Annotated in this window: 183 protein-coding genes, 1 tRNA gene and 4 pseudogenes; 118 read left to right on the forward strand and 70 right to left on the reverse strand. The window is 56.2% G+C overall.

The features are described 5' to 3' along the window. The first annotated feature begins 120 nt into the window (after positions 1-120). Positions 121-498 carry a hypothetical protein gene (locus tag AC2FIZ_RS09665; protein WP_496790955.1) on the forward strand — a complete coding sequence of 126 codons (378 nt, stop codon included), beginning with the start codon at positions 121-123 and terminating at the stop codon, positions 496-498. Then, the gene (locus AC2FIZ_RS09670) at positions 495-1,229 is read left to right on the forward strand and encodes a DUF3726 domain-containing protein (RefSeq protein ID WP_496790956.1); all 735 of its coding nucleotides are present in this window, start codon (positions 495-497) and stop codon (positions 1,227-1,229) included. Before AC2FIZ_RS09665 ends, AC2FIZ_RS09670 begins: the two co-directional genes overlap by 4 nt. A 200-nt stretch (positions 1,230-1,429) precedes the next feature. On the opposite strand, the gene AC2FIZ_RS09675 is transcribed toward AC2FIZ_RS09670, so the two are convergent. After that, positions 1,430-2,431: an ester cyclase gene (locus AC2FIZ_RS09675; protein ID WP_142639932.1), complete on the reverse strand. Its 1,002-nt coding sequence runs from the start codon at positions 2,429-2,431 to the stop codon at positions 1,430-1,432. A gap of 158 nt (positions 2,432-2,589) precedes the next feature. Here AC2FIZ_RS09675 and AC2FIZ_RS09680 point away from each other — a divergent pair, with 158 nt between their 5' ends. From AC2FIZ_RS09680 to AC2FIZ_RS09750, 15 genes are all read left to right on the forward strand, one after another. Continuing rightward, positions 2,590-3,639 carry an ABC transporter ATP-binding protein gene (locus AC2FIZ_RS09680; protein ID WP_142639930.1) on the forward strand — a complete coding sequence of 350 codons (1,050 nt, stop codon included), beginning with the start codon at positions 2,590-2,592 and terminating at the stop codon, positions 3,637-3,639. An 83-nt stretch (positions 3,640-3,722) separates the two neighbouring features. Then, positions 3,723-4,949 (forward strand): ABC transporter substrate-binding protein, encoded by a 1,227-nt coding sequence (locus AC2FIZ_RS09685; RefSeq protein WP_496790958.1) that lies wholly within the window; start codon positions 3,723-3,725, stop codon positions 4,947-4,949. A gap of 65 nt (positions 4,950-5,014) precedes the next feature. Beyond that, complete coding sequence (locus AC2FIZ_RS09690; protein WP_142639926.1) at positions 5,015-6,043, forward strand: carbohydrate ABC transporter permease; 1,029 nt, start codon at positions 5,015-5,017, stop codon at positions 6,041-6,043. Position 6,044: 1 nt separating this feature from the next. Further along, entirely contained in the window at positions 6,045-6,926 is an 882-nt protein-coding gene (locus AC2FIZ_RS09695) for a carbohydrate ABC transporter permease (RefSeq protein ID WP_496790959.1), read from the forward strand. A 178-nt stretch (positions 6,927-7,104) separates the two neighbouring features. Beyond that, positions 7,105-8,094: a nuclear transport factor 2 family protein gene (locus AC2FIZ_RS09700; protein WP_142639922.1), complete on the forward strand. Its 990-nt coding sequence runs from the start codon at positions 7,105-7,107 to the stop codon at positions 8,092-8,094. Positions 8,095-8,226: 132 nt separating this feature from the next. Next, a complete protein-coding gene (locus AC2FIZ_RS09705; protein ID WP_281972842.1) occupies positions 8,227-8,757 on the forward strand; it encodes an ester cyclase in 531 nt (176 codons plus the stop codon). An 11-nt stretch (positions 8,758-8,768) separates the two neighbouring features. Then, on the forward strand, positions 8,769-10,109 hold the full coding sequence (gene hisD / locus AC2FIZ_RS09710; RefSeq protein WP_142639918.1) for a histidinol dehydrogenase: 1,341 nt from the start codon (positions 8,769-8,771) through the stop codon (positions 10,107-10,109). A gap of 79 nt (positions 10,110-10,188) precedes the next feature. Further along, positions 10,189-11,253: an ester cyclase gene (locus AC2FIZ_RS09715; RefSeq protein ID WP_496790960.1), complete on the forward strand. Its 1,065-nt coding sequence runs from the start codon at positions 10,189-10,191 to the stop codon at positions 11,251-11,253. 1 nt (position 11,254) lies between these two features. Further along, a complete protein-coding gene (locus AC2FIZ_RS09720; RefSeq protein WP_271949099.1) occupies positions 11,255-12,022 on the forward strand; it encodes an SDR family NAD(P)-dependent oxidoreductase in 768 nt (255 codons plus the stop codon). Next, positions 12,022-13,041, forward strand: coding sequence for a LacI family DNA-binding transcriptional regulator (locus AC2FIZ_RS09725; protein ID WP_142639914.1), 1,020 nt, complete (start codon positions 12,022-12,024; stop codon positions 13,039-13,041). The genes AC2FIZ_RS09720 and AC2FIZ_RS09725 overlap by 1 nt, the downstream gene beginning before the upstream one ends. Then, positions 13,038-14,012, forward strand: coding sequence for a nuclear transport factor 2 family protein (locus AC2FIZ_RS09730; RefSeq protein ID WP_281972844.1), 975 nt, complete (start codon positions 13,038-13,040; stop codon positions 14,010-14,012). The genes AC2FIZ_RS09725 and AC2FIZ_RS09730 overlap by 4 nt, the downstream gene beginning before the upstream one ends. Before the next feature lie 151 nt (positions 14,013-14,163). Beyond that, entirely contained in the window at positions 14,164-15,126 is a 963-nt protein-coding gene (locus tag AC2FIZ_RS09735; protein ID WP_281972845.1) for a cupin domain-containing protein, read from the forward strand. A gap of 58 nt (positions 15,127-15,184) precedes the next feature. Further along, positions 15,185-16,309, forward strand: coding sequence for a cobalamin-independent methionine synthase II family protein (locus AC2FIZ_RS09740; RefSeq protein ID WP_496790962.1), 1,125 nt, complete (start codon positions 15,185-15,187; stop codon positions 16,307-16,309). After that, a complete protein-coding gene (locus tag AC2FIZ_RS09745) occupies positions 16,306-17,001 on the forward strand; it encodes an alpha/beta fold hydrolase (RefSeq protein WP_281995151.1) in 696 nt (231 codons plus the stop codon). The genes AC2FIZ_RS09740 and AC2FIZ_RS09745 overlap by 4 nt, the downstream gene beginning before the upstream one ends. After that, entirely contained in the window at positions 16,998-17,693 is a 696-nt protein-coding gene (locus AC2FIZ_RS09750; protein ID WP_281995150.1) for an RraA family protein, read from the forward strand. The genes AC2FIZ_RS09745 and AC2FIZ_RS09750 overlap by 4 nt, the downstream gene beginning before the upstream one ends. A 111-nt stretch (positions 17,694-17,804) precedes the next feature. Here AC2FIZ_RS09750 and AC2FIZ_RS09755 read toward each other — a convergent pair whose 3' ends face one another. Genes AC2FIZ_RS09755 through ugpB form a run of 5 tightly spaced genes read right to left on the reverse strand, consistent with a single transcriptional unit; the run spans position 17,805 to position 22,905 of the window. Continuing rightward, positions 17,805-18,740, reverse strand: coding sequence for a glycerophosphodiester phosphodiesterase family protein (locus tag AC2FIZ_RS09755; protein WP_496790964.1), 936 nt, complete (start codon positions 18,738-18,740; stop codon positions 17,805-17,807). Beyond that, on the reverse strand, positions 18,740-19,795 hold the full coding sequence (gene ugpC, locus AC2FIZ_RS09760; protein ID WP_496790965.1) for a sn-glycerol-3-phosphate ABC transporter ATP-binding protein UgpC: 1,056 nt from the start codon (positions 19,793-19,795) through the stop codon (positions 18,740-18,742). The genes AC2FIZ_RS09755 and ugpC overlap by 1 nt, the downstream gene beginning before the upstream one ends. 3 nt (positions 19,796-19,798) lie before the next feature. Then, positions 19,799-20,635: a sn-glycerol-3-phosphate ABC transporter permease UgpE gene (ugpE, locus tag AC2FIZ_RS09765; RefSeq protein ID WP_496791004.1), complete on the reverse strand. Its 837-nt coding sequence runs from the start codon at positions 20,633-20,635 to the stop codon at positions 19,799-19,801. Positions 20,636-20,655: 20 nt separating this feature from the next. Then, positions 20,656-21,537 (reverse strand): sn-glycerol-3-phosphate ABC transporter permease UgpA, encoded by an 882-nt coding sequence (gene ugpA / locus AC2FIZ_RS09770; protein WP_142639899.1) that lies wholly within the window; start codon positions 21,535-21,537, stop codon positions 20,656-20,658. A gap of 57 nt (positions 21,538-21,594) precedes the next feature. Further along, a complete protein-coding gene (gene ugpB / locus AC2FIZ_RS09775; protein WP_281972851.1) occupies positions 21,595-22,905 on the reverse strand; it encodes a sn-glycerol-3-phosphate ABC transporter substrate-binding protein UgpB in 1,311 nt (436 codons plus the stop codon). A 181-nt stretch (positions 22,906-23,086) separates the two neighbouring features. Here ugpB and AC2FIZ_RS09780 point away from each other — a divergent pair, with 181 nt between their 5' ends. Beyond that, positions 23,087-23,992: a LysR substrate-binding domain-containing protein gene (locus AC2FIZ_RS09780; RefSeq protein WP_281972852.1), complete on the forward strand. Its 906-nt coding sequence runs from the start codon at positions 23,087-23,089 to the stop codon at positions 23,990-23,992. A 239-nt stretch (positions 23,993-24,231) separates the two neighbouring features. Beyond that, on the forward strand, positions 24,232-26,211 hold the full coding sequence (locus AC2FIZ_RS09785) for a bifunctional 2',3'-cyclic-nucleotide 2'-phosphodiesterase/3'-nucleotidase (RefSeq protein WP_282021800.1): 1,980 nt from the start codon (positions 24,232-24,234) through the stop codon (positions 26,209-26,211). A 116-nt stretch (positions 26,212-26,327) separates the two neighbouring features. Here AC2FIZ_RS09785 and AC2FIZ_RS09790 read toward each other — a convergent pair whose 3' ends face one another. From AC2FIZ_RS09790 to paaG, 4 genes are read right to left on the reverse strand one after another with little or no spacing between them, the layout of a single operon-like run. Continuing rightward, complete coding sequence (locus AC2FIZ_RS09790) at positions 26,328-26,924, reverse strand: TetR/AcrR family transcriptional regulator (protein ID WP_142639893.1); 597 nt, start codon at positions 26,922-26,924, stop codon at positions 26,328-26,330. 3 nt (positions 26,925-26,927) lie between these two features. Beyond that, a complete protein-coding gene (gene paaK / locus AC2FIZ_RS09795) occupies positions 26,928-28,238 on the reverse strand; it encodes a phenylacetate--CoA ligase PaaK (protein ID WP_142639891.1) in 1,311 nt (436 codons plus the stop codon). A gap of 24 nt (positions 28,239-28,262) precedes the next feature. Further along, positions 28,263-28,688, reverse strand: coding sequence for a hydroxyphenylacetyl-CoA thioesterase PaaI (paaI, locus tag AC2FIZ_RS09800; RefSeq protein WP_142639944.1), 426 nt, complete (start codon positions 28,686-28,688; stop codon positions 28,263-28,265). A 2-nt stretch (positions 28,689-28,690) separates the two neighbouring features. Further along, complete coding sequence (paaG, locus tag AC2FIZ_RS09805) at positions 28,691-29,476, reverse strand: 2-(1,2-epoxy-1,2-dihydrophenyl)acetyl-CoA isomerase PaaG (RefSeq protein ID WP_281995146.1); 786 nt, start codon at positions 29,474-29,476, stop codon at positions 28,691-28,693. A 103-nt stretch (positions 29,477-29,579) separates the two neighbouring features. Here paaG and AC2FIZ_RS09810 point away from each other — a divergent pair, with 103 nt between their 5' ends. From AC2FIZ_RS09810 to AC2FIZ_RS09875, 14 genes are all read left to right on the forward strand, one after another. Beyond that, positions 29,580-31,613 (forward strand): FAD-dependent oxidoreductase, encoded by a 2,034-nt coding sequence (locus AC2FIZ_RS09810; protein ID WP_496790967.1) that lies wholly within the window; start codon positions 29,580-29,582, stop codon positions 31,611-31,613. 69 nt (positions 31,614-31,682) lie between these two features. Next, the gene (locus AC2FIZ_RS09815; protein ID WP_271949076.1) at positions 31,683-32,702 is read left to right on the forward strand and encodes a TRAP transporter substrate-binding protein; all 1,020 of its coding nucleotides are present in this window, start codon (positions 31,683-31,685) and stop codon (positions 32,700-32,702) included. Between the two features lie 57 nt (positions 32,703-32,759). Continuing rightward, positions 32,760-33,266 carry a TRAP transporter small permease gene (locus AC2FIZ_RS09820; RefSeq protein WP_281972856.1) on the forward strand — a complete coding sequence of 169 codons (507 nt, stop codon included), beginning with the start codon at positions 32,760-32,762 and terminating at the stop codon, positions 33,264-33,266. After that, positions 33,263-34,615, forward strand: a complete 1,353-nt coding sequence (locus tag AC2FIZ_RS09825) for a TRAP transporter large permease (RefSeq protein WP_281972857.1) — start codon at positions 33,263-33,265, stop codon at positions 34,613-34,615. Before AC2FIZ_RS09820 ends, AC2FIZ_RS09825 begins: the two co-directional genes overlap by 4 nt. Continuing rightward, positions 34,615-35,802, forward strand: a complete 1,188-nt coding sequence (locus AC2FIZ_RS09830; protein WP_496790969.1) for a cytochrome P450 — start codon at positions 34,615-34,617, stop codon at positions 35,800-35,802. The genes AC2FIZ_RS09825 and AC2FIZ_RS09830 overlap by 1 nt, the downstream gene beginning before the upstream one ends. Positions 35,803-35,908: 106 nt before the next feature. Continuing rightward, the gene (paaZ, locus tag AC2FIZ_RS09835) at positions 35,909-37,939 is read left to right on the forward strand and encodes a phenylacetic acid degradation bifunctional protein PaaZ (protein ID WP_496790971.1); all 2,031 of its coding nucleotides are present in this window, start codon (positions 35,909-35,911) and stop codon (positions 37,937-37,939) included. A gap of 49 nt (positions 37,940-37,988) precedes the next feature. Next, a complete protein-coding gene (locus AC2FIZ_RS09840) occupies positions 37,989-38,804 on the forward strand; it encodes a PaaX family transcriptional regulator C-terminal domain-containing protein (RefSeq protein ID WP_496689213.1) in 816 nt (271 codons plus the stop codon). A 202-nt stretch (positions 38,805-39,006) separates the two neighbouring features. Then, complete coding sequence (pcaF, locus tag AC2FIZ_RS09845; RefSeq protein ID WP_281995142.1) at positions 39,007-40,209, forward strand: 3-oxoadipyl-CoA thiolase; 1,203 nt, start codon at positions 39,007-39,009, stop codon at positions 40,207-40,209. A gap of 15 nt (positions 40,210-40,224) precedes the next feature. Next, complete coding sequence (paaA, locus tag AC2FIZ_RS09850) at positions 40,225-41,202, forward strand: 1,2-phenylacetyl-CoA epoxidase subunit PaaA (protein WP_496689215.1); 978 nt, start codon at positions 40,225-40,227, stop codon at positions 41,200-41,202. Positions 41,203-41,225: 23 nt separating this feature from the next. Continuing rightward, positions 41,226-41,510 (forward strand): 1,2-phenylacetyl-CoA epoxidase subunit PaaB, encoded by a 285-nt coding sequence (gene paaB, locus AC2FIZ_RS09855; protein WP_142639870.1) that lies wholly within the window; start codon positions 41,226-41,228, stop codon positions 41,508-41,510. Further along, on the forward strand, positions 41,510-42,268 hold the full coding sequence (gene paaC / locus AC2FIZ_RS09860) for a 1,2-phenylacetyl-CoA epoxidase subunit PaaC (RefSeq protein WP_281972862.1): 759 nt from the start codon (positions 41,510-41,512) through the stop codon (positions 42,266-42,268). Before paaB ends, paaC begins: the two co-directional genes overlap by 1 nt. A 5-nt stretch (positions 42,269-42,273) precedes the next feature. After that, complete coding sequence (gene paaD, locus AC2FIZ_RS09865; protein ID WP_142639942.1) at positions 42,274-42,735, forward strand: 1,2-phenylacetyl-CoA epoxidase subunit PaaD; 462 nt, start codon at positions 42,274-42,276, stop codon at positions 42,733-42,735. A gap of 13 nt (positions 42,736-42,748) precedes the next feature. Next, on the forward strand, positions 42,749-43,822 hold the full coding sequence (locus AC2FIZ_RS09870; RefSeq protein ID WP_281995140.1) for a 2Fe-2S iron-sulfur cluster-binding protein: 1,074 nt from the start codon (positions 42,749-42,751) through the stop codon (positions 43,820-43,822). Between the two features lie 13 nt (positions 43,823-43,835). Continuing rightward, a complete protein-coding gene (locus AC2FIZ_RS09875; protein ID WP_271949049.1) occupies positions 43,836-44,597 on the forward strand; it encodes a Phenylacetic acid catabolic protein in 762 nt (253 codons plus the stop codon). 33 nt (positions 44,598-44,630) lie between these two features. Here AC2FIZ_RS09875 and AC2FIZ_RS09880 read toward each other — a convergent pair whose 3' ends face one another. From AC2FIZ_RS09880 to AC2FIZ_RS09895, 4 genes are all read right to left on the reverse strand, one after another. Continuing rightward, the gene (locus AC2FIZ_RS09880) at positions 44,631-45,371 is read right to left on the reverse strand and encodes a maleate cis-trans isomerase family protein (RefSeq protein WP_142639862.1); all 741 of its coding nucleotides are present in this window, start codon (positions 45,369-45,371) and stop codon (positions 44,631-44,633) included. An 8-nt stretch (positions 45,372-45,379) separates the two neighbouring features. After that, positions 45,380-46,543, reverse strand: a complete 1,164-nt coding sequence (locus AC2FIZ_RS09885) for a M24 family metallopeptidase (RefSeq protein WP_281972863.1) — start codon at positions 46,541-46,543, stop codon at positions 45,380-45,382. After that, positions 46,540-47,694: an amidohydrolase gene (locus AC2FIZ_RS09890; protein WP_281972864.1), complete on the reverse strand. Its 1,155-nt coding sequence runs from the start codon at positions 47,692-47,694 to the stop codon at positions 46,540-46,542. Before AC2FIZ_RS09890 ends, AC2FIZ_RS09885 begins: the two co-directional genes overlap by 4 nt. Before the next feature lie 105 nt (positions 47,695-47,799). After that, on the reverse strand, positions 47,800-48,264 hold the full coding sequence (locus AC2FIZ_RS09895; RefSeq protein ID WP_271949042.1) for an Lrp/AsnC family transcriptional regulator: 465 nt from the start codon (positions 48,262-48,264) through the stop codon (positions 47,800-47,802). 101 nt (positions 48,265-48,365) lie between these two features. Here AC2FIZ_RS09895 and AC2FIZ_RS09900 point away from each other — a divergent pair, with 101 nt between their 5' ends. The 4 genes from AC2FIZ_RS09900 to AC2FIZ_RS09915 all read left to right on the forward strand — a co-directional run bounded on the left by AC2FIZ_RS09900 (position 48,366) and on the right by AC2FIZ_RS09915 (position 52,489). Next, a complete protein-coding gene (locus tag AC2FIZ_RS09900) occupies positions 48,366-49,439 on the forward strand; it encodes a pyridoxal-phosphate dependent enzyme (protein WP_496790972.1) in 1,074 nt (357 codons plus the stop codon). Between the two features lie 23 nt (positions 49,440-49,462). After that, on the forward strand, positions 49,463-50,515 hold the full coding sequence (locus AC2FIZ_RS09905; RefSeq protein ID WP_281995139.1) for a TRAP transporter substrate-binding protein: 1,053 nt from the start codon (positions 49,463-49,465) through the stop codon (positions 50,513-50,515). Positions 50,516-50,607: 92 nt separating this feature from the next. Beyond that, positions 50,608-51,144, forward strand: a complete 537-nt coding sequence (locus AC2FIZ_RS09910) for a TRAP transporter small permease (RefSeq protein WP_271949035.1) — start codon at positions 50,608-50,610, stop codon at positions 51,142-51,144. Between the two features lie 61 nt (positions 51,145-51,205). Continuing rightward, the gene (locus tag AC2FIZ_RS09915; RefSeq protein ID WP_416383921.1) at positions 51,206-52,489 is read left to right on the forward strand and encodes a TRAP transporter large permease; all 1,284 of its coding nucleotides are present in this window, start codon (positions 51,206-51,208) and stop codon (positions 52,487-52,489) included. Between the two features lie 59 nt (positions 52,490-52,548). Here the strand turns inward: AC2FIZ_RS09915 and AC2FIZ_RS09920 are convergent, their stop codons facing one another. Further along, entirely contained in the window at positions 52,549-53,853 is a 1,305-nt protein-coding gene (locus AC2FIZ_RS09920) for a UDP-glucose dehydrogenase family protein (protein ID WP_142639848.1), read from the reverse strand. A 160-nt stretch (positions 53,854-54,013) separates the two neighbouring features. Here AC2FIZ_RS09920 and gmd point away from each other — a divergent pair, with 160 nt between their 5' ends. Together gmd and fcl are read left to right on the forward strand one after the other, a co-directional pair. Further along, positions 54,014-55,138, forward strand: a complete 1,125-nt coding sequence (gene gmd / locus AC2FIZ_RS09925; RefSeq protein ID WP_142639846.1) for a GDP-mannose 4,6-dehydratase — start codon at positions 54,014-54,016, stop codon at positions 55,136-55,138. Between the two features lie 10 nt (positions 55,139-55,148). Then, positions 55,149-56,126 carry a GDP-L-fucose synthase gene (gene fcl, locus AC2FIZ_RS09930; protein WP_281995137.1) on the forward strand — a complete coding sequence of 326 codons (978 nt, stop codon included), beginning with the start codon at positions 55,149-55,151 and terminating at the stop codon, positions 56,124-56,126. Between the two features lie 32 nt (positions 56,127-56,158). Here fcl and AC2FIZ_RS09935 read toward each other — a convergent pair whose 3' ends face one another. From AC2FIZ_RS09935 to AC2FIZ_RS09970, 8 genes are all read right to left on the reverse strand, one after another. Then, positions 56,159-57,235, reverse strand: coding sequence for a DUF2793 domain-containing protein (locus AC2FIZ_RS09935; RefSeq protein ID WP_281995136.1), 1,077 nt, complete (start codon positions 57,233-57,235; stop codon positions 56,159-56,161). Positions 57,236-57,442: 207 nt separating this feature from the next. Next, positions 57,443-58,879, reverse strand: a complete 1,437-nt coding sequence (locus AC2FIZ_RS09940) for a mannose-1-phosphate guanylyltransferase/mannose-6-phosphate isomerase (RefSeq protein ID WP_281972869.1) — start codon at positions 58,877-58,879, stop codon at positions 57,443-57,445. Positions 58,880-58,945: 66 nt separating this feature from the next. Next, positions 58,946-59,839, reverse strand: coding sequence for a UTP--glucose-1-phosphate uridylyltransferase GalU (gene galU, locus AC2FIZ_RS09945; RefSeq protein ID WP_281995135.1), 894 nt, complete (start codon positions 59,837-59,839; stop codon positions 58,946-58,948). Between the two features lie 311 nt (positions 59,840-60,150). Continuing rightward, the gene (locus tag AC2FIZ_RS09950; RefSeq protein WP_281995134.1) at positions 60,151-61,956 is read right to left on the reverse strand and encodes an ABC transporter ATP-binding protein; all 1,806 of its coding nucleotides are present in this window, start codon (positions 61,954-61,956) and stop codon (positions 60,151-60,153) included. A gap of 1 nt (position 61,957) precedes the next feature. After that, positions 61,958-62,887 (reverse strand): ABC transporter permease subunit, encoded by a 930-nt coding sequence (locus AC2FIZ_RS09955; RefSeq protein WP_142639834.1) that lies wholly within the window; start codon positions 62,885-62,887, stop codon positions 61,958-61,960. 10 nt (positions 62,888-62,897) lie between these two features. After that, entirely contained in the window at positions 62,898-63,821 is a 924-nt protein-coding gene (oppB, locus tag AC2FIZ_RS09960) for an oligopeptide ABC transporter permease OppB (protein WP_142639832.1), read from the reverse strand. Positions 63,822-63,886: 65 nt separating this feature from the next. Further along, positions 63,887-65,515, reverse strand: a complete 1,629-nt coding sequence (locus AC2FIZ_RS09965) for a peptide ABC transporter substrate-binding protein (protein ID WP_142639830.1) — start codon at positions 65,513-65,515, stop codon at positions 63,887-63,889. A gap of 401 nt (positions 65,516-65,916) precedes the next feature. Continuing rightward, positions 65,917-67,152, reverse strand: coding sequence for a lytic murein transglycosylase (locus AC2FIZ_RS09970; protein ID WP_281972873.1), 1,236 nt, complete (start codon positions 67,150-67,152; stop codon positions 65,917-65,919). 183 nt (positions 67,153-67,335) lie between these two features. On the opposite strand from AC2FIZ_RS09970, the gene AC2FIZ_RS09975 reads away from it, so the two are divergent. From AC2FIZ_RS09975 to AC2FIZ_RS09990, 4 genes are read left to right on the forward strand one after another with little or no spacing between them, the layout of a single operon-like run. Then, complete coding sequence (locus AC2FIZ_RS09975; RefSeq protein WP_496790974.1) at positions 67,336-68,298, forward strand: cytochrome ubiquinol oxidase subunit II family protein; 963 nt, start codon at positions 67,336-67,338, stop codon at positions 68,296-68,298. Beyond that, positions 68,295-70,385, forward strand: a complete 2,091-nt coding sequence (locus AC2FIZ_RS09980) for a cbb3-type cytochrome c oxidase subunit I (RefSeq protein WP_496702679.1) — start codon at positions 68,295-68,297, stop codon at positions 70,383-70,385. Before AC2FIZ_RS09975 ends, AC2FIZ_RS09980 begins: the two co-directional genes overlap by 4 nt. Continuing rightward, a complete protein-coding gene (locus tag AC2FIZ_RS09985) occupies positions 70,382-71,014 on the forward strand; it encodes a cytochrome c oxidase subunit 3 (RefSeq protein ID WP_142639822.1) in 633 nt (210 codons plus the stop codon). Before AC2FIZ_RS09980 ends, AC2FIZ_RS09985 begins: the two co-directional genes overlap by 4 nt. A 10-nt stretch (positions 71,015-71,024) precedes the next feature. Continuing rightward, positions 71,025-71,333, forward strand: a complete 309-nt coding sequence (locus tag AC2FIZ_RS09990) for a cytochrome o ubiquinol oxidase subunit IV (RefSeq protein WP_496676890.1) — start codon at positions 71,025-71,027, stop codon at positions 71,331-71,333. Positions 71,334-71,349: 16 nt separating this feature from the next. Here the strand turns inward: AC2FIZ_RS09990 and AC2FIZ_RS09995 are convergent, their stop codons facing one another. Both AC2FIZ_RS09995 and AC2FIZ_RS10000 read right to left on the reverse strand, forming a co-directional pair. Continuing rightward, on the reverse strand, positions 71,350-71,712 hold the full coding sequence (locus tag AC2FIZ_RS09995; protein WP_281972876.1) for a fluoride efflux transporter FluC: 363 nt from the start codon (positions 71,710-71,712) through the stop codon (positions 71,350-71,352). Further along, positions 71,709-72,206, reverse strand: coding sequence for a fluoride efflux transporter FluC (locus AC2FIZ_RS10000; protein ID WP_281995129.1), 498 nt, complete (start codon positions 72,204-72,206; stop codon positions 71,709-71,711). The genes AC2FIZ_RS09995 and AC2FIZ_RS10000 overlap by 4 nt, the downstream gene beginning before the upstream one ends. A gap of 87 nt (positions 72,207-72,293) precedes the next feature. On the opposite strand from AC2FIZ_RS10000, the gene AC2FIZ_RS10005 reads away from it, so the two are divergent. From AC2FIZ_RS10005 to AC2FIZ_RS10015, 3 genes are all read left to right on the forward strand, one after another. Then, a complete protein-coding gene (locus AC2FIZ_RS10005; RefSeq protein WP_142639816.1) occupies positions 72,294-73,874 on the forward strand; it encodes an FMN-binding glutamate synthase family protein in 1,581 nt (526 codons plus the stop codon). Positions 73,875-73,935: 61 nt separating this feature from the next. Further along, a complete protein-coding gene (locus tag AC2FIZ_RS10010) occupies positions 73,936-74,475 on the forward strand; it encodes an RNA polymerase sigma factor (protein WP_496790975.1) in 540 nt (179 codons plus the stop codon). Further along, entirely contained in the window at positions 74,472-76,409 is a 1,938-nt protein-coding gene (locus AC2FIZ_RS10015; RefSeq protein ID WP_496790976.1) for a vWA domain-containing protein, read from the forward strand. Before AC2FIZ_RS10010 ends, AC2FIZ_RS10015 begins: the two co-directional genes overlap by 4 nt. A gap of 19 nt (positions 76,410-76,428) precedes the next feature. Here the strand turns inward: AC2FIZ_RS10015 and AC2FIZ_RS10020 are convergent, their stop codons facing one another. From AC2FIZ_RS10020 to AC2FIZ_RS10035, 4 genes are read right to left on the reverse strand one after another with little or no spacing between them, the layout of a single operon-like run. After that, entirely contained in the window at positions 76,429-77,061 is a 633-nt protein-coding gene (locus AC2FIZ_RS10020; protein WP_246097221.1) for an ABC-type transport auxiliary lipoprotein family protein, read from the reverse strand. Positions 77,062-77,075: 14 nt separating this feature from the next. After that, positions 77,076-78,392, reverse strand: coding sequence for an MlaD family protein (locus AC2FIZ_RS10025; RefSeq protein WP_271949005.1), 1,317 nt, complete (start codon positions 78,390-78,392; stop codon positions 77,076-77,078). A 5-nt stretch (positions 78,393-78,397) separates the two neighbouring features. Beyond that, a complete protein-coding gene (locus AC2FIZ_RS10030; RefSeq protein ID WP_281972879.1) occupies positions 78,398-79,213 on the reverse strand; it encodes an ABC transporter ATP-binding protein in 816 nt (271 codons plus the stop codon). Between the two features lies 1 nt (position 79,214). Beyond that, positions 79,215-80,339, reverse strand: coding sequence for an ABC transporter permease (locus tag AC2FIZ_RS10035; protein WP_281995125.1), 1,125 nt, complete (start codon positions 80,337-80,339; stop codon positions 79,215-79,217). A gap of 191 nt (positions 80,340-80,530) precedes the next feature. On the opposite strand from AC2FIZ_RS10035, the gene AC2FIZ_RS10040 reads away from it, so the two are divergent. The 7 genes from AC2FIZ_RS10040 to AC2FIZ_RS10070 all read left to right on the forward strand — a co-directional run bounded on the left by AC2FIZ_RS10040 (position 80,531) and on the right by AC2FIZ_RS10070 (position 89,236). Next, positions 80,531-80,935, forward strand: a complete 405-nt coding sequence (locus AC2FIZ_RS10040; protein ID WP_281972881.1) for an SxtJ family membrane protein — start codon at positions 80,531-80,533, stop codon at positions 80,933-80,935. A gap of 16 nt (positions 80,936-80,951) precedes the next feature. Then, positions 80,952-81,101: a DUF5989 family protein gene (locus tag AC2FIZ_RS10045; RefSeq protein ID WP_142636421.1), complete on the forward strand. Its 150-nt coding sequence runs from the start codon at positions 80,952-80,954 to the stop codon at positions 81,099-81,101. Between the two features lie 4 nt (positions 81,102-81,105). Further along, positions 81,106-82,941, forward strand: a complete 1,836-nt coding sequence (locus AC2FIZ_RS10050) for a carbamoyltransferase family protein (protein WP_142636420.1) — start codon at positions 81,106-81,108, stop codon at positions 82,939-82,941. 72 nt (positions 82,942-83,013) lie between these two features. Next, positions 83,014-84,546 carry a sulfatase-like hydrolase/transferase gene (locus AC2FIZ_RS10055; RefSeq protein WP_496790978.1) on the forward strand — a complete coding sequence of 511 codons (1,533 nt, stop codon included), beginning with the start codon at positions 83,014-83,016 and terminating at the stop codon, positions 84,544-84,546. A 104-nt stretch (positions 84,547-84,650) separates the two neighbouring features. Further along, the gene (locus AC2FIZ_RS10060; RefSeq protein WP_281995123.1) at positions 84,651-86,516 is read left to right on the forward strand and encodes a PAS-domain containing protein; all 1,866 of its coding nucleotides are present in this window, start codon (positions 84,651-84,653) and stop codon (positions 86,514-86,516) included. Next, positions 86,516-87,217: a response regulator transcription factor gene (locus tag AC2FIZ_RS10065; RefSeq protein WP_142636417.1), complete on the forward strand. Its 702-nt coding sequence runs from the start codon at positions 86,516-86,518 to the stop codon at positions 87,215-87,217. The genes AC2FIZ_RS10060 and AC2FIZ_RS10065 overlap by 1 nt, the downstream gene beginning before the upstream one ends. A gap of 303 nt (positions 87,218-87,520) precedes the next feature. Then, the gene (locus AC2FIZ_RS10070) at positions 87,521-89,236 is read left to right on the forward strand and encodes an ABC transporter ATP-binding protein (RefSeq protein WP_496790979.1); all 1,716 of its coding nucleotides are present in this window, start codon (positions 87,521-87,523) and stop codon (positions 89,234-89,236) included. 77 nt (positions 89,237-89,313) lie between these two features. Here AC2FIZ_RS10070 and AC2FIZ_RS10075 read toward each other — a convergent pair whose 3' ends face one another. From AC2FIZ_RS10075 to AC2FIZ_RS10095, 5 genes are all read right to left on the reverse strand, one after another. After that, positions 89,314-90,555: an HlyD family type I secretion periplasmic adaptor subunit gene (locus AC2FIZ_RS10075; RefSeq protein WP_496790980.1), complete on the reverse strand. Its 1,242-nt coding sequence runs from the start codon at positions 90,553-90,555 to the stop codon at positions 89,314-89,316. 52 nt (positions 90,556-90,607) lie between these two features. Next, the gene (locus AC2FIZ_RS10080) at positions 90,608-92,755 is read right to left on the reverse strand and encodes a type I secretion system permease/ATPase (protein WP_281995120.1); all 2,148 of its coding nucleotides are present in this window, start codon (positions 92,753-92,755) and stop codon (positions 90,608-90,610) included. Then, the gene (locus tag AC2FIZ_RS10085; protein WP_496790982.1) at positions 92,752-93,975 is read right to left on the reverse strand and encodes a TolC family protein; all 1,224 of its coding nucleotides are present in this window, start codon (positions 93,973-93,975) and stop codon (positions 92,752-92,754) included. Before AC2FIZ_RS10085 ends, AC2FIZ_RS10080 begins: the two co-directional genes overlap by 4 nt. Positions 93,976-94,112: 137 nt before the next feature. After that, complete coding sequence (locus tag AC2FIZ_RS10090; protein WP_142636409.1) at positions 94,113-94,907, reverse strand: SapC family protein; 795 nt, start codon at positions 94,905-94,907, stop codon at positions 94,113-94,115. A 60-nt stretch (positions 94,908-94,967) separates the two neighbouring features. After that, on the reverse strand, positions 94,968-98,792 hold the full coding sequence (locus tag AC2FIZ_RS10095; protein ID WP_496790983.1) for a beta strand repeat-containing protein: 3,825 nt from the start codon (positions 98,790-98,792) through the stop codon (positions 94,968-94,970). A 212-nt stretch (positions 98,793-99,004) separates the two neighbouring features. Between AC2FIZ_RS10095 and AC2FIZ_RS10100 the strand changes: the two genes are divergently transcribed. Further along, complete coding sequence (locus AC2FIZ_RS10100; protein ID WP_496790985.1) at positions 99,005-101,056, forward strand: dockerin type I domain-containing protein; 2,052 nt, start codon at positions 99,005-99,007, stop codon at positions 101,054-101,056. A 12-nt stretch (positions 101,057-101,068) separates the two neighbouring features. Here AC2FIZ_RS10100 and AC2FIZ_RS10105 read toward each other — a convergent pair whose 3' ends face one another. Together AC2FIZ_RS10105 and AC2FIZ_RS10110 are read right to left on the reverse strand one after the other, a co-directional pair. Continuing rightward, positions 101,069-102,385 (reverse strand): HlyD family type I secretion periplasmic adaptor subunit, encoded by a 1,317-nt coding sequence (locus AC2FIZ_RS10105; RefSeq protein ID WP_496790987.1) that lies wholly within the window; start codon positions 102,383-102,385, stop codon positions 101,069-101,071. Continuing rightward, on the reverse strand, positions 102,385-104,124 hold the full coding sequence (locus AC2FIZ_RS10110; protein WP_416383920.1) for a type I secretion system permease/ATPase: 1,740 nt from the start codon (positions 104,122-104,124) through the stop codon (positions 102,385-102,387). The genes AC2FIZ_RS10105 and AC2FIZ_RS10110 overlap by 1 nt, the downstream gene beginning before the upstream one ends. A 426-nt stretch (positions 104,125-104,550) precedes the next feature. Between AC2FIZ_RS10110 and AC2FIZ_RS10115 the strand changes: the two genes are divergently transcribed. The 5 genes from AC2FIZ_RS10115 to arcC are packed head-to-tail and all read left to right on the forward strand — an operon-like array spanning position 104,551 to position 110,484. Continuing rightward, positions 104,551-105,957, forward strand: a complete 1,407-nt coding sequence (locus AC2FIZ_RS10115; RefSeq protein ID WP_142636401.1) for a YfcC family protein — start codon at positions 104,551-104,553, stop codon at positions 105,955-105,957. A 9-nt stretch (positions 105,958-105,966) separates the two neighbouring features. After that, the gene (locus AC2FIZ_RS10120) at positions 105,967-107,304 is read left to right on the forward strand and encodes an amino acid permease (RefSeq protein ID WP_281972892.1); all 1,338 of its coding nucleotides are present in this window, start codon (positions 105,967-105,969) and stop codon (positions 107,302-107,304) included. Beyond that, complete coding sequence (locus AC2FIZ_RS10125) at positions 107,301-108,530, forward strand: arginine deiminase (protein WP_142636397.1); 1,230 nt, start codon at positions 107,301-107,303, stop codon at positions 108,528-108,530. The genes AC2FIZ_RS10120 and AC2FIZ_RS10125 overlap by 4 nt, the downstream gene beginning before the upstream one ends. Positions 108,531-108,546: 16 nt before the next feature. Then, on the forward strand, positions 108,547-109,548 hold the full coding sequence (argF, locus tag AC2FIZ_RS10130) for an ornithine carbamoyltransferase (RefSeq protein ID WP_496676934.1): 1,002 nt from the start codon (positions 108,547-108,549) through the stop codon (positions 109,546-109,548). 3 nt (positions 109,549-109,551) lie between these two features. Further along, positions 109,552-110,484, forward strand: coding sequence for a carbamate kinase (gene arcC / locus AC2FIZ_RS10135; RefSeq protein ID WP_281972893.1), 933 nt, complete (start codon positions 109,552-109,554; stop codon positions 110,482-110,484). Here arcC and AC2FIZ_RS10140 read toward each other — a convergent pair. After that, on the reverse strand, positions 110,481-110,759 hold the full coding sequence (locus tag AC2FIZ_RS10140) for a hypothetical protein (protein ID WP_496708006.1): 279 nt from the start codon (positions 110,757-110,759) through the stop codon (positions 110,481-110,483). The genes arcC and AC2FIZ_RS10140 overlap by 4 nt on opposite strands. Between AC2FIZ_RS10140 and AC2FIZ_RS10145 the strand changes: the two genes are divergently transcribed. From AC2FIZ_RS10145 to AC2FIZ_RS10165, 5 genes are read left to right on the forward strand one after another with little or no spacing between them, the layout of a single operon-like run. Continuing rightward, positions 110,752-111,270 (forward strand): DUF4178 domain-containing protein, encoded by a 519-nt coding sequence (locus AC2FIZ_RS10145; protein WP_281995113.1) that lies wholly within the window; start codon positions 110,752-110,754, stop codon positions 111,268-111,270. The genes AC2FIZ_RS10140 and AC2FIZ_RS10145 overlap by 8 nt on opposite strands. Continuing rightward, positions 111,267-112,568: a DUF4178 domain-containing protein gene (locus AC2FIZ_RS10150; RefSeq protein ID WP_142636391.1), complete on the forward strand. Its 1,302-nt coding sequence runs from the start codon at positions 111,267-111,269 to the stop codon at positions 112,566-112,568. Before AC2FIZ_RS10145 ends, AC2FIZ_RS10150 begins: the two co-directional genes overlap by 4 nt. 1 nt (position 112,569) lies before the next feature. Then, positions 112,570-112,734, forward strand: coding sequence for a hypothetical protein (locus tag AC2FIZ_RS10155; protein WP_185956671.1), 165 nt, complete (start codon positions 112,570-112,572; stop codon positions 112,732-112,734). Positions 112,735-112,744: 10 nt separating this feature from the next. Further along, entirely contained in the window at positions 112,745-112,969 is a 225-nt protein-coding gene (locus AC2FIZ_RS10160; RefSeq protein ID WP_142636390.1) for a DUF350 domain-containing protein, read from the forward strand. Further along, positions 112,966-114,507 carry a polyamine aminopropyltransferase gene (locus tag AC2FIZ_RS10165; RefSeq protein ID WP_496790989.1) on the forward strand — a complete coding sequence of 514 codons (1,542 nt, stop codon included), beginning with the start codon at positions 112,966-112,968 and terminating at the stop codon, positions 114,505-114,507. Before AC2FIZ_RS10160 ends, AC2FIZ_RS10165 begins: the two co-directional genes overlap by 4 nt. On the opposite strand, the gene speD is transcribed toward AC2FIZ_RS10165, so the two are convergent. Next, on the reverse strand, positions 114,478-114,879 hold the full coding sequence (speD, locus tag AC2FIZ_RS10170; protein WP_142636388.1) for an adenosylmethionine decarboxylase: 402 nt from the start codon (positions 114,877-114,879) through the stop codon (positions 114,478-114,480). The genes AC2FIZ_RS10165 and speD overlap by 30 nt on opposite strands. Before the next feature lie 335 nt (positions 114,880-115,214). Between speD and AC2FIZ_RS10175 the strand changes: the two genes are divergently transcribed. Both AC2FIZ_RS10175 and AC2FIZ_RS10180 read left to right on the forward strand, forming a co-directional pair. Then, the gene (locus AC2FIZ_RS10175; RefSeq protein ID WP_281972899.1) at positions 115,215-116,378 is read left to right on the forward strand and encodes an ATP-binding protein; all 1,164 of its coding nucleotides are present in this window, start codon (positions 115,215-115,217) and stop codon (positions 116,376-116,378) included. A gap of 410 nt (positions 116,379-116,788) precedes the next feature. After that, positions 116,789-118,810, forward strand: coding sequence for a DEAD/DEAH box helicase (locus AC2FIZ_RS10180; protein ID WP_281972900.1), 2,022 nt, complete (start codon positions 116,789-116,791; stop codon positions 118,808-118,810). 382 nt (positions 118,811-119,192) lie between these two features. Here the strand turns inward: AC2FIZ_RS10180 and AC2FIZ_RS10185 are convergent, their stop codons facing one another. Beyond that, on the reverse strand, positions 119,193-120,794 hold the full coding sequence (locus AC2FIZ_RS10185) for a BCCT family transporter (protein ID WP_271948938.1): 1,602 nt from the start codon (positions 120,792-120,794) through the stop codon (positions 119,193-119,195). Positions 120,795-120,823: 29 nt separating this feature from the next. Further along, a complete protein-coding gene (locus AC2FIZ_RS10190) occupies positions 120,824-121,903 on the reverse strand; it encodes an extracellular solute-binding protein (RefSeq protein WP_271948936.1) in 1,080 nt (359 codons plus the stop codon). A gap of 634 nt (positions 121,904-122,537) precedes the next feature. On the opposite strand from AC2FIZ_RS10190, the gene AC2FIZ_RS10195 reads away from it, so the two are divergent. Next, positions 122,538-122,798, forward strand: a complete 261-nt coding sequence (locus tag AC2FIZ_RS10195; RefSeq protein ID WP_282027197.1) for a hypothetical protein — start codon at positions 122,538-122,540, stop codon at positions 122,796-122,798. 230 nt (positions 122,799-123,028) lie between these two features. Here AC2FIZ_RS10195 and AC2FIZ_RS10200 read toward each other — a convergent pair whose 3' ends face one another. Next, positions 123,029-124,123 (reverse strand): tyrosine-type recombinase/integrase, encoded by a 1,095-nt coding sequence (locus AC2FIZ_RS10200; protein ID WP_058281578.1) that lies wholly within the window; start codon positions 124,121-124,123, stop codon positions 123,029-123,031. A 353-nt stretch (positions 124,124-124,476) separates the two neighbouring features. Here AC2FIZ_RS10200 and AC2FIZ_RS10205 point away from each other — a divergent pair, with 353 nt between their 5' ends. From AC2FIZ_RS10205 to AC2FIZ_RS10230, 6 genes and pseudogenes are all read left to right on the forward strand, one after another. Then, entirely contained in the window at positions 124,477-124,911 is a 435-nt protein-coding gene (locus tag AC2FIZ_RS10205; protein ID WP_131726293.1) for a helix-turn-helix domain-containing protein, read from the forward strand. Next, the gene (locus AC2FIZ_RS10210; RefSeq protein WP_058281576.1) at positions 124,911-125,498 is read left to right on the forward strand and encodes a hypothetical protein; all 588 of its coding nucleotides are present in this window, start codon (positions 124,911-124,913) and stop codon (positions 125,496-125,498) included. The genes AC2FIZ_RS10205 and AC2FIZ_RS10210 overlap by 1 nt, the downstream gene beginning before the upstream one ends. Positions 125,499-126,071: 573 nt before the next feature. Beyond that, positions 126,072-126,326: pseudogene (locus AC2FIZ_RS10215) on the forward strand (IS110 family transposase); the annotation flags it as partial. Then, positions 126,320-126,406 (forward strand): annotated as a pseudogene (locus tag AC2FIZ_RS10220) (RidA family protein); the annotation flags it as partial. The pseudogenes AC2FIZ_RS10215 and AC2FIZ_RS10220, both read left to right, overlap by 7 nt. 4 nt (positions 126,407-126,410) lie before the next feature. Further along, the gene (mobC, locus tag AC2FIZ_RS10225; RefSeq protein ID WP_367575553.1) at positions 126,411-126,497 is read left to right on the forward strand and encodes a plasmid mobilization relaxosome protein MobC; all 87 of its coding nucleotides are present in this window, start codon (positions 126,411-126,413) and stop codon (positions 126,495-126,497) included. Positions 126,498-126,622: 125 nt separating this feature from the next. Continuing rightward, a pseudogene (locus AC2FIZ_RS10230) lies at positions 126,623-126,922 on the forward strand (IS3 family transposase); the annotation flags it as partial. A gap of 61 nt (positions 126,923-126,983) precedes the next feature. On the opposite strand, the gene AC2FIZ_RS10235 reads toward AC2FIZ_RS10230, so the two are convergent. Further along, a complete protein-coding gene (locus tag AC2FIZ_RS10235; RefSeq protein ID WP_496676975.1) occupies positions 126,984-127,409 on the reverse strand; it encodes an Lrp/AsnC family transcriptional regulator in 426 nt (141 codons plus the stop codon). A gap of 113 nt (positions 127,410-127,522) precedes the next feature. Here AC2FIZ_RS10235 and AC2FIZ_RS10240 point away from each other — a divergent pair, with 113 nt between their 5' ends. The 8 genes and pseudogenes from AC2FIZ_RS10240 (at position 127,523) to AC2FIZ_RS10275 (ending at position 135,555) form a co-directional block, all read left to right on the forward strand. Further along, a complete protein-coding gene (locus tag AC2FIZ_RS10240) occupies positions 127,523-128,695 on the forward strand; it encodes a pyridoxal phosphate-dependent aminotransferase (protein WP_496676978.1) in 1,173 nt (390 codons plus the stop codon). Between the two features lie 25 nt (positions 128,696-128,720). Further along, positions 128,721-129,467 carry an SDR family oxidoreductase gene (locus AC2FIZ_RS10245; protein ID WP_106607289.1) on the forward strand — a complete coding sequence of 249 codons (747 nt, stop codon included), beginning with the start codon at positions 128,721-128,723 and terminating at the stop codon, positions 129,465-129,467. A gap of 12 nt (positions 129,468-129,479) precedes the next feature. Beyond that, the gene (locus tag AC2FIZ_RS10250; protein WP_106607288.1) at positions 129,480-130,322 is read left to right on the forward strand and encodes a fumarylacetoacetate hydrolase family protein; all 843 of its coding nucleotides are present in this window, start codon (positions 129,480-129,482) and stop codon (positions 130,320-130,322) included. A gap of 169 nt (positions 130,323-130,491) precedes the next feature. Beyond that, on the forward strand, positions 130,492-131,220 hold the full coding sequence (locus AC2FIZ_RS10255; protein ID WP_106607586.1) for an SDR family NAD(P)-dependent oxidoreductase: 729 nt from the start codon (positions 130,492-130,494) through the stop codon (positions 131,218-131,220). Positions 131,221-131,253: 33 nt separating this feature from the next. Then, on the forward strand, positions 131,254-131,919 hold the full coding sequence (locus AC2FIZ_RS10260; protein WP_106607287.1) for an RraA family protein: 666 nt from the start codon (positions 131,254-131,256) through the stop codon (positions 131,917-131,919). A gap of 38 nt (positions 131,920-131,957) precedes the next feature. Next, positions 131,958-133,106: a fumarylacetoacetate hydrolase family protein gene (locus tag AC2FIZ_RS10265; RefSeq protein WP_106607286.1), complete on the forward strand. Its 1,149-nt coding sequence runs from the start codon at positions 131,958-131,960 to the stop codon at positions 133,104-133,106. A 12-nt stretch (positions 133,107-133,118) separates the two neighbouring features. Beyond that, positions 133,119-134,624, forward strand: a complete 1,506-nt coding sequence (locus AC2FIZ_RS10270; protein ID WP_496705071.1) for an aldehyde dehydrogenase (NADP(+)) — start codon at positions 133,119-133,121, stop codon at positions 134,622-134,624. Positions 134,625-134,642: 18 nt separating this feature from the next. After that, a pseudogene (locus tag AC2FIZ_RS10275) lies at positions 134,643-135,555 on the forward strand (dihydrodipicolinate synthase family protein). A 219-nt stretch (positions 135,556-135,774) separates the two neighbouring features. Here the strand turns inward: AC2FIZ_RS10275 and AC2FIZ_RS10280 are convergent. Beyond that, the gene (locus tag AC2FIZ_RS10280) at positions 135,775-136,785 is read right to left on the reverse strand and encodes a LacI family DNA-binding transcriptional regulator (RefSeq protein ID WP_106607283.1); all 1,011 of its coding nucleotides are present in this window, start codon (positions 136,783-136,785) and stop codon (positions 135,775-135,777) included. 197 nt (positions 136,786-136,982) lie between these two features. On the opposite strand from AC2FIZ_RS10280, the gene dctP reads away from it, so the two are divergent. The 11 genes from dctP (at position 136,983) to AC2FIZ_RS10335 (ending at position 149,952) form a co-directional block, all read left to right on the forward strand. Continuing rightward, complete coding sequence (dctP, locus tag AC2FIZ_RS10285; RefSeq protein WP_496676989.1) at positions 136,983-137,984, forward strand: TRAP transporter substrate-binding protein DctP; 1,002 nt, start codon at positions 136,983-136,985, stop codon at positions 137,982-137,984. An 81-nt stretch (positions 137,985-138,065) separates the two neighbouring features. Further along, positions 138,066-138,653, forward strand: a complete 588-nt coding sequence (locus AC2FIZ_RS10290) for a TRAP transporter small permease (protein ID WP_496676992.1) — start codon at positions 138,066-138,068, stop codon at positions 138,651-138,653. After that, a complete protein-coding gene (locus AC2FIZ_RS10295; protein WP_496676995.1) occupies positions 138,647-139,939 on the forward strand; it encodes a TRAP transporter large permease in 1,293 nt (430 codons plus the stop codon). Before AC2FIZ_RS10290 ends, AC2FIZ_RS10295 begins: the two co-directional genes overlap by 7 nt. A gap of 148 nt (positions 139,940-140,087) precedes the next feature. Continuing rightward, the gene (locus tag AC2FIZ_RS10300; RefSeq protein WP_496790991.1) at positions 140,088-141,353 is read left to right on the forward strand and encodes an FAD-dependent oxidoreductase; all 1,266 of its coding nucleotides are present in this window, start codon (positions 140,088-140,090) and stop codon (positions 141,351-141,353) included. A 31-nt stretch (positions 141,354-141,384) separates the two neighbouring features. Further along, positions 141,385-142,533 (forward strand): mandelate racemase/muconate lactonizing enzyme family protein, encoded by a 1,149-nt coding sequence (locus AC2FIZ_RS10305; RefSeq protein WP_496677000.1) that lies wholly within the window; start codon positions 141,385-141,387, stop codon positions 142,531-142,533. After that, entirely contained in the window at positions 142,530-143,444 is a 915-nt protein-coding gene (locus AC2FIZ_RS10310; protein ID WP_496705072.1) for a dihydrodipicolinate synthase family protein, read from the forward strand. Before AC2FIZ_RS10305 ends, AC2FIZ_RS10310 begins: the two co-directional genes overlap by 4 nt. Positions 143,445-143,474: 30 nt before the next feature. After that, positions 143,475-144,575 carry an Ldh family oxidoreductase gene (locus AC2FIZ_RS10315; RefSeq protein ID WP_496677006.1) on the forward strand — a complete coding sequence of 367 codons (1,101 nt, stop codon included), beginning with the start codon at positions 143,475-143,477 and terminating at the stop codon, positions 144,573-144,575. A 320-nt stretch (positions 144,576-144,895) separates the two neighbouring features. Next, positions 144,896-146,143 (forward strand): sarcosine oxidase subunit beta family protein, encoded by a 1,248-nt coding sequence (locus AC2FIZ_RS10320; RefSeq protein WP_106607585.1) that lies wholly within the window; start codon positions 144,896-144,898, stop codon positions 146,141-146,143. A gap of 11 nt (positions 146,144-146,154) precedes the next feature. Continuing rightward, positions 146,155-146,442, forward strand: coding sequence for a sarcosine oxidase subunit delta (locus AC2FIZ_RS10325; protein WP_106607275.1), 288 nt, complete (start codon positions 146,155-146,157; stop codon positions 146,440-146,442). Then, entirely contained in the window at positions 146,439-149,396 is a 2,958-nt protein-coding gene (locus AC2FIZ_RS10330) for a sarcosine oxidase subunit alpha family protein (protein WP_496677010.1), read from the forward strand. The genes AC2FIZ_RS10325 and AC2FIZ_RS10330 overlap by 4 nt, the downstream gene beginning before the upstream one ends. Next, positions 149,389-149,952, forward strand: coding sequence for a sarcosine oxidase subunit gamma (locus AC2FIZ_RS10335; RefSeq protein WP_142638799.1), 564 nt, complete (start codon positions 149,389-149,391; stop codon positions 149,950-149,952). Before AC2FIZ_RS10330 ends, AC2FIZ_RS10335 begins: the two co-directional genes overlap by 8 nt. A gap of 453 nt (positions 149,953-150,405) precedes the next feature. Here AC2FIZ_RS10335 and AC2FIZ_RS10340 read toward each other — a convergent pair whose 3' ends face one another. The 15 genes from AC2FIZ_RS10340 to AC2FIZ_RS10410 all read right to left on the reverse strand — a co-directional run bounded on the left by AC2FIZ_RS10340 (position 150,406) and on the right by AC2FIZ_RS10410 (position 165,575). Further along, a complete protein-coding gene (locus tag AC2FIZ_RS10340) occupies positions 150,406-150,612 on the reverse strand; it encodes a hypothetical protein (protein ID WP_496676962.1) in 207 nt (68 codons plus the stop codon). Positions 150,613-150,840: 228 nt separating this feature from the next. Beyond that, positions 150,841-151,842, reverse strand: coding sequence for an ABC transporter permease (locus AC2FIZ_RS10345; protein ID WP_299664546.1), 1,002 nt, complete (start codon positions 151,840-151,842; stop codon positions 150,841-150,843). Positions 151,843-151,852: 10 nt separating this feature from the next. After that, on the reverse strand, positions 151,853-152,608 hold the full coding sequence (locus tag AC2FIZ_RS10350) for an ATP-binding cassette domain-containing protein (protein ID WP_299664544.1): 756 nt from the start codon (positions 152,606-152,608) through the stop codon (positions 151,853-151,855). Positions 152,609-152,627: 19 nt separating this feature from the next. After that, positions 152,628-153,860, reverse strand: coding sequence for an ROK family transcriptional regulator (locus AC2FIZ_RS10355; RefSeq protein ID WP_299664541.1), 1,233 nt, complete (start codon positions 153,858-153,860; stop codon positions 152,628-152,630). Positions 153,861-153,935: 75 nt separating this feature from the next. Then, the gene (locus AC2FIZ_RS10360) at positions 153,936-154,580 is read right to left on the reverse strand and encodes an AAA family ATPase (protein WP_299664539.1); all 645 of its coding nucleotides are present in this window, start codon (positions 154,578-154,580) and stop codon (positions 153,936-153,938) included. Further along, a complete protein-coding gene (locus AC2FIZ_RS10365; protein ID WP_299664537.1) occupies positions 154,573-155,424 on the reverse strand; it encodes a PfkB family carbohydrate kinase in 852 nt (283 codons plus the stop codon). Before AC2FIZ_RS10365 ends, AC2FIZ_RS10360 begins: the two co-directional genes overlap by 8 nt. Next, positions 155,421-156,494 (reverse strand): class II fructose-bisphosphate aldolase, encoded by a 1,074-nt coding sequence (gene fba / locus AC2FIZ_RS10370; RefSeq protein WP_299664535.1) that lies wholly within the window; start codon positions 156,492-156,494, stop codon positions 155,421-155,423. Before fba ends, AC2FIZ_RS10365 begins: the two co-directional genes overlap by 4 nt. A gap of 10 nt (positions 156,495-156,504) precedes the next feature. After that, positions 156,505-157,992 (reverse strand): family 43 glycosylhydrolase, encoded by a 1,488-nt coding sequence (locus AC2FIZ_RS10375; protein ID WP_299985811.1) that lies wholly within the window; start codon positions 157,990-157,992, stop codon positions 156,505-156,507. A gap of 80 nt (positions 157,993-158,072) precedes the next feature. After that, positions 158,073-159,149, reverse strand: a complete 1,077-nt coding sequence (locus AC2FIZ_RS10380; RefSeq protein ID WP_299664530.1) for a sugar ABC transporter substrate-binding protein — start codon at positions 159,147-159,149, stop codon at positions 158,073-158,075. A 627-nt stretch (positions 159,150-159,776) separates the two neighbouring features. Continuing rightward, complete coding sequence (locus AC2FIZ_RS10385) at positions 159,777-160,673, reverse strand: sulfotransferase domain-containing protein (protein WP_496705074.1); 897 nt, start codon at positions 160,671-160,673, stop codon at positions 159,777-159,779. 633 nt (positions 160,674-161,306) lie between these two features. Continuing rightward, complete coding sequence (locus AC2FIZ_RS10390; RefSeq protein WP_496677021.1) at positions 161,307-162,881, reverse strand: relaxase family protein; 1,575 nt, start codon at positions 162,879-162,881, stop codon at positions 161,307-161,309. Then, positions 162,875-163,303 carry a plasmid mobilization protein gene (locus AC2FIZ_RS10395; RefSeq protein ID WP_082643591.1) on the reverse strand — a complete coding sequence of 143 codons (429 nt, stop codon included), beginning with the start codon at positions 163,301-163,303 and terminating at the stop codon, positions 162,875-162,877. Before AC2FIZ_RS10395 ends, AC2FIZ_RS10390 begins: the two co-directional genes overlap by 7 nt. A 19-nt stretch (positions 163,304-163,322) precedes the next feature. Continuing rightward, on the reverse strand, positions 163,323-164,243 hold the full coding sequence (locus AC2FIZ_RS10400) for a hypothetical protein (protein WP_496677025.1): 921 nt from the start codon (positions 164,241-164,243) through the stop codon (positions 163,323-163,325). A gap of 24 nt (positions 164,244-164,267) precedes the next feature. After that, positions 164,268-164,344 (reverse strand) — tRNA-Pro (locus tag AC2FIZ_RS10405). 115 nt (positions 164,345-164,459) lie between these two features. Next, positions 164,460-165,575: a THUMP domain-containing class I SAM-dependent RNA methyltransferase gene (locus tag AC2FIZ_RS10410; protein ID WP_281995108.1), complete on the reverse strand. Its 1,116-nt coding sequence runs from the start codon at positions 165,573-165,575 to the stop codon at positions 164,460-164,462. A gap of 276 nt (positions 165,576-165,851) precedes the next feature. On the opposite strand from AC2FIZ_RS10410, the gene AC2FIZ_RS10415 reads away from it, so the two are divergent. Genes AC2FIZ_RS10415 through nqrF form a run of 6 tightly spaced genes read left to right on the forward strand, consistent with a single transcriptional unit; the run spans position 165,852 to position 171,712 of the window. Further along, complete coding sequence (locus AC2FIZ_RS10415; RefSeq protein WP_281995107.1) at positions 165,852-167,195, forward strand: Na(+)-translocating NADH-quinone reductase subunit A; 1,344 nt, start codon at positions 165,852-165,854, stop codon at positions 167,193-167,195. Between the two features lie 5 nt (positions 167,196-167,200). Then, positions 167,201-168,409, forward strand: coding sequence for an NADH:ubiquinone reductase (Na(+)-transporting) subunit B (locus AC2FIZ_RS10420; protein WP_142636382.1), 1,209 nt, complete (start codon positions 167,201-167,203; stop codon positions 168,407-168,409). Then, entirely contained in the window at positions 168,402-169,217 is an 816-nt protein-coding gene (locus tag AC2FIZ_RS10425) for a Na(+)-translocating NADH-quinone reductase subunit C (protein WP_281995106.1), read from the forward strand. The genes AC2FIZ_RS10420 and AC2FIZ_RS10425 overlap by 8 nt, the downstream gene beginning before the upstream one ends. Next, complete coding sequence (locus AC2FIZ_RS10430) at positions 169,217-169,870, forward strand: NADH:ubiquinone reductase (Na(+)-transporting) subunit D (RefSeq protein WP_142636378.1); 654 nt, start codon at positions 169,217-169,219, stop codon at positions 169,868-169,870. The genes AC2FIZ_RS10425 and AC2FIZ_RS10430 overlap by 1 nt, the downstream gene beginning before the upstream one ends. Beyond that, positions 169,870-170,478 carry an NADH:ubiquinone reductase (Na(+)-transporting) subunit E gene (nqrE, locus tag AC2FIZ_RS10435; protein WP_142636377.1) on the forward strand — a complete coding sequence of 203 codons (609 nt, stop codon included), beginning with the start codon at positions 169,870-169,872 and terminating at the stop codon, positions 170,476-170,478. Before AC2FIZ_RS10430 ends, nqrE begins: the two co-directional genes overlap by 1 nt. 10 nt (positions 170,479-170,488) lie before the next feature. Then, on the forward strand, positions 170,489-171,712 hold the full coding sequence (nqrF, locus tag AC2FIZ_RS10440; RefSeq protein ID WP_281972904.1) for an NADH:ubiquinone reductase (Na(+)-transporting) subunit F: 1,224 nt from the start codon (positions 170,489-170,491) through the stop codon (positions 171,710-171,712). Positions 171,713-171,765: 53 nt separating this feature from the next. On the opposite strand, the gene tviB is transcribed toward nqrF, so the two are convergent. Both tviB and AC2FIZ_RS10450 read right to left on the reverse strand, forming a co-directional pair. Then, positions 171,766-173,049, reverse strand: a complete 1,284-nt coding sequence (gene tviB / locus AC2FIZ_RS10445) for a Vi polysaccharide biosynthesis UDP-N-acetylglucosamine C-6 dehydrogenase TviB (protein ID WP_142636375.1) — start codon at positions 173,047-173,049, stop codon at positions 171,766-171,768. Between the two features lie 5 nt (positions 173,050-173,054). Continuing rightward, complete coding sequence (locus tag AC2FIZ_RS10450; RefSeq protein ID WP_281995105.1) at positions 173,055-174,068, reverse strand: GDP-mannose 4,6-dehydratase; 1,014 nt, start codon at positions 174,066-174,068, stop codon at positions 173,055-173,057. Between the two features lie 159 nt (positions 174,069-174,227). Between AC2FIZ_RS10450 and AC2FIZ_RS10455 the strand changes: the two genes are divergently transcribed. After that, positions 174,228-174,998, forward strand: a complete 771-nt coding sequence (locus AC2FIZ_RS10455) for a metallophosphoesterase family protein (RefSeq protein ID WP_271948909.1) — start codon at positions 174,228-174,230, stop codon at positions 174,996-174,998. 3 nt (positions 174,999-175,001) lie between these two features. Here the strand turns inward: AC2FIZ_RS10455 and AC2FIZ_RS10460 are convergent, their stop codons facing one another. Further along, positions 175,002-175,526 carry a CBS domain-containing protein gene (locus AC2FIZ_RS10460; RefSeq protein ID WP_271948907.1) on the reverse strand — a complete coding sequence of 175 codons (525 nt, stop codon included), beginning with the start codon at positions 175,524-175,526 and terminating at the stop codon, positions 175,002-175,004. Positions 175,527-175,889: 363 nt separating this feature from the next. Here AC2FIZ_RS10460 and AC2FIZ_RS10465 point away from each other — a divergent pair, with 363 nt between their 5' ends. The 6 genes from AC2FIZ_RS10465 to AC2FIZ_RS10490 all read left to right on the forward strand — a co-directional run bounded on the left by AC2FIZ_RS10465 (position 175,890) and on the right by AC2FIZ_RS10490 (position 183,001). Then, positions 175,890-176,915, forward strand: coding sequence for an FAD:protein FMN transferase (locus AC2FIZ_RS10465; protein ID WP_281972907.1), 1,026 nt, complete (start codon positions 175,890-175,892; stop codon positions 176,913-176,915). 14 nt (positions 176,916-176,929) lie between these two features. Then, entirely contained in the window at positions 176,930-177,166 is a 237-nt protein-coding gene (gene nqrM / locus AC2FIZ_RS10470; RefSeq protein ID WP_271948901.1) for a (Na+)-NQR maturation NqrM, read from the forward strand. A gap of 66 nt (positions 177,167-177,232) precedes the next feature. Then, complete coding sequence (locus AC2FIZ_RS10475; protein ID WP_496790993.1) at positions 177,233-178,906, forward strand: sulfatase-like hydrolase/transferase; 1,674 nt, start codon at positions 177,233-177,235, stop codon at positions 178,904-178,906. 103 nt (positions 178,907-179,009) lie between these two features. Beyond that, entirely contained in the window at positions 179,010-180,527 is a 1,518-nt protein-coding gene (gene gpmI, locus AC2FIZ_RS10480; RefSeq protein WP_496790994.1) for a 2,3-bisphosphoglycerate-independent phosphoglycerate mutase, read from the forward strand. Next, positions 180,524-181,654 carry a murein hydrolase activator EnvC family protein gene (locus tag AC2FIZ_RS10485; RefSeq protein ID WP_281995101.1) on the forward strand — a complete coding sequence of 377 codons (1,131 nt, stop codon included), beginning with the start codon at positions 180,524-180,526 and terminating at the stop codon, positions 181,652-181,654. Before gpmI ends, AC2FIZ_RS10485 begins: the two co-directional genes overlap by 4 nt. 6 nt (positions 181,655-181,660) lie before the next feature. Then, a complete protein-coding gene (locus AC2FIZ_RS10490) occupies positions 181,661-183,001 on the forward strand; it encodes a S41 family peptidase (RefSeq protein WP_142636359.1) in 1,341 nt (446 codons plus the stop codon). 125 nt (positions 183,002-183,126) lie between these two features. Here AC2FIZ_RS10490 and AC2FIZ_RS10495 read toward each other — a convergent pair whose 3' ends face one another. Further along, positions 183,127-183,483 (reverse strand): VOC family protein, encoded by a 357-nt coding sequence (locus AC2FIZ_RS10495; protein ID WP_142636355.1) that lies wholly within the window; start codon positions 183,481-183,483, stop codon positions 183,127-183,129. 97 nt (positions 183,484-183,580) lie between these two features. Here AC2FIZ_RS10495 and AC2FIZ_RS10500 point away from each other — a divergent pair, with 97 nt between their 5' ends. Then, positions 183,581-184,315, forward strand: a complete 735-nt coding sequence (locus AC2FIZ_RS10500; RefSeq protein WP_496790996.1) for a helix-turn-helix transcriptional regulator — start codon at positions 183,581-183,583, stop codon at positions 184,313-184,315. 74 nt (positions 184,316-184,389) lie between these two features. Here AC2FIZ_RS10500 and AC2FIZ_RS10505 read toward each other — a convergent pair whose 3' ends face one another. After that, positions 184,390-184,737, reverse strand: coding sequence for a hypothetical protein (locus tag AC2FIZ_RS10505; protein WP_271948886.1), 348 nt, complete (start codon positions 184,735-184,737; stop codon positions 184,390-184,392). Between the two features lie 10 nt (positions 184,738-184,747). Further along, the gene (locus AC2FIZ_RS10510; protein ID WP_496790997.1) at positions 184,748-185,509 is read right to left on the reverse strand and encodes a DUF6478 family protein; all 762 of its coding nucleotides are present in this window, start codon (positions 185,507-185,509) and stop codon (positions 184,748-184,750) included. 246 nt (positions 185,510-185,755) lie between these two features. Here AC2FIZ_RS10510 and AC2FIZ_RS10515 point away from each other — a divergent pair, with 246 nt between their 5' ends. From AC2FIZ_RS10515 to AC2FIZ_RS10530, 4 genes are read left to right on the forward strand one after another with little or no spacing between them, the layout of a single operon-like run. After that, positions 185,756-188,854 carry an ABC transporter transmembrane domain-containing protein gene (locus AC2FIZ_RS10515; RefSeq protein ID WP_281972912.1) on the forward strand — a complete coding sequence of 1,033 codons (3,099 nt, stop codon included), beginning with the start codon at positions 185,756-185,758 and terminating at the stop codon, positions 188,852-188,854. Further along, positions 188,847-189,743 carry a CPBP family intramembrane glutamic endopeptidase gene (locus AC2FIZ_RS10520; RefSeq protein WP_496790998.1) on the forward strand — a complete coding sequence of 299 codons (897 nt, stop codon included), beginning with the start codon at positions 188,847-188,849 and terminating at the stop codon, positions 189,741-189,743. The genes AC2FIZ_RS10515 and AC2FIZ_RS10520 overlap by 8 nt, the downstream gene beginning before the upstream one ends. 59 nt (positions 189,744-189,802) lie before the next feature. After that, positions 189,803-190,720, forward strand: coding sequence for an acetyl-CoA carboxylase, carboxyltransferase subunit beta (gene accD / locus AC2FIZ_RS10525; protein WP_496689318.1), 918 nt, complete (start codon positions 189,803-189,805; stop codon positions 190,718-190,720). Beyond that, positions 190,717-191,991: a bifunctional folylpolyglutamate synthase/dihydrofolate synthase gene (locus AC2FIZ_RS10530; protein WP_496790999.1), complete on the forward strand. Its 1,275-nt coding sequence runs from the start codon at positions 190,717-190,719 to the stop codon at positions 191,989-191,991. Before accD ends, AC2FIZ_RS10530 begins: the two co-directional genes overlap by 4 nt. A 59-nt stretch (positions 191,992-192,050) precedes the next feature. On the opposite strand, the gene zapE is transcribed toward AC2FIZ_RS10530, so the two are convergent. Next, on the reverse strand, positions 192,051-193,109 hold the full coding sequence (zapE, locus tag AC2FIZ_RS10535; RefSeq protein ID WP_281995098.1) for a cell division protein ZapE: 1,059 nt from the start codon (positions 193,107-193,109) through the stop codon (positions 192,051-192,053). A 146-nt stretch (positions 193,110-193,255) separates the two neighbouring features. Here zapE and AC2FIZ_RS10540 point away from each other — a divergent pair, with 146 nt between their 5' ends. After that, positions 193,256-194,494 carry an MFS transporter gene (locus AC2FIZ_RS10540; protein WP_496791001.1) on the forward strand — a complete coding sequence of 413 codons (1,239 nt, stop codon included), beginning with the start codon at positions 193,256-193,258 and terminating at the stop codon, positions 194,492-194,494. 1 nt (position 194,495) lies between these two features. Here AC2FIZ_RS10540 and AC2FIZ_RS10545 read toward each other — a convergent pair whose 3' ends face one another. The 5 genes from AC2FIZ_RS10545 to AC2FIZ_RS10565 form a co-directional block, all read right to left on the reverse strand. Beyond that, positions 194,496-195,116 (reverse strand): HAD family hydrolase, encoded by a 621-nt coding sequence (locus tag AC2FIZ_RS10545; protein WP_496689326.1) that lies wholly within the window; start codon positions 195,114-195,116, stop codon positions 194,496-194,498. A 142-nt stretch (positions 195,117-195,258) separates the two neighbouring features. Further along, complete coding sequence (locus tag AC2FIZ_RS10550) at positions 195,259-195,714, reverse strand: YaiI/YqxD family protein (protein ID WP_281972917.1); 456 nt, start codon at positions 195,712-195,714, stop codon at positions 195,259-195,261. Then, complete coding sequence (gene sthA / locus AC2FIZ_RS10555) at positions 195,711-197,159, reverse strand: Si-specific NAD(P)(+) transhydrogenase (protein WP_142636327.1); 1,449 nt, start codon at positions 197,157-197,159, stop codon at positions 195,711-195,713. Before sthA ends, AC2FIZ_RS10550 begins: the two co-directional genes overlap by 4 nt. Before the next feature lie 3 nt (positions 197,160-197,162). Next, positions 197,163-197,996 carry an S-formylglutathione hydrolase gene (gene fghA / locus AC2FIZ_RS10560; protein ID WP_142636325.1) on the reverse strand — a complete coding sequence of 278 codons (834 nt, stop codon included), beginning with the start codon at positions 197,994-197,996 and terminating at the stop codon, positions 197,163-197,165. A 103-nt stretch (positions 197,997-198,099) separates the two neighbouring features. Further along, the gene (locus AC2FIZ_RS10565; protein WP_282021764.1) at positions 198,100-199,029 is read right to left on the reverse strand and encodes an AEC family transporter; all 930 of its coding nucleotides are present in this window, start codon (positions 199,027-199,029) and stop codon (positions 198,100-198,102) included. Positions 199,030-199,222: 193 nt separating this feature from the next. On the opposite strand from AC2FIZ_RS10565, the gene AC2FIZ_RS10570 reads away from it, so the two are divergent. The 7 genes from AC2FIZ_RS10570 to AC2FIZ_RS10600 all read left to right on the forward strand — a co-directional run. Further along, complete coding sequence (locus AC2FIZ_RS10570; RefSeq protein WP_282021763.1) at positions 199,223-199,840, forward strand: TetR/AcrR family transcriptional regulator; 618 nt, start codon at positions 199,223-199,225, stop codon at positions 199,838-199,840. 368 nt (positions 199,841-200,208) lie between these two features. Continuing rightward, on the forward strand, positions 200,209-201,792 hold the full coding sequence (locus AC2FIZ_RS10575; protein WP_142636319.1) for an ABC transporter substrate-binding protein: 1,584 nt from the start codon (positions 200,209-200,211) through the stop codon (positions 201,790-201,792). Between the two features lie 65 nt (positions 201,793-201,857). Continuing rightward, positions 201,858-202,952 (forward strand): M24 family metallopeptidase, encoded by a 1,095-nt coding sequence (locus tag AC2FIZ_RS10580; RefSeq protein ID WP_282027189.1) that lies wholly within the window; start codon positions 201,858-201,860, stop codon positions 202,950-202,952. Continuing rightward, positions 202,952-203,959, forward strand: coding sequence for an ABC transporter permease subunit (locus AC2FIZ_RS10585; protein ID WP_142636316.1), 1,008 nt, complete (start codon positions 202,952-202,954; stop codon positions 203,957-203,959). Before AC2FIZ_RS10580 ends, AC2FIZ_RS10585 begins: the two co-directional genes overlap by 1 nt. Further along, complete coding sequence (locus AC2FIZ_RS10590) at positions 203,959-204,861, forward strand: ABC transporter permease subunit (protein ID WP_185956667.1); 903 nt, start codon at positions 203,959-203,961, stop codon at positions 204,859-204,861. Before AC2FIZ_RS10585 ends, AC2FIZ_RS10590 begins: the two co-directional genes overlap by 1 nt. 4 nt (positions 204,862-204,865) lie before the next feature. After that, positions 204,866-205,843, forward strand: coding sequence for an ABC transporter ATP-binding protein (locus AC2FIZ_RS10595; RefSeq protein WP_142636312.1), 978 nt, complete (start codon positions 204,866-204,868; stop codon positions 205,841-205,843). Then, positions 205,840-206,404 (forward strand): ATP-binding cassette domain-containing protein (locus AC2FIZ_RS10600; RefSeq protein WP_496791003.1); only part of this gene is annotated, 565 nt, incomplete at its 3' end. The genes AC2FIZ_RS10595 and AC2FIZ_RS10600, both read left to right, overlap by 4 nt.

Consider the following 206,404-nt stretch of genomic DNA (forward strand, 5'->3'; position numbering starts at 1 on the left):
CTTCGGTCTCTTGTTTGCCATTCTAGGTCCTCCGTTTCCTAAACATAAAGGGGGACCAGTTCAGTTGGGGAGGCTCAGCGGCTGGGTTTTGCCGGTGCTGATCCGGGGATTGAGAAACAAATGCCGCTGCCCATCGGGCGCCGTGTTCGCGCCTGCTATGACGTGTTGTTGGAAGACCTTGAAGAGCATCCAGGCAGTGACGTCATTCATTTCCTGTTGCGCCTCCCAGCTCTGAAAAGCATCGTGCGCCGCATCCAAACCATGAGCAGGCACAAATACGCCGAAATCCGAGCCAACCTTGCGGACCGGAACGTACGCCCCATGGATCTGTTGCGCTGCAAGCTTGCCTTCTTTGGCGTCAGCAAGTTCGACCCTCGTTCGAAGCTATGGGTACGTAACACAATGTATCAGGGGGCACCGCTGATTGATGACATCGGCCAGACCTATGAAAGCTGGTGCCTGCCACTGAAACCGCAGATTGAGGAGGCACAGGCATGAAAGTATCCCGTAACAAAATGATCACCGCGCTGTCCCGCGCCTACGAAGGAGCCGGGCACGAGATCGGTGACTATGAGGACGCTGGCCAATTGGTCACTTGGTTGCAAATGGCGGGTCTGAGCGGGTTCGACCGTATCAGCCTGCCACCACGGGCCCCCAAGGGTGGAGCGACTCCGCGGTTGGTGTTCGAAAATGACGACATCGCCGTTCTTGATGCAGGTGGCGCGGATGTCTGCGAGCACGGCTCATTGGCGGCCTATCTGATGCACTCCAAGGCCAACAAGTCGGGCTTTGCGATCATCGAACTGGCCAACTGCCGCTATCCTGGTCTAATCCTGCGAAGCCTGTCGATGGTCGCGCAGTTGGGCGTGTATATCTCAGCCTATCGGAAAGATCAGGTTGGATCACACGGAGCGAGCTTTGAAAGCGGCGCGACTTTCCCGCATTACTGGCGATTGGATAATGCAGATGACAGAAAAGAAATCTCGACCGTCACTATCATCTGCACAAATCAGCCTGCATTGCTGGCGGACGCGGTGACACGTCAGGTGGAGCAACCCGAACTTCAGCGGTTTGAAATTTCGGCGGCGCAGCTAGCAGCCAACTATAACCAAGCTTTGGAACAGGGGATTGAGGTTGACCCCGGCCAATGGGACGCCCTGAACGCCGCCGCTTGGCCCATTCTCGTTCGCTCAGATACGCAATCCCGCTCAGGCGCCGGGCCCATGTGAGGCTTGGGATATGAGCCAGCGCTTGCTCCGTTTGCAAACAAAAAAATGCCGCCCCGATTGGGGTGGCGTCGGACCGGAACTCGTTCAGCATGTATTCCCGGTGAATCGGCGCTGGGTCGCCAAAGAACCTTTTGACCCTGCGCGCCATGAGCCAGGGGTAGTGCACAGAGCCAAGGTCTGATGTGCGTCAATCCTGCCGGTTATGTTCGCGGTAGCTCGGACATTCTGGCAAGGATGTCCACACCCTGCTGTTTCCAGAAATGCAAAAGGTCGATGAATATCCAGTTCTCGGCCAACTTATCCCCGTCTCGCCGATAGATATCTATCACCCGAAATTCACCGGCTTTGTCAGTTGCAGGCATTCCCATGAACCCGCCAGTTGGACGGGCTGTGAAGTTCGGCCAGCCAAAAAAACCGCCATAGTGACCCTCTGCCAGGCGGCATATGTGTTTGGTTTTCGACCGGTCAGTGAAACCAGCACGGAAAGGGCCTGCATGCTGTTGGGCGTAGCGTTCGATCGTGTAGGTCGCCCCGATCCCGGATGGCCCCCACCAGATCATGTCTTCGGACCATGTGCGCCGTAGTTCGTCCTCAAGGCTGAGGCCGCTGTTCCATTGGCCCAGATCGGAGATCATAGAGTTGATGGCCGCCAGAGTCCGCTCTCCTTCCGCCGCAGGTTGCGGACCGACCATCAGGCCGTCATGGGTCATGGGCCCCGGCTGCACGAGCTGCGCGGCTGTCTGAGGCGGGAACGGCTGCAATCCGGCCTGCATCATGAAATGAGGTATGTCGAAATACATCGCCGTTTCAGTGATTTTTCCGTTTTCGACCTTGTTGAATTCGCAATAGCGCAGAAATGTCATTTTGCCGTTTGGCGAGATACCTAGCCAATCTTTGTCGAACAGCCCCATGAGATGGCCCATTGATACAACCCAGACCGAGGTGAAACCGTCCATCTCGTTTTCTCCGGCCATGAATACGTCCATACGGCGCTGCATTCGGGTCAGGCTTTGTTTCAGCGGAAGCCAGAACTGGGCACCTACGTCACTGGGGCCATGCAGTTCGTCAAAGGGATGGAATCCGCGCCACAGATAGTCATCGGCGCAATATTTCGAGATCACGTCAGGGACCGCTGATTCTTCAGCTCGGCTCAGAGCTTCATAAAGATCCAGAACAATATTTTTCTCGGCTTCGTAAGGCATATTCTTTTCTTTCAGTGCTTTACCAGGAATTGAGCACAGGTTTTCTGTATAGTGAAACGTATATTTGCAAACGCATGCAAAAAAAGCTTGCCTGATGTTCCATCAGATGTCTATGCTCTTGCAAACGTATGCACGACAAGTGCACATGGGAGGACAGAATGGCCGAAATTCAACTTCGCAGTGTTGGGAAACGTTGGGGATCGTTTGTGGGGGTGGATAATTTCGACCTGACTATTGCCGATAAAGAGTTTCTGGTTCTTCTTGGCCCATCAGGCTGTGGCAAGACGACGACCATGCGCATGATTGCGGGTTTGGAAGACGCCAGCGAGGGCGACATTCTGATAGATGGCGAGCGTGTCAATGACATGGAGCCCAAGGACCGCGATGTTGCCATGGTGTTTCAGTCCTACGCGCTCTATCCGAACATGAATGTTTATGAGAATATCCGGTTCCCGCTGAAGGTGCGCGGCATCGACCCTTCCACACATGACGAAAAAGTGCGCCGCGCTTCGGCCATGGTCGAACTGGATGACTTTCTGCATCGCAAACCGGCAGAGCTGTCGGGCGGCCAGCGTCAGCGCGTCGCTTTGGCCCGCGCCATTGTTCGCGAGCCAAATGTCTTTCTGATGGACGAACCGCTGTCAAACCTTGACGCCAAGCTGCGTGTTTCGACGCGCGCGCAGATCAAGAACCTCAGCCACGAGCTTGCCGTGACCACGATCTACGTGACTCATGACCAGATCGAAGCGATGACTCTTGCAGATCGTGTGGTGATCATGAAGCAGGGTATCGTGCAGCAGGTTGGCTCTCCGACCGATATTTACGATGCACCCGCAAACACTTTTGTGGCCAGCTTTATTGGCAATCCGGCAATGAACCTTATCGATGGTCAGGTTCAGGATGGGGTGTTTCGGGCTCAGAACACTGAGGTGCATGGGCTGAATGCGTCGGACGGCCCGATTACGCTGGGCTTTCGCGCCGAGGACGCCAATGTCGTGGAAAGCGGCGGCGAGATTAACGGGCCCATCTACACGCAGGAGCTTTTGGGCGACAGCACGATGGTCTCGGTTCGGATCGGTGGCGCGCTGGTTTCGGTCAAAGCCGACAAAACCTATCGCGCTGAAATCGATGATCAGGTTTCAATCCATATCCACACCGATCACTGCCACTTGTTTGATGCGCAAACCGGAACGCGTTTGGAGCGCTGAACAGAAAATCCAAACCCGCATTGCCGGGTTTAACGCAGGTGCAGACTTCGAAGATGCACCCATCTACCTAGGGAGGAATACAAATGTTTCTGAAGAAAATTGCATTGGCTGGGTCCTTGGCCGCCTTTGCCGCCAGCGCAGGTTATGCCTGTGAAATTAGCGGGCGCGTGAATATCGTTGGTAACGAATTTGCGGCCATTCAGGCCGTCGCAACCGGCGCGAAAGAATGCACAGGCGCATCGGTCGATTCAAACCTGACCTCCGAGCACCAGACCATCAACGTGGCTGGTCTGTCCGGAAACCCGTCTGAATACACCAGTGCCATCATCGCCAACAGCTCGATCGTGGCGTTGATGAACGAAGATGTTATTCGGCCGCTCAACGATCTGGTGGAACAGCATGGTCAGGACCTGCAGCCAGGTCAGTTGATCAAGATTGGTGATGACATTATGGCCGTGGCGTTCATGGCGAATGCTCAGCACCTGATGTATCGCAAGGACGTGTTGGAACAGGCCGGTGTCGAAGTGCCGACAACCTATGAAGAATTGCTCGAAGCGGCCAAAGCCATTCGCGAGCAGGGCATCATGCAAAACCCGGTTGGCGGCGCCTATGCGTCGGGTTGGAATCTGGCACAGGAATTCAACAACATTTTTCTTGGCTATGGCGGCAGCCACTTCAAAGCCGGAACAGCTGAGCCCAACGTGAATTCTGAGGCTGGTGTCAATGCGCTGAACATGATGAAGGCTTTGTCGGAATACATGAACCCCGACTTTCTGACCCACGATTCCAATGCCACTAATGCCGAATACCGCGCTGGAAACGTTGCACTCATGAACATGTGGGGTTCACGCGCATCGCAGCAAACCACGACCGAAGGCGTGCTTCAGGAAGTGATCGACGGTCATGCGATCGGCGCACCACTGACAGTCGGCGGCGGCTCGACGCCGGCATCGACCCTGTGGTGGGACGGCTGGACCGTCGGCAAGAACATCTCGGATGAAGAAGCCGAGGCTACGTTCATCGCGATGAAACACGGTATCCGTCCTGACATGCTGAACGATGAAACCACGCCGCTGGCGGTATGGTTGATCGAAGGCTACGAGCCTGGTGCGGACGCCGAAGGCGTGTTTGAGGCGGCCAAAATGGGCACACCGCCTTATCCGATGTTGCCTTACATGGGCCTGATGCACAGCGCGCTAGGCAATGAACTTTCAGACTTCATGCAAGGCAAGGAAAGCGCTGAGCAGGCGCTGGCCGATGTCGAAGCCGCATATCGCGCGGCTGCCATCGAACAAGGTTTCCTCCAGTAGGGCCTGACTCGTGCGGGCGTCTGTAAGGACCGCCCGCACAAACCAATTCACGTGGGGATTGCGACATGCGCCATAAGACCTTCCTGTGGTTCTTCCTGCCCACCGGGCTTGCGATGCTGCTGTTCATCGCGATGCCGATAGTCTCGGTGGTGACCCAATCCATTTTCGCGCCTCATCCGGCCGTTTTGTTAGAGGTCGAAAGCTGCACCCCCCTGATTGGCTGCACGACAGAGACCACGATTGATCAAGAGGCAACAGCCGCCCTTCGCGCCGAGAAACCACTGGGCCGATTTGTCGGATTGGACATTTACCTGGACCGTGGCCACCTGGCGATCCAGGAAATTGGACAGATCTGGGCTGCGAATGAAACCTGGGGCGGTTTCTTCTCAAAGATCGGTAATTTGCCCTTTTACAGGGCAATGGCTTTTACGCTGACCTTCACGTTTGTTGTGACGCCGCTCACAATCATTTTGGGGCTGGTGATTGCGCTGGCAATCAACTCCCTGCACCGAAATCTCAAAGGGCTGCTGATCTTCTTTTCGCTTCTGCCGATGATCGTCACTCCGTTGATTGGCTCGCTTATCCTGTTCTGGATGATTGACAGCCGCGGGGTCATCGGCAACGCCCTAGTATATCTTGCCGGGGATCCGGATTTTAGCCTGAAGGCCTCAACCGGGCTGATGTGGGTGGCGCTGATGGTTTATGGAGTTTGGCACGCCGCTCCATTTGCATTTGTCGTGTTCTATGCGGGGTTGCAAACATTGCCCCAGGATCAAATCGAGGCCGCCCAGATAGACGGGGCAACCCGCTGGCAACAGGTTAAGTTCGTGGTCGTTCCTCATCTCATGCCACTGGTCACATTTGTTGCGTTGATTCAGTTGATGGACAACTTCAAGGTGTTTGAACCGATAATCGGGTTCAGCGCAGGTGCGCACGCACAATCCCTTAGTACATTCATCTTCAACGACTTAGGCGGTGAAACCCGGCAGCTTTCTTCCGCGGCCGCGACCTCTGTGATCACGATAATCGGAGTCGCCATTCTGCTGTCACCGGTGCTTGTCCGCACCTGGCGCGACTTCAAAGGAGCAAGATAATATGGCCAGCCGCGCACAAAGAATGCCTAGAAGTCTCCGGATCGCCTCGTCCTTATTTGTGATCCTATGGTTCGTTCTGGCCGCTTTCCCGTTCCTCTGGACGGTCTGGGGTTCGTTCAAAGTAGAGTTGGATTTCTTTTCGATCGCCGACTGGACCAATGCCATCACCGGAGCACGGACCAAAGCCGTCTATGGCTCGCCTTTCACAACCACAGGGTACGAGGGCGCCTGGATACAGGAAGAATTCTGGCGGAATGTTCTCAACACAGGGATCGTCTGTTTCTTTGTTGTCACCATCTCGCTCACAATCGGAACGCTGGGGGGCTATGCTCTGTCCCGGTCGACCTACAACTATACGTTCTGGCTATTGATCACGGCACTTATCTTCCGGGCTATGCCACCGATTACGCTGGTCTCGGGATATTTGCTGCCTTTCTTCGAATGGAACATCTGGGGGATCCTTCCAACCACGATCATCGTGCTTGTGGCGATAAACCAGCCGTTCACTCTGTGGATGCTGCATTCTTTCTTTAAGAATATCCCAAGCGAGCTGGATGAAAGTGCCAAGGTCGACGGATGCAACCAGTTCCAGGCATTTCGTCGCGTGATCATTCCGGTTATGTGGCCAGGGGTGATCACCACCGGGCTGTTCTCGTTCCTGCTGGCCTATAACGATTTTGCTGTCGGGGCGATGCTTCTGTCCGAAAGCAACCGCACGATGGTGCCTGCCATTGCCGCGTTTCTTGGTACAACGCAGACTGAAGGTAACGTGATGTTCGCGGTTGCGGCTGTGGTTTCAGCCACAGTTCCACTGTTCATTCTGGTCATGTTCTTCCAGCGACAGATTGTAGGCGGTCTGACGGCCGGGGCTGTGAAAGGCTAACTCTGATGGGACGCACTCATCCTCAGTCCGTATCTGCCCATGCGCATACAGCCAGACTGAATGTGGCTGCGCGCAGGACCCGGCGGCCGGGACGAATTCCATTTGCTTTGATGCGCGCGGGACCTTGCGGGGCGCTTCTCCGAACACGCCCCGAACAGACCCCATTGAGACAGAGAAGATGAAAAACCTCGACCGTAAACCCTTTCTGAAATTCACCGAAGCACAACGCCATCCTGGCAACTTCCGGCCGGCATTTGACGCCTTCTTCGCCCCCGGTGCACATGTCAACGTGGTGCATCCCTTCAATGAGGTCGCGGGCGGCCTCGGGCTGCACGATCACGTCATCGCCCCGCTCGCCGCTGCCTTCGACGGGCTTTTTCGGCGCGATGACATCGTCATGGCCGGCGAATTTGACGGGCAGGACTGGATCAGCGCCACCGGCTATTTCGTTGGTCGGTTCTCGCGCGACTGGCTCGGCATCCGGGCCACAGGCGAGCTTGCCTATCTGCGCTTCGGCGAGTTCCACCGGATGCAGGACGGCAAGGCGGTGGAAAGCTATATCTTCTTCGATATTCCAGAGCTGATGCTGGCCGCTGGACAATGGCCGATCCCCGACAGCCCGGGCAAGACCCGCGGCTTCACCGGCATGATTCAGGGCCCTGCCAGCCATGATGGCATCTTGACCACTCCGCAGGATCCTGCCGAGGGTGCCAAGAGCTATCATATGGTCACAGAAATGCTGGCCGGGCTTGCTACCGAGAACGAGGCTTGGCGCCCCTACTGGCATGACAACATGGTCTGGTACGGCCCCGGCGCCTTCGGTTCTTTCGTCGGGATCGAGAGTTTTGCCAGCTTCCAGGTGCCTTTCGAAGCCACCTTTGAAGGCTGGTCCGGCGGCACTGCGGGCAACGGTATGACGGCGCATTTCACCCGCTATGGCGAAGGTAACTACGTATGCTCGGGCGGTTGGCCCTCGTTAACTGGCGTCCAGGTGAAACCTTTCCTCGGCCAGTCCGCAAGTGGCAAACGCGTCTTCATGCGGGTCTGCGACTGGTGGCGCCGCGAGGACGATCTGCTGGTCGAAAACTGGGTTTTTGTCGATGTCCCGCATGTGCTGTTGCAACTGGGCTATGACCTCTTTGCTGAAATCGCCGAGCAGGCTGCATGAGCTGCTCTGCCAGACATAACGCCGTTGCGCGCCATCCGGCGCTCAACCGGATGCCAAGGGATTTTCTGACGGCGGATTAATCCTCGCCCTCCACACAGAAGACCCCTTGGTAACCATAAAAGGAAGAGAAACATGAAGGGCTCCCGCCCCGAACAGGCCGTGCTGACACGTGACACGGACATGAGCAAAACCGACGAGACCCGCGCCGTGATCGAGGGGATGGTCGATGGTTTGAACGACCACCGTATCGAAGACATCGGCGAATTCTTCGCCGAAGGGTTCCGCTGGCTTGGCAACCAGGGTTGCGGCACCAAGATGGGCCTGAAGGAATTCCAGGAAAACTGGCAACGCCCGTTCCAGGCTGCGTTTTCCGACAAGACCTGCATCGACGAGGCCCGGCTTTATATGGGCGAGTGGGCGGCAGCTTTTGGCCGCCAGGAAGCAACCCATTCTGGCGAATTTCTGGGGATTGCGCCCACCGGCAAGCGCGTCGAGATCCGTTACATGGATTTCTGGAAAGTTGTCGACGGCAAGATCGTCGACAACTGGGTGAATGTCGATTTTGCCCATGTCGCCTCGCAGCTTGGAGTCGATCTGTTCCAGGGCAAAGGGTGGGAAACATTTGACCGGGGAGAAGAAATTCCGCCCCGGCCCGAAAATTGAGGATTAGGACAATGGCTATCGAATATCTGAAAAGCGGCAAACCCGAGGCCGACCGGGCCGAAGATGACGCCAAAACCCGCGCTGTCGTTGAAGCGACGCTGAAAGACATCGAAACCCGAGGTGATGCGGCAGTGCGTGATCTGTCGGAAAAGTTTGATAATTACTCGCCGGAAAGCTTCCGCCTGAGCCAGAAACAGATCGACGAGCTGATCGCCTCATTGACCGAACGCGAGCTGGCCGACATCAAGTTCGCTCAGAAACAGGTGATAAACTTCGCCCAGGCGCAGCGCGACTCAATGCTGGATATCGAGGTTGAAACCTTGCCGGGCGTCATCCTCGGCCACAAGAACATTCCGGTGCAGTCTGTTGGCTGTTATGTTCCTGGCGGTAAATTCCCGATGGTTGCGTCGGCGCATATGTCGGTTGCGACCGCTAAAGTCGCGGGTGTGCCTCGCATCATCGCCTGCACGCCGCCGTTTCAGGGCAAGCCCAATGCGGCCGTGATCGCTGCCATGTATCTGGGTGGGGCGCATGAGATCTATGTCATGGGTGGTATCCAAGCGATTGGTGCCATGGCGATCGGAACGGAAACCATTGATCCGGTCCACATGCTGGTCGGCCCCGGGAACGCCTTTGTGGCAGAAGCCAAACGGCAGCTCTTTGGTCGCGTTGGCATCGACCTTTTTGCGGGCCCGACCGAGACCATGGTCATTGCCGACGAAACCGCTGCCGATGCCGAACTTTGTGCGACCGACTTGTTGGGGCAGGCCGAGCATGGCTACAACAGCCCCTGTGTTCTGGTCACCAACTCGCGCAAGCTGGCCGAAGAAACGCTGAGCGAGATCGACCGTATCCTCGGTATCCTGCCTACCGCCGGAACCGCAAAAGTCAGCTGGGAGGAGTATGGGGAAGTCATTGTCTGCGACACTTATGACGAAATGCTGCAAGTTGCCGATGATATCGCCTCTGAGCATGTGCAGGTGATGACCGACCGTGACGACTGGTTCCTGGAAAACATGACCAGCTATGGCGCGCTGTTTCTTGGGGCGCGGACCAATGTTGCAAACGGTGATAAGGTGATCGGCACGAACCACACGCTGCCGACCAAAAAGGCCGGACGTTATACCGGCGGCTTGTGGGTCGGCAAGTTCATGAAAACTCACAGCTACCAGAAGGTTGTTACTGACGAGGCTGCGGCAATGATCGGCGAATACGGCTCACGCCTGTGTATGCTGGAAGGCTTTGTCGGCCATGCCGAGCAATGCAATATTCGCGTCCGGCGTTATGGGGGCATCAACGTACCTTACGGCGAAGGTGCGGCTTATCGCGAGGCTGCAGACGCGTCCTCATAAGAGTGAGGTCATTGCTGCAGAACTTGCGCTTGGGGTTTGCCCGGGCACCACGGGTTTTGAAAGAAAAGCAGATAACACAATGCGAGATTTCGCAATGGACACACATTCTACCCATAAGGCCCTGATCGCGCCATTGCGCGAAGCCATGTATAACTTTGACGAAACCGGCGTCCGAGCTGCACTGCAGGCGGTGATTGCGCCCGATGCCGTCATCCACATGCCCCATCCATTCGGCGACCTGACCGGGCCGCAGGAACTCTATGATGCCTGCTACACACCGCTTTTGAAATCCATGCCCGATCTGGAACGCCGGGATTGGATTGTGATGGGCGGGCCGACGCAACATGGTGATGATTGGGTCTGCTGTGGCGGCCACTACGTAGGCACCTTCGTCGCCCCTTGGTTGGACATCCCGCCGACCGGGCATCTGACCCATATGCGGTTCCACGAATTCTACCGCTTTGAAAATCGCAAAGTTGTCGAAATCCAGGCACTCTGGGACATTCCCGAAGTGATGATGCAGGCGAAGGCCTGGCCGATGGCCCCGTCTTTGGGGCAGGAGTTCTGTATTCCCGGCCCGGCGACGCTGGACGGTATCGTGCGGGGCCCCTGGGATGAGGCAAAATCGAAGGCCTCCTGCGACCATATCGTTTCCATGCTTGAACATCTGGAAAAGCATCCCAGTCAGGGTGGCCCCGAAGTGATGGAGATGGAAAGGTTCTGGCATCCGCGCATGAACTGGTACGGCCCCGCTGGGATCGGCACCGGGCGCGGCATTGCAGGGTTTCGCAACTGGCACCAGATCCCTTTCCTGGGTGGCATGCCGGACCGAGGCAAATACGCCGACGAGATCACCTTTCATTTCTTTGGTGACGGTGATTATGCAGCTGTTACCGGCTGGCCGGACATGATCCAGACCATCACTCATGACGGCTGGATGGGTATCGCCCCTTCTGGCCAGCCCATCACTATGAGATCGTTGGATTTTTGGCGATTGGAAGATGGCCTGATCCGGGAGAACTGGGTGTTGGTCGACCTGCTGGACGTGTACCGGCAACTGGGCGTAGATGTCTTTGCCCGCCTGCGCGAATTCAACAAAGCGCGTGTCGCGGGTGAAATTCCATACCCAGTCGGCGAGGTCTGATATGCTCAATTTTCCCAGCACCCCCAGTTTTAGTCTAGGTGGCAAACGTGCGCTAGTCGCCGGGGCATCGTCGGGCATAGGTCTGGCCTGCGCCGTAGCGCTGGCAGAGCATGGGGCCGAGGTCACATTGGCGGCGCGCCGCGCAAGTGCGTTACAAGAGATAGCCGATCAGATGACTGCCAGGGGATGGTCTGCCAAGGTGCTTGAGATGGATGTCACCGATGTCGCAGGAACTGCCGCGGCTGTCGCCGAAAACGGGCCGTTTGACATCCTTTTGAACTCGGCAGGGTTTGCACGTCATAGCAAGGCGGTCGAAACGGTGCCCGAAGATTTTGACTTGGTCATGAACGTCAATGTCCGGGGGGCCTATTTCCTAACCCAAGCCGTTGCCAAAGGGTTGCTTGAGGCCGGGCGTCCCGGATCGCTGATAAATATCTCAAGCCAGATGGGCCATGTCGGCGGGCAGGAACGCGCGGTCTATTGCGCCTCCAAGTTTGCGGTCGAGGGCTTTACCAAGGCGATGGCGCTGGAATTCGGGCCCGCAAAGATCCGTGTCAACACGATTTGCCCGACTTTCATCCTGACGGATTTGTCCCGGCCTACATTCGCGGACCCGACCAAACGGGCCTGGATTTTGGACAAGATCAAGCTGGGCCGCCCGGGAGAGATTGAGGATATTATGGGCGCGGTAGTGTACCTGGCATCAGAGGCGTCGGCTTTGGTTACAGGAACAGCAATGTTGGTGGACGGAGGCTGGACGGCAGACTGATGGTTACTCAGAAGGTTACATCGTTGGACGTTGCCCGGCTGGCCGGGGTCAGCCAATCCGCCGTTAGCCGGGTCTTTACGCCTGGTGCATCTGCCTCGCAAAAAACGGTCGCGAAAGTGCGCAAGGCAGCGGATGAGCTGGGATATCGGCCAAATTTTCTGGCCCGTGCGGTTGTCTCGGGCAAAAGCCGGATCATTGGACTTGTGGTCGCCTATCTGAACAATCAGTTCTATCCTGAAGCGTTGGAAAAGCTGACAAACAAGTTGCAAGAGCGCGGCTACCACGTGCTGGTCTTCATGGCGTCGCATCAAGCCGGCAACATAGACAACGTGATCGAAGAAATACTGGATTTTCAGGTTGATGGGATTATCGCGGCTTCGGTGGCTTTGTCGTCGGATCTGTCGGATCGTTGTCTGGCTGCCGGTGTGCCGATGGTGCTGTTTAACCGGGTTCAGGACGACCCGGCCATGTCGGCGGTCACCTCGGACAATATCGCGGGTGGGCGCAAGGCTGCCGAATTCCTTTTGGCCGGGGGGCATAAAAAGATCGGGTACATCGCCGGTTGGGAAGGCGCGTCGACCCAGCGCGACCGCGAAGCAGGTTTCAGGGCCGCCTTGCATGATGCGGGGGCGGAACTGCATGCGCGCGGCGTTGGGAACTTCACCAGCGAACAGTCGCGGGCGGCAACGCTTGAGATGTTTGCTTCGGACCCGCCCGACGCCGTTTTTGTGGCCAATGACCACATGGCTATTGCAGTGATGGACACCCTCAGATTCGAGTTGGGCCTAAGGATTCCCGAAGATGTTTCGGTTGTCGGATATGACGATGTGGCCGTTGCAGCATGGCCAACCTATAGCCTGACCACTGTACGACAGCCTGCAAACCGTATGGTTGCCGAAACCGTGGACATTTTGCTGAGCAAAATCGAAGGGCCCGATGTTGGTCCGCACCGATTGGAAATAGATGGACCGCTGATTGTTCGCGGTTCTGCACGTATACCTGAAGGATGGAAGACATGAAGGGATTTGACCCGAAATTCAAAGATTTCCCTGACTATATTATTGGGATCACAAAAGAAATCTGGGAAGATCGGGGCATTGCCACGCTGCACCATTACTATGCACCCGATATCGTGGTTCGATCCCCGGGGTCAGTTGTCGTTGGCAATCAGGGCGTCATTGCCGCTACCATGGCAACGCTTGCCGAGTTCCCCGACCGCACATTGCTGGGTGAGGATGTGATTTGGTCCGGCACACCGGAAAATGGCATGCTGTCCTCGCACAGGCTTTTGTCGACTGCGACCCATCTGGGCGACGGTGTCTATGGGAAGGCTACCGGGAAAAAGCTGGTCTACCGTATCCTTGCTGACTGTCACGCCATCAACAACCAGATCAACGATGAATGGCTGATCCGCGACCAGGGTGCGATTGTCCAACAGATGGGTTGGGACCCAAAAGAATATGCCCGCGATCTGATCGCCCGCGAAGGCGGCCCAGAGGCTTGCGCCCAGCCTTACACGCCGGCGAATGATCAGCCTGGACCTTACAAAGGGCGTGGTAATGACAATGAATGGGGTCAGAAATACGCCGACATTCTGAACCGGGTCATGTCTGCAGACCTGAGCGTGATCAGTGCCGAGTATGACCGCGCCGTGCAATCGGAATATCCGCGCGGCACGACTGGTCACAGCTGGGCTCCGGTCGATCGCTTTTGGATGGGACTTCGCGCCTCTTTCCCGAATGCCGAGTTCAAAATTCAACATCAGATCGGTCGCGATGACCCAATGATGCCGCCTCGCGCCGCGATCCGCTGGTCGCTGCATGGCAAGCATGATGGATGGGGTGTGTTCGGCACGCCGACGGGGGCCGAGGTCTTTGTGCTGGGTATCAGCCACGCCGAATTCGGCCCCTGGGGCCTGCGCCGTGAATACACTCTGTTTGATGAAACGTCGGTCTGGAAACAGATCCTTTTGAAAACCGGTGATCTGTAAAATGTCGCATCGTCTCTCAAATCTGGAGGCTGGGCAGGCCCTGCGGCTTTTTCACGCCCACCGGGCCAGCCTGCGTGCCCGGCGACTGAACAACCGCCCGCCTGGTTTCGGAGTTTGACCGCAGCGAACTCCAACCAAAAGGAAGACTGAAATGAGTACCATCCAAAGCCGCATCGTCCGTTATGGCGAATTGAAACCCTGTAAAACCGCGTTCATCGACGCCCATACCCCGGGGTCAGATCAAAAGGAAAACTTCACCATCATCGGCGGGGGCGTATCTGAAAGCCCCGACCAGCATGTCCACATCACCGACAAGATTGGTTTCAACATCGGTGCCGCAGGCCAACCGCCGAGATGCCGGAACTCTCTGCATAGCCACACCACGGCCGAAGTGTTCTTTGTCGCCAAAGGCCGTTGGCGGTTCTTCTGGGGCAGATACGGATCGGCTGGTGAGTTCATTGCCGAAGAAGGAGACATCTTCAACATCCCGACCGGTATCTTCCGCGGGTTTGAAAATGTGGGGCAGGACTATGGGATGATCATGGCGGTCCTTGGTGGTGACGATGCCGGGGGCGGGGTCACCTGGGCGCCGCAGGTTATTCAGGATGCGCAGGCCCATGGCTTGATGCTGGGAAACAATGGGGTTCTTTACGACAGCAAAAAAGGGGAAACGCTGCCGCATAACGTACAGCCCATGCCCTTGCTGACTGAAGAGCAGTTGAAAGCCTATCCCGAGGTCCCCGTCGAAAATGTGATTGGCAATTACGTGGCCCGCTATTGGGATTTGATGGCGCTGTCATCAAACAAGCCTGCCGTTGTGATCGGTGAAAACGGCCTGATCAAAGACAAGCCGGGTTTCGAGGTTGATTTCCTTGGTCGCGGCTCGTGCGTGTCTGATCCGGTCAAAGCCGAAAAGCCTGTGGTCTTGATGCCGGCCAGTGGCCACTGGCGGATTACGATTGAGGATGTCGAAACAACCCTGACAAATGGGGATACCGCACTGGTTCTGCCCGGCGAAAGCTATGGCGTCACGCCTTCGATGACCGGTGACGCGGGGCTCTATCGCGTTACCGCAACCGAAGATCCGGCAGGTACAACTTGGACAGGTGCATGAAACAAACTGCGCTGCCTTCCGGGCGGCGCAGATTAGACTTGCAGAGGGAGAAGAAGGAATGACCCGCATTTCAACCACACATGTAGGGAGCCTTCCGCGTAGTCAGGAGGTCGTGGATTTCATCTTTGCGCGCGAGCGTGCAGAGCCATTTGACGCGGATGCGTTTGATGCCTGTATGACCTCGGCCGTGTCCGAGACAGTGCGCAAACAGGTCGAAGCCGGGGTCGATATCGTATCGGATGGCGAGACATCGAAGATCTCATACGCCACCTATGTCAAAGACCGCTATACCGGCTTTGACGGGGACAGCCCGCGCAACGCGCCAGCGGATCTGAAGATGTTTCCCGGCTTCCTGAAACGTCTGGCTGATGATGGCGGTACGCCACAATATGCGCGCCCAATGTGTGTGGGTGAGGTGCGGTCAAAAGGGCAAGGTGAACTGCAAAAAGACATCGACAACCTCAAGGCCGCCATGGCCGCGCATGGTGTCGAGCGTGGTTTTATGAACGCGGCCAGCCCGGGTGTCATCTCGCTGTTTCTGCAAAATGATTTCTACCCCACGCGTGAAGCCTATCTGGTTGCACTCGCCGATGCGATGAAGCAAGAGTACGAAACCATTGTGGGGGCCGGTCTGGACCTACAGCTGGATTGCCCCGACCTGGCCTTGTCTCGCCATATGCTGTTCTCTGACCTTTCGGACGAGGAATTTGTCAAAGTCGCCAATTTGCATGTTGAGGCCCTGAACCACGCATTGCAGGACGTTCCCGCTGACAAGGTGCGCGTCCATATTTGCTGGGGCAATTACGAAGGACCGCATTGTTGCGACATTGGAATGGACAAAGTGTTCGGCACGCTGATGTCGACCAAATCCCGCTATGTCCTGTTCGAAACCTCGAACCCCCGTCATGCGCATGAATGGACAGTGTTCCGTGACCGCAAAGCCGAAATACCAGAGGACAAAGTGCTTGTACCTGGCGTTGTCGACACCACGACAAATTTTGTCGAACATCCGGAACTGGTCGCCCAACGTATTGAACGGTTTTCGAATATTGTTGGCGGCGAAAGAGTGATCGCGGGCTCGGATTGCGGATTTGGCACTTTTGCCGGATTTGGTGCGGTTGATCCTGATATCGCCTTTGCCAAGCTTGGTTCTCTGGCCGACGGGGCTGCATTGGTCACATGAAACCACTTGTAATGTTGCCCGGCATGATGTGCGATGCCCGGCTTTTTGCCCCGCAGATCGCGGCGCTTTCGAGCAGCAATCCTGTCCTCTACGCGCCGATTGGGGAGCATGACACGGTGCAGGCTTTGGCCGCCGAAGTGTTGTCTTATGCGCCCCCGCGCTTTGTCCTTGCGGGTCTGTCCATGGGTGGCATCGTTGCGATGGAAATAATCCGGCAGCAACCGCAGCGCGTCGTCAGCGTGGCGCTGATGGATACCAACCACTTGGCCGAACGGGATGACGTCAAAGCCAGGCGTGGTCCACAAATCGCCTCCGTGTCCAGTGGGGGCTTGGGCCGGGTCATGGCCGAGGAGATGAAACCGAATTACCTGACCGATGGCCCGAACCGCGAGGCCATTCTGAACCTGTGCATGGATATGGCCTTGGGTCTTGGACCGGATGTTTTTATCAACCAGTCCAAAGCATTGCGAGATCGCCCCGACCAAAGCGATACCTTGCGCGGTTATACCGGACAGGCCCTGATCCTGTGCGGGAAAGATGATGCTCTGTGCCCGGTTTCGCGACACGCCTCGATGCATGAACTTCTCACGAATAGCCGTTTCGAGGTCATCGAGCAGGCGGGGCATTTGCCTACGCTTGAACAACCCGAACTGACGACAGCGGCGCTGAGCCGTTGGCTGGAGGCACAATGAAAAAACCCTTGCTGGACCTTTTGAAATCCGTCGACACCCCCACCGTTTGCAATGCGATTGAAGTGGCGCAAGGCAAGCGTGGGTTCGACAATTTCACGCGGGGCACAATGCTGTGCTCGGATCCCGATGCGGGGGCAATGGTCGGTTATGCCAGAACGGCAAAGATCGCGGCGGTGAACCCTCCCGAAGACCTTCCCGAAGTGATCCGTCAGCGCCGGATGGGTTACTACCGGCACATGGCAACGGGCACAGGCCCGGCTGTCACGGTTGTCGAAGATCTGGATTTCCCGGACTGCATCGGTGCTTACTGGGGTGAGATCAATACCACGGTCCACAAAGGGTTTGGCATCAGCGGTGCGTTGACCAACGGCGTGATGCGGGATCTGGGCGATTTGCCGGATGGGTTTCCGGTTGTGGCGGGCTCGGTCGGTCCAAGCCACGGGTTCGTGCATGTCAAAGATGTGGGCACTCCGGTGACCATCTTCAGCCTCTCGATCAAGGACGGGGACCTGGTGCATGCGGACCGGCACGGCGCTTTGGTGATCCCGCCCGAAGTGGTGGACAGCCTGGAACAGGCGATCCGCAAGTTGCTTGAAACCGAAAAGCTTATTCTTGGCCCAGCACGCGCGTCAGAGTTCGATTTTGAGGCCTTTGAACAAGCATGGGCGGCGTTCGAAGCCTCGCGCACGTAAATGCGGCAACAACCGCGCGGCCCAGCCATAGGCTAACCCGGCAGCGAGCCGATGTGATCCTGAATAGACCCGTCACTAGCGATGGCGATTGTGTCGGAAATCACGGCTGGATCACACCCATCTCATGCCCAAATCCGACAGATGCCTTTGAACCCGTCCAGGATAGTCCGAGACGATGGCATCGACACCCAGATCAATCATCCTGCTGATATCCGCCGGTTCATTGACCGTCCATACGGCTACGCAAAGCCCAAGTTCTTTGGCAAGCGCGACGTCCTCAGATATCACATCTGCGAAATACGGACACCAAAGCGCGCCGCCCGCTTGCTTGACCATTTGCGGGATTTTTTCGCTTTGGCCTCGAAAGTCCGGACAAACGGCCTTGGAGGAATCCTCGCCAACGTCATCGGCATTTTCGGGAAGCTGCGTCAGGTAAGATGACGGCATGTCAGGTGCCTGCCGCTGACAGACTTCCAACAGGGTCCAGTCAAAGCTGTGCAGCAACACGCGATCGGATAGGCCAGCGGCCCGAACCTGCTGTACCACGCGTTCGACAAAGCGGTCCAGATAGGCCGCGTCATGGGCCAGATCCGGATCAGATTTCAGTTCGAGCATCAGATTGGCTTCGCCGTATTCCGGCCGATTGATCAGATCCAGCAGGTCCTGCAGCTTTGGCACGCGAACGCCGTCCAGTTGGGCCTGATCGGGGAACCGTCGACCATAATCCGAGTGTCCGTCCAAGCGCCCGATTTCGAACTGTTGAATCTGGTCGAAGGACAGGGACGAGACTTTGGGTTCTTTTCCGGTCAAAAACTGACCGCTGGCATCCCGAAAGGTCGGCGCATGCAGCCGATGGTTATGGGTTATGACAGGCACATCATCCGCCGTCAGCACCACGTCAAACTCAAGAAGTGGAACCCCGATGGACAGCGTAAAATCGAAACCGATCATGCTGTTTTCGGGCAGGACGCCGCGTGCCCCCCGGTGCCCTACTACACGGATCAGGTTTTTACCGCCGCGAAACGCCTCGACCTGAGGGAAAGGCATCAGCCCTCGAGCCTTATGCCAGAGGCTGGGTCAAACAGATGCATATGCTCTGGCGCAACAGAAAAACGCATATTGGGATGACGGCCTTCGATCGGATGAACACCCGGAAGGCTGATCGTGATTGCCGCGCCAGAGCCTGACACCTGACCGTGCAACAAAGTATTCGCCCCCAGCGGTTCGGCTATCTGAACTATGACATCAAAGGGCCCGTTTTCATCAAGGAACAGATGCTCTGGCCGTATGCCCAATTTGAACGGGCCATCGGGCCCGCCTGATGGGCCAATCTCGGTATCGTTGATCCTGATCTTTCCGCCCTGGCGCTCTGCATCAAAGGTATTCATCGCCGGGCTGCCGATGAATTGCGCAGCGAACAGCGTCCGGGGCGTCTCATAGACCTCAAGCGGGGTGCCGATCTGTTCTGCAACACCACCGTTCATCACGATCATTCTGTCGGCCATGGTCATGGCCTCGACCTGATCATGGGTCACGTATAGCGAGGTGATACCCAGCTTTTCTTGCAGTTCGCGGATTTCCAGACGCATCTGGACACGCAGCTTTGCATCCAGGTTTGAGAGCGGTTCATCAAACAGGAACACGGCAGGTTCACGGACAATAGCGCGGCCCATGGCAACCCTCTGGCGTTGACCGCCTGAAAGCTGACGGGGCTTGCGGTCAAGCAGCGGCTCAAGCTGCAACAGCTTAGCGGCCTCGGTCACCTTCTGGTCAATCTGAGCCTTGGGCAATCCGGCGATTTTCAAACCATAGCCCATGTTCTGGCGTACCGACATATGAGGGTACAGAGCATAGTTCTGGAACACCATCGCAATGTCCCGGTCCATCGGCTCCTTGTCATTGGCGCGCTCTTCGCCAATCCGGATTTCGCCGGATGTCACAGTCTCAAGCCCGGCCACCATCCGCAGCAAAGTGGATTTGCCGCAGCCGGAGGGGCCCACGATCACGATAAACTCGCCATCCGCGATATCGACGTCGATGCCATGAATGACGTCCGTCGGGCCAAAGCTCTTTTTGACGTTCTCAAGGGATACTGTTGCCATTTCTTATTTCTCGCTATCGACAAGGCCGCGGACAAAAAGCTTTTGCATCGACACCACCACAAGGACCGGTGGGATCATTGCCAGGATCGAGGTCGCCATGATCGTCGGCCAATGGGCAAAATCATCGCCCGAGGGGAACATCTGTTTGATGCCCATCACGATGGTGTTCATTTCGGGGTCGGTCGTGATCAGCAGCGGCCAGAGATATTGGTTCCACCCATAGATGAACAGGATCACGAACAGGGCCGCGATGTTGGTTCGGCTCATCGGGATCACGATATCAATAAAGAACCGCATCGGGCGGGCGCCATCCACCCGTGCGGCCTCGGCCAGTTCGTCCGGGATGGTCAGAAAGAACTGGCGGAACAGGAACGTGGCGGTGGCCGAGGCGATCAGCGGAAAGATCAGCCCCGAATAGCTGTTGAGCATACCAAACCCGGCCACCACCTCGAAGGTCGGGACAATCCGCACCTCAACCGGCAGCATCAGGGTCAGGAAGATCAGCCAGAAAAACGTGTTCCGCCCGGGAAAGCGGAAGTAGACGATGGCAAAGGCTGACAGGAGCGAGATGACGATCTTGCCCACGGCAATGCCGATCGCCATCACCAGGCTGTTGAACAGCATCGTTGCGACCGGGACGTTCACGCCTGAGAACAGGGCCGCCTTGTAATTCACCCAGAACTGATCACCTGGCACAACCGGCATCGGGGGCGAGATTATGTCGGCCTGAGTAACGGTCGAGGCCACAAAGGCCAGCCAGATCGGGAAGAAGATGACCAGAATGCCAAGGATCATAAACGCATGGGTCAGCCACAGGCCCGCACCACGTTTCTCGACCATTCCATGTTGTTGGGCCGCCATCAGTAATGCACCCTCTTCTCAACATATTTGAACTGGATCACTGTCAGCAGGCCGACAACCACCAGCAGGATGACCGACTGGGCCGAAGACGACCCCAGATCTTGGCCCACAAACCCATCGGAAAAGACTTTGTAGACCAGGATGGTTGTGGCTTGTTGCGGACCCCCTCCGGTGATCGTGTGGATCACGCCGAAAGTTTCAAAGAAGGCATAGACAATGTTCACGACCAGCAGGAAGAACGCGGTTGGCGACAAAAGCGGCAGTACGATGGTAAAGAACCGGCGCCAAAAATGGGCCCCATCAATCGCCGCCGCTTCGATGACCGAGCGAGGCACGGATTGCAGCGCGGCAAAGAAGAACAGAAAGTTATAGCTGATGCGACCCCAGGCCGAGGCGACAACGACCAGCCCCATGGCCTCGGCATCGTTCAGGACGTGGTTCCAGTCATAGCCGAGCTGGCCCAGATACCATGCGACCACACCAACGCGAGTGTTGAACATGAACAGCCACAGCACACCGGCCACGGCAGGGGCAACGGCGTAGGGCCAGATCAGCAGGGTCCGATACACGCCTGATCCTTTGATCAGCCGGTCTGCGATGACCGCCAGAAACAAGGCCGGGATCATCGAGCACAGGGTCACAAGCGTAGAAAACACCGCCGTCGTCACGAATGAGGCGCGGTAGTATTTATCGCTCAGCAGGAATTCGAAATTGCCCAGTCCGACGAACTGAGACGACAACCCGAACGGGTCGGGAATGAACAACGATTGCCAAACGGCCTGACCAGCAGGATAGAAAAAAAAGACGGCGGAAATGATGACCTGCGGGGCGATCAGCGCAAGCGGCAGCAGCCAGCCGCGAAAAATGACGCGTTTTTCCATTCTATTGGCCCACCAGAGTAGAATGCGGGCCCAACGAGGCCCGCATCAGATTACGACTTATTGATTGGCGGATTCGAACCGGCGCAGCAGCGCGTCGCCGCGTTCCTTCGCACTGTCCATCGCCTCTTGAGCCGTCTTTTCACCGGCCCAGATGGCCTCAAGCTCTTCGTCGATGATACCACGGATCTGGTCGAATGATCCCAGACGCAGACCTTTCGAGTTTGCCGTCGGCTCTTTCGCGGTCATCTGGATGACGGCGATGTCAGTGCCCGGGTTTTCGTCATAAAAACCAGACGCTCGGGTCGCCTCACCTGCCTCAGTAGTGATGGGCAAATAGCCGGTGTTCTGGTGCCAGGCCGCCTGAACGTCAGACGAGGACAGGAAGCTGAGGAACTCGCCGACGCCTTTGTATTCATCGGCCTCATGACCTTCCATGACCCACAGTGAGGCACCACCGATGATGGTGTTCTGCGGCTCGGCCGTGACAGCTTCCCAATAGGGCAGTGGGCGCACGTCGAAATCAAACTCGGCTTCGGCTTTGATCCCGGCGTATCCTGCCGAGCTTTCGGTGAACAGGGCGCATTCGCCGGACCGGAAGTTCGCGCCACCTTCGTTGCGGCGGCCCGTGTAGATGAATTTGCCGTCCTTGGCCCAGTCACCCATCGCGGTCAGGTGCGCAACCTGGGCCGGGCCGTTCAGCATCAGCTCGGTATCCAGACCGGCAAAGCCGTTATCCTGCGAGGCGAAGGGGACGTCGTGATAGGCTGACAGGTTCTCAAGATGAATCCAGCTTTGCCATGCAGTGACTAACGGGCAATCTTCACCACCGGCCTTGAGCTGATCCAGCGTGTCCCCGACCTTTTCCCAGGTCGACAGATCGGTGTCGGGATCAACGCCCGCCGCTTCGAACGCGTTGCGGTTGACCCATAGAACCGGCGTGGACGAGTTGAAGGGCAGGGACAGCATGTCGCCATCTGTGGTCGTATAATACCCTTTGACCGAGCCGATATAGGCGTCCGGATCAAATGACGCACCGCTTTCAGCCATCACCTCATAGACCGGTTTGATCGCGCCCTGGGCCGACATCATAGTTGCGGTGCCAACCTCGAATACCATCAGGATCTGCGGTTGTTCACCGGCGCGGAACGCGGCGATGCCTGCATTCAGGGTTTCCGAATAGTTGCCCTTGTGGCTTTCAACCACGACATATTCATCCTGGCTGGCGTTGAATTCTTCAACCTGAGCTTTCACAAGCTCACCTAGGCGGCCGGTAAAGGCATGCCAGAACTGAACTTCGGTTTGCGCCATTGCCGCGATCGGGGACAAGGCTGTCGATACGGCAAGAGCGCCAAGCAATTTCGTTTTCATGATTCCTCCCATGCATCAAAGGCGATGCTTCGTTGAATACCGAGCGCTACGCGTAATCGGCACACATGACGATTTCACGACGTTAACGTTACAGAAATATAATTCAAGCCTGATTTTCTGGCAAAAAATATAATACGATGTTATGAAGTGACCGAGATTTGCAGCAAAAACAGGACGCTCCATGAGCCAAACCCTGAGAATTAGGCAGCTTGAGGCACTTATGGCGGTGACCGTCAATGGCTCGGTCACTGCCGCCGCTTTTGATCTGGGGGTCAGCCAGCCTGCGGTCAGCAGGTTGCTTTCAGACTTGGAAAAATCGCTTGGGTTTCAACTGTTCGACCGCCGAGAAGGTCGATTGGTTCCGACGCAAGAGGTCCGCTATCTGCAACCTAGCGTAGAGCGCGTGCTGGAATTGATGCGGCAGATCTCGGATGTCAGTCAGGACATCACGCAACGCAAAGCCGGGCATATTCGCGTCGCCTGCCTTCCTGGCTTCGCCACCAGTCACTTACCAGATGTTGTAGCCGGATTTCTGAGCGACCGGCCTGGCGTCACCATGACGATAGAGCCGGATCGGCCCGAGCGCATCCTGGAGTGGATGATCGGCGAGCAATATGATTTCGGAATCACAGATGGGTTTAATGGCCACCCGGCTGTCGAAAGCACCCATATTGATATCCGCACAGTTTGCGTCTTTCCCGCAGGCCATGCGCTGGAAGACCTTTCGACCGTGACACCGGCAGATATTGCCGATCAGAAGATCATCCACACCCGGCGCGACAGCGACTTTTTCGCACGCCTGTCGCGTGCATTTCAAAACTCGAATGTCGAACTGAACTCGCATATCGAGGTTCGGCAATTCACGGCCGCTTGCGAATTGGTGGTGAAGGGCGTTGGGGTGTCTGTCGTTAGCGAACTGGACGCAGTACAATATCAGAACAGGGGGTTGAGCTATCGGTCTTTCAGGCCATTTCTGCCTCATACGCTGTCGCTGGTGCGACCGGTTTTGAAGCAACCATCGCTGGTCACGCTGGAATTCATAGAACAGTTCAGCGACAGCCTTGGACCTTTCATCGCCGATCCTTAGCTGGATACAGCAGAAAGCGTTGCCCGATTGATTGCCTGAACGCGGCTTTGGGCATTGGCAAAATTTTACAAAAATCGAATTGAGACCCCGGGATTGCTTTACGCGCCCTGAAACTTGTGGGCAAACTGACTTGGTTCATGCCCAGTTCGACGCGTGGCAGGACCTGCCAGCCAGTGTCACACCACTGTTTCGCAGGGCCTGCACAAGTCGCGTCGACAAACGAAAATGAAAGGTGTCACATGCCATTTTCCAACCCCAGCTTGATGTCCCGCCGTCAGTTCCTTGCGACCACCACCGCCAGCGCCGCGGCCATTACACTTCACCCTTTTTCTGCGGCGGCTGCCAATAATCAGGCGCATTTACGGATAATGGAGACGACGGACATTCATGTGCATGTCTTCCCTTATGATTATTACGCCGACAAGCCTCGCGACACGGTAGGCCTCTCCCGCACCGCTTCGATCATCAACGGCATCCGGTCCGAGGCGACGAATTCTCTGCTGGTCGATAACGGAGACTTTCTGCAGGGCAACCCAATGGGCGATTACATCGCCTATGAGCGGGGGATGAAAGAGGGCGACAGCCACCCGATTATCACCGCCTTCAACACAGTCGGTTATGACGCCGCCACATTGGGCAATCACGAATTCAACTACGGTTTGGACTTTTTGGAAAAGGCGCTTGCTGGCGCGGATTTCCCGATTGTACTGGCCAACGTCGCAAAGGAACAGGGGGCAAACCCGCGTGAGGATAAAACGCTGGTCAAACCCTATGCGATTCTCGACCGCCAGATTGAAATGGGCGATGGCAGCAAACACCCGATCAAGGTCGGCGTCATTGGGTTTACGCCGCCGCAGGTCATGAACTGGGACCGCAAGCATCTCGAAGGCAACGTGCAGGCCCGCGACATTGTCGAGACAGCGCAGGCCTATGTGCCTGAGATGAAAGAGCAGGGCTGCGACTTGATCATCGCGCTTTCGCATTCGGGGATTGGCGATGCCGACCATTCCGACGGTATGGAAAACGCCTCGGTTGTGCTGGCCGGTGTTGACGGGATTGACGCGCTGGTGACCGGTCACAACCACCTTGTTTTCCCGTCCGAGACATTTGCCGACCGTCCCGGTATTGACGTTGCAAAAGGGACGTTGATGGGCAAACCCGCCGTCATGGGCGGGTTCTGGGGATCACATCTTGGCCTTCTGGACCTGCTGCTGGAGCGCGATGGGAACGAGTGGCGTGTGGTGACCACAACGTCTGAGGCGCGCCCGATTTCGGTTCGCAACGAAGATCGCTCGATCACGGCGCTGGTCGAGGACGATCAGGCCGTGCTGGCCTCGGTCGCGAAAGATCACGACGAAACACTAGCCTATGTGCGCCGTGCGGTCGGCAAGACGTCGGCCCCGCTGCACAGCTATTTTGCGCTGGTAGCGGATGATCCATCTGTACAGATCGTGTCGATAGCGCAGAAATGGTACGTCGAAGAAATGATGAAGGGCACGGAACATGAAGGCCTGCCCATTCTGTCAGCCGCGGCGCCTTTCAAGGCCGGCGGTCGTGGTGGCCCGGAGTATTACACCGATGTCCCGGTGGGTGACGTTGCCATCAAGAATGTGGCCGACCTTTATCTATATCCCAACACCGTTCGCGCCGTACGGGTGAACGGAGCGCAGGTCCGAGGTTGGCTGGAGAGGTCTGCCGGAATGTTTAATCAGGTCGAACCGGGCGCAAGCGACGCGGTCCTGCTGAACCCAGAGTTTCCGTCCTATAATTTCGACGTGATGGACGGCGTCACCTATCAGATCGACCTGTCCCAGCCATCGCGGTTTGGACCCAAGGGTGAAGAGGTCAACCCTGGCGCGGCCCGGATCGTGGACCTTGCCTTCAATGGTTCTCCGGTCACGGATGACATGGAGTTCATTATCGCCACCAACAATTACCGAGCGTCCGGTGGCGGATCTTTCCCCGGCGCGATGGGCGACACGGTTGTGTTCGAGGCGCCGGACACCAACCGCGACGTGATTGTCCGCTATATCGTCGAACAGGGCACGATTGACCCCAAAGCAGATGCCAACTGGTCGTTTGCGCCGCTGGACGGCACCACGGTCCTGTTCGAAACAGGCCCGAAGGCGCGTGACTATATGAGTGACGTCAAAGGTGTTTCGATTGAGGATGCCGGTGAGGGCGCAGATGGCTTTGCGGCCTTCCGCATCCAGCTGTAACAGATTGAAAGCAGGCTTATCCCCCTATTTCTGACCCAATGGTATGGATCGGAATTGGGGGGTGAGCCAAAATTATTCTGTTAGGCAACTGTCATGCGAAGCGGCCCGTCCTGGGTCTAGAGTTTGCGTATTCCGTGGAGCGTTAGGGTGCTGACCAGATCAGCGTAATCCTCACGTGCTTTGGTGCCTGCGCCTGTGTTCCACATATAATACCAGTTCAGCATGCCAAAAACTGACATCGTGGCACCGCGCAGCTTGTCCTTGTCATCGCCAAACGAGTCCGGAGACAGGTCTTTCAGGATGTCCCGGACGAAATTCACTAGATCCAGCTGATACCCTCGTAAGAGCTTTTGCTGATCGTCGCGCAGGGCGTTCATGCCGCTGATCTGCACTCGGTGTTCATCATCCGCACCCTGATAAGCGAACAGGATCTCACGAACGGTCTTTCGCAGCTTTTGCTCGGGTGTAAGACCCGTCAGATCGACCTCGCAAATGCGGTCGCGCAGCTCGCGCAGATAGGTTTCGAGGATGTCATACAGGATGGCATCCTTACTGTCGTAATAGTGGTAAATGTTAGCCTTGGAGATTCCGCACTCATTGGCCAAAAGGGTCATCGAAGCGCGATCAAACCCCTGGTCGGCAAATACTTTGGCTGCCGTTTTCAGGATTTGTTCCCGCTTTTGGTCGTGGTCTTTTGCGATTGTCCGGGCCAAGGCTTAATCCTTATCGCGGTTGTCGATGACGCGCTTCGCCTTGCCCTGAGAGCGTTCGACGTCGCCCGGCTCACCTACAACAATTTCAGTTGAAACTCCAACGATGTCCTTGATGCGTTTGGTCAGCATCCGGGCGGCCGCCGTCTTGGACATTTCATCGGTAGATCCCGGAGAGGCTTCGACAAAGACCCGCATGGCATCCATCCGGCCGGATTTATACAGCTCGACCTGGTAATAAGGCGCAAGGCCTCCAGTCGCCATGACCTGTTCCTCGATTTGGCTGGGAAAGACATTGACGCCGCGCAGGATCATCATGTCGTCGCTGCGGCCGGTGATCTTGGCCATGCGACGCATGGAACGGGCCGTTCCGGGCAGCAGGCAGGTCAGATCGCGCGTGCGATAGCGGATCATCGGCAGCCCTTCTTTGGTCAGGGTGGTAAAGACCAGCTCACCAGTTTCACCGTCAGGCAGTACTTCGCCGGTGGCGGGGTCGATGATTTCTGGCAGAAAGTGATCTTCCCAGATCACAGGGCCATCCTTGGTTTCGACGCATTCGCTGGCAACGCCGGGCCCCATGATTTCCGACAGGCCATAGATGTCGACCGCGTGCATGTCGAATGCAGCCTCGATTTCCGAGCGCATCGCGTCGGTCCAGGGCTCCGCGCCGAAGATACCAACCTTCAGAGAGCTTTCGCGCGGATCAAGGCCCACCTTATGGAATTGTTCGAGGATGTTGAGCATGTAGGATGGGGTCACCATGATCCCATCGGGTTGAAAATCTGTGATTAAACCAACTTGTTTTTCGGTTTGCCCGCCACCCATCGGAACCACGGTCGCCTCTAGACGTTCGATGCCGTAATGCGCGCCCAGACCCCCGGTGAACAGGCCATAGCCATAAGCGTTATGCACGATATCGCCCTTGCGCAGACCTGCGGCCCGCAGCGACCGAGCACCCAGATCGGCCCAGTTGTCGATATCGCCTTTGGTATAGCCCACAACGGTTGGCTTGCCGGTTGTCCCGGATGAGGCATGCAGCCGAACCAGTTGGCTGCGCGGCACGGCGAACATGCCGAACGGGTAGTTGTCACGCAGGTCGTTCTTGTAGGTGAAGGGAAATTTCGAAAGGTCAGATAACTGTTGCAGGTCATCCGGATGCACGCCGGCATCGTCGAAGCGCTGGGTGTATATTGGCACATTTTCGTAAGCGTGACGCAGGGACCATTTCAGACGCTCCAACTGGGTGGCGCGGATTTCGTCAACCGAGGCGATCTCGATCGGGTCCAGGTCAGCTTTGTTAGGGGACAGGTCCTCCATCGCGTTACTCCTTCGGTCGCGAAGCTATTCTTGAAAATTCGTGCCACCAATCGCGCGGGACATGCCGCGGAATTCGGCGACCACGTTGCTGTCTTGATTGGTGACGCGCACGTCATAGATGCCGCTGCGACCCGTAACCGAGACCTCGGTCGCGGTGGCCGTCAGGCGATCCCCCAGCTTGCCGGGGGCGAGATAGCTCATCATCGTGTGCTGGCCAACGGTCGCGTGATTACGGCTGTTGCAGGCAAAGGCGAAGGCGCTGTCGGCCAGGGCATGGGTCACGCCGCCATGGCACATGCCGTGCCCATTACAGTGATGCGCAACGACGGTCAGCGCCAGAACTGCGCAGCCTTCGTCCACCTCGACAAGCTCCATGCCAAACCATTTGCTGGCTTCGTCACTCGCCCACATCGCAGCGGCTGATTTGCTGGCACGTTCCTTTGGTGTCATCGTCATTTACCCTGAAAATTGGGCGCGCGCTTTTCAAGAAAGCTGGACACGCCCTCGGCATAATCCGCGCTTTCGCCGCAGATTTTCATCGCATCAGCCTCGAGTTCCAGATGATCAGACAAAGAGGTCGTCGCCGCTGCTTGGATACAGTGTTTGGTCTTGCCCAACCCAAGGGTCGGGCCATTGGCCAGTTGATCAGCCAGCGTACGAGCCTCTGCTAATAGCTGATCGTCGGGTATGGCTTTCCAGATCAGGCCCCAGTCTTCGGCCTGTTTGGCGGGCAGGGGCTGTGCGGTAAAGGCCAGCCCTTTGGCGCGCGCCTCGCCCAAAAGGCGGGGCAGGTGCCAGCTGCCGCCAGTGTCCGGTATCAGGCCGACCTTAGAAAAGCTCTGGATGAATTTCGCGCTTTCCGCTGCCAGAACCATGTCGCAGGCCAGTGCCAGATTGGCCCCGGCGCCGGCAGCGACACCATTCACCGCGCAGATGATAGGGAAGTTCAGCGACCGGATCAGCCGCACCAAAGGGGCATAGAAACTGCGGACGGTCTTGCCCAGATCCGGCGGCCCGTCCATTTTCGACGGATCGCGGTCGCCAAGGTCCTGGCCGGCACAAAAGCCACGCCCGGCGCCCGTCAGCAGCACTGCCCGCGCGCCTGTATCGCGCGCGGAATTCAAGGCAGCCTGAAGCGCATGATGCATGTCTTCGTTGAACGAATTCAGCTTGTCTGGACGGTTCAACGTAATCTCGACCCAGTTCCCGTGATTTTCTACAAGAATCGTATCGCTCATCACTGCCTCGGCCGGTATCGTTTCAACTTTATGATTGCATTAACCGAACGGTTGGTCAATATATAAACGCAAGCCGAATCTGAGCAAATCAAAGGGATGGGTTATGGCAAAATCGCCGGTGGTGAGCGTTGAGCGGAAGGGTGACGTTGCCTGGGTAACGATCAACAATCCGCCAGTGAACGCGACATCCGCTGCGGTGCGTCAGGGGTTGGCCGACGCGGTAGGTGCCATCAAAGGCGCGCGCGTGGCTGTCCTGCGATGTGCGGGTAAAACCTTTGTTGCCGGTGGCGATATGTCAGAGTTCGACGCCCCACCGGTTGAGCCACATCTGCCTGACGTAGTACAGATGATCGAAGACAGTGAAGTTCCCTTTATCGCCTGCATGCACGGTACTGTTCTGGGCGGCGGGTTCGAGATTGCCATGGCTTGCGCTTGGCGCATTGCCGCGTCGGGCACCAGATTTGGTCTGCCAGAGGTCAATGTCGGCCTGATCCCCGGGGCAGGGGGCACCCAGCGTATTCCCCGTCTTGTGGGGATGGAGGCCGCGATTGACATGGCCTGCCGGGGAGAGATCCTGACTGCAGAAACGTTACTAGGGCTGGGTGGCCTTGATCTTGTCGCTGAACAGCCTGAGGCTGCCGTTGAGGCCTTTGCGGCCGAACTGCCGCAGCGACCAGTGCCAGTCAGTCAGCGTAGCCTCACCAGCTTTGCACCGGACCTGATCGAGGTTTCGCGCGCGGAACTTTTGAAACGGTCAAAGGGTCAGCAGTCTCCGCTGGAAAATCTGACGGCATTGGGGTGGGCGACCGAACCCTTTGCCGATGCCTTGCCAAAAGAGCGCGTCCGCCATTTGGCCCTGCGCCAAGGTGCCGAAAGCCGAGCCCTTCGCCATGCTTTCTTTGCCGAACGGAGCGTGTCCAAACCTTCTTTGATCAGAGGCGTAACCCCGCGCGACATCAGCCGTATCGCGGTGGTCGGCGGCGGTCTGATGGGGGCCGGGATTGCAACCGCCGCCCTGAATGGGGGGTTTTCTGTCACGTTGATTGAGCAGAACGCCGAAGCCGCCGCGGCGGCCTTTGGGCGTGTTAAGGGTCTGCTCGAAGGCGCTGCCAAACGGGGAAAGCTGACTGAGGCGCAGATGCAGAGCCGTCTGAGCGCCTTTCGCGCCGTTGACAGCTATGCCGACGCACGGGATGCGCAACTGGCCATTGAGGCGGTGTTTGAGGACATATCTGTCAAACAGCAGGTTTTCGCGGAACTCACCCGGCATATGGACACAAACGCAATTCTTGCCACCAACACATCTTATCTGGATCCAAACCAGATTTTCGCCGGTATCGACAGTCCGGCCCGCTGTATAGGTCTACATTTCTTCAGCCCAGCCCATGTCATGAAACTGCTTGAAATCGTACATACCGGGCATTCGGACCCAGAGGTCATCGCCACCGGATTTGCGTTTGGCAAAAAGCTGGGCAAAGTGGCGGTCCTATCAGGTATTTGCGATGGCTTTATCGGCAATCGCATGCTGGCCGCCTATCGGCGCGAGGCTGATTATCTTCTGGCAGATGGTGCGCTGCCTTATCAAGTGGATCAGGCCATGCGCGACTTTGGTATGCCCATGGGTCCGTACGAATTGCAGGATCTGACCGGTCTTCAGATCTCATGGGCCAATCGCAAGCGCAATGCCGCAACACGCCCACCGGATGAGCGCTATGTCTCTGTGGCCGACCAGCTTTGCGAGATGGAGCGTTTCGGGCAGCGGTCCGGAAAAGGCTGGTATAGTTATGATGACGGCGACCGTACGCCGATCCGTGATACACAGGTCGAGGCTTTGATCGAAGCCAACTCGGCTGAACATGGCATCACCCGGCGCGCGTTTGCGAGCACCGAGATTTCGTCGCGCTTGATGGCGGTACTTGCGAATGAGGGCGCATTGATCATCGAAGAGGGTATCGCCGAAAACGCGATGGCCGTGGATATGGTCCAGATCCATGGCTACGGATTCCCGCGCTGGCGCGGGGGGCCGATGAACTATCGAGATGAAATTGGGGCGCAGCTGTCGCGGGAAGTAATGGAGACCGTCGCCTCTGAAAGCCCCGGGTCTTGGAGGATTGCGAGGCAGACCACATCACCATGACTATTGATGGTTACAAAACGGACTATTAACGCAGATTCAATGTATGTTTCAGAGGGAGGAGACAAAACCATGAAATTCAACAGTTTGAGCACGCTATTGGCCTCAGCCGCCTTGGCCGTTTCGGGCACCGTGGCGCTGGCCGCAGATTATACGCTGACCATATCCAGCTGGGCACCGCCGACCCACGGTATCAACGCGAAGATGTGGCCAAAATTCGTGGAAATGGTTGAAGAGGCCACAGACGGTCAGGTCACCGCCGAACTGAAGTTGGGCATCGCGCCGCCACCAGCACAGATGGATTTGATCATGGATGGCGCGGCGGATGCCTCGATCATTTTCCACGGCTACCAGCCGGGGCGCTTTGTCACCACAAAGATGATAGAACTGCCCGGATATGAAGGCTCGGCAGAGGCCGCATCGGTTGCATATTGGCGCACCTATGACGCGCATCTCAAGGCCGCGGACGAGCATCGCGGCGTGAAAGTGATCGCCCTGCATACGCATGGTCCGGCGCAGCTGCATTCCAGCAGCGCGGTGACCACGCTGGATGAAGTGTCGGGCCTCAAGGTCCGTATCCCGGGTGGGGTTGGCGGTGACGTCGGCACAGCGCTTGGCGCGACCGGCATCCAGGTGCCTGCACCGAAAGTCTATGAGACCCTTGCTTCGAAAGCAGCCGATGGCGTTGTCATGCCGTTTGAATCCCGCAAGGGTTTTAAGCTGACCGAGGTTGCCCAGAACGTTTACGAGGTTCCGGGCGGTCTGTATCGCGGGTCGTTTGCCTTCATCATGAACGAAGAAACGTTTGCCGACCTGCCCCCTGAGCTGCAGCAGGCGCTGGAGGAGAATGTGTTTGGTGAACCGTTGAGCCGCGAAATCGGCAAGATCTGGGACGAGATCGACGGGATCGGCCGCGAGGCGACCGAAGCCACTGAGGGCAACGCAATCAACGCGGCCTCGGCGGAAGATCTGGAAAAATTCAACGCGATCGCCGTTGATGTCCGCGCCAAGGTGATTGACGAGGTTAACGGCACCGGTGTTGACGCACAGGCGGCCTATGACATGATCGTAAATGAAATGGCTGCCCAGTAACACAGTCCGGCTGGCGGGGTCTCTTCGCCAGCCATATTCACCAGCCGGGACCCAATCATGCAATCTCTCGTGACTTTTGCGCGTCGCGTCAGCATCGCTCCGACGCTGCTGGCCTGTATAGCGCTGTTCATCCTGATGGTGATGACCTTTTTTGACGTCATACTGCGGTCTGTCTTCAACGCCCCGATTGAGGCAGCGACTGAGCTGACACGTATTTTCATGGCGATCATGGTGTTTTCGGTTCTGCCGATGATCTCAGCCGGAAAGGGTCAGATCGCCGTCGACCTGACGGACGGAGTATTTTCCCGCTTGCGGCTGAGCCGAGCGCGTGACGCTGTTGTATATATTGTGTCGGGCGTGATGCTCATCTGGCCGATCAAACGCGTCTGGATTCTTGCCGAGCGCGCACGGGACTATGGCGATGTGACTGAATACCTGTCGATCCCGGTATTCTATGTCGGCTGGTTCATCGCCGGGTTCACTGCGATCACGGCCATGGCGATGATTGTCACGGGCCTGATTACTATCTTCTCCCCCCAATCCTTGTCGGAGACCTCTCAATGACCGCCGCACTTATCGGTTTTGCCCTTGTTCTGGTGCTTGTACTGGTGCGTCTGCCTATCGTCTTCGCGATGGGTCTGGTTGGTACGCTTGGGTTCGCCTACGAACGTGGCGGCAGCATCTTTTCGGAGCGCGGCTTGAAGGCGGCGATGTCGATGGTGGGTCGCCAGATCACCGATACGGCACAGGATTACGGATTGTCGGTGGTGCCTCTGTTCATCCTGATGGGCCTGTTCGTGAACAAAGGCGGGCTCGCGCGCGAGCTTTATGCGGTATCCAATGCATTTCTCGGCCATTTCCGGGGCGGCATCGCCATGGCGACTGTCGCGGCCTGCGGCGGGTTCTCGGCAATTTGCGGGTCGTCTCTGGCGACAGCGGCCACCATGTCCAAGGTCGCGATGCCGGAAATGCGCCGGTATGGTTATGCGGATGAGCTTTCGACTGCGTCGATTGCAGCGGGTGGCACGCTTGGCATCCTGATCCCGCCCTCGGTGATCCTGGTCATTTATGGCCTGCTGACGGAAACCTCGATTGGCAAACTGTTTGTTGCGGGCATTATCCCCGGTGTGCTTGGCATTCTTTTTTATCTTCTCGCGGTGCGCTGGACCGTCTGGCGCAAACCAGAGGCGGGACCGGCAGGCGAACGCCACGGTTGGGTCGAGCGCCTGAGGGCCTTGCGCTCGGTCTGGGCCGTGTTGCTGCTGTTCTTTCTGGTCATTGGCGGGCTTTATGGTGCCTTCGATTTTCAACCGCTGAACCTGACCTTCAGCCCGACCGAGGCGGCAGGGATGGGGGCCATGGGCGCCTTTTTGATTGCCTTGTCGCGCGGCGGGCTTAGCCTGGGTTCAACATTCGAGGTTTTGAAGGAAACCACCGCGACCGCTGCGGCCCTGTTCTCGGTCCTGATCGGGGCGCAGATATTTTCGAACTTCATCAACCTCGCCGGTTTGCCCGAAGCGCTGATCGCCATGGTCACAGCGTATGACGTTGCGCCCTTTGTGGTGATCCTGATGATCCTTGGCATCTACATCATTTTGGGGTGTGTTTTTGAATCCCTGTCGATGCTACTGCTGACCGTGCCGATCTTTTTTCCTCTGGTCACATCGCTGGGATATGACCCGATCTGGTTCGGCATTGTTGTGGTCGTCGTCACCGAAATCAGCCTGATCACCCCGCCCGTGGGGCTGAACGTGTTCATTCTGAAGGGTGTGGTCGGGGATGTGTCGACTGGGACGATCTTCAGAGGGGTAACTCCGTTCTGGATCGCAGATATCTTTCGGCTGGCCCTGATCGTTCTGGTGCCCTGGCTTGTGCTGGTTCTGCCGGAACAGATGGGGGCGATGGGCCACTGATGTTTGCGCTGACCAAGCTGCCTGACGGGTTCCAGGATGATCCCTATCCTACCTATAGGGCGCTGCGTGAAGATACGCCCGTCTGCCTGCAACCCGATGGGTCGGTGATCCTGTCACGACATCAGGATCTGGACATCATCTATCGGGACACAACGAGGTTCATTTCGGACAAGAAGGCCGTGTTTGGCCCCAAATACGGGGTGGATAGCCCATTGTTTGAACATCACACCACCAGTCTTGTGTTCAATGATCCGCCCTTGCACTCGCGTGTCCGCAAGGTGATGGTCGGCGCGATGAACCCGCGCGCTTTGGCGCAGATGGAGCCGGGTCTGATCGAACTTGTCGACGGGCTGTTGGATCAAATGCAGGCCAAGGGCACAGTTGAGTTGATCGAGGATTTTGCCGGGGCGATCCCGATCGAGATCATCGGCAACCTGCTGGGCATCCCTCGGTCCGAGCGCGAGCCGTTGCGTGAGTGGTCCTTGGCCATTCTCGGGGCGTTGGAACCGCAGCTGACGCCCGAGCAGGAAGATTGGGGCAACCGCGCAGTCCGCGAGTTCAAAGCCTTTCTGCGCGATATCATCGACGACCGCAGGGCCAACCCGGGCAACCCGGAGACCGATGTTTTGACCAGGTTGATACAGGATGACACCGAGGGCGGCCTGACCGAGGTTGAACTGTACCAGAACTGCATCTTCATTCTGAATGCCGGGCATGAGACCACGACAAACCTGATAGGCAACGCTTTGGATCTGTTGGACCGCCACAGGGATAAGCGGACCGAGCTGTTGGTTAATCCAGACCTGATTTCTACCGCAGTGGACGAGTTTTTGCGTCTGGAAAGCCCGAACCAGTTCGGCAATCGCCTGACCACTGAAGAGGTGGAATTTCACGGACATGTCATTCCAGCAGGAACCGATCTGCATCTTTGCATCGGCGCGGCCAACCGCGATCCGCGACAATTTGATTTCCCCGATGACATGATGTTGGATCGCCGTCCCAACAAGCACCACGCGTTTGCGGGCGGGCCGCATACTTGCGTTGGTTTGACCTTGGCCCGGATGGAAGGTCGGGTTGCCGTTAGCCGGTTTTTGAACCGGTTCCCTGATTACCAGATCACGGAAAGTGCTCAGCGTGGGGGGCGTATCCGGTTTCGGGGGTTCGCCCACCTGCCCGCGCAGGTTTGAACTAGCCGCGCTGCTTGTTCTGAAATTTATTGACCGACCGTACGGTTAATAATAAGATATCGCAAATGCCCCGCGCGCTAGCCCTGCCGCGAGTAAGGAGAAACCTATGACGATCCAACAGATTTCCAGTTTTGCTGCGGGCGAGTGGATTGCGCCGGGGGCAGGTGCCCGCAACATCGCAAGCGCGGTGACGGGAGAGGTGATCGCAACAGCCGGAAACAACGCCTTGGACGTTCAGGGAATGCTGGATCATGCGCGCAATGTTGGTGGTCCTGCGCTGCGTAAGATGACGTTTCACCAGCGGGCCAAGATGCTCAAGGCGCTGTCTGTTCATCTGGGCAAGCACAAGCAGGCGATGTACGATCTGTCCTTCAATACCGGCGCAACCCAGGCGGATCATCTGATCGACATTGACGGCGGTATTGGCACGATGTTCGTCTTTGCCTCAAAAGGGCGGCGCGAGATGCCGGACGGGCATGTCTATCTCGACGGCGAGGTCGAGCAGCTTTCGCGCAATGGCACCTTTCTGGGGCAACATATCTGCACCCCGTTGAAAGGTGTTGCGATCCATATCAACGCTTTCAACTTTCCGGTCTGGGGCATGCTGGAAAAGCTGGCTCCGACTCTTCTGGCGGGGGTTCCGGCTATCGTCAAACCGGCCACAAATTCCTGCTATGTGACCGAGCTGTGCGTTCGGCTGATGCTCGAGTCGGGCATATTGCCCAACGGTGCATTGCAACTGGTGTCAGGCGGGCTGGGCGACATGCTCGATCGCCTGACCATGCAGGATGTGGTCAGCTTTACAGGCTCGGCGGATACGGCGCTGAAGCTGCGCGCGAACCCCGTAATCCTGGAGAATTCGGTCCGGTTCGTGGCGGAGCAGGACAGCTTGAACTGCTCGGTCCTGGGCCCTGATGCCGCGCCGGGAACGCCCGAATTCGATCTGTTCGTCAAAGAGGTTCAGCGCGAGATGACCACCAAGGCGGGTCAGAAATGCACTGCCATCCGCAGGATCATCGCGCCCGAGCCGCATGTGCAGGCCGTGATTGAGGCGCTGTCCGCGCGTTTGGCAAAGACCACCATCGGGGATCCGAAACTGGAAACCACCCGAATGGGTGCGCTGGTCTCGGCCAGTCAGAAGCGCGATGTTTTGGAGAAGGCCGTGATTATAGGGCACGAGGCCGAGTGCGTCTTTGGCAACCCGGACGACTTCGTGGTCGATGGGGCCGATGCAGATAAGGGCGCCTTTCTGCCACCGATGCTGTTCCATTGCAGCGATCCCGATGCCGCGCTACGTGTGCATGATACCGAAGCCTTTGGGCCCGTCAGTACAATCATGGGCTATCGCGATACCGACCACGCGATTGAGCTGGCGAACCGAGGGCAGGGGTCTCTGGTGGCCTCAGTCATCACACATGATGCTGATGTTGCCCGCAAATTTGTTATGGGGGCAGGGGCCTATCATGGGCGGCTCTATTTCAACAACCGAGACTCGATGAAAGAATCCACAGGCCATGGCTCTCCTTTACCGCATATGGTCCATGGCGGTCCCGGCCGTGCTGGCGGTGGCGAGGAAATGGGCGGTGTACGCGGTGTGATGCATTATATGCAACGTACGGCGATTCAAGGATCGCCGGACATATTGACAGCTATTGGCGAGAGATGGGTGCCGGGTGCAGCCGAGGTCAATGCGCCAGCCCATCCATTTACACGCCGCTATCATGATCTGGCCATTGGTGAGACGATCCACACCGCACCGCGGACCGTGACCATGGAAGACATTGAACATTTCGCCGAATTCACCGGCGACACCTTCTATGCCCATATGGATCAGGCCGCAGCTGAGCGTAACCCGTTCTTTCCGGGCCGGGTCGCGCATGGATATCTTTTGCTGTCATTCGCGGCGGGTCTTTTTGTGGAACCGAACGAGGGGCCGGTCCTGGCCAATACTGGGCTCGATAACCTGCGCTTTATGAAACCGGTAGAGGCAGGCGACAGCATCAAGGTGCGCCTGACGGTTAAAAAGAAAACCCGCCGCAATGATGAATATGGCGAGGTGCGCTGGCATGTCACCCTGACCCAGCAAGATGATGAGCCTGTGGCCGAATATGAGCTGCTGACCATGGTGGCCTACTAAGATTCTTGGGCCGGATGGTAATTCGATCTGGCCCGATTATACTTGCTGCATGAAAGATTCAGCCCCCGATTGGTTTGAAACCTGCGTTAGCCATCTGACCGCTGAGGGTACGCAACGGGTGTGGTCCGTGCTGGTGACGATATTCGGTGATCTGGCGCAGGAAGAAACAGATCAGATAAGTGGTGCGGTGATCACCGCACTGACCAGCCTTGCCGGGATCAAGGCCGAAGCCACGCGTGTTGCCCTGCATCGGCTGCGCAAGGATGGCTGGATTGAAAGCACCCGCAAAGGGCGCAGCAGCTTTCACCGCCTGACCGCGTTTGGCCGTCATCAGAGTGTGACCGCCGCACCGCGTATCTATGCCAAGGAAGCGCCGGAACCCGGCCTCTGGCATGTACTTATCGCCAGCAATTCGGACTCATCGCGCAAAGAATTGGCTGACCTGATGCTGACTGGGGACTACATCTCTCTCAATCCCGCAACGTCGATGGCTCCGGGTCAGGTTCCGGCGGGTCTTGAAGAGCTGATGGGCGTGGAAAGCAGCGCTATCTCTGTTCCTGGCTGGCTTCGGGATCTCTGCGGGCCAGAGGCGTTGAAAACCGCCTATGATCAGTTCTTGAGATCGACACAGATCATCGACCAAGAGATGCCATCTGAGGGGGCGGGCGACCCGATGAAGACGGCCATTCTGCGTGTCCTGATCGTGCATAATTGGCGCCGTATTGTTCTGCGCCATCCCGCCTTTCCTGCAGCGTTTCTGCCCGCTGACTGGAAAGGCCCTACATGCCGGGCGGCTGTATCTCAGTTGTTGGAAAAACTGCCGCGCCCTGATTTGGAATCCTTGGAAGCCGAGCTGGACAGCTAGGTTTTCTTTAGCGTCACCTATCTGATCCGCCCGATGCTGGTCATTCGGCGATTATTGCGGCGTTTCTCTCGCGCCAAATGTTACAGAAAAGCTAAAAAAGAAAAAGAACTCGTAACATTAAGCTTGCCTCGAATCGATGGACGCCCTAAAAACCGACCATGCGGTCAATGATACGGATCAGCACCTACAGGAGAATTAAGTGATGGACGCATTCATTTGCGACGCGACGCGCACTCCGATTGGGCGATATGGGGGGGCTTTGTCGTCAGTCAGGACAGATGATCTGGCCGCGATTCCATTGGCCGCCCTGAAAGAGCGCAACCCGCAGGTTGATTGGGCCAGCGTTGATGATGTGATCTATGGCGATGCCAATCAGGCGGGTGAAAGCAACCGCAATGTGGCGCGGATGGCGGCCTTGTTGGCTGGATTGCCGGTTGATGTGCCTGGAACAACAGTGAACCGATTGTGCGCCAGTGGAATGGATGCGGTTGGAATGGCAGCGCGGGGCATCAAGGCGGGCGATTATGATCTGGCTGTGGCCGGCGGTGTCGAAAGCATGTCGCGCGCGCCCTTTGTGATGCCCAAGGCGACCTCGGCCTTTACCCGCAGCAATGCGGTCTATGATACGACGATCGGCTGGCGCTTTGTGAACCCGAAGGTGAAACAGGCCTATGGCATCGACTCGATGCCGCAAACGGCCGACAATGTGGCCGAAGACTTTGGTATCAGCCGCGATGACCAAGATGCTTTTGCGGCGCGCAGTCAGGCCCGATGGGCCACCGCGCATGAGGCAGGTCTGTTCCGGGATGAAATCACCCCGGTCACGATCCCGCAACGCAAGGGCGATCCGATCATTGTTGATACGGATGAACATCCGCGCCCAGATGTTACCGTGGACAAACTGTCTGGTCTCAAAGGTGTCAACGGGCCGGATAAGACGGTGACCGCTGGCAACGCCTCGGGCGTCAATGACGGCGCTGCGGCCATTTTGATGGCCAATGAGGCGGCAGCGTCAAAGAACGGCCTGACCCCGATGGCCCGAGTCGTGGGCATGTCTGTCGCCGGGGTTGAGCCGCGTGTCATGGGCATTGGCCCGGTTCCGGCTAGCCGCAAAGTTTTGGCCCGCGCCGGGCTGAGCATCGAGCAAATGGACGTGATAGAGTTGAATGAGGCCTTCGCGTCCCAGGGTCTGGCGACACTGCGCGAACTGGGTCTGCCAGACGACGCGCCACAGGTGAACCCGAATGGGGGCGCGATTGCCATTGGCCACCCGTTGGGCATGTCCGGCGCAAGGTTGGTTATGACCGCGGCCTATCAGTTGCGGCGCACGGGCGGGCGATACGCGCTGTGCACCATGTGTGTCGGCGTCGGTCAGGGCGCAGCGCTTATTCTTGAACGCGTATAGGGGAGATGACGGGACATGTATGCTCAGATGGTTAAGTCCGAGGCGACACAGGAAGATCCTGCAAAGCTCGCTGCCTTTCAGTCGCGCATAGACGCTGACGAAAAGATCGAACCCAAGGATTGGATGCCCGAAGGCTATCGCAAGACGCTGATCCGCCAGATCGGCCAGCACGCCCATTCCGAAATCGTTGGGCAACTGCCCGAGGCGAACTGGATCACGCGGGCACCCACACTGGAACGCAAGGCGATCCTGTTGGCAAAAGTTCAGGACGAGGCCGGGCATGGTCTGTACCTTTACTGCGCCGCCGAAACACTGGGTGTCAGCCGGGATGAGATCACCGAAATGCTGCTGGACGGGCGCATGAAATACTCGTCCATCTTCAACTATCCCACCCTGAACTGGGCTGATGTTGGTGCCGTTGGCTGGCTGGTGGATGGCGCCGCGATCATGAACCAGGTGCCGTTGCAGCGCACGTCTTACGGTCCCTATTCACGCGCCATGATCCGCATCTGCAAAGAAGAGAGCTTTCATCAGCGTCAGGGCTATGACGCCATCCGCAAGATGGCCGAAGGCACGCCGGACCAGAAACGAATGGCGCAGGACGCTTTGAACCGCTTTTGGTACCCATCGCTGATGATGTTTGGACCGTCCGACAAGGACTCGGTGCATTCGACGCAGTCGATGAAATGGAAGATCAAGATGAACACCAATGACGAGCTGCGTCAGAAATTCGTCGATCAGACTGTGCCACAGGCCGAGTATCTGGGCCTGACCATTCCTGACCCAAAGCTGAATTGGAACGACGATCGCGGCCATTATGATTTCTCAGAACCCGACTGGTCCGAGTTCTTCGATGTCATCAGTGGCAATGGCCCCTGCAACACCGACCGGCTGGCCGCCCGAAATCAAGCCTGGGACGACGGCAAATGGGTGCGCGACGGGCTGATGGCCCATGCCGAAAAGAAACGCTCTGGCACAGTGGCTGCCGAATAAGTCGACCCTGAGGAGGAAACCCGATGAAAAACGAATGGCCCCTGTGGGAAGTCTTTATCCGTGGTCAGCATGGTATGAGCCACCGTCACGTCGGCTCGTTGCATGCCCCGGACGCGGAGATGGCCATCAAGAACGCGCGCGATGTCTATACCCGCCGCAACGAAGGTGTGTCGATCTGGGTGGTCGAGGCGAATAATATCTCGGCCTCCTCGCCCAGCGACAAGGGCCCATTATACGAGCCCAGCGAAAGCAAGGTCTATCGTCACCCGACCTTTTTCGACATCCCCGATGAAGTGGGGGCCATGTGATGGACCGGGACACGGCATTTGTACAATTCCTTCTACGGATGGGCGACAACGATCTGATCCTTGGCCATCGCGTCAGTGAATGGTGCGGCCATGCGCCGGTGCTGGAAGAGGATATCGCGCTGGCCAACACGGCCCTGGACCTGATCGGGCAAACCCAGATGTGGTTGGGTCTGGCGGGGGAAATCCAAGGCGGCAAAACCGCTGACGATCTGGCCTTCCTTCGCGATGCCTGGGATTTCCGCAATGTGCTGCTGGTCGAGGTTCCCAATGGGGATTTTGGCCGGACCCTGATGCGCCAGTTCCTGTTCGATGCATGGCATTCCATCATGCTGGGACGCTTGCTCAACTCTAGGGATGACCGTGTCGCGGCCATTGCCGCGAAAGCCAGTAAAGAGGTGGCATATCACCTGGAACGCTCGGGCGACACGGTGGTTGGTCTGGGGGACGGAACAGCTGAAAGCCACGCCCGGATGCAGTCGGCTCTGGACTACCTGTGGCCGTATGTAGGCGAGATGTTCACCAGCGACGAAGTTGACGCCGAGATGGTCGCGGCGGGCATTGCGCCGAACCCCGCGGATCTGAGCGCGGAGTTTGACGCTTTGGTGCAGCGGATCCTGTCCGAGGCGACCTTGACGATCCCGGAAGGCGCGTTTGCCCATAAAGGTGGGCGTGACGGGCGGATGCATACGGAACATCTGGGTCATCTGTTGACACAGATGCAGTGGCTGCAACGCGCCTATCCCGAAGCAAGCTGGTAACGCCGATGGATCGGGCATCGACCAAACAAATCTGGGAATGGCTGGATGCTGTTCCTGACCCTGAAATTCCGGTGATTTCAGTGGTCGATCTTGGCATTGTGCGCGATGTGCAGTGGCAGGACGAGACGTTGAAGGTGACGGTCACTCCAACCTATTCCGGCTGTCCGGCAACATCCATTATCAGCCTGGATATCGAAACCGCCTTGCACGATCGCGGGATCAGTGACGTGCAGATCGAAACCAGCATCGCCCCGGCCTGGACCACCGACTGGCTCAGCGAAAAGGGCCGCGCCCGGTTGGAGGACTATGGCATTGCCCCACCGCAACCGGCGGGCGGCCCGGATCGCTGCCCGCGCTGCGGTAGCAAAGCGGTCGAGAAGGTCAGCCAGTTCGGTTCGACCCCTTGCAAGGCGCATTGGCGATGCACCGACTGCCTGGAACCATTTGACTATTTCAAGTGCATCTGAGGAGGACCACCGGATGGCACGTTTCCACGACCTGAAAGTCACAGATATCCACAAAACCATTCGCGATGCGGTGGTGGTGACACTGGAACCTGTGAACGGCGCTGCAGATCAGTTCGATTTCACCGCCGGTCAATATCTGACATTTCGTCGCGAATTTGAGGGCGAAGAACTGCGCCGGTCCTACTCGATCTGCGCGGGCAAGGATGAAGGCGTGCTGCAGGTTGGCATCAAACGTGTTGAAGGCGGCGCCTTTTCCGGATGGGCGAATACTGAACTGAATGTCGGCGACATCGTCGAGGCAATGCCGCCGATGGGCAGCTTTCATACTCCGATAGATGCGGGTGCGGAAAAGCAATATCTGGGCTTTGCAGGGGGCTCGGGGATTACGCCGGTGCTGTCGATCCTCAAAACGACCCTCGCACAGGAACCGCAATCACGCTTTACCCTTATCTATGCCAATAAGGGCACCAACACGATCATGTTCCGCGAGGATCTCGAAGACCTCAAGAACCTCTATATGGGTCGCCTCAACGTGATCCACGTTCTTGAGACGGATTCACAAGAGATCGAGCTGTTCACCGGTTTGGTGACCCAGGAAAAATGCGCGCAGCTGTTCAAACATTGGGTCGATATCGACCATGTCGACACCGCATTTATCTGCGGCCCGGAACCGATGATGCTGGGCATTGCCGCCGCATTGCGCGAGCACGGTCTGGATGACAGCCAGATCAAGTTCGAGCTGTTCGCCAGCGCTCAGCCCGGACGGGCCAAGGCTAAGCCAATTTCGGCAGAAACGGGTACGCAGGGCAATCAGAGCAGTGCGTCGATCACGCTGGATGGATCCACCCAGACCGTGACCATACCCAAGGACCAATCCATTCTTGAGGCGGCCCTGGCAAACGCTATGGATGCCCCGTTTGCCTGCAAGGCGGGTGTCTGTTCGACCTGCCGCTGCAAGGTGCTTGAGGGTGAGGTCGAGATGCTCGCCAATCACGCGCTGGAAGATTACGAAGTGGAAAAAGGCTATGTGCTAAGCTGCCAGGCCTATCCGGTAACAGACCGCGTGGTCGTCGATTACGACCGGTAGAAAGGGGGCAGATATGTCCGATTCAATGACACTCGACAGCTATCTGGCCGCAGGCGGTGTTCTGACCAACCCATCGAACGTGCCGCCTCGCTATCGGGCCGAGCTGATGAAGCTGATGGCGACATTTGTCGACAGCGAACTGGCTGGGGCTGCCGGGTTTGCCGACATCATCAATCAGGGGCCGGGGATCAAGGAACGGATCGCCGCCGCAAAGATCGTGCTGGAAAAGTCAGACCACGCAAATTGTGTTCTCAGCATCATGGGCGAATTTGGCGCAGATACCGAACGCTATGCCAATCACCATCCTTGGACCATGCGCTTGTCGCGGGATGCGGATATCGGGGCCACCCGGTCCGAGCATGACATGCGTCTGGCGGTGTTCAACTATCCGCTGTCCGGCTGGACAGACGCTGTGGTCATGAACCTGCTGATGAGCCGCGCGGTGGCCGAACAACTGGCCGAGTATTCCACCATCTCGTATCAGCCTCTGGCCGAAGCCTTCCGATCCATCGCCCCGGTCGAGGCACATCATGGCGAGCTGGCGTTGGAAGGGGCGGTCAAACTGATCGAGAACGGTGCGGCGGACGACATGCAGAACTCGGTCACTTACTGGTGGCCTCGGGTTGCGGTGTCCTTCGGCGGCGATGACCCGAAACGGTTCGAGCTGTTGAAATCAATGGGCCTGCGTCGCAACACAAACAGCGCATTGCAGGACCGTTGGGGCCAGACAATGGCTGCAACTCTGGCAACGCTTGGCCTCAAATCGCCTGCTTGAACGAAAGCGCCCTAGGCGGACACCCTTCTCGCTCTATCCAAAGAGCCGTCCGAACTGAGGGTTGAGGTCCTCAATGCCGGCCAATCGAAGCATATGCCAGGCAAGCGCCTGATTACTGGAAATGACTGGAATCCCGATCTTTTCTTCTGCCTGAACAATGACGTCAAGGCATCGCAGATTCGTGCAAGAGACAATGACAGCATCGCAGGGCGCTTGAGCCGCGACCTTTTCAATAGCGTCAAGGATCGACCCTTCTGTGATCCGCGCAACAACGCGATCATTTCCTTCCTCGAACGACCCGAAACCTGCGATTTCGAAACCGGCCTGTTCCAGCTTTGTGCGCATCCCAGCGGAAACTTCGGGAATATAGGGGGTGACGAAGCCCAATCGTCGGGCTCCTAAATGCTGACCGGCAGCGATGATTGCCGCCAACGGATCTGTCACACGTGCATCCGGGCAGACCGTCTTTATCACCTTGGCCACATTCTCGGACCCGATCACGGTCGAGGCCGAGGTACAGCCAAATCCGATTGCATCAAAGCTGAGCGATGGTGGCAAAAGCCGTGCCGTCGCAGGCAAGTCCTGTTCCATCCGTGCCAATGTGTCGGGTCGGATTTCGGGCACCATCGGAATCCGGCTGTGATAGAGCGCGACACCAGCTAGGCACATGATCCGAGAGAATTCGTTCTCTAACGTCTCGTCAGTCTCAAGAACAATCACACCCAGATTGGCGCGGGTGCCAATGCCTTCGTCTGTTTCGAAATCAAGCTTCATGATTGGCCTCAGATGATTGGTAGTTCAGGCGCGGCGCGTTTGGTCAAAAGCTCCGCCCCACTTGCACGTATGACGATGTTCTCTTCGTGCACCATGACCCGACCGTCGCCATAGCCAAGCGATGGTTCAAGGGTCAGTACCATATTTTCGGCGATCTCGGTTGTATCCCAACTGGTGTGCGAGGGCCATTCGGTCAGCTGCATGCCAAGCCCATGACCCAGCCTGCCGACGTCACCACCCTGATCGTCGAGCTCCGTGATCACCTTCTGCATCGCTTGAAACAATTCTCGGCAAGTCGCTCCGGGGCGAGCTGCGGCCATCCCGGCCTCAGTCGCGCGCCAAAGAACATCATATGCATGGCGTGAGGCGTCATCGGCGCGGCCAATGGCCCAATTCCGATCGAAGTCGCAAAAATACCCGTCCCAGTTGGAACCGGTGTCGAGCATCAGCACATCGCCGCGCGCCAGTGGTCGGCGGGACGGGGGCGAGATGACGTCGTGATAGCCGCCCGTATCCGCACCGCCGACCAAATACGGAACATCATCGGCACCCTGCGCCAGCCCTTCGCGCCGAAAGGAGCGGAACACATCCTCAAGCGGCTGCCCTTCGCGGGCGATTTCGGGCACCCGCTCAAATGTGCGCGACCCGATGGCGCAGATATAGGTGAGTTTTTCGATCTCGGCCTCGGATTTCACCATTCGCAAGCCTCGGACGATCTCGGTCGCGTCAGTGATCTTTAGCCCATTCAGGCCCGCCAACAGCCGCTCATAATCGCCAAGCGGCATCCGCAAATGGGTTTCGTGCCCCTTCATCAATCCAACGGTTTCACCACGGCTGGCATGTGGCGCCAGCAGATCGGTCAACAGCCCGATACCGTCATCCTTTGGTGCAGGTGCGCCCCAGGTGCGGATATCTGTGACCCAGGTTCGCCGCATAAGGTCTGCGCCGATCTCAGGGATGATTGCGATGGGCTTGCCGGTTGCCGGGATGAACAGGAACCATGGGCGAGTCGGGCTTTGCCAAAACAGCGTGTGGAACCCGCTGAAATAGCGCACATCCGGTTCAGTTGTCAGCAATATGCCCGCCATACCGGTTTCGGCCATCTTTGTCTGGGCCGCTGCGGTACGCGTTGCGAATTCTTGTTGGTCAAAACCACGTCGTGGGGCGTTCATGACTCTTGATCCTTTCGCGGGGGCAACCGGTCCTGAACCAATCGGGTCCAGAATTCAGCTCCGATCGGCAGCAGTTCATCATTGAAATCATAGTCAGAAGCATGGAGCGGTTGGCCATGCGGCCCGGCCTCGCCATTGCCCAGCAACAGGAAACATCCCGGCACGGCGGCCGAAAACTGGGCGAAATCCTCAGAAAAACTCATCGGTGCCCGATCTTTGATCAGGTCACAACCGGCGGCTTCGGCTGCGCGATATACCGCAAGGGCCGGGGTGGCGGCGTTGATGGTCTCGACGAACTGCGTATCAAAGCTGACCGATGCTTGAATGCCATGTGCTGCCGCAATCCCTTCGGTGATCTGACGCATGAAACCTTCGATGGCGTTGCGGTCCTCGGGCGATCTGGCGCGAAAATCTCCTTTGAGAGTGGCGTTGCCCGGCAAGACATTTCGCTGGCCGTCCGTCAGGAATTCGGTCACGGAAACTACCGCGCCAGAGGCGGGCGCAAGCTTTCGTGCCACCACGGTCTGCAATGCCACCACAATCTCGGACCCTACGGTAATTGCATCAACGCCGGTTTGTGGCATCGAGGCATGACCGCCCTGGCCTTTAACCGTGATCTCGAACAGGGTTTCACTGTTACAGATAATACCGGCGCGGGTCGAAATCTGACCGGTTGGAGCGCCTGGCAAATTGTGGATTGCATAGATTTCTTCGACCGGAAATTGTTCTAGCACACCGTCGTCGATCATCGCGCGCGCGCCCAGGCCGTGCTCTTCGTTTGGCTGGAATAGAAAAACAACCGTACCGTCAAAGGTAGGTTCTTTCGCCAGACGCTCTGCCGCCCCAAGCAGCATGGTTGTATGACCATCGTGGCCACAAGCATGCATCACACCGGGTGAGGTCGAGACATAGTCATGGGACGAGGTTTCGGTGATTGGAAGCGCATCCATGTCAGCACGCAGGCCAATGGCTTTGTTGCCACCGCCGGATCGAAGCACACCGACAACGCCTGCGCCTTCGTGCACTTCGATCCCAAGGGCGCGCAGCCGTTCAGCGACAACCGACTTGGTTCGCTTCTCTTGAAAGCCCAGTTCCGGGTGCCTGTGCAAATCCCGCCGAAGCGCGATCATACGGTTTTCTAAATCGCTCATTTCTTCATCCGCGTGTGAGTTGCATCGGTTCTACAGGATAGGGCTGCGTGTTTCGCATCAAATTTCCGACCCTAAAGCAGAAAAAATTGCACAAAAGCGCCAAGTTCAGATCGGAAGTTCCAGACCAATCTTTGTACGGTCCATCGCGACGGATGTGCGAAATCTGCGGACGTTCGAGTTATCGAAAAACAAGCGATGGGTCAGGTCCTCGAAATCCTCCATGTCCTGTGCGACGCAGATAAGAACAAAGTCGGCATCACCGGTCACATAATAGCATTGCTGAACTTGCGGCTCGTTCCTGGCGCGTTTGCGGAACAGATCGAGTTGCTGAAGCGATTCCCGGTCAAGTTCGACCAGAACGATGAAGGTCATCTTATAATCAAAGCGCGACGGGTTGAGCACCGCGACCTCTTTCAGGATCAGCCCGGAATCTCGCAACCGCTTGAGCCGCCGCTGCACCGAGGGAACTGAAAGACTGCATTCTTGCGCCAGCTGTTCCAGCCCGATTCGACAATCCCTTTGCAGGGTTCTGAGGATTATCGTGTCTGCATCATCAAGTTGTTGGTTCATGAAAAATCCTCGCGATGGAAGAGGCAGGTTTGAAACATATTATCGAGATTAGGGTCAAATACGATAAATAGAAATAGGTCGGTCATGCACAATCTCTGCACATGGAAAAAGCGGATGAAAAATACATGATAGCGACCGACGACCTAAGCTTCGCCCCGGATTTCGTCCGTGCGCAGGAGTTTTTTCAGGGGCAAGAGACCTATGCTGTATCGCCGCTGATTGAAATCACGGGGCCGGATGGTCAGAGCATTCTGGCCAAGAACGAGACAGAGCGTATGGGGCTTGGCGCCTTCAAAGCTTTGGGGGCACCCTATGCGGTTGCACGCCTTCTCGAGGATGCATGGCACGAGAATACCGGTGAAACGCTCTCCCTCACGCGGATGAAGGATGCCGATTTTCGAGAATTCGCATCTGGCCACACATTCGTCTGCGCAAGTGCAGGCAACCACGGAATGGGCGTTGCGGCTGGGGCGCGGGCGATGGGTGCAAAGGCGCGAATTCATTTGGCGCAGACCGTACCGCAAGGGTTCGGCGACCGTCTTAGAACCTTCGGTGCCGAGGTTGTCCGTTCGGGCGATGTTTATGACGAAAGCGTCGCCGCCGCTATTGCTGACGCCAAATCCACCGGTGCCACGCTTTTGGCCGACGGAACCTGGCCTGGCTACACCGAGATACCGAAACTGGTGATGGAGGGCTATTGCGTCATCGCCGAAGAGTTGCGCGCGCGGTTCGAGGCCTCGGGGCAGTGGCCTACGCATGTCTATCTGCAGGCCGGTGTCGGTGGGTTGGCCGCTGCAATGTCGCATATGATCCGTCTGAACTGGGCGGAACAGCCTGAACTGATCGTTGTCGAACCCGGCGCTGCGTCCTGTTTGCGGGCCAGTCACTTGGCCGGACGGGCCACCCGCAGCGATGGGCCGGATTCGAATATGGGTCGGCTTGACTGCAAGGCACCGTCGATCGTGGCCTGGGATGTGCTCGAGCGCTGCGGCGTGAGCTACGAAACCCTTTCCGAAGAAGAAGGCCAGGCAGCCGCAGAAGCTGTCACAGCACTTGGAATCGCGACCACGCCGTCAGGCGCGGCCGGTTACGGCGCCCTGTGCAAGAGAACCAACCAACAGGCGAGGACGCAGGAATTACGTCCTCTTGTCATCATCTCAGAAGGGCTCGCATGAGCGGGCAAGAAAGGACTAACAGAATGACATCCATTATTAGCAAGCTGATAACCTCGGCGGTTTTCGCGGCAGGTCTGTCGACTGCTGCCTTTGCGGACACCTGGAAATTCGCCTCGGAAGAGGACAAAGGCGACGTACAGGATATCTTTGCACAGGCCTTCGCCGAAAGTGTCAAAGAGCAGTCCGATGGCGACATCAAAGTGCGTATCTACTACTACGGTCAGTTGGGTACCGAGAACGATATTGTCGAGCTGACATCTAAGGGTACGGTCCAGTTCGTATCGGTGGGCACCGGTCACCTGGGGTCTTATGTGCCCGAGGCGCAGGTTCTTGATCTGCCCTATGTTCTGGGCGGTGATATCGACGTGATCCGCGAAGTTCTGACCACCAGCCCGACCATCTATGAAGACCTCAGCGAGAAATTCGAGAAGGTGAACCTCAAGCTGCTCACTATGATCTCGGAAGGCGACATGGCCTGGGGTGCCAACAAGGCGATCCGCAGCCCGGCGGATTTTGAAGGCCAGAAAATCCGTACCTTCACTTCGACCATTCCGGTGGAAACCTTCAAGGCGTTTGGCGCCAACCCGACGCCTTTGTCCTGGGGCGAGGTCTATGGCGCGCTGCAGTTGAAGACCGTCGATGGCATGGTGAACCCGATCTATTTCATCTACAACGCCAAGTGGCATGAGGTTCAGGATTACCTGATCTTCCCGGGCCAGCTTCCTTACGTCGGCACCGTTTCCACCAACAGTGAATGGTTCAACGGTCTGCCCGCGGATCAGCAAGAGATGGTCAAGAACGCCATCGCCAAGGGCGAGCAGGCTGCGCATGATTATCAGATCAAGATCAATCTGGAAAACATGGACAAGATCAAGGCCGAGCGCCCCGATCTGCAGGTCATCGTCTTGACTGAGGACGAGCGCGCTGTCTTTGAAGCCCAAAGCGCCACATTGCACGAAACATTCTTCGATGTGGTCGAAAACGCCTATGACGACGCCGAGAAACCTGCGGCCCGCGCGCAAGCCCAGAAGATCCTCGACGGCCTGCTTAACGAGGTGAGTAATGCGTCGCAATAAAAGCTGACATCACTGAAAGGCGCGGCGTCTCATTCAGACGTCGCGTCTTTCATTTACGGAACGCTGACTGGCGGGCCGAGGGAGGGAAAATCATGAAAAGCGCATTGGTCGCTCTGAGTAGGGGCACCGAGTTCATCGAGAAATTCGTTATCATTCTGGCCATATTGTTGATGATGGTGAATTCGACCGCAAACGCTATTGGCCGCTACGCCTTTGGCAAAAGCCTGTTCTTCTCGGAAGAGCTGAACCAGTTTCTGATTGTCAGCGTGACCTTTTTTGGATTTGCCTATGCGGTTCGGAAAGGTCGAAACATTCGGATGACGGCGGTTTATGACACGCTGTCCCGTCGATCCAAGAAGGTGATCCTGACGCTGATTTCGATCACGACCAGCATGCTGCTGGCCTTTTTGGCCTACAAGTCCGTGTTCTACGTGCTTGAGATCAAAGAGCTGAACCGTCTGAGCCCGGCGCTGCAGTTTCCGGTCTATATCATCTACTCGGTGATCCCGGTCGGCCTGTTTATGGCCAGCCTGCAATATTTGATCGCATTCATCATGAATGTCACTCATGTCGGCATCTGGCACTCGTACGAGGTCGAGGACAATGATGCAGTGGATGTAGGAGTCTGAGATGCCCGGATTCCTTGATTTCCTTGGCGATGTCATAGCTGGTGAGCTGGATATCTATGTCATCACCTTTGCTCTGGTCGTGGCGATGGTGGTTCTGCTGTTCCTCAGCTACCCGATGGTTGTTCCGTTAGCGGTTGCCACGCTGATTGGCCTTGTTCATTTCTCGCAAAGCGATACTGGCGTCATCATCCAGCAGATGGTCACTGGCATTTCGCCAAACGCGCTGATCGCTGTGCCGATGTTCATATTCGCCGCCGATATCATGGCGAGAGGTCATACGGCCAACAATCTGCTGGGGCTGATCGAAGCCTTTGTCGGTCACCGCCGGGCCGGATTGCCGATCACGGCCTGCATCAGTTGCACATTGTTCGGCTCGGTTTCGGGTTCGACTCAGGCGACCGTGGTTTCGATTGGTCAGATCATGCGGCCAAAGCTGCTGAAGGCCGGTTACAAGGACAGTTTTGTCATGGCGTTGATCATCAATGCCAGCGACATCGCCTTCCTTATCCCTCCAAGCATCGGGATGATCCTGTACGGCACGCTGGCCAATACCAGCGTGGGCGAGCTGTTCATTGCAGGAATTGGTCCGGGCGTTGTTCTGGCGCTGATGTTTTCGGTCTATTGCTATTTCTACAGCGTCCTGCAGGGCGATCTGATCGCGCGGGTGCCAAAGAAATCAGGTGCCGAGCGGCGCGCAGCGTTTCGCAAGGCCATACTGCCGCTTGGTTTCCCGGTCCTGATCGTCGGCGGTATCTACACCGGCGCAGTGACCCCGACCGAAGCAGCCTCGTTTTCGGTGCTTTATGCGCTGATCGTCGAATGCGTGATTTATAGGGAACTGAAACTCAACGACGTTTTGGATTCCGCTCTCAGCACAGGATTGATTACGGCGGTTGTGTTCATCCTTGTCGGGATCGGTCAGGCGTTTTCCTGGTATATTTCCTTCGAACAGATTCCACAGGGCCTGTTAGAGCCGCTGAACCTGGAAGGCGCGTCGCAGGAATACATCCTGTTCATCATAGCGCTGTGCTTCTTCGTGGGATGTATGTTCGTCGACTCGCTGGTCGTGCTTGTCATCCTTACGCCAATCTTCGTTCCGATCGTGGATGCCTCGGGGATTGATCCGGTTCTTGTCGGGGTTATGGTGACGCTGCAGATGGCCATCGGATCAGCAACACCGCCGTTTGGCTGCGATATCTTCACCGCAATCGCGATTTTCAACAGACCTTATCTTGAGGTGATCCGGGGCACTTTGCCGTTCTTCGCGATCCTGGCGCTGATGACGGCTATGCTGATCTACTTCCCAGGTATCGCGCTGTTCCTCAGGGATCTGGCGGCGTTTTGACAAAATGAATGACGGATGGCCGGTTGTTTTGAATCGGCCATCCAAACTTGATCCGAAGATCAGCGCCCAATACCGACGTAACTATCGAAGCCGGATTTCTTGACGGCGGGTTCGGAATAGATATTGCGCAGATCGACCATTCGGGGGGATTTCATCGTGCCAGCTAGTTCGCTCAGATTGAGCGCACGGAACTCGTTCCATTCGGTCAACAGCACAACGACATCCGCATCAGCAGCAGCAGCATAGGGGTCTTCGCACCATTCGACGCCGGGCAGCAGGGCCTCACCTTCGGAACGCCCCTGAGGGTCGACAACCCGCACCGTTGCCCCACCACCGATCAGTGCAGGCACGATAGTTAACGAGGGCGCATCACGCATATCGTCGGTATTGGGTTTGAAGGTCACGCCCAGAACAGCGATCGTTTTTCCATTGAAACTGTCGTCGCAGACATCTCGGATTTTCTGGATCATCCGTTTCTTGACCTCGTCATTCACCCGGATGACGGTTTCGGTGATCTGCATCGGGTGGGCATGTTCCTGACCGATCCGGGCCAGAGCGGCGGTGTCTTTTGGAAAGCACGATCCGCCATATCCCGGACCTGCATGTAGGAATTTATTGCCAATGCGCCCATCCAGACCGATGCCTCGGGCGACCTCTTTCACGTCGCCGCCAACACGTTCGCACAGGCCTGCGATCTCATTTATAAAGGTGATCTTGGTCGCAAGAAACGCGTTAGCGGCGTATTTGATCATCTCTGCGCTTTCCAGATCAGTGGTCAGGATCGGGAAGTCCCGCAGGTAAAGCGGGCGGTATATTTCCGCCATTACATCGGCGGCGCGGTCTGATTCAACGCCGACAACCACACGATCCGGGCGCATGAAATCATCAATGGCGGCCCCTTCGCGCAGGAATTCAGGGTTCGAGGCGACGTCGAATTCGGCCTTCGGGTTGGCGGCAGAAATGACCTGATGCACCTTGCGATTGGTGCCAACTGGAACGGTCGATTTGGTTACCACCACAGTGTAGCCCGTAATCGCATGCGCAATTTCTTCTGCGGCGGCCATCACATAAGTCAGATCGGCGTGACCGTCCCCGCGACGTGTGGGCGTGCCCACGGCAATAAAAACAGCATCCGCACCATCCACTGCTGCGGCCAGGTCCGTGGAAAAGCTGAGCCGACCAGCGGCTACGTTTTTGGCCATCAGGACGTCAAGCCCGGGCTCATATATCGGGACTTCGCCAGCCTGCAGCATCTCAATTTTCTGTTCGGCCTTGTCGACGCAAATGACATCATGGCCGAAATCGGAAAAACATACCCCGGACACCAAACCTACATAGCCGGTTCCGATCATCGCAATACGCATACTAAAATACCCTTCTTAACAAATACCGCCTTTGGCGCGCACACATTCGAAGAAAGTTCCGCCGGTTTCAATGCCTGTCAGCGTGCTTGGGTTGCATTCCGGGGATTCTTGCTGTTTTTGGGTCGGCAATCATACACATTTGTTTTCGTAGGGCGGAACTATGACAAAAACGGCATTAATCACCGGGATTACCGGACAAGACGGATCGTATCTGGCCGAGTTTTTGTTGGAAAAAGGTTATGAAGTTCACGGCATTAAGCGCCGCGCGTCCTCATTCAACACGCAACGCATCGACCACATCTATCAAGACCCACACGTTCCCAATCCCAAACTGCACCTGCACTATGGTGATCTGAGCGATACGTCTAACCTGACGCGAATCATTCGCGAAGTGCAGCCGGACGAGGTCTATAACCTTGGCGCACAGTCCCATGTGGCCGTCAGTTTTGAATCCCCGGAATACACTGCGGATGTGGATGCCATTGGTACTTTGCGTTTGCTGGAAGCGATACGTTTTCTCGGGCTCGAGAAAAAGACACGCTTCTATCAGGCCTCGACCTCGGAACTCTACGGTCTGGTGCAAGAAACTCCGCAACGCGAAACCACCCCGTTCCACCCAAGGTCACCTTATGCGGTTGCCAAACTCTATTCTTACTGGATCACGGTTAATTACCGTGAGGCCTATGGCATGTATGCCTGTAACGGGATCCTGTTTAACCACGAAAGCCCGCGCCGGGGCGAAACTTTTGTTACCCGCAAGATCACACGCGGTTTGGCAAATATTGCGCAAGGACTGGAAAGTTGCCTGTACATGGGCAATATCGACAGTCTGCGGGATTGGGGCCACGCGAAGGACTATGTGCGGATGCAATGGCTGATGCTGCAGCAGGACAATCCTGAGGATTTCGTGATTGCGACCGGGGTTCAGTATTCGGTACGACAGTTCATTGAATGGTCGGCAGCCGAGCTTGGCGTTTCACTGGAATTCACCGGGTCAGGCGTTGACGAAACCGCGACTGTCGTTTCGATCGAGGGGGACAAAGCCCCGGGATTGAAACCCGGTGACGTCGTAATGCGGATAGACCCACAATATTTTCGCCCGGCCGAGGTCGAAACCCTTCTGGGCGATCCCTCAAACGCCAAGAACAAACTGGGTTGGGTACCAGAACTGACCGTGCAGGAAATGTGCGCTGAGATGGTGACCGAAGACCTGAAGACGGCCAAACGTCACGCGCTTTTGAAAGAGCACGGGTTTGAGCTGCCAATGAGCCTGGAAAACGGCTGAGGAGGCCCTCATGCGTAAGATCTATGTTGCCGGGCATCGTGGTATGGTTGGCGGCGCAATCCTGCGCCGTTTGCAAAACCGCAAGGACGAAGGCGAAGAGCTGGAGTTGATCACGCGCAGGCATTCCGAACTGGATCTAACCGACCAATCCGCCGTGCGTGATTTTATGCAGACTGAGCGTCCGGATATGGTGATCCTAGCCGCGGCCAAGGTCGGTGGGATTCACGCAAATAACACGTACCCCGCAGATTTCATTTACGAAAACCTGATGATTGAATGCAACGTGATCCATCAGGCTTTTGCAGCGGGGGTAAAGCATTTGCTGCAGTTGGGTAGTTCGTGCATTTACCCACGGTCTGTCCCTCAGCCCATGCGTGAAGACGCTTTGCTGACCGGCGTGCTGGAACCCACCAACGAACCCTATGCGGTTGCGAAGATCGCCGGGATCAAGCTGTGCGAAAGCTATAATCGCCAACATGGTGTCGATTACCGGTCGGTTATGCCGACCAATCTTTACGGACCCGGAGACAATTTTCACCCCGAAAACAGCCATGTCCTGCCGGCCCTGATCCGCAGATTCCACGAGGCACAACGCGACGGGCTGGAAGAAGTGGTGATCTGGGGCACAGGAAAACCGCGGCGCGAGTTTTTGCATGTCGATGATATGGCCGAGGCGTCCTTGTTTGTGCTCGACTTACCGCGCGATATCTACGACGCGAATACCCAGCCGATGCTGAGCCATATCAATGTGGGATGCGGCGAAGATATCTCAATCGCTGAGCTGGCGGCCCTAGTGGCCGGAACAACCGGATTCACGGGTAAGATCACTCAGGATGTCAGCAAGCCTGACGGGACACTGCGCAAGTTGATGGATGTGTCCCGACTGGCAGATATGGGGTGGCGCGCACGCGTTGGACTCGAAGATGGTATCCGCGAGACCTATGCGTGGTTTCTGGAGCAGGCAGACACCGATTTGCGCGCCAAATGACCGCCTGGGCATAGCTCCGGACGGTCTAAAGCTCAGAACCAGCGACCGGTTGCGATTACCGTTGGGGACAGGCTGCTTGTGTCCGAGGATGCCGATAGAACCTTAAAGGGCACTTGTGTTTCAGTGGCCGCGCCCAAACCTATAAACCGGCTTGTCGCGCCGCCACTGCCACCGACCGAGGGTGAGGTTCCGGACGCAAAGGCTGCGGGAAAGCTCCAGGCGGTCTCGGCGCTGGAATACAGCGATCCTTCGGCGTTCACGCAATCGGTGGCCGTCAGAACGCCCGTGCAGATTTGTGTACCATCCGCAAACCGGACGTATTCGCCATTGGCGGTTGATCCGCGTTCGACGACCGCGCCGGTTGGCACCCCGGCGGTTTCTGACACAGAGCCCAGCAGGTTTCCGGGGCAGTAGCCATAGTCGGCCCGCATCAGGCGACCTGCGGTGATGTCTTCGGCATCGTTTTGAATGGCAGAGCCTGAGGCTGTTCCGGTGGCTGGGTCAAAGCTCAGCGCCTCGGTCCAGGATCCGCCATCAGCCGAGACTTTGATGGAAAAACCGGTGTTGCCGGACAATCCCATCTCCGCATGACCGACCCAGTTTGACTGGAACAAAAGCGAGGCGGTATCCCCGGCCGCTGCCTTGTTGATCTTCAACTGGTGCCCCGCCCCGTCATGGCTGAGCAACGTCGCAGGCGACCGGACCGATAGCCGATTGGTGCCGTCATACCCGGTTGCGATGCCCAACCCGTCCAGGTTCTGGGTCGCGACCTGAGGTTCGGACCAGTCTGCGCCGTCCCAGATCTTCAACCGGTTGGCCTGTTCATCCCAGGTCCGCCAGCCGATTCCCGGGGTCACAAAATGCCAGGCGTCATCCAACCAGGCCGCAAGGGCGCCCGGCTGCGCGGCCCAATCCCCGGTAGGGTTGGCGCCAAGCGCGTGAATCTCGCCCTGTTCCGGCACCGCAGGCGGGACCGAGGCGTTTGTCGACGCTACGCTCAGCTGGACAATCAGGTCCAGAGCACGCAGCGCCTCGTTATGGGTGACGTGTTTCTGGGCCTGCGAAGGTTGCAGGAAAGGTAAATCCAATCTGGGTGAGTTTTGTGACACGGGCGGCGTCCTCCTGTAGCTGTCGGTCCGACTATTGCATTGCGCGCTACATTGCCGTGCCCAGGATGAATCCGGTCTGATCTGACCGAACGTTCGAATAATCATTTGCTAACGTTTGGAGGATTCCATGGGGCGTAGCCAAAGGTCTGGATTCAACGAAAAAGGACAGCCGAAGCTGCCCTTAAGTTTACCAATCGCCGCTAAAGGTTAGCTGCGGGCGTACACATCCTCGTACCGGATGATGTCGTCCTCACCCAGATAAGACCCGGTCTGGACCTCGATCAGAACCATCGGCACCTTGCCCGGATTCTCCATCCGATGAACGGCGCCGAGCGGGATGTAGACAGACTGGTTTTCAGAGATCAGGCGCACATCTTCGTCGATCGTTACTTTTGCCGTGCCCTGAACAACGATCCAGTGTTCAGACCGGTGGTGATGGGATTGCAGGCTTAGTGAGGCGCCGGGGTGAACGTGTATGCGTTTGACCTGGAACCGATCCCCGATGACCAGGCTTTCGAACCAGCCCCAAGGGCGATGATCGACCGGCAGCGATTCCGCTTGTTTGGCGCCTTTGGCCTTCAGGGCCGCAACCGCCTGTTTGACGTCCTGAGCCTTGTCCATGCTGGCCACCAAAACCGCATCAGGCATGGCGACCGCAATCATGTTTTCCAGACCCATCGCAACAACTTCTTGCGTGGGGGTTTCTGAACGCACCAATACGTTCCGGCAGTCAATGGTGGTAACCTGGCCCGTGGTGGCAACGCCATCGGCGTCTGGATTGCTCAGCTCTTGAACTGCCGACCAGCTGCCGACATCCGACCAGCCAGAGGCGTAAGGAACAACGCTCAGATTGCGGGCTTTCTCCATGACCGCGTAGTCGATCGAGATATCCTCGACCGTGCCCCAGGCTCGGGGATCGAGGCGCAGAAACCCGAGGTCGGCCTTTGCCTCACGGACGGCCTTGCCGACCGGGTCCAGCAGTGCGGACGCATGTTCTTTGAATGCAGCGATTATGTCTTTGACCGCGAAAAGAAATATCCCCGAATTCCAAAGATAGCTGCCATCGGCGATCATGGCTTGGGCATTCCGCAGATCAGGCTTTTCGACAAAACGGTCCAACGCAATGGCGGTGTTGCCCGTATCTGGGGCATGGCTGAGCTTGAGATATCCATAGCCGGTTTCCGGCCGGTCCGGAGTGATCCCGAAAGTGACGAGATCCCCACGATCCGAAATCGCGCGCGCGCCTTCGGTAACTGCCTGATGAAACGCAGCTTTGTCCGGGATGACATGGTCCGATGGGGCGACAAGCATGATCGCATCCGGGTTGCTGGCGGCCAGATATAACGCGGCGGCCAGAACCGCTGGTGCTGTGTTGCGCCCTTCGGGTTCGATCAAAATGGGACCCGGATCTATGCCAATCGCGCCCAGTTGTTCCGGAACCACAAAACGGAATGCATCATTGGTAAGGATCAGCGGCTTGGCATAAGGCGCGTCCTTGGGTCCCTGCATTCGTTCAGCACAATCCTGAAGCAGGCTTGAATCACCGATCAGAGGGACGAACTGCTTGGGGTAACTTTTGCGCGACAGGGGCCACAGTCGGGTGCCGGACCCTCCGCAGAGTATGATGGGATGGATGGTGGTCATTGCGGCTTGCCTCGAAGGTTCTTGGACTTTGTCACTTTAGAAACGACATGCTGAAGGTTGCGGGCGCTATTGAGCGGCCTTCCCGGCGGCGACTATCTCGTTCAGATATTGGCTCAGGTCATCACGCAGATCGCTACGGGCCAGCGCAAAGGCAACAGTTGCCTGGAGGAACCCGGCTTTCGAGCCGCAATCAAATCGCTGGCCGTCGAATTTATAGCCAAACACGGGCACACCGTTACAGATGTCTTCTGCGATAGCATCGGTCAGCTGAATCTCACCGCCACTGCCCGTTTTCTTTTGGTTGAGATTGTACAGCACTGACGGCCCCAGAATATACCGACCGATAACGGCCAGGTTCGAGGGGGCTTCTTCCGGCTTGGGCTTTTCAACCATTCCTCTGGCGCGTACCACGGAGCCGACGTTTTCGCCTACATCCAGAACGCCATAGGAACTGGTTTTTTCGTTTGGCACTTCCATCGTTGCGACCATATTGCCGCCGGTTTCCTCATAGGCTTCGACCATCTGTTGCAGACAGGGTTTATCAGCAGCAATGACGTCATCAGGCAACATTACGGCAAATGGCTCGTCGCCGATCAGACGGCGGGCACACCAGACTGCGTGGCCCAGACCAAGCGCCTTGTGCTGGCGGATATAGGCGATGGCGCCGCTTTCCATATTCGTTGCATTCAGCGCCTCAAGCAGGTCATCCTTGCCCTTGGCCTTGAGCTCTTGTTCCAGAACGAGGTTGTGATCAAAGTAATCTTCCAGCGCAGATTTGCCACGCGAAGTTACAAAGATGAATTCGGTAATACCTGCGGCGCGGGCTTCGTCGATTGCGTATTGAACCAAAGGACGGTCAACCAGTGTCATGATCTCTTTGGGGACGGATTTTGTCGCTGGGAGAAAACGCGTGCCCAATCCCGCAACGGGGAAAATCGCCTTGGTGACCTTGCGTACCATGTTACCTCTCAAATTCAATTCTTGCCCGACCGCGTAGGGCAGGCCGGGGTTTCCTATTAGGCTGCGCAGTCAGAACAATCAATGACATCGCGGCCGCAGTCTAATATCTGACAGGAAGGTGCCACCGGGGGTAGGGGAAGTCAAAACGAACCGCCGTTTGATGCCTTTGAAACCCGTCATTTACCGGTGTTTTGTTGTACAATCCGGCCCTTCGTCCATTCATTGGCAAGAATACGCCAAGAATCGTCATGAAGTCGTGCAAAGCCGAACCTGTCCCCGAGGCTGTTCAAGCGGCCTCGGGGACAGGAGATTTATGTGTTCGCCAGGATTGTCTCAAGTGGATCATGCTCGGCCACGAAATGGTTCGGTGCGACCTCGTTGAGCTGTGGAACATAATCGTTCTGACCGGCCGATAGCCGGCTGGGCAAAAACCTGAGCGCCGCTTTCGGGTCCATCGGCGAAGGCAGCTCGCCCGGCAATTTGAGGCGCTGGCGTTGCCGTTCCACATCCGGATCGGGGATCGGGACGGCCGAGATCAGCGATTTGGTATAGGGGTGTAGAGGCTGCGAACAGATCACCTCTCCATCTCCCAATTCGACGATGCGCCCCAGATACAGTACCATGATCCGGTTTGACACTGTCCGTACCACGGACAGGTCGTGGCTGATGAAAATCATAGACAGCCCGAATTCCTGCTGCAGCTCTTTCAAAAGCTCTACGATCTGGGCCTGGATCGACACGTCCAGAGCCGAGACCGCCTCGTCACAAATGATCAGCTTGGGCTTGTTGATCATCGCCCGCGCGATCCCGACCCGCTGGTTCTGCCCACCGGACAGCTCGTGCGGATAGCGGTTGATCATGTTGGCCTGCAGGCCAACCCGCTCCATCATTTCGCCGACCATTTTCTTGCGCTCACGCTCTGTCAGATCCGGGCGATAGGTTTTCAGCGGTTCGGCGATAGAGGCCGAGATGGTCATTCGCGGATCGAGGCTGGCCAGCGGATCCTGGAACACAATCTGCAGGTCCTTGCGGTACTTGTTCAGCTCGGCCCGCTTTAGCCCGACTATCGGATGGCCCAACCAGCTGACATTGCCACCGCTGGGTTCGATCAGCTGCAGAACCGCCCGCGCCAGTGTGGATTTGCCACAGCCGGATTCACCCACAACGCCCAGCGTCTCGCCCTTACGGATGTCAAAGCTGACGCCGTCCACAGCTTTCAGCGGTACCTTGCGCCCAAACAACCCGCCCGACACGTGGATCGGGAAATGCACTTTCACGTCATCGACCCTAAGCAAAGGTGCGTCGGTTTCTTCCAGCGCTTTTGGCGCGTCACCGGCATCAATGCGCGGCATCGCTTCAAGCAGGGTGCGGGTGTATTCATGCTGCGGCGCGCGGAAGATCTCGCGTGTGTCCCCGGCCTCAACAAACTGACCCAGACGCATGACCTGAATGCGGTCACACATCCGTGCCACCACGCCCATGTCATGCGTGATCAGCGCAATGGCAGTGCCTTCGTCTTTTTGCAGGTGCACCATCAAGTCCAGGATGTCGGCCTGGACCGTCACATCCAGCGCCGTGGTCGGTTCATCGGCGATCAGCAGCTTTGGGCTGCACAACATCGACATGGCGATCATGACACGTTGGCGCATGCCCCCCGACAATTCGTGCGGGTATTGATCCAGACGACGGTTTGCCTCTGGGATGCGGACCCGGTCCAACCACTCCAGACAGCGCGCCCGAGCGGCCGAACCCTGCAACCCTTCGTGAACCTGCAGAACCTCACGCATTTGCTGCCCGACCCGCAGATGCGGGGTCAGGGCGGTCAGCGGATCCTGAAAGATCATGCCGACGTCATCGCCACGGATCTGGTTCAGCTTGTTGATCGGCAGATTCAGGATTTCCTTGCCGTTCAGCGTGGCCGAACCGATTGCACGACCCGCTGAAGGCAACAGCCCCATTGCGGCCATGAAAGTCTGGCTTTTACCGGACCCGCTTTCGCCCACAATACCAAGGCATTCGCCCGGATTAATGTCAAAGCTGATGCCTTTGACGGCCTCGACCACACCATCGGGGGTGTCGAACTGGACGCTTAGGTCCTTAACAGAGAACAGGCTCATATCAGCGATCCTTTGGGTCCAGAGCGTCACGTAGCCCATCGCCGATGAAGAACATCGTGATGATAATGGCGACATAGAATGTCAGAGGGAACATCAGCTGCCAGAGGGTTCCGTACCCCATTGTGCCCGCCCCTTCAGCGATCAGACGGCCTAGCGAGGTATAGGGCTCCGAGATGCCAAGTCCGAGGAACGAGATAAAGCTTTCGGTCAGGATCATCTCGGGCACCAGAAGCGAAGCATAGACGATTACCACGCCCAGCAGGTTGGGCAGGATATGGCGATACATGATGGTGAATTCGCTGACACCGGCGGCACGCGCTGCCTCGATGAATTCGCGGTTTTTCAGGGCCAGAGTCTGCCCTCTGACGATCCGTGACATGGTCAGCCAACCAACCGCGCCCAATGCGATGAACAGGGTAAAGAACGACCGACCGGCCACTACAAGCAACAGAATGATGATCAGAGTTGTCGGAATGGCCAGAAGGATATCGACGAACCGCATCATCGCGCCGTCAAGGCGCCCGCCAATATACCCGGCGGCGATGCCATAGCAGGTGCCAACAATCAACGCGGTGGCCGCCCCGACGAGCCCCACCAACAACGATGTTGTTGTGGCCTGAATGACCCGGCTGTAAAGGTCGCGCCCCAGATCGTCGACGCCAAAGAAGTGCCCGGTCTCGATCGACGGCATTCCCATGCCACGGATGTCACCCATCACGTTCCAGTCGATTTCCTCATTGCTCCAAACGGCGAAATATGGGCCGAAGATTGTGAACAGAACGATCATCAGCAAGATGAATACGCTCGCCATTGCGGCTTTGTTGCGGACAAACCGCATCCGCGCATCCTGCCAGAGGGAACGCCCCTGAACGGCCGTGAAATCGGTGATATCCTCGGCCAGATGGGCGGCTTTTTGTGATTTTCCTAGCATTTTGTGCCCCTCAGTACCGGATTTTCGGATCGAACCAGGCATAAGCCAGGTCGGTCAGCAGGTTCACGATGACAGTCAGCGTGCCGTACAGGATGGTGACCCCCAGCAGCACTGCATAATCGCGCGACAGGGCCGAGCCGACATAGGCCTGCCCCAGACCACCGGTCGAGAAATAGATGTCGACAAAAACCGATCCGGTCAGAACATAGACAAAGACCGGGCCCAGATAGGACACCACCGGCAGCAGCGTGGGCTTCAACGCATGGCGCCAGATTACGGTCCTGGTAGGCAAACCCTTGGCCCGGGCCGTGCGGATGAAGTTTGAGTTCAGAACTTCCAGCATCGACGAACGGGTAATCCGCGCGATCGACCCCATATAGGACGTGGCCAATGCGATGACCGGCATGATCAGATATTGCCACTGACCGCCGTTCCAGCCACCACCCGGCAACCATCCCAGCCACAAAGTGAAGGTCAGGATCAGGATCGGGCCCATGATGAAGTTCGGCAGCGCCTGCGCAGCGATCCCCAGACCTACGGCAAAATAGTCGATCCAGCTGTTGTGTCGGATGGCCGCGGCGATCCCAAGGCCAATACCTACGACACTCGCCAGCAGGAATGACAATGACCCGTAAGTGAGCGAGATCGGGAAGCCTTGCGAAATGATATCATTGACGTCTCGGTCCTTGAACTTGAAGGACGGGCCGAAATCGAAATGCACGACAATGTTGTACAGATAGTCCCAAAGCTGTTTCCACAGCGGCTGGTCCAGACCATAGCGCGCCTCGATATTGGCCAGCACCTGCGGCGGCAATGGCCGTTCCGAGGTAAACGGCCCGCCGGGCGCGTAGTGCATCAGAAAAAAACAGGCAACGATCAGCAACAGGATCGTTGGAACGGCGATCAGCAATCGCCGGATGATATAGGCAAGCATTTCATGCCCCCATTATTGGCTTTGCCCCGGGGTGATCCTCGGGGCAAAGCGTGGTCTAAGGAAGGTTATTCGGCGATCTTGTAGAGGTTCTTGGAGTACCAGTTCTGCTCTACGTTCTTGACCGGCCAGTTGCCGACATCGCTGTCCATCATGTAGACGCCAGCATAGTGATAGATCGGGATAACCGGAGTCTCTTGTGCAATGATCCGCTCAACCTCGGTATACAGTGGTGCTGCGTCATCTGCTGTCTTGGCTTGGGTCAGCAATTCGTCAACCTTGGAGTTGTTGTACTTGCCGTCGTTATAGCCGGAATCCGACTGCAACAGGTCCAGGAAGGTCGAGGCTTCGTTATAGTCGCCACACCAGGCGCCACGGGCCAGATCGAAGTTCTGGTTGCCGCGCTCTTCCAGGAACACTTTCCATTCCATGTTGGCCAACTCGACCTGTACGCCCAGTTTCTGTTTCCACATCTGGCTCAGTGCCACTGCGACTTTCTTATGGGCCTCTGATGTGTTGTAGACCATGTCAAAGCTCAGCGGGTTGTCGGGGCCAAATCCGGCCTCGGCCAGCAGCTCCTTGGCCAGCTCGTCACGCTCGGCTTGCGTCATCGAAGCCATTTCGACTTCAGGGACGGTGAACCCAGCGGTTGCTTCGGGTGCGAACGTATATGCGGGCGGCTCTCCACCGGCTTTGACGTTCTTGGTGATAATGTCGCGGTCAACTGCAAGAGACAGGGCTTGACGTACATTTGGGTTCTTGAATTCTTCCGGTCCGCTGTCAGACAGGTTGAATGTATAGTAATAGTTGCACAGGCGCGGGAAGCTGATGGCCTCTTCGGGGTGCTCTTTCTGTAGGCGCGGGAACTGACCAGCAGGTACTTCAGTGCGGTCCAGCTCGCCTGCGAGGTAACGGGTCAGGGCTACGTTTTCGTCGTTGATGACAAGGGCCACGACTTTTTCGACAATCGTATTGTCGTTATCCCAATACATCTCGTTGCGCTCACGGACCGAGCGTTCCTGTGGCAGGTGTTCGGTCAGAACATAGGCGCCGTTCGAGACGATGTTTTCCGGCTTAGTCCAGGCGTCGCCGAACTCTTCGATCACCTTCTGCGGGGCAGGGAAGGTGGTGGAATGGGTGGTCATTTGCGCGAAATAAGGCAGTGCTGCGCTCAGCTTAACCTCAAGTGTGTGGTCGTCGATGGCGGTTACGCCCAGTTCGTCCACGGGCTTCTCACCAGCAATGATTTCGGCCGCATTTTCGATCGACATCAGCTCCATGAACCACGCATAGGGCGAGGACAGAGCGGGATCGACGGCACGTTTCCATGCAAAAACGAAATCGCCTGCCGTGACCGGATCACCATTGGACCATTTGGCGTTATCACGCAGTGTAAATGTGTAAACGTCCTTGGTATCGTTTGTGGTATAGCCGGTTGCGACGCCGGGCACCAAATTGCCGTCTTCGTCCTGGTTCATCAGGCCTTCGAACAGGTCGCGGACAATTTCCGCACCGGTAACGTCTTCAACAACCTGCGGGTCAACCGAACTGTGCTCATCCAGAACGCGATAGGTGAAGGTTTGATCATCCGCCAGCGCCTCGCCGGTTTCGGGATGGGTGCCGGCGGCAAATGCAGCGCCGGTGATCATGGTCGAGGTCAGTAGCCCCGCCAGAGATGTCCGAATGTATTTGTTCATATCTTTCTACTCCCATTTGTGTGGTGGCAAGGTACGCACATCCGTTCAGGATGGTCGCTGACCACCATGATTGTCCGACTCAGATAGACCGGGACTTGTTCGAATTTTGCTTTTTCAGATCGCAATGAACACCGCGTCGCAGTCTTTCGGTTTGCTGTCGGAAACGTAGTTGCGAAAGTCGCCTTTCACTGATGCAGAACGTGGCACTATTTCAAAAAAGGTTAAAGCCTTTGCGTGCAAAATGGCCAGGTGCGGCCGAAATCTAAAAAATTCCACGGGAGAATGGAAATATTATAATGATACGCGATGGTTTCTTGACATTTTTGTGAAGCTCTTGAGTAAGCGGTTGAGCGTTGACGCAAGGTCCGCTTTTGCGGCTTTCCAAAAATTGGCGCGAATCGCTATTGGGTCAGTGCCCGGACCATATGGGCCTGAGGAAAGCATGTGGCGGACTGATTGGTGGCCTCTTGCCAGCGCCCGATAGAGCGGCGTGTTCGAAAGCCCGGCAGGCCGTCAGCGCCGCCGACGTCATGGCCCATCTGTTCCAATGCGCGCTGCATGGCTGCTATATCCGATCGGTAAAGACCGCCGACTTTGTCCCACCGGCCGCGGAAATCCTGGACGCCATATTCTATCCTATCCCCAACATGGCCGACGAACAGGGCGTAGAGATCGCTTTTGTTGTATTCCTTCAGGACATAAAAATTGGGGGTGACAATGAAGGCCGGGCCATTGCGCCCGGCGGGCATCATCAAAAACCCTTGTCCCTGCATTTCTTGTTTTGGAAACGGCTTGCCAGATACACGGGTGATCCCCAACCCGGCCCAGTCGCGAATAGGACGGCCCTGATCCGGCCCTTCAAGGGTGCAGGAAACCGAAGACGGGACAGTTACTTCGAACCCCCAATCACGACCCGAGACCCAGCCATGTTGGTCGAGGTAGTTTCCGATCGATGAAATTGTGTCCTCGGCCGAGGTCCAGATATCCGCGCGCCCGTCGCCATTTCCATCGGCCGCATAAGTCAGGTAGTTCGATGGCATGAACTGCGGTTGCCCAAGCGCACCCGCCCAACTGCTTTTCATTTGATCCGGCGGTATGTGGCCAGCCTCTGCAATCTTGAGCGCGGCGATAAGCTCTGACGTGAAATATTCTGAGCGGGTGCTCATGAAACCTTTGGTGCCCAGAACCTGAAACGCATTATGCCGGATAGCCACCTGCCCATATCCGCTTTCGCGGCCCCAGATCGCCAGAATGACGCGCGCTGGTACTCCGGTATCGGATTCTACCTGTTTCAGTGTCGTGTTATAGCGCCGGGCCATCTTGCGTCCGACAGAAGTGGCCCCCTGAACCGAACCAGCGTTGAAATAGCGCCCGGGTGATCCGAACTCGGCCTGCTTTTGTTCCTTGGGAACCGCTGTTGCCGTACCCGGAGGAACCAGGTCTGGCAGTTTCCAGTTCAGCGTGACGCCGTTGAAGGCCCTGTTCATCGTGCGTTTTGAAACACCCTCGGATTTCGCCCGCGCCCAGACCGTGTGTTTCAGCCATGACTGAAACTGAGCCTCGGTCGCCGCACGATCCTGTGCTGTCGCACTTGTCGACAGGTAGCAAAGTCCAAGAGTAAGGATTAACCAACGCATTGTCCTATGATCTCACCTGCGATCTGCTTTAAGTCAACCTACCAGAACGGCGTTTCTGCCGCTGTGATCCGGGTGGCAAGATCAAATCTCGGGAAACAGGCAGAGCTGTCTAAAAATCCTTGTGAAAATTCAGGACTCTGCCGATAGTTGTCCCAATCAATTTTGAAATGAGGATGAACAGGCGTGACATATTCCAGACCGTCTTTTGCATCCTTGGTTGTCTTGTCTGCCGCTATCGCAGGTCTTGGCTTTGTGCCGGTTGCCGAAGCCAGCAACAATTTCTTGGACCCTCAGGGACCCGTCGCCGCCCTTCAGAAAAGCCACCTTTTACGGGCAACTGTTCTGATACTGGTCGCAGTTGTTCCGGTTCTGATCCTGGTGCCTTTGATTGCCATACGGTATCGAAGGCGAAAGGAGGGGCAGGCAGACTATCGACCGGAATGGGATTTTTCCGCCCGGTTGGAATTTCTCATGTGGGGTATCCCGGTTGTTATTGTGGCCATCCTTTCATTCTATTTGTGGAAAGCCACCCACCGGCTGGACCCTTACGAGACCTCATTCGGAGAAGAACCGGCGCTGAAAGTGCAGGTTGTTGGTCTCGACTGGAAGTGGCTGTTCATCTACCCCGATCTTGGCATCGCCAGCGTCGGTGAGATGGGGCTCCCGGTCAACCAACAGGTGGCTGTCACACTGACAACAGATACGGTGATGCAGTCTTTTATGATCCCGGCATTGGCCGGGCAAATCTATGCCATGCCGGGGATGACGACCAAATTGCACCTTGTCGCCGATAGGCCCGAAACAATGCAGGGCGAAAATACGCAGTATAACGGACGCGGCTTTACCAAGCAGAAATTCAAAGCCATTGCCATGGCGCCTCAGGAGTTCAATGACTGGGCCGAGAATGTCCAGGCAAACGGGGTTCCGTTGAGCGCTGAAACATACCGAACGCTTGCCATGCGAACGGACCGGGACGAGGTGCAGGCCATGTTGGGCAATGATCAGATGCCGACTGATGCGCTGTATTTCACGCTAGCCGATGGTGATCTGTTTCAGTCGATCCTGCACCGCTATCACAGGGCCACACCCTTGCCTGCCGATCAGCAACCGGGCACTGCCGAATATGGTCAGGAGAAAACACAATGACCGATGTCGAGACTGGTTTTTTCGGCCGTCTAAACTGGGATGCTTTTCCGATCACCGGGTTGATCCAGTCGCCCAACGCAAATGAGATCGTGGCAAATGCTGCCGCTGGGATCGTGATTGTGGGCGTCATTGCCGTTGTGGGGCTGCTGACATGGTTTCGTCTGTGGGGGCCGCTGTGGCGTGACTGGCTGACCAGCGCCGACCACAAGAAGATCGGCATCATGTATATCGTCTTTGCCATCGTGATGCTGGCGCGGGGGGTTCTGGAAGGCGTTGTCATGCGCGCCCAGCAAGCTGCAGGGCCGGGCGAAGGCTTTCTGGAAGCCGAGCATTTCGCCGAGCTTTTCAGTACCCATGGCACGATCATGATCTTCTTCGTGGCCGTTCCGTTTGTGTTCGGCGCCGCCAATTTCCTGATCCCGCTGATGATCGGCGCCCGCGACGTGGCATTCCCGGTGATGAACCAGATCAGCCTAGGCCTGACCGTGTCCTCGGGCATGATGCTGATGGTTTCCCTGGTGGTCGGAGAGTTCTCGACCGGGGGCTGGACGGCCTACCCTCCCTTTACCGGTGCAGCCTTCAATCCCGGCGTTGGGCCGGATTATTGGATTTGGGCCATCGTCGTTTCGGGAATCGGCACGACGCTGACCGGGATCAACTTTGCCGTTACGATCTACAAGATGCGCGCGCCGGGGATGCAGTTCATGCGGTTGCCGATGTATTGCTGGACGATCATCTGCAGCTCGATCCTGATTGTCTTTGCCATGCCGCCGCTGGGTGTTGCGGCGCTGATGCTGGCCGCAGACCGGTACCTGGATTTCCACTTTTTCACCAATGACCTAGGCGGCAACATGATGAACTATGCCAACCTGTTTTGGCTGTTCGGTCACCCCGAGGTCTATCTGTTGGTCCTGCCCGCCTATGGTATCTATTCCGAGGTGTTTGCGACCTTCTCGGCCAAGCGCCTGTACGGGTATAATTCTCTGGTCATTGCCACGATGTCGATTGCGGTGCTGTCCTTCACGGTCTGGCTGCACCACTTTTTCACTATGGGCCAAAGCGCGTTGATCAATGCGGTGTTTGGGATTGCCACGATGCTGATCGCCATACCGACTGGCGTGAAAGTCTATGATTGGATGGCCACGCTGTTTCGCGGGCGTATCCGGTTCTCGGTCCCGATGCTCTATGGGTTGTCTTTCCTGATGCTGTTCGTGATCGGAGGGTTGTCGGGCGTCATCCTGGCCAATCCGACCATCGACTATCAGGTGCATAACACCCTGTTCCTGGTCGCGCATTTTCACAATGTGCTGTTGCCTGGCGTCCTGTTTGGCCTGCTTGCGGGATACAACTATTGGTTCCCCAAAGCCTTTGGTTTCCGCCTGAATGAAGGCTGGGGACGGATATCTGTCGCGTTGTGGACCGTTGGATTTATGTTGACCTTCCTGCCGCTTTATTTTGTCGGCCTGATGGGGATGCCGCGTCGATCTTACAGTTGGGAAGACCCCAGCTTTCACCCCTATATGATCGTCGCCGTGCTTGGGTCTATGGTCATTCTCGCAGCGCTTCTGTCGATCATTGTCCAGCTTTGGGTCAGCATTCGAGACCGGGAAAAAACCCGCGTGCCGGTTGGCGACCCTTGGGATGGGCGCACGCTGGAATGGTCAATTCCGGCACCGCCGCCTCCGTATAACTTTGCAATCATTCCGCATGTGACCGACCGGGATGATTTTGCCGCCGCAAAAGAGCGCGGCAACGCCTATCCGTCCCTTGATGCCTATGAAGATATCCTCATGCCACGCAATACGGCGATCGGGTTCGGTCTGTGCGTGCTCAGCGGTATCTGGATGTTTGCCCTGGTCTGGTGGATCTGGTGGCTGGCTATTGCGACGACAGCCGCGATGTTGGCGGCTTTCATCGCCTGGACTTTCAGAACCGACACCGAAGAGGTTATTCCGGCCGAGCAGGTCCGCAAAGAGCATGAAGCCTGGCTTGATCTCGTGCGCGCATCGATTCCGGTCAATCGCGATCATGAATACGCGCCCGAGAACCGCGGCCTGGCCCGTCCCGATCTGGAGGCCACTACATGAAACGCGCGCCGACACACAGCTATCCGGGCCTAAACTTGGGCCGACGGCATCCGGGAGCCGACAAGGCCAGCGAAGTGGTCACCTTTGGGTTCTGGGTCTTTCTGATGAGCGATCTGGTCTATTTCGGCCTGATGTTCGCGATCTATATCACCATGATCGACGCGCAGGCGGGTGGGCCCGGTCCGCATGAGCTGTTCGACCTGACCAGCATTTTTGCCCAAACCCTGATCCTGTTGACCAGCAGCCTTACAGTGGGCCTTGCGATGCTGGCGTTGAAATACAACCTGCCACGGCCCCGTATCGTGCTTTGGTTCGCGGTAACTCTGGTTCTGGGCCTCAGCTTTCTGGTACTTGAGATACGTGACTTTCTGGCTATGGCGGAAAAGGGTGGCATTCCACAGCGCAGCGGGTTTCTGTCAGCGTTTTACGGGCTAGTGCCGCTGCACGGGCTGCATGTTGCTGCGGGGTGCCTGTGGTTGATCGTTCTGGGTATTCAGCTGCGTGTGTTTGGTCTAACCGACGTTCTGATGTCACGGGTGGTTCGTCTGGCCCTGTTCTGGCATTTTCTCGACCTCATCTGGATCGGCATAATCACGATCGTCTATTTCGGAGGGCTGACCTATGGATAGGCGCAGCGAAATGCACCGACGTGAACGCCGCCGATATGTGATTGGCTATGGCGGATCGCTGCTGCTGACACTGGCGGTCTTTACCATTGCATATACGTTCGGGATCGAGACCAAGGGCGTTTATTTGTCGATCGGTTTGTTGGGGCTTGCGCAGTTGATTGTTCAACTGGTGTATTTCCTGCATATCGACCGTCGACGCAGCAGCCGCGAGGACCTGGACCTAGTCCTGTTTTCCACGATGGTTCTATTGATCATCATTGTTGGGACGGTCTGGATAATGGGGAATCTGGCGGTGCGGATGCATACCTATCCGATGTAGGTCCGGCTGCACCGGATCAGCGCATCGCCATCAGCCCAAGCCACAGCGCGCCCCAACACAGCAAGAGGCTCAGCACGATATTGCCCGCCGCCGTAGCGATTGTACGTTCGCGCCGCAGTTCCAGGGACTGGTAGGCAAAGCTGGAGAAAGTGGTGAAGCCGCCACAAAAGCCGAACACCAGGCGCTGTTCCTCCTGGCTGACGCCCGTCGGTCCACCCAGATACCCGACCCAAAGCCCAAGCAACAGACTGCCAAAGACGTTCACGATCAGCGTTGCCACGGGCAGGTCATGGCGAATTCGAATGGCGATCCAGTGCCGCAGAACCGCGCCCAGACCGCCGCCTAAACCAAACATTGCATGCAGGTAGAGATCGCTCACTCTGACGACCTCCGCGGGGAAAAGCGACGCCCGGAGGTTTCACCCAAAATCGCCGCAAAAAGACCCGCCACAATTTCCAAACCCGCTGCGGTTAGGGCAAGCCCGAAACTGACCTCTGCCAGACGTTCCAATTCCGCAACAAATGAGGAAAACGTAGATAAACCGCCACAAAACCCAACCGCGCCCAGATGCAGGACGTGCGCATGTACCCGGTGTCGGATGGCGTATAACAAGCCAAGCACAAAGCATGCGGCTATATTGATTCCAAAAGTCTCGGTCAGGATCGGCAGGCCCGAGATCCCGAGCGACAACGCTTCTCTGACCAGTGACCCAGCCGCGCCACCCGCGAAAACGGCACAGAACATGAGAGCCGTGGCCCATGCTGTTTGCGATTTTTTCACAGCCAATGATCCTGCCCGCGTTGCCCTGCCATCCGGGATACCGATTGGCGCGGCCGGGATCAACTGCGCATGGCGGATCACAAGTTTCACCATTTACGTGATTTCGGGCGTAAAGGCTTGCGTGCAATCGCGAATTTGTACCACGGTGACTCAGCTAACAGCCACAGTAGGAGAGCACGAATGATTATACGCAGACTCTATTACGTGTTGAGCCTCGTGTGCCTGCCACTGACAATCGTGGCCGGGTTTTTCTGGCCCCCGGCCCATTGGCTGCTGCTTTTCCTGATCCCATACGCGGTGGTCGGGCTATATGATATCCTGACCACAAGGCATAACGTGCTGAACAACTATCCGGTTCTGGGGCATTTCCGGTACATGCTGGAATTTGTCAGCCCAGAGATACGGCAATATTTTGTTGAAACCAACGAAAACGGCCGTCCCTATAATCGCATCATTCGCAGCCTGGTTTATTCCCGTGCCAAAGGGCAGGTTGATACCCAGGCATTTGGTACCCAATACGACATCCAAACCGTTGGATACCACAGGGCCAATCACTCGCTTGCGCCCAAACATGTGCCCGAAAGCGAAGAACGGGTGATGCTGGGCGGGCCGCAATGTTCCCAACCCTATAGTGCCTCGCGCCTGAACGTTTCAGCGATGAGCTTTGGTGCCCTCAGCGCCAATGCAATCCGAGCATTGAATGGTGGGGCAAAGGATGGAGGTTTTGCGCATAATACGGGTGAGGGTGGTCTGTCGCCGCACCATCTGGCCGAAGGTGGCGATATCATCTGGCAGATTGGCACTGGGTATTTCGGATGCCGCGCACCGGATGGCGGGTTCGACAAAGACAAATTCACCGAAAGAGCGAGGAACGAGGTCGTCAAGGCGATTGAAATCAAGCTGTCGCAAGGGGCCAAGCCCTCGCACGGGGGGGTGTTGCCTGCGGCGAAGGTGGATGAAGAGATTGCGCAGATACGCGGAGTTCCCCTGCATCAGGACGTGATTTCTCCGCCAATTCATTCCGCATTTGACGGACCTACCGGATTGATGAATTTCGTTCAGAATCTGCGCGAGATGTCCGGTGGCAAACCTATTGGGTTTAAGTTGTGCATTGGTCGTCCGTCCGAGTTTTTAGCGATATGCAAAGCCATGCTGGAAACAGGCATCCTGCCTGATTTCATCACCATTGATGGTGCCGAAGGCGGCACGGGCGCGGCCCCAGTAGAATTCACCAACCGGTTGGGCATGCCTTTGAACGAGGCGTTGATTTTCGTGAATAACTGTCTACGCGGTGTGGGTTTGCGCGATAAGATCCGCATTATTTGCTCGGGCAAAGTCGCCACAGGCTATGACATCATCGAGAAATGCGCGCTTGGGGCCGATATGTGTAATGCGGCAAGGGCAATGATGTTTGCAGTGGGATGCATTCAGGCGCTTCACTGCAACACAAACCGATGCCCGTCCGGCGTGGCCACACAGGATCCGGTCCGAGGCCGCGCTGTGAATGTTCCGCAAAAAAGACAACGGGTACATCGCTATCACGACGCGACTTTAGAGAGCTTTCGCGAGTTGCTGGGCGCCATGGGCAAGGAAAAGGTCTCCGAACTTCACCCTTCGGACATCCTTCGGCGTACTGCAGATGAAAGAGATCGCTCTTATGCTGAACTCTATTTGCATCTTGAAGAAGGCGCTTTGCTGAAGGCTCCGCTTCCGGATGAATATGCAGAGGACTGGAATCGCGCATCGGCGCATCATTTCTGATTTTTTTGTGTGCATTGCCAAGGATTGATGTTTTTGGTTCGTCTTACCCATTGTGATGCGCATGAAAACATCGGATGAGAATCTGGCAAAGGCCGCTGCTGCAGGGGACGCTGATGCGTTTGCCACGCTATTGGCACGCCACTACGACAGGGTCTTTCGGTTGGCCTTTCGACTGACAGGGCGTGTGGATCAGGCCGAAGATCTGACGCAGGATATATGCGCCGCCTTGCCGTCAAAGATCGTAGGTTTTCGTGCCGAAGCCCGGTTTACGACATGGTTGTACCGTGTTGTTGTCAATGCAGCCGAGGATGCACGCCGTCGCGCGACCCGTCACACGCGGGCGGCCCACGGCTGGGGGGATGTGGAACAGATGCGCCGGGCCGAGATGCAGGAAACGGCCGAGGCTGTCGATTGGTTGCAACGGGCCATGCGGTCCCTGCCGCAGGACTTGCAAGACACTCTGGCCCTGACCCTCGAGGATGAGATGACCCATGCAGAAGCTGCAGAGGTGCTGGGTGTTTCCGAAGGGACAGTGTCCTGGAGGATGTCAGATATCCGCAAACGGCTGCGCGCCTTGCGGCAAGAGGAACTGGCACAATGACCGATGAACTGGACAAGCTGAAGATGCTGATGGACGCCGCCACGCCGACCCCGGATGCGTCGCGACGGATTGAAAATCTGAGCCAGGCGCAAAAAAAATTCGATAATATCCAAGGATCGACCTCTGCGCGACGTCCCACTGTCAAGCGCGGCCTCATAGCCCGCCTGACAGAAGGAGCGAAAGCCATGTTGAATGCCCTCTCTTATCGCGGTGCCCTGACCGCTACCACCGCAGTTGCTGCTGTGGCTCTGATTGTGATCTTGCCGCAGACGCGCGACGAAGTTGTTGCGCCGCTGCCCTGGTCCGAGGACCGCGCCGACGCACGGCAGGAGTCTGACCTATTGGTGGCGGATATGCCCGAGGCCAATCTCGAAGAACCAGTTGTTGAAGCGCCTGTTGTGATTGAAGAAACAATCGAACCTTCCGCCAAGAGGCAGGGGGCCGTTGCGCAGCTGGGGGCTGCGGACCTTTTACAGAGCGCGCCGGCATCGGCGGTCGGGAAATTTGACATTCAACATGAGACTGTTCCCGCGCCGGAACAGAATACCGAAACTTTCGCGAACGCGGACAGCAACTCGCTGAAGATCACGACGGACGAACCGGTTTCGACTTTTTCGATTGATGTAGATACCGCCTCCTACGCCATTGTTCGGTCGTCTTTGATGAATGGCTATCTGCCGCCCAAGGATGCGGCGCGGGTTGAAGAGATGGTGAACTATTTCCCCTATTCCTACCCAGCGCCTGATGGGGCGGAACCGTTCCGTTCTACGATCACCGTGACACCGACGCCTTGGAATGAGGGGACGCAGCTTGTTCATGTCGGCATCCAAGGGGTCATGCCCCAGATCGAAGACCGTCCTCCATTGAACCTGGTTTTCCTGATCGACACATCGGGCTCAATGCAGGATGCTAATAAATTGCCGCTGCTGAAACAGTCTTTCAGGTTGATGCTGTCTGAACTCAGGCCGGAAGATCAGGTTTCGATCGTCACCTATGCGGGAAGTGCCGGGCAGGTTTTGCCACCGACCGCGGCAGCCGAAAAGACGACCATACTCTCAGCCCTCGACAGGCTCGAAGCCGGTGGCTCGACAGCGGGGCAGGCCGGGTTGCAGCAAGCCTATCAAGTTGCAGAAGGTATGGCTGCGGACGGTGAGGTGACCCGCGTAATTCTGGCCACCGATGGCGATTTCAATGTGGGTCTGTCAGACCCTGATGCCCTGAAGGATTTTATCGCCCGCAAGCGCGACAGTGGTACATTCCTAAGCGTTCTGGGTTTTGGCCGAGGCAATCTGGACGATGCCACCATGCAGGCTCTGGCCCAGAACGGAAACGGGCAGGCGGCATATATCGATACGCTGGTTGAGGCGCAAAAAGTATTGGTCGATCAACTTACCGGGGCGCTTTTTCCCATCGCCAACGACGTCAAAATCCAGGTCGAGTTCAACCCGTTACAGATCGCTGAATACCGTCTGATCGGTTATGAAACCCGATCCCTGCAGCGCGAGGACTTTTCAAATGACAAAGTGGATGCTGGTGATATTGGAGCAGGTCACACTGTAACGGCGATCTACGAGGTCACGCCAGTTGGTTCCGATGCGATCAGAAACGGCCCGTTGCGGTATGCTGAACAATCCATATCGGATGATTCAGCGGAAATTGGTTTCTTCAAAATGCGTTACAAGCTTCCTGGTGAAGATCAAAGCAATCTGATGGAGCAGCCTATTTTACCCGGACAAGGGACAGTCACGGATGACATCCGCTTTTCCTATGCGATTGCAGGATTTGGTCAGTTGCTCCGGGGCGGAGAATATCTTGGCGGCTGGTCCTATGCGGATGCCATTGATCTGGCCACGCTGTCCCGAGGTGAGGATTCTTTCGGATATCGGGCTGAAGCTGTCACCTTGATGCGTCTGGCCCAGACGCTGGCTGAGTAAGGCCCAGGCTTGGGGGAAACTAGAATGACCTAGGGTTGTTGGCTGTATGGGTACTAATTCTACGAATGCTCCATTCGACAGCATCCCGCATGGTTTTACCCAGAGCAACGTCAAAGGCAGTAACCAGATCTTCGGTCTGGTTACTTTTGGCAATTACGTTCTCTTGGAACGAATTCGATGCGATGATTTTGTCGTCGAACTCGTCCACGATCTTGATATTCATGCGAACTTCGACGCGTACGGTCGAGCTTTCACCATCCTGGTTAACGACAATGCCCTGAAACTCGCGTAGATCGGGAACAATCACATAATCCGGACGAAGCCCCACGGTCGAACGACCCACGGCAGATACCCGTCCGCTGTTTTCATAGCTTTCGACCAAAAGCGCCTGGACGATCAGCGGCGCGCGATCCACCCATCTGGCACGCGGCAGATATTGAACCTGCAAAGGTGTCGGCTGAACTGCAATTTGATCGGTATTTACCGCGGCAGTCGCGGTTGGCTCTTGGACCACGATCTGTTTCTGGATGCGTGGCAGCGAAGAAGAAAACGTGCTTTTGGGTGTCAGCAGATAGAGATCATTGGGTTCTGAGGCCTGCCGCAGCGTTTCCAGTCCGGTACACGCCCCCAAAGACGCCAAAACTGCGGTCATTATCAAATGCCTGATCATTGACGATACTCCGATGCTTGGGTCCCAAGAAGGAAACGGGCGGGGTCGCGTTCAACTTTGTCCACCAGACGATCGAGGCTGATCACCAGTCGTTGGGATTCTTCTATGAAACGCGTGAATTGTGGCAGGCCAACCCGCATGAAATCGGACAGTTGACGGCGATTGTCCTGAACGATGCCGTCGATCGTTCCCAAAAGTTCCGAGGCCGATTTGGACGCGCTGAGGATATCGGCTGAAATATCATCAAGCCTGTCTGTCACTTTCGTCACCGTGGACGCCACTTGGTTGGCGGCATTGCGGACATCATCCATGACGACGCCGATATCTTTGTTGATCACCTCATTGGCCGAATCAAATGCGCGTTCAGCTGAGGTCAAAGTGCCCTTTGCTGTTTCCATCGCACCAGTGACGGAGCCGAGCGTTTTGTTTGCGTTCACGAAAGTCTCGGAAACCGTGGCCAGCGCGACGCGCCCATCTTCGGTCAGGACCGTAAGGTGGTCTGCCAGGGTCGAGGCCCGTTCGATGAAGGGCTGCAGATCCTGCTGCATGATGCGATCTGCTGCGTCAAAAGTATCTTTTGCGCTGTCTAGGGCCGATACAGCCGTGTCGGATGCGGTTTTCAGGCTATTTAATGTATTTGTTCCGGCTTCCAGCGTTGTTTCTGCCGTGTCTGCCAATTTTTCGAGGCGTTTTGAGAAGGCTGAAATTTCTTTAGCTGCGCCACCCAAATCTGAGGACAAGTTTTCGAAATCTGCAAGGGTTTTGTCCAGCCTTCCGGTGGCCGAAGATACGTTCTCCAGAATCTGAGATACCTGCTGGCGGTTCTTGTCATCCACCACCTTGTCGATATCCTCGATCAGCGTAATCGCCTTTTCCAACAGTTTAGGGGCACCTTCGAACAAGGACTGGATGGTGCTGCGTTTGCTTTTGATCAGGCTGTCCTGTTCTAAACGCTTGGCCGAGGCCGAGCCTCCGGTCAGTTCCACATAGCTGACCCCAGTGACCCCAAGCGATTGTAACTGGGCGACGGTATCCTCGGTCACCGGGATACTTGCGTCTACTTCAATGCGGACGCGCACTTTAGATGGGTGCTCGTCATCCAAGTTAAGGGAGATTACCTGCCCGACTGGCAGTCCGTTGTAACTGACGCCACCTGCCGCAGACAGGCCCGAAACATTGTCGAACAGTACATTGTAATAGGCGTATTGCCGGGAAACCTCGAATTTGGCCAGCCATAGAAAAAAGCCAAACGCACCCAGTATTCCAGCCAGGGTGAATGCACCGATCAGGATATAATTTGCTCGGGTTTCCATGGGTGTTACCTGTCCTGACCCTTTTTTTGTGCTGCGCGCGCCCGGGGGCCGGTGAAATATTCTTGTACCCAAGGATGATCGACTTTGGTCATCTCTTCAATCGGACCATCAACCAGAACACGTTTTTCTGCAAGAACTGCGATCCTGTTGCAAATCGCATAAAGGCTATCCAGATCGTGCGTGACCATAAACACAGTCAGACCCAGCGCTTGCTGAAGTTCGCCAATCAGGTCGTCATAAGCAGCGGCGCCGATGGGATCCAAACCGGCCGTTGGTTCATCAAGAAATACGATCTCAGGGTCCAGCGCCAGCGCGCGCGCCAAAGCGGCACGTTTGCGCATCCCGCCCGACAGTTCAGACGGGAATTTGCCACAGCTCAGCTGCGGCAGTCCGACCAAGCTGATTTTCAGACCGCCAAGCGCCGACATAAGGCTTTCACTTATTCCTGTATGCTCGCGCAGGGGGGCTACGACATTCTGCAACACGGTGAGCGACGAGAAAAGCGCGCCGTCCTGAAAGGCGACGCCCCAGCGGCGTTCGATGCGCCGCCTCTCTTGTTCGGGGCCGTTCAGGACGTCGACGCCCAGAACTTCGATGCTTCCCGCGGCTGGTTTGTTCAGGCCGACGATGGTGCGGAGCAAGACGGATTTACCCGTGCCCGAGCCGCCGACAATGCCCAGTACTTCGCCCCGCCAGACATCCAAATTCAGATCCTGGTGCACGACCTGCGGCCCGAACCGGTTGGTCAGATTGCGGACCCGTATCACCGCCTCGCGCTGGGTGTCGCCAATCGGCATCTGTTCGTGGGCTACACCGTCCATTTCAGACCCCCAGTACCGAGAAAAAGATCGAGAACATGGCATCCAGCGCGATCACCAAGAAGATCGCCTGGACCACAGACGCGGTGGTTCTTTGCCCAACACTTTGTGCCGATCCTTTGACCTGTAAGGCCTGCCAACAGGCGATGATACCGATGACCAGCGCAAAGAAAGGTGCCTTGATCATACCGATGGCAAATTGCCAGATGCCGGTGTTTTCCTTGAGGCGGGTCACGAACATTCCGGGGCTGACTCCAAGGTCGATCCAGCTCATAAGACCGCCGCCAATCAAGGCGGCGATATCGGCGATGAACCCTAGGATTGGCAGCATGATCAGCAACGCCACAACGCGTGGAATGACCAGAACCTCGATCGGATCCAGGCCCAGCGTCCGCATGGCATCTATTTCTTCTTGCACCTTCATCGAGCCGATGGAAGCTGTAAAGGCAGATCCCGAGCGACCCGCAACAATGATTGCCGTCAACAAAATGCCCAGCTCACGCAGCACAGAGATCGAGATCAATTCGACCACGAATATCTCGGCACCGAACTGCTTGAGCTGCGTGGCCCCCTGAAATGCTAATACAACGCCGATCAGAAAACCCATAAGGGCAACGATCGGAATCGCTTTCAATCCGGTTTCTTCCATCTGCGATACCAGCGCAGCCCGCCGCAGACGCCGCGGCATCAAGATTGTGCGGACCAGCCGGTGTAGCGTCAGGCCCAGAAACTCAAGCAACGACAAGCTGTCTTTCCAGCCACCGACTGTGCGCTCGCCGACACGTGCCACCCAATCCAGAAAATCTGGCTTTCCGGGATCAGGGGCGGGTTCGTCCGGCATGTTGCGAGAAACCGTTTCGATCAGCGCAGAATGCGCGGCGGTTGCACCGTGCAGCTCGACTTGCCCGCCGCTGGACTTCACCTTGCGGACAAGGCTGGCAATCAGCCAAGCCCCGCCAGTGTCGAGTGCCTTAACGCCTGTCAAATCAACTGTGACCGTTCCGCCGTTGGGATGGAAATTCGCGAATTCACGCTCAACCATATCCAGAGACTGGGTGTGAAGATCACCCGATATCTGCAGGTGAACCTGATCCGTATCCAGGTCAGTTGTGAATGTAGGCGGGGTCATGGGGGTATCTGATGTGAATCTGCATGGTGCTGCAACGGGTTTTTGTCACGCTTCAAGTATTTAGCCATCAGGCGATGCAAGATGGCATTCATCGCAAGAATGATGGTGTGAGCTTGCAAAAGGCTTGTTTCGGCAACCAGTAGTGTTATTCTTTGCGCAGGTTTTTTGTTTGGTTATTATGGTTGTGTTCAATGTCTGATCATCACGCGAAGGTAGAAGTCGAAATCGGGTCCGAACGGGGCTTTGGTTACGTCTTCACCGCTGTCTTCTTAATTATCGCTCTTTGGCCCTTGTGGGGCGGAGGGTCGGTGCGCCTGATCCCAATGGTTATCGCCGGGGTTATTCTGGCTTTGACAGTTTTTGCACCCGCCACTCTGAAGGTGCCGAACCGGCTTTGGTTCAAACTCGGCATGCTTTTGGGTGCGATTGTGGCCCCAATCGTCATGTTTTTGGTGTTTGTCACTACGTTTGTCCCGTTTGGGCTGGTTACGCGCCTGTTGGGAAAAGACCTGCTGTCACAGAAACTGGACAGTTCCTCAGATAGCTACTGGATTGTTCGTGAAGAGCAGCCCGGCAGCATGAAACAGCAATTTTAACAAGGGAGTACCAGGCGTGACATTCGTATCCGAGCTCTGGTCATTTATGAAAGTCAGAAAGAAATTCTGGCTGTTGCCCATTCTGATCGTTTTGGGTGTGTTTGGTGGATTGATCGTGTTGAGCCAAGGCTCGGCGATTGCACCTTTCGTCTACACGTTGTTCTGATCACATGGCATACATTTTAGGTATTTCGGCGCTGTATCACGACAGCGCAGCGGCGTTGCTTTGCGACGGCAAGATCGTTGCGGCCGCGCAGGAAGAGCGTTTTACACGGCGCAAACACGACCCCGGATTTCCGGTAGAAGCCATCAATTACGTGCTGGCCGAATCGGGGGTTGCGCTTGAAGATGTCGACAATGTGGTTTTCTACGACAAACCGTTTCTAAAATTCGAACGGTTGATCGAGACTTACATTGCAGTGGCGCCACGCGGGTTCAATTCCTTCCGCATGGCAATGCCGGTCTGGCTGCGAGAGAAGCTGTTTCTCAAGGATCTGCTTGCAAAGCAGCTTCGCAAAATCGACCCGGAATTCGATCTCGAAAAACTGCTGTTCGCCGAGCACCACATCAGTCACGCGGCCAGTGCGTTCTATCCTTCACCCTTCGAAGACGCGGTCGTACTGACCGTCGATGGTGTCGGAGAATGGGCAACCACCACCGTGGGTATTGGTCGCGGCAATGAGCTGACCATGGTGAAAGAGCTGCATTTTCCGCATTCGCTGGGTCTGCTGTATTCTGCATTCACCTATTACACCGGGTTCAAGGTGAATTCTGGTGAATACAAGGTCATGGGCTTGGCGCCCTATGGCGACCCCAAATACAAGGATCTGATCCTTGAGCATCTTGTCGACCTGAAAGAGGACGGTTCGTTCCGCCTGAACCAGAAGTATTTTAACTATACCGCTGGTCTGACCATGACGAGCAAAGCGATGGAAGAGCTGTTCGACCAACCGGTTCGAAAAGCCGAAACCGACCAGCTGACGCAGTTCCATATGGATATTGCCGCCTCGGTTCAGGCCGTGACCGAAGAGATCATGCTGCGGATCACTCGGGACCTGGCGAAAGAGCATGGTATACGCAACCTCTGTATGGCCGGAGGCGTAGCTCTGAACTGTGTCGCGAATGGCAAAATCCTTCGCGATGGCGCCTTCGATAATGTTTGGGTGCAGCCCGCAGCGGGTGATGCGGGCGGGGCGCTGGGTGCTGCCTATGCGGCCTGGCATCAAGAGCTAGCGCAGCCGCGGCAAGTGACCTCGGGTGATCAGATGCTGGGGGCCTATCTTGGTCCGCGTTATGAAGATGACGACATAGCGCAAGAACTGGCGGCGGCCGGTGCGAAGTTTTCCACCTATGAAAATGGTGAGTTGATTGACCAGACGGCGCAGGCGCTGGCTGACGGTAAGGCCGTTGGTTGGTTCCAGGGGCGGATGGAATTCGGGCCGCGCGCGTTGGGTGCCCGCTCCATTCTGGGCGATCCACGGTCAGCTTCGATGCAGAAAACGCTGAACCTGAAGGTCAAGTATCGCGAAAGCTTCCGCCCATTTGCTCCATCTGTTCTGCGCGAAGACGTAGCCGATTGGTTCGAACTGGATGGCGATAGCCCTTACATGTTGATTGTGGCGGATGTGCAGGAAAAAATCCGGCGCAAGATGACCGAGGAAGAAGACGCTCTGTTCGGGATTGAAAAGCTGAACGTCAAGCGATCTGACATCCCTGCTGTTACCCATGTTGATTATTCTGCCCGCATCCAGACAGTCCACCAAGAGACCAACCCAGCCTATCACGCGCTGATTTCAAAGTTCAAAGAACTGACCGGATGCTCTTTGGTGGTGAACACTTCATTCAATGTGCGCGGCGAACCGATTGTGTGCACGCCCACCGATGCGTTCCGCTGTTTCATGGGAACGGATATCGAGGTCCTGTCCATCGGGAACTGCCTGTTGCGTAAGGAAGATCAGGATCCCGCGCTTAGGGAGAATTACGAGACAAAATACGAGCTGGACTAATCTGTTGCGCAAGCGGCGGAACCGCGACACAGTCTGCCCCTGAGACCTATTTGGTGGAATCGGGGGCAGGGAATGCGGCAGCGCGGAAATGTCTTGTTTGTCGTGATTGACCAGCTTCGGGCAGATTGTCTGACCGGCACGCTGGCCGAGCATGTCAATTTGCCTAATTTGCGCGCTTTTATGGACGAGGCCATCACGTTTCAGCGCCATTTCTCGGTTACTAACCCTTGTGGCCCGTCGCGTGCGTCCATCCTGACCGGGCAATATGCGATGAATCATAGATCGGTTCGCAATGGAACGCCTTTGCGGCACGACACGCCAAACATCGCAACCGAGATGCGTAAGGCGGGATATCTGCCCTTGCTCTACGGGTATACAGACACCTCGGCTGACCCACGGGTTTACGATGCCAATGACCCGATCCTGAAATCTTACGAACGTCCCATGGAGGGGTTTGAAGAGGTCGTGGAAATGCGGCTTGAAGAATCTTATCCCTGGCGCGCTGACTTGCTGAAAAAAGGTTACAGGTTCGACTCATACTGGGATCTGCACAAACCTGTTTCAACCTCAGGTGAGCCATCCAAATTGAACGACCCGGCGGTGTACCGCGCCGAAGACAGCGACACCGCCTTTTTGACCAACGCTTTTCTGGACAGTATCGCGGCCTTCGTCGACCAAAGCTGGTTTGCGCATCTGACCTATATCCGGCCTCATCCTCCTTTGGTCGCACCCGCTCCCTATAACGATATGTACGATCCCGTCGCGTTGCCGCGGCCGGTTGGTCATGTCAGCCCAGAAGATGAACTGGCAATACACCCGTTTTTTGGACCAACGATGGCTCGGTATTCGGCTTCGGATTTCGTTTTGGGTTTTGATGAGGTGCAACCCTCCACGGCCAATATTCAGGCGCTGCGCTCTGTTTATCTGGGCCTTGCAACAGAGGTCGATTATCATATCGGCCGCGTTGTCCAGTTTCTCAAGGACAGCAATCAATATGATGAGTCATTGATCGTAATCACAGCTGACCACGGTGAAATGCTGGGTGATCGACATAGCTGGGGTAAGATGACCGTCTATGACGCAGCTTATCACACGCCTTTACTGGTCCGGATGCCAGGCAATCAGGCGCAGGCCGGAGCCGTGGTGACGGCACCGACCGAGTCGATTGACATCACGCCAACCATTTTGGATTGGGTGGGCCAGAGTATCCCGAATTCTATGGATGGGCGGTCTTTGATGCCGTTTCTGCAGGGGCAGGGACCCAAGGATTGGCGAAGCTTTTCTTTCAGCGAGCTTGACTTTGCCGAGCCGGAAAATCCAACCCTTTGGCAACAGGAATTGGGAACGGGCAGTAGCGATTCATGCCTGTCCATCTTGCGTGACGAACGTTTTACGCTGGTCGAGTTTGCGGCAAACCTGCCACCGCTTTTGTTTGACCACCTGCGTCGCGGCGAAATGGAAAACGTGGCGAGCAACCCGGAATACGCAACAGACCTGGCCAGGTTGGGGCGCGAGATGCTGCGGCACCGTATGCGAAATATGGACCATACGCTTTCCCTGCATTCCATCACCAAAGAGGGGCCAAAATCCAAGCTCAGGCATTAGTCGGGAATGTTGCCCTGTCTCTGCTACACCTGCGATCAATCTGATGTTACGCATAGCTTCAGAGAGGGGGCAGATTGAACATCACAGATAACCAGATAAAGGCAATGACGACAGCTGGGCTGAATCTGATCGGTCAGGCGTTGTCGATCTACGACAGTCAGTTGCGGCTGGTGCTTTGCAACCGGCCTTTTCAGGTGATGTTCGACCTTCCGGATGATCTGGTCCGGCCGGGTGCGTTGTTCCGTGACACAATACATTTTCTGGCGAGCATCGGCGAGTATGGCCATGATGAGGATGTCGAGGACATCGTCGCACATAGGGTCAGTCAGGCCCTCACATTTGAACCGCACTATATTGAGCGCGTCAGGGCGAATGGGCAGGTGATCTCGGTCGAGGGTGCACCGCTGCCCAACGGCGGATGGGTAACGGTCTATACCGACATCACGGATACCAAACAGGCCGAAGCGCTATTGCGGGCGCGTTCCGAAGAATTGTCGGACGAATTGTTGACCCGGGCCGAGGAATTGGCAGCGACCAACAGAAAGCTAGCGTCGACCATTTCGGCTTTGGAAGAGGCAAAACGTCAGTTAACCGAAATCGAAGCCCGTACCCGGATGACAACCGAAATGATGCCAGCGCATATTGCGCATCTGGATGCCGATGGGCGGTACGATTATTCCAATCGCAAGCTCAGTTCGGTTTTGCCCGGCCGTCCCTCTGAGATTCTTGGGATGCATATTTCTGACGCTTTGGGACCGGCCGCATTTGCGCGGATCGAACAGAACCTGAACCGTGCCTACGACGGGGAAGCCACGGTATTTGAATTCACAGAGGGTCAGGATTCACGTCGAATCCGTGTTTCGTTCACGCCCGATAGCGAAGGCGGTGTATATGTGATGTCAGTCGATATCACTGAAGAAACGCAAGCCCGTGTGGCCCTGCAACAAACACGTCGCCGGGAAATGGCGGCGCAAATGACAAGCGGTCTTGCGCATGATTTCTCAAACTTGCTGACAATTATATTGGGGATGCAGGCCAAGCTTGATAAAATGGACCTGCCGGAAGGCGCACAAAAGCTGGTGGCCGCCACGCGCCAGACTGCTAAACGCGGCGGGCAGTTGCTGAACCGCATAGCAGGTATGACCGGCAACCGAACGCCGCAACCCAAAGCCACGGATATGCGTGCCCTGCTCGAGGATTTGCGTATTCTCGCCACGCCGTCACTGCCGCGTGGCATGGGGCTTTCGGTCGTGAATACATTGCCGGATGTGGCACTTATGCTGGATCAGGGGATGATGCAGGACGCCATCCTGAATCTGGTGCTGAATGCGCGAGATGCCTGCGGAGAAACAGGTCAGATCACGATCAGCGCGCATACGATTGGTGGAACCTGGGTCGAGATTTCCGTCTCGGACACAGGGCCGGGCTTTTCGGAAGAAGCGCTTGGCAAGGCACTCAATCCTTTCTTCACCACAAAGGGTGACAAGGGATCGGGTTTGGGTTTGCCCATGGTTTACGATACGGTCAAATTGACCGGCGGAAATCTGAGCCTGCGCAATACACCAAGCGGCGCCATGGTGGTTCTTCGGTTACCATACCGCGCCGCGCCGCCTGCGCTGGAAGGGCTGGTTCTGTTGGTTGAAGACAGCAGCCAACTTCGTCGGAATTTCCGTGATATGCTTGTGGAGATGGGGTTCACCGTGATTGAAGCGACTTCAACCGATGAGGCGCTTTCATTGGTGAACCAGATCGAAGACATCGCATTGATATTGTCCGACATTCGGCTGGAAGGACCAGAGACGGGGCTTGACCTTTTGCAGAAAGTGAACCCTGCCTTGCCGTGTATTCTAATGACATCGCTGCCTTATTCCGACCCGCTGCATCGTCAGGCACTGGCTTTGGCTCCAGTTCTGCGCAAACCGTTCACACAAGCGCAGCTTACTGCCTTAATCCGAAATGAGGCCGCATGATGAACCAACCGCTGGTAACCATCTTAGATGATGAGCCTGAGATACGTCGTATCCTGACCGACACACTGGAAGAGGCGGGGTTCCGCACTCAAAGTTTTTCCCGTGCTCGTGAATTTGAAGCATCGTTGAAAAGAGTGGTGCCCGATGTGTGTCTAGTCGACCTGTCTTTGCCGGACACAGACGGCTTGGCTCTTGTTCATCGCCTGGCTTTGGAACAAGGTGCCGCAGTCATCATTATTTCGGGGCGGGCACAGGTACAGGATCGTGTCACCGGATTGGAGCTTGGCGCGGATGATTACATCACCAAACCCTTTGATCCAGCCGAAGTGGTCGCTCGTATCCGGGCGCGGCTTCGATCATCGCGGGCACCAGCGCCTCAGTCAGAGATCGCAGAATTCAACGGCTGGACCGCGTATTTCGACCGCTATGTTCTTGAAGACGGTTCCGGATCAGAAACGCCGTTCAGCCACGCCGAGGCCGAGGTGTTACGTCTGTTTCTAGATAGTCCTAAACGATTGATCAGCCGGTCGCAGATGCAAGAGGCGCTCGGGGGAGGCGCGGGCGACAGCTTTGACCGGGCCATGGACGTGCGAATATCCCGATTGCGAACAAAACTGGGCGAGGACCCCAAGAACCCGCGATTGATTAAAACCATCTATGGGGCAGGGTACATTTTTTTGGGCGACGTCGCCTGGCGATGATGATGACGAAGCTGGGTGCACCTAGCATTCGGTGTGAAACGGGCTCATAAGCTGTCGGAACGTAGGGGCGCTAACGTAGATATTGCGGTCGCCACCCCGTTATTGTCGGTCGCGTGTTGATAATCTGTCGGCAGGCTCTGGATTCTCGGCACAGTCAGGCATAACTAACACAACCGCGCGGTTCTTTGGCTAAGGCTAACTTGGGTTGAAACGTGATCAGATATCGAATTCGAAAAGGTTTTGGAGCGTAAAATGATCAAAGAGACCTTAGCGAACTGGCGATCCAGCCATCTCGGTCGACTTTTGAGTGAAAGTCTCCGGAAGCAGGGTTGGTTGTACGGTGTTGCCATGCTGGCGATGATCGTTGTCGCCGCAACAACGGCCGGAACCGCCTGGATGATGGAGAACATCGTAAATGCGATGACCACGCCAGAGATGAAGTCGCAAGTCTACCTGATTGCCGCAGCGGTCGTCGGCTTGTTTTTGAGTAAGGCTGTCGCCTCTTATATCCAGTCGATCTTTCTGGCGCGTGCGGGCAACCGGATCATCGCGGTGCAACAGGAAAGGCTTTACAATAAGCTGCTGAAACGCGGTGTTGGTTTCTTTGCTGAAACAGAATCGTCCAACCTTCTTATGCGCGTAACTCATGGCGCTCAGGCCGCGCGTCGGCTTATCGACGTCATGGTGACCAGCTTCGTGCGCGATGCCCTGACATTGGTCGGCCTCATCTTCGTGATGATTTACCAGGAACCTGTACTGTCAATTCTGTTCTTCTTTGTGGGTCCCGTTGCGCTTTTGAGTGTGCGTTACATCCTCAAAGGTGTGCGGTCGATCATGCAGTCAGAAATGAAGGCGCTGTCTGAAATCATCAAGGTTCTGCAGGAAACATCTGCGGGCATTCGGGTCATCAAGGTCTTTGCTTTGGAAGACAACATGACTGACCGTATGAATGGGGCGATCAGGTCGGTTGAAAAACGGGCGAACTCAATTTCCAGATTGCAGTCGATTGCCAGCCCGTTGATGGAGCTTCTGGCCGGTGTCGCGATTGCGGGTGTTCTGATCATCAGTACCCTTGATATTACCGGCGGCGAACCGACTTCGGCAGGTCAGCTGATGTCATTCATCACAGCCCTTTTGATGGCTTATGAACCCGCCAAACGCCTGTCAAAAATGCGGGTCGTGATTGAAACGGCCCTGGTACCAGTGGGGATGATGTTCGAGCTGCTCGATCAGGAAGACCCGATGGTCGAAAGCGTGAACCCTGAAAAGCTGAAATCCGGCCCGGGTGAAATCCGTCTAAACAACGTGACGTTCGGCTATCAGGGTGAGCAAAAAGTAATCCGAGATATGAACCTGACCTTCGAGGCAGGCAAGACGACAGCTCTGGTGGGTCAGTCCGGTGGTGGCAAGTCCACGATTTTTGGGTTGATCATGCGGTTTTATGATCCCGATCAGGGCAAGGTCGAAATCGATGGCCAAAACCTTGTCGATGTAAGTTTTGCCTCTTTGCGCCGGAAGATCTCCTATGTGGGCCAAGACACGTTCCTGTTCTCGACAACCGTGATGGAGAACCTTCGTTTTGCGCGACCTGGTGCCACCGATGAAGAGGTGATTGAGGCCGCAAAGGCTGCCCATGCTGATGTGTTCATCTCACAACTGCCAAATGGGTACGATACGCAGGTAGGCGAAAACGGCGCGTTTCTTTCTGGAGGTCAAAAACAGCGTCTGGCGATCGCGCGGGCAATTCTACGCAATGCCGAGATTTTGCTTTTGGATGAAGCCACCAGTGCTTTGGATGCGGAATCTGAGGCGCTTGTTAAGGCTGCGCTGGACAAGTTGACCGAGAATGTAACAACCATTGTAATCGCACACCGGCTTTCAACTGTGCTTCAGGCAGATACCATTATGGTTGTTCAAGACGGTGAAGTTATCGAACAAGGCAACCTTGATGCGCTAATCGAACATAACGGGACGTTCCGCCAACTGTTTGACCAGCAATTCAAGCTTCCGGGATCCTAAGCTCAGTCCGAATGGGCGGGGCCCCACATAGATTCTGAACGGCATCGAGAAGTAATGGGCGTTGGCCCGGTCAATTACTACTCACGAAGAGCCTGATCTTTGACTTTGACAATCGGCTGCAGCAGGTAGTCCAAAACGGTTTTCTTGCCCGCAAGAATATCCACATCGGCAATCATGCCGGGAATAATTTCAACCGCTACTCCGTTCCCATCCAACATCGAGTGGTTGGTCCGGATTTCCACGACAAAAACTTCTTCATCGTCCCGCTCAGATCGCGTCACGGTATCAGCCCCGATACGGATAATTTGCCCGTCCAAGGCCCCGTATCGAGCAAAATCATAGGCAGTAATCTTGATCCGAACCAACTGTTCAGGGTGCAGAAATGCGATGTCTTCGGGGCGGACATAGGCTTCGACCAACAAAGACTCATCCAGCGGTACAATTTCGATCAGTTCCTCACCGCTCCGTGCCATACCGCCTATGGTCGTGCGGTGAATGCGATTTACGATGCCGCGTACCGGCGACCTGATTTGTGCCTGTTCCGCTCTGTTTCGTAAGGCTGGCAGTGATGGTTCCAGAGTAGCCAGTTCCGCAGTTGCCAATGCAAGTTCGGTCAAAGCCGCACTTCGAAACCTGCTTTGTGTCGCCCGAACCCGATCATCAATTTCCTCCAATCCTGTCTTCAGACGGTTGGTAGCGGCTTCAGCCCTGGTCCGGCGGCCTTGCCACTCAGCCTCGCTGCGTCGCAATGACAATAGTGTCGTGGCGGGTTCCATCTGCTGTTCTACTAGGGGGGTAATGATTGCCCGTTCCTCGGCCAGAACTTTCAAAGTCTCGGACGCGGTCACCGTATCGACAAGCCCTTCTTCGTATTCTCTTAACCGTTGTTCCCGTTGGCTCATCAGAATTGAGATTTCTGCCTGCAACTCTGATCGCCGGCCTTGAAACAGAGCTGTCTCAGACTGAACAACAGTCGGCGCACCTTGGACCAGGATCGTATCAAATGTCAGCTCGGTCCCGTCTATCTCAGCTTGCAGGCGCTGAGATCGGGCTCTCAAGCCATATGCACGCTGTTCCTCTTGGCTGAGCTTGCTGTCGATTTGGGTGGTATCGAACTCCATCAGCAACTTCCCCTTTTCAACAACCTCGCCTTCTCGGACATTCAATGACTGCAGAATGCCGGACTCCGTAGCTTCAATCATCTGAACATCCGCCGACGGCACGATGCGGCCTTCTACACGGGTGACATCATCAAGTTCAGTGAAATGGGCCCAAAACGCTGCAGCCGCCAAGAAAGTCAGGATTACCAAGAGAAGCAATGAACTCCTGACCGGTGACCCGCCTCGCATTTCCCGGGCAAGCGAGGCTAGGTCATGATGCTGCGACATTCAGATGCCTCCGTTGCTTTCCGGAATGCTGTGACAGTATGCTTTTTGGTCCATCTACCCGTACTTTGCCGCCCTCTATGACGATAACCCTATCGACAAGTTCCAATAGGCTGGTTCGATGGGTTACGATCAGCATAGTTGTGTCGGGGGTCGCCTTTTTGAGCCGCTGTATGACCTCAGCTTCGGTTTTGACGTCCATGGCACTTGTTGGCTCGTCCAGAAGAAGAACCGGAGGTTTACCAATCAAGGCTCTGGCCAAGGCGATGGCCTGCCGTTGTCCCCCTGACAATCCCTCACCGCGCTCTGCCAGATTTTGGTCATAGCCTCCGGGATGGCGAGAGACAAAATCCTCGACCCCAGCGACTTGCCCCGCCCAAATCAGGTCCTCATCCCTTGGCCTGATTGCGCCGCTTTTGATATTGTCGCGGATTGACCCGGAAAACAGCCAAATATCTTGCAGAACAGAGCCGATATTGCGCCGCAAATCACCTGGATCAATTTGTCTGATATCGACCCCATCCAATTGAACAGACCCGGCGTCTGGATCGTACAAGCCAAGCATTAGCCGCGCGACCGTGCTTTTCCCCGAGCCGATCGGACCAAGGATTGCAACCTTCTCTCCGGGCGAGATGGTGAATGAAACACCGGACAAGACGTTGTCGTGTTTTTCGGGATAAGCAAACTGGATATTTTCGAAGGTTAATCTCCCTTCAAAGCGATCGCGACTGATCCAGCTCCGCCCTTCGGGGCGTTCACTGTCGGCCTGCATTAAGGCATTAAGGTTTTGATAGGCATTTCGGGCCTGATTAACCCGTGTCAGGGTCTGTGCCAGTTGCCCAAGTGGCGCAAGAGCCCGCCCGGTCAACATGACCGAAGCAACAAGCGCGCCCATGCTTGCCTGACCATCCATCACAAGAAAAACACCGTAGAAAACGATAAGGACCTGGGCGGCCTGTTGGGTAAATCCGGTCAGATTCAAGGCAAATTGAGTCACTGCCCTGCTGCGCGCGCCATGTGATGACTGAAGCTGTATGGCAGCCTCCCACCGCGACCTCATTGGCCGGGCCGCCGCTGTCGTTTTTATGGTCTCCAACCCGGATACAGTTTCGACCAGAACCGATTGCTTGGATTGACCATCGATGAAGCTTTTCTCGGCAAGACGAGAAAGTATAGGTTGCACGATGATGCCTGCTAGCAAAACGACAGGCACAGCCAGAGCTGGAACAAGTGCAAGCGGGCCACCGACCAAGTAAATGACAAAGATAAACAATGCTATGAAGGGTAGATCCACGACTGCCACCAAGGTGGCGGATGTGAAAAACTCACGGAGTGTCTCAAATTCACGAATGGTGCTGGCCATGGCCCCTGTCGAACCTGTGCGCGCCTTCATGCGAATGTTGAGGACCTGGTCAAAGACTCTACGGCCCATCGAAATATCTGCTTTCTGGCCAGCCCGATCTATGAATCCTGCCCGCAGGAGTTTGAGCACGAAATCAAAAAGCAGCGCGATCCCAACACCTGCTGTCAAAGCAATCAGAGATTCTGTGGCTTCGTTTGGCAAAACACGGTCATAGACGACCATGATAAAGACCGAGGTAGATAGACCAAGTAGATTTGCCAACGCCGCCGCAAGCGCAACCTGAGTGTAAGACCAACGATTTGCCGTCATAGCGGACCAAAACCAGTGGCCCGAAGCAGAACTGGACCCCGTAGCTAAATCCTCACGGTGATTGCGCCGCAGCAGGATCGCAAACCCTGTATAGACATCTGATAGATCGGTTTGCTGAATTTCACCTATTTCCGAACCAACCTCTGGATCATAGATCAAAACCCGACCAATTGAGGTTCGGCCATGAAACACAACGTATCTTCCCCCTTCAAGAATCAACAACGCAGGAACCAAAGTGTTGTCAAAAGCTGACAAAGCCCTTCTTCCGTATCCCGCCTGGATCCCAACACGCCGTGCCAGTTCCAATGAATCGCGGATTGTAAGCTCTCCGTTCGAGCCTGTTTGGGCCGCGAGAATCCCGGCAAAAGTGATTGGACAGTCAAGATGGGCCGCAGCGTGCATCAGGCATTTTTCAAAGCACGATAATTCGGGCGTTGCGAAGGCAGGTGTCAATTGTTTCATTGAGAACCCTCAACGGAACTGATTGAAATGCCAAGGAGATCCAGAATGTCACCAGTCAAACTAAGGATTGCGTAGTCTGTCAGGAAATAGTTCTGTTCGGCTAGGATAAGTCTTTCCTGTGCATTCACATAGTCGCGCTGTGCGTCAAGGATTTCGATCAGACTGCGTCGTCCGATTGTGAATTGCGCTCGCGCCGCTGCAACACTGTCAGCATTCGCCTGCGCAGCTATTCGCGCCTCTCTAAGCCGTTGTGCTCCAGCAATTTGGTCAGCGCGAATTGTGTCCAGCTCTCTTTGTATTTCTCGCGTTAGGGATTGATGAACGAATTCCGCTTCGCGAACTTTGGCTTCAGCCGCGGTGATGGCGGCACGGCGCTGTCCAGTAGAGTCCAGCTCATAATTGAAGGACAGGTCGACCCCGAAATTTGCGTCATTGCTATCATCGCGATCCGCAAATGCCGAAACATTCACGCCGGGTTGACGGCGTGCCAAAGCGGCAGCACGTTCTGCCTTGGCGGCAAGCAGGGCCGCTTCCGAACGTCGAATCTGCAGGCTTCCCGTTACGATACTATGATCCGATTGTGAGATCGTCGGCGCTTTGATTGGGGGTTGCAGATCACCTGACGGGCTGCCAAAAACTTCACGAAAACGGGCATCGGCGAGGTCCACTCTGGCTTTTGCATCCGCCAGTCGCGTCCGTGCATCGGCCATCCGCGACCGCGCTGTCAATACATCGGCGTTCGAACCAGCGCCTAATGCAGCCCTCTCGGAAATTTGTTGAACGAGCTGTTGGTGGACTTCCACATTTTTCACCGAAATATCCAGGATTTTCCGTAAATCCAAGACCACTATATAGACCTCAATCGCAGCCAGAGCGGTTGCCGAGGCTGTTGATAACTGGCCGCCGCGACTTTCAAAAACCCGTGCTTTTGCAGCAGTCAAATCACCGGATGCGGCCCCCCCGTCATAAACGAGCTGTGAGATCCGCAGATAAGGGGTCACGTCGGCTGTGTCCGAGTCTACCCGCTCGGATCTGGCGTTGATTCCAAGTGAAACCTGCGGAAGAAAGGCCCCTTTTGCCGCGTCGTGATTGGCTACCGCCACATCCAGCGCGGACATAGATCGCGCGAGGTTGGGGCTGGTCTCGACAGCGTGCCGTACGCGCTTGCCAAAGGAACTGGTGGTCAGTTTCTGAGATGGTTCATGTGTGCGGAAACCCACGGCCCCGGTTGAAAAAGAAGCCTCGACACCGGCAATGTCAGGTGGTTGGGTACAGGCCGATACTATGCTGAAAGAGAGAGCAGAAATCAGAAAACTCAAAAAGCGACCGCATGTGGGCATTTGTCATTCACACTTCATTAGGACCAGATTACGTCATCGGTTTGGGCTTGGGCGAATGCATTCATGAAACCGGTAAGTTCTGAATTTTCGGTGTATTTTACAGATGCACCGGCCTGGGAAATCTGCTTTTGCGCCTGAAAAAGCCATCTGAGATTGGATAATGAAGCCTGATGGCCATAGATCAGGCGTAAGCCTTTTGTTTCGACCAGTTCCAATTTGCGTTTTGCCGATAGCTGTTCCAGGCGTGCAGAGTTGATTTGCAACCAGTTATGTGCAGAGCCGAATTCCAAATTACCGCTCAGGGGCTCAAACAGCCCAAAGGCGTCTATCATTTTGCAAATTTCGGTTGTTCTAATCTGAGAGGTTGCGCGCGCTTTCAAGAAGTTTTGAACTTCTTTCAATTCAGTGCCGAGCGTATCCGGAGTTGAAAAAAAGGGATTGTCAGAGCACTCTTCGGTCAACAGGCCTGAACCTTCATCTACCACCAGCTGAAAGGTGCTGCCGTTATCCATTCGGCGGCACGAAAAGGGGTGGCTGCGCAGTTCGGACGGAATATAGCTGGCCAGCCAACGCCCTTCTGTTGAAACAAATGGCGAGGGTTCACCAGCAAGAAGTGAATATACAGCAATCGGTTCAATTTCTGGGCCGGTCCTGCGAAACACAATCGGAAAAGTGGCTGCAATCTGGAGCACCTCTTCTTCCACGATCACGCTCTCGGTGCGTTCAGCTGCAAAGTCATAAGATGTGAAACGCTTCCAATACTGATGACTGTGACGGTTGAAATTGATTGGAACTAGGCCATTCTGTGCCATGGCAACCTCTTGAATATCGAGAATACTGCCACCCGTGCAGGGTGGCAGTGTAGTCGAGCGTCAGGCACTGGCCCCGGTTGGATCGGTATGCAGAATATTGTCAGCAGTAAGCCCGCTGAGGTCATCCAACCCGGTGAAATGGGCCACCGTTTCGACTGTCGCCGCATCGGATGCGGAATAGTCGACCTTGACTAGCACACTGTCAGTTCCATCCGTAGCCAGGACATAGATCTCGTCACCTGCTTCGGCGCCGGTAAGGCTTTCAACAGCGGTCTCGATGGTTTGAGCCGTCAGATCGCTCAGCTCTGTCGTCAAACCAACCACTCCGGTGTCCGTACCCAGTGCATCCCCTACTGAAAGCGTTTCCACACCGGTTCCGTCTCCGCGCAGGCTGTCGACATCCAATCCACTGAACATGATCGCATCAGCGGTGTCAGTCGCGGGTCCAGTCGTGAAGCCAGTGATCGTATCAACGCCATTTGCTGTTGGGTCCGGCTCGAACACGACAATGTCCCGACCAGCACCTGAGACATCCACTGTGTCATCGCCGTCCTGGCCACGAATGACGTTGTCGATGTTGGTTGCAATCAATGTGTCGTCGCCTGACGTCCCGATCTGCAGCACCGATGGACCACCATCCGGAGTCGTCAACGTCAGAACAATCGGTTCAGAGGCATCTAGAACTGTCATCGTGAATGTGACGATGGGTTGGGACAGGTCGGAATAGGTGGTCGCCGCGCCAGCAAAACTGACGGCTGATCCACTCACCGGGTTCGTCAGGAACAAATCGAATGCCCCATTCTCGACATCTGATCCGGTGTCAAACGTCACCACTGAGGGATCGAAACCCAGTTCGGCTGTGATCGCCAGACCGCTGGACAGATCCGTATCAGGGTCTGCGTAGATTTCAAATGTGACTGTTGATCCACTTTGTCCGGCTTCAGTGATCACATAGGCTGCAGGTTCATGGGCCGTGTTTTCATCCGTAACTGGCAAAGGATCAGGGCCACCTGCCACAGATACCTCTGCGCCAAAGTCCAGATCATCCCCCGCCTCGACTGATGCAAAGGTCGCAACACTTACCAACAGTGTCCAGGTTCCGTCGGCACTGACCGTAGCGGTTCCGACTGACATGGAATTCAACGTCACATCTACAGCCTCGCCTGCGGCAAGGCCTATTGACGTGCCAGAGACAACGACTCCTGAATTTTGGGCGTCATTCAATGAAACGGCACCGTTTGTTCCGGTGTCATTGATTGTCAGGACAGGCCGGAAATCCGTGGTTAACGGGGTGGCGGCGGCGGTAGAGATGTTGCCGGCGGAATCCGTAACCGTCGCTGAAACCTGGAAGGTAGTGCTGTCTGCCAATGCTCCCAAGTCACCGGAAGGAACGGTTGCTGACCAGGTGCCACTTGAGGCGGTGCCTGTATAGGATTGCCCGTTCAGTGTGACCGTCACCGTTTCCCCATCGGCGGCATCCGTTGTCCCGGTGATTGTCAGGTCACTATCTTTTTCGGATACATCCAGCTCTGACCCGACCGAAAGAGGGTCGATGGTGACCGATGGTGCGGTAAAGTCGGTGTCAAAACTGGTTGATGTCGTTGTGGCGTTCCCAGCCGCATCCGAAACAGATGCCTCCACATCATAGGTTTCGCTGTCCTGAAGTCCGGCCAAATCCCCGGCGGAGGCGGTATAGGTCCAGGACCCGCCTGTTACGGTCGCCGTGCCGGTGACGTCAACTGTGCCATCCTGCCGAACGATTTCTACAGTCACAACCGTGCCGTCTGCCGCGGCAGAAGTTCCGGACACCGTAAGGTCGGTTCCCTGTTCTGCTGCGTTCATGACAGCACCATCCGACAATCCGGTGATAGACACCGCCGGGGCTGTGAAATCGGTTGTGAAACTACCGCTGGCCTGCAGCGCCGGGTTTCCAGCCGCGTCCGAGACATCTGCCGTAACATTCACGGTTGCAGCATCGGACAGGCCAGCGAGATCTGCGGCCGGGACGGTCGCCGACCAGGTTCCGCCAGAGGCGGTTGCGGTGTAATCCTGTCCATTCATGGAAACGGTTACGGTTTGACCATCCTCAGCATTCGTCGTGCCAGAGATTGTCAGATCTGTACCCTGTTCGGCTGCATTCATGACAGCGCCATCAGAGAAGGTGTCGATGCTGACAGTTGGCGCTGTGGCGTCCTTGGACAGGGGCACACTTGCCTGCGGTGCTAACAGGCCGTTTGTGCCAAGCACATCCGCCGTGATCGTAAAATCGCCACCATCTGCCAGCGACGCCAGATCGCTTGCAGGGACTGTGACGCTCCAACTACCGCCGCTGACTGTGCCGGTATAGGATTGCCCATCCAGGGTGACTGTCACCACCTGGCCGTCCTGAACATTTCCTGTTGTGCCACTGATGGTCAGGTCGGAGGCGGTTTCGGCAGCGTTGATGACCGCACCGACTGACAATGGCGCGATATTCACCGAGGGTCCCGTCAGATCGACCGGAACCGAGGCGGTGACCGGTACCGATGAGTTTCCTGCCACATCATCTACGGCAACACTTACCGTGGCCGGATTTCCGGTGGAAAGCGAGCCGAGGTCGCTGCTGGGTATGGTGACACTCCAAGTACCGCCTGACACGGTGCCGGTATATGTTTGGCCATCGAAGGTCACGGTGACTGTCTGCCCGTCTGCGGCGGATGTCGACCCGGTGACAATCAGGTCAGAGCCGATGTCCCCCAGGCCAATCGAACCGCCAGAGACCGGATCAAGCGTGATCGTTGGAGCGCTAAAGTCTGTGTCAAAGCTTGCGCTTGTCTGTATCGCCGGATTTCCTGCGCGGTCGTCGACATCGGCAGTCACTGAAACGGTCACCCCGTCAGGCAGGGCGGCCAGGTCTGTGGCCGGCACGGTAACACTCCAGTGGCCGCCGCCATTCACTGTCCCAGTATAAGTCTGCCCGTTTACAGATACCGTTACTGTTTGACCTCTCTCGGCGTCAGAAGTGCCCGAGATTGTAAGATCAGTCGCTTGCTCGGCGGCATTCAGAATGGCCCCGTCCGAAAAGCCCGTAATGCTTACCGTCGGTGGAAGAGTGTCCACATCGAATCTTACCGTTTCGACCGATACTTCCTCACCCGCTCCATCCAGGTTGCGAACGGTGACTGTTGTCACACCTTGAGGAAGGCTAGCCGCCTCAACCGCCGTAAGGGAAATACTCCAACTGCCATCTGGATTGGGCGTTGCCGTCTTGGTCAGTGACCCGATTGTCACCTCGACCGTTGTGGTTCCGGTCGGCGCCATCAGGTTTGCGCTGGCGCTGTTCAATGCGTTCGCTTGCAGACCAGCAAGGTTCAGGCTCTGGAAATTTGGAGCGGGCGCCGGAGCTTCGTCATCTCCACCGCCACCACCTCCTCCTGCTGCGGCTGCACCCGCCAGACCAAGGCCCCCCAAAACAGCACCGGCGCCGCTAACGCCGCCAGCGGCTGCTGCGGCTCCCCCGGCTTCGGCGGCTAGTGCGAATTGCGCGACTTCCGCCGCCGCATCTTCGGCGATCATGATGGAGCCGCCATCCAGGATATGAACATTCTCTGCCGAGACCAAAATCGTGCGCCCGTCTTCCAATTTGAGGAGAACATCGCCATTTGCCAGTAGCTTTGCGCTGTTAACGCCGGGAATCGCATCAGCGAATTGGAAGGTGTCCAGTTCTTCGGTCGTGGCCTGTGCCAACGCAGGAAGGGCAAGCAAGGCCGAACTTAGGCTGCCTGCGATACCGCGCCCGACCCAGCGGCGCATTTTGTTGTCGATCCACTTGCGTATCTGTTGCCGCTGACCCGCATCGGGCCGGGTACTTGCAGGATTGCGTGTCATATCAGGTGTTTTGGTCATCTTGCCCTCACATGCTGTTTCCGCGCTGAAATCATGGGCAGCGACGTTTTGTTCATGTGTGTTGCCCATCGGATGTTCATGCGGTTGGACCAGAAAAAATTGTGTTAAACTGAAACCGAACTCCTCGTTTTCACCACAATCCCGCTTTGGTATTGGACCGGGCATCAGATCATCCTGTTCAAGAGCCAGATTTTGGCGTGGGGTGATTTGGTATGATGCTTCAGTTCGGCGGAGTAGTTGCAACAGGGAGCGCAGCGCTCGATTCAGGTATCGGCGATACGGCTTTAGAAACGTTTAACGGGGAAACGTATCTGTACAGCCTGACCGGACAGGGAGGGGGCATTGTTGTATGGCACCTCGTCGAAGGCGCGGTTCCCCAGCAGCAAGATATAGAATATTTCAGCGGTACAATCTCGGGCACCGTTGGACGTTCCGGGGAAATGGTTTCTCTGTTGGGGGGCGATCAGATCGTTCTGGATGTCAGGTCTGCAACCGGCCTTGTCAGCTACGAAATCCTTCCAGACGGATCTATCGGAGAATTACAGGAAACCGGGACCCTGAACGGTGGGGGTGGCTATTCGGCCTTAGTGCAGGTTTCCTTTGGATCGGTCGACATTCTGGCCGTGGCGCAAGAGGGCAGCGGGTTGATTTCGACCTATACGGTCGGCTCAGACGGCTCTTTGACCTTTGCAGGGGCCGTTGCAGGTCAGGCCGACTCGATCCAGACCGCTCAGTCCGGGTCGGATCATTTTGTCGCCGCAACCGACGCTACCAGCAATTCAATAACGACCTATTTGGTGGACAGCAGCGCGGGAACCTTGAGCCTCGCAGATTCCGGCGATGGGGTCTCGACCTTGGGCATTGGCGCCCCAACGGCCGTCGAAATTGTGCAGGCGCATGGCCATTCCTGGGTCATCGTTGCTGGCAGCGAAAGCAACACGATCAGCGTCATGGAGCTGTCTGGTGATGGCCGGTTGATACCCACCGATCACGTGCTGGATACACTGAATACCCGCTTTGAATCGGCTCAGGACCTGGCCGTGGTCGAAGTGAATGGTCAGGTGTTTGTCGTGGCCGGGGGAGGCGATGATGGGGTGACACTGTTTACCCTGACACTGGATGGTCAACTGGTCTATCTGGACAGTTTTGCCGATACGTTGAGCACCGGGCTGCAAAATGTCGAATCGCTCAGCGTGGCCCATGTCGGGGACGAAATTCAGATCTTTGCCGCCTCACAAGAAGAGGCCGGGTTAACGCAGCTTACTTTTTCGGTCGCTGACCTGGGTATCGCCGCGGACGGTTATGGGACAGTCACTGGCACCGCGCAGAACGATATGCTCAGTGGCAGCATCCTTGATGCCACTCTACTTGGCGGCGGCGGCGATGACATCCTGATTGCGGGGATTGGGGCCACTATGATGACCGGCGGTTCCGGGTCTGATATCTTTGTGATGCAGACCGGAACAGCGATGACAACGATTACCGATTTTGAAGTCGGATCGGACAGGCTGGATCTGTTTGACTATCCATTTCTGCGCTCACCTGGACAGCTCACTTTTACGTCCACCGCGCAAGGTGCGCAGATCGAGTATCTGGATAATGTGGTTCAGGTGTTTTCGGCGTCAGGTGCTCCGCTGACCAGTTCAGATGTCTTTGGCGCCGGATTTGGCGGGCCAGACCATATTCCGTTGGATTTGAACGGTTTGGGCGGGCTCGACCCGGACAGTTCGGCAGGCATTCAAGGGAATATTACCATTGATTCACAAGCTGCAAATCCCGGTCTGTCAAACGCTGAAATACGTTTCACCCCGGACGGAGGCGGCACGGTTAATGTCCAAGCCGACGATGAAGGGAGGTTCGATCTGGATCTGCCTTCGGGCACATTTATCGGTGAACTGGATATCATAAAGTCCTATTCGGCTGGGACCGGCGAGATCACGGCCTTGGACGCATTGCAGGTCTTGCGGCTTTCAGTGGGACTGGACCCGACATGGGGGCAGGCAGCACCGGAAGACCTAATTGCAGCCGATATCAATCAAGATGGCCTCATCAACGCTCTGGATGCGCTGGCTATCTTGCAGATCGCCGTCGGATTGCCCACAGCGCATGAGGCAGAGTGGGTGTTTCTGGACGCAGACGCTGATTTGTCGGGGATCACAAGTTCAAACGTGACCTACGAAACCGGTGTCGATGTCGTCGCGGTAGACGGAGTGATCACGACTGACATGACTTCGATCCTGTTGGGCAATCTCGAAGCGGTTTAAAGACGACGGAATCTATTCCCGGAAGGCCCTGTTAAAGTAATCGGCCATCGGTTTTATCAGATATGAAAACGGGGATCGCTCGTCCGTCTTGATCATCGCTTCGACTGGCATGCCGGGTACAAGGCGTTGCCCGTTCAGGCGCTCGATCTGGTTGGCATCAGGTAACATTTCAGCGCGATAAAATGTGTGTCCGGTGTTCTCATCAGTGAACGTATCGGCAGAAATCGTGACAACATGCCCTTCGATTTCGGGGGTTTCGCGTTGGTTGAAGGCGGGAAATCGCAGGAGGGCGGGCTGCCCAATATATACTTGGTCCACATGAATCGCATCTACGCGAGCGGCGATCAGCAGAGGAATTTCCTGTGGTACGACATACATCATCGGTTCTGCCGGCTGTACAACCGAATGCAGTGCAAACACCTGGCTTCCATAGACAGTACCGGAAACCGGCGCCCTAATATCCAGCCGCGATAGACGAACAGCCAGCGAGAGCCTGCGTTCAGACAGTTCGGCGATTTTCGATTGCGCATCGCGTAAGGCGGTGATTGCTTCTTCGCGGCGTGTCGCCTGCAGTTCTACAATCTTGATCTCGGTTGCCGCGATTTGGCCTTTGAGCCGCGCGGCAGCCGCTTCGAGCCTGCCTATTTCACCTGTCAGGCTGGCTTCTTCGCGTTGCAAGGCGGAAACCCGACTGGCTTGTGTCAGACCGCGTTGAAGCAGGCTTTGCTGGTCCTGCAGCTCCTCCTGTATCAGATCGACCTGACGGCGCAGCGAGACCAGTTGCGCCAAGGTGCCCTCGATCTCGCTTTCTATCTGAATCCGTTGTTTGCTCAACTGCTGAGTCTGCTGATTTAGGGTATTCAGACGCGCCTCGAACAGGCGTTGCTGGCCGGCGATCAGCTCAGGGTCAATGTCTTCTTGTTTCTGTACGTCGTTCAGCGCGGATGTCAAAACAGTCAGATCAGTGCCATCGCGTTCGGCCTGAAGCCGCGCCTTTCGGACGAGTAATTCAAACAGCTGCGCCTCAACGATGGTCTTTTCCGAGGTCAGAAACGTGTCATCCAGACGTAACAGAATGTCGCCGCCGGTGACGGAATCACCGTCGCGCACAAAAATCTCGCCGACCACGCCACCGTCTGGATGCTCGACTACCTGGCGGTTGCTTTGAACTTCGATGACGCCCTGCGATACAATGGCGCCTGCCAGCCTGGTCTGCACCGCCCAAAAGCCCAACCCGCCGATTAAAATAGCCAGTGCGAGAAACCCGACCAGAGCAGGAAATGTAATGCGCCAAACAGGGCGCGTGTTATTATGATTGGGCTTTTGCATTACTCACCCACCCGTGCCAGACCCTTTTTGATCGCATTTGCGTTCTGAACCATGGCGCTTAGCACCTCGTCGCGGCTGCCGGATTTCACAACCTGCCCATTTTCAACAACTGCAAGATCGTCGCATTCGGAAATGGCCTGTGGCCGGTGCGTCATGATGATGGCTGATTTACCCGCGGCCTTCAGTTCTCGGATCGCGGTGTTCAATGCCTCAGTGCCATCAGCATCCAGAGCCGAGTTCGGCTCGTCCAGGATCAGTAGGACAGGATCTCCATACAAAGCGCGCGCCAGAGCAATACGTTGCTTTTGGCCACCCGACAGTTGACTGTCATTGCCTTCCAGAAAAGTGTCGTACCCCTTTTCCAATGTCAGGATCAGGTCATGAGCCTTGGCTTTCTTGGCTGCAGCGATGACCGCTTCCGAATCCGGGTTTTGGGACATCCGGGCGATGTTTTCGGTCACTGTTCCGTTGAACAAAGTGACTTCCTGCGGCAGATAGCCGATGTGTTGGCCCAAATCATCAGTCCCGTATTGATCCAGTGTAGCGCCTCCAAGCCTGATTTCGCCAACGGCCGGTTTCCACAATCCTAACAGGGCCTTGGCAAGTGTGGATTTTCCTGACCCGCTTTTGCCGATCACGCCCAAAGCTTTGCCCGGTTCTAGTTTCAGTGAAACGTTCCTGAGTGTCGGTAAATCGGCGCCGGGTGGTACAACGGTCAGTCCTTTGGCGATCAGGCGCGCATCTGGTACAGGCAATTTGGTCCGGTCCGGCTCGGGCGGGGTGGTGTCCAGGAATCGGTTCAGTGAAATCCACGCAGATCGCGCACGCTCCACCAATGCCCATTGGCCCACCGCCTGCTCGACCGGGGCCAATGCGCGCCCAAGCAGGATGGACCCTGCAATCATTGCCCCAGGGGACAGTTCGTTTCTTAAAACCAGCAAAGCTCCCAATGCCAGCATGGCAGATTGCAAGAACAGCCGCATCGACTTGGTTAATGAGGTAAAGCTTCCGGTCCAATCGCTGGCCGAGATGGTCTGTCTCAGCGCATCGGTCCTCTGGGTCAGCCAGCGTTGCGAGATGTCGTGCTGCATTCCTTGCGAGCGGACAACTTCTGCGGCTTGTCTGGCATGTTCCGAGAATGAGCCTGCCCGCGCCGAGGCCTGCTGTGCAGCGGCAACCTTTCTATGAGTGAGCGCCTGATTAAGCAGAGCGATGACAATCAGGATCGCGCCACCCGCAACCGCAAGCCATCCAAGCATCGGGTGGAATAGGAAGATTGCTGCCAGAAAAACCGGTGTCCAGGGGATATCCATTACGGCCAGCAAAACAGGTGAGGAACACAGGTTCTGGATTGCCTCAAGGTCGCGCAAGGCAGTGGCTGGGGCTGCACGGGCCTGCGGAACAAGAGATTTTCGCAGCGTTGCCTCGAACACCCGCTCGTCCAGTTGCGACTGGAACCTCGCTCCGAACCGCGCAACGATACGTCCTCGCGCAAAATCCAGCATGGCCATAAGGCTATATAATAGAGCGACAATCAGAAACAGCGCCGTGAGGGTTTCAACCGCCCGAGAGGCAAGGACCCGGTCATAAACCTGCAGCATGAATAAAGGCCCCGTCAGCATCAGCAGGTTGACAAAGATGCTGAACAGGAAGGCTAGTGCCAGAAATGACAGCCCCTTGTTGCGCACCTTGCGCAACTCATGTCTGGCAGGCAGGGACCTGGGAATTTCAGAGCTCACGTTGTTAGCCTTGGGTTACTGTTCGATACGGGCATTTGCGCCTTAATTTCTTGCACATTAGCCTTTGGTAAGCCTAATGCAAATGTGCGACTTACCGGTTCAGGGAAATGGGCTGATATGTCAACATGATCACCACAGTCTCAAGCGGGTTTCTGCCAGACTGGGGCGATGGATCGCAAGGTGCTAACCGCTGCACTCAGATGAGCAACTTACGATCTGTAGGAAAGCAAAAACTGACGAACCTGAATCCGGCGTCAGCCTGAATTCTATTGATGCAGGTCAATGCGCTGCGCCAGCGAATGGCGTTCATGTAGAACCGTTCAGGTCGCCTCGGGGTCATTCATCCTTAGAAATCTCATATTGAGACTGTATGAAGAGACCGGAAGTTTCGAAACCCAATCTCAGCTCTTTTAGGAGTTTGATGACATGAAGCTCAAGTTTCCAACTGCATATACAATTCTGTTTGCGTTGATAGCACTGGTCGCCATTGCAACCTGGTTTGTTCCCGCTGGCCAATATGACCGCGTCGCTAACGAAGCCCTGGGACGCGATGTTCCGGTACCGGGCAGCTATCAGGTTGTCGAGCCCAATCCGCAGGGGTTCTATGACGTCGTACTGGCCCCTATCGGGGGGTTCTATGACCCTGTCAGTTATGAAGCGCGGGCGATTGATGTTGCACTTTTTGTGCTGGTGATTGGCGGTTTTTTGGGAGTTGTAACGCGAACCGGGGCGATTGACGCCGGGATTGCGCGCGCAATGGTGCGTCTGAAGGGGCGCGAGAAATGGATGATCCCCATCTTGATGGCCTTCTTTGCTGCGGGGGGCACAATCTATGGCATGGCCGAAGAGTCACTGGCTTTTTACGCGCTGATCATCCCAGTGATGATTGCCGCGCGCTATGACGCGGTAGTGGGTGTGGCCATCATCATGCTGGGGGCGGGGGTTGGCACGCTGGGGTCGACGATTAACCCGTTTGCCACAGTCATCGCCTCGGATGCGGCGGGGGTGCCCTTCACCAATGGCATAATGCTGCGCTTTGCGCTGTTGCTGGCATGCTGGTTGGCCTGTGTGGTCTTTGTCATGCGATATGCAGCCAAGGTCAAAGCCGATCCGGATCTGTCCATCGTTGCCGACAAGCGCGAAAGCAATGAGGCGCATTTCCTCAAAGGTGGCCGCACGGGCGGAGAAGCTCCGACCTTTACGAGTATGCATGGGCTGATCCTTTTGATCTTTGCGGCCAGCTTTGGCGTGATGATCTGGGGTGTCGCGGCAGGAGGCTGGTGGATGGCCGAGATGTCCGGCCTGTTCATAGTGTCCTCGATAGTCGTGGGATTGATCGCACGGATCGGGGAAGAGGAATTCACCTCGACCTTCGTTGACGGTGCCCGGGATTTGCTGGGGGTTGCGCTGGTGATCGGGATCGCGCGCGGGATCGTAGTGGTCATGGACGCAGGAAACATCACCGATACCATTTTGTATTGGGCAGAAAGTGCCGTGGATGGTTTGGGCAAAGTGGCCTTTATCAATGCGATGTTCGCCTTGCAGGGGCTGTTGTCCTTCCTCGTCCCGTCATCTTCGGGCCTGGCGGTTCTGACGATGCCGATCATGGCGCCGCTAGCAGACTTTTCCGGCGTAGAACGGTCTTTGGTCGTGACGGCCTATCAGTCAGCCAGCGGTTTGGTGAACTTGATTAACCCCACCTTTGCGGTGGTCATGGGCGGGCTTGCCCTAGGGCGTGTGCCCTATGAACGCTGGCTCAGTTTCATGTGGCCGCTTTTACTGATCCTGATCGTCATCATCATGGCCGGGCTCAGCCTTTCCGCGTTGGCATGAGGTCGCATTATGCCCACCGACACCCGATCTAAACCCAAAGGAACCCTTGGGTTCTGGATGTGCACCGCGCTGGTGGTGGGCAATATGATCGGGTCCGGTATTTTCCTGCTGCCGTCTTCTCTGGCCGTGTTCGGGCCAATCTCGATGGCGGGATGGGTTCTGACCGCAGGTGGCGCGATTGTGCTGGCCCTGATATTTGGTCGGCTGGCGCGATTGTCTTCCAATACCGGCGGGCCATACGCTTATGCGCGCGAGGGCTTTGGTGATTTTGCCGGTTTCCTGATTGCTTGGGGCTATTGGATCGCGCTGTGGTCTGGGAATGCCGCCGTTGCCGTCGCCTTTGCTGGCTATCTCAGCTTTATGGTGCCCGCCATTGGGGAAACTGCGCTCGCGGGATTGGCGGTCTCACTTGGTGCGATCTGGCTGCTCACCTGGGTCAATCTGCGCGGCGTTCGGCAGGCCGGGATTGTGCAAGTGGTGACCACGGTGATGAAGCTGGCCCCGCTGCTGGTGCTGATCCTGCTGGGACTGTCCCATGTCCAACCGGCCAACTTCCGGCCGGCCAACCTTAGTGGAATGTCGAACATATCGGCGATCTCGGCCTGCGCGGCGTTGACGCTTTGGGCCTTTGTGGGGCTCGAATCCGCAACGGTTCCGGCGGGCGATGTCAGGAACCCTACCAAAACGATCCCTCTTGCGACGATTGTCGGAACCTGTGTTGCCGCATTGGTCTATATTGCCACGACCTATGTGGCGCTTGGGGTGGTGCCATCCGGCACGCTGGCCGGAAGCAACGCACCGCTGGCGGATGTTGCGCATGTGATGTGGGGGTTTGGCGGTGCGGTATTCATCGCGGTCGGGGCCTGCGTTTCGACCTTCGGCACGCTCAACGGATTTGTGCTGCTGACCGGGCAAGTGCCACTGGGCGCTGCCCGCGACGGGTTGTTCCCGGCCGGTTTTGCCCGGGTGTCACGGACTGGTACGCCGGCATTTGGCCTGATCTCCTCAAGCCTGCTAGCCAGCGCTTTGATCGCTATGAACTACACCCGATCCCTGGCTGAACAGTTTGAATTCATTATTCTGTTGGCCACCCTATCCACGCTGGTTCCCTACCTGCTGTGCGCAGGTGCCGAAATTATGATCCGCGCAAAACGCAAAGAACGCACCCGCCTGCCACCGCAGGCCTTTGTGCTGGCGGGTCTCGGTTTTGTCTATTCATTCTGGGCGATTTTCGGCGCTGGAAAAGACGTCGTTTTCTGGGGCGTCCTGTTGCTGTTGGCTGGGTTGCCCATCCATGTCTGGCTGCGTTGGCAGTCCGGCGCGATTACATCAAAGGAGATATCATGACTGGATTTGGCGCACATTCCGAGATTGGGAAACTTCGAAAGGTGATGGTCTGCGAACCGGGTCTGGCCCATTCCCGCCTGACCCCCGGCAATGCGGCAGAGTTGCTTTATGACGATGTCCTTTGGGTGCACAAAGCCCGCTCTGACCATGCCGATTTCCGCATGAAGATGGAGGATCGCGGGGTTCAGGTTTTAGAATTCCAGACGCTGCTTGCAGAAACGCTGAAGGACAAGGGAGCCCGTAATTGGGTTCTGGACCGCCGCATTACCGAAAATCAGGTGGGCGTCGGTATGCTGAATGAGCTGCGCGGCTGGTTGGATGAGATGGCGGCCAAGGATCTGGCCAGATATCTGATCGGCGGCATCGCGGTCGAAGATATGCCGTTCAAACCCTCAGGTATGTTCGGCAGCTATCTGGGGCCATTGGGCTTTGTGATTCCACCGATTCCAAATACGCAGTTCACTCGTGACAACAGTTGCTGGATCTATGGCGGCGTGACGGTCAACCCGATGTACTGGCCGGCGCGGCGCCCCGAAACCCTGTTGGTGACTGCGATCTACAAGTTCCACCCCGAGTTCCGCGACGCAGATTTCGAGATCTGGTGGGGTGACCCAGACAAGGATCACGGCGCGGCCACGGTCGAAGGCGGTGATGTCATGCCCTGGGGCAATGGCAGTGTGTTGATCGGCATGGGCGAACGGACCAGTCCGCAGGCGGTTGGTCAGGTCGCCCGCGCTCTGTTTGCCAAAGGCGCGGCGGAGAGGGTTGTTGCCTGTCAGATGCCCCGCAGCCGCGCGGCTATGCATCTGGATACAGTGTTCAGCCATTGCGACCGTGAGACCGCGACTGCCTATGTTGATGTCTGTAACGACATCCAGTGCATCAGCCTGCGCCCCGGAAACAAAGAGGACACGATCGACTTCCGGCGCGATGACAAACATCTGTTCGATGTGGCCGCCGAATGTCTGGGGATCAAATCTCTGAACATCGTGCAGACCGGCGGAGACGCATTTAATCAGGAACGCGAGCAATGGGACGACGGCAACAACGTGGTGGCGTTAGAGCCCGGCGTGGTCGTCGCCTATGACCGCAACACCTATACCAACACGCTGCTGCGCAAGGCGGGGGTCGAGGTGATCACGATCTCGGGCTCGGAACTGGGGCGTGGGCGAGGCGGCGGGCATTGCATGACCTGCCCGATCTGGCGTGACCCCGTGGATTACTGAAAAAGGAGATTGACCAATGGCATTTAATATCAAGGGCCGCAGCTTTCTGAAACTGCTCGATTTTGACCAACGTGAGCTGCGTTATCTGCTGGACCTGTCGCGCGATCTGAAGCGCGCAAAATATGCGGGGTCTGAAATCCAGCATCTAAAAGGCAAGAACATCTGCCTGATCTTCGAAAAATCCTCGACCCGGACCATGTGCGCCTTTGAAGTGGCCGCGATGGATCAGGGTGCCGGTGTCACCTATCTTGGGCCCTCGGGGTCACAGATCGGGCATAAGGAAAGCATGAAGGACACTGCCCGCGTGCTGGGCCGCATGTTCGACGGCATTGAATATCGCGGTTTTGGGCAGGAACTGGCGGAAACTCTGGCCGCCAATGCGGGCGTGCCGGTCTATAACGGGCTGACCGATGAGTTCCACCCGACCCAGATGCTGGCCGATCTGCTAACCATGCAGGAATTTGGCGAAAAGCCCCTGCATGACATCAAATACGCCTATGTGGGCGACGGGCGGTCCAATATGGGCCATTCGCTGATGATCGCGGGCTGCATGATGGGGATGGACGTCCGCATCGCCGCCCCACGTGATCTGTGGCCGTCCGACGAATTCCGCCGTCCGGCAGAAGAAGCCGCCGCGCGCTACGGCGCGACGCTGACCATCACCGATGATCCTGCGGCCGCCGTGGATGGCGTGGATTTCATCCACACCGATGTCTGGGTCTCGATGGGCGAAGCACCCGAGGTCTGGGACAGCCGGATCAAGCAGCTGACCCCCTATCAGGTCAACAGCGCGCTAATGGCAGCGGCAAACAATCCAAACGTCAAATTCATGCATTGCCTGCCCGCCTTCCACAATACCGAGACTAAAGTGGGCGAAGATATCCACGAGAAATTCGGCATCACCGAAATGGAGGTCACCGAAGAGGTATTCGAAAGCCCCGCCGGTATTCAGTTCGAACAGGCCGAAAACCGAATGCACACAATCAAGGCCGTTCTGGTCGCCACTCTGGGGGCCTGAGCTATGCGGATCGTCGTCGCCCTTGGGGGCAATGCGCTGCTGCGGCGCGGTCAGGCCCTGACCGCCGAGAACCAGCGTGAAAACACAGCCATCGCCGCGCAGGCGTTGGCCACCATTGCCGAGGGGAACGAGTTGATTGTGACCCACGGGAATGGCCCTCAGGTGGGATTGCTGGCCCTACAGGGCAACGCCTATAAACCGGATGAGGCCTATCCGCTGGACGTGCTTGGGGCGGAAACCGAGGGCATGATCGGGTACATGATCGAGCAGGAGTTGGGCAACCGTCTGCCGCCCGAGACGCCTCTGGCCACGCTGCTGACCATGATTGAGGTCGATGCCAAGGATCCCGCCTTTGACGACCCCACAAAATTCATCGGTCCGGTATATGACAAACCCGAGGCTGAACGATTGGCCACCGACAAGGGCTGGCAAATTCGTGCGGATGGTGACAAATGGCGACGGGTTGTTGCCTCTCCGCTGCCGAAACGGATTTTTCAAATCAGGCCGATTAAATGGCTGCTGGAACGGCAAACCGTGGTGATCTGTGCCGGTGGCGGTGGCATTCCCACGGCCTATACTTCTCCGGGTTATCTGGAGGGGATAGAAGCGGTGATCGACAAAGATCTGGCCTCGGAGCTGCTGGCCCGAGAGGTCGGGGCCGATTTGTTCATTTCGGCAACGGATGCTGATTGTGCCTATCTGGACTGGGGTACCGATACTCAGCGTGGCATAAAAGCCGCCTCACCAAAGGCCATGGCCAAGTTCAATTTCGCTGCCGGTTCGATGGGCCCAAAGGTCGAGGCCGCCGCCCAGTTTGCGCGGCTTACCGGCAAATCCGCAGCCATCGGCGCACTGGCCGATCTGGCGGATATCGTTGCGGGCAGGAAGGGCACAACCATAAGCAAAGACGCAGCTGAAATCCTATTTCACGACTAACTCAGATGATTGCTGGGGCTGACGGCACTTCTAACAGAACCGCCAGCATGTTCAGTTCCACCTAAGTGGTTCTGTTTGAATTCTGGCAACAAGGGCGAGGCGGCACCGGACGTGTATTCTCCAGAACCAATAACGGCTTGAACTTTCATTTTCTTTGCGCGACTTGAAAGCATGAAGACTTTGAACTGTCCAAACTGCGGTGCGCAAACCCCGATTGCGCTGAAAGGGATAAAGGTTGCCACCTGTGCGTCCTGCGGTACGACGTTGATGATCAATGATGTCCAGGTTCAATCGGCGGGCCAGCAGGGTGAGATGCACGATGCACCGCTTTTGTTCGGGATAGGCGATCAAGTGCAACTGGGTCGAACGTCGACATTGATTCTTGGTCATGCGCGCTATTCCTACGGGCGGGGGTTCTGGGATGAGTTCTGCGGTGTCGATGGTGATGGCCGCACCTGCTGGATATCGCTCGATGAGGGAGATGTCGTTCGGCAGAAACGCTTGACCGAAAAGGACACGCCGAAATTCATGCCTCCGTTCAAGCTGGGCGAAACGCTGGATTTCGACGCGGCCACATTCACGGTTACCGAAGTTGAACATGCCGAATGTATCGCGCTGCGTGGACAGTTCGATGAGGTGCTTCAGGTCGGGGAAAGCCATGAATTCGTGAACGCTTCCGCCGGGGACGAGGCTTTGTTGTCCGGCGAATTCTGGCCCGGTCAAGCGATCTGGTTCTACGGTCGGTGGTATGACGCATTTGACGTGAAGGTTCAGCGGCAGCCATGACCCGAGATCCAAGTCTTCTTTCGATCAACTGCACCTGCTGCGGCGCCGGTCTGGATGTACTGGGCGGTGGCCGGGTGATCGTGCAGATCTGTTCGTATTGCGGGGCCGAGCTGGATGCACAGAACAACTATCGGACATTGCGGCAGTTCAAGGATCAGAAACGCCCGGAAACCCCGCTTTCGATTGGGATGAGTGGGTCGTTGTATGGTGCCGAGTTCACCATAATTGGTCTGATCGAACATGCCGAGCGCTGGGGCGGACGGGTCTACCAATGGATAGACCATCAGCTCTATTCGCCAACTCACGGCTATGCCTGGCTGACGCTTGAGGCGGGTCATCTGGTGTTTTCCAGACGCTATCGCGGATCGGCCTGGATGTCGGAGCGGTGGGTTGAGACGGCGGAATCCCCTCCCTCTGTGACGATCGAGGATGGGCGCTTTGTGTATTACGAGACCACCACAAGCGCGGTCACCTATGTTGAGGGTGAATTCACCTGGCCGCCGTCACTGGGGGAAAAGACAACCACAATTTCGGCGATGTCTGATACGGCGATGCTGGGGTTTTCGACCACCGGGTCCGAGCGTGAGACCTATCGCTCGTTCTATGTTTCGAAACAGCAGGCCGAAGCAGCTTTTGGGGTTTCATTGAACCTGAACCCACATCGGGTGCATCCGCTGCAACCTTTCATCGAGGGCCCAAACTATAGATTTTTGCTGGTCGTATCATTCGTGTTTACGATCCTCTGTCTTGTGATGGCGGTCTCTTTCTCTCAACGATCAGGGGAGAGGGCGATAGAGCGTCAGGCGCTAAAACGTGGCGACTTCCCGGCCGAAATCACAATCCCGCTTGAAGCCGACAGCCAACTGACGCGCGTTTCCTTCTCGGGCAATGTCAAAAACAGTTGGATCTATCTGGACATCGAGCTGCTTGATCCCGAAGGAGAGCCAGTATTCGAGGCGGGCCGAACGATCGAATATTACACCGGGCGCGACTCGGAAGGATCGTGGAGCGAAGGCAGCAAATTTGCGAGCCTGACGTTTCGACCAGATCGCACAGGCGATTACACACTGGTATTAGACGTGCCTGAGCAGGGGCTTTGGACCGGGTCGGGCGTAGGCCATGTACCGGGGCAGCCGTTCAGCCAGTTGCAGGTCAGTGTCAAAACCGGACTGTCCAGTGGTCTTTGGACATTCGCGCTGGCCGGGGTTTTTGGAGCGCTGTTCCTGTTTCAGTTCGGGCGCAAATGGTTGCATCAACGCGCCCGGTGGTCGGGAACTGATTGGGTAAATGAGGATTAAAGTGACAGCTTTCAGGATCATTTTCGTCGTCATTTCAACTCTGGCCGTGGCTGCCACAGGTTATGTCTCGTGGCATGGGTATTGGGCCGAAAGCCGTGACTTGGACACCTCGGTTCGGGTCGGCAGCGGTGGCGGCGGGTACTATCGGTCAAATCGGATAAAATAGTGAGGAATCAATGGATTATATAGCAGCAATTCAGATTGCAGAAATCATCAGCACAATCTTCTACACCCTTCTGGGCGTGACGCTGATGTGGGTCGTGTGGAAGGTGATCGACTGGATGACACCCTTCTCGGTCGTGCACGAGATCGAAAAAGATCAGAACATCGCGTTGGCGATCCTGATCGGGCTGCTGTTTGTAGCAGTTTCCATCATCATTGCGGCTGTCATCTTGTCATGACCCCGCCCCGCGCGGTTGAGGCGCGCGCCGCGTGGTTGTTGCTGGCCACCTTTCTGGTGGCCGTCGCCGGTCTGATCTATGAGCTGATTGCAGCCACACTCTCCAGTTATCTGCTGGGGGACTCCGTCCGCCAGTTCTCGCTGGTGATTGGTATCTTTCTGTCAGCAATGGGGGTCGGGGCCTGGCTATCGCGCTTTGTCTCGGATGCGTTTTCCGGATTTGTCTGGGCTCAGATCCTTTTGGGCATTGTCGGCGGATTTTTGGCGCCGGTGTTGTTTCTGAACTACGCGTGGATGGGGCAGGTGGCCCTGCCGCTGTACGGCGCCTTGATTGCCATTGGTATCCTGTCGGGGATGGAGATCCCTTTGATCGCCCGTGTTCTGGAACAGATTGGGGCGTTGAAGTTCCGCTTTGAAAACGTGCTGAGCGTCGACTACATCGGTGCGCTGGTTGCCTCGCTGGCTTTTCCACTGCTGGTAATCCCATATCTGGGACTGATGTCGGCCAGCCTGGCCTTTGGAGGGTTGAACCTTGCCGTCGCAGGCCTGTCTCTGTTGGTGTTTCGGGAATGGGCCACGCGAGTCCAGGTTGCGGTTTGGGCGGTGGCCTTTGTGGCAACACTGGGCGCACTGTGGCAGTCCGAACGGCTGGTCTCGGTCGCCGAGGCCGAACTGTTCGAAGATGATGTCATCCTGTCCGAGGCCACGTCGTATCAGCAGATCACCGTCACCCGGTACCGCGACCGGGTGCGCCTGTTTCTGGATCATTCGATCCAGTTCGATTCCCTTGACGAACACCGCTATCACGAGCCACTGGTGCATCCGGCCATGGCCCTTGCGCCGCGCGCGCGTGACATTCTGATCCTAGGGGGTGGAGACGGCATGGCCGCGCGCGAGGTGCTGCGCTATCCCGAGGTGCAGTCCGTGACGCTGGTGGATCTTGATCCGCGTGTGACGCAGTTGTTTCGCGACCATCCAGATCTGTCCAAGCTGAACGACAATGCTCTCAGCGACCCGCGCGTGACGGTTGTCAATGAAGACGCCTGGAGGTTTCTGGAGCGGGAAACCCAGATTTACGACGTGGTGATCATTGATCTGCCAGACCCCAAATCCATCGCCTTGTCCAGACTATACACCAAGCAATTCTACGGCTTGCTGGCCGAACGGCTAAGCGGGCAGGGGGTCTTTGTCACTCAGGCCGGATCACCGTTCTTTGCCCGACAGGCCTTTTGGTCGGTGGCCGAAACGATCGAGAGCAGCCGCAATCCGCAAAGACCCGGGCGGGGACTGCAGGCGGTTCCCTATCACAGCTACGTGCCGAGCTTCGGCGAATGGGGGTTTGTTCTGGCTACATTTGAACCATTGACCGACCGTAGAATCGAACTGCCTGATGGGCTGAGCTATTTCGACGATGATGTTTGGCGCGCGGCACAGATTTTTGGCGGTGATACCGACCGGGTTGATGCCGAACCTAATACACTGCAATCGCACGCACTGATGGGATATTACTTAGACGGTTGGGACTACTGGTTCCGGTAAACCGCGGTTGACGCGCGTAATTTCAACTCGGGCAGGGCGCAGGTGCTTCTCAAGATATGCGACCGCTTTGTCCGGTTGCGTTGTGCCACACATGAAGATGTCGATGGCGGCATAATCATTTTCCGGCCAAGTGTGGATCGAGATATGGGATTCTGCCAGCAACAACACTCCGGTCACACCGCCATGCCCGCCAAATTTGTGGAACTTGCCCGACAGTATCGTTGCGCCAGCCTCCCGCGCCGCGCGGGTCAGTGCCTCTTCGATGTGCATTACGTCGGTTAGGTATAGGCTGCCGTAATGATCGACCAGAATATGCATTCCCGAGCCAGCCAGCGTGCCTGTGTCAGCGTTTTTGATTGCTGGTATGGTCATGATCCTGGTCCTTTCTGCGATTTGATTTTTCGCAGGTTCTTAGGGGTTTGTGCGCGGCAAGTACCTAGTTGGCTTCGCCCTTCAGGGCAATGGAAATGAAATTGAGGGATGCAAAGAGGACTCTTCAAATTTAATAGTTAAGAAAGAAGAACGTACTCAGGTTCTATTTTCTCTTGATCAAATGGGACGCAGCTTTCCACGATTATGCTCGACCTAAGGTCCAGACTTGCGTTTCATGGTTCTGGGGTGAAGGGCCGAGACGATAGGGTTTCACTGGACAGTAATTTGGAATTTTATCCTTGTAAATCTTCCATCAAATGGAATAAATGCAAGGTATGATCAAGCGCGGTGATAGAAAGTCAGTTGAAGACTCTCTCGAGAACCAGGCGGGTGTAGTCCTGCTTGGGCCGCGGCAAGTTGGGAAGACAACCCTCGCGCAGGATATCGCTGAAAGCCGTGACGCTGTCTATCTTGATATGGAGAGATCTGCTGATCGCCAGGTGCTCGAAGAGCCAGACCTCTATCTCGACGAGCAGGTTGGGCGCCTGGTGGTGATCGATGAAGTTCAGCTTATGCCCGGCCTGTTTAAGGCATTACGCGGTCAGATTGACCGACGACGAAGACAAGGGTATCGGACTGGGCAATTCCTGCTGCTGGGGTCGGCCTCGAACACGCTTTTGCACCAAAGCGCAGAATCTTTGGCTGGCCGGGTCAGCTATCACGAGCTGACGCCTTTCATTTTGTCGGAAACCGGAGCGGACTCGATCTCTGCGCTGTGGTTGCGGGGTGGGTTTCCAGATAGCTTCCTTGCCAAGAACGACAAAACCAGCCTGGCATGGCGCGAGGATTTCATCCGCACCTATCTGGAACGCGATGTTCCGGCTTTTGGGTTGCGCATCCCGGCGGAAACATTGCGCCGGTTCTGGACAATGCTTGCCCATGAGCAAGGCGGGTTACTCAATGCGGCGAAACTCGCGGGAAACCTTGGCGTATCGGGCCAGAGCGTTGCCCGCTATCTTGATTTGCTGGTCGACCTGATGCTGGTGCGCCGTTTGCAGCCATGGCATTCCAATGCCGGAAAACGTTTGGTCAAATCTCCCAAGGTTTATATTCGCGATTCCGGGTTGGCCCATGCGCTTCTTGGGATCGAAACACCGGAAGACCTGCTTGGGCATCCGGTTGTCGGCGGTAGTTGGGAAGGGTTCTGCATCGAAAACCTGATCGCCGCGGCACCGCGCGGAACAGAAGCAAGCTTCTATCGCTCTTCAGCAGGGGCTGAGGTGGATTTGATGTTGAAACTTCCCCGCGGCGGCCTCTGGGCCATAGAGATCAAGCGGACGACATCAGCGAAGGTCACGCGTGGGTTTCACATCGCGACAGAAGAATTGGACGCCTCAGAGCGCATCCTTGTCTATGCCAACGACAAGGAAGTGCAGGGGCAGGGAGGTGTGCGGGCTATGCCTCTCATGAGCGCAATGAAACGGCTGGCGTCTGCATAGACGCAAGAGGGACCGCGCCATTGGCTCAACGTCATGCCCTAAATTCGAAGATAACGTGGTCGTAGAAGCCATCGAATCCGACTGCTTGTAGTAGATTTCCCGAAGGAGTAGTCACGTTGACCGCCAGCCCGACAGGGACAGCGGGTTTACAGACGGTTGAAAGCTCTACAGAAAAACGCCTGTTTTGACTATCCCAAGCCTGCGCTTCTGCCGCGTCTCAACAAATTGAACCGAAAGCGGCGAGGGTCTCAAGCCGCTACTGAAAGGGAGCAGTACGGACAGGATACCGGATTTTCAGCGCATCTGTCCCGGTTCGTGGCTATACAATAGTCAAGACACTCGTTAAGGGGCTGTCTTTACCCATGGATGATGCATTGATTGCAATACCGCACAATCCCATCTCCTGACCGATGAAAAGAACCACCGCTGTGAAACAAACCATTGCAAATGCGCTGGCTCGCAAGGGCTATGACACCTTAACCCAAGTTCAGCAGGCTGTAACCCGGCCCGAACTGGAGGGGAAGGACATGCTGGTTTCGGCCCAAACCGGATCGGGAAAAACCATCGGGTTTGGCCTGGCGATTGCGCCGCGACTTTTGGGTGACGCTGAGACATTCGAGACCGCAGGCGCGCCGCTGGCACTGGTTGTTGCACCTACAAGGGAACTGGCGCTGCAGGTAAAGCGTGAACTGAGTTGGTTGTTTGCCGATGCGGGCGCGTTTTTGGCGTCTTGCGTTGGGGGCATGGACATCCGGGACGAACGTCGTGCCTTGGCACGTGGCGCGCATATTGTTGTCGCCACTCCGGGACGGCTGCGGGATCATATCATGCGGGGCTCGATCGACCTGACGGCCATTCGCGCCGTGGTTCTTGATGAGGCCGATGAGATGTTGGATCTCGGGTTCCGAGAGGACCTGGAATTCATTCTGGATGAAACACCATCAGACCGTCAGACTTTGCTGTTTTCTGCCACTGTCCCACGTGCGATTGCCAATTTGGCGACACGGTATCAGCGCGATGCAGAACGTGTGAGCACCGTCAGCGAAAAGACGCAGCACGCCGATATCGATTATCGTGCTATGTTGGTCGGCCCGCGCGACGGCGAGAATGCAATTATCAATGTGTTGCGCTATTATGAGGCGCCGAACGCCATCGTGTTCTGCAATACCCGCGCGATGGTGTCACGTCTGACAGCGCGCCTGTCAAACCGGGGCTTTTCGGTCGTCGCCCTATCCGGAGAATTGACCCAGAGCGAACGCTCGAACGCCTTGCAGGCCATGCGCGATGGGCGTGCCAGGGTCTGTGTGGCAACGGATGTTGCCGCCCGCGGTATTGATTTGCCTAACCTTGATTTGGTGGTCCATGCGGAACTGCCAAACAGCCATGAAACACTGCTGCACCGCTCGGGTCGAACAGGCCGGGCCGGGCGCAAGGGTGTCAGCGCACTAGTGGTTGCACCCGCGTCGCGGAAAAAGGCGGAACGTATTCTGAAATTCGCCAAGCTGACCGCCGATTGGGGGACAGCCCCGTCAGCCGAAGAGGTGACCGAACGCGATCAGGTGAGAATGTTCGCATCAGATGACTGGCAAGCAGAGATCACGGAAAGTGAACGCGCAGCAGTTCAGAAAATGGTAGAAAGCTTTACCCCTGAGCAGATTGCAGCAGCTTACCTGCGGCAGTACAAGCTGCGTCATTCCGCGCCAGAAGAGTTGTCGACGGTCGATCAGCAAAGCCAGAAACCGCGCGCGGCCTTTGGCCCCAGCGTCTGGTTTTCGCTGTCCGAGGGGCGCAATCAAAATGCGTCGCCGCGTTATATGCTGCCGATGATCTGCAAGTCAGGCAATCTGACGAAGGATGACATTGGGGCCATCCGGATTGCCGATGATGTGACCTATTTCGAGATCCGTGAGCCCAGCGTCGAAGGGTTTCTGACAGCCGTTGGGCCCGAGATGAAGATCGAAAAGGTCAAGAATCTCGTGCGTCTGGACACGGCACCGGACTTTGCTGCAACTGGCCGGACCAAGCCCATCGGAAAGCAAAAAGGCAAACCGATTACGAGCAAACGAGATACGACTCCGACCGAACGGAGCGGCACTGCAACCTATGGACGTCGCAAGCCTGAACCCGAGGGCCGGGCACCTTCCAGCCCTGCAGAACGTTCCACAAGGGCCGTCAAATCAGCCAAAGTAGAACGCCAGCGTGCTTCGAAAGACGAGGCAGATGCCTTGTTCAAACCGGTTGGTGCAAAGCCAAAGGCACGTAAGGGCGGTAAATCTGAAGCCAAAGGCGGCGATATCAAATCTGCCCGAACAGCATCAAAGGGTCCACCTCCACCCAAAGGTAAGTCAAGCAGCAAGAAGAACCGAGCGCGAGTCGCAGCGGCCAAATCTACAAAAGGTGGCGATTCTGTCCCGAAACGGCGGAAGACTTAGCCTGCATTCCATTCCGAACCTGGTTTTTTGGCTTTGGGCATTACCTTTAAGGGACAATGGAAGGCATGGGCGAAAGAAACCGCTCCATCACGACCAGGATCGGACTATCCCCCACAATGTACCTTTGGTTCACGGGTCGAGATTGTGTGAGAGGCTCACCATGGAGAGCCGACAAGCCTATCCAGTTGCTGTACCACGCGGGTAGCAGAGATGCTGGTGGAAACCATTAGGCAGAGGTTCTTTCGTATTCGTTTGCTCCCAGAAAGTTTGGCAAACTTCACATCAGAACGAGAAAAGCTTCGCGGACAGGTCGAAACCCATGTCTGTAATTGTCGAGAGGCAGATGTAACTGCCTCTCGACAAATTGAACCACAATGGCTGCCTATCTGTTGAGGAACTCCATTTCGTACTTATCCTCAACATCGGGCACTGGATGCTCAGCGTGAAGCGACGAGACAATACCATAGATCATGAACAACAAGATCACAGCGATTGGTAGCCCTGCGACGATGGACGCTGTCTGTAGCGCGCTCAACCCACCGGCCAGCATTAGGACACCGGCAACAACGCCTGCGGTAATACCCCAAAATACACGGAACTTGATTGGCGGATGCTCGTCACCCATCGACAGCATTGTGCACATCACGAGTGTCCCCGAGTCAGAAGACGTGACAAACCACGAAATCAGCAGAACCGTAATCAACACTGTGATCGGGTACACCAACCATGTGTAGCCAAATCCTTTGACCGTTTGGAATACGCCAGCGGCGTAGTCATTGTTGACCGCCTCGACGACACCTGCGTCGTAGAACAGATCGACCCCGGCTGCTGCGCCACCAAAGACACCCATCCAGAGCATCACGACTGAGGTTGGAATAAGAAGAACGCAATAGCAGAATTGCTTGATCGTCCGCCCCTTTGATACCCGCGCAATGAACAGTCCAACAAACGGGCACCATGCGATCCACCAGCCCCAGTAAAAGATCGTCCACCAGCTCTGCCATTGGTTTTCGGGCTCACCGTTGATCCAGAAACCCATGGGTATCACCGTCCAGAGGTAATCTCCAAATCCGGATATGGTTATGCCCAACAGGAATGCCGTTGGTCCCAGAATGATGAACAGGAGCAGCAGGCCAACACTTGCCATAACGTTGGCTTCAGACAAGATACGAACGCCTTTGCCAACACCTGATGCAGCAGAAGCCGTGCCAAGACAGGTGATGATTGCGACGAGGATCAACTGATTTGTCTGGGTGTTTGCCATCCAGCCAAGATCCTCAAGACCGGCGGCTATTGGTGTGACGCCCAACCCCAATGAGGTTGCGAGGCCAAAGATTGTACCAAATACGCCAATCAGATCGACGAGATGACCCCAGGGACCGTAGATTCGTTCCTTCAGCACAGGATAAAGAGCGGTGCGCAAAGTCAGAGGAAGCCCATGGCGGTACGAGAAATATGCAAGGCAGAGGCCAACCAGCACATAAAGGGCCCAACCGTGGAAACCCCAGTGGAAATTCGTGATCGTTACCGCAGAAACCGCGGCGTCAACCGAACCTGGTTCAATTCCCGCCCGCTCAAGGAATGGGCTGCCTTGGATATGGAACATTGGCTCTGCAACACCCCAATAGATCAGACCAGATCCCAAGCCCGCACTAAACAGCATGCAAATCCATGAAAACGTTGAAAAATCTGGCTCGTCATCATCCTTGCCCAGCTTCACGTGTCCGAACCGGCTGATCATAAGCCAAATTACGAAAAACAGTGCCGCGTTAACGACCAGTACATAGAACCAGTCCAGGCTACCGATGATGAAGTCTTTACCTGTCGCAAAGATCGCACTTGAAGCTTCAACATCACGGATCGTGAAAAACACAAACCCCAATATCATCACCATCGAAGCGATACCCATCGTCGGATTCATACCTTTGAACAAGCCGCTCTTTGCTACAAGATTGTCAGGTTTCTGTGTTGATTGATCACTCATTTTGCACCTCTTAGACCTGTTGTTTCGGCTTACCGTGTTGAACCCGCAGCGCCCTGACGGGCGGAGGTTGCGAGCCAGGACTGGAACGCCTCTTCCAGGCGCCCGTGGTTGGTGGCCCACCACTCGGCGTCCGACAGAATGTAAAGATTGTCTTCATACGCCGGACCGTTCGGGATGCGCTCCAAAACGTCGTCTGACAGGAGTGTCATCGAAGATTTTCGGGTTGGACCATTTGGCAGGTACCCGACCATATCGGCCAGCGAATTTGAGCTGCTAGCAAAGCGAATAAAATCAATGGCTTCTTCTTTATTCTGGCTTCCTTTTGGTATTCCGAACAGATCCAGCTCAATCACACGGCCGTCCATGTTGACCGTAAAATCGGAACCGTCTTCCTGGGCGGCCGTTGCACCGGTAGTGGCCCAGATCGATGACATCGCAATGTCGCCAGAGTTCAGCAGACGTACGGGTTCACGCCCGGTTTCCCAGATTTGCAGGCCGGTTTTTATGTCGTCCATCTTTTTCAGCGCGCGCTCAACACCTTCTTCGGTTTCGAGCGTTGGATACACATCATCGCGGGCTACGCCGTCGGCCATAAGGGCCCATTCCATGATCACTGTCGGATCATTTCGGATGGCACGTGGCCCAGGATAGGTTTCTGTGTCGAAGAAATCCGAAATGGTTGATGGAGGCGTTTCTGCGAATTGAGAATTGTTATACGCATATGCGGTGCCCCATACGATGACTCCTACGCCACAATCATTCAGGGCACCTTCGACAAAATCCTCTCGAAATGGTGTGCCATCGACGCCATCAGGCAGTTCTATGTCAGATATGTTCTCCAGCAAGCCCTCTTCGCAGGCGCGAAGTGAATCTGCTTGCGTAAGGTCGACCACATCCCAAATCACATTTGCGCTTTCGACCTGATCGCGGATTTCCGAGATGCCACCATTGTAATGTGCAACATGCACATCAGCGTTTTTGGCTTGCTCATAAGGGCGCACAAACCCAAGCATCTGACTTCGCATGTAAGGGCCGGTCCAGGATGTGAAGGTGATGGACGGCCCGGGCTCTGGGATTGTGGTTTCGCTCTCAGAGTTACTTTGCGCCATCGCATTACTCAAAGAGAGAGTAGAAAACAGCGCAGCTATCATTATCCGACAGCCCCTGACCGCCTTTAGCCTATAGTACATCATCAAATTCCTCCCTAGTCGCTTCTAATTTTGTATAAGCGCTTTGTTTGGGTCGTTCTCCTGGTCAATTCCCAGCACATTCAGCAAGAATACATCAAATTCACCCTGATGATCAGCAATAATCAAAAATTGCGAAAGCTAAATACGACTATTACGCCAGACAGAGCGACAGATTTGGCAGAGCCACCAAGAAACAAGGCTTGCGGTTACAGGTTGTTTTCCAGAAGCCAGCGATACAGAGAAACCGGTTCCTGTTCATCGACCACAGTTAATTACGGACCTGATCTTGGGGCCTATCTCACCTTCGGCGAAAGAGCCTCAGGGGCGTGCGCGGGCGCTGGAATGACGACGCCCAGGACATGGTGTGCCACTTCGCACACGCGACGGATATCAACATCGCGGAGCTTTGAAGTCTTGATCAACATTCTCATGACAGCTGCATGATCGCCGCCGCCCACGGGCGTAGGCAAATATATCCTGCGCGCTTTGTGATTTGTATGTCGTTCGCTGTGTAACCGTTCAGGATGTCGATAGGGGCCAGTAACTCTGTGACTTGCTGGTTGAAGTCGCAAACCACCAAGCACCGGCCGAGCAATTTGATACAATTTATCTTGCCCTCGACGCGCCTCCAGCGATGCTCGTTGTCTCAATTTTACCTGATGGCGCGACAGAGGTTTCTAGAGGCGCGCAGGGCCTCATTCCTTGCGCCGAGCCGTTTCAACGCTTCATTGTAGGCCAACCAGTTCGTCATTTTGACTTCGTGGGAGTAAAGCAGTTCATACCACACAGCTATCACCTTGGATTCATGCAGTGAATCCTCGAACCAAATTGTGCGGAAAAGTAGGTTTATTGGTCAAACAGCAAAAAATCTTTGCAGTTGAAACCTTGCTTTATTGGTCGGAGTGAGAGGATTCGAACCTCCGACCCCTGCCTCCCGAAGGAACGGGCCTGACTTTAACCCATTGTAATTATTGTAATGTACTATCATTTCACTGTTCCTTTGTTCACGTTTGTACCGATCTATATCCGGAAATGATCTGGATATCAGATTGCATCCGCCGCTCCTCTCTGGTGATCAGGGTGATGATGCCCATAGTTCTTCTCAAGCGTTTCGTGGGTCATACCCAGGAAGCCGCAGGCGTCCCACTTGGGCGCCCCCTTTTGCATTAGCCAGGTCGCACAGGTGTGCCGCAGAGTGTGTGGAACGACTTTTCGGTCCCCCTCGGTCTCCAAGCCTGCCGCCACAACGGCAGTCCTAAATGCGCGTTTGACGTTCTGCAGTGACTTGCCGCGATGGGTGACTACGAATTCGTCTACCGGAAACCGCCTTCGTCGGCATAGCAGGTGCTTCTTCAGACGCGCAGGCAGCCTAGAACTCGGGCGTTCCTTTTTCGTGCGGCGCCGTCCAACGGGGTTCCAGTAGATGATGTTGCTATGAAAATCGATATCAGACCAGCGCAAGGATAGGATCGCCTCCTTTCGCTGGCCGGTCAGCAATCCGATCCTAAGAAACAGAGTCAGGTGCTCAGTCTTTGACTCGGTCGGCACGCCATCCTCCAGAGGCGTATCGAAGCTCCGCGATACCCGGATTAGCCTTAGCGCTTCATCACATGTCAGGAATCGGATACGACCCTCGGGTTTCGGAGGTAGTCGGACCGTTATTTTGCGCGTGATTAGCTGATCTTCCTCGGCACGCCGGATAGCAGTGGAGAGCAAACTGAGCTCCCTTCGCAAGGTGCCGTCCTTCAGCCCCTTGTCTCGACGGCTCTTCCGGCGTTTCTGGCAGTATTCTTTAATGAGCACATCGTTGATATCGCCCACGGCATAGCCATCAAAAAACCTGATGATTGGCTTTGCTGCATTGGCCAAACGCTCCGGGTCAGTAACGTCGTCAAATCGCTTCGCCAGATAGTGCGAAACTGCGTCAGTCACATAGAATTCGTGTGGCTCGACCGCGCGATCCGGCCTGAAGCGCCTTAGCTTCCATTCTGCGAAGTAGAGTTCAGCCTGGTCGCGATCCCCAGTGCCAGTCGAGTGCTCACGGCTGCGTCCCCCTTCGGTCCAGTAGATGTACCAATTGCCATCGGCGAGGCGTTTTCGGTCGCGTGCAAGGCGGGGCGGGGTCGGTTTGCGGGGCATGCTTTCACCGTAAATTGATCGAGGTATCGTTCCCACGCACCATTGGGAATCTTGGGGTTTCGTCGGCCTGGGGCTGTATAAATATGATCCAGCATGTCTTCGCGGATTAGATAGCGAACGTTTGAAACGGGGATGCCCACTCGTTCAGCTAATTCCCTTGGTGTCTCGAGAATTTTTTGCAATTTCAACTCCTCAATGACTGCACACATATCGAGGCAAAATTTTCGTTTTGCGTTCAGATCGAAACAAAACTACGATAATGCTACCTAAAACGAACTAAATGCCTCTATGAGCGGTTACATTGAATAGAGATAACCATAATCGTGGTCAATGCAACCACAAAAAGGTACATCATGACTGTTCCTGACCTAGGGGTGCGCCTTGCGGCTGTCCGAACCGAGGCGCGTCTGTCACAAGAAGAAATGGCGCAACGACTTAGCATCAGTCGAAGTGCATATCAGTACTATGAACGTGGCCAACGCGACCTAACCGCCACCCTACTTCTGAAGGTTTATGAAGAATTCGATGTCGATCCGCTCTGGATGCTCGAAGGGGACACTGCTGAAGGCAAAAGCCGCCGACATTCGGAAATGGCGCATGCCTATCGTAAACTTGGAATCGCAGTTGAGCACAGAATAATTAATCGCGGCCTTGTTGTAGCACCCGAAAAGAAATGGGACGCTATAGATTTTCTTTTCAAAGAAGCTCTGAGCCCCGAAACGATTGAGGGCCTTAACCAAGTGCCCGATATAGCCAGAATTGACACCATCTTAAGGTTAGTCGCTTGATGTTAGAGAACGAAGTTTTGCGAAAAGCCGAGCAATTGAGGCCGCGCAAAGTGGGCGTGTTGGGCAAGGTAGATAGCATCCTAGAAGAGACCCAACTTGATGCACCGTACCAACCTGGAAGCTCCAACGGAGTTAGGCCGACTAGAGGTTGCCCGAATGCCACGGAATGTGAGGCCTGCGGAGGGATTGAGTATCTTTCTAGAGAGTTTTGTCGTTGCGGCCATTATTTACGTGGCCAACTAGAAGACGAGTACTTGTCATGGGTGCGTAGGCTGGAGCATGAGGTTGAAGAAATATCTACGGATTATTTGCAGAAGCAGAAGAAGTTGAAAAAAGGTTTGATGCTTACAATTCTTCTTCTCACCCCTCCGATAGCCGTTCAAGTTACCAGCCCAGATCTACTAGGGCTTTTCGCGTACCTTTGGATACTAGCCGGGCTTGTTGTTGTGTGTATTCTTGCGTTTATAGAAGCAAGACTTGCGCGCCCAACCAATGATGCTACTGAATTTCTGCAAAACTCCTCTCTCCAAGTCTATCTGGAACACAGAAATCTAATCTTGAACTCAAGTCCGGATGCTTCTGGATAGACTGGTTCCCTCAAAAGTATGATGGAAGCATGAGTTTTAGTTCTATCGATTTATTTGCAGACTGCTGCGGCCTTTCGCTCGGGCTTAGGATTTGCATTCCCTGGAACTTGTACTTCAACATTTGGTTGCAGCGCGTGTTTGTCCTGTTAGGATCATTGAAAATAAGAGATTTTTTCAGGCTAATATTCAGCGCCTCGACAGGCTCGTTGAGCCCGTTCCTGCCGTTTAGCGAGAGTCGGTCTTTCGCATATGCGGTAGGTCAAAAACCGCACATTCCGGACGTTCAAATTCCAGTGTCGGATGGCAAGGCTGCGGACTCTCCAGACATTGGCCTTTGGGCATGTTGCTGACGCAGCATCCGTTTGCATCTGCGGCACGTTCGATGTGGCAGCGCAGCGCAAATCACCGAAGCAGCCGCTCGACAGCGCGGATTTGGCTGAGACCGAAACTGTAGTTTCGCCGCAGCCTGGTCTGACAACTCAGACGCGGATGGGGTGGATGGCGCCTGCAGCCAACCGTCGCGCTTTGCGGCATACTGTAGAAGTCATCTTCTGACAGGAAAGGAACCCCACCATGGAAGTTACAACAGTTGGACTGGATCTTGGTAAGGACGTCTTCCAAGCTCACGGCATCACCGCAGACGGGGCGATTGTTTTCAATCGAACAATTCGACGCAAGCAGTTGCTTAAGTTCTTCGAGAAATTGCCGAGTTGCCTTGTCGGGAAAGAAGCCTGCGGGTCGGCCCATCACTGGGCGCGCGAGCTGACCGAAATTGGTCATGATGTGCGGCTCATGCCTGCGGCCTATGTCAAACCGTATGTCACGCGCCAGCCCGTGCCTGCGGCGAAGCCAAGCTAGCCCGTGCAGAACTTGGGGTCGAGTTTATAGTGGACGCGGCCTACGATTGATCTGTTGCGGGTTTCGGCTTCGCTCAATCGCACCGGCAACAACGTCAACCAGATTGCGCGGCGCTTGAACGAGGCGAGCGGTGTGCTGTAAGCGAAGTGCTGCGATTTTGTAGATTGGCGCACCTGTCATCAGATTGGGACCTTCTCAATCTGATGACAGGAGGTTCCGATGGTGGAACATTATGTACCCGCGCTGCGCAAGTGCTTTCTCGAAGACATGCGGACCGCGGGGCTCAATACCTGTCGATCAAGTATTCCGAGCGCCTTGACGAGGCGAAGGTCGGTGCCTCGGTCGGCAGTAGCGGGGACAGTTACGATAACGCCCTCTACAAGGCTGAGGTCATCGAACACGAAGGCCCGTGGAGTGGCAAGAAAGACGTGGAAATGGCAACCCTCAATTGGGTCAATTGGTGCAACGAAAAGCGCCTCTTCGGCCCGCTCGGGTATATCTCACCCGCACCAGCAGAAAGGAACTTCTACAACGCAGATTGCGCGGCTAAGATCGCCGTAGAATGACAAACTCAAACGTCTCCGGTAAACTCGGTCTGGTTCAGTAACCATAGAAGCCGGTAGTCGTTTAGAACTCTTTGGAGAGAGCCATGATCGTCTCGGTACGCTTGACACCATCGATTTTATAGATCTGCTCCAGCACGAGATTCAGACGCGGCTTTTCGATGGGATTGATGAGCAGCGCGAAGTCGTGGTCTCCTACGATTCTTAGACAACTTGCAACCTCTGGCATGGTCGCAAATTCGCGTGCTGCTGCTTCCCCCTTGCTGCGGATTTCCATGTTTATCAGTACAATTGCCCCTATGCCGCCTGTTTCAACGGTCGAAGGTTCCTTGATTGTGTAGCCAAGAATCTGCTGAGTTTGCTCCAGTCTTGAAAGCCTTGCCTGCACCGCAGTGCGCGAACGGCCAACCTTCCTCGAAAGATCGGTGACGGGCACACGCGAGTCCCTGCGCAGCGCTTCAAGTATTTGCTCGTCGATCTTATCACGCATTGATATCCAAGCCCGTCCCAAATTGCAGATTGCCTAGTGTATAGGCATATTGCCTATGATTTCAATCGATTTAACAATCGACAGGACGGGCCGTTTTGACTGACATCTTCGTTATGGACAACGCAACACTATTGAACTCGATTTCGTCCCGTGCGCGGGCTTTGGAAGCCTCCAAGATCCGCGAGGTTGCAGAGCTTGGCATGAAGCAAGACGGCGTGTTGCCGCTCTGGTTCGGTGAAGGCGCCTGGCCGACCAATTCACTGATTGTGGACGCTGCAATTGCCGCGCTCAAGGCTGGCAATCATATGTACCAGCCGAACAATGGCGCGATGGCGCTGCGGCAAGCGATTTGTGCTTATAGCAACGAACTTCTGGGCAGCCGTCTGAAACCGGCTCAGGTCACAGTCACCCCTTCCGGAATGCAAGGCCTCATGCTGACGGCTGAATTTCTTGTGACTCCCGGCGACCGGGTTATCGCAGTGGAGCCGGGCTGGCCCAATATCATCGGTGCTTTCAAGGCGACCGGTGCAGAGATTGCGAGCGTGGCAATCGTGCCGAAGGGCGGTCATTGGGCGCTCGACGTGGAAGAGCTGATCGCGGCGCTGACACCGGGCACCAAAGCGGTGGTGATTAACTCGCCCAACAACCCCACCGGCTGGACCATGTCGGCCGAGGAGCAGCGTCTGGTGTTGGAGCATTGCCGCCGGCACGGCATCTGGATCGTTGCCGATGACGTTTATTCCCGGCTCTACCGCCATGGGCGTCACGCGCCCTCATTCCTGTCGATTGCAGAGCCTGAGGATCAGCTGATCTCTGTGAACTCGTTTTCAAAATGCTGGTCGATGACCGGATGGCGGCTTGGCTGGATCGTGGCTCCCGCCGCGTTCGAGGGGAAGCTGGGTCAGTTGACCGAGTTCAACACGTCCTGCACAGCCGGCTTTGTCCAGGAGGCGGGTATTGCAGCCCTGCGCGGCGGCGAAGAGGAAATTGCCAGCCTGTTGAGCAAAATCCAGGCAGGGTATGAAATCACGGCAGAACGCCTCAACGCTTTTTCGCGGGTGGAGTTCATTGAGCCTGATGGTGCTTTCTACTGCTTCTTCCGAGTTGACGGGCTGACTGACAGCTTCGCTGCGGCTGGTGAAATCCTTGAGCAGACCAAGGTCGGGCTAGCGCCGGGCGTGGCGTTCGGTCCGCAGGGAGAAGGTTATTTGCGGCTCTGCTACGCGCAGCCGGCAGAAGTGCTGGAAGAGGCCTTCAAGCGGCTCGAGCCGTTCCTCTCGAAGTGATGCCTCAATATCGGGGAGGAAAGACATGACGTATCAACTCAGCCTTGAGGGTAAAACCGCGCTGATTACTGCCGCTGGGCAGGGTATCGGGCGTGCCAGCGCCGAGGCCTTTGCCCAGGCTGGCGCCTCGGTCATTGCCACAGACATCAATGAGACTTCGCTAGCTGAGCTCAATGCGATTGACGGCATTACCGCATGGAAACTGGATGCAACCGATCCCGAAGACATCAAGCGGGTACTGCCTGAAGCTGGTAGGCTGGATGTGCTGTTCAATTGCGCTGGATTTGTCCATACCGGCAGCATCCTGGATAGCACCGAGGAAGATTGGGACTTTGCCTTCGATCTGAATGCCAAGGCCATGTACCGCCTGTGTAAGGCAGTCCTTCCGGGCATGCTTGAACAGGGCAAGGGGTCGATCATCAACATGTCCTCGGTGGCATCCTCCTTGAAGGGCGTTCCAAACCGCTTTGTTTATTGCGCGTCCAAGGCAGCGGTCATCGGCATGACCAAGGCGATCGCTGCTGACTACGTAACCCAAGGCATCCGTTGCAATGCGATCTGCCCTGGCACCGTAGATAGCCCATCGCTGCACGACCGGTTGCGGGCCACGGGCGATTACGAGGCGGCGCGGGAGCAATTCATCGCGCGCCAGCCTATGGGGCGCGTTGGCGATGCAGACGAAATTGCAGCGCTTGCAGTTTACCTTGCCTCGGATGCCAGCGGATTCACCACGGGCCAGGCCCATATCATCGACGGCGGCTGGGCCCTCTGAACGGAGACTATCATGAAACTTTTGCGTTATGGCCCGAAAGGGCACGAAAAACCCGGTATCGTCGACGCTGACGGTGTTGTCCGCGATCTGTCCGGCTTGGTGGATGACATTGCCGGTGAGGTTCTGACGGATCAAGGCCTGGCCGGCATTGCCGAAGCTGACCTGTCGTCGCTGCCTGCCGTTGAGGTCGACCGTTATGGGCCCTGCGTCGGCGGTGTTGGCAAGTTCATCTGTATTGGGCTCAATTACTCCGACCATGCCGAGGAAAGTGGGCTGGAGGTGCCGCCGGAGCCGGTGATCTTTGCCAAGGCGACTTCGGCAATTTGCGGTCCCAACGACACGGTAGAAATCCCCCGCGGCTCGAAGGCCACCGACTGGGAAGTTGAACTGGGCGTCGTAATTGGCAAAGAGGCAAAATATGTCGATGAGGCAGAAGCTCTCGAACATGTTGCGGGCTACTGCGTGATCAACGACATTTCCGAACGTGATTTCCAGAACAAGCGCGCAGGGCAGTGGACCAAGGGCAAATCTGCCGACACGTTCGGTCCTATTGGACCTTGGCTGGTGACCCGCGACGAGGTTTCTGACCCGCAGAATCTGCCGATGTATCTGGAAGTGAACGGAGAGCGCCGCCAGGACGGAAGCACGAACACAATGGTGTTCGGGGTGGCTCACATCGTCTCTTACCTGTCACAGTTCATGAGCCTGCAGCCAGGCGACATCATCTCCACCGGCACACCTCCGGGTGTGGGCATGGGGATCAAGCCTGAGCCCGTATACCTTAAGGCGGGCGACAAGATGGAACTCGGCATCGAAGGCCTGGGCGTGCAGCGCCAGGACGTTGTGCAGTGCTGACCTTCTCCCCGGCGCCAGGCCGTTCACCCCATTGGCGCTGTTCCTGGGCCAGCTATATTGGTTGCCCGGTCCATCTTTTCCCGAGGCCTACATCCATATCGGTCTCAAAAGGCAAGCCCAGTGAATGAAGGCTGCCTGTAGCCGTGATTTTCATCAGGAGGACAAAGTGATGGAAAACCAAGTTGCAATCGTAACCGGCGGTGCGCAGGGAATAGGCCTGGCTGCGGCTCGGCTTCTGATCGAAAAAGGTGCGAAGGTCGTCAGCTGGGACATTGATGCAAGCAACGGGGACGCAATGGCTGCTCTGGGCGGCAATGCTTTCGCGGTGGACTGCGATATCACCGATCTGTCTTCGGTGGAAGCGGCCTACAAGCGTACTTGCGAGGCAGCGGGAATTCCTTCGATTTTGATCAACAGTGCTGGGATCGCAGGTCCCAACGAACCGCTGGACACCTACGATCCCGAAGCTTGGCGCAAGATCATCGACATTAACCTGAACGGCACATTCTATGTGAACCGCGTCTGCGTTCCTGGAATGCGAGAGCAAGGCTATGGACGCATCCTGAATGTCGCGTCCATCGCAGGCAAAGACGGCAATCCTAATGCTTCCGCCTATTCGGCTTCCAAGGCCGCGGTGATCGGCTTGACTAAGTCCTTGGGCAAGGAACTGGCTGGCTACGATATTGCAGTAAACTGCGTGACGCCGGCTGCGGCCCGGACCCGGATTTTCGACCAGATGAGCCAGGAGCACATTGACTATATGCTTTCCAAAATCCCTCGTGGCCGGTTCCTGGAAGTCGAAGAGGCCGCGAAGATGATCGTTTGGGCGGTTTCACCTGAAAACTCCTTCACCACTGGAGCTGTATTCGATCTGTCTGGCGGCCGGGCCACCTACTAACTCTTGTAAATTAAGTCACTTGGAGGAAAACCCATGACAGATAATGACAAAAAAGCCGCTCTCACCGAACGCCTTGCAAAATGCTACAGCGGTGCAGTTTATGACGCCCTGCGCGAGAGAGGGATAGACAATACTGTTCTGCCCAAAGACATCCGGCCGATTGACGATACTCATGTTCTTGCTGGTCCCGTTTTCACAATTTCAGGAACACCAAAACCTGGGATTAGTGCTGATGATGCTCTGCTGGCTTGGACGGGTTTCCTTTCAACAGCGCCGTCTGGCCATGTCGTAGTTTGCAATGGCCACACTGACGACATCGCGATGATGGGGGAACTGTCTGCCGAGACGCTCCAGATGCGCGGTGTGCGCGGATATGTGACCAATGGCGGGTGTCGGGACAGCAATTTCATTCGTAACATCGGTTTCCCCGTTTTCCATCGCTTCTACACCGCCCGCGATGTGGTGGGCGCATGGTCGGTCGACAAAATGGAAGTCCCTGTGCAGATCGGTGACGTTGTCGTTAAGCCCGGGGATTTTCTGATTGCCGACATTGATGGGGCCATCCTTATCCCAGGTGAAATCGCAGAAGAGATCGTGGTTGAGGTCGAGGAAGTGATGAACACCGAGAACAAGGTCCGCTCGGCTATCCGTAGCGGGACGGATCCGAAAGAAGCCTACCTGACCTACGGGCGCTTCTGAGCGGTCAAACTGGCGTAACAGCACTTGGAGATACGAATATGCATATCGGTTTGCCTGACCAGGGCTGTTTTGTTTTGCGGGTCTGGAATCCAGCGGTTTCAGGGCCTTCGGTTTGCCACTTGCGCGACGGATGCATTGTCGATGTGACCTCGCGTGAAGTGGCAACAGTACGCGACCTGCTTGAGCAGGACGATCCGGCGGGCTGGATCAAGTCTGCCTCAGGCGAAGCAGTTTGCACGCTGGGCGAGCTCGAGGAGAGTTCCGTCGAACGGCCTGATCCTAAATTACCCTATTTTCTGGCGCCCTGCGATCTGCAGCCAGTTAAAGCATGTGGCGTGACCTTTGTATCCTCAATGTTGGAGCGGGTGATTGAAGAGCAGGCACTCGGTGATCCTACCAAGGCCAAGGTGATCCGCGGGCGCTGCGAGACTATTTTAGGCGATAGCCTGACCGGGATTGTTCCCGGGTCAGACCAAGCAATTCAATTGAAGAACGCGCTTCTCGCCGAGGAAGCCTGGTCGCAATACCTTGAAGTCGGAATTGGCCCGGATGCAGAAGTTTTCTCCAAGGCTCAAGCGCTGTCTTCGGTTGGCTGGGGTGCAAGCGTCGGCCTGCATCCAATGTCGCGCTGGAATAACCCGGAACCGGAGGTGGTTCTGGCGATAAACAGCCGGGGTGAGGTCAAGGGTGCCACGCTCGGCAACGACGTGAACCTTCGCGATGTCGAAGGCCGCTCGGCGCTGCTGCTTGGAAAGGCAAAAGACAACAATGCTGCCAGCTCGGTAGGACCTGCCATTCGCCTCTTTGATGGAACCTATTCGATCGCGGATGTGCGTAAAGCGGAACTTGATTTGCGGGTTACCGGGGAGGATGGCTTTGTGATGGACGGTCACAGCACAATGGCCGAGATCAGCCGCGACCCGCTTGACCTGGTTGGGCAGGCTTATGGTGCGCACCACCAGTATCCCGATGGTTTCATGCTGATGATGGGAACCCTTTTCGCTCCAACCCAGGACCGTGATCACCCCGGGGGTGGTTTCACGCACAAAATGGGCGACGTCGTGACCATTTCAAACTCTGATCTGGGTGCTTTGGTCAATACCGTGCGCCTTTCTACCGAATGCCCGCCCTGGGACTTCGCAGCCTCGCATCTGATGCGCAATTTGGCCCGCCGTGGCCTGCTCTGAACGGAGACACTCATGCTAAACGGAAAACATCTGATTGCCGGCGAATGGCTAGGCAGCGCCAGCACTTTTTCATCACAGCCTGCTCACGGCTCCGCCCATAGCTTTGCTGTCGGAACGGTGGATCTTGTCGGACGTGCCTGTGAGGCGGCTGAAGAGGCTTTCTGGTCCTATGGCTACTCTGGCGTGGAAAAACGTGCGGCGTTCCTGCACCGGATTGCGGATGAAATTGACGCCCTTGGAGATGAAATCACTGAGATCGGAAGCCAGGAGACAGGTTTGCCCGAGGCTCGCTTGACCGGTGAGCGCGGTCGGACTGTCGGCCAGCTGCGCTTGTTCGCAGAGCATATCCTGAAAGGCGATTATCTGGACCGTCGCCATGACAGCGCCTTGCCTGACCGGCAGCCGCTGCCGCGGCCTGAGCTGTATATGGTTCAGCGGCCCATTGGCCCGGTTGCGGTCTTTGGTGCTTCGAATTTTCCACTGGCCTTCTCGACCGCAGGGGGTGACACCGCAGCAGCATTGGCCGCAGGCTGCCCTGTAGTGGTCAAAGGCCACTCAGCGCACCCGGGAACGGGGGAGCTGGTGGCTCAAGCCATCGACAAGGCCGTGAAGGCGATGGATCTGCACCCTGGCGTGTTCAACCTGATCCAAGGAGGCAAGCGGAACGTAGGAGCTGCGCTGGTTCAGCATCCATTGGTTAGGGCGGTTGGCTTTACCGGTTCGCTGGGTGGCGGGCGGGCCCTGTTCGATCTGTGCGCATCCCGCGAAGAGCCTATCCCGTTCTTTGGCGAACTTGGCTCAGTCAATCCGATGTTCCTGCTGCCACGATCTCTCTCCTCCCGTGCTGAGGCAATGGGCGAGGGCTGGTCCGGCTCCTTGACTATGGGAGCCGGCCAGTTCTGCACCAATCCAGGGATTGCCGTCGTGCAGTCGGGCGCAGATGCCGAACGTTTTGTTGCGGCAGCTACCAAGGCATTGGAGCAGGTTGGCGCGCAGACAATGCTGACTGACGGGATCGCCGCAGCCTATCGCGATGGGCGCGACCGGATCCGCGCCAATTCCAGCGTGCAGGGAATCCTCACCACCACCTGCGTCCTGCGCAATGCAACGCCGTACCTTTTCCGCGTCACTGCGCGTGAGTGGTTGGCAAATGATGCGTTGGCCGAGGAAGTCTTCGGTCCGCTGGGCCTGGTTGTCGAAGCAGAAGATGCGGCCGAAATGACTGCTGTTGCGAAGGGACTTAAAGGGCAGCTGACCTGCACCGTCCATATGAGTGAAGACGACACCGCCCAGGCGCAGGCCTTGATGCCAATCCTTGAGCGCAAGGCGGGGCGAGTTTTGGTCAACGGCTTTCCGACCGGCGTCGAAGTATCTGACACGATGGTCCATGGCGGCCCCTATCCGGCCTCGACAAATTTTGGTGCGACCTCGGTGGGTACTCTGTCGATCCGACGTTTCCTTCGGCCTGTATGCTTCCAAAACATGCCAGAGGCACTGCTGCCTCAAGATCTGAAATGAACGTCCAAGGATAATATTATGGCTAAAATGTACAAAGGCATCTGGCCGGTTGCCCCGACCCCTTTTCATGACGATGGAACACTCGACCTTGAGGGTATGAAGCGCGTGCTCGACTTCATGATCGATGCGGGCGTCGATGGCATCTGCATCCTTGCGAAATACTCCGAGCAGTTTGTGCTGTCTGATGAAGAGCGCGAAGTGCTGACTCGATTGTCGCTGGAACATGTGGCGCACCGGGTGCCGGTGATCGTGACTGTCAGCCACTTCGCAACCCAGATTGCGGTGGAGCGCGCGCGTCTCGCGAAATCGCTTGGCGCCAGCATGGTGATGCTGATGCCCCCTATCACGGGACAACGCTGCGGGGGACGCCGGAGCAAATTTTTCAGCAGTTTGAAGCGGTCGGCGAGGTGGGCATCCCGATCATGGTGCAGGATGCGCCGATGGCCGGCAATGATCTGACTGTGCCGCTTCTGGTCAGGATGGCCCGCGAAATCGAGATGGTGAAGCTCTTTAAGATCGAGTGCATTCCGGCAACCGGTAAGCTGCGCGAGCTTATTGCTGCAGGCGGTGACGCGATTCAAGGCCCCTTCGACGGTGAAGAAGGTATCACATTGATGGCCGACTTGGATGCCGGAGCTACTGGCACCATGACCTCTGCCACAATTCCCGACAAGATCAAGCCCATTCTGGCTTTGCACGCCGAAGGCAACCGCGAAGGTGCATCCGAAGTCTACCGTCAGGTGCTGCCGGTGATCAACTTCGAAAACCGCCAGTGCCTTTGGCGCGCCTCAAAGGCCGCGATGATGGAGGGGGGGTGATCAATTCCGACTGCTGCCGCCACCCGATTGCACCGTTGCATCCTGAGACCCTTGCGGGGCTCTTGGATATTCTTCGGCCGATTGATCCGCTCGTCCTGTCCTGGGGCAAGTGAAGTAAGACTGGGCGGTTGCATCGTTGAACCAAAAACATAGGCCGCAACTGCCCCGCTCGGCCAACTATGGCATGATGAGAACAGTTCTTGGATTGGTGCCTTGCGGGAGGAGCCGGTGATTTTCACGTTCGCGACATAGGCCGCTCCCACATTCTTCTCAACCCAACGAGACCGTATACTGCACTTGGTCGAAATCAATACGATAGAACGCGACATACTTTAACGATGTGAGCTAACGCTATCAGTCAGGATCAATTCTGTCGGGACGAGAGTGAGTTTAGTTGGCGCTGTCGGATCCGAGATACGGCTTAGCAGATGTTGAATGACAACTCTCCCCATCTCTTGCAGATCAATGCTTGTCGTACTCAGCGGCGGATTGGTGTGTTGCAACTCATCGATCCCCTCGTTCGCGATCAACGAGAAATCTTCTCCGATTTTTTTTCCCAACCTCTGCAAACCGGCTTTCAGTCCAAGGGTGACGATAGCATTATATCCGATGGCAGCAGTCGGCGGATCTTCGACATCCAGAATTCTCGCCGCTGCTTCGTATCCCTGAGCACGAACAGGGCGGCATTCGAAAACAAGCGCACGATCGAACTCTTGACCCGCTTCGTCAAATGCTTGCCTGATGCCTTTCATGCGACGGTTAAATGGGGAAATATTGACTGTGCCGCCAACAGCGGCAATGCGTCTGTGACCAAGGTTAAGCAGATGTTTTGCCGCCGTGTAACCCGCAAGTGTCTCATCAGCCACGACTGAATCGATGGGATAGCCACTGATCTCTCGCGAGACACACACTATTGGGGGGCTGAATTTCTTCATCTCTTCCAGGTCGGTCGCCTGAGTTCCAATCGCAGGAACCAGGACGATGCCATCTGCATTGTACTCAGACATTTTCCTGATGAATTCGGATTGTCTCTCCACTTTTTCATCCGTATTGCACAGGAAGACCGTTTTTCCTACTTTGGCAAGTTCACCTTCAATCGCTCCCAGAATCTCGCTGAAGGACGGGTCGGACACGTTGTTAAGCACGATACCCACCGTGTCGGTCTTTGACTTCCTCAATCCTGCCGCGGAACGCTGATAGACATAGCCAGATTCGCGCAGCGCTTCTTTGACCCTGGCGCGCGTCTGGTCCGAGATTCGGCTGTTTTCCTTCATCGCCAAAGAAACAGTTGCAGTGGAAAGTCCTAACTGTTTTGCGATTTGACTAAGGGTCGGCTTCTGCATTCTTATTATTTTTCCTATGGTTATGGTTGCCTAGGGTAGTAATTTCCAACGTTCTTTCGGGCAAGTTGCCCATGAGAAGTCAGAGTTAATCGATTTAATTTGATTTGTAAAAGTTAATCGATTAACTTGAAGCGGCACCGACGGAAAGCAGTTTACGCATTCCGGAGCGCAAGCGCAGTTTCAACGGGAGGAAAACTATGAAACTCGGAAAATATGCATTCGGCATAATCTCGGGTCTGGCGTTGTCAGGCCTACTTGCAACAACAGCCCTCGCCGACACGGTCAGGCTGAAATTGGCCGGGACCTATCCAGTCAACCACTTCGGCCATGAGATTGTCGAAAACATGATCAAAGAGATTGAAGACGCAGACGTAGGCGTGAAAATCTCCTATTTCCCGGCCTCACAGTTGGGATCCGGCGAAGAACTGATCGAGGATGCCATTCGCGGCAATATCGACCTTGTACAAGCGTTCATCTACGCTCAGGCCGATCCTCGGCTGGAAGTCATGAACCTGCCAGGGTTGGTGACGACTTTTGACGAATTGAAAGCGGTCTACGGCAACCCGGACTCCAAGTTTAACCAGATCCTGGCCGGGATCATGGACGACCTGGGGCTGGTCTATCTTGCCAATACCGGCGAAGGGTTGGTCGGTATTGTCGCGAACGAAAAACCTACCGATTATGCCGGTTTCGGTGATAAGGGCGTGAACATCCGCGTCTGGAGTTCAGAGGTCGCCAAAAAGACCACCGAAAGCCTCGGGTATCGGACGACAACGATGAACTGGGCGGAGGTTCTGCCAGCGCTTCAATCTGGCGTCATCGACGGAGCGATCTGCTGTACGCCGGAATGGGCCTATTCGACCTTCGCGGCCGCCGGCGTGGGGAAATACTTTATTCCCGTGAACACGGCTATCGAAGCGTCATCATTCTATGCCAGTGGCAAGTCCTGGGAGAAGTTGAACCAGGAACAGCGCGACGTTATCCGGGCTGCCGCCGAGAGAGCCGCCAACGTTGCGATCAACACATCCTGGGACCGCAATCAAGGCTTCGTCGAAAAGCTGAAGGAAGCTGGCTGGGAAATTCTTGAGTACAGCCCTGAAGAGCGCGCTGCGATGGTTGCCCACATCCAGGAAAACGTCTGGCCGGAACTGGCGGACGTGGTTGGGCAGGACCTTATCGACGAGCTGACCGCCAAGTAACCAAGATTTTCTTTGGTTGCTCATTAATTGGGGATGCCGTGATTGTCTGGCATCCCCCTCTTAACGGGGAGTGAACTTTCGATGGTACTATTTGAAGATGCATTGCCACCCGGTCTGAGCCGGTTCGTTCGGCTGATGGTTTGGATCAAGTCGGTCCTGGTGAGCGTCGCTCTACCGATACTGCCGATCACATTCTTTTTCGTTGTGCTGTTTCGCTATGTTCTGGAACGCGATCTTTTTGCCTACGAAGAATGGCTCATGCCGATCTGCTTCTGGATCTTCTTCTTGGGCAGTGCGCTTGGCACTTACTACGACAAGCAGATCAATGCTGATCTTCTTGATACAGTCACCGAAAATTCAACACTGCTGTGGCTTCGCAAGCTCGTGATCCAGATCATCGAGTTGTCGATAACGCTGGTACTTGTTTACTGGGCCTGGCTGATGATTGCGGATGAGATCGCGGCATATCCTGGATGGAAAACCACCATCGCCCTGAAGATTCCGTTTATTGTTCCACGCTTTGGAATTTTCGTGGGGTTCGTGTTCATGGCGTTCTACAGCGCCTTGTCGATCTTCCTGATGCTGCGCGTGGGCCCCGATCGATATGCCGAGGCCATGGAGAATGCGCGACGGGCAGAGCCCGATGAGGAGGAGGTTGTGACATGGTAATCCTCATCGCCATAATCCTTATCTGCGTTCTGCTGGCAATCGGCGTCTCGGTTCCATTGGCCTTTGGCGGTGTGCTGATCCTTCTGGCCTATACCGGAGGGTACGATGTCTCTGGGTTCTTCGCGACGGGCCACTGGAAGATGAATTCAGTTATCCTGCTGGCCATTCCTCTTTTCATCATGGCTGGCGATATTATGCAGCGGGGCAAAATTGCAAAACCGATCGTTGAGATTGCCGAGCTCATGTTCGGCCATCTCCGCGGCGGGCTAAGTGCTGCCTCGGTCGTGGCCAGTGCGATGTTCGGCGCAATCTCGGGCAGTGGTGCGGCCACATTGACTTGCATCGGTTCGATCATCATGCCGCATCTGCGCAAGGCACGGTATCCCGCAGGCATTTCCGGCGCATTGGTGATCTGTGCAAGCCCCTTAGGCCTATTGATCCCGCCAAGCGGCGCGCAGTTGCTCTATGCCTGGGTCGGTCAGTTGAACGTTCTTGAATGTTTCCTCGCAACGGTCGTACCAGGGCTGATCCTTACGACCCTGTTGATCATCGTGAATTTCGTGATCCTTCGGAAGGATACCGAAATTCAGGTTACCGAAGTTCCGGACCGTTTCTTCCGTGCACTTGCTGGTAAAACAGCCATCGCAACACCGGCGATCCTGATGCCACTGATCATTCTGGGCGGCATTTATGGTGGCATCATGACGCCCACCGAAGCCGCTGGCGTCGCCGTAATTTATGCCATTCCGGTGGGCTTCTTCGTCTACCGCGGCCTGACACTCAAAACCTTCTATGAAAGTATGAAACACTCGGCGATCACGATCGGCGTGGTCATGGTCATGATCTTCACAGTCTTAATCGCCAGCCGCTTCCTGATTTTCGAAGATATTCCCGGTCTCGCCGAGGATCTGATCTATTCCATTTCAGATAACCCAATAATGATTTTCCTGATGCTCAATCTGGTCATGCTTCTGATTGGTATGCTGATGGACGATATCAGCGGAATCATCCTGAGCGCATCGCTTCTGCTACCCATCGCTGTTGGAGCTGGAATGGATCCAATCCACTTTGCCGCAGTTCTTGGTGTTAATCTTGGCATGGGCAACATCACGCCGCCAACGGCACCGCTTCTGTATCTCGGATCGCAAGTGACAGACGTGCCGGTCCGACAACTGATCTGGCCGACACTGATTTTCATCGTGTTTGCTTGGCTGCCAACTTTGCTGATCACCACATTTATCCCTGGGATCGCTCTTTGGTTGCCGAACATGTTCTTCGGCTCCTAGCAACACGAAAACACCAGCCAGAATAGAAAGAAGTTGGTATGCAAAACTCTGTTCCTTCAAACCGGGCGACGGTTGTCGTGGCTGAAATTCTGGCTCCGAAAGCCAATTTTGATTTCGCTGCCCACGCTCATATCACGGACAAGTCGTGATGGCGGACGCGCTCATAATCGGCGGTGGGCTGATTGGCATCACAACGGCCCACCGATTGGCCAAACGCGGCTGCTCGGTCGTGCTGGTGGAGGCCAACGAGGATGTCGGTCTTGGTGCCAACTTTGCAAACGGTGCGATGCTGGTGCCTTCACAAACTATGCCATGGAATTCGCCAGGGATATTGTCCACGCTTTTGAGGTCAATCGTGACACAAAATTCCGCAGTGCGGATCAAGCCGAAAGCTATCCCGTCCCTGTTCAAATGGGGCCTGCAATTTCTCAAGAACTCAAAGCCGCATCTGTACGAACTCCATACGCGCCGATTGCTCGAACTGGCGCTCTTTTCCATGGATGTCTTTGAGGAATACTACAAAGGATACGCAGACCAATTCGAACCCAAAAAATGTGGCACCATCAAAATCTACCGCGACCAACCAGGTCTGGAAGCCCAGATCAGATCCAATCGTCACCTCAGTGAGGTTGGGCTAGATTGGGAGGCACTAACGCCTGATCAAACTGTTGAGGCTGAGCCGCACCTTCAAGCGCTGGCCCCGCAGCTGGCAGGCGGAATTCGTTTTTCCGCTGATGTGGTGGCGGAATCGCGAAAATTCTGTCAAATCCTCCGCGATGACCTCGTCGCTTCCGGTCAGATAATACATGTTAGTTGCCAAGCCAATGAACTGCTGATGTCAGGCGAAAAGGTCATCGGCGCGCGTACAACAATCGGAGATATTCGGGCGAAGAATACCATTCTGGCCCTTGGGGCCAATACAAGAAAATTGGCTGCAAACGACGCAAGATCAATCTTGGTGCGCCCCGTGAAAGGGTACTCGGTCACATACGATACAACCGGCGTCAACGACCTGCCTTCGTATCCCGTTATCGACGAAGGGATGCATGTCGGGATTGTTCCAATAAATGGCAAATTGCGCGCTGTTGGAATTGCCGAGTTCGCCGGGCATGACGACACTCTAAGCCCCAAAATAATCCGGCAACTCGATCGCCTGACCAAATCCGTTTACCCCAACCTTGCGCAGACGCTTGACGGCTGCAAGCGCGAGCCGTGGACTGGATTCCGCCCGATGAGTGCTGACGGTTTGCCCTATATCGGCGAAGCATCCAGCAAGGGGCTTTGGGTCAATACCGGGCACGGCCATCTGGGTTGGACCCTCGCCACCGGGTCGGCAGAGTTGCTTGCTGACCTCATCATGGGCAAGCCAACAGCCTTGGACGCATCCAGCTATGCAGTAACTCGATCACACTAGACAGAAGATAAACCTAATGGAAGACAAGGTCATGAAAATAAAAGATATTCGCCTCACACGGCTCTTTTCCAAGTTCAAGACGCCCTATGTCTGGGCCATGGGCAAGAATCTTGGTCAAACAACAATCCTGATTGAGGTCGAAACGGATGCGGGCGTCGTCGGCTACGGCGAAACCGCCCCGACGATGACGTCCCCAGAGGCGATCCATGCGCTCTTACTAACCGCTAAAACGGTCCTGATAGGGCAGCCCATCACTCAGATCACCGATTTGATGAAACAGCTCTTTACGCAAAATTTTGGACATCACTATGCCAGCCAATCTCATCCAAGAATAGGCAATTTTGCGTTTGCAGGTGTTGAATTGGCCCTTTGGGATGCACTTGGCAAATCGTTGGATCTGCCGGTTCATGCCCTGTTGGGTGGGAAGATCCATGACACGGTGAGTTTCATGGGGTTTGTCCAGGGAGACAGTACGGAAGAGGTTGCAGCACATGCCGGTCAGTTGGCGTCGGACGGCTTTGAAGTGATTTACCTCAAGGCCGGATACACCAACGATAAAGATATGGCCAATGTCGAAGCTGTCAGAAAGGCAATTGGCAACAAGCGACTTCGGATCGACCCGAATGAGGCCTGGGACTTGATGGAGGCCCAGGTGATGATCAATAAGCTCGCCAAGTATGATCTCGAGATGGTTGAACAGCCGGTGTCGGCGATTGCCGGCGTTCCGGCATTGAAGGCATTGAAACAATCCTGCTCAGTCCCAATTGCCGCCGACCAGTCCGTGTACACACTAGAGGAGGCTCACTCGATGTGCTCCAGCGGTGCGGCAAGCCTGCTGACTGTGGGTCTGCACGAAACTGGAGGTATTCTTGGGTTCCGCCGCGTCGCTGCGATAGCTCAGGTATTCGACATCAACGTGTGTATTCACGGTGTTTGGGAGACCGGAATTACCACCTGCGCCTCGATACAAGCTGCGTCGGGTGTTCCGAATTTGGATGATGGCAATCAGATCATGTGGCAGCTCCTGCAAGAGGACATCGTCGAAAGCCCGGATCTGACGCCAAATGCCGGGAAAATTCCGGTCATGTCCGCCCCTGGCCTTGGATTTACCCTGAACGAGGACGCCGTTGGTCGGGCCGCAGAAGCCTACGACAAGAAGAATGGTTTGGAGGTAACATGATAGCATTGCAAGACAATTCACCTGCGGTCGTATCGCCCGGCATTTATCCAATGCTCTATGCGTTCTTTGACGATCGCGGTGTATTGCGCCAGGATCCGTTTCGGCGTCAGGTGGATGCGGCTTTGGGCACCCAGGCTGCCGGAGTTGCGATTCTGGGGTTGGGTACGGAGGTCTCGAAGCTCTCATTCGATGAGCGCGTCGAGGTCCTTGAAGTCGTCGCGAAGCGCATTGATGGACGCAAGCCGCTCTTAGCGACCGTCTATGGCGATACGATCACCGAGCAGATTGAGTTTTCGAAGCGAGCAATTCAAAGCGGTGCGTCGGCGCTGATGCTCCAGCCTCCCTCGCAGAAAATGGACGATGCAAAGCTGGCGGGCTTCTTCTCCGAGATTATCTCGGCGGTCGATTGCCAGATTGGGGTCCAGAATGCGCCGGAGTTCCTTGGCTTCGGACTAAGCAACCAGAGCTTGATCGCGCTTGCGAATGACCACAAAAATTTCACCATCGCGAAACTGGAATGCAACGCCGTCGATCTTGAGTCTGTTGCGTCAGAGCTCGGGGATAGCGTGATGCTTTTCAATGGCCGCTGCGGACTGGAATTACCTGACAACCTGCGCGCGGGTGCCAGTGGGCTGATCCCGGCGATTGATACGGTAGATAAGACCAGCGAAATTTTCGCTGAATTCACTGCTGGGACCGAAGAGCGGGCCGATAAGCTATATGCCGATCTATTGCCGGTTCTCTGCTTTATCATGCAGGGAATTCCACATTTCCTGACCTATGGAAAGATGCTGGCCGCAGCGCGTTTGGGAATTGAGCTTGGCGGCAGTCGAGAACCCTCATTGCCAGCGACTGATTTCGGCGCAGCATGCATCCACCGGTTCTCGAAACACTTGGGACCGTTGAATTGAGATATTCCGCAACATCACCAGCCATGAACAATGGCCCAAACACCAAAAGAAGAAAGTCATGAAAAATACTGCGCTACACATTTCGATTTCGTTCCGTGCCCGGCTGAGGAGGCTTTTCTAATGACCGTCGTAAACCTATCGCTAAGTGAGATACATGATCTCGCACTAGAAGCATTCACCCAAAATGGATGCGACCCTCAAAACGCCGGGGCCCTGACCCGGACGGTTGTTGCTGCTGAGCGAGACGGGTCTCATTCCCACGGCTTGTTCAGGGTGCCCGGATATGTGGCATCCCTACGTAGTGGGAAGGTCAACGGCGCCGCCGATCCGCAGATTTCCAACAAATCACCTGTAATTGTTAACGCGAATGGCGACGATGGGTATGCCCCCTTGGCAATCGAGCGAGGTATTCCAGCGCTGGCGAAAGCAGCGAGTGAGTTCGGTATCGCAGCAATGACTCTTACCCACACGCATCATTTTGCCGCCCTTTGGCCAGAAGTTGAGGCATTGGCCGAACAAAATTTGGCAGGGATGGCTTGTGTAAGTTATATGCCAAATGTCGCACCACATGGTTCAAACAAGCCTTTATTTGGTACCAATCCGCTCGCTTTTGCCTGGCCACGGAAAAACAAACCACCATTTGTATTCGACATGGCAACTTCCGCAATGGCCGGCGGCGATGTAGCAATTGCCGCAAGAGATGGCCATTCGGTCCCCCTTGGAACCGGATTGGATGAAAATGGCAATGAAACCACCGATCCGGCAGCAATCTTGAAAGGCGTTTTGCTTCCCTTCGGAGGGCACAAGGGTTCTGCTATTGCAACGATGGTTGAACTCTTGGCGGCTGGTGCGACCGGTGAACGGTTTAGCTATGAAGCGCAAGATGCCGACAACGGTGATGGTGGCCCTCCCCGTGGGGGAGAGTTTTTCCTGGCATTTTCGCCATCACTACTGGCCGGTGAAGGTTGGGAGGGCCATTGCGAAGAGTTTTTCGAAAAATACGAGGCAATTCCGGGATCTCGTCTGCCGGGCGCAAGGCGCCACAACAACCGCAATGATACAACCAACCGTGCCATAGATGCGAAACTTGTCGCCACCATTCAAGAGCTTTGTAGTCGTCCCGATTCGTGAATCAGGCACAAGATCGCCATTTGGTTGCCTGAGTTGTCTTTTGGAGGGTGTCGCATTTGATCGCGTTTACCCGCCCGATACGCAAGTATCGGGCACGCGTCCGCCCACCCGGGCGAACGCCCAGCACTGTAAGCGATACTTGAACTGCGACTCCTATTGGCGTTGAAGGTGATTGACGAATTGGAAGTTAATCGATTAACTTATGAGCATTAAGCGTTCCAGAACATGGGATTCGGCATTGCCCACATCAGCGTTGAAACTGGCCGGTTCCACGAACTGGGTGCCAAATGGGCACCCATGCCATAAAGGAAAAGAATGCCATGAGGTACTCAGGGCTAAGAGTCATTAGAGAGGCCTTGAATGGCCAAAAAGGTTGGAAGCCTGCTTGGCGCAATCCGGAACCCAAACCCAATTACGACATCATTGTCATTGGCGGCGGAGGCCACGGGTTGGCGACTGCACATTACCTAGCGACGAAATATGGTGAGAAAAGCATCGCAGTGGTCGAAAAAGGCTGGATTGGGTCCGGCAATGCCGGGCGTAACACGACAATTGTGCGTGGTGACTACACTTTGCCTCCAAATACCCGCTTCTACGATCACAGTGTTGGCCTGTGGGAAAAGATGGAGCGGGAGTTGAACTTCAATGTCATGCACTCACAGCGTGGCTTGTTGTTCGTGCACCACAACGACTCAGAGAGGGACGACCACTATCGCAAAACCAACATCATGCGGATGCAAGGCACAGATGGCGAGATTTTGGGGCCTGAGCAGGTGCGCAAGATGTACCCCTCGATGAATTTCGACGGACGTTTCCCTATCACGGGTGCCTATCTTCACCGGCGCGGTGGCACCGCCCGCCATGACGCTGTGGTCTGGGGATATGCGCGGTCGGCCGACAGGCGCGGAGTAGATATCCTTCAGAATTGCGAAGTTATGGGGTTCCGGATTGAGCAAGGTAAGGTCCTGGGGATTGAGACAACCCGCGGGTTCATCGGCGCAAGGAAGGTTGGTGTCTCGGTAGCTGGAAATACCAGCCGAGTGATGGACATGGCGGGCATTCGTACCCCAATCGAAAGCCATGTTCTTCAGGCTTTCGTGTCTGAAGGGCTCAAGCCCATCATTCCCGGCCAAGTCAATTATGGCGCAGGTCACTTCTATATTTCGCAGTCGGACAAAGGCGGCCTGGTTATGGGAGGCGACCTGGATCAGTACAATTCCTGCGCCCAGCGGGGCAACCTGCCGGTCTTTGAATCGGTGATTGAAGCCGCTGTGACCTTGTTCCCAATGCTGTCGCGCGCTCGTCTTTTGCGGGCATGGGGCGGTTTGCAGGATATGTCCATGGATGGCCATGCGGTGATCGACGAAACGCCGATCAAGGGTCTCTATTTGAACGGCGGCTGGTGCTACGGCGGATTCAAAGCAACACCCGCAGCCGGCGAATGCTTTGCTCATCTTCTAAGCACAGAACAGCCGCATGAACTTGCCAAGCCCTATCGTCTTGACCGGTTCCGGACCGGCTACCTGCTTGATGAAAAGGGCCAAGGCCCGAACCCGAACCGGCAGTAAGGAGCGGTCAAATGATTATCAATCACCCTCTTTTGGGGCCGCGTGACCGGCAGGAATTCACCTATCTCGGCGATGCTTGCCTGATTGACCGTCCCGACTGGCAGGCCGGGAACGCGATGGATCAGTTTTACGAATACGTCTACCTGCGTGATGATCCAGCCGGGGAGCACCGCGAGCTTTGGTATCACGAGCATGGCGACCGCTCGTGGCTAGTCGTAACACGCAACACGGTGACGCATGAAATCACTAATGTCGAACTGGCCAGCGATGTGGCCCGCAAGCAGGGGCGCAGCAAATGACCCAATCCAACCGTTTGAATGGCGGCCTGATCAACCGCGGAAAGCCACTGAACTTCAATTTCGATGGGCGTGCCTATCTGGGGTATGAGGGCGACACGCTGGCGTCTGCCCTGATGGCCAATGGCGTGCGTTTCCTGGGTCGATCGTTCAAGTATCACCGTCCGCGTGGTATTTTCACCGCTGGCTCCGAGGAGCCAAACGCGCTGGTCGAATTGCGCAGTGGAGCCCGGCAGGAACCAAACACACGCGCTACAGTAGCGGAGCTGTACGAAGGGCTGGTTGCTTGCTCACAGAATTACAAGGGCAGCTTACGTTACGACCTGCTTGCCCTGAACGATTTGTTCTCGGATATTCTGAGCGCCGGTTTCTATTACAAGACGTTCATGTGGCCGGCGGCTTTCTGGGAGAAAGTCTATGAACCCATCATCCGCTCAGCTGCAGGCCTTGGTCGCCTGTCTGGGGAAGATGACCCGGATGAATATGAAAAGGGCTTCCTCCATTGCGATCTGCTGGTGATTGGGGGTGGGCCCGCTGGCCTGATGGCGGCACTGACCGCGGGCCGTGCAAGCGCAAACGTCATCCTCGCGGATGAAGATAGCCGTTTTGGCGGGCGCCTGAACGTCGAACAGGAAGATGTCGACGGAAAGCCTGCGGTCGAATGGGTTGAGCAGACTGTGGCCGAGCTAACCGCGATGGACAATGTGCGCCTGATGCCGCGAAGCACGGCGATGGGGGCCTTTGACCACGGGGTTTACGGTGTGGTTGAGAGGGTGCAGGACCATCTGCAAACCCCTGTGGCAGGGAAGCCGCGGCAGACATTGTGGCGGGTTTATTCAAAGCGCGCGATCCTTTGTGCCGGGGCAACCGAGCGTCCAATTGCTTTCCCGGACAACGACCGTCCGGGGGTGATGCTGGCAGGATCGATGCGGGCCTATGCCAACCGCTGGGCTGCAACCCCCGCGCGGAAGGTGGCGGTCTTCACCAACAATGATGATGGCCATCGCACTGCGGTAGACCTGATGGCAAAAGGTGTTGATGTCACAGCCATCGTCGATGCCCGGCTGGATGCGCCGACACTGACGGATGTGCGGCTGATCAGTGGCGCGCATGTTATCGGCACCAAGGGGCGGCATGGCCTGAGCAGCATCCGGGTCCGTCAAGCGGATGGCCACGAGGAAACGCTAGCCTGTGGCGCCTTGGGCGTGTCTGGCGGCTGGAATCCCAACGTCCACCTGACCTGCCACCAGGGCGGCCGTCCTGTCTGGATTGAGAGTATTGCAGCTTTCGTTCCCGGCCGGAACATCCCAGTTGGCATGTCGGTGGCGGGTGCGGCCAAAGGCCTGTTTTCGACTGAAGACGCATTGCGCAGCGGGGCGGAAGAAGCTGTGGCTGCCCTGGAAAGCCTGGGTATCGCCGCCAGCGCATTGAAGCTGCCGCGCGCCGATAACGGCGCCTATAACCTCCAGCCACTTTACCATGTGCCCCATGGCAAGGGCCGGGCTTGGCTGGACCAGCAGAACGACGTGACCGTCAAGGACGTTAAGCTGGCACATCAGGAGAACTACCGATCGGTCGAGCATCTCAAACGCTACACTACTCTCGGCATGGCCACTGACCAGGGCAAAACTGCTAACGTCAATGCTTTGGCAATAATGGCCGAGCTGACCGGCAAATCGATCCCCGAAACGGGAACGACGATTTTCCGGCCGCCCTATACACCGGTTGCACTGGGCACAATCGGCGGGCGCACGGTGGGCAAACACTTCCACCCGACGCGCGAAACCCCGACTGACAAATGGGCCAGGGAACACAATGCGCCCTTTGACACTGCTGGCGACTGGATGCGGGCGCGTTGGTTTCCGCAGCCGGGCGAGACCCATTGGCGCCAGTCCGCTGACCGAGAGGCCTGTAACGTGCGCAAGAATGTGGGCATCTGCGATGTGACCACACTGGGAAAAATCGACGTTCAGGGCGCGGATGCCGCGTCATTCCTGAACAGGGTCTATGCCAATGGTTTTGCCAAGCTGGCAGTGGGTAAGGTGCGCTATGGCATCATGCTGCGCGAAGATGGCGCCTGTTACGATGACGGCACCGCTGCACGGTTGGCGGAAGAACACTTCGTCATCACGACCACTACAGCCAATGCCGGGGCGGTTCTGAGAAACATGGAATTCGCCCGTCAATGCCTGTGGCCGGACATGGACGTGCAGCTGATCTCAACCACCGAGGCCTGGGCGCAGTTTGCTGTTGCCGGACCGAAATCGCGCGAGCTGCTGCAGCGGATTGTGGACTCTGAGTTCGATATCTCAAACGAGGCATTCCCGTTCATGGCCTGCGGTTCCGTGACGCTGTGCGGCGGCCTGAGGGCACGTCTGTTTCGGATCTCATTCTCGGGTGAACTGGCCTATGAATTGGCTGTTCCCACCCGTTATGGAGATGCGCTGTGGCGCCGAATGCTAGAGTTGGGGCAAGATCTTGGAGTAGCTCCCTATGGTCTTGAAGCGCTCGACATCATGCGCATTGAAAAAGGCCACCCGACGGGTCGCGAACTCGACGGCAGGGCCACCGCACTGATGCTGGGTATGGGGCGCATGGTGTCCCGCAAAAAAGACAGCATCGGCAGCACAATGGACCAGCGGGAGGGGGTGACTGATCCCAATGGATTGCGCCTTGTCGGTCTGAAGCCCGTGAACCAAAGCGAAGTGATAACCGCCGGTTCCCAGTTGGTGAATGAAACTGCGCCTGTTCATATCGACAGCGAACAGGGGCATGTGACATCAGCCTGTATCTCGCCACATCTGGGGCACTCCATCGGAATGGCCTTTCTCAAAGGCGGTGATCAGCGCATGGGCGAGATTATCCGCGTAGTCGATCCCGTGCGGGGAACCGATGTAAAGGCTCAGGTCATTCCCACACATTTCTTTGACCCGGAAGGAGGGCGCCTGCGTGCTTGATCTTCAATCCATCACCCCGCTTTGGGGAGAAACGCCGCGTGTCGACCGATTCAATGGGCTGACAATCACTGAGGTTCCGAACCGGGCGCTTGCCTCGCTTGCATTGCGTAGGGGGCGCGAAGACGAAGGCCGGAAAGCGGCCGAGGCCATGCTGGGATTAGCTTTGCCTGCGGTCGGGAAGCACGCCGCAGCGGGCTCATACGCGGCTAGCTGGTTTGCGCAGGATCAGTGGCTGATCTCCGCAGAAATCCCGGAGCATGAACTTATGTCCTACCAACTCGCGGATGCCGTGGAGGGCCTAGCCTCGGTAACAGAGCAAACAGACGGCTGGTGCCGTTTTGATCTGGAGGGTGCGTGCCGGGGTGTGTTTGAACGTTTGAGCGGCGTCAATCTGGCTGCGATGGAGCCCGGGAGCGCCACACGCGCGCTGCTGGAGCACCTTAGCTGTGTGATCATCTGCTTTGAAACTGCCAGCCACTACGCGGTTCTTGGCCCGCGCTCTTACGCGCGCTCTCTGCACCATGCTTTGGAGACTGCCGCCCGTTCGGCCCTTTGAAATATCGGCTTACTTTCTGAACTAACCCGCCGCTACTGCGACCGCGGCGGAACCACGTACAGGAGACTTCCCATGACAACTGCTTGATCTTTTGGCCCTAGGTACCAAAGCTTAGGGTTAACCACGCAGTTGTCCAGTTTCGGCTTCGTCCGCGACTTGTGAATTCCACGTGTGATTCTCGCTGCAGCCTGTATGAATGACCGTTGCTTCCGCTGCATAGCGGCACCGAACTTGTTGCTCACTTGGCATTCCTGACGCTGCGAGTGCAAGCAGCGAGAAAATCCAAGGAACAGGTTGGGCTCGAAGCAGTCATTCGCTGCAACTTGCTTGAACGACTGCTACGCGGGACTTTGCTGCCCTACATGATGACCGATCAAACGTCTGCTTTTGCAGTGCTTTAGAAACATCGTGACACAATCGTTCAGTAATCAAGGGCACTGTGACCGCGGGGATTCACTCTTTAGACTCTTGATCTGACGCCTCGTCCGGCCAACCAGAAAGGAAAAACTGCCAGGTCGCGATGGTCCCAATCGCGCCAAACAGAATGGCCCAGAACAAGTTCCCGGTTACAAGCTCCAAGATCGCCCATCCAACGCTCAAGAGTGTGACGGCAACCCGCCGCCAGAGCGGAAGAAAGAAGGGTACGCGAAGTTCGAACATGTTCATCCGGGGATCACTCCAACGCTGTGGAACACGCGATGTTAGACCTCTGGCATGATAGTTGCGCCGGTAAATGCAATCAACTAACGTCCTTCCCCACGGTTACATGTCTCAGGTTCTGTGCACACCATTGACCGTTGCGATTGTCGACGGTGCACGCAGCCAATATTTGATTCCTCGGCATCGTAGCGCACAGCTCCGGCAGCCACACCACGATGTCATTCGCTGTCACTTCACAACGTCTACCTTGCTTCTGTTTAGCGAAATAGCGATTGCAGCAATCAGCAAAACACCCAAGGCGACCTGGCTCCACGAAGGGGGTACGCCCGCGATTGTCAGCCCATTGCGGACGATTGTCAGGGTCAATGCCCCGATGATTGTTTTGACCACACTGCCATAGCCACCTGTCAGCGGCGTACCACCAAGCGCAACCGCAGCAATTGCGTCGAGCTCAATCATCAGACCCGCCTGGGGCGTCGCCGCTCCTGCCCTTGCCAGGTTGACGCAAGCCGCCAATCCCACCATCAGCCCTGCAGCGGCAAAGACCTTGATCTTGAACGTCGTGACATTGATGCCGACCAGGCGGAGAACCTTCTCGTTGCCTCCAACGGCTCGCAACTGTTGACCAAAAACAGTCCTCTCATAAAAGGCCCACATAAACAGCGCGACAATCGCCGCGAGGATGAAGATCGCGGGGAATTTGCCCATCGACAGAAGCCAAGGTGCTGCGACAGACGAGATGTTGGTGCCGCCTGACACGCTATCGTCCGTTATATAAATCGCCGTGCCGTCTGATGCGATAATCACAACGGCGCGCACGATGATCAGCATTGCCAATGTTGTCACAAATGATGGGATCTTGAGCAGTGAAATAATCAGGCCGTTGACCATGCCAACAAGGCCACCTGCGACAATTCCCAGGATCAAGCCCACATCCCCGAACCAGAGCATTCCAAGTGCACCCAGAAACGCCGAAAATGCCAGGCTTGACCCGATGGAGATATCAATTGAACCAGTTGTCACGATCATCAACTGCGCGAATGCCAGTAACATCAAGACAGGCGTTTGCTGCGCAATGAACGTCCAGTTGCGCATCGACATGAAGCGGTCGCCCGAGATCGCCCAGAACAACAAGATTACCAGAACAATGGCAATGAAAGGCACATAGTCTCGCAACATTTCGGCGCGTTTGGGCGTCAGGAATGGGCGGGAGGCGGTTGTTTCGGTCATGTCGTTCTCCTCATTCGCCGAGAGTTATGGCCTTCACGAGCCGGTCCGAGGTAATCTCGTCGCGTTTGAATTCGCGCGATGTGACCCCGTGATGGGTCACTACGATACGGTCAGCCAGGCGGCGCACCTGATCGAGATTGTGGCTTACCAAAAGGAATGACGTGCCCTGCTTGTCGCGCACATCCTCAACCAATCGCTCAACTTCCGCCGTTTCATTCGGTCCAAGTGCGGCGGTCGGTTCGTCAAGGATTACGATGTCGCTCCCCCAGGCAATTGCGCGCCCGATCGCGATACTTTGTTGTTGTCCTCCGGACATGGAGGAGATTGGTTGCGACAGATCCTGAACGGTGGTGACATTGAGCTGCGCGAGGGCTTCACGGGTTTTTTCGCGCATCTTTCGTTCATCCACAAAAATCCCCCATTTGCGGGGGATGCGCCCCAAAAACAGGTTGTAGGGCGCCGTCATATTGGGAACCAGTGCCAGATCCTGATAAACGACTTCGATCCCGCATTCCTGCATATGCGAAACACTGTGCTCAGCCCGGGATACTTCCTTGCCATTGATGATGATCTGTCCGCCGTCCGGAACATGGGCCCCAGCCACAACCTTCATCAACGTTGATTTTCCGGCACCATTTCCGCCCACGATCGCGACAACTTCACCGCGATGAAGATCAAAGGAGCCGTCACGCAATGCCTGGACACCACCAAATGACTTCGAAACGTGTTTCACCGAAAGAAGAGGTTGAGCCGTCTGGTCATTCATAGTGGGTTCTCCTTCATTCCTATCCGCTTGCTTCAGCAACAAGGGCTTCTGGCTCGGCTCTGGGAGAACCGAGATAGGTTTGTGCAAGTACGTCCAGAAAGGCCCCGCGCAGCACAGTATCTTCACTTTGCTGGCTCAGCTCGATGTCGACGGCATCGTAGATGCTTGGCAAAACCGTCGCTTTTACATGGGTCTTGATGTGTTCCAGAAACCTTTGACCGAACCCGGCATATTCATCTCCGATCACAACCAAATCCGGATTGACGAAGTTGATGCAGTTGGTGATGCCTTGCGCCAGATAGCGTGCAACCCTGTGCACCTCTTCGCTGGCAAGCCCGTCTTCCGCTGCGTATGCGTCAAGGACCTGAGAAAAATCAGCGTCTGAAGTCAATGTTGTACTGCTGACGTTCTCTGCGCGCTCCCGTATGGCACGCAGTAGCGCAATGCGCGACGTGAAGAGTTCCAGACAGCCTCTATTTCCACATTTGCACTGCTCGCCATCAACGCTGATGGACGTATGCCCCAATTCACCTGCAAGACCTTGCGCACCCCGGTGCACATGGCCATCCACGACAAGCGCCGAGCCGATCCCCTGACCGGCAGACACGTACAACATGACCTTGGCCCCCAGCGCCCGGCCATGATGGCGCCATTCAGTCAAGGCTGCTGCCTTGGCGTCGTGTGTGGAGTGAACAGGAATGTCAGGATAGCGGGAGCGCAGCTCGGGGATCAGATCGAAGCCCTGCCATTGAGGGCTTTCAGTCATGAGGATGACACGTTCATCGCGCTCCAGGAACGGGCCAGGAACAGCCACGCCAATGCCATCGACCTGTTTCAAATTGCCAATCTGGCGATCCAGTGTCTCGGAGATCTCCTTGAAAGTCTGCTTGGCGGACCCGTCCCGTGCGATGGGGAATTCACTGGTCTCCAGCAGGTCACCGCGCAGATTAAATGCAGCAATGGAAAAGCTACGGCGTTGCAATCTAAGACAGAGGATGTATCGCCCGGAACCAACAAAGCTGAGGTTGATCGATCGCCGACCACGCCCCCCACGAACAAGTCCCACTTCCTCAACGATGCCATTGTCAATAAGTGGTGCTATCGCACGTGTGACAGTCGCCTGATCCAATCCGGTGGCTACGCTGATTTCCTTGCGCGAGCATTCTCCCATGTCGTGCAAAGCTGCAAGGATGGCGCGCCTGTTGTGGCCTTGAATACCTTCGATCGACAAGCCTTTTTGAGCAAGTTTCATGTCCGAACCCCAATTTTTTCAATTTGGCTCAAACATAGCGAGTTTTGCTTGCAACCTGCAATCAACTCTCGGGTGCTACGCATCGACGCCCTCCTGAAACAGGATGTCGGCGAATGTAGCACTTTGTCGGATCCTCTCCGCGTTGGGCATGTCGGTCTTGGTGATCTTTTCCCGCGTCTCGACTTCACCTCTGCCGCCACGCTCGTGGCGTCGCTTCAAGCGCTGCTTCAGGAGTTCATCCGGCGTGTCTACAAAGATACGCAGGTCGAAATGCGATGCCGCTCGAATCCAAGGCGCTTCATTCATCAGAATGTAGTTGCCCTCGACTATGCAAAGGGCCTCGTTTCCTTCGATCCTGGCGCCTTCTGGGACCGGGTCATGTATGTGCCGGGAATATCGCGGCCACCAAAACGCATCTCCCCTGGACAAACGTTCCACCGCGTGGGCAAACGCGTTGCCATCAAACGTATCGATACGGCCTTTCACGCTTCTAAGCCCTTCGGCCTCAAGCTGGGCGTTTGTTTTGTGAAACCCGTCCATCGGGCAGTAGGCAGCGATGTGCCCGGCAGCGCGTAGATCCTCGGACAGCCGCTCGGACAGCGTAGACTTACCCGTCGCCGGAGGCCCTGCAATTGCTACAATGAGCGGCGGTTGACCTGCACTTATCCGCTTTTCAATTGCGCCCAGAAGGCTGGCATAGTCGGCGAGGTGCTCAGGCATCCATCCAACTCCGCGTACCCGCATGGGTGCATGACTTACCCGCGATCTGGTTGGCGATATTCAACGCATCTACAAATGACCCGGTCTCGAGATACGCGTGGCAGAAAGCGCCGTGATAAATGTCTCCTGCGCCCAAGCTATCGACAACGTCCACCTCCAAAGCGGGTATCTCGCCCCGTCGTCCCTGATCATGCCAGACGACCCCAGCGTGACCCCGTGTCATTGCCCAGCGTTGGATGTCCAGTTCCTCACACATATTGGCAAAGGCGCGCAGTCCCTCGGGACAAAACACGTCGCTGACAATTGGAATATCGGCCAGCTTTAGAAAATCCGGTGACCAGTCTTTCCAGCCGCCGCCATCCAAAATGATTGGCCCTTCAAACGCACGTAAGGCGTCAGCGTGCGCCGCAACAAAATGCCGTTCGTACTGGTCGATCTGAATCAACCCGTATCCTTCCGTCAGGATCAGACCCTCTTGAGAACGCACCTTTTCGCACTCATCCCCTGCGCCATTGACAATCATCCTGGCCCCAAGGCTCCGGGTTGAAACAACTGTCGAAAGAGGGATGCGATAGTCCGGGTCATTACTGATGTCGTGCACCGTAACGTTCCTGTCCTTCAGATCGGACGTCAGCATTGTCTTCATTGGGCCCGGCGCGCCCAGCGATGTGGCCAGCGCCGCCGTTCCACCAAGATGGGCGAACGTAACGGCAGCGTTCAAAGCAGACCCGCCCGGGATCACATCATTGCTCAAAGCCTTGGTCTTCCCGTCCGGACCCGGAAAATCCTCAACAAGCGCGGTGACATCCATCACCGAGCGGCCTATGAACAGCGCCCGGCTCACGCGGCCTTCCGGGATGGATCGAGCCCGCCATCAGCATACCGCTTTGCCATTTCTGCAACTGGGATCGGCTTGATTTTACGCCCGTGGCCCGCCACCCCGAACCTCTCGAACCTGTCACGGACCAGCGTTTCAAGCTCCGCCATCCCGGCCAAGATAAACGCCCGAGGATCGAAATTCGATGGGTTGTCCCGGGAGAAGCGCCGCATTGCGCCGGACATGGCCATGCGGCAATCGGTGTCGATGTTGATTTTTCGAACACCATGCCGGATCCCGCGTTCGATCTCTTCGACGGGGACGCCCCAGGTTTGTGGCATTTCACCGCCAGAGGCGTTTATCAAGTCCTGCAAACCCTGTGGCACAGAGCTCGACCCATGCATGACAAGATGGGTATTCGGCACGCGACGATGGATCGCCTCAATCTGGCTGATGGCCAGGATGTCGCCATCCGGTTCCCTTGTGAATTTATAAGCGCCATGAGACGTCCCACAGGCTATCGCTAGCGCATCGACCTTGGTTGCAGCAACAAACTCCGCTGCCTGATCGGGATCGGTCAATAGCTGATCGTGATCCAGTTTGCCCTCTGCCCCGGACCCGTCTTCTTCACCCGCCTCGCCGGTTTCAAGCGATCCAAGAACACCCAGCTCTCCTTCGATTGAGGCACCCGTCCAATGTGCGATCTGTGCAACGCGAGCCGTGATATCGACGTTGTGGGCATAGCTGGCGGGTGTCTTGCCGTCGCCCATCAGGGAGCCATCCATCATGGCCGAGGTGAACCCCGCAGCGATGGCGCTGACGCAGGCCTGCTCATCATGGCCGTGGTCCTGATGCAGACAGATTGGGTTGTCGGGATACATGGACGCCAGTGCGTTCACTATAGCGACGATCATCCGATCTCCGGCATAGGCCCTGCGAACATTCAAGCTGGCTTGCAGGATCACCGGTGCATCGCAGGCGCGCGCAGCGTTCATGATCGCAAGGCCCTGCTCCATATTGGAGATGTTGAACGCCGGCACACCAAATCCTTGATCCGCCGCATAATCAAGCAATTGTCTGAGGGTTATGAGGGGCATGGCGAGGCCTTTACTTGCGGAAGTTGAGATTGTGGAATTTCGCCGAGCCTTCCTGAACAAAGAGACCCCAGGCATCGGTATTGGAGATGTCATAGACCCTGAAGGATGCAACAACCTGCCCGGCCACAAAGCACTCGATGGCCGACCCGTTGCGCAGGATCTGGACCCGGTAACACCCATCCTCCGGTGTGAAGGCGAGCGGACGCTCGACCAATGGGCTGTCGATCTCCTGACGGACCTCAATGCCATGCCGCTCATTGAGCACCAGGCTGTCCCAAAGTGGATCCATCGCGGCAGGCCAGCGATCAAACAGGACGCGCTCCTTCATGGGCTCGATTGAAAGGCTGTAACCGCTGTCCAGATGATCGCCGCCTCGGGGTTCGATGAGAATACCCACAGCTTCGGTGGCGGGATCAGGTTCAATCACTACATCGAGCAACACGTCATCCCGGTTCGGACCGTCGATGAACGCGTATCCGTATGATCCTGTCGCATCACACCGAGGGTCTGCATCGCCGGTCCAGTCTCCCAACATGGGGCGCAGCTTGTGGGGCACGGTCTCTGCGTAACTCTGGTCCACGTTATCGGGCAATTTGCAGGTCAGCGTGCCGTCTGGCAGCGAGACAAGTTCGCGCGGGCTGCCCAGTTCTCCGCCCCAAACCCAGCTGCGCTTGGGGCCATGATGCTTGCGGAACGGTATCCATGCGAAACTCATGCGACGGTCGCCATCGCTGGCCGATTTGGCAGCGTAAAATCGACGCCCGTCAAGACTGTCGAGCTTGCGGCTTTCCCAAGGACCATCCGGGGATTTTGACACCCGATACACTGTTTGCATTCGTTCCGAGTAGCGGCTTTCAACCAGATACCACCAGTCGCCCAACTTGAAGATTTCCGGGCATTCCGGGCAATGCGTCAACATCGAGGACGCCAGCGGCGGGCCAACCTCCCAGCTTTCCAGATCATCGGACGTGGCAACGGCAACACAGCCCCGGCGAAACTGCGGACCTTCCTTGAGGCGCGCTGAGATCAGCATCTTGAAGCACCCTGCCTCTTCGTCGCGGTAGACAAAGGGGTCGCGCCAATCGACGGTTTCGTACCAGCGGGGATCGGGGAAGATCATCGGGTTGGATCCGGATTTCTCCCAGGACTTGAGATCAGTCGATGTTGCCTTGCAAATTGACTGCGGTGAAGCAGATTGACGATTGTAACCTGTGTAGAAGAAGTGAAACACGCCCTTGTGCTCAATGACAGAGCCGGTCCAGATCCCATCGCCGTCGCACTCACCGTGCGCGCCGGGGCCAAAAGCGTCGGGCATCACCTCCCAGTTTACGAGGTCATCTGACCGAAGATAAGCGGTCGAGACGCGCGCCCGCTCAACATATTCCCACGCGCCCACAGGGGGTTGGGAAAAAAACAGATGCCACGTGCCATCGTGGTAGAATGGCATTGTATCACCAGCGGCAGCACCGCGCTCCGGAGCGTATCCGAAAAGTCTCATCTGCGGACCTCGAAAAGAGTTTGATTTTTTAGTCCCCCGACCCATTGAACCGGGGGAGGGCTCGCTGCGTGCAAGGGGAGTTATTGCACGTAGTCTTGCCAGTTTGCCTGCCACGCGTCGATGAAACCGGGCAAATCAGCGTCGGGATTATGGACCTTGCTGAGGCTGCGAACGGTTTCCGGTGAAAGAATACATCCGTTCAGAAGACTGTTGGCATAGGTATCCACATTGTCGGCTGTTACCGGAATGAGGCCGACCCGCGGCTGGGTGTCTTCAATCGGGTGACCGTGCAAGTAGTCATAGAGTTGGATAAGGCCGAACCCGCCAACCATCCAATGGCCACCGATCGAGAAACTCAGTTTGCCATCCTTGATGAATTGAGCGACCTGCTCGTCAATGTCGGTGGTTATGATGGCGATGTCGTCACGCCCTGCCTGTTCCACCGCAAATTGACTGCCGAGACCGGCGACCGCGCCAAGCACGATGATCGCGTCAATCTCGCCGGGTCCGAAGCGGGCAATGAACTGCTCGGCATATTTCTGGCCATTCTCCCGGTTCAGACGATCCCAACTTTCAGCGATCACTTCGACCCCTGCCGCGTCCAATTCCGATTGAACTCCCGCCCAGATTTCTTCCGCAGAAGTCACACCTTTCTGGTTCCAGACCATCGCGACTTTCTTGTGTCCGAGATCTGCGGTGGCTTTGCCGATTGCCTGACCCCAAGTGTCATTGTTCTGGGTCACCTGCGCGATGAAATCCTCACCTTCATAGTCATCGTCATAGCTGGACACCACCAGTCGACCGACGGCAATACCAGGAATATCATTCTCTTCGAGAAGACGCGCGACCTGGATACCGGCCGGCGACGTCAGCGGGTTGAAGATCAGCCCGTCCGGGCCGCTTGCGATGATGGATTCAGCTTGCGCCGCGTGCTGTTCTTCCGAGTTCTGATCGTCAAACTCCTTCAGCTCGACACCCAGCGCTTCAGCGACGCAGCGTTCAAAACGATGGCGGTTGATAACCCAAGGGTTTGTTTCCGGCTGGCCAAGGTCAGCGATTACCAGATCGGTACGAGCTTCGCTTTGAGCCGTTGCCACGCTCGCAAGCGGCAACATGGCTGCTGTCACAAGCAAAGGCTTGAGCATCTTGTAGGTCATGATCTCCTCCCTGGAGAGTTTTTCGCGTTGATTGCGGAGAGGTAAACTCCTATTTAATGCGTACTGCAATTAAATGCAGTTTGCAAGTATATATCCAATCCGCTGAACCAACCCGGGAACTTTGAGGTTGCGAAGTGGCAAAAATCCAGGCTTTACGGCTCAAGCAGTCAAGGCATCAAGTTCCGCGCGAACCACGCGGTACGGCAGGACCCGGTGTCCTGACTCAGGTTCCGAGCGGTGTGGATGCCCTGGGCGTGGTCCTCGTAACGATCGGCGTAGTCGTTCACAAATCCGCGCAGATGTCGTCTGCACCTGTCAACGGCGACTGAAATCGGCCATTCGCTGCAACCTGAAGAACGAGCAGGTTGGGCTCGCACCGGACTTTCTCTGCGACGGGCCCGAATTGGTCGAATGAGCCCTGAACCGCCATTGATCACACTTCAGCCTTTCGCTCATGCAGCAGGTCGCGATCCGCGCAAACCGGACATTTCCTGTCTGGTTCGTGGATGGCTGTGACGCGGACTAAGCTGCCATTCGCTGGCCGCGTTTCATAACAATGCTGAGCGGGACGACGTTTCTGTTAAGCGTTTGTGTATAACCGAGGCGTCAAATCAAATGACGACAGCCTCACGGTTCTCGCTGATCCCCCCAGTTCAACCAGGCAGCGTCCTCGGGCGACAGGAGCGAAGCGCAACGTTCATGGTAGCGTGCGAGTTCATTGTCACTAAGGCGGCCTTCCCACTTGTTGGATGTGCCGGAAGCAAAGAACTTCGCTTGGTCCACGAAGGGCGAATCTTTGTGAAAGCGTCTTTCGCTGGCTTCGACTACCTTGCGCATATTGGCAAACGTATTTGCCTCTGTCAGCGCAGTCAAAATTTCCGGTGGCAGATCGATTTCCAAAATTCGAGCAAGCCGCGCAATCTGTCCGTGCAGGTCTTTGCTCAGATCGGCGTAATGGAAGAAATGCACGTTCCCCTTGCCCTCACGCACTCTGGCCTGCTGGTAGTGACGTATAATGGAGTGCACTGTAAGATCATCTGTGCCCGTATCGGTCACTGGTTCCTCAACAAATCTGTTGAAGCCTGCCCGGATATCATCAGGGAACATCTCTAAAAGGGGACCAGCGTCTTTCATGTTCTCAACGTGGCTCCGAAAGGAGAAATGGGCATCGATCGGATGACGATACACAACGATATAGGTTGGCTCTAAACCATATGAGATGCCGTCCATGGGTGTATGGCTTTTGAGGCAGCGCCTACGCGTCAAGCTGGCTTGCTTTGCGGCGATTGCTTTTCGGTCGCGAAATCCACAATCGAGCCAAGGTGCTTCTTCTCTGTTGCCGGCATCCGGAACGACCCTGCCATGTATCAGCATCATGACGATATTCAACGTCCATGTCGTGCCGCATTTTGGGGGCGTGCAAACAATCACGTCGTTGGGCCGCAGCTGAAATTCATCCCAAATGTCGGTATTCGTGACCGGGCCAAGATAATCGCGGTGACGTTCTGTATGAACTGTCTGCATTGGACTTCTCCCTCGTCCGTAACTCCACTTTAGCCGTCCATCATCCAACCGCAAAGCTGTTTGAGCGTCAGGAACGCGAGGCGAAAAAATGTCGCCAATAGGCTCGTTGCAGACCTTTGCTGCTAACTTCATGAATATCCGCTTTCCGCGCATTCATACCATCCTTGGTGCTCGGTGCTGCAATCGCAGCGAATGGCAGCTGAGTGGCCATTCCTGCCAAGTAGCCTGTGGCACGGCGATCGAGGGTCATCGGTCTGGATGCACGTTCTTAACGGGATTGGGCGGCAGTTTTATTGGGATTCAGGCGTCAATTCACTGAGAATACGCAGTTGAGCGCTAGGCTAGAACAACTTGGCCTATTTTGATCATTTTCGCATCGACCCCAAGTTCTGGTATCAAGTAGCCGTTTTTGGTCCTGAACACATTCCGCAAATACTGATTTCCGTCAGTGTCCATAAACAGACACCGTAAGTTGTAGCAATCGCCCCAAACCCCTGCAATTGCAACTAGTGGAATGCCTATCGGTAGCGAGTCGACTCTTTCAAATTCTCTGTAGTCAATCCCGCAGGCGCAGGATTGGCGGAAGCTCATGGTGAAGCGTTCGTGATGAGTGGGCATCGTCATTCCTTCAGATCAAAGATGGAAGCCGTAGTCTTGGTCTCGTTCAAGCAGCCCATGATTCAGCTCTCTTGCAGCAGAGTTTCGGCGGCTCTCGCTAGCTTCAAACTCGTCTGCAAGTTCTCTTCCAGCGTGGTGTAGTTCTGTTCTTCGGTCAGCAAGTCGGCCAATGTAGCTACGGACTTGAGATGTGATTTCATCAGCAGCTCGATGCACTGCGTTAAGCCATTTAGCCTGGCCTCGATCCCGGTCGTCGAGCGTTCTTCCAAATTGCGCAATTCCGAGGCGGAGGTCTCGCAAGCCGTCACCAACTGCTCGACGCACGCGAGCAAATCTCGCTCCAAGGCTGTCAGGGATTGGTCCATCTAGTTTGGCTCCACTCTGATGCAAGAAACCAATCGGCTCGCCACCGAACAGGTGCGCATGCTTGATGTTTCTGGCGGCAGGATCAAATAAGTCGCTCCCTCGTGAAGTACCGCCTGGATGCCCAACCTCTCTAGCTGCGTCGAGGCGGCTATCGTTGAGAGTTTCCAGCTCCACAGAAAAGTCAGTCCTAAGGTTGCTGCGATCAACACCATACAGGCCGTTATCACCGCCCAAGGTGAGATCTGAATCAGGAATTTGATCTTGTCGATGTGACTCTGCCAGGTCGTCCCGCTCCAATCCAAAAACGTGCGGGTATCGGCTTCGATTGTATTCCGCGCGAGTGTTACACATGCTTGAATATCGCTCCTGAAGCTCTGCAATTGAGAATCCATCAAGGCGGCGTGCTCTTTTCGGATCTTGTCCAAGTCCGCGTTCAATTTCTCGCTCAGCCGGGTCGGCTTGCCAGTCGTCATGGAAAATCTCTCCTTTCAATCGCCAGCGTTCGCCTGTGTCGGGGTCTTTGGCCGTGATGTAATTTTTGCTTACGCGGGGGATATCGAAACCTGCGTCGGTCAGGGCATCGACCATGCTTGCGCGGTCGGTGATGGTGCCGATGCTGATCTGGTCTAAGATCCATTCGTGGAGTTCTTCGCGGCCCTGTGCCCTAGTTGGGGCCTCAACGGTGGCTTGAACCTCCTGTGTGCGTTCCAGATCCATCGGATCGGCCCAGTCGTGCGTCTTGTTCATTAAGTCGCGCAGACTGTCATAGGCTGTCCGATAGCCAGGTGGTGCGATGTTGAGGCTTTTACCGGTTGTCAGCTCCAAACGCGGTGTACAGAAATGCAGCTCAACTCGGTCTTCGTGGCTGTGCCGGACCCAGAGCAAGTCGAATTGCTCACTGTCCATACCAGCGAATGCCAGTGCCTCGAAGGCGTTCATGACTTCGACCTGCTGGGCTACGGTGGGTGCGTCCTCGCTGGCAAAGCTGATGACGCCCGCGCGGTAGGTCCACTGATTGCGACTGGCGTCGATCAGGGCCTCGGTGCGGGTGGAATCGCCGCGCAGCACTTCAGGCAAAGGATCGCGTATGACCGTCATGGGCTGGCCATCAGCATCGCGGATTAGATCGCGATTGGAGTCATAGGCCAAGACCTCACGCGTGACGAGATAGCCAACTGGACCAGCACCCGCGCCTTTGCCATTGGGAAAGAACTTGATCAGCATTGTCGTGCCTCATCAAGGATCTTGGTAAGCTGGCGTTCAATCACAACCAGTTGTCGGGCGACGGCCAGCGTATCCATGTCAACCCGACCAATCAGAAGCGCCCGATTCACAACCCGCGCAACCTGGTTGAGGTTACCGCCAATGCGCCCTAGTGCCAGGACCAGAGCGGGGTCGACGCGAGGCGCAGGCTTGCGACGACGTGCTTCCGTCAGACCCAAGGCTTCGCGCAAGAGGGTCGCGGCAGACACTCCGGCAGCTTCGGCTTTGGCGCGAAGCTCAGCCTTCTCAGCAACGCTACATCGAAAGACGAAGGTCTCGGTGAGCGGCGCTTTGGCGGGCGGCGTGCCTCCGCCGGTGGGGTTCGAAGGGGAGGCTTGCCACCCCTCGCAAGGTCCCGTGTCAGCAGCGCCAGCGTATGACATGGGTCGCCTTGCTCTTTGCTCAGACCGCATGGCACAGTTCCTGCTTCGATGGTGCAAACAGGGTCCAGCCTTCGGTGATGAGCCAGCTGCGCAACACGGGCCACTCGTTCTTGTTCGTTGGAGGGAACCTGCCGGGGAGCCAGTAGCCGCGCTCGTTGTTTTCGATGGCTTCAGGAAGTACCCGGTCGATCCAAGCACCAAACATTCGTTCGGTGAACTGCTCCCATTGGCGGCAGCCGAAAGATTGGCGCGAGACGAATTCGGGTTGCGCACTGCCCACGCGCGCCGAGTCGGATGGCCCACCATTCGGCAGATCCGGCTCAAGCGCGAGGTTTTGTTCTATGGATTGTTCTTTCTTTATATAGGAAAGATCACCCATGCGCCCTTTGTCTCTCACGGGCGAACCCTTTCGCCCTTCTGAAAGGCTCATCGGTGCATCCTTTTTCCTCCGGCGAAACGGGATGATTTTTGTTGGGGAGCGAAGGTCGTATTCTGTGTGATTGCCTGCGCCACGCCCTTCAGTTCGAAACAGCCAACCGAACTCGACAAGCTGTTTGAGGCAGCGTTTGATGGTTGCTAGCGACATTCCGACCAGGAACTCATCAAGCGTTTTTAGTGAGGGATTGAGTTGGCCGGTCCTGTCGTTGGCGAACTGTACCGAAAGCGCTGAGGCAACTACCTTAGTTGACGAGTTGAGGTCAGCGCATTGCAGAACGGCCTTGAGCCATTCAAAGCGATTGAGCCTAGACATATGCGCCTCCCGCGATTGCGGACCGGCTGCGAATTTGGTATTCTGTTCGTGCGGATAAATTTGCATTACCGTTGAGGTGGGTGGCCGCCCCCTCAGCGGTTTTTCTTTCACTTTTCTTCGGAAACCAGACCCTGAAAACAGAATAATCCGGACAAAATCCGGGTATGCTGCGGTGGCGGCGCAGTTCATTCGTATTTAACTGATTGATTTTATTGGTCGGAGTGAGAGGATTCGAACCTCCGACCCCTGCCTCCCGAAGACAGTGCTCTACCAGGCTGAGCTACACTCCGACCGTGGCGGGTGATTTATACCTGAGGGTTTGGATGTGCAAGAGGGATTCTGGGTCTGGTTTGTGATTAATAACAGGCTTTGGACAGGCTCAAAATCCCCGCGATTAGACCCATGTCAGACCAGGCGGTCAGTGCGATAAAGTCGGATTTTTGTGCCGCCGTGATCCACTACCGGCCCTGCCGGAAGCAAAGGAAGGCGCGTGGCATGGGCCAAGGATGGGGTGCTTGTTACGATGCCAACGCGCCAGCCTTTGAAGCGTGACATCAGAACCTTGCCGAAACTCCCATACAAGGATCGCAGCCGTTTTTCATCGCCTATCCGGGCGCCATAAGGGGGGTTTACGATCACTAACCCCTCAGCACCTTGCGGGGGCTTCAGATCGCTGACGGAGTGGCAATGAAATGTTGTATTGGTCGAAACACCGGCTTGTTCCGCGTTGGCTTTTGCGGCCTCGATCGCGCCTGCATTCCTGTCGGAGCCGAAGAACTGAACCTCGGGGGCAGGGGGTTCTGACCCAGCGCGCATGTCGGACCAGATGTCGGGATCAAAACTCCTTAGGCTTTCGAATGCAAAATTACGCGTGCGACCGGGAAGCAGGCCCAATGAGATCTCGGCAGCCTCGATGACGAAAGTGCCCGACCCGCACATGGGATCCAGCACCGGTTCGGTCCCGTGATAGCCACATTCGCGCAGGAACATGGCCGCCATTGTCTCGCGCATGGGGGCCTTGGCGACGGAAGTCTTGTGACCTCGCTTGTGCAGGGGCTCTCCGGAGGTGTCGATCGAGAATGTGCAGATGTCTTTCTCAATCCGCAAAAGCACGCGCAGGGCTGCATCTGTCGAGATTGGAGTCCCCAGTGTCTCGGCCAGCGCTCGTTCGATCCTTTGGCGCGCGGCACCCGCATGATAAATGCGCGATTTGCGGCTTGTCGCCTCGACTTTTACCGGCACTTCCGGGCGCAGGAAATCTGACCACGGAAATTTTCTGGCGCGTTTGTCCAGTTGTGCCAGATGGACAGCGGGAAAGCTGCCAATCCGAACCAGAACTTTATTTGCGCCCCGAAGGCAAAGGTTGGCACGCCATACTTCGGGCCACCCGCCCCGACAAACCACGCCACCAGCAATGACCTTAGCATCGGCGAATCCCTGTTCGGTGGCCTCGGCATGCAGCGGCGCCTCTAGTCCGGGCGTTGCTACCAGAAAAATTTCCAGATCGTTCGTTTGTTCCATCAAGGGTGCTTACACTGGACATGATCGGGGCGCGACAGGCAATTTCAGCGAAAGTGATACAAGAAAGTGAATACCGTGAGGGAATTTTGACGGTTACAGGTTTGCTTTTGGTATCATCCCCGCGTAAAGGGGCCACAATCAGAGGGACGGCCGCGGATTTCAGTCGCAATTCGACGCTTTTGCGACGACTGCTTGGAATTCTCGCGTTATTGTCTGACACTAGATAGGTGTTGGCTCAGCCGGCACAGGTAAAGAGGCTTGGAAGACCGTAGCGACATGCAAACTTTCAAACTGAAAAAAGGGTTGGAGCTGCCGGTGCAAGGCGCACCGGAACAAACCATCCATCCGGGTCCAGAATTCAAGACTGTTGGGGTTTTGGGGGGCGATTACCTTGGCTTGAAACCGCGAATGCTGGTTCAGGAGGGGGATGACGTTCAACGTGGCACTCCGCTTTTCTGTCACAAGGACGCACCCGAGGCGATGATGGTCACCCCGCTAAGTGGTAAGATCGTTGCCATCAACCGTGGTGCGCGCCGGGTTTTGCAAAGCGTTGTGATCGAGGTTGCGGATGCCAACGACACGGGTATCGATTTCTCGGGTGTTGGTGATGCGGACAGCGCCGAGGGTGTTACCGCCAAGCTATGCGCCGCGGGGCTGTGGACCGCTTTCCGTACGCGTCCCTATTCCAAGATACCAGTTCCGGGCACCAAGCCAGCAGCGATTTTCGTCACCGCCATGGATAGCGAGCCACTGGCCGGAGATGCAGAACTCATCATCAATGACGCGGGCAAAGCATTTGCGGATGGTCTGGTAGCCGTATCCAAGCTGACCGAGGGCAAAACCTATTTGTGCCAGCAGGACGGTGCTTCAGTTCCGGGTAGCGATCTGCCAGACGTAGAGGCGGCGGCATTCTCTGGTCCGCATCCTGCGGGTTTGGCCGGAACCCACATCCATTTCCTCGAACCGCTTGCGGGCGAAAAGCAGGTCTGGACCATCGGGTATCAGGATGTCATCGCCATTGGCCGCCTGATGCAGACGGGCCATCTGGACCCTAATCTGGTGATCGCCCTGACTGGCCCGGGTGCCCGTCAGCCGCGCCTGATCCGTACGGTGATGGGAGCGTCGACCGAAGACCTGACCAGGGATGAGATTGATGTGGAGGGCACGGCACGGATCATTTCGGGCTCGATCCTATCTGGTCAGCATGCGGATGGCCCAACGGCTTATCTGGGGCGTTTTGCAAGGCAGATGACCATCATCCGTGAGGACCACGACCAGATTCCGATGGGTTGGATCCGCCCGATGCCTTCGAAATTTGCGGTTCAGCCGGTGCTGGGTTCTGCTTTCGCCAAAAAGCTGTACGCGCTCAGCTCGAATCTGAATGGGGGGCGCCGCGCCATGGTGCCCACGGGTACGTTCGAAGAGCTGATGCCGCAGGACTATCTGCCGACGCAACTGCTGCGGGCACTACTGGTGATGGACACCGATACTGCGCAAGCTCTGGGCGCGCTAGAGCTGGACGAAGAGGATCTGGGCCTTGTCGGCTTTGCCTGTCCGGCAAAATATGAATACGGGCTGGCGTTGCGCGACTGCCTGAACAAGATTGAAAAGGAGGGCTGATCCAAATGGGTTTGCGCAGCTTCTTCGATCGGATCGAGCCGAACTTTACCAAGGGCGGCAAGTACGAAAAGTATTTCCCCATCTACGAGATGGTCGAAAGCTTTATCTACACTCCGAAAACCGTGACCTCTGTGGCCCCGCATGCGCGGTCTTACGTGGATATGAAGCGGATCATGACCTATGTCGTGATCGCGACCATTCCCTGTATCCTTTGGGGGATGTGGAACACCGGCTATCAGGCCAACTCGGCCATCGCCAGCCTCGGGCCGGACTCTGCCGCCGGTTGGCGCATCGCTCTGCTGCAGATGTTTGGTATCTCGCTGGACCCCAGCAGTGTCTTTGCAAATGTGATGCACGGGTTGATGTATTTTCTGCCTATCTACATCGTCACACTGGTCGCAGGCGGCATATTCGAGGTCATCTTTGCCACCGTGCGCGGTCATGAGGTGAACGAAGGTTTCCTCGTAACATCAATGCTTTACACTCTGATTATGCCGGCCACTACACCCTTGTGGCAGGTGGCTTTGGGCATTATCTTCGGTGTGGTGATCGGCAAAGAGGTATTTGGCGGCACCGGCAAGAACTTCCTTAACCCCGCGCTGGTTGGTCGTGCGTTTTTGTACTTCGCTTATCCTGCGCAGATGTCGGGGGACTCGGTCTGGACCCCGGTTGACGGGTTCTCGGGTGCAACCGCGCTGGCGGTGTCAGCGGCCGAGGGCGTACAGGCTCTTGCTGCCGAAGGGATCACATGGTCCAGCGCTTTTTACGGCACCATTCAGGGCAGCTTTGGCGAGACCTCGACCTTGGCCTGCTTGATTGGTATGGCCTTCCTGCTGATGACCAAGATTGCCAATTACCGCCTGATCGTTGGCTGTCTGGCCGGGACCATCGGATTTACTCTGCTGCTGAACCTGATCGGGTCGGATACCAACCCGATGTTCGCGATGCCGTGGTATTGGCATGTGGTTCTGGGTGGGTATGCATTTGGCCTGGCCTTCATGGTGACCGAACCGGTTTCCGCCAGCCACACCAACCTGGGCCGCTATATCTATGGCGCCTTGATCGGAGTGATGGTTGTGATGATACGCGTGATCAATCCGGCCTTCCCCGAAGGCATGATGCTGGCCATCCTGTTCGGCAATGTCTTTGCACCGCTGATCGACTATTTCGTCGTGCAGGCCAATATCAAACGGAGGGCGCGTCGCCATGTCTGATCCGCAACCTCAAGAACCCAAGGGCGCATTGGCTCGCTTTCTGGCCGCCTCGCCGGATTCGGTTGGCAAGACGATCTTCGTCGCCGTTGCTGTCTGTCTTGTTGCCTCGATGGTGGTCTCCGCCGCTGCGGTCAGCCTGCGCCCGGTGCAAGAAGCCAACGCGCTGAAGGACAAACAGGTTAACGTTTTGCAGGTGGCTGGTGTCTTCGAGCCGGGCATAGATGTGACCGAAGCCTTCGCTGCGTTCGAGCCGCATGTGCTCGAGCTTGCCACCGGCGAATTTGTCGACGATCAGTTCGAACCGGCAACCTTTGATGACCAGGCTGCTGCAAGTGATCCTGAACTCAGCGTAGCATTGGACACTGACCCGGCGGGTATTGGTCGTCAGGCCAAGTACCGAGTGATCTATCTGTTGCGCGATGATGCGGGCGATTTAGACAAAGTGATCCTGCCGCTGCATGGTTATGGCCTGTGGTCGACGCTCTATGGTTTTATCGCTCTAGAAAGTAACGGCAACGACATCTACGGCCTGCAGTTCTATCAGCATGGTGAGACCCCCGGCCTTGGCGCCGAGGTGGACAACCCGCGATGGAAAGGTCTGTGGAATGGCAAGAAATTGCGCGACGATGCAGGCGAGCTGCAGATTACCGTCGCCAAGTCGCAGCCCGCCGCCGGTCCCGATTTCTATGTCGACGCGCTTGCTGGGGCCACTCTGACCTCGGTTGGTGTCGATAACCTGGTGAAATTCTGGATGGGTGACGCGGGCTACGCCCGGTTCCTGTCCAAACTGCAAGCAGGAGAGTTTTGATGTCTCAGACCAAGAAAGAGATGCTGGTCGACCCGCTTGTCGACAATAACCCGATCACGCTGCAGGTCCTGGGCATCTGTTCCGCGCTGGCCGTGACTTCTTCGTTGCAGGTGGCCTTTGTAATGGCGCTGGCTGTGACCTTCGTGACCGCCTTCTCGTCGATGTTCATTTCGATGTTGCGCAACCAGATACCCGGCTCAATCCGGATCATCGTTCAGATGGTGATCATCGCGTCGCTGGTGATCCTGGTGGATCAGGTTCTCAAGGCCTATGCCTTCCAGATTTCGAAAACCCTGTCGGTTTTCGTTGGGCTGATTATCACAAACTGTATCGTGATGGGCCGTGCCGAGGCATTTGCGATGAAGAACCCCCCGATAGCATCTTTTATCGACGGTGTTGGCAACGGCATGGGCTATGGGCTGATCCTGCTGCTAGTCGGCTTTATCCGCGAGCTGTTGGGGGCCGGGTCGCTGTTCGGTGTCACCATCTTGCAGACTGTGAACAATGGCGGCTGGTACGTACCCAACGGTATGCTGCTGTTGCCACCTTCGGCGTTCTTCATCATCGGCCTGATCATCTGGGCCTTCCGTACATGGAAGCCGAACCAGGTCGAAGAACGTGAATACAAAATCCAGCAGGTAGAGGCGCACTGATGGAAGGGCTTATCTCACTGGCCGTAAAGGCCATCTTTGTCGAAAACCTTGCGCTCAGCTTCTTTCTTGGCATGTGTACCTTCATCGCCGTGTCCAAGAAGATCTCGACCGCGCTGGGTCTTGGGATCTCGGTCATGGTCGTGCAGGCGATCACCGTTCCCGCCAACAACCTGTTGCTGACCTATCTGCTGAAGCCGGGCGCGCTGGCCTGGGCCGGGTTCCCGGATGTGGACCTGACCTTCCTTGGCCTGATCTCGTATATCGGCGTGATAGCCGCGATGGTTCAGATCCTCGAGATGGTCTTGGACAAGTATTTCCCCCCGCTCTACAACGCGCTGGGTATTTTTCTGCCGCTGATCACAGTGAACTGCGCCATCCTGGGTGGCTCGCTGTTCATGGTCGAGCGGGATTATAACTTTGCCGAGGCCACGACCTATGGTCTGTCCTCCGGCTTTGGCTGGGCGCTGGCGATTACCGCTATGGCGGGGGTGCGCGAAAAGCTGAAATATTCGGACATTCCTGATGGCCTGCAGGGTCTGGGGATCACCTTTATCACCGCGGGTCTGATGGCGATGGCCTTCATGTCCTTCTCGGGCGTGAAACTGTAAGGGGGCGGCAATGGAAACCTTTAGCCTAGGCGTCGTTCTTTTCACGCTGATCGTTCTGGCGCTTGTCGCCCTTATCATGGCCGCCCGGTCGCGGTTGGTGTCGACGGGCAATGTCAACATCACCATCAATGGTGAGAAAACCGTGTCCGTGCCCGCCGGTGGCAAGCTGTTGCAAACCCTGGCAGCTGAGAAACTGTTCGTGCCATCGGCCTGTGGCGGCGGCGGGACCTGCGCACAATGCCGCGTACGCGTCCATTCCGGCGGTGGCTCGATCCTGCCGACCGAAGAAAGCCATATCACCAAGCGCGAGGCCGCTTGTGGCGACCGTCTGTCTTGTCAGGTTGCAGTTAAACAAGACATGGATATCGAGGTCCCCGAAGAGGTCTTTGGCGTCAAGAAATGGGAATGCACGGTTCGGTCGAACGAAAACGTTGCCACCTTTATCAAAGCGCTGACGCTGGACCTGCCCGAAGGTGAGGATGTGAATTTCCGCGCTGGTGGCTATATCCAGATCGAAGCCCCCGCCCATGCGCTGAAATACACTGATTTCGATGTCGAGGAGGAATATCGCGAAGATTGGGATCGCTTCAATCTGTGGCAATACGACTCGGTCGTTGCCGAACCCATCGAACGCGCCTATTCCATGGCCAACTATCCGGACGAAAAGGGCATGATCATGCTGAACGTCCGGGTTGCCTCACCGCCTCCGGGTTCCGAAGGGATACCGGCGGGCCAGATGTCGTCGTATATCTTCAACCTGAAACCGGGTGACAAGGTCACGATCTCGGGTCCATTCGGTGAATTCTTCGCCCGCGAGACCGGAAGAGAGATGGTGTTCATCGGTGGTGGTGCTGGTATGGCGCCCATGCGCAGCCATATTTTCGACCAGCTCAAACGGCTTGAGAATCGCGACCGTAAGATCACCTTCTGGTACGGTGCCCGGTCCAAGAAAGAGATGTTCTTTGTCGAGGATTTCGACAGCCTCGCGGAAGAGTTCGACAATTTCGAATGGCATGTCGCCCTGTCGGATGCCCAGCCCGAGGATGACTGGAAAGGCTATACCGGCTTTATCCATAACGTGCTGTTCGACGAATACCTCAAGAACCACCCGGCACCCGAGGATTGCGAGTTCTACATGTGCGGACCGCCGATCATGAACCAGTCGGTCATCAACATGCTGCTGGATCTGGGTGTGGACCGCGAAGATATCATGCTCGACGATTTCGGCGGGTAATCAGTTATCCGGCGCCCTGTGGCGCCGGTTTCATTTTAGGTCTTTTGGTTCGATTACAGGCGCAGGTCGCTTGCCTCGCGTGGCAGGCAGGATTTGATGTCGAAGACTACGCTGTTTTCTTTGCCATAGGCTCGAAACTGCAAAGGATCGAGTGCCCGATATTCCGCATGCGCGACGGCCAGGACGACCCCGTCATAGAGCCCTGGCTCAGGTTGGTCGATCAGGTCCAGGTCGTATTCTTCTTGCGCAGCTTTGGGGTCGGCATGAGGGTCGTGGACATCGACGCTTATGCCATAGCTTTGCAATTCTTCGATAATGTCGACGACACGGGTGTTGCGCAGGTCGGGGCAGTTTTCCTTGAACGTCAGGCCCATCACCAGAACACGGGCCGCGCCAACATTGATACCGCAACGGGTCATACGTTTGACCAGTTGCGACACCACATAGCTGCCCATCCTGTCATTCAGGCGCCGCCCTGCAAGGATGATCTGCGGGTGATGGCCCACGGCCTCGGCCTTGTGCGTCAGGTAGTAAGGATCCACGCCGATGCAATGCCCGCCGACCAGACCGGGGCGGAAGGGCAGGAAGTTCCATTTGGTTCCGGCTGCGCGCAGCACAGCCTCGGTATCGATGCCCATGCGACCGAAGATCATCGCCAACTCGTTCACCAGAGCGATATTCAGGTCGCGCTGGGTGTTTTCGATCACCTTCGCGGCCTCAGCCACGCGGATGCTTTCGGCCTTGTAGGTTCCAGCGGTGATGATCCGGGCATAGAGCGCGTCAACTAGATCAGCGACCTGCGGGGTTGAACCAGCGGTGACTTTGCAGATGTCCGCGATACGGTGGGTCTTGTCACCGGGGTTGATCCGCTCGGGGCTGTAGCCTGCAAAGAAATCCGTGTTGAAAGTCAGGCCCGAGGCGCGTTCCAGCACCGGAACGCAATCTTCTTCGGTTGCGCCGGGATAGACGGTGGATTCGTAGATCACCAAATCACCGGATTTCAATACGTGGCCAACTGTTTCCGACGCAGCCAGAAGGGGGGCTAAATCAGGCTGCTTACCTGCGGTGATCGGCGTGGGGACGGTTACGACATAGGTATCGCAATCGGCAATCTCCGAGGGGTTGGTTGTGAATTTCAGGCCGCCCGCCGCGCTCAGGTCATGTGGCTCAACCTCATGCGTTGCATCTACGCCAGCGCGTAGTGCCTCGACCCGCGCCGCATTGATGTCAAATCCGATCACCTTGCCAATTTTGCCGAAGGCCACGGCCAGGGGCAGGCCGACATAACCCAGCCCGATCACAGCAATCTTTCGGGAATTGGGGTCGGTTTCAAGCATATGCGTCACTTACCATGATAGTCGCGGAACCATTCGACAAACTGGGCGATTCCATCTTTGAAATTTGTCTGCGGACGATAGCCGGTCAGCTTTTGCAGCAGATCACTATTCGCCCAAGTGGCAGGAACATCACCCATCTGCATAGGCATGTAATTGCGGATGGCTTTCTTGCCGATAGCTTCCTCAATGGCTTCGATAAAATCCATCAGCCGCACTTTGTCGCCATTGCCGATATTCACCACGCGCCAGGGCGCCGCCGGCGACAGACTGTCACCTTCTTCAATCTCATCTGCGCTGTCCGGCCGCACCGGAGGGACGTCGATCAGCAGTCGGATACCGCGGACAAGGTCTTCGACATTGGTGAAATCCCGATACATGTCGCCGTGGTTATAGATATCGATCGGGCGGTCATCCAGGATGGCGTCCACAAATTTATAGAGCGCAAGATCGGGTCGCCCCCAGGTGCCATAGACGGTGAAGAACCGGAACATGGTCGTGGGCAGGTTCCACAAATGGGCATAGGAATGGCCCATCGCCTCATTTGCCTTTTTGGTCGCGGCGTAAATCGTGAGCGGCGTGTCGGCCTTTTCGACCTCGGTGAAGGGCATGACCTCGTTGGCGCCATAGACCGAGGATGTCGAGGCCATCAGAAGGTGATCCACCTTATGCTCGCGCGCGATTTCCATGACGTTGAACGTGCCGACCACGTTGGAATTGATATAGCTGCGCGGGTCCTCAAGGCTATAGCGGACACCAGCCTGCGCCGCGAGATGCACGATCACCTCGGGCTGGAACTCCTCTGCGACCTTTGCAAGCTGCTCGTAGTTTTCCAAAAGATCCTCGGTTGCGGAAAACCCAGGGGATTGCAAGAGCATCTGATGGCGGCGCTGCTTGAGCGAGACGTCGTAATAATCCGTCATCCCATCGTAGCCGTGAACCTGAAACCCCTCGGCCAGTAGTAGTTTTGCCAGGTGAAAACCGATGAACCCTGCTGTGCCTGTGACTAATACGCGCTTCATTTAACCCTCGACCCAAACCAAAACCGTTTGAAACATCAGGGATACTTTCAGCCCCTCAAGGTCAAGGGGATTTTCCTACAAACAGCGCCATTGGGGCAATCCAGAACCCGAATTCACTTGCGGATTGTTGTTGCCCGCCAGTCAGGGTAGGAAATTGCGATGGTGTGGGATTGGATCAAAACCAGGTGGAAAAAACCTCAGGCGGCACAGAATTCAGTTTCTGACATCGCGCCTGACCAGAGGTTTTATGCCGTGGGGGATATCCACGGGCGATTGGATCTGTTGCAGACTTTGCTGGCAAGGCTGGATCCAGATTGCCCCACAATCTTTGTTGGGGACTACATTGATCGTGGCAATTACAGCGCCCAGGTGCTGCACCAGTTACGGCACCTTAGCCGGGTCCGGGGCAATGATTTCATTTGCCTGCTGGGTAATCACGAGGAGATGCTGTTGCGGTTCACCGATGACCCAAAACGGGTCGGCAGGCTTTGGCTGCAAAACGGTGGCCTGCAAACGCTCGCCTCATTTGGAATTACCGGTGTGGATGAAGACACGGTTGGTGCGGATGCTGTCTCGGTGGCTGACAGATTGCGACGCGCAATGGGAGAAGATTTGCTGTCATGGCTGCACGACCGTCCCCTGACCTGGACCAGCGGCAATGTCACCGTGGTGCATGCAGGGCTGGACCCAGGCAAGCCATTGGATGAGCAGACACGCCAAGTCCGCCTGTGGGGCCATCCGAATTTCTCACGGCAGATGCGGGAAGATGGCCAGTGGGTTGTCCATGGTCATACGATCACGTCAGAGCCCCGCGCTGAGAATGGCGTAGTTTCGATCGACACCGGCGCCTTCTTCAGTGGCAGGTTGACCGCCACTGATATTCGCGCCGGCGAGGTCCGGTTCATCGCAACCAACGAGCAGCCGGAATAGCTGTCAACCGACGATCATCTGCTTCATGCGAAGGGCTTCATACTCCAGCTCTTTGAGGCGGAAATGCACGACATCACCGATCGTGATCACGCCACGAAGATGGCCATCGCTGAGGACGGGCATGTGGCGAAAGCGCCCCTCTGTCATGGTTTTCAGCACATCGTTCAACAGATCCTCGGGCGCGCAGGTCTGTACACTGCGGGTCATCAGATCTTCGACAGATTGGGGCAGGGTCTGGCCGGGAGTATCGGCCATACGGCGCACAATATCACGCTCGGACAGGATACCCTGAAGCGTACCATTCTGATCTGTCACCACCACAGCGCCAATACGCTTTTCCTTGAGGATATTCACCACCGAATGAATTGTGTCTTTCGGGCGCACGGTAAAAACCGCGTCCCCTTTGCCAACAAGCAGCTTTTCGACTGTTGTCTGTGTATGAGAAAGGTTCGATTCAACCGACTGGCTATGCGAGGCAGCCGCGGCCTTGTCGCCGCGTGTCGGTGGCTGGTAAGAGCTTGGGGCCATGGGCAATCTCCTCTTGCTTTGCTTTTCACCTTACCGCAGCCATATGACCTGTATAGGGTACAAATGCCCTAACCGGGGAAAACTGCCAAAAACCAAGGAAATCCGGCCCGTTGTCCAACTTTTTTCTGACCCCGCCTGTTGCCGCGCTGATATTTTTTGCGGTTGTCGTTTGTGGCCATAATTTTCGCATGACCTGGAAACAGCAGGCTCCGGGATGGCAGAAGAAAGCATGGCTGTTCGGGGTGCCCGCCGGAATCGGTTTGTTGGCGCTAGGCTTCCTGCCGCTGAAAGCCTGATGCAGGTTTGACTCTGATTGGGGCCGCTGTCATATGCCGGGCACGCTTTTCCTCAGGAGGGACCCATATGCGTTTCTTGCCAGTCCTGGCTGTCGCCACACTTATTTCCGGCTGCTTGTTCGACAAAGAGCCCGAGGTGGTACGCCTGTCAGGCGAAACGATGGGGACGACATTCAACATCACGGCCATCGGTGTCGATGTTGATGAAGAAGCGCTGGCGGGTGCGGTCGAACAGACACTGGCCGAAGTTAACGCAAAGATGTCGAACTGGGACCCGAATTCCGAGGTTTCGACCTTCTCGGACTCGGGCAGCACTGAACCTGTAGCCGTTTCGGATGAATTTGCGCTGGTGCTTGATGCCGCGAATGATGTGCACGAGAAATCCGGGGGTACATTCGACGTGACTCTCGGCCCGCTGATTGAGCTTTGGGGCTTTGGTCCGCGCAAACCGGAAGATCCGGTGCCCGCAGATGCTGACATCCAGGCGGCTTTGGGCAAGGTCGGACAGGCCAGATTGCTGCAACTGGATCGCGATGCCGGAACTTTGGCGAAGGCCGATGCCGGAGTCGGCATTAACCTGTCCGCCATTGCCAAGGGGTATGGCATCGACGCCGTGGCCGAAACGCTGCGCACGGCTGGGATTGAGGACTATATGGTCGAGATCGGCGGCGATCTGGTCACAAGAGGCGATAACGACAAGGGTGAGACTTGGCGGATCGGGATCGAAAAACCCCAGGCCGATGCGCAGAATCTGCAGTTGATCGTACAGCTTGATGATCTGGGTATGGCGACATCCGGCGATTACAAGAATTTCTTTGAACAAGATGGTGTGCGGTATTCGCATATCATTGACCCAACTACTGGCCGCCCGATCACGCATCGGACCACTTCGGTCACGGTACTGGCCGAAAATGCTATGATGGCAGATGCTTGGGCGACAGCGATGTTGGCCTTGGGTCAGGAAAAGGGTTTGAAACTTGCCGAGACGCATAAACTTGCCGTGTATTTCATCTCGCGGGATGTGACAGGCGGTGAGGATGCCTATATCACGGTACACAGCACAGCGTTCAAAGAGGCGTTGGGCACCAACTGACGGGTTGAGCTGAGATGAGCACTTTTATTTTGGCCTTCATTCTGCTGCTGATCATCATGGTTGGCATGTCGCTGGGTGTGATGTTGATGGGTAAGACCATCAAGGGCAGCTGCGGTGGCCTGAATGCGATCTCGGGGGCGGATAAATGTGTGGTCTGCCAAAAGGACGTGGACCCTAACAGCCCCTTGCGCGACAAGCTTCAGTGCAAACGCGCCCAAAAGATGCTTGAGCAGATGGAACGGCAAGCCTAATAACTTAGCGCTTCGTTTGGCGGTTGGAATTGGCTAAGCAGGTCCCTGAATAACGGGGGCGCAGATTTGGCCAAAGCAAGAAACATCCTGTTCATCATGTTCGACCAGCTGCGCTGGGACTATCTGAGCTGTTACGGGCATCCGCATCTGCACACCCCCAACATAGACCGCTTGGCTGCGCGTGGTGTGCGGTTCGACAGGGCCTATATTCAGTCTCCTATTTGCGGTTCCTCCCGTATGTCGACCTATACCGGGCGCTATGTGCATTCGCATGGGGCTTCTTGGAACGGTATCCCGCTGAAAGTGGGTGAGATGACCATGGGTGATCATCTGCGCAAGGCCGGGATGGACTGTTGGCTGGTGGGCAAAACCCATATGCGCGCGGATGCTGAAGGCATGGCGCGGCTGGGGCTGGAACCGGACAGTCTGATTGGTGCGCGCGTGGCCGAATGCGGGTTCGACGTGTTCGAGCGTGATGACGGAATGCTGCCCGAAGGGCCGGATGGGTATTATGACCCGGACGGAGCCAAGGAATACAACAAATATCTATCGGCCAAAGGATATGACAGCGACAACCCCTGGCATGACTTCGCCAATTCTGGTCTCGATGCTGAGGGCAACGTTCTGTCGGGCTGGTTTCTCAAGAACTCTACCCAGCCGGCGAATATTGCCGAGGAAGACAGCGAAACGCCCTATCTGACCGGGCGCGGGATCGAATTCATGGAAACCCATGACGGCCCCTGGTGCTGCCACCTGAGCTTTATCAAACCGCATTGGCCCTATGTCGTGCCGGAACCCTATGCCTCAATGTACGGACCGGAACATATCCTGCCCGTGGTCCGGTCTGAGGCGGAACGCCGGAATGCCCATCCGGTGCTCCGGGCATTCATGGACACCAAGGTTGGCGAGGCGTTCTCGCGGCAGGATGTGCGCGACGCCGTGATCCCCGCTTATATGGGTCTGATCAAGCAGGCCGACGACCAAATGGGCCGGCTGTTCGCATGGCTGGAAAAGACGGGTCGGATGGAGGACACGATGATCGTGTTAACCTCGGACCACGGGGATTTTCTGGGCGATCACTGGATGGGTGAGAAGACCTTTTTCCAGGACGCATCGGTCAAGGTGCCGTTGATCATCTATGACCCATCCCCCGAGGCTGAGGCAACCCGTGGCACTATCAGCGACGCGCTGGTCGAGTCCATCGACCTCGCCCCAACATTTTTGGACATAGCCGGAGGCGAAGCGTCGGGTCACATTCTGGAAGGTCACTCCTTGTTGCCGATCTTGCGTGGCCATCAGGTCGAGACACCTCGGGAAGTGGCAATCAGTGAGTATGACTATTCCGCCTCGCCCATGGCGGAAAAGCTGAATGCCTCGGTTCGGGATGCAGTGATGTTCATGGTGGCCAACAAGAAATGGAAGCTGATCCATTGCGAAGGCGGGCATCGGCCACTGCTGTTCGATCTTGAAAACGACCCGAATGAACTAACCGACCTTGGCAACAGTGCTGAACACGCGGATATCATCGCCAAGATGTATGACCATCTGTTCACTTGGGCGCGTCGCCCGTCGCAGCGCACAACACGTTCCGAACAGCAACTGATCGATATGCGCACCAATAGTCGGGGCAGAGGGGTGGTTATTGGAATCTATGACGAAAACGACGCACCACTGGATTTGACCGTGAAATACAGAGGCCGCAAAGCGCGCCCCTATCAGGACCATACCGGCAAGGAATAGCCTTTGTAACATGAATTCTGACTGATCAGGGCAAAAGGCGGTTCACCCTGCGCGGGGCAGGCGATACAAGACCAACCAAGAGCAGCAAACCCGGAGAGCCGAAATGACCGCCCCGAAACCCGTCGTCCTGTGTATTCTTGATGGCTGGGGCCTGTCCGAGGACACCGAGGCCAATGCGCCTTACCTTGCCGACACGCCAACATTTGATGCGATCATGGCCAAGGGCCCACACGCCAAGCTGATCACCCATGGTCCGGATGTTGGTCTACCAAGTGGTCAGATGGGCAATTCCGAAGTCGGTCACACAAATATTGGGGCTGGCCGCGTTGTTGCGATGGATTTGGGCCAGATTGATCTGGCGATTGAGGACGGTTCTTTCTTTGCCAACTCCGCGCTGCAGAACTTTATCGGTAAGGTAAAGGCTGCAGGTGGCACCGCACATCTGTTGGGGGTGGTCTCGGACGGGGGAGTGCATGGCCACCTGAACCATATCATTGCTGCGGCAAAGGCGGTAACGGATTCTGGTGTGCCCGTTGCCTTGCACGCGGTTACGGATGGCCGGGATGTGGCCCCGAAATCAGCGCTGACCTATATCACAGAGCTTGAGGAGCGCTTGCCCGACGGCGCCCGTGTTGCCTCGGTCTGCGGGCGCTATTTTGCCATGGACCGCGACAACCGATGGGAACGTGTTAGCGAAGCCTATGGTGCAATGATCAAGGGGAAAGGGCGCAGCGCTGTTTCGGCGCGCAATGCCGTGGATCAGGCCTATCAGCAGTCGGAAACGGACGAGTTCATCGTTCCGACCGTCCTCGACGGCTATCACGGCATCAAAGACGGAGACGGGTTCTTCTGCCTCAACTTCCGCGCCGACCGGGCCCGCGAGATTCTGCGGGCGATTGGCGAACCCGGCTTTGATGATTTCGACACCGGCCCGCGCCCACAGCTTTCAGCCCTGCTGGGCATGGTCGAATATTCCGACGGGCACAGCGCTTATATGACCACTGTTTTCCCCAAACGTGACATCATCAATACACTGGGCGAATGGGTGGCAAAAAATGGGCTCAGCCAGTTCCGACTGGCCGAGACTGAGAAGTACCCGCATGTGACCTTCTTCCTCAATGGCGGCAAGGAAGTGCCTGAGGCGAACGAAGACCGCTTTATGCCTAAATCGCCCAAAGTGGCGACCTACGACCTGCAACCCGAGATGTCATCGGCCGAAGTAACCGCAAAATTCGTCGAAGCCATCGGGGCGGGCTATGATCTGATCATAACCAACTATGCCAATCCGGATATGGTTGGGCATACCGGCGACCTGCAAGCGGCAATCCGCGCCTGTGAGGCTGTGGATCAAGGGCTGGCGCAAGTGGTCGCCGCGTTGGAAAAAGTGGGGGGCGCAATGATTGTAACGGCCGATCATGGAAATTGCGAGATGATGGTCGATCCCGAAACCGGCGGGCCGCATACAGCCCATACGCTGAACCCCGTGCCCGTGGCGTTAGTCGGGGGACCAGCAGGGGTATCCTTGCGGGATGGTCGCCTGTCCGATCTGGCGCCCACACTGCTGAAACTGATGGTGTTGGATCAGCCCCCTGAAATGACTGGAAAGAGCCTGCTTTCATGACGCTTCGTGCGCTGCTTCTGGCGATTTTCTTTGCATCCAGGGCGGTTGCCCAGACCGACCCCGCGACCGCTGCATTGAATGCAGCGCAGATGCTTGAGCAGGCATCAGTATCGTTGACCGAGGCCGAAAGCGCCCGCGACCGGGTCCGTGCCCTGACCGAAACTATACAGGCGTATGAGGCGGGTCTGTCGGCCATGCGCGATGGCCTACGACGGGCGGCAACACGCGAAGCCCAGCTAACAGCCGAATTGCGCAGTCGAGAAAAGGACGTGGCACAGCTGTTGGGCGTATTGCAAACGATCGAAACTACGGCGCCTCCGGTTCTGATGTTGCACCCGTCGGGGCCGTTGGGCTCGGCCCGGGCCGGTATGATGTTGTCCGAGGTCACACCGGGCCTGAACGCAAAAGCGCAGTCCCTCGCGCGTGATCTTCAGGAAGTACGCACATTGCGACTGCTGCAGCAAAGCGCCTCGGAAACCCTGGTCGAGGGGCTGACCGGCGTACAGAATGCCCGCACCCAGCTGAGCACCGCCATCGCAGACCGAACGGATTTGCCGCGGCGCTTTGTCGAGGACCCGATCCGCACTGCTATCCTGATCTCATCGACTGAAACGCTTGACGGTTTTGCCAGCGGGCTTTCCCAGATCTCCGAAGGGCAAATCGCCGAAACGGATGCGGATATATCAAGTATCAAGGGTCAAATTGCGCTGCCGACGCAGGGCATCATCCTGCACCGGGCAAATGAAACCGATGCGGCCGGTGTCAAACGCCCTGGTATCGTATTGGGCACCCGACCGCGCGCAATAGTCACCTCGCCAACGGCGGCCACGATACGGTATCGCGGGCCACTACTGGAGTTGGGGAATCTGGTGATCCTCGAGCCGCAACCGGGGCTTCTATTTGTCTTTTCCGGGCTACAAGAGGTCTACGGAGAAGCCGGTCAGGTGATTCCCCGGGGGACGCCAGTCGGATTGATGCCTGCAGAATCGAAGGAAATAGGCGCAATTTTGTCAACAAGCGGTGATGGCACTGGAACTGACCGATCAGAAACGCTCTATATAGAGGTAAGACAGGATAACAGCCCCGTGGACCCGGAATCGTGGTTTCGGACCGACAAGGATGGATAAACGAGTATGAAGAAATTTGTGATGGCCGGTTTGGCTGGAACTATAGCAGGCCTGATTGTAACGACGCAGATCGCCGGTCCGTTGCTTGCCCAAGAAGCCGAAAACAAGGCCAGTGTCTATGAACAGCTAGATCTGTTTGGCGATATTTTCGAACGCATCCGCGCGCAATATGTCGAAGAGGTTGAGCCCGAAGACCTGATTGAGGCGGCCATTGACGGTATGCTGACCTCGCTGGATCCGCATTCCAGCTATCTGTCGCCGGATGATGCCGAACAAATGCGGGTCCAGACCCGTGGCGAGTTTGGCGGTCTGGGTATCGAAGTCACGCAGGAAGAGGGCTTTGTCAAAGTTGTCTCGCCGATCGATGATACGCCTGCGGATGAGGCCGGGATCGAAGCCGGAGATTTCATCACCCATGTCGATGGCGAAAGCATACTGGGCCTGACCCTGGACAAAGCGGTCGATCTGATGCGCGGGCCGGTGGGCTCGGAAATCGTGATCACCGTTGTCCGCGAGGGTGAACAGGAACCTTTTGACGTGCCTATCATCCGCGACACAATCAAACTGACGGCAGTACGCGCGCGCACCGAAGGGACAAGTGTGGTTCTGCGTGTGACCACCTTTAACGACCAAACCTATCCCAACTTGCAGGAAGGTCTGGCCGAGCAGATCGAAGAGGCCGGAGGGATCGACAAGGTGAATGGTGTCGTTCTGGACCTGCGCAACAATCCCGGTGGTCTGCTGACACAGGCAATCAAGGTTTCGGACGCATTCCTAAACGAGGGTGAGATCGTATCAACCCGTGGCCGCGATCCAAGCGATGGTGAGCGTTTCAACGCAACTGTGGGTGATCTGGCAGAAGGAAAGCCGATTGTGGTGCTGATCAATGGCGGGTCCGCCTCAGCATCCGAGATTGTAGCCGGCGCGCTGCAGGATCATCGCCGCGCAATCGTTGTTGGAACCAAAAGTTTCGGCAAAGGCTCGGTCCAGACTGTCATGCCACTGCGGAGCGATGGCGCGATGCGTTTGACCACGTCGCGCTACTACACGCCGTCGGGCCGGTCTATTCAGGCGCTTGGTGTCAGCCCCGACATCATCGTTGAACAGCCCCGCCCAGCCCCGGAGACCGAGGAAGAAGAGGCCAATGGGAACACCCGTTCCGAGGCCGATCTGCGTGGCAGTCTGAACAATGACAGCCTGAGCGAGGATGAAATCCGCCAGATCGAAGAAGATAGGGCCAAGGCCGAAGCCACCGCCGAATTGCGGGAAGAGGATTACCAGCTGGCCTATGCCATCGACATCCTCAAGGGGCTGTCAGCCTTCAACCCGGACGGGCCATCGCAATAAAGAAACCGGGCCGCCTGACAGGCGGCCCATTTCCTGATGGGGCCGCTGCCGATCGAGGTAAGGTGGCTGATTAGAGCCCGATGCCACCTATGTTGTCTCCCAACCAACGTCCGCTCTGTGAAAAGCTAGTCAGAAAAACACATCTTGTTTCCATCCAGGTCTCGAACGTATGCAGAGAACTTTGGCCCGCGTTGGTTGGGGGCCCCCTCACAATCACCCCCGAGATCTGTGGCTAAAGCGTGCAGCCTTCTGACTTCTGCTTCGCCACCAACGCAAAATCCAACCATCGTTCCATTACCGTTGGTGGCCGGCAACGTGTCGAAGGGTTTGGCCACGGCGAAGGCAAAATCCTTTCCAAGCCAGTAAGTCATTCTTTCTGAAGGCGACATGCTTTGGAGACCCGATTGCGAAAACAGTGTGTCGTAGAAGGTTCTTGCAGCTGCCATGTCATTCGTTCCGACAACAAAGTAATTCATTTTCATCGATTTAGCTCCTGCAAGTGAGTGGCCTGCGTCAGGCATTGGTTTCAGTGACCCAAGCTATATCGACTAATGTGCCATTTTATGTCTTATTTGATTCATGGCACGGGCTAATACACACAACAGACTGAGGCGATTGGAATTGCTTGCGGTTCAACTCAAGCAAGATGCCCATTGTACGGTTAGAGACTTGGCGCAACAGCATGGTGTCAGTATGCGCACGATAGCCCGCGACCTTGTGCTTATGCGGGACCAAGGCATGCAGATAGACGCTGATCGCGGTCGTGGAGGAGGTGTGCGCCTCGACCGCAACTGGGGCGTTGGTCGCATGAACCTGACATACGCTGAGGCGGTCGATCTGCTAATCAGTATCGCTGTCGCAGAGCAGATGAAATCACCAATGTTGCTTGCGAACTTGGCATCGGTAAGGCGGCAGCTTGTGGCCTCGTTTTCACCCGAGAAACGCAACAAGGTGAACCAGCTCAAGTCCCGTATTCTCATAGGCGTCACGGCTTCGACTTATGTTCAAGCCAGCGCGAGCGCCGCACCAAAAAGGATTGTGCAAGCGGTTCATCAGGCTTTCGTCGATCAGAAGGTCTTGGAGCTGCGATATCAAAGAGAAGACGGTGTTATTTCCAACCGGCAAATTGAGCCTCAGTATCTCTTGTTGAAGTATCCCATTTGGTACGTCGTTGCGATCGACCGTCTGAGAAACGAACCAAGGACATTTCGGTGCGACCGGATGCTTGGGGCCTCAATGGGCGAAACGCGCTTCAAGCTCCTGCCGAAAGAAAAATTTCAACCCTCATTGGTAATTGATGATTCTTCGATGTGATCGGGTCATGGCCAACAGTAAGCGGACAATGACGCCTGAATTATAGGCACGCACTTCGTCCGACCTTCTACCGCCTACTGAGACCGGCGAAAGACTCGTTTTAGCATATCAAGCTCTGCTCGCATCAGGTCCAGTTCGGCGCGCAGGTCATCGGCGGCGGCGTTTCCTGCAATGATCGAGAACCCGCCCAGTTTAAGCCCTGAAACGGAATCTGAGATTACAAAACTGTGGACCCCGTCAGACAGGGCCACATCAGGCACCTGTACACGAAGCTCCCATCCGGTGTCGGCTGGTGACAGGTGAACCTCATCCAGCGCGTCACCACGGTAGGACACGCTGATCTCGGGCTGCGTATCGGCCTGCAGGTGGCCCATCCAGGTGCCATTTTCCAGGCCCAGTGATGTGAGTATCAGATTAGTCATGGCTGGGTTCTCATAAATCGGCGCGATGGTGACGACAGACGGTCAGGTCCTGCAACACTATCCGGTTCATCCGAGGATTATCCAGAATGATATCCAGCCAGACTTTGTCCATGCGGCGTTCATTCAGTGGTAAATGTGCAAGATCAAAATCCACGCTGTTTGAAGGACCAGTGGGATCAAGTTTGCGCAGAACCTGTTCGGCGTTTGGGCCGTGTCGAATATTGAGCCGCGCGAACAATTCCTGTGGGCGTTCGGCCTCAATATGGCAATCGACTCGGATCAGATGCTGCTGCGTCAGCCCTTGCACAGCCTCTTGTGGAAGCTCGATAGAGAGAGAGAGAAATGATCCCTCGAACCCGAAAACCTCGACCGCCAAGCTGAACGGTGACAGATCATGCTTGCGCGTGTTCCGGATCTGGCGCGTGCTGATTTCCTGGCGCGGACAGTCGTGAAACAGCGTTGCCTCATCGTTGATACGTGCCTTACGCGGCGCCGAGGCGACACCGGGGCGGGGCTGAGGATAGCGCCACAGCTCGGGCCTCCAGCTCCAGTCGGTGCCCAACGGTTTCGGGAATTGGGTTGATCCCGCCACAGGCCGTGTAAGGCGGCTGTTGGCCTGAAGGATCAGCGCATCCAGCTCGGATCGCAAGCGACGTGCATCATCACGCTGCAGCCGCAATTCAGAAAGCACAGCTTCGGGCGCTGCCCGGGCGTCCCGCTGCCAGCGCGTAAGTGCTTTGCGGTGAATATAGCGATCCAGTAGCTTGCCCATGATCCCAATCTATTGCTCCACACATCTTTTGTCGGATATCCACCCGAGGATAAAGCCGATTTGCATCATAGCGTCGGTAAATTACCGAAAATGTGAACACGCTTTTGGCTAGGCAGCAAAGTTGTGACCTGTTACGGAGGGCGCCGTTCTTGCAATCGACCCGGTCAGTGCGTACCGTCTGACACCTGATTGCAGTGGACCATCCGTTACAACCCTATAGCAATATTTCCGAGGCAAAGACGGGGCATGGAACCCACTCTATTCGCATTCATCTGGAAGCATTCCAAGAAACAGCAACTGGTATTGTTGCTGCTGACATTGTTTTCTTTTCCCTTCCTCTATGCATCATTGGAGCTGCCCAAGCAGATCATTAACGATGCGATTGGTGCACCAGGCAGCTCGGTAACTTTCTTAGGAGTTACGGTGACGCAGGTGCAGTATTTGTTGATTCTGTGTCTGGCCTTTCTGGCGACGGTCATCGCCAGCGGTCTGATGAAAATGCGGATCAACACGATGAAAGGTGTGTTGGCCGAACGCATGTTACGCCGACTGAGGTACACGCTGATCCACCGAACTCTGCGGTTCCCGAAATCCTATTTTGCCACCACCAGTCAGGGCGAGTTGGTGTCGATGATCACGTCCGAGGCTGAACCGATGGGCGGCCTGATGGGAGATGCGATCGCACAACCTGTATTCCAGTTTGGTCAGATGATGACCATTGTGACGTTTCTGTTCATGCAAAGCGTGTGGTTTGGTCTTGCAAGTATTGCGCTGATTCCGCTGCAGGCTTGGTTGATTCCAAAATTGCAGCGCCAGATCAACCTGTTGAACAAAGACCGAATCCAGGAAGTTAGGCGCTTGAGCTCAGAAATCGGCGAAAGCGCAGCCGGGATCAGTGATCTGCGCACCAACGGAGGCTGGCGGCACAGATTGGCCCAGTTCAGCCATCGTTTGGGAACTTTGTTCGAGATCCGATTCAAGATCTATAACAAAAAGTTCTTCATGAAGTTTCTCAACAATCTGATCACTCAGATGACCCCGTTTCTGTTTTATTCGGTGGGCGGATACCTGGCGATCACGGGCGAGGTAACAGTGGGCGCGCTGGTGGCGGCACTGGGAGCATATAAGGATCTTAGCGGACCTTGGAAGGATCTGCTGACCTATTACAATCAGGTTCAGGACATGTCGTTGCGGTGGGAAATCGTGACCGAACGCTTCGCGCCCGACAACATGGTGCCCGAAGAGCTGTTTGAGGGCGAGCCTGATTCCATTCCGCATCTGACTGGCGAGATCAAGCTGCAGAATATTACCGTTCGGGATAACGATGGGAAAACTGTTCTCGAGGATATAGACCTCGTCATACCCAAAGGGGCCCGCGTGGCCATCAAATCCTCGAATGCGGCCGAAAGAGGGGCATTGGCTCAGCTGCTGACCCGCGAATTGCTGCCGGTTCAGGGCGACGTCACGATTGCCGGGCATGACATCCAATCTTTGCACCAATCCGTCATCGCGGCGCGGATCGGATATGCCTATTCTCGACCATATCTGTTTGATGGGTCGATTGGGGACAACTTGATGATGCCCCTGAAAACACGCCCTCAGCATGAAGCCGACGCCGCCAGGGCCCCTAGCCGCCGCCAGATCGAGGCCGCGCGAGCGGGGAACTCGGTGGATTCACTGTCAGATGAATGGATTGATCCCGGTCTGGCCGGGCTCAACAACACTGACGACATCCAGGATTGGTGGTTCAAGCTGGTCGAGGCGATGGGAACGGATGAATTCATGTTCCGCCGCACCCTGCGCAGCCAGTTGAATCCGGATCAGCATCCCGAGTTTGTGCAAAATATCATCGACCTCCGTGGCTCCATCCATGACAAGTTGGTGGAAAAAGATCTGGACCGCTTTGTCTACCGGTTCGATCCGGACAGGTTCAACCCAACTGTGCCTTTGGGCGGCAACCTTCTTTATGCAGCACCGTCGCAGGAAATCTCGCCGGACATTCTGGCCGGCGATAATCGGTTCATGCAGATGCTGCGTACACATGAGCTTGATGACGACGCGCTGAGTATCTCAAGCGCTGTTCTAGAAACGCTGAACCATGCTTTTGGGCGGGACGGAACTGACCATCCGCTGTTCCTGCGCCTGGGCTTGAGCAAGGAAATGTTCCACCGGCTGCTGGCAATCGAAGACAAGCGCAAGGCAAAAGGAGTGGACGAGCTGTCGCAGCGCGAACACGCCTTTCTTCTGACCGTTCCGTTCCTGCTGACCGCCGAACAGATTGGCCCTGATTTCCCGGATGAATACAAACAGAAGATTCTGAAAATCCGCACTGAACAGGGCGAGAGGCTACGCGGAAGCCTGCAAGAGATATTTGTACCGGTCACACCGGACACATACATCGCGCGTATGACAGTTATGGAAAATGCGCTTTTCGGGCGGGTGTCTGTGACGGCGGGTGCTCATGCTGACGAGATAGAGGATGTGGTTGCCGAAGTGATCAATGCTGCAGGTCTGCGTAGACAGGCAGCGGCCATCGTCTATGATCTGTCCGCAGGGCTGGGTGGGAACAATCTGACAACCGTCTTTCAGGAACGAATTGCCTTCTCGCGCGCCGGGATTAAACGGCCGGATTTGCTAATCCTGGATAAAGCGTTGGCCAGCCATGACTCTGAGAGCCGTTTACGCACCCGGTTGAAACTGCGCGAACTGCTGCCCGATTCCATCATGATTTTCATGGAGGACAGTTTCGCCCATCCCGAGGCCTATGATCTGTTTGTTGAAATCAAGGATGGCCGCATTGACGGTGTCTCGAAAACGCAGCTCGAACAAGAATCCGGCACCACCGCTGACCTCAGCCGAAAGCTGAAGATTATCTCGTCAACTCCGCTTTTTGCCAATATCGACGGTCGCAACCAGAGATTGCTGGCGTTTTCGGCGCAGTGGTATGATGCTGCCGCTGGTCAGGTCATTTTCTCTCGTGGGCAGGCGCCGGATGCGGCCTATCTGTGCATTTCGGGTCATGCGAAGCTTATGTGGCACGAAGAAGACGGTTCGACCCGGTCCATATCTGTCATTGAACCCGGGCGCCTGATCGGTGACCTGTCTGTTATCACCGGTGAGACCAGACAGTTGGATCTTGTGGCAGGCGAAAACTGTTCATTCCTGCGGATTGGTGCAGTGGAACTGCGCGCGGTGATCGAAAGCGATGCAAGCGTTGCGGTTCAGTTGCTTGAAACAGTTGCCGGATACCTGACAACCATTTCGGAAAAGATCAACGCCACCAAAGCATCGACCTTGTTCTTCGATGATGAGGACCAGACCGAAAGTTCCCACCAGAATGTCTGAAATCCGCGCGCCCTCTTACGCCCCGCATGAGCAACTGGTCGCCGACGCACGCGACAAACCACAGCTGTGGCGCCTGCTGGCCGGCCTGGCAACAATCGTAGTCGTTGCAACCGTCTTCAATCTGATCCTGTTTGCAGTCGTAACCGTGGCCGGACCGCAGGAATGGGCCAGCGGGTTGATGAACGGCTCGACCCCGATCTCGATGGTGATCCTGCTGTCAAGCTTTGGGTTTGTCACATTTGGTGTGTGGACCGCAGCGCGACAGTTTCAGAAACGGTCCCTGGGTTCTATTTTAGGGACTCGGGGCAAAGCGGCCAGACAGTTCTGGCTTGTGCTGCGCGCCCTGATGGTGCTTGGCGTGGTTATCGTAACCGTGCCGCACTTCATTATGGACGCGCCGCTTGTTCAAAACCTGTCCTTTTCGGTTTGGCTGGTATTCCTGCCTCTGTCGCTATTGGCTGTGTTTGTCCAAATCAGTGCGGAGGAGCTGCTTTTCCGCGGATATATGCAGCAAAGCCTGGCGGCGCGATTCCGTTCTCCGATCATCTGGATGGGGGTACCGTCGCTTCTATTCGCGGTGGGGCACTATTCGCCCGATGCGGCGGGCGGCAATGCAGAGTTGCTGGTGCTGTGGACTGGTCTGTTTGGACTTTTGGCTGCGGATTTGACCGCGCGGGCGGGAACCCTGGGCCCGGCCATAGCGCTGCATTTTTTCAACAATGTCATAGCGCTCTTGTTTGTCTCGCTACCTGACACCCTCAGCGGTCTTGCCTTATTTGTACTGCCCTTTGATATGACCGATACTCTGACATTGCGGCAATGGTTATATGTGGATTTTGCCGTGATGATTGTCAGCTGGTTTATCGCGCGCCTTGCGCTCAGGCGCTGATTGCAATTCTTTCCGTAGCGTCTTATGTGACGTCAACGCCGTACTAGCAAGGTTCCGACATGAACTGGATCACAAACTACGTCCGTCCCCGGATTAATTCGATCTTCTCACGCCGGGAAGTCCCCGAAAACCTTTGGCACAAGTGTGACGAATGCGGCACGATGCTGTTCCACCGCGAATTGGCGGAAAACCAGAATGTCTGCACCCAATGTGATCATCATATGGCGATCACACCGCGCGACCGGTTCGGGCACCTGTTTGACGGTGGTATATTTACCGAGGTCGATGTTCCCGCTCCCAAAGATGATCCGCTACAGTTCCGGGACCAGAAGAGATACCCCGACCGGATGAAAGCAGCGCAGAAGAAAACTGGCGAGCAAGAGGCGATGCTGGTCGCCAAAGGTGATATCGGACGTACGCCGGTCGTGGCAGCGGCCCAGGATTTCTCGTTCATGGGCGGCTCGATGGGTATGTATGTCGGCAATGCCATCATTGCGGCCGCGCAAGAGGCAGTGAAGTTGAAACGCCCGCTGATCCTGTTCTCGGCAGCGGGTGGCGCGCGAATGCAGGAAGGCATCCTGAGCTTGATGCAGATGCCGCGAACCACCGTGGCGGTTGAGATGCTGAAAGAGGCCAAACTGCCCTATATCGTTGTACTCACCCATCCTACCACCGGAGGCGTGACCGCTTCTTATGCGATGCTGGGCGACGTCCATATCTCGGAACCCAATGCGCTAATCTGCTTTGCAGGCCCGCGCGTGATCGAACAGACCATTCGGGAAAAGCTGCCCGAAGGATTTCAGCGCGCAGAATACCTGCTGGACCACGGAATGCTGGACCGGGTAACGAAGCGTACCGAAATGCGTGACGAATTGATCACGATTACCCGCATGCTGATGAATCAGCCTCCTGCGGTCAAAGGTGATTTGCCCGCGCCCACCCCCGAAGCCCCAGAGAAAGACGCGGATCAGGAATGACTTCGCCATCGTCAGACGTCATCCTTGATCGGATGATGGCGCTGCATCCCAAGATCATTGACCTGACGCTGGATCGGGTGTGGCGTTTGCTTGCCGCACTGGAAAGCCCTCAGACCAAATTGCCTCCGGTCGTGCATATCGCAGGGACAAACGGCAAGGGGTCTACGCAGGCCATGATCCGCGCCGGTATGGAAGGGGCGGGGAAAACGATTCACGCCTATACCTCTCCGCATCTTGCCCGGTTTCACGAGCGTATTCGGCTGGCAGGTGAGTTGATTTCGGAAGCCGAACTGACAAACGTCCTTGATGAGTGCTATGCCGCCAATGGTGGTGAGAACATCACCTATTTCGAGATTACGACCTGTGCGGCCCTGCTGGCCTTTGCCCGCAAACAGGCTGATTATACCTTGCTTGAGGTCGGCCTTGGCGGGCGCCTGGATGCAACAAACGTGGTGCACGAACCCGCCGTGACGGTTATCACGCCGGTTTCCATCGACCATGAACAGTTTCTAGGCGACACGTTGGGCAAGATCGCTGCCGAAAAAGCCGGGATCATCAAGCCGGGCGTCCCTTGTATCGTCGGCCCACAGCAGGACGAAGCGCTTGAGGTCATCGAATATACAGCGGCCCGTCTGGGCGCCCCATTGCTGGTACACGGTCAGCACTGGCATGTGACCGAGGAAAACGGACGTCTTGTGTATCAGGACGAAATCGGGCTGCGGGATCTGCCGCTGCCCAACCTGCTTGGCGCACATCAAATTCAGAATGCGGGTGCGGCAATAGCGGTATTGCGCCATCTCGAACTTGGTGATCAGGCCTATGAGGCCGCCGTTACCAAGGCCGAGTGGCCAGCACGAATGCAGCGTCTGAAATCCGGCCCGCTTTTTGAACAGGCCGCACAGGCCGAGCTGTGGCTGGATGGTGGACACAATGCCGCCGCGGGAATTGCGCTTGCTGAAGTGCTGAGAAAATTACCGCAATCTCCGACACATTTGATCTGCGGAATGCTCAACACCAAAGATGTTGCTGGCTATCTTGCACCGCTTGCCACGCAGGCTCAAAGCCTGACCGCAGTATCGATACCGGGTGAGGCCGCGACGCTTAGCGCTGAAGATACGGCGCAGGCTGCTGACCAGGTTGGCTTGAAAGCCGACACAGCAGAGAGTGTATCCGCGGCCCTGCAGAAAATCACAGACCAAGACCCTCAGGCCCGTATCCTGATTTGCGGATCACTCTATTTGGCGGGCAACATCCTACGCGAAAACGGATAGGTCTTCACCTGGCTGAAATACCTTGAGGGAGGCGCGCAAAACGTGACAGGGCAGCGCCCCTATGCCCCCCAATCCTCGGCCTGCATCTCGCGCAATCGCGAGGCAGTGCGTTCGAACTCGAACGTCCCTTCACCCTCGACATACAACATCTCGGGCTCTGCGGCCGCCGAACAGATCAGGCGAACCCGCGCCTCATACAAGGCGTCAATCAAAGTCACAAAGCGCTTGGCCTCATTGAAATTATTCCGGGACAGGCGCGGGATGTCCTCCAGAACCAGAACTTTGACTGCCTCGGCAACGGCCAGATAATCTGCAGGGCCCAGCATCCGTCCGCACAGATCATAGAAGCTTGCTCGGGCTATCCCGTTCCGAAAGGCCGGCAATTCGACAGCACGGCCATTTACCTGCAACACCAGCGGTTCCGCCGCACCGCCCGCGAGATCGTTCCAGACGGATCGGATATTCTGTCGAGCCTCGGGGCCGATCGGCGTGAAATAGACTGGCGCACCTTCAAGACGGTTCTGTCGGTAATCAGTGGGCGAGACCAGCTCCCATATCTGAAGCTGTTCCTTGATATGCGCGATGAATGGCAAAAAGAGCTGGCGGTTCAAGCCGTTCTTGTACAATTCGTCCGGGTGCCGGTTGGATGTGGTGATGACCACGACCCCGCCAGCATGCAAAAGATCAAACAGCCGCCCGACGATCATCGCATCGGTGATATCGGTGATCTGCATCTCGTCAAATGCCAGCAGTTTTACGGATTTAACAACCGAGTCCGCGACCGGTGCAAGCGCATCCTCAACTCCGTCCTTACGAGCTTTGTGCATTCCCGCGTGGATTTCCTGCATGAAAGCATGAAAATGGACGCGACGGGCGGGGATGTCGCCAAGCGCGTCGACAAACATATCCATCAACATCGACTTGCCACGACCAACTCCGCCCCACAGATAAAGTCCCTGGGGCGGCGGGGGTGCCTTGCGAAAGAAACCACGCTTGACCGGGGTAGCCAAGGCCGCGCGAATGCGTTCGAAATGCGGAAGGACAGCCTCTTGCGCATCGTCCCGCGTCAAAGTGTCATCGGCGATGCGTGCCTCGTAAATCGATATCAAATCTGACATATCCCGAGGGATACCTTCACCTCAGGGCGTTGAAAAGAAGGCATTTGGAAGATGCATCAATTTTGCTTATCCGCGGCGTCAAAACTCCTGAATTGACCACGGTACAAATTTGCGTACCGTCGCGGCTCTGCCATCCCGAGGATTCAATGCCCCAACACGCGCGCCTGCTAAACCCGATCTTGATCGTCGGCTGCATAATTATCGCAGTCAGTTTTGCAGTGCGGGCATCCTTTGGCGTATTCCAGATCCCTATTGCGACTGAATTCGGCTGGCTGCGCTCCGATTTTTCGATGGCGATTGCGATCCAGAACCTCGCTTGGGGAATTGGACAACCCATTTTTGCCGCCATCGCCGAGAAGGTGGGGGATCGCCGTGCGATTGTGCTCGGGGCATTGACCTATGCAGCGGGCATGGTGTTGTCGGCGTGGTCCGTTACCCCGTTCGAGCATCAGATGTACGCCTGGCTTGTGGGCTTTGGGATTGCCGGCACGGGGTTTGGTGTCGTGCTTGCCGTAGTTGGGCGGGCGTCCTCTGATCATAACCGCTCTATGTCTCTGGCCGTCGTGACAGCGGCAGGAAGCTTTGGCCAGGTTTTGGGTGCTCCAACGGCGGAATGGCTTTTGTCTTTTATGCCCTGGCAACAGGTTTTCATCGTGTTTGCCGTTACCATCCTGGCACTGGTCATGACTCTGCCCTTCATGCGCGCCCCCCAAGCCGCAACCAAAGCCGAAATCGAAGAAAGCATGGGGCAAATTCTGGGCAAGGCCTTCCGGGACCCGTCTTATACCCTGATTTTCCTGGGATTTTTCAGCTGTGGTTATCAGCTTGGCTTTATCACAGCGCATTTTCCCGCTTTCGTTACCGAAATGTGCGGCCCGATTCAGCCGGGTGGAATACTGGATTCCATTGGTATAACGACAACTTCCGCATTAGGGGCTGTGTCGATTTCATTGATCGGGTTGGCCAATATCGGAGGGACATTGCTGGCGGGGTGGGCCGGAATGCACTTTCCCAAGAAATACCTTCTGGCCTCTATTTATGCCGCCCGCACGCTTACAGCGGCGGCTTTCATAATCCTGCCAATCACGCCATTCACGGTCGTTGTATTCTCATTGGTCATGGGTTCGCTCTGGCTGGCAACGGTTCCACTGACCTCGGGGCTTGTCGCACATTTGTACGGGTTGCGCTACATGGGTACGCTTTACGGCATCATCTTCTTCAGCCATCAGGTCGGCAGTTTTCTTGGCGTCTGGCTTGGCGGCCGCATGTATGACCAGTACGGAGATTACACCTTTGTCTGGTGGATCGGCGTGGCCATCGGCGCCTTCAGCGCCATCGTTCACCTTCCCATCCGCGAGAACCGGCCGCTCTCCGTCGCAGCCTGATTTAGCGGGCCTCTTCGCGGGTCAAAAGCCCCTCTGCCACCAACCGGTCTGCCCATCCTTGCGGGCCCTCAAAATGATGCGTTTGCCAGCCTCGCGCCTGCGCCGTTTCGATATTGTCGATCCGGTCGTCGGTGAACAACAACGCCTCAGGCGCCAGACCACAATCGGCTTCGACCATCTCGTAAATCGGGACATGCGGTTTCACGGTCTGCATGCGACCCGAAACATACAGCCGGTCAAACTCGTTGAGGAATGGATAGACCGTGGTTGCATACTCAAAATTCTGCACCCCGAAATTTGTCAGCGCAAAGACCGAGATGCCTTTGGCGCGCAGCGCACGTTGCAACCGTACCGAGTGGGGGATTTCGGGCGTGGCCAATTCGATCCATTTGTCGTGCCACATCCGGATTTCATCCCGCCATTCGGGATATTTATCAGCCCAGCCATAGATGGTGTCAGTGAAATGTTGCCCCTGATCAACAAGATCATTCATTCCATGCAGGTCAACCTCGGCAAACATGGCCCGGCGACGGTCTTCACCAATAACCGCGTCGTAGTACCGTTCTGGCTGCCATTCTATCAGGACATTCCCGATGTCGAAAACCACCGCTTCTATTGGCATGAATAATCCTTCTTAGAATCTCTGCTGGGGCTGACTGAATCAATCCTTGCTGCGCTTTTCAAGACAGGAACTGCAGCGCGCAGCGCTGCCCGGCCCAACCGGAGGGGACGCATCTCTGATGCGTCTGAGACGGGCGGGAAGGTCACGCCCTTAGTGCCGCCCGCAATTCCCGTTCCAACGCATCCAAAAACCGGGACCTATCGGCCTTGCCAAAAGGCTTGCCACCGCCGCCCGCGCCCAGAGGGTTTGCCGAACGCAGGTCTGCCATCAGGTCGCGCATCGCCAGTTGCTGACCAATATTGGCGGCGGTAAAGGCCTCGCCGTTGTGACGTAATACACGCGCACCTGCTTCAACACATTTTGCGGCTAAAGGAATGTCAGAGGTCACAACCACGTCCCCTGTACCACAACGCTCTGCGATCCATTTATCGGCCTCATCCGCACCTGCGGACACGATCACAACCTGTACCAGAGGATTGGCCGAAGGCCTCAGGCCACCGTTCGATACCAGAGCCATCGGAATCTTATGTCGGGTCGCTACACGCTCGGCCTCGGCCTTCACTGGACAGGCATCTGCGTCTATGTACAGGGTTGTCACGCTTTCTTTGCCTGTTTCTCGGCAGGCTTCTTCTTGACCTTGAATTCCTCGGGGATGGGCATCCGATTGAACGCATCCAGACCAGCAATCTTATAGGCCTCGGCCAAGGTCGGGTAGTTGAATGTGTTTTGAACGAAATAATCCACTGTCCCTTTCAGGTTCAATACAGCCTGTGCGATATGGATCAGCTCAGTCGCGCCTTCGCCTACGATCTGCACACCAAGAACCCGGCGGGTTTTCAGTGAAAACAGCATCTTCAGCATGCCATGTTCCAACCCCATGATATGCCCGCGAGAAGTTTCGCGGAATCGCGCGACGCCGACCTCGTAAGGGATATCGCGCTCCTGTAACTCTTCTTCGGACATGCCGCAGGTGGATATCTCGGGCACCGAATAGATGCCGTAAGGGTACCAGGGGCTTTCCGGCAGGGTCGGGGTCTCCAACGCGTGACATGCCGCCACGCGCCCCTGCTGCAGCGAGGTTGATGCCAGCGAGGGATGTCCGATTACATCTCCGGTCGCATAGATATGCGGTACCGCTGTCTGATAGGTCTTGCGATCGACTTCAATCCGGTTGCGGTGATCGGTTGTCAGCCCGACCGCATCCAGATTCAACGCCGAGGTCGCGCCCATCCGCCCGGCGGCAAACAGCAACATCTCGGCCCGGACATGCCGTCCATTCTCGAGCGTCACTTCTACGTGGCTACCTCCATCTTCGATCTTTTCAACGGCAGAGCCCAGTCGCAAATCCACACCGTTTTCGCGGATTTGGTGGGTAAAGTCGTGGATCAGCCGGCTGTCGATGAAATCCAGAAACGTCTCACGGGGTTCAATCAGGGTGACACGTACATCAAGCGCGGAAAACATCGTGGCATATTCCACACCGATTACACCGGCCCCGATCACGCATAGCGAGCGCGGTATCTCGGCCATCTCCAGAAAATCATCGCCATCGACGATGGTCTTCCCGTTGAAGGGCACATAATCGGGACGATAGGTCTTGGTTCCGGTGGCGATCAGGAACTTTGCGGCGGACAGACGTGTGGTTTCGCCTGCGTCGGTTGCAACCTCAATCTCGTGGGGACCGACAAATCTTGCCAGACCATTTAAGGTTTCCACGTGGTTCCGGTTGAACTGATGTTCCAGCACATCGACCTCATGGTCCAGCGTCATGTGCAGCCGAGCCTTGAGGTCTTCGGCCCGGATCTGATCCTTTACCCGGTACGAGCGCCCGTAAAAGCTGCGCTCGCGCCAGCCAGACAGGTTCAGCACTGTCTCGCGGAGGGTTTTTGACGGGATGGTCCCGGTATGGACCGAGACCCCACCCAACCGATCCTTGCGGTCGATAACCAGCACCCGGCGTTTCAACTTGCCTGCCTGAATCGCCGCCGAACGACCGGAAGGGCCGGACCCGACAATGATCAGGTCATAGTCGTATTTGCTCATGCCTCAGTCTCCATACAGTGCTTCGGCGTGGAAAGTGATGTGGTCTTCCATGAAGGTCGACACAAAGAAGTAAGAATGGTCATAGCCGGGCTGCAGACGGAAAACTGCCTGTTGGCGACGTTCGGCTATCGCCTGGGCCAGCGCCTCGGGGCGCAACAGGTCGATGAACTGGTCATTGTCGCCGGTGTCGATCAGGACAGGGCCGTCGAAACCGGTGTTCTTCATCATCAGCGATGCGTCGTGCTTGGCCCATTGGGCCGCGTCATCGCCCAGATATGCCTTCAGTTGTTTGCGGCCCCAATCGGCGCTTGTTGGGTTTGAAATTGGTGCAAATGCCGAAACCGATCGGAACCGACCCGGTAGGTTCATTGCCAATGTCAGGGCGCCATGGCCGCCCATGGAATGGCCGGTAATGGCCTGGCGGTCTGCGTCGATTGCAAAGGTTTCAACCAGCAGAGCGGGCAATTCCTCGGCCACATAGTCCCACATGTTGAAGTGCGGTGCCCAGGGTGATTGCGTGGCATTCACATAAAACCCCGCGCCCTGGCCCAGATCGTAGTCCTCGTGATCGGCGACGCCTTCGCCGCGCGGGGATGTGTCAGGGAAAACAAGGGCGATACCCTGTTCCGCGGCCCAGGCCTGCGCCCCGGCCTTGGTCATGGCGTTTTCATGGGTACAGGTAAGACCTGACAGATACCATAGAACCGGAACCGGGCCGTCCTTTGCCTCGGCGGGCAGGAACAGTCCAAAAGTCATGTCGCATTGGCAGGCAGCCGAGGCGTGGCGATAGACGCCCTGGACGCCTCCGAAACAAGCGTTTTCCGAAAGGGTTTCCATTTGGTTCCGTCCTTACGTTAGGTTCGCGCCATGGCTATCGTTACTCGGTCCGTGCGTAAAGTCTGTGTTCCTGCGGCCAGCGAGTATTTTCCCTATCTGTGGCTTAGAATGTTCCGGCTATGGCAATCACCAGTGGCAGTGTCAGGATGCTGACCACGGTAGACAAGAGAATTGCGGCCGAAGCCCGATGGGGTGCGACCCCGTAATAGGCCGCCAGCATATAGACATTCCCAGCGACCGGCAGTGCTGCCGCTGCAATGGCAACCGAAGCCGAGAAGCTTTCCGCCGGGATCAGCCAGATTACGAAGACAGCAACGCAGAGCGGATGAATGATCAGCTTGCAAAAACTCAGCCAGGCAGCTATCTGAACACGCTCGGCGGATTTGCTGGCGAGCGATGCCCCTATCGCAAACAAGGCTCCCGGAGTGGCTGCCCCGCCCAGGATTGTCAGAAAATCGTTCAGTGGACCGGGCACGGGAATTTGGAAGGCTGACCACAAAAGCCCCGCTGAAATAGATACGATCATCGGGTTTTTGAGCAAACCGAGGCCAATCAACCGAAATGTTGCCGGCGTCAGCCGCCCATCGCGTCCGGCATTGATCAAAATCACGATCAGCGAGGAAAACACCACAAGGTCGACAGTCAATACCAGCATGACCGGGCCGATTGCTGCTTCGGTGAACAAAAGCGCAAGCATCGGCAGCCCCAGAAAGCCGACATTGCCGATCGCAGCGCATTGGGCCTCGACGGCAGAGGTTGGTATGTCAAGGCGGCGCATCCACGCGATCAGACTGGCCAGAGCATAAACCGTAAGCGTTCCCAGCAGATAGCCCGCGACCAATCTGCCGTCGAATATCTCAGCAAAGGGCAGGGTGGCGGCAAAGCGGAACAACATTGCCGAAAGTGCGAAATAGAACACGAATTTCGTCAGATAGGCCGTGGCTTCTTCCGAAAAGAACCGACTGCGCCCAGCCCAATACCCCAAGCCGATAATCGCAAAGAACGGCAGCGTACGCAGAAAAATATCAGCCATGGCCAGAGTGTTAGCACGGTTTTCTCTGGCGGCAACCCCTGGCCAATCAAGCCCCGTCGAACGACCTTCGCGGACTGGCCTAACGGAAAAATTACCATAATCCCGCCTGCCCATGGACGAAATCCTATGCGAATCGTTGTATCTGAACTGATCAGTTTATAGATTCGACGAATCCACCCCTGAAGGAGAGCGCATGTCCGAAGCAACTGCCATTTTGCGAACAGGCCGAAAATTTGATCAGGTCCTGCAAGGAGCCCGATCGGTGTTCATGGCAGATGGTTTCGAAGGAGCTAGTGTAGATGACATTGCGCGCGCGGCGGGTGTTTCCAAGGCGACTTTGTACAGCTATTTCCCGGATAAGCGTCTTCTTTTCATGGAGGTCGCTCAGAACGAATGCTGCCGTATGGCTGAGAATGTCGTTTCGATGGTTGACGATACAAAACCCGCACGCGAGGTGCTGACCATCGCTGCGACCCAGCTGGCCGCATTTCTGGTGTCGGATTTTGCGCAGCAGGTGTTCCGCATCTGCGTGGCCGAGCAAGATCGGTTCCCCGAACTTGGCCGCGCCTTCTATGAGGCGGGGCCGCAAAATGGCACCCGGCAACTTGCAGAATATCTGCAAAAAGCGGTGAACAAAGGCGAATTGGTTATCGAGGACCTTCAATTTGCCGCTGAACAGTTTTCGGAATTGTGCAAGGTCCGCCTTTGGCCCCGATCCACATTCGGCATTCAAAGCAGCTTTTCAGAGGCTGAGATTGAAGAGGTAGCGCTGCAGGCTGTCGACATGTTCATGGCCCGTTACGGCGTCTGACATTTGGGTCGGATCGACTCGATTCAAGGCATGGATGTGGAGGTCGATCCCTGAAGCCCGCGGCATTTAGGATTGATGGTATTCAAGAGTTCGGACGCTCCTGCCCGGTGGCTTCGCCACTGCTTGGCTCTAATCGCCAAAGAACCGAAATCAGTTAGAAAACAGGCTCGACCAGGCAAATCATAACGCTGTACCTGCCCTCTTTTTTACTTCCTGATCGCTGGGCGGTGAACTCAGTTGACAATGGATTTTGTATTTTGGATACATTGGGCAGGGATTTCGCGGCGGTGACAGTCATCAAAGATTGTTCTGACTAGAAATTAGAACAACGCGAAAATCTGAAGAAAAAACATTTCTGGGAGAAACTCATGAAACTTAGATTGATGGCCGCAACTGCAGCGATTGCGTTGTCCAGTGCTGCGGCCCAAGCAAATACTTTGGTATATTGCTCGGAAGGATCACCCGAAGGCTTTGACCCGGCGCTGTTCACCGCAGGGACAACCTTTGATGCCTCGTCACACCCGATTTACAACCGTCTGCTCGAGTTTGAGACCGGTACTACCAATGTTATCCCCGGTCTGGCGGAAAGCGTTGAGGCCAGCGATGATGGTCTGGAATATACCTTCAAATTGCGTCAGGGCGTCAAATTCCATTCGAATGACGAATTCACGCCGACGCGTGATTTCAATGCTGATGACGTGATCTTCTCGTTCATGCGCCAGAAGGATGAAGGCCATGCCTATAATCAGGTATCTGGTGGTACCTGGGAATATTTCCAGGGCATGGGTATGCCGGACCTGGTCGAGTCGATTGAAAAAGTCGACGACTACACAGTGAAGTTCACCCTGTCCAAGCCTGAAGCGCCTTTTGTGGCCAACATGGCGATGGACTTTGCCTCGATCCTGTCTGCGGAATATGCGGATGCGATGATGGCCGCGGGTACGCCTGAGAAGCTGAACACAGCACCGATCGGGACTGGTCCGTTCTCGTTTGTAGCCTATCAGAAAGACGCGGTGATACGCTATGCGCAGAATGCCGACTACTGGAAGGCCCCTGCGGATGTGGAGAACCTGATCTTCGCGATCACGCCGGATGCATCGGTTCGCTATCAAAAGCTGAAAGCGGGCGAATGTCATATCATGCCTTATCCGAACCCGGCCGACATTCAGGCGATGCAGGACGATGCGGATATCAACATGTTGGAGCAGGAAGGCCTGAACGTCGGCTACCTCGCCTACAACACCACCATGGCACCGTTCGACAATCCGAAGGTCCGCAAGGCGCTGAACATGGCGATCGACAAGAATGCGATCATCGACGTCGTGTTCCAGGGCTCGGGCCAAGTTGCCAAGAACCCGATCCCGCCAACCATGTGGGGCTATAACGACGCCATCACCGATGACGCGTATGATCCCGAAGCGGCCAAGGCGATGCTGGAAGCCGAAGGCGTATCCGACCTGTCGATGAAGGTTTGGGCGATGCCGGTACAGCGTCCCTATAACCCGAATGCACGCCGTATGGCCGAGCTGATCCAAGCGGATTTTGCTAAGGTTGGTGTCGACGTCGAAATCGTGTCCTATGAATGGGGTGAATACCTGTCGCGTTCGAAAGATCTGGACCGTGACGGAGCCGTTCTGCTGGGTTGGACCGGTGACAATGGCGATCCAGACAACTTCCTGGCGGTTCTGCTGGGTTGTGACGGACGCGAAGCCTCGAACCGGGCGCAGTGGTGCCACGAGCCCTTCGAAGAGCTGATCCTCAAGGCCAAGCAGTCCACCGATCAGGCCGAACGCACCAAGCTGTACGAAGACGCTCAGGTGGTCTTCAAAGAGCAGGCGCCTTGGGCAACGATCGCACACTCGGTGGTCTTTATGCCGATGCGCAACGAAGTGCAGGGCTATAAAGTGCACCCGCTGGGCGGCCACATCTTCTACGGTGTGAGCGTCGAATAATTCATCACTTACCGACCGGAGCCGCCCGCGTGGCGGCTCCGGTTTCTTATTGGAGGTCGGCCCTGATGCCGAATTTGTCCGAGTACCGTCAACTGGCAAAGGACATGTCAGTTGATGCCGTGGCCCTTGTGCCCGGCCCGAATTTCACCCGCGCATTGGGAAAACCTTTCATGAGCCACGAACGGCCCTTTGTGGTCGTGGTCCCCGGCGAAGGTTCTCCTGCGGCCATCGTTCCCAACCTTGAGCTCGGCAGTTGGGACCTGGTTGGATTTGAAGGCGCCGTTTTCGACTGGTTCGACCAGACCGGGTATGATGACGCCTTTGCAGCCCTCGCCAAGCATATGCTGCTGACATCGCTGGCTGTGGAAGGGCAGGTGATGCGAGTCTTTGTGTCGAAAGCGTTTACCAACGCGTTACCGGACCTGCGGATTGTCGATGCCGAGCGTGAAATTTCTGGCTTGCGCATCATCAAGACAGAAGACGATATCGCAGCGCTTCAAGCCGCGATCGACATCTCTGAACGCGCGTTAGAGCGCGTGATAGCGGATGTGCGCGTCGGTCAGACCGAATTGCAGATTGAACAGGCCTTGATTCAGGCACTGTTTGCGGAAGGCGCCGCCTCGCTGGCATTTTCGCCGATTGTTGCCGCCGGGGACAACTCGGCGCGGCCCCATGGCAAGGCGCGGGCGGATTACCAGATCAAACCGGGCGATGCGCTTTTGTTTGATTTCGGAGCCCGCAAACATGGGTTTGCCGCCGACATCACCCGCACGTTCTTTGTCGAAGAGGTCTCGGACGAGGGCAGGGCGGTCTATGACACCGTTCTGCGCGCCAATCTGGCAGGATTCAAAGCCTGCCGTCCCGGTGTCACGGCGCATGATATCGACGATGCCGTGATCGGCGTTCTCGAAGCGTCACCCTATGCCGATCGGATCCGCACCAAAACGGGCCACGGTCTGGGCCGCGACGTTCACGAAGCGCCGTATATCATGCGTGGAAACGACCAGAAAATCCTGCCGGGCATGGTTTGGACAAACGAGCCGGGCCTTTACGCGCTGGACAATTTCGGCGTGCGCATAGAAGATGACGTGCTTGTTACAGGGGATGGCTGTCGGTCGCTAACCCACTTTCCCAAAGATCTCACAATCATAGGTCGCTGATGTTTGGCTACTTTCTTTCTCGTCTCGGTATGTTCATTCCGACATTTCTGGGTGTAACGCTTATCTCTTTCATGTTCATTCGCGTTTTGCCTGGTGATCCGATCATCGTCATGGCCGGCGAACGCGGAATGTCCGAGGAACGCTATCAGGAAATGGTGGTCAAACTGGGCTTCGACAAGCCAGTCCTCCAACAATATTGGGACTATCTGACCGGCGTTATGCAGGGCGATCTGGGCGAAAGCTTTGTCACCAAGAAACCGGTCTGGGACGAGTTTTTTGCCCTGTTCCCAGCGACGCTGGAGTTGTCAATCTGCGCGATGATCTTCGCGGTGGCCCTTGGGTTGCCCGCCGGTGTCATTGCCGCAGTCAACCGGGGCAAATTCTTTGATCGGGCGCTGATGTCATCTGCGCTGGTGGGATATTCGATGCCTATCTTCTGGTGGGCGCTGCTGCTGATCATCGTGTTCTCGGGCAATCTGGGCTGGACACCTGTTTCGGGTCGGATCGACCTTCTGTATTACTTCCCCAGCGTGACCGGCTTTATGCTGATCGACAGTCTTTTGTCGGGGCAACCCGGGGCATTCACGTCGGCTGTTCGGCATTTGATTCTGCCAACGATTGTTCTGGGGACGATCCCGCTGGCTGTCATTGCGCGTCAGACGCGCTCGGCGATGCTTGAGGTTCTGGGCGAGGACTACATTCGTACCGCGCGGGCAAAAGGCCTGTCACCCACTCGGATTAACGGGCTGCATGCTCTGCGTAATGCGTTGATCCCCGTGATTACGGTGATCGGCCTGTCGGTTGGAACTTTGCTGGCTGGTGCAATTCTGACCGAGACGATCTTTAGCTGGCCGGGCATCGGCAAGTGGATGGTCGACAGCATCTTCCGGCGCGATTACCCGGTGGTGCAGGGCGGTCTTCTGATGATCGCCGTGATCGTGATGCTGGTGAACCTACTGGTCGATGTCCTTTATGGCATCATCAATCCAAAAATCCGGAGGCGGTGATGGCTGAACTATCTGCAAACGCACCCAAAACCGAAGACCGCCCAAGCGCCTTGCGCGAATTCTGGTTTTATTTCAGTGAAAACCGCGGCGCGGTGATTGGCCTGTGGGTATTCGCGGCCTTTGTCTTTTGCGCTGCCTTCGCACCTTTGCTGGCCCCCTACGATCCAACCGAACAGTTCCGCGAGCATATCCTGCAGCCTCCGGCGTGGCAGGAAGGCGGCAGTTGGGCCTTCCCGCTGGGAACTGATCCGCTGGGCCGGGATATGCTGTCGCGGCTGATTATGGGATCTCGCTATTCCTTCTTTGTCGGGATCGTCGTGGTTTGTGTGGCCGTGTCAGGCGGTGTGGTTCTTGGCCTGCTTTCCGGGTTTGCACCCAAATGGGTCGATACGATGATCATGCGCGTGATGGATATTATCCTGTCCTTTCCGTCGCTGCTGCTGGCACTGGTTCTGGTCGCCATTCTGGGCCCGTCTCTGACCAATGCAATGATCGCCATCGCCATTGTGTTTCAACCACATTACGTGCGCCTCACCCGCGCCTCGGTTCTGGCCGAACGGCAAAAGGATTATGTGACCTCGGCCCGTGTGGCCGGTGCAAGCAAGGCACGCCTGATGTTCAAAACCGTGCTGCCGAACTGTCTGGCGCCGATCATTGTCCAGGCGGCGCTGTCCTTCTCGACCGCGATTCTGGATGCTGCGGCACTTGGCTTTCTGGGCATGGGGGCGCAGCCGCCCACGCCGGAATGGGGCACAATGCTGGCCGAAGCGCGCGAATTCATTCTGCGCGCCTGGTGGGTGGTAACTTTCCCTGGCCTGGCCATTCTGGTCACGGTGCTGGCAATCAACCTGATGGGCGACGGTCTGCGCGACGCGCTGGACCCCAAGCTGAAACGGAGCTGAAGACATGAGCCTGTTGGAAATCCGAAATCTTTCGGTCGAGTTTGCTACTGCGTCGGGTGAGTTCCGCGCTGTGGATGGCGTTGATCTGTCTGTCAACAAGGGCGAGTTGATGGCCATCGTCGGAGAAAGCGGCTCGGGGAAATCCGTGTCAATGCTGGCGCTGATGGGGTTGCTGCCATGGACGGCGACGATCACGGCAGATGAAATGAGCTTTGAGGGTCGCGACCTGACCAAAATCTCGGCACGGGATCGGCGCAAGATCATCGGCAAAGATATTGCCATGATCTTTCAAGAGCCGATGTCTTCGCTAAACCCCTGTTTCACGGTCGGTTTCCAGATCAAAGAAGCACTGCGTATCCATCTTGGGCTAAACCGCAAAGACCGTCATCAGCGCGCGATTGAGCTGTTTGACCTGGTGGGTATCCCGGCACCCGAGAGCCGTCTGAATACGTTTCCTCACCAGATGTCGGGCGGCATGAATCAGCGGGTCATGATCGCGATGGCGATTGCCTGCACCCCGAAGCTTCTGATCGCGGACGAACCCACTACCGCGCTTGATGTAACAATTCAGGCGCAGATTCTGGATCTGTTGGTCCGATTGCGCGATGAGCAGGGGATGGGCCTTGTTCTGATTACCCATGACATGGGTGTTGTGGCAGAAACCGCCGAGCGGGTTCAGGTCCAATATGCCGGTCAAAAGGTCGAGGAACAGCCGGTACGCGATCTGTTCCGCACACCGCGCCATCCTTATACCTCAGCTTTGCTGAACGCTTTGCCTGAACGGGCAACTTCGAAATTGCTGCCGACGATTCCAGGTGTTGTTCCTGGTCAATTTGACCGTCCCAAAGGTTGCTTGTTCAGCCCGCGATGCCAATTCGCCGATGACTTGTGCCGGAACACACCACCCGCTCCGCATGGAGCAGATTTCGGCAAGGCCCGCTGTCACCACGTCAAGGAAATCACCGCTGGAGAATTGGCATGACCGCCCCGATCGTTCAGGCAAACGCGTTGGCCCGGCACTATGAGGTCAAAGGGGGATTGCTGTCGAAATCGGCAACGGTCAAAGCCCTTTCCGGTGTGGATTTTGCCCTAGAGCCTGGCAAGACGCTGGCCATTGTAGGAGAGTCTGGGTGCGGTAAATCCACCCTCGCTCGCGTCGTAACGATGATTGAAGAGCCCACTTCGGGAACACTGACCATCGACGGCGTCGATATCACCCCGTCAAAATGGGCTGAGATGCGCGAAAACGTGCAGATCGTGTTTCAGGATCCCTATGGTTCGCTTAATCCGCGACAACGGATCGGTCAGATCCTGCAGGAACCTCTGATCATCAACCGGCCCGATATGACCGCTGCGGAACGGGAAACTCGCGCACGCGAAATGATTGATCTTGTCGGTCTGCGCCCCGAGCATTATGACCGCTACCCCCACATGTTTTCGGGCGGCCAACGGCAGCGGATTGCGATTGCCCGAGCCCTGATGCTGAACCCCAAGGTTCTGGTTTTGGATGAGCCGGTATCGGCGTTGGATGTTTCGATCCAGT

This window comes from Ruegeria sp. CDSB022 (assembly GCF_059611145.1).

Coding starts and splice junctions, on each gene's coding strand:
- AC2FIZ_RS09665 (WP_496790955.1), top strand. CDS start 121: ATGCCGCTGCCCATCGGGCGCCGTGTTCGCGCCTGCTATGACGTGTTG.
- AC2FIZ_RS09670 (WP_496790956.1), top strand. CDS start 495: ATGAAAGTATCCCGTAACAAAATGATCACCGCGCTGTCCCGCGCCTAC.
- AC2FIZ_RS09675 (WP_142639932.1), bottom strand. CDS start 2,431: ATGCCTTACGAAGCCGAGAAAAATATTGTTCTGGATCTTTATGAAGCT.
- AC2FIZ_RS09680 (WP_142639930.1), top strand. CDS start 2,590: ATGGCCGAAATTCAACTTCGCAGTGTTGGGAAACGTTGGGGATCGTTT.
- AC2FIZ_RS09685 (WP_496790958.1), top strand. CDS start 3,723: ATGTTTCTGAAGAAAATTGCATTGGCTGGGTCCTTGGCCGCCTTTGCC.
- AC2FIZ_RS09690 (WP_142639926.1), top strand. CDS start 5,015: ATGCGCCATAAGACCTTCCTGTGGTTCTTCCTGCCCACCGGGCTTGCG.
- AC2FIZ_RS09695 (WP_496790959.1), top strand. CDS start 6,045: ATGGCCAGCCGCGCACAAAGAATGCCTAGAAGTCTCCGGATCGCCTCG.
- AC2FIZ_RS09700 (WP_142639922.1), top strand. CDS start 7,105: ATGAAAAACCTCGACCGTAAACCCTTTCTGAAATTCACCGAAGCACAA.
- AC2FIZ_RS09705 (WP_281972842.1), top strand. CDS start 8,227: ATGAAGGGCTCCCGCCCCGAACAGGCCGTGCTGACACGTGACACGGAC.
- hisD (WP_142639918.1), top strand. CDS start 8,769: ATGGCTATCGAATATCTGAAAAGCGGCAAACCCGAGGCCGACCGGGCC.
- AC2FIZ_RS09715 (WP_496790960.1), top strand. CDS start 10,189: ATGCGAGATTTCGCAATGGACACACATTCTACCCATAAGGCCCTGATC.
- AC2FIZ_RS09720 (WP_271949099.1), top strand. CDS start 11,255: ATGCTCAATTTTCCCAGCACCCCCAGTTTTAGTCTAGGTGGCAAACGT.
- AC2FIZ_RS09725 (WP_142639914.1), top strand. CDS start 12,022: ATGGTTACTCAGAAGGTTACATCGTTGGACGTTGCCCGGCTGGCCGGG.
- AC2FIZ_RS09730 (WP_281972844.1), top strand. CDS start 13,038: ATGAAGGGATTTGACCCGAAATTCAAAGATTTCCCTGACTATATTATT.
- AC2FIZ_RS09735 (WP_281972845.1), top strand. CDS start 14,164: ATGAGTACCATCCAAAGCCGCATCGTCCGTTATGGCGAATTGAAACCC.
- AC2FIZ_RS09740 (WP_496790962.1), top strand. CDS start 15,185: ATGACCCGCATTTCAACCACACATGTAGGGAGCCTTCCGCGTAGTCAG.
- AC2FIZ_RS09745 (WP_281995151.1), top strand. CDS start 16,306: ATGAAACCACTTGTAATGTTGCCCGGCATGATGTGCGATGCCCGGCTT.
- AC2FIZ_RS09750 (WP_281995150.1), top strand. CDS start 16,998: ATGAAAAAACCCTTGCTGGACCTTTTGAAATCCGTCGACACCCCCACC.
- AC2FIZ_RS09755 (WP_496790964.1), bottom strand. CDS start 18,740: ATGCCTTTCCCTCAGGTCGAGGCGTTTCGCGGCGGTAAAAACCTGATC.
- ugpC (WP_496790965.1), bottom strand. CDS start 19,795: ATGGCAACAGTATCCCTTGAGAACGTCAAAAAGAGCTTTGGCCCGACG.
- ugpE (WP_496791004.1), bottom strand. CDS start 20,635: ATGGTCGAGAAACGTGGTGCGGGCCTGTGGCTGACCCATGCGTTTATG.
- ugpA (WP_142639899.1), bottom strand. CDS start 21,537: ATGGAAAAACGCGTCATTTTTCGCGGCTGGCTGCTGCCGCTTGCGCTG.
- ugpB (WP_281972851.1), bottom strand. CDS start 22,905: ATGAAAACGAAATTGCTTGGCGCTCTTGCCGTATCGACAGCCTTGTCC.
- AC2FIZ_RS09780 (WP_281972852.1), top strand. CDS start 23,087: ATGAGCCAAACCCTGAGAATTAGGCAGCTTGAGGCACTTATGGCGGTG.
- AC2FIZ_RS09785 (WP_282021800.1), top strand. CDS start 24,232: ATGCCATTTTCCAACCCCAGCTTGATGTCCCGCCGTCAGTTCCTTGCG.
- paaK (WP_142639891.1), bottom strand. CDS start 28,238: ATGGAGGACCTGTCCCCTAACAAAGCTGACCTGGACCCGATCGAGATC.
- paaI (WP_142639944.1), bottom strand. CDS start 28,688: ATGACACCAAAGGAACGTGCCAGCAAATCAGCCGCTGCGATGTGGGCG.
- paaG (WP_281995146.1), bottom strand. CDS start 29,476: ATGAGCGATACGATTCTTGTAGAAAATCACGGGAACTGGGTCGAGATT.
- AC2FIZ_RS09810 (WP_496790967.1), top strand. CDS start 29,580: ATGGCAAAATCGCCGGTGGTGAGCGTTGAGCGGAAGGGTGACGTTGCC.
- AC2FIZ_RS09815 (WP_271949076.1), top strand. CDS start 31,683: ATGAAATTCAACAGTTTGAGCACGCTATTGGCCTCAGCCGCCTTGGCC.
- AC2FIZ_RS09820 (WP_281972856.1), top strand. CDS start 32,760: ATGCAATCTCTCGTGACTTTTGCGCGTCGCGTCAGCATCGCTCCGACG.
- AC2FIZ_RS09825 (WP_281972857.1), top strand. CDS start 33,263: ATGACCGCCGCACTTATCGGTTTTGCCCTTGTTCTGGTGCTTGTACTG.
- AC2FIZ_RS09830 (WP_496790969.1), top strand. CDS start 34,615: ATGTTTGCGCTGACCAAGCTGCCTGACGGGTTCCAGGATGATCCCTAT.
- paaZ (WP_496790971.1), top strand. CDS start 35,909: ATGACGATCCAACAGATTTCCAGTTTTGCTGCGGGCGAGTGGATTGCG.
- AC2FIZ_RS09840 (WP_496689213.1), top strand. CDS start 37,989: ATGAAAGATTCAGCCCCCGATTGGTTTGAAACCTGCGTTAGCCATCTG.
- pcaF (WP_281995142.1), top strand. CDS start 39,007: ATGGACGCATTCATTTGCGACGCGACGCGCACTCCGATTGGGCGATAT.
- paaA (WP_496689215.1), top strand. CDS start 40,225: ATGTATGCTCAGATGGTTAAGTCCGAGGCGACACAGGAAGATCCTGCA.
- paaB (WP_142639870.1), top strand. CDS start 41,226: ATGAAAAACGAATGGCCCCTGTGGGAAGTCTTTATCCGTGGTCAGCAT.
- paaC (WP_281972862.1), top strand. CDS start 41,510: ATGGACCGGGACACGGCATTTGTACAATTCCTTCTACGGATGGGCGAC.
- paaD (WP_142639942.1), top strand. CDS start 42,274: ATGGATCGGGCATCGACCAAACAAATCTGGGAATGGCTGGATGCTGTT.
- AC2FIZ_RS09870 (WP_281995140.1), top strand. CDS start 42,749: ATGGCACGTTTCCACGACCTGAAAGTCACAGATATCCACAAAACCATT.
- AC2FIZ_RS09875 (WP_271949049.1), top strand. CDS start 43,836: ATGTCCGATTCAATGACACTCGACAGCTATCTGGCCGCAGGCGGTGTT.
- AC2FIZ_RS09880 (WP_142639862.1), bottom strand. CDS start 45,371: ATGAAGCTTGATTTCGAAACAGACGAAGGCATTGGCACCCGCGCCAAT.
- AC2FIZ_RS09885 (WP_281972863.1), bottom strand. CDS start 46,543: ATGAACGCCCCACGACGTGGTTTTGACCAACAAGAATTCGCAACGCGT.
- AC2FIZ_RS09890 (WP_281972864.1), bottom strand. CDS start 47,694: ATGAGCGATTTAGAAAACCGTATGATCGCGCTTCGGCGGGATTTGCAC.
- AC2FIZ_RS09895 (WP_271949042.1), bottom strand. CDS start 48,264: ATGAACCAACAACTTGATGATGCAGACACGATAATCCTCAGAACCCTG.
- AC2FIZ_RS09900 (WP_496790972.1), top strand. CDS start 48,366: ATGGAAAAAGCGGATGAAAAATACATGATAGCGACCGACGACCTAAGC.
- AC2FIZ_RS09905 (WP_281995139.1), top strand. CDS start 49,463: ATGACATCCATTATTAGCAAGCTGATAACCTCGGCGGTTTTCGCGGCA.
- AC2FIZ_RS09910 (WP_271949035.1), top strand. CDS start 50,608: ATGAAAAGCGCATTGGTCGCTCTGAGTAGGGGCACCGAGTTCATCGAG.
- AC2FIZ_RS09920 (WP_142639848.1), bottom strand. CDS start 53,853: ATGCGTATTGCGATGATCGGAACCGGCTATGTAGGTTTGGTGTCCGGG.
- gmd (WP_142639846.1), top strand. CDS start 54,014: ATGACAAAAACGGCATTAATCACCGGGATTACCGGACAAGACGGATCG.
- fcl (WP_281995137.1), top strand. CDS start 55,149: ATGCGTAAGATCTATGTTGCCGGGCATCGTGGTATGGTTGGCGGCGCA.
- AC2FIZ_RS09940 (WP_281972869.1), bottom strand. CDS start 58,879: ATGACCACCATCCATCCCATCATACTCTGCGGAGGGTCCGGCACCCGA.
- galU (WP_281995135.1), bottom strand. CDS start 59,839: ATGGTACGCAAGGTCACCAAGGCGATTTTCCCCGTTGCGGGATTGGGC.
- AC2FIZ_RS09950 (WP_281995134.1), bottom strand. CDS start 61,956: ATGAGCCTGTTCTCTGTTAAGGACCTAAGCGTCCAGTTCGACACCCCC.
- AC2FIZ_RS09955 (WP_142639834.1), bottom strand. CDS start 62,887: ATGCTAGGAAAATCACAAAAAGCCGCCCATCTGGCCGAGGATATCACC.
- oppB (WP_142639832.1), bottom strand. CDS start 63,821: ATGCTTGCCTATATCATCCGGCGATTGCTGATCGCCGTTCCAACGATC.
- AC2FIZ_RS09965 (WP_142639830.1), bottom strand. CDS start 65,515: ATGAACAAATACATTCGGACATCTCTGGCGGGGCTACTGACCTCGACC.
- AC2FIZ_RS09970 (WP_281972873.1), bottom strand. CDS start 67,152: ATGCGTTGGTTAATCCTTACTCTTGGACTTTGCTACCTGTCGACAAGT.
- AC2FIZ_RS09980 (WP_496702679.1), top strand. CDS start 68,295: ATGACCGATGTCGAGACTGGTTTTTTCGGCCGTCTAAACTGGGATGCT.
- AC2FIZ_RS09985 (WP_142639822.1), top strand. CDS start 70,382: ATGAAACGCGCGCCGACACACAGCTATCCGGGCCTAAACTTGGGCCGA.
- AC2FIZ_RS09990 (WP_496676890.1), top strand. CDS start 71,025: ATGCACCGACGTGAACGCCGCCGATATGTGATTGGCTATGGCGGATCG.
- AC2FIZ_RS10000 (WP_281995129.1), bottom strand. CDS start 72,206: ATGGTGAAACTTGTGATCCGCCATGCGCAGTTGATCCCGGCCGCGCCA.
- AC2FIZ_RS10005 (WP_142639816.1), top strand. CDS start 72,294: ATGATTATACGCAGACTCTATTACGTGTTGAGCCTCGTGTGCCTGCCA.
- AC2FIZ_RS10010 (WP_496790975.1), top strand. CDS start 73,936: ATGAAAACATCGGATGAGAATCTGGCAAAGGCCGCTGCTGCAGGGGAC.
- AC2FIZ_RS10015 (WP_496790976.1), top strand. CDS start 74,472: ATGACCGATGAACTGGACAAGCTGAAGATGCTGATGGACGCCGCCACG.
- AC2FIZ_RS10020 (WP_246097221.1), bottom strand. CDS start 77,061: ATGACCGCAGTTTTGGCGTCTTTGGGGGCGTGTACCGGACTGGAAACG.
- AC2FIZ_RS10025 (WP_271949005.1), bottom strand. CDS start 78,392: ATGGAAACCCGAGCAAATTATATCCTGATCGGTGCATTCACCCTGGCT.
- AC2FIZ_RS10030 (WP_281972879.1), bottom strand. CDS start 79,213: ATGGACGGTGTAGCCCACGAACAGATGCCGATTGGCGACACCCAGCGC.
- AC2FIZ_RS10035 (WP_281995125.1), bottom strand. CDS start 80,339: ATGACCCCGCCTACATTCACAACTGACCTGGATACGGATCAGGTTCAC.
- AC2FIZ_RS10040 (WP_281972881.1), top strand. CDS start 80,531: ATGTCTGATCATCACGCGAAGGTAGAAGTCGAAATCGGGTCCGAACGG.
- AC2FIZ_RS10050 (WP_142636420.1), top strand. CDS start 81,106: ATGGCATACATTTTAGGTATTTCGGCGCTGTATCACGACAGCGCAGCG.
- AC2FIZ_RS10055 (WP_496790978.1), top strand. CDS start 83,014: ATGCGGCAGCGCGGAAATGTCTTGTTTGTCGTGATTGACCAGCTTCGG.
- AC2FIZ_RS10060 (WP_281995123.1), top strand. CDS start 84,651: ATGACGACAGCTGGGCTGAATCTGATCGGTCAGGCGTTGTCGATCTAC.
- AC2FIZ_RS10065 (WP_142636417.1), top strand. CDS start 86,516: ATGAACCAACCGCTGGTAACCATCTTAGATGATGAGCCTGAGATACGT.
- AC2FIZ_RS10080 (WP_281995120.1), bottom strand. CDS start 92,755: ATGAAACAATTGACACCTGCCTTCGCAACGCCCGAATTATCGTGCTTT.
- AC2FIZ_RS10090 (WP_142636409.1), bottom strand. CDS start 94,907: ATGGCACAGAATGGCCTAGTTCCAATCAATTTCAACCGTCACAGTCAT.
- AC2FIZ_RS10095 (WP_496790983.1), bottom strand. CDS start 98,792: ATGACCAAAACACCTGATATGACACGCAATCCTGCAAGTACCCGGCCC.
- AC2FIZ_RS10100 (WP_496790985.1), top strand. CDS start 99,005: ATGATGCTTCAGTTCGGCGGAGTAGTTGCAACAGGGAGCGCAGCGCTC.
- AC2FIZ_RS10105 (WP_496790987.1), bottom strand. CDS start 102,385: ATGCAAAAGCCCAATCATAATAACACGCGCCCTGTTTGGCGCATTACA.
- AC2FIZ_RS10115 (WP_142636401.1), top strand. CDS start 104,551: ATGAAGCTCAAGTTTCCAACTGCATATACAATTCTGTTTGCGTTGATA.
- AC2FIZ_RS10120 (WP_281972892.1), top strand. CDS start 105,967: ATGCCCACCGACACCCGATCTAAACCCAAAGGAACCCTTGGGTTCTGG.
- AC2FIZ_RS10125 (WP_142636397.1), top strand. CDS start 107,301: ATGACTGGATTTGGCGCACATTCCGAGATTGGGAAACTTCGAAAGGTG.
- argF (WP_496676934.1), top strand. CDS start 108,547: ATGGCATTTAATATCAAGGGCCGCAGCTTTCTGAAACTGCTCGATTTT.
- arcC (WP_281972893.1), top strand. CDS start 109,552: ATGCGGATCGTCGTCGCCCTTGGGGGCAATGCGCTGCTGCGGCGCGGT.
- AC2FIZ_RS10145 (WP_281995113.1), top strand. CDS start 110,752: ATGATCAATGATGTCCAGGTTCAATCGGCGGGCCAGCAGGGTGAGATG.
- AC2FIZ_RS10150 (WP_142636391.1), top strand. CDS start 111,267: ATGACCCGAGATCCAAGTCTTCTTTCGATCAACTGCACCTGCTGCGGC.
- AC2FIZ_RS10160 (WP_142636390.1), top strand. CDS start 112,745: ATGGATTATATAGCAGCAATTCAGATTGCAGAAATCATCAGCACAATC.
- AC2FIZ_RS10165 (WP_496790989.1), top strand. CDS start 112,966: ATGACCCCGCCCCGCGCGGTTGAGGCGCGCGCCGCGTGGTTGTTGCTG.
- speD (WP_142636388.1), bottom strand. CDS start 114,879: ATGACCATACCAGCAATCAAAAACGCTGACACAGGCACGCTGGCTGGC.
- AC2FIZ_RS10175 (WP_281972899.1), top strand. CDS start 115,215: ATGATCAAGCGCGGTGATAGAAAGTCAGTTGAAGACTCTCTCGAGAAC.
- AC2FIZ_RS10180 (WP_281972900.1), top strand. CDS start 116,789: ATGAAAAGAACCACCGCTGTGAAACAAACCATTGCAAATGCGCTGGCT.
- AC2FIZ_RS10185 (WP_271948938.1), bottom strand. CDS start 120,794: ATGAGTGATCAATCAACACAGAAACCTGACAATCTTGTAGCAAAGAGC.
- AC2FIZ_RS10190 (WP_271948936.1), bottom strand. CDS start 121,903: ATGGCGCAAAGTAACTCTGAGAGCGAAACCACAATCCCAGAGCCCGGG.
- AC2FIZ_RS10200 (WP_058281578.1), bottom strand. CDS start 124,123: ATGCCCCGCAAACCGACCCCGCCCCGCCTTGCACGCGACCGAAAACGC.
- AC2FIZ_RS10205 (WP_131726293.1), top strand. CDS start 124,477: ATGACTGTTCCTGACCTAGGGGTGCGCCTTGCGGCTGTCCGAACCGAG.
- AC2FIZ_RS10210 (WP_058281576.1), top strand. CDS start 124,911: ATGTTAGAGAACGAAGTTTTGCGAAAAGCCGAGCAATTGAGGCCGCGC.
- AC2FIZ_RS10235 (WP_496676975.1), bottom strand. CDS start 127,409: ATGCGTGATAAGATCGACGAGCAAATACTTGAAGCGCTGCGCAGGGAC.
- AC2FIZ_RS10240 (WP_496676978.1), top strand. CDS start 127,523: ATGGACAACGCAACACTATTGAACTCGATTTCGTCCCGTGCGCGGGCT.
- AC2FIZ_RS10245 (WP_106607289.1), top strand. CDS start 128,721: ATGACGTATCAACTCAGCCTTGAGGGTAAAACCGCGCTGATTACTGCC.
- AC2FIZ_RS10250 (WP_106607288.1), top strand. CDS start 129,480: ATGAAACTTTTGCGTTATGGCCCGAAAGGGCACGAAAAACCCGGTATC.
- AC2FIZ_RS10255 (WP_106607586.1), top strand. CDS start 130,492: ATGGAAAACCAAGTTGCAATCGTAACCGGCGGTGCGCAGGGAATAGGC.
- AC2FIZ_RS10260 (WP_106607287.1), top strand. CDS start 131,254: ATGACAGATAATGACAAAAAAGCCGCTCTCACCGAACGCCTTGCAAAA.
- AC2FIZ_RS10265 (WP_106607286.1), top strand. CDS start 131,958: ATGCATATCGGTTTGCCTGACCAGGGCTGTTTTGTTTTGCGGGTCTGG.
- AC2FIZ_RS10270 (WP_496705071.1), top strand. CDS start 133,119: ATGCTAAACGGAAAACATCTGATTGCCGGCGAATGGCTAGGCAGCGCC.
- AC2FIZ_RS10280 (WP_106607283.1), bottom strand. CDS start 136,785: ATGCAGAAGCCGACCCTTAGTCAAATCGCAAAACAGTTAGGACTTTCC.
- dctP (WP_496676989.1), top strand. CDS start 136,983: ATGAAACTCGGAAAATATGCATTCGGCATAATCTCGGGTCTGGCGTTG.
- AC2FIZ_RS10290 (WP_496676992.1), top strand. CDS start 138,066: ATGGTACTATTTGAAGATGCATTGCCACCCGGTCTGAGCCGGTTCGTT.
- AC2FIZ_RS10295 (WP_496676995.1), top strand. CDS start 138,647: ATGGTAATCCTCATCGCCATAATCCTTATCTGCGTTCTGCTGGCAATC.
- AC2FIZ_RS10300 (WP_496790991.1), top strand. CDS start 140,088: ATGGCGGACGCGCTCATAATCGGCGGTGGGCTGATTGGCATCACAACG.
- AC2FIZ_RS10305 (WP_496677000.1), top strand. CDS start 141,385: ATGAAAATAAAAGATATTCGCCTCACACGGCTCTTTTCCAAGTTCAAG.
- AC2FIZ_RS10310 (WP_496705072.1), top strand. CDS start 142,530: ATGATAGCATTGCAAGACAATTCACCTGCGGTCGTATCGCCCGGCATT.
- AC2FIZ_RS10315 (WP_496677006.1), top strand. CDS start 143,475: ATGGCCCAAACACCAAAAGAAGAAAGTCATGAAAAATACTGCGCTACA.
- AC2FIZ_RS10320 (WP_106607585.1), top strand. CDS start 144,896: ATGAGGTACTCAGGGCTAAGAGTCATTAGAGAGGCCTTGAATGGCCAA.
- AC2FIZ_RS10325 (WP_106607275.1), top strand. CDS start 146,155: ATGATTATCAATCACCCTCTTTTGGGGCCGCGTGACCGGCAGGAATTC.
- AC2FIZ_RS10330 (WP_496677010.1), top strand. CDS start 146,439: ATGACCCAATCCAACCGTTTGAATGGCGGCCTGATCAACCGCGGAAAG.
- AC2FIZ_RS10340 (WP_496676962.1), bottom strand. CDS start 150,612: ATGTTCGAACTTCGCGTACCCTTCTTTCTTCCGCTCTGGCGGCGGGTT.
- AC2FIZ_RS10345 (WP_299664546.1), bottom strand. CDS start 151,842: ATGACCGAAACAACCGCCTCCCGCCCATTCCTGACGCCCAAACGCGCC.
- AC2FIZ_RS10350 (WP_299664544.1), bottom strand. CDS start 152,608: ATGAATGACCAGACGGCTCAACCTCTTCTTTCGGTGAAACACGTTTCG.
- AC2FIZ_RS10355 (WP_299664541.1), bottom strand. CDS start 153,860: ATGAAACTTGCTCAAAAAGGCTTGTCGATCGAAGGTATTCAAGGCCAC.
- AC2FIZ_RS10360 (WP_299664539.1), bottom strand. CDS start 154,580: ATGCCTGAGCACCTCGCCGACTATGCCAGCCTTCTGGGCGCAATTGAA.
- fba (WP_299664535.1), bottom strand. CDS start 156,494: ATGCCCCTCATAACCCTCAGACAATTGCTTGATTATGCGGCGGATCAA.
- AC2FIZ_RS10375 (WP_299985811.1), bottom strand. CDS start 157,992: ATGAGACTTTTCGGATACGCTCCGGAGCGCGGTGCTGCCGCTGGTGAT.
- AC2FIZ_RS10380 (WP_299664530.1), bottom strand. CDS start 159,149: ATGACCTACAAGATGCTCAAGCCTTTGCTTGTGACAGCAGCCATGTTG.
- AC2FIZ_RS10385 (WP_496705074.1), bottom strand. CDS start 160,673: ATGCAGACAGTTCATACAGAACGTCACCGCGATTATCTTGGCCCGGTC.
- AC2FIZ_RS10390 (WP_496677021.1), bottom strand. CDS start 162,881: ATGCTGATCAAGTTCTTTCCCAATGGCAAAGGCGCGGGTGCTGGTCCA.
- AC2FIZ_RS10395 (WP_082643591.1), bottom strand. CDS start 163,303: ATGTCATACGCTGGCGCTGCTGACACGGGACCTTGCGAGGGGTGGCAA.
- AC2FIZ_RS10400 (WP_496677025.1), bottom strand. CDS start 164,243: ATGAACTGCGCCGCCACCGCAGCATACCCGGATTTTGTCCGGATTATT.
- AC2FIZ_RS10410 (WP_281995108.1), bottom strand. CDS start 165,575: ATGGAACAAACGAACGATCTGGAAATTTTTCTGGTAGCAACGCCCGGA.
- AC2FIZ_RS10415 (WP_281995107.1), top strand. CDS start 165,852: ATGCAAACTTTCAAACTGAAAAAAGGGTTGGAGCTGCCGGTGCAAGGC.
- AC2FIZ_RS10420 (WP_142636382.1), top strand. CDS start 167,201: ATGGGTTTGCGCAGCTTCTTCGATCGGATCGAGCCGAACTTTACCAAG.
- AC2FIZ_RS10425 (WP_281995106.1), top strand. CDS start 168,402: ATGTCTGATCCGCAACCTCAAGAACCCAAGGGCGCATTGGCTCGCTTT.
- AC2FIZ_RS10430 (WP_142636378.1), top strand. CDS start 169,217: ATGTCTCAGACCAAGAAAGAGATGCTGGTCGACCCGCTTGTCGACAAT.
- nqrE (WP_142636377.1), top strand. CDS start 169,870: ATGGAAGGGCTTATCTCACTGGCCGTAAAGGCCATCTTTGTCGAAAAC.
- nqrF (WP_281972904.1), top strand. CDS start 170,489: ATGGAAACCTTTAGCCTAGGCGTCGTTCTTTTCACGCTGATCGTTCTG.
- tviB (WP_142636375.1), bottom strand. CDS start 173,049: ATGCTTGAAACCGACCCCAATTCCCGAAAGATTGCTGTGATCGGGCTG.
- AC2FIZ_RS10450 (WP_281995105.1), bottom strand. CDS start 174,068: ATGAAGCGCGTATTAGTCACAGGCACAGCAGGGTTCATCGGTTTTCAC.
- AC2FIZ_RS10455 (WP_271948909.1), top strand. CDS start 174,228: ATGGTGTGGGATTGGATCAAAACCAGGTGGAAAAAACCTCAGGCGGCA.
- AC2FIZ_RS10460 (WP_271948907.1), bottom strand. CDS start 175,526: ATGGCCCCAAGCTCTTACCAGCCACCGACACGCGGCGACAAGGCCGCG.
- AC2FIZ_RS10465 (WP_281972907.1), top strand. CDS start 175,890: ATGCGTTTCTTGCCAGTCCTGGCTGTCGCCACACTTATTTCCGGCTGC.
- nqrM (WP_271948901.1), top strand. CDS start 176,930: ATGAGCACTTTTATTTTGGCCTTCATTCTGCTGCTGATCATCATGGTT.
- gpmI (WP_496790994.1), top strand. CDS start 179,010: ATGACCGCCCCGAAACCCGTCGTCCTGTGTATTCTTGATGGCTGGGGC.
- AC2FIZ_RS10485 (WP_281995101.1), top strand. CDS start 180,524: ATGACGCTTCGTGCGCTGCTTCTGGCGATTTTCTTTGCATCCAGGGCG.
- AC2FIZ_RS10490 (WP_142636359.1), top strand. CDS start 181,661: ATGAAGAAATTTGTGATGGCCGGTTTGGCTGGAACTATAGCAGGCCTG.
- AC2FIZ_RS10495 (WP_142636355.1), bottom strand. CDS start 183,483: ATGAAAATGAATTACTTTGTTGTCGGAACGAATGACATGGCAGCTGCA.
- AC2FIZ_RS10500 (WP_496790996.1), top strand. CDS start 183,581: ATGGCACGGGCTAATACACACAACAGACTGAGGCGATTGGAATTGCTT.
- AC2FIZ_RS10505 (WP_271948886.1), bottom strand. CDS start 184,737: ATGACTAATCTGATACTCACATCACTGGGCCTGGAAAATGGCACCTGG.
- AC2FIZ_RS10510 (WP_496790997.1), bottom strand. CDS start 185,509: ATGGGCAAGCTACTGGATCGCTATATTCACCGCAAAGCACTTACGCGC.
- AC2FIZ_RS10515 (WP_281972912.1), top strand. CDS start 185,756: ATGGAACCCACTCTATTCGCATTCATCTGGAAGCATTCCAAGAAACAG.
- AC2FIZ_RS10520 (WP_496790998.1), top strand. CDS start 188,847: ATGTCTGAAATCCGCGCGCCCTCTTACGCCCCGCATGAGCAACTGGTC.
- accD (WP_496689318.1), top strand. CDS start 189,803: ATGAACTGGATCACAAACTACGTCCGTCCCCGGATTAATTCGATCTTC.
- AC2FIZ_RS10530 (WP_496790999.1), top strand. CDS start 190,717: ATGACTTCGCCATCGTCAGACGTCATCCTTGATCGGATGATGGCGCTG.
- zapE (WP_281995098.1), bottom strand. CDS start 193,109: ATGTCAGATTTGATATCGATTTACGAGGCACGCATCGCCGATGACACT.
- AC2FIZ_RS10540 (WP_496791001.1), top strand. CDS start 193,256: ATGCCCCAACACGCGCGCCTGCTAAACCCGATCTTGATCGTCGGCTGC.
- AC2FIZ_RS10545 (WP_496689326.1), bottom strand. CDS start 195,116: ATGCCAATAGAAGCGGTGGTTTTCGACATCGGGAATGTCCTGATAGAA.
- sthA (WP_142636327.1), bottom strand. CDS start 197,159: ATGAGCAAATACGACTATGACCTGATCATTGTCGGGTCCGGCCCTTCC.
- fghA (WP_142636325.1), bottom strand. CDS start 197,996: ATGGAAACCCTTTCGGAAAACGCTTGTTTCGGAGGCGTCCAGGGCGTC.
- AC2FIZ_RS10565 (WP_282021764.1), bottom strand. CDS start 199,029: ATGGCTGATATTTTTCTGCGTACGCTGCCGTTCTTTGCGATTATCGGC.
- AC2FIZ_RS10570 (WP_282021763.1), top strand. CDS start 199,223: ATGTCCGAAGCAACTGCCATTTTGCGAACAGGCCGAAAATTTGATCAG.
- AC2FIZ_RS10575 (WP_142636319.1), top strand. CDS start 200,209: ATGAAACTTAGATTGATGGCCGCAACTGCAGCGATTGCGTTGTCCAGT.
- AC2FIZ_RS10580 (WP_282027189.1), top strand. CDS start 201,858: ATGCCGAATTTGTCCGAGTACCGTCAACTGGCAAAGGACATGTCAGTT.
- AC2FIZ_RS10585 (WP_142636316.1), top strand. CDS start 202,952: ATGTTTGGCTACTTTCTTTCTCGTCTCGGTATGTTCATTCCGACATTT.
- AC2FIZ_RS10590 (WP_185956667.1), top strand. CDS start 203,959: ATGGCTGAACTATCTGCAAACGCACCCAAAACCGAAGACCGCCCAAGC.
- AC2FIZ_RS10595 (WP_142636312.1), top strand. CDS start 204,866: ATGAGCCTGTTGGAAATCCGAAATCTTTCGGTCGAGTTTGCTACTGCG.